Source organism: Paraburkholderia bonniea, assembly GCF_009455625.1.
In the GTDB taxonomy this organism is placed as follows: domain Bacteria; phylum Pseudomonadota; class Gammaproteobacteria; order Burkholderiales; family Burkholderiaceae; genus Paraburkholderia; species Paraburkholderia bonniea.
Genome location: NZ_QPEQ01000001.1, coordinates 344943 through 575628, shown reverse-complemented (window position 1 = coordinate 575628; position 230686 = coordinate 344943). Strand labels below are relative to the sequence as shown.

Annotated in this window: 195 protein-coding genes, 6 tRNA genes, 3 rRNA genes, 7 pseudogenes and 1 riboswitch (2 of these 212 only partly in view); of the genes and pseudogenes, 75 read left to right on the top strand and 136 right to left on the bottom strand. The window is 58.0% G+C overall.

Features of this window, described 5'->3' with window-relative positions; translation table 11 throughout:
* From msrP to GH656_RS02490, 4 genes are all read right to left on the bottom strand, one after another.
* Positions 1-231, bottom strand: partial view of a protein-methionine-sulfoxide reductase catalytic subunit MsrP gene (gene msrP, locus GH656_RS02505; protein WP_153074433.1) — the beginning only. 765 nt of this gene lie to the left of the window's left edge; the window shows 231 of its 996 coding nt (coding positions 1-231); it begins with the start codon at positions 229-231; its stop codon lies off the left edge, out of view.
* 187 nt (positions 232-418) lie between these two features.
* Entirely contained in the window at positions 419-1609 is a 1191-nt protein-coding gene (gene ccsB, locus GH656_RS02500) for a c-type cytochrome biogenesis protein CcsB (protein WP_153074432.1), read from the bottom strand.
* A gap of 6 nt (positions 1610-1615) precedes the next feature.
* Positions 1616-3844 (bottom strand): cytochrome c biogenesis protein ResB, encoded by a 2229-nt coding sequence (locus GH656_RS02495; protein ID WP_153074431.1) that lies wholly within the window; start codon positions 3842-3844, stop codon positions 1616-1618.
* Between the two features lie 119 nt (positions 3845-3963).
* On the bottom strand, positions 3964-4617 hold the full coding sequence (locus GH656_RS02490) for a c-type cytochrome (protein WP_153074430.1): 654 nt from the start codon (positions 4615-4617) through the stop codon (positions 3964-3966).
* Positions 4618-4825: 208 nt separating this feature from the next.
* Here GH656_RS02490 and yihA point away from each other — a divergent pair, with 208 nt between their 5' ends.
* Together yihA and hemB are read left to right on the top strand one after the other, a co-directional pair.
* Entirely contained in the window at positions 4826-5476 is a 651-nt protein-coding gene (yihA, locus tag GH656_RS02485; RefSeq protein ID WP_153074429.1) for a ribosome biogenesis GTP-binding protein YihA/YsxC, read from the top strand.
* A gap of 197 nt (positions 5477-5673) precedes the next feature.
* Entirely contained in the window at positions 5674-6672 is a 999-nt protein-coding gene (gene hemB, locus GH656_RS02480) for a porphobilinogen synthase (RefSeq protein WP_153074428.1), read from the top strand.
* Between the two features lie 128 nt (positions 6673-6800).
* Here the strand turns inward: hemB and dsbD are convergent, their stop codons facing one another.
* A complete protein-coding gene (dsbD, locus tag GH656_RS02475) occupies positions 6801-8654 on the bottom strand; it encodes a protein-disulfide reductase DsbD (protein WP_153074427.1) in 1854 nt (617 codons plus the stop codon).
* 480 nt (positions 8655-9134) lie between these two features.
* Between dsbD and GH656_RS18205 the strand changes: the two genes are divergently transcribed.
* Positions 9135-9548: an integrase core domain-containing protein gene (locus GH656_RS18205; protein WP_153076522.1), complete on the top strand. Its 414-nt coding sequence runs from the start codon at positions 9135-9137 to the stop codon at positions 9546-9548.
* On the opposite strand, the gene rplQ is transcribed toward GH656_RS18205, so the two are convergent.
* From rplQ to GH656_RS02205, 53 genes and pseudogenes are all read right to left on the bottom strand, one after another.
* On the bottom strand, positions 9514-9909 hold the full coding sequence (gene rplQ / locus GH656_RS02465) for a 50S ribosomal protein L17 (RefSeq protein ID WP_153074426.1): 396 nt from the start codon (positions 9907-9909) through the stop codon (positions 9514-9516). The genes GH656_RS18205 and rplQ overlap by 35 nt on opposite strands.
* A 132-nt stretch (positions 9910-10041) precedes the next feature.
* The gene (locus GH656_RS02460; RefSeq protein ID WP_153074425.1) at positions 10042-11019 is read right to left on the bottom strand and encodes a DNA-directed RNA polymerase subunit alpha; all 978 of its coding nucleotides are present in this window, start codon (positions 11017-11019) and stop codon (positions 10042-10044) included.
* Positions 11020-11142: 123 nt separating this feature from the next.
* Positions 11143-11766 carry a 30S ribosomal protein S4 gene (rpsD, locus tag GH656_RS02455; protein ID WP_153074424.1) on the bottom strand — a complete coding sequence of 208 codons (624 nt, stop codon included), beginning with the start codon at positions 11764-11766 and terminating at the stop codon, positions 11143-11145.
* A 146-nt stretch (positions 11767-11912) separates the two neighbouring features.
* On the bottom strand, positions 11913-12317 hold the full coding sequence (rpsK, locus tag GH656_RS02450; protein ID WP_153074423.1) for a 30S ribosomal protein S11: 405 nt from the start codon (positions 12315-12317) through the stop codon (positions 11913-11915).
* 28 nt (positions 12318-12345) lie between these two features.
* Positions 12346-12711: a 30S ribosomal protein S13 gene (gene rpsM, locus GH656_RS02445; protein WP_153074422.1), complete on the bottom strand. Its 366-nt coding sequence runs from the start codon at positions 12709-12711 to the stop codon at positions 12346-12348.
* Between the two features lie 41 nt (positions 12712-12752).
* The gene (gene rpmJ, locus GH656_RS02440; RefSeq protein WP_004199844.1) at positions 12753-12869 is read right to left on the bottom strand and encodes a 50S ribosomal protein L36; all 117 of its coding nucleotides are present in this window, start codon (positions 12867-12869) and stop codon (positions 12753-12755) included.
* 20 nt (positions 12870-12889) lie between these two features.
* A pseudogene (infA, locus tag GH656_RS02435) lies at positions 12890-13107 on the bottom strand (translation initiation factor IF-1).
* Between the two features lie 9 nt (positions 13108-13116).
* Positions 13117-14463 carry a preprotein translocase subunit SecY gene (gene secY, locus GH656_RS02430; RefSeq protein ID WP_153074421.1) on the bottom strand — a complete coding sequence of 449 codons (1347 nt, stop codon included), beginning with the start codon at positions 14461-14463 and terminating at the stop codon, positions 13117-13119.
* A 46-nt stretch (positions 14464-14509) separates the two neighbouring features.
* Complete coding sequence (rplO, locus tag GH656_RS02425; RefSeq protein ID WP_153074420.1) at positions 14510-14944, bottom strand: 50S ribosomal protein L15; 435 nt, start codon at positions 14942-14944, stop codon at positions 14510-14512.
* A gap of 28 nt (positions 14945-14972) precedes the next feature.
* Complete coding sequence (gene rpmD / locus GH656_RS02420; RefSeq protein WP_153074419.1) at positions 14973-15155, bottom strand: 50S ribosomal protein L30; 183 nt, start codon at positions 15153-15155, stop codon at positions 14973-14975.
* A 15-nt stretch (positions 15156-15170) separates the two neighbouring features.
* Complete coding sequence (gene rpsE / locus GH656_RS02415; RefSeq protein WP_153074418.1) at positions 15171-15689, bottom strand: 30S ribosomal protein S5; 519 nt, start codon at positions 15687-15689, stop codon at positions 15171-15173.
* Between the two features lie 14 nt (positions 15690-15703).
* Complete coding sequence (gene rplR, locus GH656_RS02410) at positions 15704-16069, bottom strand: 50S ribosomal protein L18 (RefSeq protein WP_153074417.1); 366 nt, start codon at positions 16067-16069, stop codon at positions 15704-15706.
* Between the two features lie 12 nt (positions 16070-16081).
* Positions 16082-16612, bottom strand: coding sequence for a 50S ribosomal protein L6 (gene rplF / locus GH656_RS02405; RefSeq protein WP_153074416.1), 531 nt, complete (start codon positions 16610-16612; stop codon positions 16082-16084).
* 20 nt (positions 16613-16632) lie between these two features.
* Entirely contained in the window at positions 16633-17028 is a 396-nt protein-coding gene (rpsH, locus tag GH656_RS02400) for a 30S ribosomal protein S8 (RefSeq protein ID WP_153074415.1), read from the bottom strand.
* 14 nt (positions 17029-17042) lie between these two features.
* Positions 17043-17348, bottom strand: coding sequence for a 30S ribosomal protein S14 (gene rpsN, locus GH656_RS02395; protein ID WP_153074414.1), 306 nt, complete (start codon positions 17346-17348; stop codon positions 17043-17045).
* 7 nt (positions 17349-17355) lie between these two features.
* The gene (gene rplE, locus GH656_RS02390) at positions 17356-17895 is read right to left on the bottom strand and encodes a 50S ribosomal protein L5 (RefSeq protein WP_153074413.1); all 540 of its coding nucleotides are present in this window, start codon (positions 17893-17895) and stop codon (positions 17356-17358) included.
* A 16-nt stretch (positions 17896-17911) separates the two neighbouring features.
* Positions 17912-18220, bottom strand: coding sequence for a 50S ribosomal protein L24 (gene rplX, locus GH656_RS02385; protein ID WP_153074412.1), 309 nt, complete (start codon positions 18218-18220; stop codon positions 17912-17914).
* A gap of 9 nt (positions 18221-18229) precedes the next feature.
* Positions 18230-18598, bottom strand: a complete 369-nt coding sequence (gene rplN, locus GH656_RS02380) for a 50S ribosomal protein L14 (RefSeq protein ID WP_153074411.1) — start codon at positions 18596-18598, stop codon at positions 18230-18232.
* 288 nt (positions 18599-18886) lie between these two features.
* A complete protein-coding gene (gene rpsQ, locus GH656_RS02375; RefSeq protein WP_153074410.1) occupies positions 18887-19159 on the bottom strand; it encodes a 30S ribosomal protein S17 in 273 nt (90 codons plus the stop codon).
* Positions 19156-19350 (bottom strand): 50S ribosomal protein L29, encoded by a 195-nt coding sequence (rpmC, locus tag GH656_RS02370; RefSeq protein WP_007180130.1) that lies wholly within the window; start codon positions 19348-19350, stop codon positions 19156-19158. Before rpmC ends, rpsQ begins: the two co-directional genes overlap by 4 nt.
* 10 nt (positions 19351-19360) lie before the next feature.
* Complete coding sequence (gene rplP / locus GH656_RS02365; RefSeq protein ID WP_153074409.1) at positions 19361-19777, bottom strand: 50S ribosomal protein L16; 417 nt, start codon at positions 19775-19777, stop codon at positions 19361-19363.
* 2 nt (positions 19778-19779) lie between these two features.
* Positions 19780-20586, bottom strand: a complete 807-nt coding sequence (rpsC, locus tag GH656_RS02360; RefSeq protein ID WP_153074408.1) for a 30S ribosomal protein S3 — start codon at positions 20584-20586, stop codon at positions 19780-19782.
* An 11-nt stretch (positions 20587-20597) separates the two neighbouring features.
* Positions 20598-20927: a 50S ribosomal protein L22 gene (rplV, locus tag GH656_RS02355; protein ID WP_153074407.1), complete on the bottom strand. Its 330-nt coding sequence runs from the start codon at positions 20925-20927 to the stop codon at positions 20598-20600.
* Between the two features lie 11 nt (positions 20928-20938).
* The gene (rpsS, locus tag GH656_RS02350; RefSeq protein WP_153074406.1) at positions 20939-21214 is read right to left on the bottom strand and encodes a 30S ribosomal protein S19; all 276 of its coding nucleotides are present in this window, start codon (positions 21212-21214) and stop codon (positions 20939-20941) included.
* A gap of 10 nt (positions 21215-21224) precedes the next feature.
* Entirely contained in the window at positions 21225-22052 is an 828-nt protein-coding gene (gene rplB, locus GH656_RS02345) for a 50S ribosomal protein L2 (protein WP_153074405.1), read from the bottom strand.
* Positions 22053-22054: 2 nt separating this feature from the next.
* Positions 22055-22369 carry a 50S ribosomal protein L23 gene (gene rplW, locus GH656_RS02340; protein WP_153074404.1) on the bottom strand — a complete coding sequence of 105 codons (315 nt, stop codon included), beginning with the start codon at positions 22367-22369 and terminating at the stop codon, positions 22055-22057.
* Complete coding sequence (gene rplD / locus GH656_RS02335; protein WP_153074403.1) at positions 22366-22986, bottom strand: 50S ribosomal protein L4; 621 nt, start codon at positions 22984-22986, stop codon at positions 22366-22368. The genes rplW and rplD overlap by 4 nt, the downstream gene beginning before the upstream one ends.
* Positions 22986-23645, bottom strand: coding sequence for a 50S ribosomal protein L3 (gene rplC / locus GH656_RS02330; RefSeq protein WP_153074402.1), 660 nt, complete (start codon positions 23643-23645; stop codon positions 22986-22988). The genes rplD and rplC overlap by 1 nt, the downstream gene beginning before the upstream one ends.
* A gap of 184 nt (positions 23646-23829) precedes the next feature.
* On the bottom strand, positions 23830-24153 hold the full coding sequence (gene rpsJ, locus GH656_RS02325) for a 30S ribosomal protein S10 (RefSeq protein WP_153074401.1): 324 nt from the start codon (positions 24151-24153) through the stop codon (positions 23830-23832).
* A gap of 115 nt (positions 24154-24268) precedes the next feature.
* Positions 24269-25459: an elongation factor Tu gene (gene tuf, locus GH656_RS02320; protein ID WP_153074390.1), complete on the bottom strand. Its 1191-nt coding sequence runs from the start codon at positions 25457-25459 to the stop codon at positions 24269-24271.
* A gap of 36 nt (positions 25460-25495) precedes the next feature.
* Entirely contained in the window at positions 25496-27598 is a 2103-nt protein-coding gene (gene fusA, locus GH656_RS02315; RefSeq protein ID WP_153074400.1) for an elongation factor G, read from the bottom strand.
* Between the two features lie 121 nt (positions 27599-27719).
* On the bottom strand, positions 27720-28190 hold the full coding sequence (gene rpsG, locus GH656_RS02310; protein WP_006053291.1) for a 30S ribosomal protein S7: 471 nt from the start codon (positions 28188-28190) through the stop codon (positions 27720-27722).
* A gap of 189 nt (positions 28191-28379) precedes the next feature.
* The gene (gene rpsL, locus GH656_RS02305; protein ID WP_153074399.1) at positions 28380-28760 is read right to left on the bottom strand and encodes a 30S ribosomal protein S12; all 381 of its coding nucleotides are present in this window, start codon (positions 28758-28760) and stop codon (positions 28380-28382) included.
* A gap of 226 nt (positions 28761-28986) precedes the next feature.
* Positions 28987-30834, bottom strand: coding sequence for a DNA helicase RecQ (recQ, locus tag GH656_RS02300; RefSeq protein ID WP_153074398.1), 1848 nt, complete (start codon positions 30832-30834; stop codon positions 28987-28989).
* Between the two features lie 220 nt (positions 30835-31054).
* Positions 31055-35293: a DNA-directed RNA polymerase subunit beta' gene (rpoC, locus tag GH656_RS02295; protein WP_153074397.1), complete on the bottom strand. Its 4239-nt coding sequence runs from the start codon at positions 35291-35293 to the stop codon at positions 31055-31057.
* Between the two features lie 21 nt (positions 35294-35314).
* Positions 35315-39421, bottom strand: a complete 4107-nt coding sequence (rpoB, locus tag GH656_RS02290; protein WP_153074396.1) for a DNA-directed RNA polymerase subunit beta — start codon at positions 39419-39421, stop codon at positions 35315-35317.
* Between the two features lie 365 nt (positions 39422-39786).
* Complete coding sequence (gene rplL, locus GH656_RS02285) at positions 39787-40158, bottom strand: 50S ribosomal protein L7/L12 (RefSeq protein WP_153074395.1); 372 nt, start codon at positions 40156-40158, stop codon at positions 39787-39789.
* 83 nt (positions 40159-40241) lie between these two features.
* On the bottom strand, positions 40242-40739 hold the full coding sequence (gene rplJ, locus GH656_RS02280; protein ID WP_153076521.1) for a 50S ribosomal protein L10: 498 nt from the start codon (positions 40737-40739) through the stop codon (positions 40242-40244).
* Between the two features lie 299 nt (positions 40740-41038).
* A complete protein-coding gene (gene rplA, locus GH656_RS02275; RefSeq protein ID WP_153074394.1) occupies positions 41039-41734 on the bottom strand; it encodes a 50S ribosomal protein L1 in 696 nt (231 codons plus the stop codon).
* Complete coding sequence (gene rplK, locus GH656_RS02270; protein WP_153074393.1) at positions 41735-42166, bottom strand: 50S ribosomal protein L11; 432 nt, start codon at positions 42164-42166, stop codon at positions 41735-41737. It abuts the gene before it with no gap.
* 154 nt (positions 42167-42320) lie between these two features.
* Positions 42321-42878 (bottom strand): transcription termination/antitermination protein NusG, encoded by a 558-nt coding sequence (gene nusG / locus GH656_RS02265; protein WP_153074392.1) that lies wholly within the window; start codon positions 42876-42878, stop codon positions 42321-42323.
* 1 nt (position 42879) lies between these two features.
* Positions 42880-43260, bottom strand: a complete 381-nt coding sequence (gene secE / locus GH656_RS02260; protein WP_153074391.1) for a preprotein translocase subunit SecE — start codon at positions 43258-43260, stop codon at positions 42880-42882.
* 34 nt (positions 43261-43294) lie between these two features.
* Positions 43295-43370, bottom strand: a tRNA-Trp gene (locus GH656_RS02255).
* A gap of 64 nt (positions 43371-43434) precedes the next feature.
* Positions 43435-44625, bottom strand: coding sequence for an elongation factor Tu (tuf, locus tag GH656_RS02250; protein WP_153074390.1), 1191 nt, complete (start codon positions 44623-44625; stop codon positions 43435-43437).
* A gap of 62 nt (positions 44626-44687) precedes the next feature.
* Positions 44688-44762, bottom strand: a tRNA-Thr gene (locus GH656_RS02245).
* Between the two features lie 16 nt (positions 44763-44778).
* Positions 44779-44852, bottom strand: a tRNA-Gly gene (locus GH656_RS02240).
* Positions 44853-44890: 38 nt separating this feature from the next.
* Positions 44891-44976: transfer RNA gene (locus tag GH656_RS02235), tRNA-Tyr, on the bottom strand.
* A gap of 161 nt (positions 44977-45137) precedes the next feature.
* A 5S ribosomal RNA gene (rrf, locus tag GH656_RS02230) occupies positions 45138-45250 on the bottom strand.
* Positions 45251-45390: 140 nt separating this feature from the next.
* Positions 45391-48269, bottom strand: a 23S ribosomal RNA gene (locus GH656_RS02225).
* A gap of 330 nt (positions 48270-48599) precedes the next feature.
* A tRNA-Ala gene (locus GH656_RS02220) sits at positions 48600-48675 on the bottom strand.
* A 48-nt stretch (positions 48676-48723) separates the two neighbouring features.
* Positions 48724-48800 (bottom strand) — tRNA-Ile (locus GH656_RS02215).
* 62 nt (positions 48801-48862) lie between these two features.
* Positions 48863-50395, bottom strand: a 16S ribosomal RNA gene (locus tag GH656_RS02210).
* Together the 16S, 23S and 5S rRNA genes with 5 tRNA genes alongside form the textbook arrangement of a ribosomal RNA operon.
* Before the next feature lie 434 nt (positions 50396-50829).
* Complete coding sequence (locus GH656_RS02205; RefSeq protein ID WP_153076520.1) at positions 50830-52113, bottom strand: SGNH/GDSL hydrolase family protein; 1284 nt, start codon at positions 52111-52113, stop codon at positions 50830-50832.
* 530 nt (positions 52114-52643) lie between these two features.
* Here GH656_RS02205 and GH656_RS02200 point away from each other — a divergent pair.
* Entirely contained in the window at positions 52644-53456 is an 813-nt protein-coding gene (locus GH656_RS02200; protein ID WP_153074389.1) for a DUF1835 domain-containing protein, read from the top strand.
* A gap of 581 nt (positions 53457-54037) precedes the next feature.
* Positions 54038-54679: a GNAT family N-acetyltransferase gene (locus tag GH656_RS02195; protein WP_153076519.1), complete on the top strand. Its 642-nt coding sequence runs from the start codon at positions 54038-54040 to the stop codon at positions 54677-54679.
* 63 nt (positions 54680-54742) lie between these two features.
* Here the strand turns inward: GH656_RS02195 and GH656_RS02190 are convergent, their stop codons facing one another.
* Positions 54743-55264: an Lrp/AsnC family transcriptional regulator gene (locus GH656_RS02190; protein ID WP_153074388.1), complete on the bottom strand. Its 522-nt coding sequence runs from the start codon at positions 55262-55264 to the stop codon at positions 54743-54745.
* Positions 55265-55416: 152 nt separating this feature from the next.
* On the opposite strand from GH656_RS02190, the gene hppD reads away from it, so the two are divergent.
* Positions 55417-56514, top strand: a complete 1098-nt coding sequence (gene hppD, locus GH656_RS02185; RefSeq protein ID WP_153074387.1) for a 4-hydroxyphenylpyruvate dioxygenase — start codon at positions 55417-55419, stop codon at positions 56512-56514.
* Positions 56515-56653: 139 nt separating this feature from the next.
* Here hppD and GH656_RS18000 read toward each other — a convergent pair whose 3' ends face one another.
* Positions 56654-56860 carry a hypothetical protein gene (locus GH656_RS18000; protein ID WP_246184186.1) on the bottom strand — a complete coding sequence of 69 codons (207 nt, stop codon included), beginning with the start codon at positions 56858-56860 and terminating at the stop codon, positions 56654-56656.
* A 362-nt stretch (positions 56861-57222) separates the two neighbouring features.
* Between GH656_RS18000 and GH656_RS02175 the strand changes: the two genes are divergently transcribed.
* The gene (locus GH656_RS02175) at positions 57223-60831 is read left to right on the top strand and encodes an indolepyruvate ferredoxin oxidoreductase family protein (RefSeq protein ID WP_153074385.1); all 3609 of its coding nucleotides are present in this window, start codon (positions 57223-57225) and stop codon (positions 60829-60831) included.
* A gap of 167 nt (positions 60832-60998) precedes the next feature.
* Here the strand turns inward: GH656_RS02175 and GH656_RS02170 are convergent, their stop codons facing one another.
* Complete coding sequence (locus GH656_RS02170) at positions 60999-63269, bottom strand: NADP-dependent malic enzyme (RefSeq protein WP_153074384.1); 2271 nt, start codon at positions 63267-63269, stop codon at positions 60999-61001.
* Between the two features lie 445 nt (positions 63270-63714).
* Here GH656_RS02170 and GH656_RS02165 point away from each other — a divergent pair, with 445 nt between their 5' ends.
* Positions 63715-64398: an orotate phosphoribosyltransferase gene (locus GH656_RS02165; protein ID WP_153074383.1), complete on the top strand. Its 684-nt coding sequence runs from the start codon at positions 63715-63717 to the stop codon at positions 64396-64398.
* Positions 64399-64549: 151 nt separating this feature from the next.
* Here GH656_RS02165 and GH656_RS02160 read toward each other — a convergent pair.
* Positions 64550-65225 (bottom strand): annotated as a pseudogene (locus GH656_RS02160) (response regulator).
* Between the two features lie 745 nt (positions 65226-65970).
* Here GH656_RS02160 and argC point away from each other — a divergent pair.
* A complete protein-coding gene (gene argC / locus GH656_RS02155) occupies positions 65971-66918 on the top strand; it encodes an N-acetyl-gamma-glutamyl-phosphate reductase (protein ID WP_153074382.1) in 948 nt (315 codons plus the stop codon).
* 218 nt (positions 66919-67136) lie between these two features.
* On the opposite strand, the gene GH656_RS02150 is transcribed toward argC, so the two are convergent.
* On the bottom strand, positions 67137-67790 hold the full coding sequence (locus tag GH656_RS02150; RefSeq protein ID WP_153074381.1) for a LysE family translocator: 654 nt from the start codon (positions 67788-67790) through the stop codon (positions 67137-67139).
* Between the two features lie 171 nt (positions 67791-67961).
* On the opposite strand from GH656_RS02150, the gene GH656_RS02145 reads away from it, so the two are divergent.
* Positions 67962-68246 carry a hypothetical protein gene (locus GH656_RS02145; protein ID WP_153074380.1) on the top strand — a complete coding sequence of 95 codons (285 nt, stop codon included), beginning with the start codon at positions 67962-67964 and terminating at the stop codon, positions 68244-68246.
* A 223-nt stretch (positions 68247-68469) separates the two neighbouring features.
* Here the strand turns inward: GH656_RS02145 and GH656_RS02140 are convergent, their stop codons facing one another.
* Together GH656_RS02140 and GH656_RS02135 are read right to left on the bottom strand one after the other, a co-directional pair.
* A complete protein-coding gene (locus GH656_RS02140) occupies positions 68470-68685 on the bottom strand; it encodes a hypothetical protein (protein ID WP_153074379.1) in 216 nt (71 codons plus the stop codon).
* Positions 68686-68988: 303 nt separating this feature from the next.
* Entirely contained in the window at positions 68989-69750 is a 762-nt protein-coding gene (locus GH656_RS02135) for a carbonic anhydrase (RefSeq protein WP_174769675.1), read from the bottom strand.
* Positions 69751-70664: 914 nt separating this feature from the next.
* Here GH656_RS02135 and GH656_RS02130 point away from each other — a divergent pair.
* The 4 genes from GH656_RS02130 to GH656_RS02115 all read left to right on the top strand — a co-directional run bounded on the left by GH656_RS02130 (position 70665) and on the right by GH656_RS02115 (position 74834).
* Complete coding sequence (locus GH656_RS02130) at positions 70665-71465, top strand: hypothetical protein (RefSeq protein ID WP_153074377.1); 801 nt, start codon at positions 70665-70667, stop codon at positions 71463-71465.
* Positions 71466-71599: 134 nt separating this feature from the next.
* Entirely contained in the window at positions 71600-73078 is a 1479-nt protein-coding gene (locus GH656_RS02125) for a DUF1254 domain-containing protein (protein ID WP_153074376.1), read from the top strand.
* A gap of 48 nt (positions 73079-73126) precedes the next feature.
* Complete coding sequence (locus GH656_RS02120) at positions 73127-74101, top strand: SphA family protein (RefSeq protein WP_153074375.1); 975 nt, start codon at positions 73127-73129, stop codon at positions 74099-74101.
* 118 nt (positions 74102-74219) lie between these two features.
* Entirely contained in the window at positions 74220-74834 is a 615-nt protein-coding gene (locus GH656_RS02115) for a hypothetical protein (protein ID WP_153074374.1), read from the top strand.
* Positions 74835-74922: 88 nt separating this feature from the next.
* Here the strand turns inward: GH656_RS02115 and GH656_RS02110 are convergent, their stop codons facing one another.
* Complete coding sequence (locus GH656_RS02110; RefSeq protein ID WP_153074373.1) at positions 74923-76146, bottom strand: PepSY-associated TM helix domain-containing protein; 1224 nt, start codon at positions 76144-76146, stop codon at positions 74923-74925.
* A gap of 428 nt (positions 76147-76574) precedes the next feature.
* Here GH656_RS02110 and GH656_RS02105 point away from each other — a divergent pair, with 428 nt between their 5' ends.
* The 6 genes from GH656_RS02105 (at position 76575) to GH656_RS02080 (ending at position 85825) form a co-directional block, all read left to right on the top strand.
* Entirely contained in the window at positions 76575-78692 is a 2118-nt protein-coding gene (locus GH656_RS02105; RefSeq protein WP_246184282.1) for a TonB-dependent siderophore receptor, read from the top strand.
* A gap of 236 nt (positions 78693-78928) precedes the next feature.
* Positions 78929-79291, top strand: coding sequence for a hypothetical protein (locus GH656_RS02100; protein WP_153074371.1), 363 nt, complete (start codon positions 78929-78931; stop codon positions 79289-79291).
* A gap of 93 nt (positions 79292-79384) precedes the next feature.
* A complete protein-coding gene (locus tag GH656_RS02095) occupies positions 79385-80698 on the top strand; it encodes a TolC family protein (protein ID WP_153074370.1) in 1314 nt (437 codons plus the stop codon).
* Positions 80699-80709: 11 nt separating this feature from the next.
* Positions 80710-82236 carry an efflux RND transporter periplasmic adaptor subunit gene (locus GH656_RS02090; protein ID WP_153074369.1) on the top strand — a complete coding sequence of 509 codons (1527 nt, stop codon included), beginning with the start codon at positions 80710-80712 and terminating at the stop codon, positions 82234-82236.
* Positions 82233-85421 (top strand): efflux RND transporter permease subunit, encoded by a 3189-nt coding sequence (locus GH656_RS02085; RefSeq protein WP_153074368.1) that lies wholly within the window; start codon positions 82233-82235, stop codon positions 85419-85421. The genes GH656_RS02090 and GH656_RS02085 overlap by 4 nt, the downstream gene beginning before the upstream one ends.
* A 14-nt stretch (positions 85422-85435) precedes the next feature.
* A complete protein-coding gene (locus tag GH656_RS02080; protein WP_153074367.1) occupies positions 85436-85825 on the top strand; it encodes a copper-binding protein in 390 nt (129 codons plus the stop codon).
* Positions 85826-85916: 91 nt separating this feature from the next.
* Here GH656_RS02080 and glmS read toward each other — a convergent pair whose 3' ends face one another.
* From glmS to GH656_RS02055, 5 genes are all read right to left on the bottom strand, one after another.
* Complete coding sequence (gene glmS / locus GH656_RS02075) at positions 85917-87734, bottom strand: glutamine--fructose-6-phosphate transaminase (isomerizing) (RefSeq protein ID WP_153074366.1); 1818 nt, start codon at positions 87732-87734, stop codon at positions 85917-85919.
* 77 nt (positions 87735-87811) lie between these two features.
* The gene (gene glmU, locus GH656_RS02070) at positions 87812-89179 is read right to left on the bottom strand and encodes a bifunctional UDP-N-acetylglucosamine diphosphorylase/glucosamine-1-phosphate N-acetyltransferase GlmU (protein WP_153074365.1); all 1368 of its coding nucleotides are present in this window, start codon (positions 89177-89179) and stop codon (positions 87812-87814) included.
* A gap of 128 nt (positions 89180-89307) precedes the next feature.
* Positions 89308-90294: a tRNA 2-thiocytidine(32) synthetase TtcA gene (gene ttcA, locus GH656_RS02065; protein ID WP_246184281.1), complete on the bottom strand. Its 987-nt coding sequence runs from the start codon at positions 90292-90294 to the stop codon at positions 89308-89310.
* 66 nt (positions 90295-90360) lie between these two features.
* Entirely contained in the window at positions 90361-90756 is a 396-nt protein-coding gene (locus tag GH656_RS02060) for a dihydroneopterin aldolase (protein WP_153074364.1), read from the bottom strand.
* Between the two features lie 75 nt (positions 90757-90831).
* Entirely contained in the window at positions 90832-91680 is an 849-nt protein-coding gene (locus tag GH656_RS02055; protein WP_153074363.1) for an SDR family oxidoreductase, read from the bottom strand.
* Between the two features lie 13 nt (positions 91681-91693).
* Between GH656_RS02055 and GH656_RS02050 the strand changes: the two genes are divergently transcribed.
* Complete coding sequence (locus tag GH656_RS02050) at positions 91694-92908, top strand: class I SAM-dependent methyltransferase (protein ID WP_153074362.1); 1215 nt, start codon at positions 91694-91696, stop codon at positions 92906-92908.
* Positions 92909-92930: 22 nt separating this feature from the next.
* A complete protein-coding gene (locus GH656_RS02045) occupies positions 92931-93125 on the top strand; it encodes a DUF2905 domain-containing protein (protein WP_153076517.1) in 195 nt (64 codons plus the stop codon).
* A 66-nt stretch (positions 93126-93191) separates the two neighbouring features.
* Here the strand turns inward: GH656_RS02045 and GH656_RS02040 are convergent, their stop codons facing one another.
* The 3 genes from GH656_RS02040 to GH656_RS02030 form a co-directional block, all read right to left on the bottom strand.
* The gene (locus GH656_RS02040) at positions 93192-94457 is read right to left on the bottom strand and encodes a multifunctional CCA addition/repair protein (RefSeq protein WP_153074361.1); all 1266 of its coding nucleotides are present in this window, start codon (positions 94455-94457) and stop codon (positions 93192-93194) included.
* Positions 94454-95101, bottom strand: coding sequence for a glutathione S-transferase family protein (locus GH656_RS02035; protein ID WP_153074360.1), 648 nt, complete (start codon positions 95099-95101; stop codon positions 94454-94456). Before GH656_RS02035 ends, GH656_RS02040 begins: the two co-directional genes overlap by 4 nt.
* Positions 95102-95290: 189 nt before the next feature.
* Positions 95291-97261: a transglycosylase SLT domain-containing protein gene (locus GH656_RS02030; RefSeq protein ID WP_153076516.1), complete on the bottom strand. Its 1971-nt coding sequence runs from the start codon at positions 97259-97261 to the stop codon at positions 95291-95293.
* Between the two features lie 20 nt (positions 97262-97281).
* On the opposite strand from GH656_RS02030, the gene GH656_RS02025 reads away from it, so the two are divergent.
* Positions 97282-97878 carry a 5-formyltetrahydrofolate cyclo-ligase gene (locus GH656_RS02025; protein WP_246184185.1) on the top strand — a complete coding sequence of 199 codons (597 nt, stop codon included), beginning with the start codon at positions 97282-97284 and terminating at the stop codon, positions 97876-97878.
* A gap of 6 nt (positions 97879-97884) precedes the next feature.
* Here GH656_RS02025 and GH656_RS02020 read toward each other — a convergent pair whose 3' ends face one another.
* On the bottom strand, positions 97885-98397 hold the full coding sequence (locus GH656_RS02020; protein ID WP_153074359.1) for a winged helix DNA-binding protein: 513 nt from the start codon (positions 98395-98397) through the stop codon (positions 97885-97887).
* A 197-nt stretch (positions 98398-98594) separates the two neighbouring features.
* Here GH656_RS02020 and pxpB point away from each other — a divergent pair, with 197 nt between their 5' ends.
* The 4 genes from pxpB to GH656_RS02000 all read left to right on the top strand — a co-directional run bounded on the left by pxpB (position 98595) and on the right by GH656_RS02000 (position 103647).
* A complete protein-coding gene (pxpB, locus tag GH656_RS02015; protein WP_153074358.1) occupies positions 98595-99254 on the top strand; it encodes a 5-oxoprolinase subunit PxpB in 660 nt (219 codons plus the stop codon).
* On the top strand, positions 99251-100309 hold the full coding sequence (locus tag GH656_RS02010) for a 5-oxoprolinase subunit C family protein (protein ID WP_153074357.1): 1059 nt from the start codon (positions 99251-99253) through the stop codon (positions 100307-100309). Before pxpB ends, GH656_RS02010 begins: the two co-directional genes overlap by 4 nt.
* A gap of 180 nt (positions 100310-100489) precedes the next feature.
* Positions 100490-101242, top strand: coding sequence for a 5-oxoprolinase subunit PxpA (gene pxpA / locus GH656_RS02005; RefSeq protein WP_153074356.1), 753 nt, complete (start codon positions 100490-100492; stop codon positions 101240-101242).
* 608 nt (positions 101243-101850) lie between these two features.
* Positions 101851-103647, top strand: coding sequence for a tetratricopeptide repeat protein (locus GH656_RS02000; protein ID WP_153074355.1), 1797 nt, complete (start codon positions 101851-101853; stop codon positions 103645-103647).
* Positions 103648-104151: 504 nt separating this feature from the next.
* Here the strand turns inward: GH656_RS02000 and GH656_RS01995 are convergent.
* From GH656_RS01995 to GH656_RS01945, 11 genes are all read right to left on the bottom strand, one after another.
* Complete coding sequence (locus GH656_RS01995; RefSeq protein ID WP_246184184.1) at positions 104152-105480, bottom strand: TraB/GumN family protein; 1329 nt, start codon at positions 105478-105480, stop codon at positions 104152-104154.
* Complete coding sequence (locus GH656_RS01990) at positions 105473-106492, bottom strand: peptide ABC transporter ATP-binding protein (protein WP_153074354.1); 1020 nt, start codon at positions 106490-106492, stop codon at positions 105473-105475. Before GH656_RS01990 ends, GH656_RS01995 begins: the two co-directional genes overlap by 8 nt.
* Positions 106489-107490 (bottom strand): ABC transporter ATP-binding protein, encoded by a 1002-nt coding sequence (locus tag GH656_RS01985; protein ID WP_153074353.1) that lies wholly within the window; start codon positions 107488-107490, stop codon positions 106489-106491. Before GH656_RS01985 ends, GH656_RS01990 begins: the two co-directional genes overlap by 4 nt.
* A gap of 1 nt (position 107491) precedes the next feature.
* The gene (locus GH656_RS01980; RefSeq protein WP_153074352.1) at positions 107492-108412 is read right to left on the bottom strand and encodes an ABC transporter permease subunit; all 921 of its coding nucleotides are present in this window, start codon (positions 108410-108412) and stop codon (positions 107492-107494) included.
* A 66-nt stretch (positions 108413-108478) separates the two neighbouring features.
* Complete coding sequence (locus GH656_RS01975) at positions 108479-109489, bottom strand: ABC transporter permease subunit (protein ID WP_153074351.1); 1011 nt, start codon at positions 109487-109489, stop codon at positions 108479-108481.
* 175 nt (positions 109490-109664) lie between these two features.
* On the bottom strand, positions 109665-111290 hold the full coding sequence (locus tag GH656_RS01970) for an ABC transporter substrate-binding protein (protein WP_153074350.1): 1626 nt from the start codon (positions 111288-111290) through the stop codon (positions 109665-109667).
* A 263-nt stretch (positions 111291-111553) separates the two neighbouring features.
* Positions 111554-112396 (bottom strand): methylenetetrahydrofolate reductase [NAD(P)H], encoded by an 843-nt coding sequence (gene metF / locus GH656_RS01965; protein WP_153074349.1) that lies wholly within the window; start codon positions 112394-112396, stop codon positions 111554-111556.
* 31 nt (positions 112397-112427) lie between these two features.
* Positions 112428-112781 (bottom strand): phage holin family protein, encoded by a 354-nt coding sequence (locus GH656_RS01960; RefSeq protein ID WP_153076513.1) that lies wholly within the window; start codon positions 112779-112781, stop codon positions 112428-112430.
* Positions 112782-112907: 126 nt separating this feature from the next.
* Positions 112908-114329 carry an adenosylhomocysteinase gene (ahcY, locus tag GH656_RS01955; protein WP_153074348.1) on the bottom strand — a complete coding sequence of 474 codons (1422 nt, stop codon included), beginning with the start codon at positions 114327-114329 and terminating at the stop codon, positions 112908-112910.
* 29 nt (positions 114330-114358) lie between these two features.
* Positions 114359-114474: riboswitch (S-adenosyl-L-homocysteine riboswitch) on the bottom strand.
* Between the two features lie 297 nt (positions 114475-114771).
* A complete protein-coding gene (locus tag GH656_RS01950) occupies positions 114772-116073 on the bottom strand; it encodes a hypothetical protein (RefSeq protein ID WP_153074347.1) in 1302 nt (433 codons plus the stop codon).
* Between the two features lie 285 nt (positions 116074-116358).
* Positions 116359-118080 carry an OmpA family protein gene (locus tag GH656_RS01945; protein WP_153074346.1) on the bottom strand — a complete coding sequence of 574 codons (1722 nt, stop codon included), beginning with the start codon at positions 118078-118080 and terminating at the stop codon, positions 116359-116361.
* Between the two features lie 394 nt (positions 118081-118474).
* Between GH656_RS01945 and GH656_RS01940 the strand changes: the two genes are divergently transcribed.
* The gene (locus GH656_RS01940; protein WP_153074345.1) at positions 118475-120151 is read left to right on the top strand and encodes an isovaleryl-CoA dehydrogenase; all 1677 of its coding nucleotides are present in this window, start codon (positions 118475-118477) and stop codon (positions 120149-120151) included.
* Between the two features lie 348 nt (positions 120152-120499).
* Entirely contained in the window at positions 120500-121930 is a 1431-nt protein-coding gene (locus GH656_RS01935) for a coniferyl aldehyde dehydrogenase (RefSeq protein WP_153074344.1), read from the top strand.
* Between the two features lie 495 nt (positions 121931-122425).
* On the opposite strand, the gene GH656_RS01930 is transcribed toward GH656_RS01935, so the two are convergent.
* The 8 genes from GH656_RS01930 to fliE all read right to left on the bottom strand — a co-directional run bounded on the left by GH656_RS01930 (position 122426) and on the right by fliE (position 128949).
* Positions 122426-122740, bottom strand: a complete 315-nt coding sequence (locus GH656_RS01930) for an EscU/YscU/HrcU family type III secretion system export apparatus switch protein (RefSeq protein WP_153074343.1) — start codon at positions 122738-122740, stop codon at positions 122426-122428.
* The gene (gene fliK / locus GH656_RS01925; RefSeq protein WP_246184183.1) at positions 122737-123789 is read right to left on the bottom strand and encodes a flagellar hook-length control protein FliK; all 1053 of its coding nucleotides are present in this window, start codon (positions 123787-123789) and stop codon (positions 122737-122739) included. The genes GH656_RS01930 and fliK overlap by 4 nt, the downstream gene beginning before the upstream one ends.
* Positions 123699-124250 (bottom strand): hypothetical protein, encoded by a 552-nt coding sequence (locus GH656_RS17995; protein WP_246184182.1) that lies wholly within the window; start codon positions 124248-124250, stop codon positions 123699-123701. The genes fliK and GH656_RS17995 overlap by 91 nt, the downstream gene beginning before the upstream one ends.
* 72 nt (positions 124251-124322) lie before the next feature.
* A complete protein-coding gene (locus tag GH656_RS01920) occupies positions 124323-124649 on the bottom strand; it encodes a flagellar protein FliT (RefSeq protein ID WP_153074342.1) in 327 nt (108 codons plus the stop codon).
* Positions 124646-125092, bottom strand: a complete 447-nt coding sequence (gene fliS / locus GH656_RS01915) for a flagellar export chaperone FliS (protein WP_153074341.1) — start codon at positions 125090-125092, stop codon at positions 124646-124648. The genes GH656_RS01920 and fliS overlap by 4 nt, the downstream gene beginning before the upstream one ends.
* Positions 125093-125321: 229 nt before the next feature.
* A complete protein-coding gene (locus tag GH656_RS01910) occupies positions 125322-126821 on the bottom strand; it encodes a hypothetical protein (RefSeq protein WP_153074340.1) in 1500 nt (499 codons plus the stop codon).
* Between the two features lie 7 nt (positions 126822-126828).
* On the bottom strand, positions 126829-128478 hold the full coding sequence (locus tag GH656_RS01905; protein WP_153074339.1) for a hypothetical protein: 1650 nt from the start codon (positions 128476-128478) through the stop codon (positions 126829-126831).
* Between the two features lie 132 nt (positions 128479-128610).
* Positions 128611-128949, bottom strand: a complete 339-nt coding sequence (gene fliE, locus GH656_RS01900) for a flagellar hook-basal body complex protein FliE (RefSeq protein WP_153074338.1) — start codon at positions 128947-128949, stop codon at positions 128611-128613.
* A 247-nt stretch (positions 128950-129196) separates the two neighbouring features.
* On the opposite strand from fliE, the gene fliF reads away from it, so the two are divergent.
* From fliF to GH656_RS01830, 14 genes are all read left to right on the top strand, one after another.
* On the top strand, positions 129197-130984 hold the full coding sequence (gene fliF / locus GH656_RS01895) for a flagellar basal-body MS-ring/collar protein FliF (protein WP_153074337.1): 1788 nt from the start codon (positions 129197-129199) through the stop codon (positions 130982-130984).
* Complete coding sequence (gene fliG, locus GH656_RS01890; protein ID WP_153074336.1) at positions 130974-131969, top strand: flagellar motor switch protein FliG; 996 nt, start codon at positions 130974-130976, stop codon at positions 131967-131969. The genes fliF and fliG overlap by 11 nt, the downstream gene beginning before the upstream one ends.
* Positions 131962-132627 (top strand): flagellar assembly protein FliH, encoded by a 666-nt coding sequence (fliH, locus tag GH656_RS01885; protein ID WP_153074335.1) that lies wholly within the window; start codon positions 131962-131964, stop codon positions 132625-132627. The genes fliG and fliH overlap by 8 nt, the downstream gene beginning before the upstream one ends.
* Positions 132621-134186, top strand: a complete 1566-nt coding sequence (fliI, locus tag GH656_RS01880) for a flagellar protein export ATPase FliI (protein ID WP_153074334.1) — start codon at positions 132621-132623, stop codon at positions 134184-134186. The genes fliH and fliI overlap by 7 nt, the downstream gene beginning before the upstream one ends.
* Before the next feature lie 2 nt (positions 134187-134188).
* Positions 134189-134638, top strand: coding sequence for a flagellar export protein FliJ (gene fliJ, locus GH656_RS01875; protein WP_153074333.1), 450 nt, complete (start codon positions 134189-134191; stop codon positions 134636-134638).
* 107 nt (positions 134639-134745) lie between these two features.
* Positions 134746-136251: a flagellar hook-length control protein FliK gene (locus GH656_RS01870; RefSeq protein ID WP_153074332.1), complete on the top strand. Its 1506-nt coding sequence runs from the start codon at positions 134746-134748 to the stop codon at positions 136249-136251.
* A gap of 358 nt (positions 136252-136609) precedes the next feature.
* Complete coding sequence (gene fliL, locus GH656_RS01865; protein WP_153074331.1) at positions 136610-137110, top strand: flagellar basal body-associated protein FliL; 501 nt, start codon at positions 136610-136612, stop codon at positions 137108-137110.
* Between the two features lie 56 nt (positions 137111-137166).
* Complete coding sequence (gene fliM / locus GH656_RS01860; protein ID WP_153074330.1) at positions 137167-138165, top strand: flagellar motor switch protein FliM; 999 nt, start codon at positions 137167-137169, stop codon at positions 138163-138165.
* Positions 138158-138628: a flagellar motor switch protein FliN gene (fliN, locus tag GH656_RS01855; RefSeq protein ID WP_153074329.1), complete on the top strand. Its 471-nt coding sequence runs from the start codon at positions 138158-138160 to the stop codon at positions 138626-138628. Before fliM ends, fliN begins: the two co-directional genes overlap by 8 nt.
* Positions 138625-139323, top strand: coding sequence for a flagellar biosynthetic protein FliO (fliO, locus tag GH656_RS01850; RefSeq protein ID WP_246184181.1), 699 nt, complete (start codon positions 138625-138627; stop codon positions 139321-139323). The genes fliN and fliO overlap by 4 nt, the downstream gene beginning before the upstream one ends.
* Complete coding sequence (fliP, locus tag GH656_RS01845) at positions 139324-140145, top strand: flagellar type III secretion system pore protein FliP (protein WP_281349631.1); 822 nt, start codon at positions 139324-139326, stop codon at positions 140143-140145. It abuts the gene before it with no gap.
* An 11-nt stretch (positions 140146-140156) separates the two neighbouring features.
* Positions 140157-140426 (top strand): flagellar biosynthesis protein FliQ, encoded by a 270-nt coding sequence (fliQ, locus tag GH656_RS01840; protein ID WP_153074328.1) that lies wholly within the window; start codon positions 140157-140159, stop codon positions 140424-140426.
* A 12-nt stretch (positions 140427-140438) separates the two neighbouring features.
* Positions 140439-141221 carry a flagellar biosynthetic protein FliR gene (gene fliR / locus GH656_RS01835; RefSeq protein ID WP_153074327.1) on the top strand — a complete coding sequence of 261 codons (783 nt, stop codon included), beginning with the start codon at positions 140439-140441 and terminating at the stop codon, positions 141219-141221.
* Positions 141222-141702: 481 nt separating this feature from the next.
* Entirely contained in the window at positions 141703-142995 is a 1293-nt protein-coding gene (locus GH656_RS01830; protein ID WP_153074326.1) for an MFS transporter, read from the top strand.
* A 216-nt stretch (positions 142996-143211) separates the two neighbouring features.
* Here the strand turns inward: GH656_RS01830 and GH656_RS01825 are convergent, their stop codons facing one another.
* Together GH656_RS01825 and GH656_RS01820 are read right to left on the bottom strand one after the other, a co-directional pair.
* Positions 143212-144699 carry an amidase gene (locus tag GH656_RS01825; protein WP_153074325.1) on the bottom strand — a complete coding sequence of 496 codons (1488 nt, stop codon included), beginning with the start codon at positions 144697-144699 and terminating at the stop codon, positions 143212-143214.
* Positions 144700-144943: 244 nt separating this feature from the next.
* Positions 144944-145642, bottom strand: a complete 699-nt coding sequence (locus GH656_RS01820; protein WP_153074324.1) for a dienelactone hydrolase family protein — start codon at positions 145640-145642, stop codon at positions 144944-144946.
* 736 nt (positions 145643-146378) lie between these two features.
* Here GH656_RS01820 and GH656_RS01815 point away from each other — a divergent pair.
* The 4 genes from GH656_RS01815 to GH656_RS01800 all read left to right on the top strand — a co-directional run bounded on the left by GH656_RS01815 (position 146379) and on the right by GH656_RS01800 (position 151557).
* Complete coding sequence (locus tag GH656_RS01815; protein WP_153074323.1) at positions 146379-147794, top strand: NAD(P)/FAD-dependent oxidoreductase; 1416 nt, start codon at positions 146379-146381, stop codon at positions 147792-147794.
* A 216-nt stretch (positions 147795-148010) separates the two neighbouring features.
* Entirely contained in the window at positions 148011-149444 is a 1434-nt protein-coding gene (locus GH656_RS01810) for an amino acid permease (protein WP_153074322.1), read from the top strand.
* A gap of 28 nt (positions 149445-149472) precedes the next feature.
* A complete protein-coding gene (gene pdxR, locus GH656_RS01805; protein WP_153074321.1) occupies positions 149473-150990 on the top strand; it encodes a MocR-like pyridoxine biosynthesis transcription factor PdxR in 1518 nt (505 codons plus the stop codon).
* Between the two features lie 162 nt (positions 150991-151152).
* Positions 151153-151557 (top strand): nuclear transport factor 2 family protein, encoded by a 405-nt coding sequence (locus tag GH656_RS01800; protein WP_153074320.1) that lies wholly within the window; start codon positions 151153-151155, stop codon positions 151555-151557.
* A 9-nt stretch (positions 151558-151566) separates the two neighbouring features.
* Here GH656_RS01800 and GH656_RS01795 read toward each other — a convergent pair whose 3' ends face one another.
* Positions 151567-152322 (bottom strand): IclR family transcriptional regulator, encoded by a 756-nt coding sequence (locus GH656_RS01795; protein ID WP_153074319.1) that lies wholly within the window; start codon positions 152320-152322, stop codon positions 151567-151569.
* A 369-nt stretch (positions 152323-152691) separates the two neighbouring features.
* Here GH656_RS01795 and GH656_RS01790 point away from each other — a divergent pair, with 369 nt between their 5' ends.
* On the top strand, positions 152692-154314 hold the full coding sequence (locus GH656_RS01790; RefSeq protein WP_153074318.1) for a GMC family oxidoreductase: 1623 nt from the start codon (positions 152692-152694) through the stop codon (positions 154312-154314).
* A gap of 305 nt (positions 154315-154619) precedes the next feature.
* Here the strand turns inward: GH656_RS01790 and xsc are convergent, their stop codons facing one another.
* Complete coding sequence (gene xsc, locus GH656_RS01785) at positions 154620-156443, bottom strand: sulfoacetaldehyde acetyltransferase (protein WP_174769674.1); 1824 nt, start codon at positions 156441-156443, stop codon at positions 154620-154622.
* Between the two features lie 217 nt (positions 156444-156660).
* Between xsc and GH656_RS01780 the strand changes: the two genes are divergently transcribed.
* From GH656_RS01780 to GH656_RS01770, 3 genes are all read left to right on the top strand, one after another.
* Positions 156661-157635, top strand: coding sequence for an AAA family ATPase (locus GH656_RS01780; RefSeq protein WP_174769765.1), 975 nt, complete (start codon positions 156661-156663; stop codon positions 157633-157635).
* On the top strand, positions 157635-159410 hold the full coding sequence (locus GH656_RS01775) for a cobaltochelatase CobT-related protein (RefSeq protein ID WP_153074316.1): 1776 nt from the start codon (positions 157635-157637) through the stop codon (positions 159408-159410). Before GH656_RS01780 ends, GH656_RS01775 begins: the two co-directional genes overlap by 1 nt.
* Positions 159411-159576: 166 nt before the next feature.
* Positions 159577-161313, top strand: a complete 1737-nt coding sequence (locus GH656_RS01770) for a ClcB-like voltage-gated chloride channel protein (RefSeq protein WP_153074315.1) — start codon at positions 159577-159579, stop codon at positions 161311-161313.
* A 26-nt stretch (positions 161314-161339) separates the two neighbouring features.
* Here the strand turns inward: GH656_RS01770 and GH656_RS01765 are convergent, their stop codons facing one another.
* Positions 161340-162500, bottom strand: coding sequence for a 2-aminoethylphosphonate--pyruvate transaminase (locus GH656_RS01765; RefSeq protein ID WP_153074314.1), 1161 nt, complete (start codon positions 162498-162500; stop codon positions 161340-161342).
* A gap of 476 nt (positions 162501-162976) precedes the next feature.
* Here GH656_RS01765 and pta point away from each other — a divergent pair, with 476 nt between their 5' ends.
* The 5 genes and pseudogenes from pta to GH656_RS01740 all read left to right on the top strand — a co-directional run bounded on the left by pta (position 162977) and on the right by GH656_RS01740 (position 169388).
* A complete protein-coding gene (gene pta / locus GH656_RS01760; RefSeq protein WP_153074313.1) occupies positions 162977-164017 on the top strand; it encodes a phosphate acetyltransferase in 1041 nt (346 codons plus the stop codon).
* A gap of 238 nt (positions 164018-164255) precedes the next feature.
* On the top strand, positions 164256-167177 hold the full coding sequence (locus GH656_RS01755; protein WP_153074312.1) for a molybdopterin oxidoreductase family protein: 2922 nt from the start codon (positions 164256-164258) through the stop codon (positions 167175-167177).
* A 13-nt stretch (positions 167178-167190) separates the two neighbouring features.
* Entirely contained in the window at positions 167191-167937 is a 747-nt protein-coding gene (locus GH656_RS01750) for a 4Fe-4S dicluster domain-containing protein (RefSeq protein ID WP_153074311.1), read from the top strand.
* A gap of 25 nt (positions 167938-167962) precedes the next feature.
* A complete protein-coding gene (locus GH656_RS01745) occupies positions 167963-168922 on the top strand; it encodes a dimethyl sulfoxide reductase anchor subunit family protein (protein WP_153074310.1) in 960 nt (319 codons plus the stop codon).
* Between the two features lie 90 nt (positions 168923-169012).
* Positions 169013-169388, top strand: a pseudogene (locus GH656_RS01740) (transposase).
* Between the two features lie 99 nt (positions 169389-169487).
* Here GH656_RS01740 and GH656_RS01735 read toward each other — a convergent pair.
* Positions 169488-170070: pseudogene (locus GH656_RS01735) on the bottom strand (IS3 family transposase); the annotation flags it as partial.
* Positions 170071-170102: 32 nt separating this feature from the next.
* Positions 170103-171169 (bottom strand): annotated as a pseudogene (locus tag GH656_RS01730) (IS3 family transposase).
* Between the two features lie 14 nt (positions 171170-171183).
* On the opposite strand from GH656_RS01730, the gene GH656_RS17990 reads away from it, so the two are divergent.
* A complete protein-coding gene (locus tag GH656_RS17990; RefSeq protein WP_246184180.1) occupies positions 171184-171480 on the top strand; it encodes a SymE family type I addiction module toxin in 297 nt (98 codons plus the stop codon).
* 195 nt (positions 171481-171675) lie between these two features.
* Here the strand turns inward: GH656_RS17990 and GH656_RS01720 are convergent, their stop codons facing one another.
* From GH656_RS01720 to flgA, 7 genes and pseudogenes are all read right to left on the bottom strand, one after another.
* Positions 171676-172410 carry a polymorphic toxin type 22 domain-containing protein gene (locus tag GH656_RS01720; protein WP_153074309.1) on the bottom strand — a complete coding sequence of 245 codons (735 nt, stop codon included), beginning with the start codon at positions 172408-172410 and terminating at the stop codon, positions 171676-171678.
* 47 nt (positions 172411-172457) lie between these two features.
* Positions 172458-173132, bottom strand: coding sequence for a filamentous hemagglutinin N-terminal domain-containing protein (locus GH656_RS01715; protein ID WP_153074308.1), 675 nt, complete (start codon positions 173130-173132; stop codon positions 172458-172460).
* A 302-nt stretch (positions 173133-173434) separates the two neighbouring features.
* Positions 173435-173709: pseudogene (locus tag GH656_RS17985) on the bottom strand (IS5/IS1182 family transposase); the annotation flags it as partial.
* 54 nt (positions 173710-173763) lie between these two features.
* Positions 173764-174903 (bottom strand): TolB family protein, encoded by a 1140-nt coding sequence (locus GH656_RS01710; RefSeq protein ID WP_153074307.1) that lies wholly within the window; start codon positions 174901-174903, stop codon positions 173764-173766.
* A gap of 184 nt (positions 174904-175087) precedes the next feature.
* Complete coding sequence (locus GH656_RS01705) at positions 175088-175525, bottom strand: flagella synthesis protein FlgN (protein WP_153074306.1); 438 nt, start codon at positions 175523-175525, stop codon at positions 175088-175090.
* A 103-nt stretch (positions 175526-175628) separates the two neighbouring features.
* On the bottom strand, positions 175629-175997 hold the full coding sequence (gene flgM, locus GH656_RS01700) for a flagellar biosynthesis anti-sigma factor FlgM (RefSeq protein WP_153074305.1): 369 nt from the start codon (positions 175995-175997) through the stop codon (positions 175629-175631).
* A 69-nt stretch (positions 175998-176066) separates the two neighbouring features.
* The gene (gene flgA / locus GH656_RS01695; RefSeq protein ID WP_246184179.1) at positions 176067-177446 is read right to left on the bottom strand and encodes a flagellar basal body P-ring formation chaperone FlgA; all 1380 of its coding nucleotides are present in this window, start codon (positions 177444-177446) and stop codon (positions 176067-176069) included.
* A 289-nt stretch (positions 177447-177735) separates the two neighbouring features.
* Between flgA and flgB the strand changes: the two genes are divergently transcribed.
* The 11 genes from flgB to flgL all read left to right on the top strand — a co-directional run bounded on the left by flgB (position 177736) and on the right by flgL (position 189121).
* On the top strand, positions 177736-178218 hold the full coding sequence (flgB, locus tag GH656_RS01690; protein ID WP_153074304.1) for a flagellar basal body rod protein FlgB: 483 nt from the start codon (positions 177736-177738) through the stop codon (positions 178216-178218).
* 120 nt (positions 178219-178338) lie between these two features.
* The gene (flgC, locus tag GH656_RS01685; RefSeq protein ID WP_153074303.1) at positions 178339-178767 is read left to right on the top strand and encodes a flagellar basal body rod protein FlgC; all 429 of its coding nucleotides are present in this window, start codon (positions 178339-178341) and stop codon (positions 178765-178767) included.
* A gap of 106 nt (positions 178768-178873) precedes the next feature.
* The gene (locus GH656_RS01680) at positions 178874-179584 is read left to right on the top strand and encodes a flagellar hook assembly protein FlgD (RefSeq protein WP_153074302.1); all 711 of its coding nucleotides are present in this window, start codon (positions 178874-178876) and stop codon (positions 179582-179584) included.
* Positions 179585-179782: 198 nt separating this feature from the next.
* The gene (gene flgE / locus GH656_RS01675) at positions 179783-181021 is read left to right on the top strand and encodes a flagellar hook protein FlgE (protein ID WP_153074301.1); all 1239 of its coding nucleotides are present in this window, start codon (positions 179783-179785) and stop codon (positions 181019-181021) included.
* 23 nt (positions 181022-181044) lie between these two features.
* Positions 181045-181809 (top strand): flagellar basal-body rod protein FlgF, encoded by a 765-nt coding sequence (gene flgF / locus GH656_RS01670; RefSeq protein ID WP_153074300.1) that lies wholly within the window; start codon positions 181045-181047, stop codon positions 181807-181809.
* 56 nt (positions 181810-181865) lie between these two features.
* Complete coding sequence (flgG, locus tag GH656_RS01665) at positions 181866-182654, top strand: flagellar basal-body rod protein FlgG (protein ID WP_153074299.1); 789 nt, start codon at positions 181866-181868, stop codon at positions 182652-182654.
* A gap of 276 nt (positions 182655-182930) precedes the next feature.
* On the top strand, positions 182931-183563 hold the full coding sequence (gene flgH / locus GH656_RS01660) for a flagellar basal body L-ring protein FlgH (RefSeq protein WP_246184279.1): 633 nt from the start codon (positions 182931-182933) through the stop codon (positions 183561-183563).
* On the top strand, positions 183557-184732 hold the full coding sequence (locus tag GH656_RS01655) for a flagellar basal body P-ring protein FlgI (protein WP_153074297.1): 1176 nt from the start codon (positions 183557-183559) through the stop codon (positions 184730-184732). The genes flgH and GH656_RS01655 overlap by 7 nt, the downstream gene beginning before the upstream one ends.
* A 12-nt stretch (positions 184733-184744) precedes the next feature.
* Entirely contained in the window at positions 184745-185731 is a 987-nt protein-coding gene (flgJ, locus tag GH656_RS01650; protein ID WP_153074296.1) for a flagellar assembly peptidoglycan hydrolase FlgJ, read from the top strand.
* Positions 185732-185888: 157 nt separating this feature from the next.
* On the top strand, positions 185889-187886 hold the full coding sequence (gene flgK, locus GH656_RS01645; RefSeq protein WP_153074295.1) for a flagellar hook-associated protein FlgK: 1998 nt from the start codon (positions 185889-185891) through the stop codon (positions 187884-187886).
* 11 nt (positions 187887-187897) lie between these two features.
* Complete coding sequence (flgL, locus tag GH656_RS01640) at positions 187898-189121, top strand: flagellar hook-associated protein FlgL (protein ID WP_153074294.1); 1224 nt, start codon at positions 187898-187900, stop codon at positions 189119-189121.
* A 119-nt stretch (positions 189122-189240) separates the two neighbouring features.
* Here the strand turns inward: flgL and GH656_RS01635 are convergent, their stop codons facing one another.
* The 5 genes from GH656_RS01635 to flhB form a co-directional block, all read right to left on the bottom strand.
* A complete protein-coding gene (locus GH656_RS01635; protein ID WP_153074293.1) occupies positions 189241-189981 on the bottom strand; it encodes an RNA polymerase sigma factor FliA in 741 nt (246 codons plus the stop codon).
* Between the two features lie 100 nt (positions 189982-190081).
* Positions 190082-190948, bottom strand: a complete 867-nt coding sequence (locus GH656_RS01630; RefSeq protein WP_153074292.1) for a MinD/ParA family ATP-binding protein — start codon at positions 190946-190948, stop codon at positions 190082-190084.
* Entirely contained in the window at positions 190941-192824 is a 1884-nt protein-coding gene (flhF, locus tag GH656_RS01625; protein ID WP_153074291.1) for a flagellar biosynthesis GTPase FlhF, read from the bottom strand. Before flhF ends, GH656_RS01630 begins: the two co-directional genes overlap by 8 nt.
* 372 nt (positions 192825-193196) lie before the next feature.
* A complete protein-coding gene (flhA, locus tag GH656_RS01620; RefSeq protein WP_153074290.1) occupies positions 193197-195323 on the bottom strand; it encodes a flagellar biosynthesis protein FlhA in 2127 nt (708 codons plus the stop codon).
* A complete protein-coding gene (gene flhB, locus GH656_RS01615; protein WP_153074289.1) occupies positions 195320-196594 on the bottom strand; it encodes a flagellar biosynthesis protein FlhB in 1275 nt (424 codons plus the stop codon). Before flhB ends, flhA begins: the two co-directional genes overlap by 4 nt.
* A 534-nt stretch (positions 196595-197128) precedes the next feature.
* On the opposite strand from flhB, the gene GH656_RS01610 reads away from it, so the two are divergent.
* Together GH656_RS01610 and GH656_RS01605 are read left to right on the top strand one after the other, a co-directional pair.
* Positions 197129-198463 (top strand): Rossmann-fold NAD(P)-binding domain-containing protein, encoded by a 1335-nt coding sequence (locus GH656_RS01610; protein WP_153074288.1) that lies wholly within the window; start codon positions 197129-197131, stop codon positions 198461-198463.
* A gap of 51 nt (positions 198464-198514) precedes the next feature.
* Entirely contained in the window at positions 198515-198862 is a 348-nt protein-coding gene (locus GH656_RS01605) for a hypothetical protein (protein WP_153074287.1), read from the top strand.
* Between the two features lie 85 nt (positions 198863-198947).
* On the opposite strand, the gene GH656_RS01600 is transcribed toward GH656_RS01605, so the two are convergent.
* The 14 genes and pseudogenes from GH656_RS01600 to GH656_RS01535 all read right to left on the bottom strand — a co-directional run bounded on the left by GH656_RS01600 (position 198948) and on the right by GH656_RS01535 (position 212562).
* The gene (locus GH656_RS01600) at positions 198948-200189 is read right to left on the bottom strand and encodes a DUF3443 domain-containing protein (protein WP_246184178.1); all 1242 of its coding nucleotides are present in this window, start codon (positions 200187-200189) and stop codon (positions 198948-198950) included.
* A gap of 17 nt (positions 200190-200206) precedes the next feature.
* Positions 200207-200740, bottom strand: a complete 534-nt coding sequence (locus GH656_RS01595; RefSeq protein WP_153074285.1) for a DUF2844 domain-containing protein — start codon at positions 200738-200740, stop codon at positions 200207-200209.
* A 244-nt stretch (positions 200741-200984) separates the two neighbouring features.
* The gene (cheZ, locus tag GH656_RS01590) at positions 200985-201731 is read right to left on the bottom strand and encodes a protein phosphatase CheZ (RefSeq protein WP_153074284.1); all 747 of its coding nucleotides are present in this window, start codon (positions 201729-201731) and stop codon (positions 200985-200987) included.
* A 1-nt stretch (position 201732) separates the two neighbouring features.
* On the bottom strand, positions 201733-202128 hold the full coding sequence (cheY, locus tag GH656_RS01585; protein WP_153074283.1) for a chemotaxis response regulator CheY: 396 nt from the start codon (positions 202126-202128) through the stop codon (positions 201733-201735).
* A 67-nt stretch (positions 202129-202195) separates the two neighbouring features.
* Positions 202196-203302, bottom strand: coding sequence for a protein-glutamate methylesterase/protein-glutamine glutaminase (locus tag GH656_RS01580; RefSeq protein WP_153074282.1), 1107 nt, complete (start codon positions 203300-203302; stop codon positions 202196-202198).
* 5 nt (positions 203303-203307) lie between these two features.
* Entirely contained in the window at positions 203308-204054 is a 747-nt protein-coding gene (gene cheD, locus GH656_RS01575; RefSeq protein WP_153074281.1) for a chemoreceptor glutamine deamidase CheD, read from the bottom strand.
* On the bottom strand, positions 204051-205004 hold the full coding sequence (locus GH656_RS01570; protein WP_246184177.1) for a CheR family methyltransferase: 954 nt from the start codon (positions 205002-205004) through the stop codon (positions 204051-204053). Before GH656_RS01570 ends, cheD begins: the two co-directional genes overlap by 4 nt.
* Positions 205005-205077: 73 nt before the next feature.
* Positions 205078-205602: a chemotaxis protein CheW gene (cheW, locus tag GH656_RS01565; RefSeq protein WP_153074279.1), complete on the bottom strand. Its 525-nt coding sequence runs from the start codon at positions 205600-205602 to the stop codon at positions 205078-205080.
* 57 nt (positions 205603-205659) lie between these two features.
* Positions 205660-207867, bottom strand: a complete 2208-nt coding sequence (gene cheA / locus GH656_RS01560) for a chemotaxis protein CheA (protein WP_153074278.1) — start codon at positions 207865-207867, stop codon at positions 205660-205662.
* Between the two features lie 79 nt (positions 207868-207946).
* The gene (locus GH656_RS01555) at positions 207947-208324 is read right to left on the bottom strand and encodes a response regulator (RefSeq protein WP_153074277.1); all 378 of its coding nucleotides are present in this window, start codon (positions 208322-208324) and stop codon (positions 207947-207949) included.
* Between the two features lie 49 nt (positions 208325-208373).
* Positions 208374-209381 (bottom strand): flagellar motor protein MotB, encoded by a 1008-nt coding sequence (gene motB, locus GH656_RS01550; RefSeq protein ID WP_153074276.1) that lies wholly within the window; start codon positions 209379-209381, stop codon positions 208374-208376.
* A 94-nt stretch (positions 209382-209475) separates the two neighbouring features.
* Positions 209476-210335, bottom strand: a pseudogene (gene motA / locus GH656_RS01545) (flagellar motor stator protein MotA).
* Between the two features lie 757 nt (positions 210336-211092).
* Complete coding sequence (flhD, locus tag GH656_RS01540; protein WP_153074275.1) at positions 211093-211392, bottom strand: flagellar transcriptional regulator FlhD; 300 nt, start codon at positions 211390-211392, stop codon at positions 211093-211095.
* An 867-nt stretch (positions 211393-212259) separates the two neighbouring features.
* Entirely contained in the window at positions 212260-212562 is a 303-nt protein-coding gene (locus tag GH656_RS01535; RefSeq protein WP_153074274.1) for an H-NS histone family protein, read from the bottom strand.
* Positions 212563-212861: 299 nt separating this feature from the next.
* Here GH656_RS01535 and aqpZ point away from each other — a divergent pair, with 299 nt between their 5' ends.
* The gene (gene aqpZ / locus GH656_RS01530) at positions 212862-213581 is read left to right on the top strand and encodes an aquaporin Z (protein ID WP_153074273.1); all 720 of its coding nucleotides are present in this window, start codon (positions 212862-212864) and stop codon (positions 213579-213581) included.
* Between the two features lie 202 nt (positions 213582-213783).
* Here aqpZ and GH656_RS01525 read toward each other — a convergent pair whose 3' ends face one another.
* Complete coding sequence (locus tag GH656_RS01525) at positions 213784-214602, bottom strand: Cof-type HAD-IIB family hydrolase (RefSeq protein ID WP_153076508.1); 819 nt, start codon at positions 214600-214602, stop codon at positions 213784-213786.
* 44 nt (positions 214603-214646) lie between these two features.
* Positions 214647-215537, bottom strand: coding sequence for a glucosamine kinase nucleotide-binding domain-containing protein (locus GH656_RS01520; protein ID WP_153074272.1), 891 nt, complete (start codon positions 215535-215537; stop codon positions 214647-214649).
* A gap of 150 nt (positions 215538-215687) precedes the next feature.
* On the opposite strand from GH656_RS01520, the gene GH656_RS01515 reads away from it, so the two are divergent.
* Complete coding sequence (locus GH656_RS01515; protein WP_153074271.1) at positions 215688-216260, top strand: DNA-3-methyladenine glycosylase I; 573 nt, start codon at positions 215688-215690, stop codon at positions 216258-216260.
* 257 nt (positions 216261-216517) lie between these two features.
* On the opposite strand, the gene rpsU is transcribed toward GH656_RS01515, so the two are convergent.
* A complete protein-coding gene (rpsU, locus tag GH656_RS01510; RefSeq protein ID WP_006050883.1) occupies positions 216518-216730 on the bottom strand; it encodes a 30S ribosomal protein S21 in 213 nt (70 codons plus the stop codon).
* Positions 216731-217424: 694 nt separating this feature from the next.
* Between rpsU and GH656_RS01505 the strand changes: the two genes are divergently transcribed.
* From GH656_RS01505 to fliT, 3 genes are all read left to right on the top strand, one after another.
* A complete protein-coding gene (locus GH656_RS01505; protein ID WP_153074270.1) occupies positions 217425-218243 on the top strand; it encodes a flagellin domain-containing protein in 819 nt (272 codons plus the stop codon).
* A 207-nt stretch (positions 218244-218450) separates the two neighbouring features.
* Entirely contained in the window at positions 218451-219908 is a 1458-nt protein-coding gene (gene fliD / locus GH656_RS01500; protein ID WP_153074269.1) for a flagellar filament capping protein FliD, read from the top strand.
* A gap of 84 nt (positions 219909-219992) precedes the next feature.
* Complete coding sequence (fliT, locus tag GH656_RS01495) at positions 219993-220289, top strand: flagellar protein FliT (RefSeq protein WP_174769673.1); 297 nt, start codon at positions 219993-219995, stop codon at positions 220287-220289.
* Between the two features lie 8 nt (positions 220290-220297).
* On the opposite strand, the gene GH656_RS01490 is transcribed toward fliT, so the two are convergent.
* From GH656_RS01490 to GH656_RS01465, 6 genes are all read right to left on the bottom strand, one after another.
* A complete protein-coding gene (locus GH656_RS01490) occupies positions 220298-222598 on the bottom strand; it encodes a tetratricopeptide repeat protein (protein ID WP_153074267.1) in 2301 nt (766 codons plus the stop codon).
* Positions 222598-225099, bottom strand: coding sequence for a tetratricopeptide repeat protein (locus tag GH656_RS01485; protein WP_153074266.1), 2502 nt, complete (start codon positions 225097-225099; stop codon positions 222598-222600). Before GH656_RS01485 ends, GH656_RS01490 begins: the two co-directional genes overlap by 1 nt.
* The gene (locus GH656_RS01480) at positions 225096-226925 is read right to left on the bottom strand and encodes an O-linked N-acetylglucosamine transferase, SPINDLY family protein (RefSeq protein WP_153074265.1); all 1830 of its coding nucleotides are present in this window, start codon (positions 226923-226925) and stop codon (positions 225096-225098) included. Before GH656_RS01480 ends, GH656_RS01485 begins: the two co-directional genes overlap by 4 nt.
* A gap of 1098 nt (positions 226926-228023) precedes the next feature.
* Positions 228024-228464 (bottom strand): hypothetical protein, encoded by a 441-nt coding sequence (locus tag GH656_RS01475; protein WP_153074264.1) that lies wholly within the window; start codon positions 228462-228464, stop codon positions 228024-228026.
* 54 nt (positions 228465-228518) lie between these two features.
* On the bottom strand, positions 228519-229598 hold the full coding sequence (locus tag GH656_RS01470) for a hypothetical protein (RefSeq protein WP_153074263.1): 1080 nt from the start codon (positions 229596-229598) through the stop codon (positions 228519-228521).
* Positions 229599-230398: 800 nt separating this feature from the next.
* Positions 230399-230686: the 3' end of a DNA topoisomerase gene (locus tag GH656_RS01465; RefSeq protein ID WP_153074262.1), read on the bottom strand. Its footprint extends 720 nt past the window's final position; only the last 288 of its 1008 coding nucleotides appear in the window; the start codon falls outside the window, past its right edge — the gene reads right to left on this strand; its stop codon occupies positions 230399-230401.

The window sequence follows — 230686 nt, the reverse complement described above, 5'->3', positions numbered from 1 at the left end:
GGGCACGACAAAGCGCGGCTGAGTTTTTGCCTGCAATTTTTGCGCCTTTGCATCCGGCGAAGTGTAGGCCGCCAGCGCCTCGCCATTGACACCAACGAGACCACCAAGCGCCGTCGCACCGCCCATCTGCAGCACGCGCCGCCTGTTGGCGAAGACCTGCGGCGGCGTGATTTCGCTCCGGGCAATCGCGTCACCATTAAGCGCCCCGCGTGCCATTCGTTTGATCCACATGATGCCGCCCTAGTCAGAAAAAAGAGAACGAGTGTGTCGTCATTCGAACCGGATTTCAATCATCCGGTTCGCATAAAACGCGACGCAACCATTACGCCAAATTTCCGCCACTGACAAAATTCCATAAAAAAACCGCCGGGTTTTGAAGCCCGGCGGTTTTATTCAGCAGCGTGCCGAACCACGAAACTTACAGCTTGCCGTAACTATGCAGGCCCGACAGAAACATGTTCACGCCGAGAAATGCAAACGTCGTCACCAGCAGGCCCGTGAGCGCCCACCATGCTGCCACGGCGCCACGCAAGCCTTTCATCAGACGCATATGCAGCCACGCGGCGTAATTCAGCCAGACGATCAGCGCCCAAGTCTCTTTAGGATCCCAGCTCCAGTAGCCGCCCCACGCCTCAGCCGCCCATAGCGCACCGAGAATCGTCGCAATCGTGAAAAAAGCAAAGCCGACGGCAATCGACTTGTACATGATGTCGTCGAGCACTTCGAGCGCGGGCAAACGGTCCGCCAGCACGCCGCGCTCTTTGACCAGATACGCCACCCCCACCATCGCGGACAGCGCAAAACTGCCATAGCCAATGAAGTTCGCCGGGACATGGATTTTCATCCACCAGCTTTGCAGCGCAGGCACGAGCGGCTGGATCTGCTGCGCGTCGCGCGCAATTGAATACCACATCAGAAAACCCACAGCGGCGCTAATCACCAACAGCACGAACGCGCCCAGCGAGCGCGTGTTGTAGTGCTGTTCGGTATAGAGATAAAGCAGCGCGGTAATCAAGCTAAAGAGCACGAATACTTCGTACAGGTTCGAAACCGGAATATGACCGACATCGGCACCGATCAGATATGACTCATACCAGCGCGCCATCAGCCCGACGAAACCCATCAGCACAGCGGCCCAGGTAAGCCTGGAGCCAATCGAGCCGCCCGTTGGCGAGCGCGTCAGCATGCCAATCCAGTAGAACACGGTGGCCAGCACGAACAGCGCGCTCATCCAGAGAATCGCCGACTGGCTGGACAGCAGGTACTTCAGGAAAAACGCGCTGTCCGCACGCGCCAGATCCCCCTGATACATCCAGATAGCCAGCAGCGAAAGCGCAGCAATGCCCACCATCAATTGACGCGAAGGCTTCCAGCGCCAGCCGAGCACCATGAACACCGGCACCGCGCAGATCAGCACCAGCGTGTCGTAATAGTTCATGAACGCGTGATAGCGCCACAACGCAAAGCCCGCGCCAGCAACCAGCACCAGCGCAAATAGCCAGTCAAATGTGCCAAGACGCCGCAGAAACGGGCGCTCATCGAGTAAGGCGGGATGTATTGCGTCAGCAGACGAGTCTGGACGCGAGGAAGAAGCTGGGGTCAAGTCCATGATTTTTTATCGGGGGGTTGAATCGTGTGAGCCAGCAGAGGGTGCGCCGGTCGGCACGCCAGTCGTGCTGACGGCCTGATCTGTACCAGACGGATGAGTGCCGAGCGTCGCGCCAACAGCGGCGCGCGTCTGGGCGAACTCCTTGTCGAAATCCATTGTCTTGCGCGCGGTAGACATCGCCATGACAGCACTGGTGCCTTCGCCGCTGTCTTTGAGCCAGAGCCAGAGCCGCCGTTCGCGCACGTAGAACATCGAGAAGATGCCCACGACCAGCAGCAGGCTGCCAAGATACACGACTTTTTTGCCCGGCGCGCGAGTCAGCTGGAACACCGACGCCTGCACCTGTTTAAACGAATCAAGCTGCAAATAGACCGCTGATCCGTACAAAAAGCTGTCAGATATTGCATTAATGGCGCTTTGCACAAAGCGGCTGGATTCAGGGGCCGCGCTCATTGCCGGCTCATTCGCCTTCTCGCGGGCCAGTTGCCACAGATCCCAGAATGAGCCTTCCAGCATGCGCAGCAGCAAACCCGCTGCCTTTTCCTGCTCCGGCTTGGGCACCGAGCGGTCAATAAACGCCGCGATGGCCTGGAAGCCGCCGATGTTTTGCCCGGTTGGCGTCTTGCCCATGCTGTCGTCAGCACCGGAAAACAGCGTCAGCACACGCTGCGCGCTTTCTTCGAGATTGCGTTGCAACTCCGGATTGGCCGCAGGCACCGAGCGCCGGGCAAAACGCTTTGCCGCCTCCTCACGCAACGCCGGGCTTTCGAGCGCGGCCCGCAGCTTCATCCACTCGCCGACCGAGCCCGCTTCATCAGCCGGAATACGCAAATAGCGGAATGCATCGTTCGGATTAGCCCGCATCCCGGCAAGAAACATCCGCTCGCCCCCACCAACATCCACCGGCAGCATGTAGTTGTTGTACTCACGCGCCTGGCCGTCCTTGTCGCGCACCTTGTACTGCACCGAGGGACCAACGTTATGCAGATCAACGGGCCGGCTGGTTTTGGCACCGGAGCCAAGGCGCTCATCGAACGCTTCCTTAAGCGTCCGGTGTGCGGCCACTCCGCGCACATCAGCCGCACCGTTGCCGTTCGAGATGTTTTCAACATTGATTGCACGGAAATCGGTGAATTCAACCGTTTCCCCCTTCGTCCCCCGCAGGTTCGACATGAGCGGCGCAGAACCGCCAATCGCGCCGCCGAACGGCGTTGCCGCGGCACTCTCACCACTCATCGGCCAGGCCGTCATTTCCATTTGCGAACCGCCATCCTGGAAACTCGATTGATAGATCGAGATGCCCTCGTAGGTGAACGGCTTGTTCACTTCGACCCGAGCCGGAATACGCTCCCCGGTCTTGCGGTCGATCACGACGATATCGCTGGCAAAGAGCTTCGGCATGCCCGTCGAGTAGTAATCGACGATGAATTTTTTCAATTCGATAGAAAAGGGCAAATCCTGGATCAGCGAGCCGGTTGGCTGGTTCAGGATCGCGGTCGACACATGCTGGCCTTCAGGCACCCAGGCATAGCCACGGAACGACGGATTGGATTGTGCGAGACGGTGTTCAGACGGAATGTCGTTGATCACCATGTTGCTGTTGACCGGTGTTTTGTCGAACAACCACATTTGCAGCTTGATCGGCAAATTGCTGTCGAGCAGACCACCGATACAGATCACCACGATGGCAACGTGCGCAAAGATGTAGCCAATTTTGGTCAACGCCCCGCGCTTGGCGGCAATCAGCGTGGCACCGTCACGCTCGCGCACGACAAACTTGTAACCCAGCTTGCCCAGCAGCCTGGAGAGAACCTCGGTGGTATGGGCCCGCGAACCCTGTGCGACGAACTCCGCCTTGTGGTGGAAGGCCCGCAGGCTGCCTTCACGCACTTTGTCCTTCCAGCTTTTCATGTCCACGATCATCTTCGGCGCGTTACGGATCACGCAAAGCGAGACCGACACCATCAAAAAGCCGAGGATCAGCATGAACCACCACGCGCTGTACACGTTGTAGAGCGTTAGTGAGCGAAAGATATCGGCCCAGAACGGGCCGAACTGATTGACATAGTTGGGATATGGATCGTCTTGCGTCAGCACCGTCCCGATCACGCTCGCAATCGACAGAATGACGAGCAACGCAACCGCAAAACGCATGGAACTCAATAATTCGACCGTGCGCTTAGACATACGCTGGCCTGGCTTCAACGAAACATCCGACGACTGGGTAACGCTCATTCAAACTCCTGCTGACAGCAAAAAAGGGTGTTGGGCGACCGTTATCACGCGTCGCCCCCACCCTTTTCTTATTTTTACCGGCCCCGAAGCGCCGCCTGCATTGGCCTGCGGACCAGCGATTAATGCAGGCCCGCGATGTAATCGGCTACCGCCTTGATTTCTTTATCGGACAAACGCTGTGCGGTGGCATGCATCGGTTCGTTGTTATTGCGCCCCCCAGGCCCTTGCTGGAACGCGACCAATTGCGCTGCAACATAGTCTGCCCACTGCCCGGACAAGCGCGGATACTGCGACGGGATACCCTGGCCGGTTGGCCCATGGCAGCTGGCGCAGGCTGGCACGCCCCTCTCAGCGATTCCGCCACGGTAAATTTTTTGACCGAGCGCCAGCGTTTCCTTGTTATGCGCATACCCGGGCTTAGCCACCTGTGACGCATAAAAAGCAGAAACGTTGATCATGTCCTGTTCGGAAAGGGCCGCAGCCATGCCCGCCATAATCGGGTTGTTGCGCGCAGCCTGTTTGGCACCTGGCTGAGTTTTGTAGTCCTTCAACTGCTTGACCAGATATTCAGGATGCTGCCCGGCCAGTTTAGGGAAAGCCCCGCCAGCGCTATTGCCATCTGCACCGTGACACGAAGCGCAAACCTGCGCTGCAATAGCCTGCCCCCGGTTGAGATCAGGCTTCACCGGATCTGCCGCGTGCGCCTGTGCGACTAAAACTGAAAGACCTGCCGCCGTGTGAAGTACCACCAGAAACTTGCCCAGTCGGTTCATTCGCGCACCCTGTCTCGTCTTGTGGGAATTAGAGCTTTGACAACATACGACGGTAACCGGGCCACTGCATGAGCTGATCTGCCTCGCCCCGCAAACCCTTTAGGTAAACCATCGTATTGTACAATAACCCGCTAATCACGAAGACGCCAGTCAGGCATGTCCCGCCCCCACTTCGGGCCATCGTGGCGTCTCATCTTCTGGCCTGCCCATGTCCTTCCTGCTCCACCAGTCCCGCTTCTTTACCACCGTCAATCACTTGCGTGATTTGCCGGCAACACCGCAACCAGAAGTCGCCTTTGCCGGCCGCTCAAACGCAGGAAAATCAACGGCCATCAACATTCTGTGCAACCAGAAGCGTCTTGCATTTGCCAGTAAAACGCCTGGACGCACGCAGCACATCAACTATTTCTCGGTCGGCCCAGCCGATGAGCCAACCGCCCATCTGGTCGACCTGCCCGGCTACGGTTACGCCGAAGTGCCACACGATGCCAAGGCTCACTGGGAAGCATTACTGTCGATGTATCTACAGTCGCGCGCGCAATTGCGCGGGATGATTCTAATGATGGATTCCCGCCGGCCACTCACCGATCTCGACCGGCGCATGATCGAATGGTTTGCGCCCACTGGCAAACCCATTCACACACTCCTCACGAAGAGCGACAAACTGACGCGGCAAGAAAGCGTCAATGCGTTACGCGCGACGCAAAAAGGCCTAGCCGAGTACCGCACGGCAGGCTATCAGGGCGAACTGACCGCGCAGCTTTTTTCGGCGCTTAAACGCGTCGGAATTGAGGAAGCACACGAGCACCTCGAGCGCTGGCTCGCTCCAAGCGCAAATGACGTTCCGGCAAGCGCTTAATCAGCGCATATAAAAAAACCCGCCGTTAATGACGGCGGGCCAAAGAGCCTAATCGAAAACGACAGGCACCCGCTCAGGAAGGAGAAGCGGGGAGGTCAGCGCAGCGCGCCTTGCTCGGGCGATATCATATACCATCGTCTCGAAAAATTTCCGGCACCCGGAAACAGCCTTTTTCCACCGCATTCACCCAATCTGACATGAGCATCTACCCTCACTACCGCCCGCGCCGCATGCGCCGCGACGACTTCTCACGTCGCTTGATGCGAGAAAACACCCTGAGCGTCAACGACCTGATCTATCCCGTATTCATTACGGAAGGGACCAACGTGCGGCAAGCCGTGCCTTCGATGCCAGGCGTCGAACGGGTTTCGGTCGATTTACTGCTGGGCGTTGCTGAGCAGTGCGTCAAACTGGGCGTACCCGTACTGTCGCTGTTCCCCGTTATCGAGCCATCACTAAAAACACCCGACGGCCGCGAAGCAACCCGCGCGGAAGGATTGATTCCCCGAGCAGTGCGCGAGCTTAAAAAACACTTCCCGGATCTTGGCGTGCTGACCGACGTCGCACTCGACCCCTACACAAGCCACGGCCAGGACGGCGTACTCGACGAATCCGGCTATGTAATTAACGACGAAACCGTTGAAATTCTCGTTGAACAGGCACAAGTCCAGGCTGCGGCGGGAGTCGATATCGTGGCACCGTCCGACATGATGGACGGGCGTATCGGTGCAATCCGCGAAATGCTGGAAAGCGAAGACTATGTCCATACGCGAATCATGGCTTACTCGGCCAAATTTGCTTCGGCATTCTATGGACCGTTCCGTGATGCCGTGGGCTCCGCGACAAACCTCGGCAAGAGCAACAAGATGACTTACCAGATGGACCCCGCCAACTCTGACGAAGCGCTCCGCGAAGTGCGCGCCGACATTGAAGAAGGTGCGGATATGGTGATGGTCAAGCCTGGCATGCCCTACCTGGATATCGTGCGTCGCGTGAAAGATGAGTTCCGCTTTCCGACGTATGTGTACCAGGTGAGTGGCGAATACGCGATGCTCAAGGCTGCCGCACAAAACGGCTGGCTAGATCATGACAAAGCAATGATGGAGTCTCTGCTGGCATTTAAACGCGCGGGAGCAGACGGCATCCTGACCTACTTCGCACTGGATGCAGCACGGATTCTTCAAGCGCCAAAGTAAGCAAGTAGCACGGCAATCCATGCCGTAAGCCACGGGTGGTATCTGCTGTATGCAAAAAAAGGAGGTGCCCAAATGAGTGAACGGGGGCACCTCCTTTTTGATTACGTCGACTGAGAAAAAAACTGGCGCTAATTAGTCACACGCTCCAGGCTACGCAGGAATTTATCCGCTGACTCGTAGCCAACCACACGCATGACTTCTTTCCCGTCCTGATCGAAGAAAATAATCCCCGGCGGGCCGAACAGTTTGAAACGTTTGAGTAGCGCCTGGTCATCGGGACTATTCGCAGTGACATCGGCCTGCACCAAATCAAACGACTTTAGTGCGGCAACCACACGTGGATCAGAAAACGTAAATTTCTCCATTTCTTTGCAGCTCACGCACCAGTCCGCGTAAAAATCGAGCATGACTCGTTTCGGCGATGCAGCGAGCACCTGGTCCAGCTCGGCGGATGAGCGCACCGGCGCAAACGCCAGTGCGCCGTGAGCCTTAACGCCCGGCGCAGGCGCAGTAGAAGCACCGGCAAGCGGCACAAACACCGCCAGAGGGCGCAGCGGGTCACCAGAGCCCCCGGCCAGCCCAGCCAGCATGAATCCAGCCCAGATTAGACAAAGCACACTGAACCCGCGTGCCAAACGTCGCCAGATTGAACTGCCAGCCGTGAATGGCAGCCCAAACCCGAGGCTAGCGGCCACGACCAGCAACCACAGCACACCAAGCAACATAAGCGCGGTTTCATCCAGCACCGGCCACACGATCCACAACGCCGCGGCGAGCAACATCACGCCGAAGAAAACCTTCACGCTATTCATCCAGGCACCCGCGCGCGGCAATAATGCCCCCGCGCCCAGCCCAATCAACAACAACGGCACACCCAGACCGACTCCCATCGCAAATAATGCAGCACCACCAAGCAGCGCATTGCCGGTATGAGCGATAAAGGCCAGCACAGCAAACAGCGGTGCCGTCATGCAGGCACCGACCACCAACGCAGAAAGCGCGCCCATCACCGCGACCGCAAAAAATTTTCCGCCGGAATGACGCGCCGAGGTCCGCGAAACACTGTCTTGCCAGCGTGCAGGCAGCGAGATATCTATCCCACCCATCAACAGCAATGCAAATGCGCTCAACAAAACGCCGAAAGCACCGAGCACCCATGGGTTTTGCAACCACGCACCAAGACTCTGGCCAACAAGCGCAGCGGCAACCCCCAAAGCGGTATAAACCAGCGCCATGCCAAGAACATAGGACAGCGACAGCGAAAACCCACGCGCTCGCGTAACCCGGGCACCCTCGCCAATGATGATCGCCGAAAGAATCGGGATCATCGGGTACGAACAAGGCAGAAGGCTCAGCACCAGACCAGCGAGAAAATACAAGCCGATGATGCCGAGAAAACCACCACCCTGTAGTAAGGATTGCGCGTAATCCAGACTAGTCGCCCGCTCGTACCAAGGCATGTCACCGGTTACGGCAGATATCGCGCCAGATTCGCCAGTCGTCGCTGACGCGCCTTGCAATGCGGCCCCACTCACCCGGTAACTATGTTCAGCAGGCGGGTAGCAAATGCCCGCATCGGCACACCCTTGCGACGTCACAACCAGATCGAATGGGCCCGCAGCCTGCTCGACCGGTACATGTATTGTCAAATCATGGCGATATGTTTCGACGTCTTTCTGAAACGTCTGGTCAAACTTGATCTTCCCATCGGGCAGTTGCGCTGCACCAAGCGTCGCGCTCCCATTACGGACTGCAAAAGCAAATTGTTCACGGTACATGTAGTAACCGTCAGCGATCTTGAAATGGACATCAATACCGCCAGTCCGTTGTTCCGCGCTAAATTTAAATGCATCGGCCGGATCGAGAAACTCGTCAGCGGCAAACGCCTGACTCAGCGAAAGCGATACAAGAACAAAACAGGACACAATCAGTGCCAAATTGACGCGCACAACGCGCGCATAGCGAGAGATTGAATTAAGCATGGGAAGAACGTTGAGTTTCCCCGAGAACCCATTAGCCACAGCGCCCAGATGCGAACGCTTGCGACTGAATGACTTCGGGATTGCTAGAGGAAGGCCGAAACGATCAAATATCCGGACCTTAAACGACGTATGGAGATACGCCGGCCGTTTCGATCTGTCGTTACCAGTACCCTGGGTAAACTGTTCCCGGCCAGATGACGCCTGTGACCTTGTTTAACGAAAATTTGAAAGAGGCCATCCTAACACTTTGTCCACAAAGCCATATTTCAGGCACATCGACAGGCCGGCTTGATGGAAGCCACTACGAACCTCCCCTCCAGCATCGGGATCGGGCTAGCACTCTTCGGAAAAACCGATTAAGCGACGCTCAAAACAAGCAACGCAATTAATTGGCTGATGCGCAGACTAAACGCGTAATCACCGCACCTCGCATTTGCCGGCAAGGCACTCGATGCATGGGCTCACGAGCATGACGTCAGGCTGCAATTCATCAGGCCCAGCAGCCCCGTGGAAAAAGCGCACATCGAGAGCTTAAATGGACGACTGCGCGAAAAGTGTTTAAACCAGCGCGCGTTCATCAGCCTTGATAACGCACGCGAACGTATTGAGGCCTGGCGAGTCGACTACAACACGGTTCGTCCGCATAGCACCCTCGGACAACTGGCACCGAACCAATTCCAGCATTGCATCAACCGAAAACCTGCCCGCTACCTAACTTGCGAATGGTGTACTCGGTGGGGTAAGGTCACTCGCACGGTCGGCGCCCAACTTACGCTAACAAAAACACTTTCCTCTCATTGCGCGGATAAAAAGCAAAAAGCCAGGTCGAAACCTGGCTTTTTGTTGGAGTCAGTCGAGCTTACTCGGCTTCACTCACGTTTTCTTCTTCAGTGATTTCCGGACGATCGAGCAACTCAACCAAAGCCATCGGCGCGTTGTCACCCACACGGAAACCAAACTTCAAAACGCGCAGGTAACCACCTGGGCGGGTTTCGTAACGTGGGCCGAGCACTTCGAAAAGCTTCGTTACTGAATCACGGTCGCGCAGACGATTGAACGCGAGACGACGATTGGCCAGTGAAGGCTTTTTACCGAGCGTAATCAAAGGCTCGAGGACTTTGCGCAGCTCTTTTGCCTTAGGCAACGTTGTCTTGATGACTTCGTGCTGAATGACCGAGTTACACATATTACGGAGCATTGCCAGACGGTGACTGCTCGTGCGGTTCAGTTTCCGCAAACCATGACGGTGACGCATTTTAGTTTCCTGGATTTAAAGTTTTGGTCCAGCTCTTCTATCGCACCTTTTGAGGTACACGGGCCGGTATAGAAACAGCAAGACGCGGATTTTAAAACAAAATCCGCGTCTGTGCCACTATCGCTACAGCGCTTACTTGTCGAGACCAGCCGGCGGCCAGTTTTCGAGCTTCATGCCGAGAGTCAGCCCTCGGGAAGCCAACACTTCCTTGATCTCATTCAACGACTTGCGACCAAGATTTGGTGTTTTCAGCAACTCATTTTCTGTACGCTGAATCAAATCGCCGATGTAGTAGATATTCTCTGCTTTCAGGCAATTTGCCGAACGAACAGTCAACTCAAGGTCATCCACCGGACGCAACAGAATCGGATCAATCTGCGGTGCACGTGACGGCGCTTCAGCCATCGCCTCAGTACCTTCAAGCGCAGCAAACACCGACAATTGATCGACCAGAATACGTGCCGCTTGGCGAATCGCTTCCTCTGGTGAAATCACACCATTGGTTTCGATATTCATCACCAGCTTATCGAGATCAGTACGCTGCTCTACGCGAGCGTTTTCAACCGAATAGCTGACACGCTGAACAGGCGAAAACGACGCATCCAGCACAATCCGGCCAATGATTTTGCCGGATTCGTCCCCATACTGGCGAACATTTCCTGGCACGTATCCACGGCCTTTCTCAATCTTAATCTGTACATCCAGGCTTCCGCCCTTGGATAAATGCGCAATCACATGATCAGGGTTAATCACCTCGCAATCGTGAGCCAGCTCGATATCACGTGCAGTAACAACACCTTCACCATCTTTACGCAAAGAAACCGTGACTTCATCGCGGTTATGCAGCTTGAATACAACCCCTTTCAGGTTCAGTAACAGATTGACTACGTCTTCCTGTACACCATCCAGCGTTGAATATTCATGAACTACACCAGCGATTGTGACTTCGGTCGGAGCATAACCGAGCATTGAAGACAGCAACACACGCCGAAGCGCATTTCCCAAGGTATGACCATAGCCACGTTCAAACGGCTCCATGACCACTTTTGCATGACTTTCGCCGAGGGACTCAACAGCGATAATCTTGGGTTTCAACAAACTGGTTTGCATAGGGTTTCCTTTCCAATACCCTCGGCTCGTTACACCGATAAGGCTGACCGGCAACAACCTGAAAATAAACAGCCGAAGTCACCCCTTGCACTTGGCAACCAGGTACTTCGGCTGTAAATACGATTAGCGCGAATACAATTCGACAATCAGGCTTTCATTGATATCGCCAGCAATATCGCTGCGTTCCGGCATTTGCTTGTATATGCCTTCAAACTTCTTCGCATCGACTGATACCCAGCTAGCCAGACCACCTTGCTCAGCCAGCGACAAGGACTCAGCAATCCGGACCTGCTTTTTAGCCTGCTCACGAATAGCAACCACATCGCCTGCCTTAACTTGCGCAGAAGGAATGTTGGTTACCACGCCATTCAGCAGGATCGCCTTGTGGCTAACGAGCTGACGAGCCTCAGCACGTGTTGAGCCAAAGCCCATACGGTAAACAACGTTATCGAGACGCGACTCCAGCAATTGCAGCAGGTTTTCACCCGTATTACCTTTACGACGGTCGGCATCTGCAAAATAACGGCGGAACTGACGCTCCAGCACACCGTAAATACGCTTCACTTTTTGCTTTTCACGCAACTGGGTACCGTAGTCTGACGTACGTGCACCAGAAGTACGACCATGCTGACCTGGCTTGCTATCAAGCTTGCATTTATCAGCCAGGGAGCGACGAGCGCTTTTCAGGAAAAGATCGGTGCCTTCACGACGGGAAAGCTTGGCCTTGGGGCCGATATAGCGTGCCACGTTGCATTCCTTCTAGATTAATCACGTGAATTTCACTTCACGCTAGTTCGTACCCGACGGGACGAACGGTGGGCTTAGTTAAATCCATAACGCACACAACCTGCTATCGCTAAAAGCGACAGCAGGTGCGAAACAAAAACAACGTCTTAAATACGACGACGTTTCGATGGACGGCAACCGTTATGTGGAACAGGCGTCACGTCAGAAATTGCCGTGATTTTGATTCCAAGGCCATGGAGAGCCCGAACGGCTGATTCGCGGCCAGGGCCAGGGCCCTTGATGCGAACTTCAAGGTTCTTTACACCGTATTCCATTGCAACACGTCCAGCCGATTCGGCTGCGACCTGAGCTGCAAACGGAGTCGATTTACGTGAACCCTTGAAACCCTGACCACCTGACGTAGCCCAAGCAAGTGCATTGCCTTGGCGATCGGTGATTGTAATGATGGTATTGTTAAACGAAGCATGAACGTGAACTACACCTTCCGCTACGTTTTTCTTAACCTTTTTGCGAACGCGTTGCGCCGCAGAGTTGTTCGAAGCCTTAGCCATTACATTTCCCTGTAACTGTCAGTTCCGCTTACTTCTTCAGCGATTGCGCTGCACGACGCGGACCCTTGCGGGTACGGGCATTAGTACGCGTACGCTGTCCACGCAGGGGCAAGCCCTTGCGATGCCGCACACCACGATAGCAACCGAGATCCATCAGACGCTTGATGCTCATTGTGGTTTCACGACGTAAGTCGCCTTCCACTATGAACTTGCCGACTTCTTCACGCAGCTTTTCGAGATCTGCGTCGTTCAGGTCTTTGACCTTTTTCGAAAATGCCACACCAGCGGCGACGCAGATACCGCGTGAGCGCGTGCGACCAATACCGTAAATTGCCATCAAGCCAATTTCAGTATGCTGGTGATTCGGGATATTAACCCCTGCGATACGAGCCATTGTTTTTCCTCAAACAAAAAGCGCTAGCAAAAGCGCGGCTTTCAGCCTTGACGCTGTTTGTGGCGCGGATCAGAACTGCAAATCACCCGCACAACGCCTTTGCGCTTGATGATCTTACAATTGCGACAAATGCGCTTAACCGATGCCATCACTTTCATGATATTACCCTTTTTCTAAATCACTTCGCCCGGAACACGATCCGCGCATGCAACAAATCGTAGGGCGCTAGTTCAACCGTGGCTTTATCGCCTGACAAAATTCGGAAGAAATTACACCGAATACTGTCAGATGTGTGCCCCAGTACAACATGGACATCCTCTAACCCAGTTCAAAATTCGCACCAGGTAGATTTTGGGTGACGTCATCGTGAAGCAAGATCACGCCACTTTTGACCATCCAATTTTTTTACCGCGTCGGAACATTTCCACCCTTGAAGTTTGCTTTCTTCAACAGCGATTCATATTGTTGCGACATGACATAAGACTGTACCTGCGCCATGAAATCCATCGTGACAACCACAATAATGAGTAGTGATGTGCCACCAAAATAAAACGGGACATTCCAGCGTAACACCAAGAGTTCTGGCAGCAAGCAAACGAAGACGATGTAAATAGCACCGGCAAGCGTCAAGCGAGTCAAGATGCGGTCAATATATCTAGCGGTCTGGTCACCAGGACGAATGCCAGGGACGAAAGCACCGCTTTTCTTCAGGTTATCCGCCGTTTCTCTGCTATTGAAAACCAATGCAGTATAGAAAAAGCAGAAAAACACGATAGCCAGCGCATACAACAACACATAAACAGGCTGGCCTGGCTTAAGCGCCTCAGCAACATTATGCAACGTGTCAGCCAGCCAGCCAGTGCGCGTTCCGGAATTAAACCAGCTAAGAAGCGTTGCCGGAAACAGAATGATCGACGATGCAAAGATCGGTGGGATCACGCCCGACATATTCAGCTTCAACGGCAAATGTGATGACTGACCGCCGTAAATCTTATTCCCTACCTGACGCTTAGCGTAATTCACCAGAATTTTACGTTGACCGCGCTCAATGAACACAACCAAGTACGTCACAGCGGCAATCAGAAATACCACAAGAATCGCTGAGACCGGCCCCATCGAACCGGTTCGCACCAATTCAAACAAACCAGCAATCGCGTTAGGAAATCCGGCTGCAATCCCACCAAAGATGATGATCGAAATGCCGTTACCTAAACCCCGCTCCGTAATCTGCTCACCCAACCACATCAAAAATATGGTTCCAGTCACCAGAGTAACTACAGTCGTCAACCTGAACACCAAACCTGCTTCCATTACGAGGCCAGGCTGATTTTCTAGTGCAACAGCAATTCCAAATGCCTGAAACGTTGCTAGCAAAACGGTGAAAATACGCGTGTATTGCGTTATCTTTCGCTGCCCTGCCTGCCCTTCTTTTTTTAACGCTTCCAGTTGCGGCGAGACAATCGCCAGCAACTGCATAATGATCGATGCCGAAATATACGGCATGATGCCTAGCGCAAAAATTGTGAAACGCGAAAGCGCTCCCCCTGAAAACATGTTGAACATGCCCAGGATTCCGCCAGACTGACTTTGGAACAACTTCGCCAGTTGATCCGGATCAATGCCCGGAACCGGAATATGCGCTCCGATACGATAGACGACCAAAGCCAGAAGCAGAAATATCGCGCGCCTACGTAAATCGGCGAACTTCCCTCCACTTCGGCCTGGTTTTACAAGACTCGGGCTGTTAGCCAAGTACTTTCTCCGATGCAAATGCTAGTAACGGCAAACGATTAGTCCGTTACTCAGAAAAAGAACCACCCGCTGCCTCAATCGCAGCGCGTGCACCCTTGGTCGCACCCAAGCCCTTTACTACGATCTTCCGCTTCAATTCACCTGTAGCGATGATTTTCGCGCTTTTCGTCAGCTCGCTAACCAGCCCAGCTTGCTTCAACGCAAGCAAATCAACTTCGTCAACAGGCAATTTTTCCAAATCGGAAAGGCGAACTTCACCTACAAATTCGCGCGTCAGCGAGGTAAAACCACGCTTTGGCAAACGACGTTGCAAAGGCATTTGACCGCCTTCGAATCCGACTTTATGAAAACCGCCTGAACGCGATTTTTGACCTTTATGGCCCCGGCCTGCTGTTTTACCAAGCCCAGAACCAATGCCGCGCCCAACCCGACGCTTTGCATGCTTTGCGCCAGCAGCAGGCTTAAGGTTATTCAGTTCCATTTCAACTCCTTGAGTCCTGATCAGACGCTTAGCTGATGACCTTAACAAGGTACGAAACCTTGTTGATCATTCCACGGACTGCGGGTGTGTCCTCCAACTCGCTAATTGAGTTAAGACGACGCAAACCCAAGCCACGAATCGTTGCACGATGTGTCTCACGCGTGCCAATCAGGCTTTTGACGAGCTGAACTTTGACAGTTTTTTCAGACATGGTAACCACCTGGGCTTAACCCAAAATATCTTCGACGGACTTACCACGCTTCGCGGCGATATCACCCGGTGTTGATTGCTTACGCAAACCATCGAGTGTTGCACGCACGAGGTTGTAAGGGTTAGTCGAACCGTGGCTCTTAGCCACAACGTTCTGCACGCCCATCACATCGAACACTGCGCGCATTGGACCGCCTGCGATCACGCCGGTACCGTCTTTCGCCGGAGCGAGAAGGACCATTGATGCGCCGTGCTTACCATGCACTTCGTGTTGAAGCGTACCGTTTTTAAGAGGCACCTTAAACATATTCCGACGAGCTTGTTCCATTGCTTTTTGCACAGCAACTGGGACTTCCTTCGCCTTGCCTTTACCCATTCCGACGCGACCATCACCATCGCCAACCACGGTCAGTGCGGCGAAACCGAGAATCCGGCCACCCTTAACTACCTTGGTTACGCGATTGACCGCAATCATCTTTTCACGAAGGCCGTCGTCGCGTTCGTCAGCCTGAACTTTCGCTTGCATCTTTGCCATGACGAATTCTTCCCTTAGAACTTAAGTCCGGCTTCGCGCGCCGCATCGGCCAGCGCTTTAATGCGGCCGTGGTAGCGAAAACCTGAACGGTCAAAGGCGACGGATTCGATGCCGGCAGCCTTAGCCTTTTCTGCAATACGTTTACCGATCAGAATCGCGGCAGAGACGTTACCGCCCTTCCCCGTTTTATCAGCAAGTTCCGCACGCACTTCGGCTTCAAGCGTTGATGCGCTAGCAAGCACCTTAGTGCCGCACGGCGAGAACACCTGCGCGTAAATGTGCGTATTGGTCCGATGCACAGCAAGACGCGCGACCTGTAACTCAGCGATCTTGATGCGTGTCTGACGAGCGCGGCGCAGGCGAGATTGGTTCTTATCCATGTTTGCGCACCTTTACTTCTTCTTCGTTTCTTTGAGGGCCACAACCTCGTTGGCATAGCGCACACCCTTGCCTTTATAAGGCTCTGGCGGACGATAGCCCCGCACTTCTGCAGAGACTTGGCCAACTTGTTGCTTGTTGATTCCCTTGATCACGATTTCGGTCTGCGATGGGGTTTCAGCCTTGATACCTTCCGGCATCTGATGCACCACTGGGTGTGAAAAACCCAGTGACAAATTCAGCTTATCGCCTTGCGCTTGAGCACGATAACCAACGCCTACCAGCGTTAGCTTGCGCTCAAAGCCCTTCGTCACACCAAGCACCATGTTTGCAACCAGTGCACGCATCGTACCCGTCATCGCATTGGCTTCGCGGCTGTCATCAGCGGGTGCGAAAACCAGAGTGCTGCCCTCAACCTTGATAATTACCAGAGGATTCGCATTTTGCGAAATCGTACCCAGCGGCCCTTTTACGATGATTTTCTCGTCGCTCAGAACCACTTCTGCGCCTTCTAGCGCTACCGGGCTTTTACCTACTCGAGACATGTTTCTCTCTCCTTTCGGCTTTAAGCGACGTAGCAGATGACTTCGCCGCCAACGCCTGTAGCGCGTGCCTTGCGATCTGTCATCACGCCTTTCGGTGTAGACACAATTGCTACCCCGAGGCCATTCATAACCACCGGGATGTCATTGTGACCGCGATAAACCCGGAGGCCTGGTTTCGAGACACGTTCAATACGCTCGATTACAGGGCGACCGGCATAATATTTCAAAACAATACGTAATTCAGATTTCGCACCTTCAGACTTCACTGCGAAATCGTCAATGTAGCCTTCGTCCTTCAGAACTTGCGCAATCGCAACCTTGACTTTTGACGAGGGCATCACTACCGAAACTTTCTCAACCATCTGCGCATTGCGGATGCGAGTCAGCATATCGGCGATAGGATCACTCATGCTCATTTACGTTTCTCCTATTACCAGCTCGCCTTGGTCAGGCCAGGGATTTCGCCACGAAACGCGATTTCACGAATCTTGTTTCGCGCCAGTCCGAATTTACGGAACGTGCCACGTGGGCGACCCGTGATCGCGCAACGGTTACGTTTGCGAGTCGGATTTGAATTGCGCGGAAGCTGTTGCAATTCCAGACGAGCTGCATAACGCTCTTCATCTGATTTGCCCGCATCATCAATGATCGCTTTCAGCTCAGCGCGCTTGGGAGCGTACTTAGCAGCAAGGCGCGCACGCTTCTTTTCACGTTCGATTAGTGCCAGTTTAGCCACGGTAACCTCAGTTTCTGAACGGGAACTTGAAGCTGGCGAGCAACGCCTTTGCTTCATCGTCAGTCTTCGCTGTCGTCGTAATGCTGATATTCAGCCCACGCAACGCGTCGATCTTGTCGTAATCGATTTCGGGGAAAATAATCTGCTCTTTCACGCCGATGTTGTAATTGCCACGACCATCAAATGCACGACCAGATACGCCACGGAAATCGCGCACACGAGGCAGCGCAACCGTCACAAAGCGATCCAGGAATTCGTACATCGCCTGGCCACGCAAGGTAACCATCGCCCCAATTGGGTAGCCTTGACGAATCTTGAAGCCCGCAATTGCCTTGCGCGCTTTTGTAATTACTGGCTTTTGCCCAGCAATTTTGGTCAGATCGCCAACCGCATTTTCAATGATTTTCTTGTCAGCCACAGCTTCACCAAGACCCATATTCAACGTGATCTTGGTAATGCGAGGCACTTCCATTACAGATTTGTATCCGAACTTCTCAACAAGACCGGGCACAACCTTTTCTTTGTAAAACTCTTGTAGACGAGCCATTTTTTACTCCGCAGCGTCAGACGCTCAGCTCGACACCAGTAGTCTTAAGGAACCGTACCTTCCTGTCCCCTTCGACCTTGATGCCAACACGTGAGGCCTTGCCATTCGCGTCAACCAGTGCGACGTTCGAAATATGCAACGGCATCGTTTTGGCTTCCACACCACCCGCTGTACCTTTCATCGGGTTTGGCTTCACATGTTTCTTGACGAGATTAATACCCTCGACCGTCACATGCTGATCACCAACGGATAGCACAATGCCGCGCTTGCCTTTATCTTTTCCGGTGATAATGATTACTTCATCACCTTTACGAATCTTGTTCATCTCGACTCCTCACAGCACTTCCGGTGCCAACGAGACGATTTTCATGAATCGCTCGCTACGCAACTCGCGCGTGACCGGCCCGAAAATCCGGGTGCCGATAGGCTCAAGCTTGGCATTCAACAATACAGCGGCATTGCTATCAAATTTGATCAGCGAGCCATCCTGACGGCGCACACCCTTAGCGGTTCGAACCACTACGGCGTTGTAAATCTCGCCCTTTTTAACGCGCCCGCGCGGCGTTGCCTCTTTGACGGTGACTTTAATGATGTCGCCGATGTTGGCATAACGACGCTTCGAGCCGCCGAGCACCTTGATGCACAATACTTCACGCGCACCCGTGTTATCGGCCACTTCAAGCCGAGTTTCGGTCTGGATCATGGTTTATCTTTCCCAACTTAATCCGGCTACACCACCATGGCGCACCCGGTCAGTCTTGGTCCCGTCAGCCTATCAGCTGCTTGGGTTAGAACAGCAGCGACGGCAAACGAAACCCGCCATCGCAATCCGGTGAATCTTTCGGAACAGGCTGGCGCCCGACCCGCTTCCCCCACCAACTTCGCCCGCGACGGGGCTCCCACAAAGAGGGAAGACCGAAATTATAACAAATAATCTCGGTCTTGCAAGCAAAATATACAGCACTTCAGCTTTTTCTACTATATCGCGACATTAGATGACGCGAGCAGCCTCAAGCAAACGCGACACAGTCCATGCTTTCGTCTTGGAAATCGGACGAGTTTCCTGGATCTCAACGAGGTCACCCTCGTTAAACGTGTTCGCATCGTCGTGAGCATGATACTTTTTCGATCGCACGACATACTTGCCGTAAATCGGGTGCTTCACACGATGCTCAACCAGCACGGTGACCGTCTTGTCCATCTTGTTGCTAACGACCTTGCCGACCAGCGTCCGCTTGAGCGAGGTTTTTACGCTATCGTTCATTTCTGGTTCGCCTTCTCAGTCAGGACGGTCCGCACGCGAGCTATATCACGACGAACCTTCTTCAACTGACTCGTGTTCGTGAGTTGCTGCGTCGCAAGCTGCATGCGCAGACCGAATTGCGCCTTCAACAGGTCCGACAGCTCCTTGTTGAGCGCGGCCTGATCTTTCTGGTGAAGTTCGGAAGCCTTCATCATTTACTCCTTAGGCACCGAGCTGACGCACGATAAACGTTGTCTTAAGCGGCAGCTTCGCTGCAGCCAGACGGAACGCTTCGCGTGCCAGCTCTTCAGTTACGCCGTCCATTTCGTACAGCATCTTACCCGGTTGAATCTCTGCGACGTAGTACTCAGGGTTACCTTTACCGTTACCCATACGCACTTCAGCCGGCTTTTGCGAGATTGGCTTGTCCGGGAATATACGAATCCAGATACGGCCGCCACGCTTGATGTGACGAGTCATCGCCCGACGCGCCGATTCAATCTGACGCGCGGTGAGACGACCACGACCGATGGCTTTCAGGCCAAACTCACCAAATGACACCGCATTACCACGGGTGGCAATACCGGTGTTGCGACCCTTTTGCTCTTTGCGATACTTTCTGCGTTTCGGTTGCAGCATCGTTATTCTCCAGTCTTCCCGTCAGTACCGGCTGCGCCAGCACGACGAGGAGCACCACGGCGCGCACCTGCAGGAGCTCCGCCCTCACCATCACGGCGCGGACGACGATCACCACCTGGACGAGCATTACGGCGCGGGCGTTTTTCTTCGGCTACTTCTTCTACAGCCGGCAGGTCGTTACGGCCAAGAGTGTCGCCCTTGTAAACCCATACCTTCACACCGATAATGCCGTAGGTTGTTTTCGCTTCCGACGTTGCGTAATCAATATCAGCACGCAGCGTATGAAGTGGTACGCGACCTTCGCGGTACCACTCTGTACGGGCAATCTCAATCCCATTCAGACGTCCAGCGCTCATAATTTTGATACCCTGAGCGCCAAGTCGCATGGCATTTTGCATTGCACGCTTCATTGCGCGACGGAACATGATACGACGCTCAAGCTGCTGAGTAATCGAATCGGCAATCAGTTGTGCATCGGTTTCTGGTTTACGGATTTCTTCGATATTGACGTGGACCGGCACGCCCATGCGGCGTTGCAGCTCCGACTTCAACAACTCAATATCCTCACCCTTCTTGCCGATCACCACACCTGGACGCGAACTATAAATCGTGATCCGCGCATTTTTCGCCGGACGCTCGATAACAACTCGACCAACCGACGCGTTTTTCAGCTTTTTCTTCAGATACTCACGAACACCGATGTCTTCCTGAAGCATCCCCGCAAAATTGGTATTGTTCGCGTACCAACGCGATGCCCAATTGCGGCTGACAGCCAAGCGGAAGCCAGTCGGATGAATTTTTTGTCCCATCGTATGACCCCTTAATTCCCGACTGTCACAGTGATGTGACAGGATTGCTTCTCGATGCGGTTACCACGGCCTTTAGCGCGCGCAGTAAAACGTTTGAGAGATGCCGCTTTATCAATGTAGATGCTCGTAATCTTGAGCTCATCAATATCAGCACCTTCGTTATGCTCCGCATTCGCGATTGCCGACAGCACGACTTTTTTCACGATTCCCGCAGCCTTCTTTGGCGAGAACGTAAGAACGTTCAACGCCTTGTCGACCGGCAAACCGCGGATCAGGTCAGCCACAAGGCGCGTTTTTTGCGCCGAGATGCGGGCACCGCGATGAATTGCTTTCACTTCCATCTGATAGCCCCTTATTTCTTGGCCTTCTTGTCGGCTGCGTGACCCTTGAACGTCCGGGTCAAAGCAAACTCGCCAAGCTTATGGCCGACCATATTTTCCGAGATATACACCGGAACGTGTTGACGGCCGTTATGCACAGCTATCGTCAAACCAATGAAGTCCGGCAGAATCGTTGAACGACGCGACCAGGTTTTAATCGGTTTTTTGTCGCGATTTGCTGCAGCTGCCTCAACCTTCTTCAGCAAATGGGCGTCGCAGAACGGACCTTTTTTTACAGAACGTGCCATTGCCTACTCCTTAACGCTTGTGACGGCGCTGAACGATCATCGTCGTAGTGCGCTTGTTGCTACGGGTGCGATAACCCTTCGCAGGCGTACCCCACGGGCTTACAGGATCACGCCCTGCTGCCGTCTTGCCTTCACCACCACCGTGCGGGTGATCCACCGGGTTCATAGCAACGCCGCGAACTGTCGGACGAATACCGCGCCAACGATTTGCACCAGCCTTGCCGATTTGGCGCAGGCTATGCTCTTCGTTACCCACTTCACCGATCGTTGCACGGCATTCGATATGAACCCGACGAATTTCGCCTGAACGCAACCGAACTTGAGCGTAGGTACCTTCACGAGCCAGCAACATCGCTGATGTTCCGGCCGAGCGCGCCATTTGCGCACCCTTACCCGGCAACATCTCGATGCAATGGATCGTTGTCCCAACCGGAATATTCCGGATAGGCAAAGCGTTACCCGAACGAATCGGCGCTTCAGAACCAGACATCAACGGCTGGCCAACAACTGCACCCTTGGGGGCGATGATGTAACGCCGCTCACCATCTGCGTACAGAAGTAGCGCAATGTTTGCGCTACGATTTGGATCGTACTCAAGACGCTCGATTTTTGCCGGAATACCATCTTTGGTCCGACGAAAATCAATCATACGGTAATGCTGCTTGTGACCACCACCCTTGTGACGCGTCGTGATGTGACCGTTATTGTTACGGCCGGCGGTCACGCTTTGCGGAGACAACAAAGGAGCAAATGGTTTGCCCTTATGCAGATCCTTGTTAACCACCTTGACCATCGCACGACGGCCGGGCGAAGTCGGTTTAACTTTAACGATTGCCATGATTACTTGGCCTCCGCTTCAAAGTTGATTTCCTGACCAGGCTTCAGGCACACGTAAGCTTTTTTGATATCCTTGCGCTTACCCATGAAGCGACCAAAACGCTTGGCCTTACCCTTGGCAACCAGCACGTTGACCGAATCCACTTCCACTTTGAATAAAAACTCAACTGCCGCTTTTACTTCGTGTTTCGTGGCATTCGGAGCAACTTCGAATACTACTTGCTCATTTTTGTCTGCTACGAGTGTCGCCTTTTCGGAGATCACTGGCGCGAGCAGAACCTGCATCAAACGATGATCGTTCTTGCGAATCTCACTCATGACAGCAACTCCTCGATCTGGGCAACCGCAGCCTTCGTGATCAAGATCTTCTTGAAATAGATCAATGAAAGCGGGTCAGCGTATCGCGGCTCAACAACCGCCACATGGGCGAGATTGCGTGACGCGAGATACAGGTTTTCGTCAACCGTATCGGTAATTACCAATACAGATTCGAGCCCCATCGCTTTGAATTTCTCGGCAAGCAGCTTTGTCTTGGGCGCTTCGAGCGTCATCTCGTCAACGACCGCTATACGACCTTCACGAGCCAACTGAGAAAAGATCGAGCAGAGACCTGCGCGATGCATTTTCTTGTTTACCTTGTGTGAAAAATTTTCTTCGGGCGAATTCGGGAAAATGCGACCACCGCCACGCCACAACGGGCTTGACGACATACCAGCACGAGCACGGCCCGTACCTTTTTGCCGCCATGGCTTTTTAGTCGTGTGCTTAACTTGCTCACGGTCTTTTTGCGCGCGATTGCCGCTACGTGCGTTAGCCTGGTATGCAACGACAACCTGGTGAATCAAGGCTTCGTTGTAGTCACGACCAAACACCACGTCCGACGCACTCATTGCCGCGCCTTCCTGACCATTTGCATTCAGGAGCTTAAGTTCCATTATTTCGCTCCTTTCACAGCATGCGCTTTCACTGCCGGCGTCACAAAAACCATGCCGCCCTTGGCACCAGGAATGGCACCTTTAATCAGCAGGAGTTTGCGGTCAGCATCAATGCGAGCGATTACCAAGTTTTGCACCGTCACCGTTTCGTCACCCATATGACCGGTCATGCGCTTACCCGGAAATACACGACCCGGATCCTGCGCCATACCGATCGAGCCCGGCACATTGTGCGAGCGCGAGTTACCGTGCGATGCCCGGCCAGATGCGAAGTTATAACGCTTGATCGTACCGGCATAGCCCTTACCGATCGACACGCCTTGCACGTCAACCTTTTGGCCTACTTCGAAAAGATCAACATCAATGATCGCGCCATTCGACAGCTCGGCGGCCTTCGCAGCGTCGATCTGGAATTCTTTGAGGATCTCACCGGCTTCAACGCCAGCTTTGGCAAGATGACCTGCCAGCGGCTTTTTCACGCGCGAACGGCGGCGCTTGCCGAATGCAACCTGAACGGCTATGTAGCCATCGGTTTCAACAGTCTTGATCTGCGTCACGCGGTTGTCGGACACGTCCAGCACAGTAACGGGAATTGAATCCCCATCCACCGTGAAGATACGGGTCATGCCAACCTTGCGACCTACAAGTCCAAGGCTCATCGTTTTCTCCATTCCCGACTGCGATTGGTCGGGGCTAAATTACAAAATGCAGACACTCACCCACTGGCTAGCGCTGACTTTTTTGTGCAAATGCACGAAAAGCCTCGCATTATAGCTAGGCTCTTCCTTTTTCGCAAGCAATCAATGACTTAGCGACACCGTCAAATTCGGCTCCACAAAATGCTTATTGCAGCTTGATTTCAACGTCGACGCCAGCAGGAAGATCGAGCTTCATTAATGCGTCAACCGTCTTGTCTGTCGGATCAACGATGTCGATCAAACGTTGGTGCGTGCGAATTTCGAGCTGATCACGCGAAGTCTTATTGACGTGCGGCGAGCGAAGAATATCGAAACGCTGAATACGGGTCGGCAGTGGTACTGGGCCACGGATAATTGCACCAGTCCGCTTCGCGGTCTCGACGATTTCAGCAGCCGACTGGTCAATCAGCTTGTAGTCGAACGCTTTAAGGCGAATACGGATTTTTTGCTGCTGTTGCTGTTGTTGCATGGCCATTCCTTAAAAAGAACGAGGCGGTATTGCGCCGCCATATATAAAAGAGCATGAGGATGAGCCTTTGTACAGATACAAACGCTCATCCCCTGGCACACATCTACAAACTGGTTTACTCGATGACTTTAGCGACGACACCGGCACCGACGGTACGACCACCTTCACGGATAGCAAAGCGCAGGCCTTCTTCCATCGCGATCGGCGCAATCAGCTTAACCGTGATCGACACGTTATCGCCAGGCATCACCATCTCTTTGTCCGCCGGCAACTCGATCGAACCCGTTACGTCCGTTGTACGGAAATAGAACTGCGGGCGATAGTTATTGAAGAATGGCGTATGACGACCACCTTCGTCCTTGCTCAGCACATACACTTCAGCCGTGAAATGCGTGTGCGGCGTGATCGAACCCGGCTTGGCCAAAACCTGACCACGCTCAACATCTTCACGCTTCGTGCCGCGCAACAAAATACCGACGTTGTCGCCCGCCTGACCCTGATCAAGCAGCTTGCGGAACATTTCTACGCCCGTGCATGTCGTCTTGACTGTTGGCTTGATACCGATGATTTCGATTTCTTCACCAACCTTCACAATGCCGCGCTCAATACGCCCCGTCACCACCGTGCCACGGCCCGAAATCGAGAACACGTCTTCCACAGGCATCAGGAATGCGCCATCCACCGCACGCTCCGGCGTCGGGATGTAGGTATCCAGCGCATCCGCCAGACTCAGGATCGCCACTTCACCCAGTTCGCCCTTGTCGCCTTCCAGCGCCAGCTTGGCCGAACCCTTGACGATCGGTGTATCGTCACCCGGGAAGTCGTACTTCGACAGAAGCTCACGCACTTCCATTTCGACGAGCTCAAGTAACTCAGCGTCATCCACCATGTCGCACTTGTTCAGGAACACGATGATGTACGGCACGCCAACCTGGCGCGCCAGCAGGATGTGTTCACGTGTCTGCGGCATCGGGCCGTCTGCAGCCGAGCACACCAGAATCGCGCCATCCATCTGCGCGGCACCCGTAATCATGTTCTTCACATAGTCAGCGTGACCCGGACAATCGACGTGTGCGTAGTGACGATTTGCCGTCTCATATTCCACGTGCGCTGTATTGATCGTGATACCACGCGCCTTTTCTTCCGGTGCCGCATCGATCTGGTCATACGCCTTTGCTTCACCGCCAAACTTCGCCGTCAGAACCGTCGTGATCGCTGCCGTCAGCGTTGTCTTGCCGTGGTCGACGTGCCCAATCGTGCCCACGTTGACGTGCGGCTTTGTCCGTTCAAATTTACCTTTAGCCATTTTTCTCTTCTTTCAAAAAAATTGTTCGGTGAATGATTACTTCGTCTTCGCGTTGATGACGGCGTCAGCAACGTTACGCGGTGCTTCCGAGTAGTGCTTGAACTCCATCGTGTACGTTGCTCGGCCCTGAGTCAGGGAACGCAACGACGTCGAGTAGCCAAACATTTCTGCAAGCGGCACTTCTGCGCGGACGATCTTGCCACCACCGACCATGTCATCCATGCCCTGGACAATACCGCGACGGCCAGACAAATCGCCCATCACGTTGCCCATAAAGTCTTCTGGCGTTTCTACTTCTACCGCCATCATCGGCTCAAGCAGCACCGGGTTGGCACGACGCATACCTTCCTTGAAGCCCATCGAGCCAGCCATCTTGAACGCATTTTCGTTCGAGTCAACATCGTGATACGAGCCGAAGAACAGCGTGACCTTAATGTCGACAACAGGGAAGCCAGCCAGCACGCCAGCCTTCAGCGTTTCGGTAATGCCCTTGTCAACTGCCGGGATGTATTCACGCGGAACCACACCACCCTTAATCGCATCAACAAACTCGTAGCCCTTGCCCGGTTCTTGCGGCTCAAGCTTAAGCACGACGTGACCATACTGCCCACGGCCACCCGACTGCTTGACGAACTTACCTTCAACTTCTTCGCAAACCGAACGAATTGTTTCACGATAAGCCACTTGCGGCTTACCAACAGTCGCATCAACACCAAACTCACGCTTCATCCGGTCAACCAGAATTTCGAGATGGAGTTCGCCCATCCCCGAAATAATAGTTTGACCCGATTCTTCATCAGTCTGAACACGGAACGAAGGATCTTCCTGAGCCAAACGATTCAGCGCCAGACCCATTTTTTCCTGGTCAACCTTGGTTTTCGGCTCAACCGCCTGCGAAATCACCGGCTCCGGAAAAATCATGCGCTCAAGCACGATCGGATGGGCTGGATCGCATAGCGTATCGCCTGTAGTCGCCTCTTTCAGGCCGACTGCAGCAGCGATATCACCCGCGTGCACTTCCTTGATTTCTTCGCGCTGGTTTGCGTGCATCAGCAGAATACGACCAAGACGCTCTTTCTTGTCCTTGGTCGCATTCAACAACGTATCGCCCGACTTGGTCGTACCCGAATAAACGCGGAAGAAAATTAACTGCCCCACAAACGGGTCAGTCATGATCTTGAACGCAAGCGCCGAGAACTTTTCGTCATCGGCCGCACGACGTTCAACTTTCTCGCCGTTTTCCAGCTCACCCGTAACCGGAGGAATATCAACCGGCGAAGGCAAGAAATCGAGCACAGCATCCAACATCCGCTGTACGCCCTTGTTTTTGAACGCGGTTCCACACAGCATCGGTTGAATTTCACAAGCGATCGTACGATCACGCAGACCCTTGATGATCTCCTCTTCGCTCAACTCACCCGAATCCAGATACTTGGTCATGAAGGCTTCATTTGCTTCAGCAGCAGCCTCGACCATGTTCTCGCGCCATTCAGCACAGGTATCCGCGAGTTCTGCCGGGATCTCTTCGTACGTAAATTTCGTACCTTGCGATGCCTCGTCCCAGATGATTGCCTTCATCTTAATCAGGTCAACCACGCCCTGAAACGATTCCTCAGCGCCAATAGGCACCACAACAGGAACCGGATTTGCCTTCAGGCGTAATTTCAACTGATCGTAAACTTTGAAAAAATTCGCGCCAGTACGATCCATTTTATTAATGAACGCAAGGCGAGGCACCTTGTACTTATTAGCCTGACGCCAAACTGTTTCCGATTGCGGCTGGACACCACCCACGGCGCAATACACCATGCACGCGCCATCAAGCACACGCATCGAGCGCTCGACTTCAATCGTGAAGTCGACGTGACCCGGTGTGTCGATGATATTAATGCGATGCTCAGGACGGTCACCCGCCATGCCTTTCCAGAACGCAGTTGTTGCAGCCGAGGTGATCGTGATGCCACGCTCCTGCTCCTGCTCCATCCAGTCCATTGTTGCAGCGCCGTCGTGCACTTCACCAATTTTATGGTTCACGCCGGTGTAAAACAAAATGCGCTCGGTCGTCGTTGTCTTGCCAGCGTCGATGTGAGCGCTAATACCGATATTGCGGTAGCGCTCGATAGGTGTCTTGCGAGCCACTTTAATCCTCTATGGGAATGGCGCAATGGAATAAGACCACTACGCAGTAACACAAACGGGCGAGGCACTTTGGAAGCGCACCCGCCCGGAATTTTGCTCCGCTAGCCCGGGGTCGGGGCGCTTAGAAACGGAAGTGCGAGAACGCCTTGTTGGCTTCCGCCATCCGGTGCACTTCATCGCGTTTCTTCATCGCACCACCACGGCCTTCAGCCGCTTCACTCAATTCACCAGCCAAACGCAAGGCCATTGATTTTTCGCTACGCTTCTTCGCAGCCTCGCGCAACCAGCGCATCGCCAATGCCATACGACGCGACGGACGCACTTCAACCGGAACCTGGTAATTCGCACCGCCAACGCGCCGGCTCTTCACTTCCACTACCGGCTTAACGTTATTGAGCGCTACCGTGAACACTTCCAGCGGGTCCTTGCCACCCTTAGTCTGGATTTGCTCGAAAGCGCCGTACACAATGCGCTCAGCAACCGACTTCTTGCCTGACAACATCAGCACATTCATGAACTTGGCTACATCTACGTTACCGAACTTCGGATCCGGCAATACTTCCCGCTTGGGGACTTCACGACGACGTGGCATGCTTCTTCCTTTATTTTCAGTTGGGACTGGCACCAGCCCCGTGGCCACCAACTAACCCGATTTAGCCTTAACGGCCAACCAGTCCGGTCGGGTGACTACTTACTCGACAGCACCGGCGAATCCGGCACCACCGCAATTTTCGCCCCTTGGTGCGGGCGACCTGAAATTACCTTGACTAGACAGACTAGCTTACTTGCCAACCTTGGCACGCTTCGCACCATACTTCGAGCGAGCTTGCTTACGATCCTTAACGCCCTGGGTATCCAGCGAGCCACGAACCATGTGATAACGCACACCTGGCAAGTCTTTCACCCGGCCGCCGCGAATCAGCACCACCGAGTGCTCCTGCAGGTTGTGGCCTTCACCACCGATATACGAAATCACTTCAAAACCATTCGTCAGGCGTACCTTGGCAACCTTACGAAGCGCCGAGTTCGGCTTTTTTGGCGTCGTAGTGTACACACGTGTGCACACACCGCGACGCTGGGGGCAGTCCTGCAAGGCCGGGCTCTTGCTCTTCGCAGTTTCGGAAGCGCGACCTTTGCGAACCAGTTGATTGATGGTTGGCATTGTTTATTCCTGAAATTTAATAAAACCAGCTACTTCGTTTTTCGGGCAAAGCGAAAACACCGAAGATGCCGTACATCTCGATCTGACACCCGATTTTTACGCGAGAGACTCCCACGCAAGAGGGCTCAAAATACGAGAACCTAGCATCATATTCTGAAAATACCAAACAAGTCAATAAGTTGCAGCCAAATACCGCATGACAGGTCCAATGCAGCCAGAACACACACTAACCTGCTGCAACTACCTCGAGCAAAGCGCCACCGAAGCGGTCCAACTTCCGCGCACCCATGCCCTGGATATCACGCAAGTCTTCAAGCGAAACGGGAGCATTTCGCGCAATTTCAGCGAGGGTTGCATCGTGAAAAATAACGTAAGCAGGTACTCCGTCGGCTTTCGCCGTCTCGGTTCGCCACGCTCGCAAGCGGTCCCAGCGAGCACGCTCGCGTGGCCCCATGCCAATCGTTGGGTCCGCTCGTTCGCTGGTGCGGGTCGATGTTTGACGGGTGCGAGTCGGTTTAACGTAGCGTCTCAATGTGACGACTTGCTGACCCTTGAGTACCGGTTTGCTAGTTTCAGTTAAAACCAGCGAGCCATAACCCGCGTGATCTACCGTAAGGTAGCCAAAGGCAACCAGTTGGCGAAACACAGCCCGCCACTCAGGTTCAGAAAGCGCTGCGCCAATTCCGAAGGTACTCAGCAACTCGTGTCCGCGCTGCAGAATTTTCTCCGTGCGATTGCCTCGCAAGATGTCGATTAGATGACCCGCGCCAAAGTGAAATCCACTTGCTCGCTGAGCGCGAAAGACACAGGAAAGCGCCATTTGCGCTTCTTTCGTGGCATCCCATGATGCTGGAGGCTCAAGGCAAGTATCGCAGTTGCCGCATGGTTGACTTGATTCACCGAAATAAGCCAGCAATCTCACGCGACGGCATGACGCCGATTCGCACAAACCCAACAATGCATCAAGTTTTCCGGTTTGCACCCGCTTGTGAGCATCATCAGCCTCGGATTCATCAATCATCTTTCGCTGCTGAACAACGTCGCCCAAGCCATACGCCATCCATGCATTTGCAGGTATGCCGTCTCGCCCCGCACGGCCGGTTTCCTGGTAATAACCTTCCACGCTTTTAGGCAAATCCAGGTGAGCCACAAAGCGCACATCTGGCTTGTCGATCCCCATACCAAATGCAATCGTCGCGCACATGACGATGCCCTCTTCGCGCTGAAACATTTCCTGGTGCTTCTGCCGCACGCCGAACTCCATGCCAGCGTGATAAGGCAATGCCCGGACGCCATGCCCTTTGAGCCATTCGGCCGTTTCCTCGACCTTACGCCGTGACAGGCAATAGACAACGCCCGCATCCGTCGTGCCATCGGGCTTTGAATGCTCCGCGCGAATGAAATCCAGTAACTGTGTGCGAGCGTTATCTTTCTCAACAATGCGATAGCGAATGTTCGGCCGGTCGAAACTCGAAACAAAAATGCGCGCTTCGTCCAGCGCAAGACGCTGCACGATTTCATCACGTGTAATGGCATCTGCAGTCGCTGTCAGTGCTATCCGCGGTACAGCTGGAAAACGCTCATGCAAGACCGACAACTGAATATACTCAGGCCGAAAATCATGGCCCCACTGAGACACACAGTGCGCTTCATCTATAGCAAACAGGCCTATATGAGCTCGCTCTAACAACTCAAGAAAGCGCGGCGTCATCAAGCGCTCAGGCGCTACGTAAAGCAGGTCCAACTGGCCGTCGCGCAGCGCACGCTCAGTCGCAGCGGCTTCCGCACCGCTCAGCGTCGAATTCAAATAAGCAGCACGCACACCATACTCGGTCAATGCGGCCACTTGATCCTGCATCAGTGCAATGAGTGGCGAGACAACGATTCCAGCGCCTAGCCCAGCCTCGCGGCGAACCAGCGACGGAATCTGATAGCACAATGACTTGCCACCGCCGGTCGGCATCAGCACGAGACAATCGCCGCCCGCGCTAACATGCTCGACGATTTCGCCTTGCTGTCCCCGAAACGCGGGATAGCCGAAAACCTCTTTAAGAATTTCAAGCGAACGGGACATAAAAATGGGGAAGTAAAAGTGGGACTAAGGAATGCTAATGCTGCGAATTTTACCAAGGCATGGATGATGTTCCACACCGATGTGGTTTCGTTAGCTACCCGGATTACCCCGGTGCCGGCATTCGCTGCATGACTACGTCGCCACGATCAAAAAAAAACCGCCCAGTCGAAAACTGAGCGGTTTGAGCTGCAGTAACCCCGGCGGCTCACGCCGCGCGGATTTACTCGCCTGAGTGTTGCTGCTCGGCTGCCGGAACTTCCGGAGTACCGAATTCAAAAGACTCTTCGGCTGCGATCTGGTCAAAACGTTCGCGCTCCGACAACTCCCGGCTCTTGCGAGCCTTGTGGAATGCGAGGCCCGTACCAGCCGGAATCAGACGACCAACGATCACGTTTTCTTTCAGCCCGCGCAGATCATCACGCTTGCCCATGATCGCCGCTTCGGTCAGCACGCGAGTCGTTTCCTGGAATGACGCCGCAGAGATGAACGAATCGGTCGACAGCGATGCCTTCGTGATACCCAACAGCACGTTGTCGTAGGTGGCCGGACGCTTGTCATCTGCGATCATCCGGTCGTTCTCATCAAGCATGTCCGAACGCTCGACTTGTTCACCCGGGATGAAACGCGTGTCACCGTTGTCGGTAATTTGAACACGACGCAGCATCTGACGCACGATTACTTCAATGTGCTTGTCGTTGATCTTCACGCCCTGCAAGCGGTACACGTCCTGCACCTCGTCCACGATGTAACGTGACAGCGCCTCGACACCCTGCAAACGCAGAATATCGTGCGGATCTGCTGGCCCGTCCACGATCATTTCGCCCTTGTTGACAACCTGAGCATCGTGAACCAAAACCTGCTTTTCCTTCGCTATCAGGAACTCGTGCTGATTACCTTCGAGATCCGTGATAACAAGACGCTGCTTGCCCTTCGTATCCTTACCAAACGACGTCGTGCCTGTGACTTCCGCGAGAATGCCGGCGTCCTTCGGTGAACGTGCTTCGAAGAGTTCCGCCACACGCGGCAGACCACCGGTAATGTCCCGCGTCTTTTGCGACTCGGTTGGAATACGTGCGAGCACTTCACCGACCTGCACCTGCTGACCGTCTTTCACGGTAATCAGTGCGCCAACCTGGAAGCCAATCTGCACCGAATGCTCGGTACCCGGGATCTTCACTTCTTCGCCGCTTGCATCCAGCAATTTGACCTGCGGACGCACGCTCTTCGCGGCCTGTGACCCGCGACGCTTGACGTCGATTACAACCAGAGTCGAAAGCCCCGTCACATCGTCGATTTGCTTGGCAACGGTCACGCCTTCTTCGACGTTTTCGAACTTCACCGTACCACCATACTCAGTGATGATCGGACGCGTCATCGGGTCCCACGTCGCCAACTGCGTGCCCGCCTTGATGACGACGCCATCAAGCTGCAGCAGCGTGGCACCGTAAGGCACTTTGTGACGTTCACGTTCGCGGCCGTGGTCGTCCGTAATCATCGCTTCGCCCGAACGCGAGATGACGATCTGCTCGCCCTTCGCATTCGTCACATAACGCATCGTTGCGGTGAAACGAACCGTACCGTTGGACTTGGCTTCAACCGACGAAGCCACCGCTGCACGCGACGCCGCACCGCCGATGTGGAAGGTACGCATCGTAAGCTGCGTGCCAGGCTCACCAATCGACTGCGCCGCAATCACACCCACTGCCTCGCCAACATTCACCGATGAGCCACGGCCAAGATCCCGGCCATAACACGCGGCGCACAGGCCGTAGCGCGTTTCGCAAGTCAGCGGTGTGCGCACGCGCACTTCGTCGATGCCCAGACGCTCAATCTCTTCGACCGCATCTTCATCGAGCAAAGTGCCCGATTCATACAGCGTTTCCTGTGATTCCGGATTCACCACATCAGCAACAGCTACACGACCGAGAATCCGGTCACGCAGTGCCTCAACGACTTCACCACCTTCAACCAGCGCTTTCATCGCCACGCCGTTTGAAGTGCCGCAATCATCTTCAACGACCACCAGATCCTGAGTCACGTCGACGAGACGACGTGTCAGGTAACCCGAGTTCGCCGTCTTCAATGCCGTATCAGCCAGACCCTTACGTGCACCGTGAGTCGAGATGAAGTACTGCAACACGTTCAGGCCTTCACGGAAGTTCGCGGTAATCGGCGTCTCGATGATCGAGCCGTCAGGCTTGGCCATCAGGCCACGCATACCTGCCAGCTGACGAATCTGCACTGCGGAGCCACGTGCGCCAGAGTCGGCCATCATGTAGATCGAGTTGAACGATTCCTGGCGTGTCTGCTTGCCATCACGATCAACCACCGGCTCAGTCGACAGCTGCTCCATCATCGCCTTGCCGACCGCTTCCGACGTAGCCGACCAGATATCGACCACGTTGTTATAGCGCTCTTGCGATGTGACCAGACCCGACATGTACTGACGGTCGTACTCTTTCACCTTCTTCGCCGCATCACCAACGATGGTTTCTTTCTGTGGCGGCACGAGCATGTCATCCACACAGATGGAAATACCAGCGCGCGTGGCCAGGCGGAAACCCGACTGCATCAGCTGATCCGCGAAAATCACGGTTGCGCGCAGACCGCACTTGCGGAATGCAGTGTTAATCAAGCGTGAAATTTCTTTCTTCTTCAACGGCTTGTTCAACACGGAGAACGGCAGCCCTGGCGGAAGAATTTCCGACAGAATCGCACGGCCAACCGTCGTCGCATACAGCGAGATCTTCGGCACAAATGCCGGTGCGCCCGGTGACTTGTCTTCGTTATGGACCATTTCTGTGATCCGCACGTTGACGCGCGAGGCCAGTTCGACTTCCTTGTTCTCGTAAGCACGCAGCGCTTCCGAAACACCGGTAAACGACAGGCCTTCGCCCTTTGCATTCACCGCTTCACGAGTCGCGTAGTACAGGCCGAGCACAATATCCTGCGACGGCACGATCGACGGATCGCCGTTCGCCGGGAACAGAATATTGTTGGATGCCAGCATCAGCGTGCGTGCTTCCATTTGCGCTTCAAGCGAAAGCGGAACGTGAACCGCCATCTGGTCACCATCGAAGTCGGCGTTGAACGCCGCGCAAACCAGCGGATGCAGCTGGATTGCCTTGCCTTCGATCAGCACCGGCTCAAAAGCCTGGATACCAAGGCGGTGCAGTGTCGGAGCACGGTTCAGCATCACCGGATGCTCGCGGATCACCTCTTCGAGGATGTCCCACACCACAGCGGTCTGATTTTCGACCTCTTTTTTCGCGGCCTTGATGGTCGTGGCAACGCCCATCACTTCAAGCTTGTGAAAAATGAATGGCTTGAAGAGCTCAAGCGCCATCAGCTTCGGCAGACCACACTGATGCAACTTCAGCGTAGGGCCCACCACAATCACTGACCGGCCGGAATAGTCAACACGCTTGCCCAGCAAGTTCTGCCGGAAACGGCCGCCCTTACCTTTAATCATGTCGGCCAGCGATTTCAGCGGACGCTTGTTCGCACCAGTCATCGCCTTACCGCGACGACCATTGTCGAGCAATGAATCGACGGCCTCTTGCAACATCCGTTTTTCATTACGGACGATGATTTCAGGTGCCTTCAGCTCGAGCAAACGCTTCAACCGGTTGTTCCGGTTAATCACGCGACGATACAAGTCATTCAGGTCGGATGTGGCAAAACGGCCGCCATCGAGCGGTACCAGCGGCCGCAATTCAGGCGGCAGGACTGGCAACACTTCGAGCACCATCCAGTCGGGCTTGATGCCCGAGCGCTGGAATGCCTCAAGCACCTTCAGGCGCTTCGCGTACTTCTTGATCTTTGCTTCCGAACCCGTGTTTTTGAGCTCGGTGCGCAGCATCTCGACTTGTTCATCGATATTGATCGCACGCAGCAATTCACGCACGCCTTCCGCGCCCATCTCGGCACGGAACTCGTCGCCGTACTCTTCAACCTTGTTGTAGTAATCCTCTTCGGTCATGATCTGCCGTGCTTTCAGCGGCGTCATCCCCGGTTCGATCACAACATATGCTTCGAAGTACAGAACACGTTCAATATCACGCAGCGTCATGTCGAGCACCATGCCCAGACGTGACGGCAGCGATTTCAGAAACCAGATGTGCGCAACCGGCGAGGCCAGTTCAATATGGCCCATCCGCTCACGCCGCACCTTGGCGAGCGTCACTTCGACGCCGCACTTCTCACAGATCACACCACGGTGTTTCAGACGCTTGTACTTACCGCACAGGCATTCGTAGTCTTTGATCGGCCCGAAAATCTTCGCGCAGAACAAACCATCACGTTCCGGCTTGAATGTCCGGTAATTGATGGTTTCAGGCTTTTTGACTTCACCGAAAGACCACGAACGGATCTTGTCTGGCGAAGCCAGACCGATCTTGATCGCATCAAAAACTTCGGGTTGTTGGACTTGCTTGAATAGATCGAGCAAAGCTTTCATCGCTTCTCTCCAGTAGTCCGATTAGTTCCGGTCCAGGTCGATATCAATACCGAGCGACCGAATTTCCTTCACCAGCACGTTAAACGACTCAGGCATGCCAGCATCAATCACGTGATCGCCCTTCACCAGATTCTCGTAAACCTTGGTCCGGCCTGTCACGTCATCCGACTTCACCGTCAGCATTTCCTGGAGCACGTAAGAGGCGCCATATGCTTCGAGCGCCCACACTTCCATCTCACCGAAACGCTGACCACCGAACTGCGCCTTACCGCCAAGCGGCTGTTGCGTCACAAGCGAGTACGGGCCGGTCGAACGGGCGTGCATCTTGTCATCAACCAAGTGATGAAGCTTCAGGTAATGCATGTAGCCAACCGTTACAGGGCGCTCAAACACTTCCCCCGTACGGCCGTCGTACAGACGCACCTGATTTTTGGACGGCGTCATACCAAGTTGTTCAGCGATGTCATCCGGGAAGGCGAGATCGAGTGCACGCGACATTTCTTCTTCGGTTGCACCATCAAACACCGGTGTCGCAAACGGAACGCCTTCACGCAGATTCTTCGACAACTCGATGATTTCATCATCCGAGAAGCTGTCCAGCTCTTCTGCACGGCCAGATTCGTTATAGATCTTGGTGAGGAACTCACGCAATTCCGCGACCTTGACCTGACGCTGCAACATCTCACCGATCCGCCAGCCGAGACCCTTCGCCGCCCAGCCCAGATGCACTTCGAGAACCTGCCCAACGTTCATCCGCGAAGGCACACCCAACGGGTTCAGCACAACGTCAGCCGGACGGCCATCGGCCATGTACGGCATGTCTTCGATCGGAACGATCTTCGACACCACGCCCTTGTTACCGTGACGGCCAGCCATCTTGTCGCCAGGCTGCAAACGGCGCTTCACCGCGAGATAAACCTTGACCATCTTCAGCACGCCCGGTGGCAACTCATCGCCCTGGGTGAGCTTCTTGCGCTTTTCTTCAAACGCGAGATCAAACTGGTGACGCTTTTGCTCAATCGAATCTTTGATAGCTTCGAGTTGAGCAGCCGACTCTTCATCAGCCAGACGAATATCAAACCAGTGATAGTGGTCCAAATCAGTCAGGTAAGACTGCTCGATTTTGGTACCCTTCGCCAGCTTCTTCGGACCACCATTTGCCACCTTGCCAACCAGCATCCGCGCGAGACGCTGGAAAGCATCGCCTTCCACAATCCGCAACTGGTCATTCAAATCCAGACGATAGCGCTTCAGTTCGTCATCAATAATCTGTTGCGCCCGCTTGTCACGCTGAATTCCTTCACGCGTGAACACCTGCACGTCGATCACCGTGCCGCTCATGCCGGAAGGCACGCGCAACGACGTGTCTTTCACGTCCGAGGCTTTTTCACCGAAAATCGCGCGCAGCAGCTTTTCTTCTGGCGTCAGTTGGGTTTCGCCCTTCGGCGTAACCTTGCCAACCATCACGTCACCGGCTTCGACTTCCGCACCGATATAAACGATGCCCGACTCATCCAGACGGCCAAGCTGTACTTCGGCCAGATTTGAAATGTCACGGGTGATTTCTTCAGGTCCGAGCTTGGTGTCACGTGCAACGACATTCAGCTCTTCGATATGGATCGACGTGTAGCGATCATCCGCCACCACCTTCTCCGAGATCAAAATTGAATCTTCGAAGTTGTAGCCGTTCCATGGCATAAACGCGACGAGCATGTTCTGGCCCAATGCCAGTTCACCCAGATCGGTCGATGCGCCATCCGCCAGTACGTCACCGCGCGACACGATATCGCCCACTTTGACGATAGGACGCTGGTTGATATTCGTGTTCTGGTTCGAACGCGTGTACTTGATCAGGTTATAGATATCGACGCCGACATCACCAGCCACCGCTTCGTCATCGTTCACACGAATAACCATACGGCCCGCGTCGACGTAATCCACAACACCACCACGGAACGCCTGAACTGTCGTACCCGAGTCGACGGCAACCGTCCGCTCAATACCCGTACCCACCACGGCCTTTTCAGGGCGCAGACAAGGAACAGCTTGACGTTGCATGTTCGAACCCATCAACGCACGGTTCGCATCGTCGTGCTCAAGAAACGGGATCAACGATGCCGCCACCGAAACGATCTGCGAAGGCGCGACGTCCATGTACTGGATGCGGTCCGGCGTAACCATCAGGGTTTCACCGGCTTCACGCGACGACACAAGCTCGTCGGTCAGCGTGCCTTCTTCTGCGACGGCAGCATTAGCCTGTGCGATGACGTAACGGCCTTCTTCAATCGCGGACAGATAGTCGATCTGATCGGTCACCTTGCCGTCAGTCACTTTCCGGTACGGCGTTTCAAGAAAACCATACTCATTAAGATGCGCGTACAGAGCCAGTGAGTTAATCAGCCCAATGTTCGGACCTTCTGGCGTTTCAATTGGACAGACACGACCATAGTGAGTTGGGTGCACGTCACGAACTTCAAAGCCAGCACGCTCACGCGTCAAACCACCCGGCCCAAGCGCGGAGACACGGCGCTTGTGGGTGATTTCCGATAACGGGTTGGTCTGGTCCATAAACTGCGACAGCTGCGACGAGCCGAAAAACTCCCGAATCGCCGATGAAATCGGCTTGGAGTTAATCAGGTCATGCGGCATCAGATTTTCGCTCTCGGCCTGACCGAGACGCTCTTTTACAGCACGCTCAACACGGACAAGACCCGCACGGAACTGGTTTTCCGCCAGTTCACCCACGCAACGCACACGACGATTACCCAAGTGATCAATGTCATCCACTTCGCCCTTGCCGTTACGTAACTCGACAAGAATCTTGATGGTTGCGAGGATGTCGTCGTCTTGCATCGTCATCGGGCCGACAATCTCATCGCGGCCAACACGGCGATTGAACTTCATGCGGCCGACCTTGGACAGGTCGTAAGCATCTTCGCTGTAGAACAGACGATTGAACAACGCCTCGACTGCCTCTTCCGTCGGCGGCTCACCCGGACGCATCATGCGATAAATTGCGATGCGGGCAGCCATCCGGTCAGTGGTTTCGTCAATGCGCAGCGTCGACGAAATATACGGCCCCTGATCCAGGTCGTTCGTATACAGCGTCTGAATGTCCTTGATACTGGCTTCGCGCAGCTTCTCAAGCACCGTTTCGGTAACTTCGTCATTCGCGCTAGCAATGACTTCACCGGTGTCAGCGTCGACAACATTCTTTGCCAGCACACGCCCCAGCAGATAATCTTCGGGAACCGAAATAAATTTTGTTTTTGCGCTCTCGAGATCCCGAATATGCTTGGCGTTAATGCGCTTGTCCTTCGGGACAATTACATTGCCATCACGATCGGAGATATCGAAACGAGCCACTTCACCACGCAAACGCTCCGCAACGAACTCCATTTGCGCGCCTTCCGGCATCAGCGCAAAGTTATCGAAAACGAAGAAATTAGCGAGAATTTGTTCTGGCGTCAGGCCAATAGCCTTCAACAGAATCGTGACAGGCATCTTGCGACGACGGTCGACACGGAAGTACAGCACGTCCTTCGGGTCGAACTCGAAATCAAGCCAGGAACCGCGGTAAGGAATAATTCGCGCTGAAAACAAGAGCTTGCCCGAGCTATGGGTTTTGCCTTTGTCGTGCTCGAAAAACACCCCAGGAGAACGGTGCAACTGGGAAACGATCACGCGCTCCGTGCCGTTAATGACGAATGAGCCCGTAGGTGTCATGAGCGGCATTTCGCCCATGTAGACTTCCTGCTCTTTCACTTCCTTGACGACAGGCTTGCTGGGTGACTCTTTATCGAGCAACACCAGACGCACTTTCGCCCGCAACGCAGAGCAGTACGTCAGACCACGTTGCTGACATTCCTTGATATTGAACGCAGGCGGCGACAGCATGTAGCTGACAAATTCCAGACGAGCAAAACCATTATGCGAAACAATCGGAAAAACAGAAGTAAACGCCGCTTGCAAACCTTCCGGTTTACGCTGCGTTCCAGACGTGTCTGCTTGCAGAAACGTGCTGAATGATTCAAGCTGAGTTGCCAGCAGGAAAGGTACTTGGTGAACGATGGGGCGCTTCGCAAAGCTCTTGCGAATACGCTTCTTCTCGGTGAAGGAATATTGCATACGATCTCCGAATCACGGCGGGCATTGTTGTCGAGGCAGGATACCTGGATGAGACAACCCGAGTGTTCACCGACTGAGACCCGATGGCCGTTCGATGGCCTGAACGAGCCTAAAAGCTTGGTGGTTGGCCGCTACCAACCGCTGGCTGACGGTAATGAGCATGCGCCCACTACCCGACCAAACTTGCCTTCTGCAGTCGCTTCAGAAGACAAAGAGAATCACCGGTCGATTTCTTCGAACGATCATTCTCTTTAACTTCTTGGCCGTCTCTTTTAGCAAACCAAGTTCGCAAAAGGAAGATAGCTCACAAAGCACAAAAAGGCTGGCGGTGAAAAACCGCCAGCCTTCGCCTAGCGCAAAAAAACTTACTTGATTTCAGCCTTCGCGCCGGCTTCTTCCAATTTCTTCTTCGCTTCTTCAGCAGCAACCTTAGGTACCGCTTCCTTCACTGGCTTCGGTGCACCGTCAACCAGATCCTTCGCTTCTTTCAGGCCGAGACCCGTCAGTTCACGAACAGCCTTAATCACTGAAACCTTGTTTGCGCCAGCCTCAAGCAGAACCACGTTGAATTCGGTTTGCTCTTCAGCTGCAGCAGCACCACCGCCTGCCGGGCCAGCGACTGCAACTGCTGCTGCAGACACGCCAAACTTTTCTTCGAATGCCTTAACCAGCTCATTCAGTTCCAGAACCGACATCGAGCTTACTGCTTCGAGGATGTCATCTTTTGCGATTGCCATTTGAAATACTCCTAAATTGAATTCGGATACAGCTAGCGATCAATTACGCCCGACTGATGTACGAAATGCACAGCACACTATTCTTAAGCAGCTTCGCTCTGCTTTTTCTCTGCAAGCGCGGCCAAAGCGCGCGCAAAACCAGAGACAGGTGCTTGCATGACATACAACAGCTTGGAAAGCAGTTCTTCGCGGCTTGGGATGCTAGCCAGCGCTTGCACGCCCGCTTTGTCCATCACATTACCTTCGAAGGAGCCAGCCTTAATGATCAACTTGTCGTTGCTTTTACCAAAGTCGTTAATAACCTTGGCTGCAGCAATAGCATCAGTAGAAATGCTATAGATCAGCGGGCCAGTCATCTGCTCTGCCAACGGAGCAAACGGCGTACCTTCAACTGCGCGACGGGCCAGTGTGTTTTTCAACACGCGCAGGTACACTTTTTGCTCGCGTGCTTTCGCACGCAGCTTGGTCAGATCGCCAACCGCAATCCCACGATACTCAGCCAGCACGACGGTCTGGGCTTTCGCAACTTGCGCGGAAACCTCAGCGACGACGGCCTGCTTGCTTTCTTTGTTCAGTGGCACGGTTAACCTCCAGATTCGATAGCACTCGGCATTTGCCTCATGTACCGGGTTCAACAACGGCGTCCGACCAGTCAGAAGTATTTCAATCACGGGTTTCCTGCATTACCGCGGGAAATCAGCGACATCACACCACACAACTTTTCCGGGTTCGCCATCTGCGTTGGCTTTGCATTAAGGAATGGTCAATGAAGACCATTCCGCCAACGGTCTTTGACAACCGGTCGCCCGACCAAACATCGGCCCGACGACCGCCCAAAGCCCTTAAGTTCGCCTCGAATTAAATCTAAGCGAATATTTCTTTATCCTGCGATCGAAGTATGGTCGACACGAACCCCGACACCCATCGTGCTCGACAACGCGACTTTACGCAGGTAAACACCTTTGCTTGTAGCAGGCTTCGCTTTTTGCAGCGCGTCAACCAGCGCATTCAAATTGCTACGCAACGCTGCTGCTTCAAAAGAAGCACGGCCGATCGTCGCGTGAATAATTCCGCCCTTATCAACACGGAACTGCACTTGACCAGCTTTGGCATTCTTCACTGCAGTCGCTACATCAGGTGTAACCGTTCCGACCTTCGGATTCGGCATCAAGCCACGTGGGCCAAGAATCTGGCCGAGTGTACCGACGATACGCATCGTGTCCGGCGAAGCAATCACGATGTCGAAATCCAAATTACCCGCTTTAACCTGTTCAGCCAGATCTTCCATACCGACAACTTCTGCGCCAGCAGCACGTGCTTGCTCGGCTTTTTCGCCTTGTGCAAAAACAGCGACTCGAACCGATTTACCTGTACCCGCTGGCAAAACAACCGACCCGCGGACAACTTGGTCCGACTTCTTTGCGTCGATACCAAGTTGGACGGAAACGTCGATTGACTCGTTAAATTTTGCATTTGCGCATTCTTTTACGAGCGACAGCGCTTCCTCAACTGCATACAATTTTTGGCGATCAATCTTGCCTGCCAGCGCTTGCAAACGCTTTGAAAGCTTAGCCATTTATACGCCCTCCACGGTGATGCCCATTGAGCGGGCGCTGCCAGCGATCGTGCGAACAGCAGCGTCAAGGTCAGCTGCGGTCAAATCAGGCATTTTTGCTTTTGCGATATCTTCAGCTTGAGCACGAGTAATCTTGCCTACCTTATCGGTATGCGGCTTACTAGAACCCTTATCAATCTTGGCTGCCTTCTTGATCAAAACCGTAGCAGGCGGCGTCTTCATGACAAATGTAAAGCTTTTGTCAGCAAACGCAGTAATCACTACAGGGATTGGCAGACCTGGTTCCATCGCTTGAGTCTGGGCGTTAAACGCCTTGCAGAACTCCATGATGTTCAAACCACGTTGACCAAGCGCCGGACCTACCGGCGGTGATGGGTTGGCTTTACCCGCAGGAATCTGCAGCTTGATAAAGCCAATGATTTTCTTTGCCATGTTGAAAACCTCTGAGGAACGCCAAAGCGTTCAGTGAGTGATAGCGCGTGCTCGCAGGGGGCTCCCCTAACTACTGACGCTCCTCAACGGCCATTGCGCGGACCGTAAACGCGAAAAACGAAACGCGCTTAACGCGCGCTTCGTAAAACCAAAGCTATACTTTTTCGACTTGCCCGAACTCCAGCTCAACCGGAGTTGCTCGACCGAAAATTGTGACCGATACCCGGACACGTGATTTTTCGTAATTCACTTCTTCGACACTGCCATTGAAATCAGTGAATGGGCCATCTTTGACGCGAATCATTTCACCGACTTCAAAGAGCGTCTTAGGACGCGGCTTTTCTACGCCCTCTTGCATCTGCGACATTATTTTTTCGACTTCCCATGGGGAAATCGGACTTGGACGATTACGAGCCCCGCCCACGAAACCCGTCACCTTCGCTGTGTTTTTCACGAGGTGCCAAGTTTCATCTGTCATTTCCATCTCTACCAACACGTAGCCTGGAAAAAATCGACGTTCCGTTACAGATTTATGCCCACCCTTGACCTCAACCACTTCCTCAGTCGGAACTAGTATCTGCCCAAACTGGTCTTGCATACCTGCACGATTTATCCGCTCTTGCAGCGCTCGCTGCACGCTTTTTTCCATACCAGAATAGGCATGCACAACGTACCAACGTTTTCCACCAGGAGATGCCGGCGTATCACTCATGTCACTTCCAACCCAGAATTACTGAGAAAATCGCCCACTCGATGGATTTATCACTAATCCAGAGAAACACCGCCATAACAAATACGAACCCGAAAACCGCAAGTGTTGTTTGAGTCGCTTCTTTGCGAGTTGGCCAAACAACCTTCCGAACTTCCTTGTACGAATCTTTGCCAAATGCGATGAAGCCTTTACCGGGCGAAGAGAGAAGACCGACAGCCACGCCTGCAAGCACACCTACCACCAGCGCAGCACCGCGAACATACCATTCTTGTCCACCGAGCCAAAAAAAGCCCACAAATCCAGCGAGCACCAGCAATACAGCGGCGCCAATCATTAATTTGTCGCCCGAAGTATTTACAGTTTCGACGGTAGGATTCGCCATAACACCTTAACGAGCGCAGAAATTGCGCGAGAATTGGCAGGGGCAGAGGGAATCGAACCCCCAACCTTCGGTTTTGGAGACCGACGCTCTGCCAGTTGAGCTATGCCCCTAAACTATTTTGGGGCCGACGATGCCGCCAGCCCCGAAACAAACAATCAACGAAAATAACCTAGCTTACTCGATGACTTTAGCGACGACACCGGCACCGACGGTACGACCACCTTCACGGATAGCAAAGCGCAGGCCTTCTTCCATCGCGATCGGCGCAATCAGCTTAACCGTGATCGACACGTTATCGCCAGGCATCACCATCTCTTTGTCCGCCGGCAACTCGATCGAACCCGTTACGTCCGTTGTACGGAAATAGAACTGCGGGCGATAGTTATTGAAGAATGGCGTATGACGACCACCTTCGTCCTTGCTCAGCACATACACTTCAGCCGTGAAATGCGTGTGCGGCGTGATCGAACCCGGCTTGGCCAAAACCTGACCACGCTCAACATCTTCACGCTTCGTGCCGCGTAACAAAATACCGACGTTGTCGCCCGCCTGACCCTGATCAAGCAGCTTGCGGAACATTTCTACGCCCGTGCATGTCGTCTTGACTGTTGGCTTGATACCGATGATTTCGATTTCTTCACCAACCTTCACAATGCCGCGCTCAATACGCCCCGTCACCACCGTGCCACGGCCCGAAATCGAGAACACGTCTTCCACAGGCATCAGGAATGCGCCATCCACCGCACGCTCCGGCGTCGGGATGTAGGTATCCAGCGCATCCGCCAGACTCAGGATCGCCACTTCACCCAGTTCGCCCTTGTCGCCTTCCAGCGCCAGCTTGGCCGAACCCTTGACGATCGGTGTATCGTCACCCGGGAAGTCGTACTTCGACAGAAGCTCACGCACTTCCATTTCGACGAGCTCAAGTAACTCAGCGTCATCCACCATGTCGCACTTGTTCAGGAACACGATGATGTACGGCACGCCAACCTGGCGCGCCAGCAGGATGTGTTCACGTGTCTGCGGCATCGGGCCGTCTGCAGCCGAGCACACCAGAATCGCGCCATCCATCTGCGCGGCACCCGTAATCATGTTCTTCACATAGTCAGCGTGACCCGGACAATCGACGTGTGCGTAGTGACGATTTGCCGTCTCATATTCCACGTGCGCTGTATTGATCGTGATACCACGCGCCTTTTCTTCCGGTGCCGCATCGATCTGGTCATACGCCTTTGCTTCACCGCCAAACTTCGCCGTCAGAACCGTCGTGATCGCTGCCGTCAGCGTTGTCTTGCCGTGGTCGACGTGCCCAATCGTGCCCACGTTGACGTGCGGCTTTGTCCGTTCAAATTTACCTTTAGCCATTCTAGACTCCTAAGAAGGATTTTTTCCGTACGTTGCGTCAGATGCAAACAATCACGAATACATGGTGCCCATGGGCAGGATCGAACTGCCGACCTCTCCCTTACCAAGGGAGTGCTCTACCACTGAGCCACATGGGCGCTACATCACCACTAATGGAGCGGGTGAAGGGAATCGAACCCTCGTCGTAAGCTTGGAAGGCTTCTGCTCTACCATTGAGCTACACCCGCGAGGATCCACTAATTCCCGCCAGTACACACTTGCATTTTGGTGGAGGAGGTTGGATTCGAACCAACGTAGGCGTAAGCCAGCAGATTTACAGTCTGCCCCCTTTAGCCACTCGGGCACCCCTCCGCAGAGAACTTCAAATTATGAAGAAACTTTCGTCAAACGTCAAGAAACGAACGATATCTTCACACCTCAACTTGCTTGTCTGCACAAAAAAGCTGAGTTTTCTTAAAATTACAGACAAACGCCCCGCAAGCGAGTGCGAGCGGGGCGAATGAGGAGATGGAGCCTGACGATTACCTACTTTCACACGGGAATCCGCACTATCATCGGCGTGGAGTCGTTTCACGGTCCTGTTCGGGATGGGAAGGGGTGGTACCGACACGCTATGGTCATCAGGCAAAGCTGTAACCCGGTCTGGCGATACCAGACAGGGGAATCGGGAAGAAGCAGCAAGGTAATGGGGTTGTGAGTGTGGCACGAACACAGACTCAAACCACGTGGCCCGTGAGTAAATACTCATGGAAACACACTGGTTATAGGATCAAGCCTTACGGGCAATTAGTATCAGTTAGCTTAACGCATTACTGCGCTTCCACACCTGACCTATCGACGTCCTGGTCTCGAACGACCCTTCAAGGGGCTTGAAGCCCCGGGGATATCTCATCTCAAGGCGAGTTTCCCGCTTAGATGCTTTCAGCGGTTATCTCTTCCGAACATAGCTACCCGGCGATGCCACTGGCGTGACAACCGGTACACCAGAGGTTCGTCCACTCCGGTCCTCTCGTACTAGGAGCAGGTCCCTTCAAATATCCAGCGCCCACGGCAGATAGGGACCAAACTGTCTCACGACGTTTTAAACCCAGCTCACGTACCTCTTTAAATGGCGAACAGCCATACCCTTGGGACCGGCTACAGCCCCAGGATGAGATGAGCCGACATCGAGGTGCCAAACACCGCCGTCGATATGAACTCTTGGGCGGTATCAGCCTGTTATCCCCAGAGTACCTTTTATCCGTTGAGCGATGGCCCTTCCATACAGAACCACCGGATCACTATGACCTGCTTTCGCACCTGCTCGACTTGTCGGTCTCGCAGTTAAGCACGCTTATGCCATTGCACTATCAGCACGATTTCCGACCGTACCTAGCGTACCTTCGTACTCCTCCGTTACACTTTGGGAGGAGACCGCCCCAGTCAAACTGCCTACCATGCACTGTTCCCGACCCGGATAACGGGCCAGGGTTAGAACCTCAAACAAGCCAGGGTGGTATTTCAAGGATGGCTCCACGCGAACTGGCGTCCACGCTTCAAAGCCTCCCACCTATCCTACACAGACCGGTTCAAAATCCAATGCAAAGCTACAGTAAAGGTTCATGGGGTCTTTCCGTCTAGCCGCGGGGAGATTGCATCATCACAAACATTTCAACTTCGCTGAGTCTCGGGAGGAGACAGTGTGGCCATCGTTACGCCATTCGTGCAGGTCGGAACTTACCCGACAAGGAATTTCGCTACCTTAGGACCGTTATAGTTACGGCCGCCGTTTACCGGGACTTCAATCAAGAGCTTGCACCCCATCATTTAATCTTCCGGCACCGGGCAGGCGTCACACTCTATACGTCCACTTTCGTGTTTGCAGAGTGCTGTGTTTTTATTAAACAGTCGCAGCCACCAGTTTATTGCAACCCCTTCACCCTTCTGGCGCAGGCCAGTCAAGCTACAGGGGCGTACCTTATCCCGAAGTTACGGTACCAATTTGCCGAGTTCCTTCTCCCGAGTTCTCTCAAGCGCCTTAGAATACTCATCTCGCCCACCTGTGTCGGTTTGCGGTACGGTCTTGTTAAACTGAAGCTTAGAGGCTTTTCTTGGAACCACTTCCAGTTGCTTCACGGCCTGAGCCGCTGGCTCCGCACCCTTGAATCCTGTACCCGGATTTGCCTGAGTACCTTCTCCAGTGCAGCGACCGGGACTTCCAACACCCGGACAACTTTCCGCGATCCGTCCCCCCATCGCATTTAACAATGGTGCAGGAATATTAACCTGCTTCCCATCAGCTACGCATTTCTGCCTCGCCTTAGGGGCCGACTCACCCTACGCCGATGAACGTTGCGTAGGAAACCTTGGGCTTACGGCGAGGGGGCTTTTCACCCCCTTTATCGCTACTCATGTCAGCATTCGCACTTCCGATACCTCCAGCGCACTTTTCAATGCACCTTCGCAGGCTTACGGAACGCTCTCCTACCATGCACATTACTGTGCATCCGCAGCTTCGGTATATTGCTTAGCCCCGTTACATCTTCCGCGCAGGACGACTCGATCAGTGAGCTATTACGCTTTCTTTAAAGGATGGCTGCTTCTAAGCCAACCTCCTGACTGTTTTAGCCTTCCCACTTCGTTTCCCACTTAGCAATATTTGGGGACCTTAGCTGGCGGTCTGGGTTGTTTCCCTCTTGACACCGGACGTTAGCACCCGATGTCTGTCTCCCGTGATTGCACTCTTCGGTATTCGGAGTTTGCTATGGCGAAGTAATCCGCAATGGACCCTTCAACCATGACAGTGCTCTACCCCCGAAGGTGATACACGAGGCACTACCTAAATAGTTTTCGGAGAGAACCAGCTATTTCCAGGTTTGTTTAGCCTTTCACCCCTATCCACAGCTCATCCCCTAACTTTTCAACGTTAGTGGGTTCGGACCTCCAGTACGTGTTACCGCACCTTCATCCTGGCCATGGATAGATCACCTGGTTTCGGGTCTACACCCAGCGACTGAACGCCCTGTTCGGACTCGCTTTCGCTACGCCTGCCCTAATCGGTTAAGCTTGCCACTGAATGTAAGTCGCTGACCCATTATACAAAAGGTACGCAGTCACCCCTTGCGAGGCTCCTACTGTTTGTATGCATGCGGTTTCAGGATCTATTTCACTCCCCTCCCGGGGTTCTTTTCGCCTTTCCCTCACGGTACTGGTTCACTATCGGTCGATCACGAGTATTTAGCCTTGGAGGATGGTCCCCCCATCTTCAGACAGGATTTCACGTGTCCCGCCCTACTTGTCGTACACCTAGTTCTTCCTCGCTGTTTTCGCCTACAGGGCTATCACCTGCTATGGCCGCACTTTCCAGAGCGTTTGGCTAACAACAAAGATAAAGAGTACAGGCTGATCCCATTTCGCTCGCCACTACTCTGGGAATCTCGGTTGATTTCTTTTCCTGCGGTTACTTAGATGTTTCAGTTCACCGCGTTCGCTTCACATGACCTATGTATTCAGTCATGGATACTCCATTCGGAGTGGGTTTCCCCATTCGGACATCTTCGGATCAAAGCTCGTTTGCCAGCTCCCCGAAGCTTTTCGCAGGCTACCGCGTCCTTCATCGCCTGTGATCGCCAAGGCATCCACCACATGCACTTGTTCGCTTGACCCTATAACGAGTGTGTCTCTTGCGGCCAGCATGACTGCTCTGGCCTGCTCCCCGGGGGGAGCCGCTTCACATCGTTACAGGTTGAGTATTGCGTTGTGCCGTATTCCAGGTCATCTTTCGATGAACTTTAAAATACATTGATACAATCACAACCCTGACCAGTCTACTTGCGCCCATCTCGAGGCACTTTCTTCTGGTCTCTTTACTACTTCTTCCTGATTTTTAAAGAACGACAGCCGGTACTTTCATACCAGTTGAGTGGCGCAACCGCCAATGCGCAACCCTCGCAGCCTTCACTTTCGTGAGACCGCAAGTCCTGTGCATTGAAGATTGGTGGAGGATGACGGGATCGAACCGACGACCCCCTGCTTGCAAAGCAGGTGCTCTCCCAGCTGAGCTAATCCCCCAACTCATACATCCCAGGCGTCTTCACCGGCAGCCACCGCAGACAAAGATGGTGGGTCTGGCTGGATTCGAACCAGCGACCCCCGCCTTATCAAGACGGTGCTCTAACCAACTGAGCTACAGACCCCTGAGTCTGTCCTGATTACAGCCGATAAGCGTGAGCACTTGATGTTGACACGTGAGCTCGAGAAAGGAGGTGATCCAGCCGCACCTTCCGATACGGCTACCTTGTTACGACTTCACCCCAGTCATGAATCCTACCGTGGTGACCGTCCTCCTTGCGGTTAGACTAGCCACTTCTGGTAAAACCCACTCCCATGGTGTGACGGGCGGTGTGTACAAGACCCGGGAACGTATTCACCGCGGCATGCTGATCCGCGATTACTAGCGATTCCAGCTTCACGCAGTCGAGTTGCAGACTGCGATCCGGACTACGATCGGTTTTCTGGGATTAGCTCCCCCTTGCGGGTTGGCAGCCCTCTGTTCCGACCATTGTATGACGTGTGAAGCCCTACCCATAAGGGCCATGAGGACTTGACGTCATCCCCACCTTCCTCCGGTTTGTCACCGGCAGTCTCCCTAGAGTGCTCTTGCGTAGCAACTAGGGACAAGGGTTGCGCTCGTTGCGGGACTTAACCCAACATCTCACGACACGAGCTGACGACAGCCATGCAGCACCTGTGTTACGGTTCTCTTTCGAGCACTTTCACCTCTCGGCAAAATTCCGTACATGTCAAGGGTAGGTAAGGTTTTTCGCGTTGCATCGAATTAATCCACATCATCCACCGCTTGTGCGGGTCCCCGTCAATTCCTTTGAGTTTTAATCTTGCGACCGTACTCCCCAGGCGGTCAACTTCACGCGTTAGCTACGTTACTAAGGAAATAAATCCCCAACAACTAGTTGACATCGTTTAGGGCGTGGACTACCAGGGTATCTAATCCTGTTTGCTCCCCACGCTTTCGTGCATGAGCGTCAGTATTGGCCCAGGGGGCTGCCTTCGCCATCGGTATTCCTCCACATCTCTACGCATTTCACTGCTACACGTGGAATTCTACCCCCCTCTGCCATACTCTAGCCCGCCAGTCACAAATGCAGTTCCCAGGTTAAGCCCGGGGATTTCACATCTGTCTTAGCGAACCGCCTGCGCACGCTTTACGCCCAGTAATTCCGATTAACGCTTGCACCCTACGTATTACCGCGGCTGCTGGCACGTAGTTAGCCGGTGCTTATTCTTCCGGTACCGTCATCCTCCTGCCGTATTAGGGCTGAAGTTTTCTTTCCGGACAAAAGTGCTTTACAACCCGAAGGCCTTCTTCACACACGCGGCATTGCTGGATCAGGCTTGCGCCCATTGTCCAAAATTCCCCACTGCTGCCTCCCGTAGGAGTCTGGGCCGTGTCTCAGTCCCAGTGTGGCTGGTCGTCCTCTCAGACCAGCTACAGATCGTCGCCTTGGTAGGCCTTTACCCCACCAACTAGCTAATCTGCCATCGGCCGCCCCTGCAGCGCGAGGCCCTTTCGGGTCCCCCGCTTTCCTCCTCAGAGATCATGCGGTATTAATCCGGCTTTCGCCGGGCTATCCCCCACTCCAGGACACGTTCCGATGTATTACTCACCCGTTCGCCACTCGCCACCAGGGTTGCCCCCGTGCTGCCGTTCGACTTGCATGTGTAAGGCATGCCGCCAGCGTTCAATCTGAGCCAGGATCAAACTCTTCAGTTCAAACCTGTTACTGTTTTCGGCCAGTTTCCTGACCGGTCGCTCACTCAACGTATTGACAGGTATCAATTGCTCAATACCTGACCTTACTGTGTGAGACTTGATACTTTCGCTTCTTCAGCAAACCCCTTGAGGCCCGCTGCGCGTCGCTACCAAGCGCCCACACTTATCGGCTGTTAATTTTTAAAGATCATTTACAGGCCGGACCAGCTCTTCAGCTTCCCCACCCTGCCGTGCCGCCCTGCAGCACAGAAACGAGATTATGTAGCGTCTTTTTCGCTTCGTCAACATGTTTTTTGCTTTCGCTTAAAACCTTGTATCAGCCGCGAACGCTGGTTTCGTCAGCGCCCCCGCTATAAAACGCGGGAACCGAATAGTAGGGGAACCCCATCCCAATAGCAAGACAATGTTCAAAGATAATTTCTACGCCAAAGCAGCTATTGGGCAACCCTTTCCTTTGACACCTTCGACAGCTCTTCCAGCTTGATTGCCCGGGCCATCTCGGCATAGCCTGCGTCGCTCGGATGAATATGGTCGCCACTATCGTAGATGCGGCGCAGCTTCGCTGGCTGCGCCGCATCGCGCAAAGCGGCGTCGAAATCAATCACGCTCGCAAACTCTCCGCTGCTCCTGATCCACTGATTGACCGCGAGCCGGATACTTTCCCGCGAAGGCGGCAACGACGCAGGGAGCAGCGTTGCACCGATGATCCGCACACCGTGCTGGCGGGACCTGGCAATGACTCGTTTGTATCCCGCGATCAAACTAGCTGCGCTCACCCGAGTATGAGGAAAGTCGCAGTCGAGGCCTTTCCGTGCTGGCATATCGGCGAAATTGATGTCGTTGATACCAATCAGAAGAATCGCTGTCTTAAGGGCCGGACGAGTCAGTACGTCCCGGGTAAACCGGCTTTCTAGCGCCTCACCATAGCAAGGTGAATCACTAAGCAACCGATTTCCGCTAATCCCAAGATTCACCACGCCAATCGGCTCACTGTTCTCTCGCTCAAGCCGCCGCGCCAGTGCGTCTGGCCAGCGCTGGTTCTGGTTAAGGCTTGAGCGCATCCCATCAGTGATGGAGTCGCCAATCGCGGCTACCGCGCTCGATGGCCGTGGCGTCGCCACCGATAACCCCGTCACCCAGACATATTGAGTAAAGCGCGTAGCGTATGGTTTGCCGTCTGCGTTCGCGGTGTAATTGCCCGGCGAGGAGATGTAATTCACCTGATTCGCTACCCGATGCCATGCGCTTAGTCGCTGCTCTTGTCCCATATATGAACTGACCGCGTAGGGTGCGTCCGCTACCAGATCAAGCGTCACGGGGTCGCTCTCCCTCTCTCCGCCGGGTGGCACCACCACAGTTGCCGCGCCATTAAATGTCACCCGAGAACTCTGCTCTGCCCGGCCTTTGGCTCCGCCGCCAGACGGCCCAATCCGTAGCTCATCAATCACTAGCGGCGTTTCGGCGTAAGCATTACTGAGATGGATTCGCACCGATTTCCCCGACAGCGTGGGATAAATAATTTGCCGAACCGTCCGCCCAGACACGTCCGGTGCCTGATAGAGCGGCGGCAGGCTGGCTTGCCGAGGAATCGGTTGCAGCGCGGTGCCCCATGCACTCACCCAGTAAGTCGGTTGATCTGCGGCAAACACGACGGGGTGAGTCGTCAATTGAAGCAGAAGTGTGCAGCAGCCAGTCACCAGCGAAGAACGAAACTTCATACGATTGCCCCGGACGGAAAAGTTGGCGGCATTGTGCACGAGGGTGAGTTCGGTTTCGATCATCAATGGCCTTTGTTTCGTAAAAGGCATCTGCGAACCTTTTCCAGCGACTCAGGGCTCTCATCAAATGCCGTGCAGCGCAGTGACATGCTGGCGCTCCGCCCCTTGATTCCAGTGCCGCCGGGCCAATGGCCGAATACGAAATCATTTTCGACTGCCACGCTCACACACTTATCTGACGCCGCGGCCTGACAAAAATGTTCGAAGACAAAACAACACGCTCGAAACCCATGCAACCCGCAACGGCTATGTGCCAGCGTGCCATTGCCATCCGGTCAGTGAACGACTGCTGCCCTATTGCGGCAAAACAATAAGCCCCGCAGCATTCACCGCTTTGTTCTGCCTGCACCACGTCAGGGCATTTTTTATCCGCATCCCGAAGCGCTTACACTAAGGATCGCTCACGTCCCAAATCATTCTGGCGGGAGCAGTTTTTTTGTTTTTGTTACTGATAGGTCCACGAGTTGTCGATGAGCACGATCCATATCACCAATGGCGATGTCGCCGCCCAAGCCCTGCGCGACGCGCTGCACTTGGCTAACCGTAATGAAATTGTCAAGGCTCTGCGCGACGATCTCGCAGTTGGCCCGTTAAACGGCATTGATGGCCCCACATCGCTCAGAGCCGAGTTCTGGCAACACGTGCTAGGCAATACCGCCCCCAACCTGAGCGACGCGTTCAACGAGCAGGCGCTCATGCTGGAAGAGCTCGCCAGCGGTACCGCATCGGTCGTGATCTGGCATGGGCAAAGCACTGGTGATCAGCTCACGCTCCGTCGCATCTGCTATCACCTGCGTAACAGCCCGCAGCGTCTGAACGAAGTACGGCTCTCCGCCAGCGATCTGCCCGCTCACACACGGCAGCGCCGCGCCGACCAGGCAACCTCTGTTGGCATGTTTGAGCGGGATGAGCTACGCGACCATCTAGGTGAAGCTGCGCCGATCTCTGTGCTGCGTATCAGCCGCCTTGCACTCGAATGGCAGGAAGCCAAACAGGCGAATGGCGAAACTCGGCGCTGGCGTCACAACACTTTCACGAGCGGTGGATTCGCTGAGCTAGACGCATTCATCCTTGGCCATGTGTCCTCCACCTGGCAGCGCGCCGCTCTGGTCGTCGAGCAGTTAATGGCCGCCGACGTGGGCTTTCTGGTCAGTGATAGCGTTGCCTTCTGGCGGCTTCAGGAACTGGCGGCTTACGGCCGGATTCAATTGCGTGGCGCGCCGCACCTGCGGCAAACGCTAGAGTTAAGCGCCGCTACATCCGCCGCCGCCCGATCAAACTAGCGCACCAATCGGCCCGCCGGAGCATCTGGACGGGACGAAAGCCCGGCATGGCCAGATTCTCAAGCTGGTCGCAGAGACCAACTCTCAATCCAGCTATCCCGAGTACCTCAATGAGTAGGCTCTAGCGGCAGCCAGCAGCCCCTCTTGAGCAGGCCTCAAGCGCTATTACCAAAGACGAAAGTAACGAGGCAATGCAGTTAACCTGCTGAATCGCTGCATCCAGGCGGCTGATCGCAGCCATTGCCGTAGTCGAAGGCACCCGACAGCAGCATTGTCCCCGCTGCCATAAAACCCCAACCGAACCAATCTAGGCTAATCGGCCATCCGGCTTTGCAAAGCAGCATGAAATAGAAGCTTCGTTGCCGCAAAGCGACATGCAACACGCATCGCCAATCATAAATTTAATCCAGCAAAATCAAATAGTTAAAAACATCCCAAAAAATAACTAGAAACTGAACTCCAATTTAAATACGGGTTTTCCCTAATCACAAATAGCATATCGACTAAAATCGATCTTGCGGCGCACCATTTCGCCCGTTTCAAGGAGAGCCAGCATGAACCAGCCGATAACCCAAGCCCAGATGCCAGCCGCTGTGGCTGCGCGCCCGCTATACGCCGCCAGCGGCTCGCCTGCGCTCGTGCGGGAACTGACCTCCAACGACCGCGACCGTCTTTTGCAGCACTTTCTCGCGCTAGCTGAAGACGACCGCCTGCTCCGTTTTGGCCAAATCGTGCCCGATCATGTGATCGACAACTACGTGCGCATGATTGATTTCGTCCGCGATACCGTTTTTGGCGTATTCAACAACCAGTTGCAGATAGTCGGTGTTGGCCATTTGGCGTATCTCCCCGCAGAAGATAAAGAACGTACCGCTGAATTTGGCGTCTCCGTGCTGGAAAACGCGCGCGGTAAAGGCATTGGCTCAAAGCTGTTCGAACGGGCAGCCATCCGCAGCCGCAACACTCACGTCAGCACGCTGTATATGCACTGCCTGTCGCGCAACGCGACGATGATGCATATCGCCCGGAAAGCAGGGATGAAAATCGAATACACCCATGGCGAGGCCGATGCTTATCTAACGCTGCCACCAGCCGATCAATCGAGCATCCTGAGCGAAATGCTGCAGGAACAAGCAGCGGTATTCGACTACGCACTAAAGCGTCAAGCACGCCAGGCATCGAAAATCATCGAGTCGTTCCTGCCCCCAGGCATCGCGGCATAAGCGCCGCTGATGCCGTTGGTGCCCCACGCGCCCACCCGCTGACAAATACAAAATCCGGCACCCTTAAAGAATCGGCACCGCCGTTGTTTCCTTAATGGTTTCGAGTGAAAAACTGGTCTTGACGTCGATCACCGACGGATGGTGTAGGAGCTGCTCCTGCATAAAGCGCGAAAAATGCGCCATGTCTTCAACCCGAACGCGCAGTAAATAATCCATCTCCCCCGTCATGGCGTGACATGCCACGACTTCCGGCCAGGTTTGCACCGACGCGCGAAAACACTCGGCATGGGTGATGCGTGCCCACGGCGGGTTACCTCCAGCCTGATTCGCCCCTGCCAGTGGCACCCCGCGCTTTTCCAGCCGCACATTGACATAAGCCAGCAAGCCAAGGCCCAGCTTTTGCGCGTCGAGCAATGCGACATAGCCGCAAATCACGCCGCCTTCTTCCAGCCGTCTGATGCGGCGCAAACACGGGCTTGGTGAAAGGCTGATGCGCTCGGCAATCTCCTGATTCGACAAGCGGCCATTCTCCTGAAGAATGGCGAGAATACGCCGGTCTATTGCATCCATCTCGATATCAGCCATTTTCTATCGTCCCATAGGCATAAAGCGCTTGAAAATAGCGCAAATCTATCGGCCAACGATTAATTTCGCAAATTTTTGCCGCACGGAGGCATTTACACTTGCGCCATTCGGTCAAATAACACAACCACCCAATAGCCCTACAGGAGACAGACATGAAGGTATCCACCTGGGACAATCCCGTCGGCACCGACGGTTTCGAATTCATTGAATACACCGCTCCGGACCCGAAAGCGCTAGGCCAGTTGTTCGAGCAACTAGGCTTTACGGCCGTGGCACGGCATCGTCACAAGGACGTAACGCTATACCGCCAGGGCGAAATCAATTTCCTTATCAACGCTGAACCAGATTCGTTTGCACAGCGCTTCGCACGCTTGCACGGCCCCTCCATCTGCGCCATTGCATTCCGTGTGCAAGATGCGGCCAAGGCCTATCGGCATGCGCTCGAACTCGGTGCCTGGGGTTTCGATAACAAAACGGGGCCAATGGAGCTAAATATCCCGGCGATCAAGGGAGTAGGCGATTCGCTGATTTATTTCGTCGATCGCTGGCGTGGCAAAAATAATGCGACTCCCAACAGCATCGGCGATATCGGCATCTACGACGTGGATTTCGAACCCATCGCTGGAGCAAATCCCAATCCAGTCGGTCACGGCCTGACCTACATCGACCATCTGACGCACAACGTGCACCGGGGCCGTATGCAGGAATGGGCGGAGTTTTACGAACGGCTCTTCAATTTTCGGGAAGTCCGTTATTTCGATATCGAAGGCAAAGTCACTGGCGTGAAGTCCAAGGCAATGACCTCGCCCTGCGGCAAGATTCGCATTCCAATCAATGAAGAAGGCTCCGACACCGCCGGACAGATTCAGGAATATCTCGACGCTTATCGTGGTGAAGGCATTCAGCACATCGCGCTGGGGAGTAACGATATCTATCAAACCGTGGACGGCTTGCGGGAATCTAATATCGCCTTGCTCGATACGATTGATACCTACTATGAGCTGGTGGAGCGGCGTGTGCCCAATCACGGAGAATCGCTCGATGCGCTGCGTCAACGCAAAATCCTGATCGACGGGGCTCAGGAAGATTTATTGCTGCAAATCTTTACCGAGAACCAGATCGGACCGATTTTCTTTGAAATTATTCAGCGCAAGGGCAATCAAGGATTTGGCGAAGGTAACTTCAAGGCGCTGTTCGAGTCGATTGAGCTAGACCAAATTCGGCGAGGCGTGGTGCAGGACAAGGTTTAGCGTTTCCGGCCCGGCACCAACATCATGAAAAAGGCGGGGATCTTGCGATCCTCGCCTTTTTTGCGCTGCACGCTTGTTTTATGCCTATGGGCAAAAACAGTCAGCGCGTGAACCACTCAACCCGTCGCAATGCGACGCGTCATGAAAGCGAATTCTGTCTGGTCTCAAGAGAAGCAGAAGCGGCAACGGAAGTAGAAGTAGAAGCCGACGGTTGGGCGGATGCCGCCCGTGTCGAGCAGGTTACGGCATTAGCCAGCGCCCCAGCGCTGTGGGCTCGAACTGGCACATTCATTGCGAAGAATGCGGCGGAAACCATGAGGAAGGTCTGAATATTACGGGTATGCATAAGTTAACTCCTTGTATAGCTACCTGTTGCTGCGAAGTATCGCCAGGTGATAAGGCATTCGCGTGACATTGCACAGGAGGGGGATTAGACAGCGCTCTCATGCCGGGTTCCGTTTTCCAGTTTTGATCTTGTTACAAGAAGTACAGCCCGAGTACTGCCCGGATACTCCCCCGCACCGGGCCAGGATCTGAATCATGGCTTCGTTTTTCACAGTGCATTGCCACGCGGCAGCGGCACGACGGGTTTATCCCAGTGCTACCATCGTTGGAAAGACGTCACTATGACGCGCGCGGTTAAGGCGTCCACAAGATGCTGCAGCCTAAAGTTTTGGTGATCCCAAACTGGATGGAGGAGAACAAATAATGAATGCCCCGCTAGACGCTGGTCAGCGAGCCTCACTCGAGGCCGCGTTATCTTCAGTCACGCTCGATGACAAATACACCCTGGAACATGGCCGCGCTTACATGAGTGGCATCCAGGCGCTCGTGCGCCTGCCGATGCTGCAACAAGAACGCGACCGGGCTGCCGGACTCAACACTGCGGGGTTTATCTCTGGCTATCGGGGCTCCCCACTAGGGGCTCTCGATCAATCGTTGTGGAAAGCCAAAACGCATCTTGCCGCACACAACGTCGTATTCCAGCCAGGCATTAACGAAGATCTCGCCGCCACTGCCGTCTGGGGCTCACAGCAAGTCAACCTGTATCCAGGCGCTCGCTTCGACGGCGTTTTTTCAATGTGGTACGGCAAGGGCCCAGGCGTTGACCGCTCCGGTGACGTGTTCAAGCACGGCAATTCAGCGGGATCAGCGCAACACGGCGGTGTGCTGGCGCTGGTCGGCGACGATCACGCCGCCAAATCCTCTACGCTCGCTCATCAGTCGGAGCACGTTTTAAAGGCTTACGGCTTGCCGGTGCTGTTTCCATCGAACGTGCAGGAATATCTCGACTTCGGTCTGCACGGCTGGGCCATGAGCCGCTATTCAGGCCTTTGGGCTGCGATGAAGTGCGTGACGGATGTGGTCGAGTCCTCTGCTTCAGTCGACATTGATCCCCATCGCCTGCAAATCGTTTTACCCAACGACTTCGCCATGCCAGACGGCGGATTGAATATTCGCTGGCCCGATCCGCCCTTGGTGCAGGAAGCCCGTCTGCTTGACTACAAATGGTATGCGGCACTCGCCTATGTGCGGGCCAACAAGCTCGACCGGGTGGAGATTGACTCACCTCAGGCGCGCTTCGGCATCATGACAGCCGGCAAGGCATATCTCGATGTGCGTCAGGCGCTCGCCGACCTCGGTCTTGATGACGCAACCTGTGTTCGCCTTGGCATTCGTCTCTACAAAGTGGGGTGTGTCTGGCCACTCGAAGCCCAAGGCGCGCAGGCCTTCGCCCGTGGGCTGGAGGAAATTCTGGTAATCGAAGAAAAACGCCAGATTCTCGAATACGCGATCAAGGAAGAGCTGTACAACTGGCCTGATACGCAACGGCCACGGGTCTACGGCAAATTCGATGAAAAAGACGGGGCCGGTGGCGAATGGTCCGTCCCGATGGGCAACTGGCTGCTACCTGCGCACTACGAGCTGTCTCCCGCCATCATCGCCAAAGCGATTGCCACGCGGCTAAGCAAATTCGATCTGCCCGCCGATGTGCGCAGCCGCATTGCCACACGCATCGCAGTGATCGAGGCCAAAGAGCGCGCGCTGGCGCTGCCGCGCGTCGAAGCGGAACGCAAGCCATGGTTTTGCTCCGGTTGCCCGCATAACACCTCGACCAATGTCCCCGACGGTTCCCGCGCGATGGCTGGCATCGGCTGTCACTACATGACGCTCTGGATGGATCGCAGCACAAGCACGTTTAGCCAGATGGGCGGTGAAGGCGTTGCGTGGATCGGGCAGGCACCGTTCACTGACGACAAGCACGTGTTCGTCAACCTGGGCGATGGCACGTATTTTCATTCGGGCTTGCTGGCGATTCGCGCCGCCATCGCGTCCAAAACCAGCATCACCTACAAGATTCTCTATAACGACGCCGTGGCGATGACCGGCGGCCAGCCTGTTGACGGCGTGTTAACCGTGCCGCAGATCTCGCATCAGCTGGCCGCTGAGGGTGCTACAAAAATCGTGATCGTCACCGACGAGCCGGAGAAATACCACAGCACCACCCAGCTCGCGCCGGGTGTGACGATTCATCACCGTGACCAGCTAGATGACGTGCAGCGTGAACTCCGCGAGATCGCTGGCACCACGATCTTGATCTACGACCAGACCTGCGCCACCGAAAAACGCCGCCGCCGCAAACGCGGTGCGTATCCAGATCCGGCTAAGCGCGTCGTGATTAACCCGGCAGTCTGCGAAGGTTGCGGGGATTGCTCGGTGCAATCGAACTGCCTATCGGTAGAGCCGCTCGAAACCGAATTCGGCACCAAGCGGCAAATTAACCAGTCCAGTTGCAACAAGGACTTTTCCTGCCTGAAAGGGTTTTGCCCGAGCTTTGTTTCGGTCGAAGGCGGCCAGTTACGTAAACCCCGCGCGGCGTCCGGAATCGGCTACGACGCGCTGCCGCCCCTGCCTGAGCCCAGCCTGCCAGTGATTGAACGACCTTACGGTGTGCTCGTGACAGGCGTCGGCGGTACGGGTGTCGTGACCATCGGCGCGCTGCTTGGGATGGCGGCCCATCTGGAAAACAAGGGTGTCACGGTGCTCGATGTCACCGGGCTCGCACAAAAAGGCGGGGCCGTGATGAGCCATGTGCAGATCGCCAACCAGCCTGAGGAGATCCACGCGACGCGCATTGCCATGGGTGATGCAAGGCTCGTGATTGGCTGCGATGCAATTGTGAGTGCCAGTAATGAATGCCTGTCGCGGATGCAGCTCGGCCAGACCCGTGTCGTGCTAAATAGCGCACCGACACCAACAGCCGAATTCATCAAAAATCCGCACTGGCGCTTTCCTGGCTCAAACGCGCAAGCCGACGTGAAACTGGCGGCGGGCGACGCCAACGTCGATAGCGTTGACGCCCATCACTTCGCCGTCACGCTGCTGGGTGACGCGATTTATACGAATCCATTTGTACTGGGCTATGCATGGCAAAAAGGCTGGGTGCCGCTCGCCTGCCAGTCACTGGTACGCGCCATCGAACTCAACGCAGTGCAAGTCGAGAAGAATCTCGCCGCATTCGAATGGGGCCGGCGCACGGCACATGATCCAGCGGCCGTGCAACGCATGGCTGCCGCGGCCAGCGGCGCTTCCAGAGCAGAGAACAGTGCGACCGTCATCACGTTGCATACCCGGAAAGCGCTGGATACGCTGATCGCCACGCGCGTCACGGCGCTCACTGCGTATCAGAACAGCGCCTATGCGCAACGCTACAGTGCGCTGATCGAGCGGGTTCGTACCGTCGAGCGCGCCCTGAACCCACCCGATGCTAGCGGCACCCCGCACGAACCGCTGAGCGAAGCCGTCGCACGCAATCTGTACAAGCTAATGGCCTACAAGGATGAGTATGAGGTCGCGCGTCTTCATGCTGATCCAGCCTTCATCGAAAAACTTGCAGCGCAGTTCGAAGGCAACTGGAAGCTGAAGTTCTATCTCGCGCCGCCGTTATTGGCGAAAAAAGATGCGCATGGGCATCTAGTGAAAAAGCAATACGGGCCGTGGCTTTTAAACGTGTTCCGGGTGCTGGCCAAGCTGAAATTCCTGCGCGGCAGCCCGCTAGACCCTTTCGGCCATACGGCGGAGCGGCGCACTGAACGCGCGCTGATCGGCGAATACGAGGCTCTCGTGGCAGAGCTGCTGGGCAGCCTGAATGCTGAACGGGTGCCACTGGCGATCGAACTGGCCAGTCTGCCCGATGAAATCCGCGGCTATGGTCACGTGAAAGATCACAACCTAAGCGTGGTGCGCGTTAAATGGCACGCGTTGCTACTCCGCTGGAGAGCACCTGGCGGAGGCCATGCGCGGCACGCGGCATGACGCTTTGCGGCAAGTGCTCGCACAAGCAACACAATAAAAAGTAAAAAGCGCCATGGAAATAGTCTTCCATGGCGCTTTCTTCCAACCTGGACCACCGTTCAAAGCACCTGCGTTCCCGTTGCTGCTTCCAGCCATACGCACCAGGCCGCAGCAGGCGCAGCAGCTAATTAGCTTGCGCGAACGTTAGCGGCTGCGACAGCCGTCATGTTGATGATGCGTCGCACCGTAGCGGCGGGCGTCAGGATATGCACCGGCTTTTCTACGCCGAGCAGGAATGGGCCAACCGTTACGCCATCACCGCCGATCATCTTCAGCAGGTTGTAGGTGATGTTTGCCGCTTCGACGTTCGGCATGATGAGCAGATTGGCTTCGCCAGTCAGCGCCGAACCTGGGAATGCCGCCTTGCGCACCGCTTCAGACAACGCCGCATCACCATGCATTTCGCCGTCAATTTCGAGGCCTGGCGCACGTTGCACGATCAGCTTGCGTGCCGCTGCCATCCGCTGCGAAGACGCTGATGGCGCACTGCCGAAATTCGAATTGGACAGCAATGCGACCTTCGGCGTGATGCCAAATTTTTCGATTTCCCGCGCAGCCAGCACGGTCATGTCAGCAAGTTGCTCAGCACTCGGCAGTTCATTCACGTAGGTATCGCAGATAAACAGATTGCGTCCTGGCAACATCAGCAGGTTCATCGCCGCGAGGCTCTGCGCGTTGTCCGCCTTGCCCAGCACCTGCTCAATCAGCTTCAAATGGCTGTGGTACGTGTCGATCATGCCGCAGATCATGCCGTCCGCATCGCCCAGGCGCACCAGGATCGCACCAATCAGCGTGTTGAACTTGCGCATCGCTGCTTTCGCCACTTCGGGCGTGACCCCCTCGCGCGCGCCAATCTCGTGATATTCCTGCCAGCATTTCTGGTAACGCGGGTCGTCCTCAGGATTGACGATTTCGAAGTCTTCGCCGCAGCGCAGCTTCGAGCCCATCTTCTTCAGACGCATCTCCACCACCGCAGGGCGGCCGATGATGATTGGCCGGGCAATTTTTTCCAGTAGCACAAACTGCGCAGCGCGCAGCACGCGCTCGTCCTCGCCTTCGGCGAACACGATGCGCGCAACCTGCTCCCGCGCCGCGGCGAATACCGGCCGCATCACCATGCCAGTGCGGTACACCGTCGTGCCCAGTTCTTCGCGGTAGGCATCCATGTCCTTGATCGGACGCGTGGCCACGCCCGAATCCATCGCCGCCTGCGCCACGGCAGGCGCAATCTTGATGATGAGACGTGGATCAAACGGCTTCGGGATCAGATATTCCGGACCGAATTCGAGCGAATGACCTTCATATGCTTTGGCTACTTCATCGCCCTGATCGGTTTCTTCCGCCAGCTCAGCGATTGCGCGCACGCATGCCAGTTTCATCTCTTCGGTAATCGTCGTCGCACCAACGTCCAGTGCGCCGCGGAAGATGAAAGGAAAACACAGCACGTTGTTGACCTGATTCGGGTAATCCGAACGGCCCGTGGCGATGATGCAGTCAGGACGGACCTTCTTCGCATCTTCAGGACGGATTTCAGGCTCGGGATTGGCCAGCGCGAGGATCAATGGTTGCGTGCCCATCTCCATGACCATCTCGGGCTTCAGCACGCCAGCGCTGGAACAGCCAAGAAACACATCGGCGCCGCGAATTGCGTCGGCCAGCGTGCGCGCCTCGGTTGTAGCGGCATAACGTTCTTTGGAAGGATCGAGATTGCCCCGCCCTTCGTAAATCACGCCTTTTGAATCAGCAACCAACACGTTCTTTTTCGACAGCCCCAGATGCACCAGCAAATCAAGGCAGGCGATCGCCGCAGCACCCGCGCCGGAACACACCAGCTTCACTTCATCGAGCTTTTTGCCAACGACTTTCAAACCATTGAGGATCGCGGCTGACGCAATAATCGCCGTCCCATGCTGGTCATCGTGGAACACCGGGATCTTCATCCGCTCACGGAGCTTTTTCTCGATGTAGAAGCACTCAGGTGCCTTGATGTCTTCGAGATTGATCCCGCCTAGCGTGGGCTCCAGCATGGCGATCGCATCGACCAGCTTGTCCGGATCAGATTCGTCCAGTTCGATATCGAACACGTCGATACCCGCGAATTTTTTGAACAGGCAACCCTTGCCTTCCATTACTGGCTTGGCTGCCAGCGGCCCGATATTACCGAGCCCGAGCACCGCCGTGCCGTTTGTAATCACGCCCACCAGGTTGCCGCGCGAGGTGTACTTTTGCGCGTCGAGGGGATTGGCAAATATCGCCTCGCATGCCGCCGCAACCCCCGGCGAATACGCCAGCGACAAATCGAGCTGGTTCGACAGTGGCTTGGTTGGCGTGACCGAGATCTTGCCTGGTTTCGGGTTCTGGTGATACGCGAGAGCGCTTTGCTTCAGTTGTTCGTCCATGTTTTAGCCTGCGAGACGTAAGTAGATAAAGCCCTGCTCGTGGCTGAATACATTGCTTGCAAGGATCGAAGGGGTAATCGACTGCGACCGGGTCACGCTCGCGCCGGTTGGGCGCGACGGCGACACTGAGCGGCAAACAAGACAGCGCAGAGCTTTTGCGGGGCGGCCAGTGTACACCGCGCACAGGCCCTCCCAGGGCGCTGAAATACCAAGTAGCACAGTCCCGATATAGCGTTGGACGGCTGTGGAACGCCTCGTCGGCCCCGGCTGAATCGGGTAAACTGCTGGGCTACGCGCCTGGCATAGGCTTGGCAGGCGGGTTGGCCCCGCCCTGTCCTGACTACACCCGGCAGCACCTCACAGCACATCGTCACCTGGCTTGCCCATCGGGCCACGTGCCGGGCTGCGTGCCTCCTTCCGCTTTCAAAATCCAAGGATTGCCCTCATGACAGGCTTCGATCGTCAGACGATCTCCGACACCACCGCGAAAATGCTCCTGGAGGTTCAGGCTGTACATTTCAATGCGGACAAACCTTACATTTTCACCTCTGGCTGGGCCAGCCCGGTCTATATCGACTGCCGCAAGCTGATTTCATATCCCCGCGTTCGACGTGGCCTGATGGAAATGGCAGAGGCCACGATCCTGCGTGATGTTGGTTATGAGCAAATTGATGCTGTCGCAGGTGGCGAGACTGCAGGCATTCCATTTGCGGCATGGCTCTCAGACCGTTTGATGGTGCCGATGCAGTACGTGCGGAAGAAGCCCAAAGGTTTTGGCCGTAATGCACAAATCGAAGGGTTGCTAACCGAAGGCCAGCGCGTGCTGCTGGTTGAAGACCTGACCACCGATAGCCGCAGCAAGATCAACTTCATCAACGCATTGCGTACAGCAGGCGCGACGGTGAACCACTGCTTCGTGCTGTTTCACTACAACATCTTCAAAGAAAGCGTATCGGTGCTGAAAGACATCGACGTCGATCTGCACGCGCTGGCCACCTGGTGGGATGTGTTGCGGGTAGCGAAGGCCTCGGGTTATTTCGACACCAAAGTGCTCGATGAAGTGGAGAAGTTCCTGCACGCACCCGCTGAATGGTCAGCGGCCCATGGCGGCACCACCTCGCCCAAGTAAGCGCACTGCGGCTCGATCCGTTTCAGCGTAGCCGCAAGAAACGCGCGCAGAGCGCCACCAACAAACAACAAGGCCACCTGTCATCATGCATGACAGGTGGCCTTGTGCTGTGCCGTTGCCTGATTGCTAGCCGGGCTATCGCGTGGTGGCGTTAGTCACCATCGCTAGATGACGACAAATTGGCCAGGCCGTTGCTTTGCGCGTACTGAAACAATTCGGAATCGCGGTCCAGACCCAACTTGCGCATCGCTGTATTTTTTTGCGTGCTGATGGTTTTGATGCTCCGGTTGAGCTGCTCAGAGATCTCCTTGATCGTCATCCCTGAAACAAACAGTCGCACCACTTCCAGTTCACGCCGGGACAAAATGACTTCGTCATTTTTGCCACCGGCATTCATGCGCAATGCATCAAGCGAAGTTTTAACCGACGGGCTCATGTACTCAATATTGCGACAGACATGCTGCACGGCCAGGCCGATATGACTTAAGTCATCAGATTTATTGACAACCGAAATCACGCCTAAATCATTTAAACGCTTGAGCAAAGCTGCATTTTCCAGCATGGTCAGCACCACGATAGGCAATACAGGAAAATTCCGGCGTAAATAGCCAATCAATGGCAAACCATCGCCAAATTGCCCACCAGGCATAGCGAGATCCGTGACTAAAACATCGCACGGCACTGTTTGCAGTATTTTTGACCAACTCGGTGGACTGGCGCGCACGCGCAACTACCTCGATTCCTGGAAACTTAAGCAGCGCATGCTCTGCACCAAATAAAATCACCGGATGATCATCGGCTACTACGACCCTGACTGGATCTGGCATTGCACTCCCTTCAACCGATAACCGACGCCCCAATACTTCAGTCATGCAGCTATTCTAAGTTTCAAATTTGTTAATTTGCTTGCGACTCCATCGTGCATGCGGCTCGTCCGACTATAGCCGATTTCACTCTGTGTCATCCGAGGTCTACTTATTTCACGAAGACCGTTGCCGCGCTAACGCTTAAGGCGCGCGATCATGGAGCTAACCGGAGCCAACAGCCATGCTGATTGCATCAGGCCATGTGTGCTCAGCCGGGCAACTGCCACAAACTGCAGCCATTCACAGGAGCTGCATCGGTGCCATTCATCCCCCCGATGATCTGCCGTTCCGCTATGGCCTTACTGACCCAAATGTATATGCCGCAAGATCACGGCATTTCGTCCAAGGTCACCTCAACTGCTACTGCCCGACCCAAGCCCGCTTTTACAACAGCGCGCTCAGTTCATTACACAAACCCACATTCATACCAGGGTTATCTATCTATAACGGCCGTTGCCGGGCGTTATTTTACTGGCGATATCAATTTTCTGTGAATTCGCCGGCGAAAACCTGGATCTAGACTGGCACCACATCCATCCGTGCTGTCACACGCTGCCATGCTAAAACCCTTGCCAGGCTAATGGCGTGACAAGGGTAGACACTTGCCCCGGTCATGTTCTTTTACCCATATTGCACAACGAGGTTTTAGAATGGCGCTCCAGCATCCCCGTTACCCTTGCACGCCAGCTAAACCAGCGAGACCGAAATGAGCACTAAAGTTTTTGTCGACGGACAGGAAGGCACCACCGGCCTGAAAATATTCGAATACCTGTCGCCGCGCACTGACGTCGAAATCTTGCGGATCGACGATGCCAAACGCAAAGATCTCGGTGAGCGTCGCCGCCTCATCAATTCCTCAGACGTAACATTTTTATGCCTGCCGGATACAGCTTCGCGCGAATCCGCTGCGCTCGTCGATAACCCGCACACCGTGTTGATCGACGCCAGCACCGCGTTTCGTACCAGTGCCGACTGGGCTTATGGCCTGCCCGAACTGGCACCCGCCCAGCGCGAACGAATCCGTCATGCCAAACGCATCGCCGTGCCTGGCTGTCATGCCTCCGCCTTCGTGCTGGCCATGCGCCCGCTGGTTGAAGCAGGCCTGATCGTCCCTGCATTCGCGGCGCACAGCTACTCCATCACGGGCTACAGCGGTGGCGGCAAAAAAATGATCGCCGATTACGAAGCGAAGAACGATGCACGGCTCGACAGCCCTCGCCCGTATGCGCTTGGCCTGACGCACAAACATTTGCCGGAAATGGCCGCCCATACGGGGCTGCTACAACCGCCCGTATTCACCCCGATCGTCGGCAACTTTTATCAGGGGTTAGCAGTTACAACCTATTTTTCATCCAGCCAGATGGCTCAGCCGGTAACGCCACAAGCCGTTCAAGCGCTATTTGCGCAGTACTACGCCAACGAAGCATTTGTCAGGGTCGCGCCATTCAATGCCGAGGCAAACCTGGACGAGGGCTTTTTCGATGTGCAAGCCAATAACGGGACCAACCGGGTCGATTTGTTCGTCTTCGGCAACGAAGAACGATTCGTTACCGTTGCCCGGCTCGATAACCTGGGCAAAGGCGCATCAGGTGCGGCCATACAGTGCATGAATCTCTGTATCGGAGCAGATGAAGACCGTGGCTTAAAACACTAGGCCAGAGCCAATGCGGCAACGCCTGAAGACAGCCTTACAGGTGTTGCGGCAACTAAACGCATCCAGGCCAGAAAAGATCAGATAAAAAAAGCCCGCCATAGTTGGCGGGCTGAATCCATATCAGAGAAGACATGGAGGAGACGAAAAGGAATATAGCAAAAGATATTGTGCAATGCAACATATCAATATTATCCTTGTCTCCCCCGCTACGATTCGCCTCAATGCCGCACCAGTGCCATCACCGCGCCGAACCCCACGAACACACCCCCTGTCAGCCGGTTGAATGCTTTCGCCACCCGCTGACTCTTGAGCGCAACGCCAATGCGCGCACCGAAACCGGCATAAACCAGATACCAGCTCACTTCCACCACCGCGAGCGTGATAACCAGAACACCGAACTGCGCCAGCACCGGCCGTCCGGTATCAATGAACTGGGGCAGTAACGCGGCGGCAAACAAAATCGCTTTCGGATTGCTGCTCGCCACCAGAAAGCCATGACGAAAAAGTGCAACACGTGAATGGGCTGACCTTGCTGCCGCCATACCCGTTGTCATTGCCGTTGCTGTATTAACCGGCGTCACAACGTCAGTCCTGGCGCGCCAGGTCTTGATGCCCAGATAGACCAGATAGGCCGCCCCCGCCAGACGCAGCGCGTTGAACGTGGCAGGCCATTCCTGCAAAAACACACCCAGCCCAGCTGCCGAAACCGACACCATGAGAATCAACGCGGACAGGCAACCCGCCATCGTCGCGCTGGAGCGGCGCAAACCATGACGCGCGCCATGTGTCATCACGAGCAACATGTTCGGACCAGGAATCGCGCAAACCACAAATACCGTTACAGCAAATAGCCACCACGTATGCAAGCTCATGAGACCCAACGCCAAATATGAGATAAGAGCGGGATTATGCGCTGGCTTTAGCATTTCGTTGCGAGCACCCTGGCGGCGCGCCCACGCCAAGTTCTATACGGTTTTCGCAGGATGCAATGCGGTGCGTACAATGCGGGCTGACTTTCAACTGAGATAACAGAGATATTTCTTATGGCAATGAAAAAAACCGACCTTGAAAAAAACAAGGCACTCAAACTCAATCAGACCATGAAGCAGGACAGCGCCGACCGTTATGGCAAAGGCGCAGCAGCGCCCAAAATTGATCGCCGCGAACAGCGCCGGGCAGATCAAGCGCAAGGGCTCGTGCCCTTCGCCTGCAAGCTCAATGTGAATCTGGTCGAACAGCTCAAAACACTCGCTGCATCACATCCGGAAGGAATGACCGGTTTGCTGAGTGAAGTGCTGCAACGTGGACTGGGAGACAAAGCCGCGTAAGAGGCCATAGATATAAGGCGTCAAGCGGCGGTGGCTGCGGCTGCGTGCTCCAGATGCCAGCCATCCTCCCAGCGTTGCTCGCCGTCTCCCGCAGCAAGTCGCACGTTTCCCCTTGCGCGGCTTCAACTTCAAGCCTCGCCCAGAATGCAAAACGCCCAATGAATTTCATTGGGCGTTCATCACGCGGGAATACTCCCGCGGTCATCCATGTCCTGCCAGCGCGTTATTGCGGTGCGCCTTTGTCGTTCGTCCCAGCAGCCGACGCAGCTTCCGAAACGCTCGCACGCTTGCCGTGCGTTTTCAGATGTTTGTGAGAATGCTTCGGCTTAGCCGCGCTAGCAGCAGCCGCAGGTGCTGCTGCATCCGATGCCTGGGCAAAGGCCTGAATCGACCCCAGCGCGACGATCGTAGTAATAAGCGAGGCGATGATTTTCTGCATGAGTAACTCCCCAACTGGACAACATTCGTTAATGTGAATAAAGCCGCTGAAACGGTGAACATGCCATTGCGATTTATATCTTGCGGCTCACCGCTGCGGCAGTATCACGCAGCATTCAGGCTTTGTCATCCGTGGCTAGTCACACTGTATTTTTACGGGAACAGATTTCTTTCGGTCTGCTTTCCCGGTGCGATTTATTCGCTGAATTCTGCATTAAAACTGTCTGCAATCTTTGTCATCGCGCGATCATCGATGCGTGCCAGCCCCAAGACCGGCACGCGTCAGGATCAGAAACCCATGGGATTAAAGCGCATTGTCTTCTTCGACTGTCTTGCGGCCATTGAACGGCTGCACCGGACGGTGGTTATCAGGAAACTCCTTGCGGAATGCCTGAATCTGCTCTGCCGACATTTCGATCGGCTCTTCCAGCACCAGCCAGTGAACGTTCTCTGTGCATGGAGGGGTGGTCAGCGAGCCGGTGTAAAACAGGCCTTTGTGATCGGCTGGTAACAGATCTGCCGGATTAATCCGCACGGCAACACCATCCGCACCCTTACCAGGCAGCTTTGAGAAAAGCGAGGCCAGTGCCTTGTTTTCCTTGCCCTCACGGATAAACACGCCGATCACGGCGATATTGCCGTCATGGTCTTTGTTCACCATATGGAGTTCCATCGGGAAGTGCTTGCCGTCCAATTCGTGTTCGCTTGGCGTATGGAAATGAAACTGTGCAAGCTCGTAGCTATCGCCCTTAATCTTGATATCGTTCCCATCACCCGGCAAATCGACTTCAATCGTGTGGCCATTATTGACCATCTTCGCAGCGCTATCGCGGTATTCAAGTTTGATATCGGTGGCTTTGACCTTCTTCGCTTTTTTGCTCTTAAGTGAAACCGGCGACTGTTGCAGACCGCTCTGACACAGCTTGTTTTTTTCGCTGAGTTGCGACCATTCATGTGGCCCAGTATTACCGCCATACGACCATGAACCATGTTCCAAAGCAAAAGCTGCCGTACCAAAACTGGCGCTAATGGCCGCCACAAGCGCCAGGCGCGTGAATTTCGTCATCACAAACATTCCTATTTGAAATTACTACCATTGATTTTCGGAACCGAAGCGTAGCTGCACTCTCTCCGCGGGTATTCCAAAAACCATGAGGAGCCCCCTTGCAGAAAGCCGATCGCCACCTAATGACAGCGCAATCGGAACGATTGCGTATCAGCACGCAAGAAGAGAAATATTTCGCTTACCTGAGGAAAAGATTAATTTTTGCGCCATCTGGAACAACGAATCCACCTCGCTGAATCAGCCCGTCCAGAGCCGCTATAAATTCCTCGCGCTTCACGCTGTTAATTCGTGAATAAATTTGCGATGCTAAATATTCCACATCTACCTCAGCCAGATTCCAAATTCAATGCCACCTAAATCAAAAGCAGAATTTATTTTTATATGGCAAAACATGTCCATGCACACATCCACAACCAGTAAACTTCACCCCATATAAATATGCCCGATAGATTGATGTCCAAAATATAAATCCCACTGCCAAATTCATCCGAAATAACAGCGCCTTTGCGAATAAATTTTTGTGTCGACACACAAGCGCCACACAATCAGTGGGAATTTTATTTTTTACGACTACCTCTTGGTTTATATACAGTCCTCTGCTAGCATTCGACACAAACTCGCAACAATTTTCGCCATTAATTTCGCCAGCATCCGGCGCTCTGCCGGAAAGAATAGAAGGACCTAATGGGGCGTTTCTTGCCAATTCCGGTCAGTTGCGCGTTTGCTTGCACTGGCCATTACCTCGACTGGCATTAAATGCAATGCTCCACTCGATTTTCTATTCCTCATTTTTGGCGGCGCTATGTAACGGGTAGAGTCGCATCTGTCTGTGTCACCTCCCTTCGCTTAATTACGTTTCTATCTGTCAAAAACAAAAATTTGTTCGCTTTGATTGACAACCCTCTGAGTGACATATGAATAAATTTGCACTGTTATTGCGCTTCTTTTTCTGGCTAATTCCTGCTGTTTTTCTCAGCGGCAATGCACAGGCCCAGACCACAGCCGATGCGGCAAACCAAAGCAATAATCCGTTGAACCTCGCTGCCTCATTTAATATTCAGAATTTCTTTGTGCCCAGCCTGTTTGGCGTTGGCGCACACACCAATGACCTGCTGCTACGTCCAACCATCCCCGTCGGGCCAATGGGCCCGATTGGCGTGCCGCAGATTTTCCGTGCCACGATTCCAGTGAGCACGCGGCCTGATCCAAACGGTGGTTACAACACCGGCTTGGGCGATATCAACCTGTTCGATATTTTTCTGCTGAGCGAGGGCGAGGTGCAACTAGGCGTCGGCCCGCTCGTGACCATGCCCACCGCGACCGATCCATCATTAGGCACCGGCAAATGGCAGGCGGGACTGGCCGCAATCGTCGTTAGCGCAAGCAAGGCCCGGCTGTTGGGCACGCTCGTGCAATGGCAGCATTCGTTCGCGGGGCAAAGCAGCCGCCCCACCGTTCAGTCGCTCACAGCGCAACCATTTGGCATCTTCAATCTGCCAGGCGGCTGGTATATCCGCTCAACCGGAACCTGGACTTTCGATCTTCAGCACGGCAGCTATTACATCCCTGTCGGGCTCGGTGCAGGCAAGGCATGGAAAGGCGGCTCGACCATCTATAACGCGTTCATCGAACCGCAATACTCCGTCGCCCATTCCGGTGCAGGCGTGCCTAGATGGCAGGTGTTCGCCGGATTGAAAATGACCTTCGGCAAATAGTTTCCTCATCAGCGTGGCGTGATTGCCCATCTGTATAGCCCAGGCCCAGCCGCGCTGAACTGCTGCTGGACTGCCTCGCTACCGCAAAAACACTGACCCTGCCGCATACGCGTAGATACTTCCGAGCCAAGCACATGAATAAAACCACTGCAGCCTGGGCCACCACCGCCCTTCTCGCCTCGCTAGCAAGCCCGATGCTGGCCCAAGCCGATAGCCGCGCGCCAGCTACCGTGACAAGCACCCCCGCAGCGGCCGTACCCGGCCCAGTCGCGGGCGACATCATCACGGAAGATTACGCACGGCTCGTCGCGCGTTCGACCTACTTCTGGGCCTGGCCCATCGTCAATCTTTACAACCGGTTGTTAGCGATGCAGAAGGTTCCTGTGCCGGGACTCAATGGCGGCACAGTGCCTGTTGGCCCGCCAAACCGGCTTTCGATGCTGCACGACTATATCGACGCGCAAGAGCGTTTCGTCGCTTGCCCGAACCAGGATGTGGTGTACGGCTCAGCCATTCTTGATCTCGACCAGTCGCCTGTGGTCGTGCAAGTGCCGGATTTTGGCTCGCGCTTCTGGGTCTATCAGGCCGTCGATGGCCGCACCGATGGCTTTATTCAGCTTGGCAAGATGTATGGCACCAAGCCGGGGTTCTATCTGCTGGTCGGCCCCACCTGGAAAGGCCAGACGCCGCCCGGAATCAAAGCCGTGTTCCGCTCAAGCACACGAGTCGGCACGCTTCTTCCTCGCGTCTTCATGGATGACACGGCCGAAGACCGCAAAGCAATTCAAAGCGTCATCAATCAAGTCAACGCTTATCCGCTGGCGGAATTCGATGGCCGGATGAAAACTACCGACTGGAGCAAGTTACCGAGCTTCCCAACGAGTGATGCTGGGGCCGCTGAGATCAAATGGGTTGATCCTCAAACTTTCTTCGATGAGCTGCCCGCCGTGCTTGACGCCACGCCGCCGCAAGCGGGCGAACAGGCGTTGTATACCCAGGCACGCGCGCTGCTGGCAGCGGCCAAACGCGACCCGGCGCTCAAGGCTGCGATTACCGATGAAGCGCAAAAGACTGAAGCCGGCCTCATCAATCCACTCTTCAACTTCAGCACCTATGGCCAGTCGCTGCCCGCGAACTGGACCACCATTACCAATGGCGCGCGCTTCGGCACGGACTACTTCACCCGCACCGCGGTTGCGCGTTCGAACATCTTTGTCAATCAGCCGCAGGAAACCAAATACTTCTATCTGGACGCTGATGCAGCCAGGCAAAAACTGAATGGCAGCCATGCCTACACAGTGACCTTTGCCAAAGGCCAGTTGCCCCCGGTCAAAGGTTTCTGGTCGCTGACGCTGTATAACCAGCATCACTTTTTCGCGCCGAATGAACTCAAGCGTTACTCGCTCGGTACCAAGAATAAGGATCTAAAGTACAACGCCGACGGCTCGCTCACGCTCTATGTGCAAAGCACCGCCCCCGCAGCAGACAAGCGTTCGAACTGGCTGCCAGCACCCGCTGGCGAAGCATTTTCGCTGTACATCCGCGCTTACTGGCCGCAAGCTGCAACACTCGATGGCAGTTGGACGCCACCGCCAGTCAATCAGGTGCAATAAATGGCACGCGGCGTTACTCCCTGGCAAAAGCTACAAGATGAGGCTGTCATGAACCCAAGCTGGACTGCGCATTCGCGTCGTCGCCATTGGCCAGCACGGCTGACTTCGCTGCTGTCTACCGGCCTGGCGCTAGCCTGCGCGACACCGGTGTTTGCCACCGAAGGCGGCGTCGGCCGGCCCATCACCGGCATGCAAATCACGCCTTACGCCGGTGTCGTTCCCGCCACGTCAGACTGGATTGTTTCCTTTACGTCGATCTATTACGAAGGCTCGCTCGGTGCGGAAAAAAGTCTGCCGATAGCGGGCACCGTATCGGCTGGACTGAATGAGCATGTGGTGTACACCATCGCCAATATGGTGAAAACCTGGGGCATCACCGCCGCAGGCTGGAACTTCGCCTCGTCGTTTGGCGTGCCGGTTCAGTACACCTCGGTCTCGTCGTTCCATGGCAAGCTGCCAGACGATCACGGCACGCAGTTCGCTGACATCTTCTTTACCCCCGTGGTCGCGGGCTATCACCTGACGCAAACCGATCACATTGCATTCAGCGTGCAGATGTATGCGCCCACCGGGGCATACACCACCAGCCGTCTGGCAAATGCCGGGCAGAACACGTGGACGTTCATCCCGACCATTGCGTACACCAAACTATTGCCGAAGCACGATATCGAACTGTCGGTGAATTACGGCGTCGAGTTCTACACCGCAAATAGCGACACTCACTATCACAACGCCCCTTTAAGCGTGCTCGATCTGCTGGCACTCAAGCGCTTCAAGAACGGCTGGGGCGTGGGGGTCGCGGGCGGCTGGATTCAGCAGATTGGTGACGATTCTGGCGGGCTCGCTGATCTCACCGGGGGCGCTCGTGGACATTCTGTCGGTGTAGGCCCAGTGCTAACGTGGGCGGGGAAAATTAGCCAGACGCCGGTCTCCGCCACCCTGAAATGGATTAATGAATTCGCGGTGAGCAACCGCCCTAAAGGCAATGCGGTCGAATTGTCGGTAAGTGCCACGTTCAAGTAACACAGCGTTGTTGGTGAGGTAACTGATTCAACCCAACTGGGCGATGAAGCATCTGATGCGGCTCTCGCGGCAGATCCTTGATTCGCTATTGAAGTGCAATCTCATGAAGGAGCAAAACATGGCAAATCGCAACAACGGTATCCAGAAATGCGCTACCGCAGTGGCTGCAGCACTGGCGCTCACGATGTTCGGCGCAGCACCGGTATTCGCTCAAAGCGCGGCATCCAGCACCGCCGCAGCGCCAGAACCCATCGGCGTTGAAGCAGCCGCACGGGTGACCGCAACCGTGGTGGGCATCGACGCCATTTCGAACAGTGCTACCGTGCGCGGTCCACGCGGCAACCTGATGATGGTTCAGATCAATCCGGAAGTCGGCAGCGTCAGCAAGCTGCAGATTGGCGACACGGTCAACATCGCGTATCGCAACGCGCTGCTGATCCGTGCGGACAAGGTTAAATCGAACGGCATCCGCGAGCGGATCGACACGACGGTGACAACACCGGCATCGGATGGCATGACTGCATCGGCGCATAGCGTGCAGATTCTGGCAACGATCCAGAAGCTGGACGTTAAACAGCGCACGATGACGGTGCGTGGTGCCACACGCACCGAAACCTTCAAGGTGCCAGACAATATTTCGCTGAAAGGGTTAAAGGTTGGCGATAGCGTTCAGGCGGAATTCGTTTCGGCAACCGCCATTCAGGTGGAACGTGATGGCGCACCGCTGAAGTAAGTTAAACGCTGCGAACAAAAGCCGTATCCACTGTTGCTGGTGGATACGGCTTTTGTGTTTTTAGCGCTGAGGGATGCGCCCCCCGACGTCACATGCTGCCCGATACCGCCGCGCTTTGCTCCAGCCGTGAACGAGCGGCCACTGCACGGCGCGCTCTCAGTTTCTTGAACCAGATCATCAGGCCAGTGACGCTGAGCATTGCTACCGCTAGCCCGATGACACTCATCAGGATTCGCCCCGGAATACCGATGATTCGCCCAGAGTGAAGTGGAAACTGTGCCTGCATGAACACATCCCCCGCCGAACCTTCACCCGGAATCGTTTGCCCGGTAAGCGTTCCGGTATGACCGTTGTAGTACAGCCAGGCATTACCCAAACCGACATCGCCATGATCGTTGCCTGGTGCGAAAAATCCGATGCCATAAGCGCCACTCCATGGCATGTAATACAGCGCGCCCGGTGGTGCCTTCAAGTGATGGGCCTCGCCCGCCTGCGTCGCTCGCTGCACTATTTCAGCGCGTGTCAGCGGCATGCTGCCGGGCTCGCCAGCACGTGACAGTTCAGGCTGCTTGAGCGGCAGCGGCGCAAGTGGCGAGAACGCCGCGACCACCGGCCGCACCACGGGCTCGGCCAGATTCATCGACACCGATGTCAACGCCACCAGCACCAGCAACCCCCAGATCCACACACCGCCAGAGCGGTGCAGATCGAAGGTCAGTGCGTAGCCGCCGCGCTTCAGCCGGAAGGCAAACGACTTGCGCCACACCTTCACCGATGGAAATGACAGCAGCAACGCGATCACGCTATCCACGAGCCAGGCAATGCCAACTATCCCGAGCAGCCACATCCCCACTTCAAAGCCTCCTACTGCGGGCAGATGCAGCGAGTAATGCAGCTTGTAGATAAACGGCAGCAGATTAAGCCGCGCTAGCGAGAGCGCCCCCCATTCGCGGCGTCCCTGAATCGCACCGGTAACGGGATCGACGGCGAGCTGGTTAAAGCCAAGCTCATACGGCTGGCCGGTCAGCGGACTGATGCGTGGCATCACCATCATTTGCAACGTTCGCCCTGGTTCGACACCCAGCGGTAAATACGTGACATCCAGACGTGGATCCGCCGCCTCGACGCGCTGCGCCAGCTCCAGCGCGGACAACGCTGGCCCACTGGTTTGCGCGTAAAAAAACGACGGATTCAGAAGTGCATCGAGTTCGTGATCCCACGCGATCACCGCTCCCGTCAGCCCAGTGACGAACAGAAATAACGCCGTCGCCACGCCCAGCCAGCGATGCAACCGAACGAACAGCGCCCTCACTGGATAACCCGCTGCACGGGCACGTCAAACATCAAAAAGCGGCTCTTCGGAGCGCTCAGAGGAAGTCGAATCATGAGAAGAAATTTCACAATCTTTAATGATGAATTGTTCGCATCTTATGCGTGAGGCGTGGGCCTCACAAGACTTCGGTGCGCGGCTGAAATCTTTCAGCTTTGCGCTGAAATTTGCCAAAGCCTTATCCAGAAAGGCTTTTATTATGCGACAAAATGCCGCATCAATTCATTTTACATATTTGCAACCTTTTGGCATCATTCGCACCCAGCCAAAATGGGAATCATTCTCATTTACAAATTAATGACGGGGAACGGATCAACACGATGAAAAATTCAATCCGGCGAGCAAAAAACAAGAACAACCCAGTTGGAAAAGCAGCACTACGGATACGGCCACTGCGCTTTGCTGCCTTGATGGCTTTCGTTGCAAGCCAGGCCGCTTTCGCCCAGCAAGATTCCGATGCGGCAGCCAGTGCCGAAACCACCCAGACCACACGAAAGTCAGCAAGCGAAAAAGTGCTGCCCGCCGTGACCATCAACAGCAGGAAAAACTCGAACGCACCGCTTGAACAAGACGTCAGCAGCGGCGCGCTGGGCACTCGCTCACAACTCGATACGCCGTTTTCCACGACCATCGTCACCGGCGAGCAACTCGCGGATCGCCAGGCCAGCAAACTCGGCGATGTGTTTTTCCGCGATGCGTCCGCCTCGGATAACAGCAACCCGTACAACGCGTGGGCCAGCTACGTCACCGTGCGCGGCATGCAGCTCGACTGGCAAAACGGCTTCAAGATCGACGGTCAGCCGTACAACGGCTACGGCATCACGATGCCCTACGAACAGCTTGAACGAGTTGAACTGCTGAAAGGCCTTTCAGGCTTTATGTATGGCTTCGGCGCGCCGGGTGGCGTGGTGAATTACGTGACACTCAAGCCGCCGGTTTCCAGCACACCTGTGCGCAGCATCGATGTTGGCTACCACTCAACCGGCATCTGGTCCGAGCATCTCGACCTCGGTGGCCGTGTCGGGCCCAACGACATGCTGGGCTATCGCTTCAATGCAACTCATGAGGAAGGCAAAACATATAACGACGGCAATGTCAGACGTAATTCGTTCTCCCTCGCCGCCGACCTGAAAATTACCCGCGACCTGAGCGCCACCTTCGGCGCGCTCTACCAGGAGCGCCATACAAGCGGAATTACAACCGCGCTTTCCGCTGCGCAGTACACCGGCACAGCGTTACCGGGACGCATTAGCGGTGGCAGCAGCACCATCGTCACGCCTGACCAGCACCTCAATACCAATCTGCAGGTTTACACCACCGGGCTGCGCTACAACCTGAACGACGACTGGAGCGTGAGCGGCACCTACAGCTTCAGCAAGAGCACACGCGACCGCAATGAAAGCACCTATTACCTGCTCGATAGCGCGGGCAACTACAACGACACGCGCTACGGGGGCAAGGAAGGCCATCAGTTCGGCACATGGCAGGTCATGGCAGAAGGCAACGTCAAGACCGGGCCCCTAAGTCATCAGATCGTGGTTGGTGGCGCTTACCAGACGCAGCACAACGATAACGGTGCGAACACGTTTTATAGCCAGATTGGCGTGGGCAACATTTACCAGGCGAATACCAACCGCTACGAGGGCAGTGGGTTTTATACCTACCGCAACAGTGATGTGACGCAAAAGGCCATCTTCGCCAGCGATACGATCCAGCTCACGCAGCGCTGGTCGGTGCTGGGGGGGCTGCGCTATACCAACTACGACCAGAAAGGCTATGCGCTAGACGGCACGACAACTTCGTCTTACTCGCAAAACGGCGTGCTGACGCCAACCGTCGCGCTGATGTTCAAGCTTGAGCCAACCACCACGCTATATGCCAGCTATGTCGAATCGCTGGAAGCAGGCACGGTGGTGGGCACCAGTTACGCCAATTCCGGTGAGCTGCTCAAACCGCTGCGCAGCAAACAGTACGAAATCGGTGTGAAAAGCGAACGTGAGCGCTGGAGTGCGAGTGCGGCGCTATTCAGGATCGAGCGTGGCTCGCAGTACGCGAATAGCGCCAACGTCTATGTGCAGGATGGGGAGTCGGTGTTCCAGGGGATCGAAGCCGGGACGGATTTTCGTCTGGGACGCGACTGGAGCATGGGCGGTGACTTGATGTGGATTGCCACGCAATACAAGCGCGGCTCAAGCAATAACGGCAACCGCGTCGCAGGAGCGCCCGGCTTTGTCGCGGCTGCGCATGTGAATTACGCCGTCGCCGCAGTGCCGGGACTGAAGCTCGGTGTAGATGCGAAATTCACTGGCAATACCTCGCTGAATCCTTCGGCCAGCCTGAATATTCCGGGGTATTTGTTGATGAATCTCGGTGCGACTTACTCAACCCGGATCGCGGGTCATGGCGTGACATTGCGCGCAGCGCTCGATAACGTGCTGAACCGGCGGTACTGGGAATTCCAGTACGCGGACTACATCGCGCCAGGCGAGCCGCGAACACTCTCTCTGAATGCCAAGGTGGAGTTTTAAGCGCTGAGGCGTCGCTCTATTTCGGCTTGCTTAGCTTTTTTTTGCACGGTTATATGGCATTCGCTTACTCGCCAATAGCACTAGAAAACTGCTGTAAAAAAGGCTTATTCCCTCCTACGGCAGGAAGGTCAAGAAGCAATCGTGAATTGTGTTCGAGTGTTGGTTGTGTGCTGCAACCAATGCAGACAAGCACTACGAAACATGGATAGAATGGCGCCTCAATCATCGTCTCAGCCATGAAATTTCTCCGGACCTTACTCCTCTTGTTGCTTTGCGCAGTGCTGCCCGTCAGTGGGCTGGCAGCTAGCGGGCTGACTGGAGAATGTCTGATGCCGATGAGCATGAATGCCGGTGATGACAACGCCATGTCGTCAGACATGCACAACTGCGAAACAACGCAATCCTCGCAGTCAGACAAAGCCAAAGGCTTCCTCTGCAAGCTCACCACGCAATGCCAGATCGGCAGCCTGTATCACCCCGTCGCCCCTACTAGCGTTTCCCGTCCCGCCGGGCTGTCCAGCCCAGTCGTGTTCCATTACGCGCAGTCGCTCTCCATCCGTACACCGGCCGGACTCTGGCGGCCGCCGCGCGCCCTCTAATTCCTCTGTGACAAGTTCACCGCGTTGGCGGTGAGAGTCGTCCTGCGTTCAGGACGTGGATTCCCTGTGGGAGTCCGCCGTTGGAGTTAGATCATGTCTTCATCTCTTGGCGCGTCGTCGACCCGGCGTGCACCACTGCACACACATGCGTTGTTTGCCGCACTCGCACTGTTTCTCGCCAGCATCGCGGCACACGCGCAATCAACTCCCATCACGCTTGAGGCTGCGCTCCAGTCCGCCACCGAGCACTCATCGGCGATAGGTGCCGCACAGGCATCGGTGCGCGCCAGTTCAGAAGCAGCCGTGCGGGCTGGCCAGTTGCCCGATCCCATGCTGAAGGCTGGCGTGGACAACCTGCCCGTGAACGGAGCGAAACGGTTCACCATCGGCCAGGACTTTATGACGATGCGCCATATCGGCATCGGCCAGGAATGGGTTTCTGGCACCAAACGCCGGCTCCGGTCCGCGCTGGCGAATGAGGTCGTGGACCGCGAGCGGGCCAGCTACCTGGTTCAACTGACAAGGACACGCCAGCAAACAGCCACGACGTGGCTAAACGCGATCTATGCGAAGCGGGCGCTCTCGTTGCAGCGCGAACTCATCGACCACATGACGCACGAGCTGGAAGCAACCAAGGCCTCTTACCGAGGTGCACGAGCAACAGCAGACGATGTTGTGCAAGCCCAGGCGATGCTGGCACAGACTCAGGACCAGTTACTGAAAGCCCAGCAGACCTATCAGAACACCCTAATCAACCTGGCGCGCTGGACGGCAACGCCCGTTTCCGATGTCGCCGGTGAGCCGCCAGCACCGCAATCTGACGTTGCATCGCTGCCGCCTGAAGCCCTGCGCGAGGTCCAGCCCGTGCTGATCGCGGCCTCACGAGAGATTGCGCTAGCCGACGCCAGCACGGCCGTGGCCAATAGCGAGCGCAGCCCCAACTGGACGTGGGAGCTTGGCTACCAGCAGCGCGGCGGCCATTACTCGAACATGGTTTCGTTTGGCGTCAGCATTCCATTGCCAATCAATCGCAAGAACCGCCAGAACCGCGATGCCGCCGAAAAAGCAGAACTCGGCACCCGGGCGCGCCTGATGTACGAGGACGCACAACGTCAGGTGGATGCGGATCTCCGCACCCAGGCGGCAACGCTCGCCAATGGCCGGGAGCGCATCGAGAATCTGCGGCAATCCCTTCTCCCCGCCGCGAACCGGCGCACCCAGCTCACGAACGCCGCATACAAGGCAGGCACCGGCTCGCTGGCAGACAGCTTCGCCGCCAGACGCGCGCAACTCGATGCTCAGCTTCAGGTACTGGAACTACAGCGCGACGTTTCCCAGACTTGGGCTCAGATCGAGTACCAGGTGGTGCCCGCTGCGATGCCAGCTGCCACGCTCGTTAGCCAGTAAAGGAGAACCTCATGCAAAAGAAACCACTGGCACGTGCGGTCTTGATGACATTTGCCGCCGCTGCGTTAATCGGAATCGGCTACTTCAGCGGCACGCATCGTTCTGCGGAAAGTAGCCCGCCGACGGCTTTAGCCTCTAGCGACAGCAGCAACAACGACAACGGCAAAACCGATCCGAAGACAGGGCGAAAAGTGCTGTATTGGCACGACCCAATGGTGCCGCAGCAGCATTTCGACAAGCCGGGCAAATCGCCCTTCATGAACATGCCATTAGAGCCGGTCTACGCTGACGAGGGCAGCGCGAACGGCATCAAGATCGACCCAGGATTGCAGCAGAACCTGGGCATCCGCTACGCCAAAGTCCGTCGCACAGAAATCGCAGAAGGCTTCGACGCGGTCGGTACGACGCAGTTCGATGAATCGAAAGCAGACGTCGTTCAGTCACGCGTCACCGGTTACATCGAGCGCCTTTACACCCGTGCGCCAATGCAGAACGTCAAACGAGGCGAGCCGATTGCATCGCTATTTGTGCCTGACTGGCTCGCACCGCAGGAAGAATATCTGGCGCTAAAACGGAGCGGCATGGATAGCGCCATGCTTGCAGCGTCACGCGCACGCATGCGGGCACTGTCGATTCCGAGCGGGGTGATTGCCAGTCTCGATCGCACCGGCAAAGCGCAAACGCACATCACGCTCTCTGCGCCAGAAACCGGCGTGCTGACTGAACTGAACGTGCGTGATGGTGCGATGGTTTCGCCCGGGCAAACACTAGCGAAAATTTCCGGGCTCAGCAGGCTGTGGCTCGTCGTTGAAATCCCGGAAGCCATGGTGCTTCAGGTTCGTCCAGGCATGAGTGTCGATGCGGTGTTCTCCGCTGATCCGGAACAGCATTTCAGCGGGCATATCCGCGAAATTTTGCCGGGCATCAGCACCAGTAGCCGCACGCTGCAGGCAAGGCTTGAGATCGACAATGCCGACCTCAAGCTAACGCCTGGAATGCTGATGCGTGCGCGCATCGGTGCCGCGAAAAAGATCCAGCGCTTGATGGTTCCGTCTGAAGCCGTCATCACGACAGGCAAGCGCTCATTGGTGATCGTCAGGAATCCGGATGGACGCTTGCAGCCTGTCGCCGTCACTATCGGCAATGAGACTGGCGACGACACCGAAATCAGAAGCGGCCTGACCGAAGGCCAGCAAGTTGTTGCCTCCGGGCAGTTCCTGATCGACTCGGAAGCGAGCCTGAAATCCGTTCTGCCAAAGCTCGAAGGTCATCCCTCCGCAGGTGCCAGCACACCAACTGCTGCCCCCCAGACCTACGACACCACCGGGAAGGTCGAACAGGTCACCGCCACTGACATCACGTTTTCACATCAACCCGTTGCCGCGCTGGGCTGGGGTGCGATGACGATGACCTTCGGCAAGCCATCGCCAACGGCATTTCCAGACGTGAAGCCGGGTCAAACCGTGCATTTTTTCTTCGTGCAATCCGATGACGGTTACCAGTTGAGCAAGATCGAACCCACCGGAGGCGCCCAATGATCGCGCGTCTTATCAGGTGGTCTATCCACAACCGCTTTCTGGTGCTGCTCGCAACCTTGCTGGTGACGGCGTGGGGTATCTATTCGCTCGCGCGCACACCGCTTGATGCGCTGCCCGATCTGTCCGACACGCAAGTCATCATCAAAGCGTCGTACCCAGGCAAAGCACCGCAAGTCGTCGAAGACCAGGTGACCTATCCCCTCACGACGACACTGCTGGGGGTGCCGGGGGCGAAAACCATCCGCGCCTATTCATCGTTTGGTGATGCGTTCGTTTACGTGCTGTTCGACGACAAAACTGACCAGTACTGGGCGCGCTCACGCGTGCTCGAATATCTGAACCAGGTGCAAAGCCGCTTGCCCTCAGGTGCAACCGTTGCGCTAGGCCCAGATGCAACGGGAGTCGGTTGGGTCTACGAATATGCGCTGATCGACAAAACCGGGCAGAACGATCCTGGGCAACTTCGGGCATTAAACGACTGGTTTCTGAAGTTCGAACTGAAGGCCGTGCCGGACGTATCCGAAGTCGCCTCCATCGGCGGCATGGTGCGCCAGTATCAGGTGGTGCTCGACCCAGACAAGCTGCGCGCGTATGGCATCACGCAAGCCGTAGTGGCCGCTGCGCTCAGCAAGGCGAACCAGGAATCCGGCGGTGCGGTGGTCGAAATAGCCGAAGCGGAATACATGGTCCGTTCGTCTGGTTACCTGCGCACGCTCGATGATTTTCGCCAGGTCGTGCTGCGCACCAACGATGCCGGTACACCCGTGCTGCTAGGAGATGTCGCGCGGATTCAGATTGGACCCGAAATGCGGCGCGGCATCGCCGAGCTGAATGGGCAAGGTGAAGTCACAGGCGGGGTCATCGTCATGCGCTCCGGCAAAAACGCGCTGACCACCATCAAAGCGGTGAAGGCAAAACTGGCCGACCTGAAGCGCTCATTGCCAACCGGTGTCGAGGTCGTAACGACCTACGACCGCTCCCAGCTCATTGAGCGCGCAGTGGACAACCTCACGCACAAGCTGCTTGAGGAATTCATCATCGTCGGGCTGGTCTGCGCGGTGTTCCTGTTCCATTTGCGCAGCGCGCTGGTGGCGATTCTGTCACTGCCGCTCGGCGTGCTGAGCGCCTTTATCGTCATGCGCTACCAAGGGGTGAACGCAAACCTGATGTCTCTGGGAGGGATTGCGATTGCGATTGGCGCGATGATCGACGCGGCCATCGTGATGATCGAGAACGCTCACAAACATCTCGAAGCGCACGAACACGCGCATCCTGGCCAACCCATCACGACGGCCAAGCGGTGGGAGCTCATTGCCACCGCTTCCGCAGAAGTCGGTCCAGCGCTGTTTTTCTCGCTGCTCATCATCACGCTATCGTTCATCCCGGTGTTCTCGCTTGAAGGACAGGAGGGCAAACTATTTTCGCCACTGGCCTTCACCAAGACTTACACCATCGCTGCCGCAGCCGGATTGTCGATAACCCTGGTGCCGGTATTGATGGGATATCTGATTCGTGGCCGCATTCCGCCTGAGCACGCCAACCCGATCAATCGCGTGCTGATCCGGCTGTACCGACCATTGCTGGAAGCAACCCTGCGACGACCATGGGTTGCCATTGGTGTGGCCGTGGTAGCGCTAGCCGCCTCAGCGATTCCGCTATCGCAGCTCGGCGGCGAATTCATGCCACCGCTCGATGAAGGCGATCTGCTGTATATGCCGACAGCACTCCCGGGAATTTCCGCCGAAAAAGCCGGTGAACTTCTGCAGCAAACCGACCGGCTCATCAAGACCGTTCCCGAAGTCGCCACCGTTTTCGGCAAGTCTGGACGCGCGGACACGGCAACCGATCCCGCACCGCTCGAAATGTTTGAGACCACGATTCAGTTCAAGCCACGCAGCCAGTGGCGGCCTGGCATGACGCCAGAAAAACTGATCGAAGAACTAGACCGGAGCGTCAAAGTGCCAGGGCTATCGAACGTGTGGGTACCGCCGATCCGCAATCGGCTGGACATGCTCTCCACCGGCATCAAGACACCCGTCGGCGTCAAGATTTCGGGCAGCAGCCTCGCGCAGATCGACCAGATTGCGGCGCAAGTCGAGGCCGCAGTCAAACAGGTGCCAGGTGTCACCTCCGCGCTAGCCGAACGCTTGAACGGTGGCCGCTACATCGACATCGACCTCGACCGGCAAGCAGCAGCGCGCTACGGACTCTCCATCAATGACATCCAGTCCGTCATCGCTTCGGCCGTCGGTGGAGAAAATGTTGGCGAAGTGATTGCTGGCCGCGAGCGCTTCCCCATCAACCTGCGCTATCCACGCGAAAGCAGGGATTCGCTAGAAAAGCTACGCCAGTTGCCGATCGTCACGGAACGTGGCGCACAGATCCAGCTCGGTGACGTCACCCAGATCACGATCGCTGACGGCCCACCGATGATCCGCAGTGAGAACGCCCGGCTCTCCGGCTACGTCTATGTCGATATCCGCGATACCGATCTGCAATCCGCAGTCAAAGCCATGCAGCACGCAGTGGCGCAAAAGGTGGCGCTGCCACCGGGCTATTCCATCGCCTGGTCCGGCCAGTTCGAGTACCTCGAACGTGCCGCGGCAACGTTGCGCACCGTCATCCCCGTGACGCTTATCGTCATCTTCGTGCTGCTCTTTCTGACCTTCAACTCCGCAGCCGATGCGCTGTTGCTGATGTCAACCGTGCCCTTTGCACTGGTTGGCGGATTCTGGCTGATCTGGGTTCTGGGACATGCCGTGTCGGTCGCCACCTCAGTTGGGTTTATCGCGCTCGCAGGTGTTGCTGCTGAGTTCGGGGTGGTGATGCTGCTCTACCTGAAAGAAGCGCTCCAACGCCGGCTGAAGGAAGGCGAAGCGCTAACCGAGGCGATGCTGTTCGACGCGATTCGTGAGGGCGCGGTGCTGCGCGTGCGGCCGAAAGCCATGACCGTTGCCGTCGTGCTGGCGGGACTCATCCCCATCATGATCGGCCACGGTGCAGGCTCGGAAGTCATGCAGCGCATTGCTGCCCCGATGGTAGGCGGCATGGTCACCGCTCCACTGCTTTCCATGCTCGTCATCCCCGCCGCGTGGCTTCTGTTGCAACGCCGCCGCATACGCAAGATGAATCAAATGCAGCCCCCCCAAGCAGTACCGTCCGGCACGAACGTGCCATCTACTTAAACTGGAGAAAACTGATGAAAAAATTCATCGTGATGTCTGTCGTTTTGGGTTCGATTGTTGCTACGCCCGCATTTGCTAGCGGTGATATGAACAACATGGGCGGTATGCATGACATGGAAGGCATGAGCATGCCTATGTCATCGGCTTCGGCGGCGAAGAAACCATCGCATGCGGCTCACATGCCGCTCGCTGATGCGGAGATCAAGAAGGTGGATGTGGCAAACGGCATGCTCACGCTAAAGCACGGTGCGCTGGAAAACGTCGGAATGCCGCCTATGACGATGGCGTTCAAGGTAAAAAGCGCCGCGATGCTCAAACAGGTTCATGAGGGCGACAAGGTCAAGGTCCGTGTTGATAACGTCAACGGCACCTTGACGATTGTGAAGCTGGAGAGAGTGGTTTGATGCGGCTTTGAGGTGGTGCTTGCAGGCTCGCGGGGGGGCGGGCCTGTTTTTTTTGGGGTGTGGGTTTTGGTTGGGTATCAATCCGGCCCCCTTACTCCACCGTCACCGATTTCGCCAGATTCCTCGGCTTATCCACATCCGTTCCTCTAGCGCAAGCCGTGTGATACGCCAGCAACTGCAATGGCACCACATGCAGGATGGGTGACAACGGCCCGTAATGCTCAGGCATCCGTATCACATGCAGCCCTTCATCATTCACGATCCGGGTATCTGAATCTGCAAACACATAGAGCTGCCCGCCACGCGCACGCACTTCCTGGATATTCGATTTCAATTTTTCCAGCAGCGCGTCATTTGGCGCAATCGTCACCACCGGCATCGCTTCTGTCACCAGTGCCAGCGGTCCATGCTTGAGCTCCCCAGCGGGATACGCCTCGGCATGGATGTAGGAAATCTCCTTTAGCTTTAACGCTCCTTCCAATGCAATCGGATAGTGCAGCCCGCGCCCCAGAAACAACGCGTGCTCTTTGCGCGAGAACTCTTCCGCCCACGCAATGATCTGCGGTTCCAGCGCCAGCACACTGTTCAATGCGGCAGGCAAATGCCGTAACTGGCGGATATGCTCGGCTTCCTGTTCCGCACTTACGTGCCCGCGCAATTTGCCTAGCGTCATCGCCAGCACAAACAGTGCCACCAGTTGAGTCGTGAAGGCCTTCGTCGATGCCACGCCAATCTCTAGTCCGGCATGCGTCAAAAACGCTAATTCGGTCTGCCGCACCATCGCGCTGCTGCCAACGTTGCACACCGCAAGCGTGTGACGGTGCCCAAGCGTTTGCGCATGTTTAAGCGCGGCGAGTGTGTCGGCGGTTTCGCCTGACTGCGAGATCACCACCACCAGCGCGTTTGGATTGGGCACGGATTCTCGATAACGGTATTCGCTCGCTATCTCGACCTGGGTCGGGATCTTCGCTATCGACTCAAGCCAGTATTTCGCTGTCAGTCCGGCGTAGTAACTGGTCCCGCAAGCCAGTATCAGCAGGCTGTCGATGCCAGCAAATACCTCGGCTGCGCCTGCGCCAAATAGCGAGGCGTCGTAGGCATCGGCTGGGGGAATCGTGTCGGTAATCGCACGTGGCTGCTCAAAGATTTCTTTCTGCATGAAGTGCCGGTACGGCCCGAGCTCAACCGCGCCGCCATAGGCCGCCACCTGCCGGACTTCGCGCGGGACTTCGTTGCCGTTCCGGTCAGCAATGCGGACCTGCTCTAGCGTTAGTTCGCAGACGTCGCCTTCTTCGAGAAAAATAAAGCGCTCGGTGCTGCCTGCCAGCGCCAGCGCATCGGAGGCCAGAAAGTTCTCGTTCTCGCCCAGGCCCACCACCAGCGGTGAGCCTTGACGCGCGCCGACTACCGTATGAGGCTGGTCTTTGTGCAACACGGCGATCGCATATGCGCCGTGCAGTTGCTGCACGGCTTCACGCACGGTAGCGAAGAGGTCGCCGCGATACAGGCTGTGTATCAGGTGGGCGATCACTTCGGTGTCGGTCTGCGAAACGAACGTATAGCCCTTGCCGCGCAGCATCTCGCGCAGTGTTTCGTAGTTTTCGATGATGCCGTTGTGTACCAGCGCCAGCGCATCGCGCGAAAAAATCGGATGCGCGTTGTCGGTCACGGGTGCGCCATGCGTGGCCCAGCGGGTGTGGGCAATGCCGCTGACGCCGCTCAGGTGCGTCTCTTGCACCTGTTGCTCCAGATCAGCCACACGCGCCACGCTGCGGGCGCGCTGCGGTTTGCCATCGACCAGCACGGCGACGCCGCACGAATCGTAGCCCCGGTATTCGAGGCGTTTAAGGCCCTCAACCAGGACGGGAACGATATTCCGCTGCGCAACCGCGCCGACAATGCCGCACATAAATTCGTGATCCTTCGCAAAAGCTGGAGAACAGGGAGAGGTAGAGCAACGCAGGCGGCGTGCCTGCGTTGAGTTTTTCAGCGTTTGGGTTTGTTTTTCACCGGGCGCACGTAGCCGGTCTTGCTAATCTGGGTTTTGCCATTCAACACCAGTGCGTGGTCGTCGACGTCTTTCCAGACGGTGGTGCCTGCTGCAATCGTCACGTTACGGCCGATATGCACCGGTGCCACAAGCTGGGTGTCCGAGCCGACGAAAACATCATCGCCGATCACCGTGCGGTGTTTGTTCGCGCCGTCGTAATTGCAGGTGATGGTGCCCGCGCCAAGATTCACACGCGCGCCAATATCGGCGTCGCCGATATACGTCAGGTGATTGGCTTTCGTACCGTGGCCCAGCACGGCATTTTTCACTTCGACAAAATTGCCGATGTGGGTTTCGTCCTGGAGCGTGGTGCCTGGCCGGAGTCGTGCGTAAGGTCCGAGCACGGCGTTGATGCCAACCTGAGCGCCGTCAATATGAGTGAACGCGTCGACACGTGTGCCCGCGCCTATCGTCGCGTCGCGGATCACGCAGTTGGGCCCGATGGTTACGTCGTCACCAAGGCTCACCTCGCCTTCGAACACGCAATTCACGTCAATCGAAACATCGGTGCCGCAATGCAGCGTGCCGCGCACATCGAAACGCGCTGGGTCGGCCAGCGTGACGCCGGCGGCGAGCAACGCGCCGGCTGCGCGCCGCTGGTAGATCCGTTCGAGTTGCACCAGTTGCTGCTTGCTGTTGACGCCGAGGGTTTCCCATTCGTCGTCGGGCTGGGCGGATACGACCTCGAAACCCGCAGCGCTGGCGGACTCAACCACATCGGTCAGGTAGAACTCGCCCTGGGCGTTGTCGTTTTTGAGCGAGGCAAGCCACATCGCCAGTTGTGCGGTTGGTGCCACAGCGATGCCGGTGTTGATTTCCGCGATATGGCGCTGTTCAGCGGTGGCGTCTTTTTCTTCAACGATAGACACCACGCTGCCGGTTGGATCGCGCACGATCCGGCCATAGCCGGAAGGGTCGTCTAGCGTCACGGTGAGCACGCCGTAGCAGCCTTCGGCGGCACTATCGGTCAGACGTTTGAGGGTGCTGGCGCGCGTAAGCGGAACGTCGCCATACAGCACGAGTGTGGGTAACGCGGCGTCGAGAAGGGGCAAAGCCTGTTGCACGGCGTGCCCAGTGCCGCGCTGTTCGCTTTGCAGCGCGAACTGCACGTCGGGTGCGGATACCGCATCGCGTACCGCTTGCGCGCCGTGGCCGACAACCACGACGAGGCGCGCTGGATTCAGCGCGCGGGCGGTATCAAGAACGTGTGCGAGGAGTGGCCGGCCAGCCAGGGGATGGAGCACCTTGGGCAACGCGGAGCGCATGCGCTTGCCGGTGCCTGCCGCCAAAATCACGATGTTCATGGCAGTGGCGTAAAGCCGAGTTTGGAGCCGCCGATTCTAGCATGCAAGCGGCATGGGACGGGCCTCGCAGCGAGGCTGGATAGGGCCGGAAAGCCCCGAAAACAGGGGGTTTTCCGGCTCGCGAAAAGTTACAGATCGTCGAATGAAACGATTGAAATCGGCCGAGTGCCGCTTGCCATGCCAGGAATGTCGGCGGTACTGGAGCAAGGATCTTCGTCAAAGCCGATATCGCCATCCGGATCAGCCTGACCGGTGGCCTCCAGCGCGGCAAAGGGAAACAATGCCGCATCCATCAAATGCGACGGCACGACCTTCGAGAGCGCATTGAACATGTTCTCGACGCGGCCCGGAAAACGCTTTTCCCAGTCACGGATCAACGCTTTCATTTCGGCCCGTTTCAGATTGGGCTGGCTGCCGCACAGATTGCACGGAATGATCGGAAATTCACGCAGCTCAGCGTATTTTTCCAGGTCGGTTTCTTTCACGTAGGCCAGTGGGCGAATCACGATGTTCTTGCCGTCATCGGATTGCAGCTTGGGTGGCATGCCTTTGAGCTTGCCGCCGTAAAACAGGTTCAGCAGCAGCGTCTGCAGGATGTCATCACGGTGGTGGCCCAGCGCGATCCGGGTCGCGCCGAGTTCGCCCGCGACGCGGTACAGGATGCCGCGACGCAAGCGCGAGCAAAGCGAGCACGTGGTTTTGCCTTCCGGCACCAGGCGCTTGACGATGCTGTAGGTGTCCTGGTTCTCGATATGAAATGGAATCTCAAGCTGCTGCAGATACTCGGGCAGGATGTGCTCCGGAAAACCGGGCTGCTTCTGGTCGAGGTTGACGGCGACGATATCGAAGTTGATCGGGGCGCGCTCGCGCAGACGCAGCAAGATATCGAGCATCGCGTAACTGTCTTTGCCGCCAGACAGGCACACCATCACCTTGTCGCCTTCGCCAATCATGTTGTAGTCGCCAATGGCCTGGCCCACCTGGCGTGTCAGGCGCTTGAACAGCTTGTTGTTCTCGTAGGCGGTTTTTTGTTCGCGGCGCGTCAGCGCGACCTTGCGGCCAGGCGCGTCATCCAGCCCGGCAGGTGCAGCAGGCGCAACAGATGCGACAGGCATCGCAGGCATAGCGGACGGGTTGCTGTCGGCCGATTGAGCGATAGATGATTCCAGGGTCGTCATGGCTCAGTCCTCCTTGAGACGAAACACTTCGACGCCAACCCCATCGCAATCGGGGTACACGTCCGGTTTTTCAGTTGAAACACGCGCCGCGCGAACTTGCGGATGCGCCAGCATGGTTTTCACGAGGTCATCGCACAAGGTTTCCTGCAGATGAATATGGCCTTGCGCAACCCGGCGCGCGATGGTCGAGCGCATGAAGTCATAATCGACCACTTCACTCAGTTGATCTTCGACAGGTGTCGAAAGCGCCAGCGGCACGAACAGCTCAACGTTGATCACTACCCGCTGCTCGCCGCGCTTCTCGAATTCATGCACGCCAATATTGATGCGCACCTCGTAGTTACGCAGAAACAGCCTGCGGCAAGCGGCAAGCTGGGGGTACGGCAAAGCAGCAAACATGATGGTTCCAGTCGAAAAAATGCGGGCCTGCAAGAAAGACGCGATAGCAACAACGTCAGGAAGTGACGCGTGCGCTCAGGCACCCGTCAGAAACATCACATCACGCTCCAGTGGCACCAGATGCTGGCCACCGTCTACCACCAGGGTGGTGCCAGTCACGCCGCTGGCATCGGCCAGATATAGCGCGGCGGCTACCAGATCAGCCGGGCGCGACGCGCGTCCGAGCGGTGCCGTGCGGTGCGCGGCAGCAAAGCCCGCCGCAGTTTGCTCGCCCGAAGGCAAGGTCAGCCCGGGGGCCAGGCCCACCACACGCACTTTCGGTGCCAACGCCTGCGCCAGTGCGACGGTGGCGCTCTGAAGCGCCGCCTTCGACAGCGTGTACGACAGATAGTCGGGATTCATGTTGAAAAGCTTCTGGTCCAGCAGATTCAGCACGACACCGCGCTGGGTTTCATCCGTGATGGCAGCATCGGGCGTGGCGTCGAACAGCGCGCGCGCCAGTACCAGCGGTGCGGCCAGATTGATCGCCATGAGCCTGAGCAGTTGCTCGTAACCCACGTCCAACGCCGTGTCTTCGGCAAAACGGGACGCATTATTGACCACGCACGACGGCCGGCCAAGCGCGGCGATGCAATCGGGCACCAGCCGTGCGACTTCGTCTTCACGGGCCAGATCGGCTTGCAGCGCCACCGCGCGGCGGCCAGAGGCGATGATCTGCGCCACCAGCGCCTCAGCCTCGGCGCGCGACGTGCCGAAATGCACCGCCACGTCCCAGCCTGCTGCGGCAAAGCCCAGCGCCAACGCCTGGCCAATACGCCGCGCCGCGCCGGTGATCAGTACGATGCGGGCGGCGGCGGGCTTGGCGGCGGGCTGTTCAGGGCGGGCGGAAACCGTTTCTGGAGGGCGGGCGGGAGAAAGGCTCATTTACAATGCGCGGATGAATCCGAAAGAACACCAACCGGGTAGTTTACCCGCTCCCGGGCCTGAAGCACTGGCGCAGTCGGACGCGCTGCTGCAACAGATCCGCCAGCTCATCACTAGCGCCGGTGGCTGGCTGCCGTTTGAACGCTATATGGAACAGGTGCTGTACGCGCCAGGACTGGGTTATTACAGCGGCGGCTCCATCAAGTTCGGCCGGCGTGGCGACGATGGCAGCGACTTCGTCACCGCGCCCGAACTCTCGCCGCTCTTTGCCACGACGCTAGCGCGCCCGGTCGCTCAAGCGCTGGCGCAAAGCGGCACGCGCGATCTCATGGAATTTGGCGCAGGCACAGGCCAGTTAGCCGCAGGTTTGATAAATGCGCTGGCCCATAACGCGGCAGCGGCGGATTCCTCCCCTCTCCCCTTCGATACCTATTCGATCATCGATCTCTCGGGTGAACTGCGCGAGCGTCAACGCGCCACGCTTGAAGCGCAGGCACCCGCGCTCGCGGCCCGAGTGCGCTGGCTCGATACGTTGCCAGAGCAGTTCGAAGGCGTCGTGCTAGGCAATGAAGTGCTCGACGCGATGCCGGTCCGGCTCTTTGCCCAAGCCAATGGCATCTGGCACGAACGCGGAGTGGCGCTGGCTGAAGATGGCGCACTGCACTTTTCGGACCGCCCGCTCACTGCGCCAGACCCTGCTGCGGCGCTGCTCGCCAGCATCGAAACCGATGGCACTTATCTGACCGAAACCCATGAAGCCGCGCTGGCCTTTACTCGCACCGTTTGCACGATGCTCAAGCGGGGTGCGGCGTTCTTTATTGACTATGGTTTTCCACAGCACGAGTACTACCACCCGCAACGCGAGCAAGGCACGCTGATGTGCCATTACCGCCATCGGGCGCATGGCGATCCGTTTCTCTATCCCGGCTTGCAGGATCTGACGGCGCATGTCGAATTCACCGGCATCGCACTGGCGGGCACCGAGGCCGGTGCCGATCTGCTGGGCTACACCTCGCAAGCGCGCTTTCTGCTCAACGCGGGCATCACCGACGCGCTTGCTGCGCTTGATCCTACCGACACCGCCCGGTTTTTACCCGCAGCCAACGCCGTGCAAAAGCTGCTGTCGGAAGCGGAGATGGGTGAGCTATTCAAGGTCATCGCGTTTTCACGCGGCATCGACGGCACGCTAGATGCGTTCGCGCAGGGCGATCGCTCGCATACGCTATGACGTCAAACGCAAGGCTGGGCCGATGTTTCGCTGGTTATTAACCACGTTTATCGCCGTCGCGGTGCTCTCGGCCTGCTGGCCCTGGCTGCGCAAGATCGGCATTGGCCGGATGCCCGGCGATGTAACGCTGCGGTTATTTGGACGCGAATATCCGTTTCCGTTTATGTCCACGCTGCTGCTGTCGATGCTGTTGTCGTTCATCGCCCGGCTGCTTTAGTTTTTTATTTGTTGCCAGTGTTAGTTTCAGTTTCCGCTTCCGCTTTCGGCTAAAGCCACGCGGAATTTACGTCGCAGGCGGCTCGTCTGGCCTGGCTTCTTCGCCCAGCGCATCCGCAACCGCCTTGACCCGCGCCCGATGCACCGCCTCACGGATCAATTCCGGCCGCGCCGCAAAGGCTTGCGCCACGGCCCCCGCGTCCACACCGCGCGCGGCCACCAGCGCCACCCGCAAGCGCTCGGCCTGAGGATACTCACCCGTTTCAAATCCGAGCCGCCCGCGCGCATCCGCTTCGCAGGCCTGCAGCGCTTCAGCAAAGCGGGCGGGCTTGCGCAGCGCGTCACAACGCTCGAATAAACGCACCAGCCCTGCCGCACCCGTGCCCGCGACGCGATGAATATTGCCGTGCTCACGCGCTACCAGCAGCGCCAGATCACGGCACTCGTTCGGCACGCGCAAGCGCTCGCACATCGGTTTGAGCAGATCGACGCTGCGCGCTTCGTGGCCAATGTGGCGCGGCAGGATATCCGCTGGAGTCGTGGCCTTACCCAGATCGTGCGTCAGCGCGGCAAAGCGCACCGGCAACGCATAGCCGCGCGCCGCCGCGTGATCGATCACCATCATCACGTGCACACCGGTATCGACTTCCGGGTGATAGTCAGCGCGCTGCGGCACGCCAAACAGCGCATCGACTTCGGGCAGCACCCGCGCTAGCGCGCCGCACTCGCGCAGCACCGCGAACATCCGCGAAGGCTTTTTTTCCATCAGCCCACGCGAGACCTCTTGCCACACGCGCTCGGCCACGAGCGCATCCACCTCGCCTGCGGCCGTCATGCGCTGCATCAGCGCCATGGTTTCAGGGGCCACGCTGAAATCGTCAAAGCGCGCAGCAAACCGCGCCACACGCAAAATCCGCACCGGATCTTCGAGAAAGGCCTCGCCAACATGGCGAAACACCCGCGCCGCCAGATCGGCCTGACCGTGGAATGGATCAATCACCGGGCCAGTCAGCACACCATCCGGCCGAACCTCCCGGGCCATCGCATTCACCGTCAGATCGCGCCGCGCGAGATCTTCTTCGAGCGTCACGTCCGGTGCGTAAAAAAACTGGAAGCCGTGGTAGCCCGCTGCGGTCTTGCGTTCAGTGCGCGCCAACGCATATTCGGCGTGCGTCTGCGGATGCAAAAACACCGGAAAATCCTTGCCCACCGGCCGGTAGCCCTGCGCGACCATTTGCTCCGGCGTGGCGCCGACCACGACGTAATCCAGATCTTTCACCGGTACGCCCAGCAGCTCATCGCGGATCGCGCCACCTACGGCATAGATATTCATACGCCGATATCGTCGTGAGAAAGATGGTGCGACTCGCGTTGCGCATCGCTGATCCATGCGGCGACAGCGGGCAAGGCGGTAATCCGCCTGGCGTAAGCCGCAGCCGTGGCGGATAGCGCGGGCTGCCAGGTATTGAAGCGCATCACTACGGGTGCATACATCGCATCTGCAATTCCGAACTCACCGAATAGAAACGGGCCGCCATGTTCGTCAAGGCAGGCGCACCAGATCGCGTCGATACGGCTGATATCCGCCAGCGCGCCAGGCGTCGCGCCCTGCCCCGGAAACGCACCGCGAATATCCATCCACATATTGGCGCGCAGATCGGTGAAGCCTGAATGCATTTCAGCGCTAATGCTGCGCGCGTGGCCACGTTGCCGTGCATCGCGTGGCCACAGCGCATGCTGCGGGAAGCGTTCAGCAAGCGTTTCGGCAATCGCCAGCGAATCCCACACGTGCAGGCCGTCATCACCCAGCAGACACGGCACCCGGCCGGATGGCGAATACGCGAGGATGGCGTCTTTCGAATGCGCTTCATGCAGTTCGATGGGGATCTCTTCGAATGGCAGATCGAAGTGCTTGAACAGCAGCCATGCGCGCATCGACCAAGACGAATAGTTCTTGTCACCGATAACGAGTTTCATGATTGGCCTGTCAGGAGTCGGGGGAAAGTCAGGAGGGGGGCCGGAGATGCCGGGTCATCGCGTAGCGGGCTGGCACTTATGGCAAAACGTGCTGCGGGAAGAAACTTGAGACTGAAACGGTTTGAAGCATTTCATTTCGGCCCTGTAGCCACGCGCGGCGAGCGCGCGTGGCTACAGGTAGTGCTTACGTTACGGCGTGATGTAACCCAAACGTTCTTTCAGCGATTGCGGGCGGCCTTCGAACAGAACCGCGTAATACACCGTGTTGGACAGCACATTTTTCACGTAATCGCGGGTTTCCTGGAACGGAATGGATTCAGCGAAAATCGCGCCTTCAACCGGCCCGGGCAACATTTTGCGCCAGGCGCGAGGCCGCCCTGGGCCTGCGTTGTAACCGGCAGTGGCCAGCACCGGAGAGCCATCGAACTGGTTATAGACCATCGCCAGATAGTTGGTGCCCAGCAAGATATTAGTGTTGAGGTCGTTCATCTGCGCCCGCGACACCGGCCCCATGCCGATTTTTTTGGCGACCAGCTGAGCCGTGCCCGGCATGAGTTGCATCAGGCCGCTGGCACCCACTTCCGAACGTGCGTTCAGGATGAAACGCGACTCCTGGCGAATCAGCCCATATGCCCATTCGACATCGAGACCATTGGATTGCGAATCGCGCTCGACAATCTCGCGGAACGGCGACAGATAACGCAGCGAGAAATCGTGTTCGACTTTGGTTTTATCCGCTGTATTGACCGCACGGTCCAAGAGCTGGATGCGGCGGGCGTATTCGGCAGTGGCAAGCAATTCGCGGTCGCTCATGCTGCGCAGCGGCCAGTTCCATTCGCGGTTGCCTTCCAGCCGTAAATTCAGTTGATAAAACCGTTGCGCCAGCGCGAGGCCCGGCGTCATGCCAGCTTGCTGGACCTCTGCGTCGGTCACGGTTGTTTTGGCTGGAACGGTGATTTTCTGGCCAAGCTCTTCTGCGGCCAACTGGCCATAGAAGTTAAAGCCCTGGGCGATCTGGGCGAACTCCTGGTTAGCCTGCGCGCTGTCGCCACCTTGCTTCAGCGCGCGAGCATGCCAGTAGATCCAGGCAGGCTGGTTGCGCAGCGTGGCGGGCATCTGCTCGATCGACCAGCGCACCATCGCCCAGTCGCCCGCAACCAGTGCCATCCGGGTGCGCCATTCGTAAGCCGCACTGGACAGCGCGCCGTTAGCCGACAGGCGATACCAGTCGACCGCACCCGGCATTTGTTTAACGGCTGCCTGATAGCCAATCGTGCCCCAGCCTGTGGCGCGCTCTGCCGCGCTCAGCGATGGGGCAACCGTGGCAAATGTGGTGGCGGCGAGCGCTGGATCGTTACGCGCCATGCGGGCGACTGCCAGCAAGGCCAGTTGATGCGACGGAGTATCTGGGCCAACGCCCCGCGTCAGCACCAGCGGCGGCGTGCTAACCGCCTGATTCAGCAACGCCGGGTCCGGGCTCTGCGCGCCAAGCGCGTCAACCAGCTTGCGGCCGGTGGTGGTTTGGTTCTGTTCGTAGGCGAGGCGAATCTGCTGCCAGACATCGTCGCTGGAAAACTGCTGGCTGGCAGCCAGCGACGACACCAGATCAATGCAGCCATCACCAAACTTGCGCGGCTCGACCAGCAGCGCCCGGGCTGCGTCCGCTACGTTCTCGCCGCGCGCGGCACGCGCTTCAAGTGCATAGCATTTCACCTGGGTGTCGTCATCAAGCACGAAGCGGGCATACTGCGGCTCAAAATTGCGCCAGTCGCGGCGAGCACCCAGCACCAGCAGATAGTCGTTGCGCATGCGGTCAGCAATGGCCTGCCCGTCGTACTTTTTCAGAAAGGCAAGAATCTGCTCGTCCGGCGCATCGGCCCGCGCCTTGCCCTGTGCATCGAAAAGCTGTGGCTTGAGCTGGAAATACTCCAGATAGGAAGGAGCCGGATAACCAGGGATCAGGGCCGCCAGTTGAGCCGCCCGCGCCGCATCGTTCTTACGTGAGGCTTCACGTAGCTGGATGAAGGTTTGATCGTCATTGGAGGGGGTAAAAACAGGCACCGGCTGCGCGCCGGCCAGCGACACATTGCACCCGGCGAGTAACGCCACGGCAAGTGTCCGGCCAGCCGCGCGATATACTCGGACAAGGCGATTTGACATCATTGTTTCTGGAGTACGAAGTGGACCCAAGCATAGCATGCAACCCCCTGCCGGAATCGAAAACAGTCCTGCGTCAAGCCCTGCTGAAAGCACGCCAGCAAAGCGCTACCGACCCTCTCTGCAACGCCGCGCTAAACCGTCATGTACTTGATGCGTTAAAGCGTTTTACTCCGTCATGCGTAGGAGCTTACTGGCCGCTTTCTGGCGAATTTAATTTACGCGGGGCACTCGCCATCTGGCTTGCGCTCGATCCTGAGCGGCGGATCGGCTTGCCAGTGATCGAAGCCCACCGGGCACCGCTGAAATTTCATCGGTGGACGCCCGATATGGTCATGCGGCCAGGCTATCACGACATTCCCGAGCCAACCTCGGGCCAGCCTGTCATACCTGACCTGTTATTTGTGCCGTGCGTGGGCTTCGATACCGCCGGTTACCGGCTTGGCTATGGCGGCGGTTTTTATGACCGCACGCTGGCGGCCTGGCCGGGTGACACCCGGCCGCTCACGATTGGCCTCGCCTACGAAAGTGGACGCCTCACCCAGCTCCCCCGGCAGCCGCACGACATCCCGCTCGACTCCGTGCTCACCGAAACCGGCTGGCACACGGCGCAGCGCTAACCCCTGCTAAAGCGAAGCAGCGGCCCGCGCCGCTGTGTCGTACAAACCCGAGGCGTGGCGCAGCATTTGCGCCGCCACGCCAATCTGCTCGTTGGTCAGGCCGCTTTCGCGCAGCACCCCAATCAGGCAGTTCTCCCTCACCTCCCGGTACTTCAGGCATAAGGTGCGCCCCGCTGCGGTCGTCGAAAAAAGCACTTCTTTGCCGATTTTTTCGCTTTTTACATAGCCTCTTGTTACTAACTTTTTGAGCGCATAAGAAGCGATATGCGTGTCTTCGATATTCAGCACGAAACAGATATCGGCCAAGCCCTTATGGCGCTCCCGGTGACCGACGTGATGGAGCAGCGAAACCTCGATAGCCGTCATGTCCTTGCAACCAGCGGCAAGCATGCAGCGCATCATCCAGCGATTAAAGGCATTGCCCGCCATGATGAGCCCGTATTCAAGCTCGGACAGTTCTGCACTCACATCGGAAACAAGGTGATTCGAAGAAACAAACCGGGTTGACGAACTCCTCATGCCAAAGCTCTCCAGAAAGACGGGCAATGCCAGGCAGTGTACGTCGCACCCGGCTCACGGTATTCCGGGAAAAATCACCAGCCCGGAAAAAGAATGATTTGTCGAGAATCTCTGATGCATCGTACATACTGGCGCACCGGGCCTTCCCGGTGTCCTGACCCGTAACCTGCTGTTCCGCTCTGCTCGCACCACTCATCATGATTCAGCCACGTATCTTCCCTTTCGGTGACACCGCCCTGGTTTGCGAGCTGCCGCCGCCCGCGACGCTCCTGCGCCAACGGCGGATCTGGGCCGTGGCCCAGGCGGCGCACAACTGGCCGCATGTACAGGAGGTGGTGCCGGGCATGAATAACCTGACGCTCGTCTTCGATCCGCTGCAAGCCGACAGCGCCGCGCTAAGCGAGCAACTACGGGCTGCATGGCACGCCGCCGGCAGCACCGCCGAACCCGCTGCGGGACGCACGGTCGACATCCCGGTGCATTACGGCGGCGCGGATGGGCCTGATCTGGCGGCCATCGCTAGCCATACCGGGTTCAGTGCCGCAGAGGTCATCGAGCGCCATAGCCAGGCCGAATACATGGTGTTCTTCGTGGGCTTTCAGCCAGGCTTTGCCTATCTCGGCGGACTCGATGCCGCGTTGCATACGCCGCGCCGGGCCGTGCCCCGGCTGCAAGTCGCCCCCGGCTCGGTTGGCATCGGCGGGGCTCAGACCGGCATCTATCCCACCGCCTCGCCAGGCGGCTGGCAATTGCTCGGCCGCACCGCACTCGCACTGTTTGAACCTTCCCGCACCCCAGCCGCGCTGCTACAGCCAGGCGACCGGGTGCGCTTCAGTGTCGCAGGGGTCGTCACATGATCGACGTCATACGTTCAGGTTTGCTGAGCTCCGTCCAGGACAGCGGCCGTCACGGTTACCGGCATGAGGGCGTCGCGCAAAGCGGTGCGCTCGATGCGCTAGCACTCGAAGTCGGCAATCGCCTGGTCGGCAACCGGCCTGGCACGGCGGGCCTGGAAATGACGGTCGGGCCGATCGTGCTGCGCTTTCTGCGCGCCACGCGGATCGCGCTCACGGGTGCGGAATTCGGCGCGACGCTTGATGGCAAACCGGTCTACGCGTGGTGGAGCCAGCCCGTGCAAGCCGGGCAAGAACTCGTGTTGCCTGCTGCACGCTATGGCATGCGCAGCTATTTGTGCGTGGCGGGCGGCATTGACGTGCTGCCGGTGCTGGGGTCGCGCAGCACCGATCTGGCAGCGGGCTTTGGCGGCCTCGGCGGCCGCGCGCTGCGCGATGGCGACCGGCTGCCTGTGGGCTCCCCCGGAGCGCAGGCCTGTATTAACGGCTTCAGCCCCGAAGCCCCGGCCTTTGGCATCAAAGCCCCCGGCTGGTGCAATTTCACGCGCCAGCAAGAACCTTTACGGCATATCTGGTCAGCGGCAGCAGGCAGCGCGTCGGCCGTCGAATTTCGCGTGCTGATTTGCCCGGAATACAGTCATTTCACGCGGGAAGCCAAACACACGTTCTGGTCTGACGAATGGCTCGTCACCGCGAACAGCAACCGCATGGGCTACCGGCTCGAAGGACAGGCACTGCAGTCCAGCAGCCAGCACGAGCTGCTTTCTCATGCCGTGCTGCCTGGCACGATCCAGGTGCCGCCCAATGGCCAGCCCATCATCTTGATGAGCGATGCGCAAACCACCGGTGGCTATCCCAAGATCGGCGCGGTCATTCAGGCGGATCTATGGAAGCTGGCTCAGGTGCGGCTCAACCGGCACATCCGGTTTATTCCCGCCACACCCGATGAAGCGCTGGAGGCTTTGCGCGAAACCCAACGTTATTTAAAGCAGATCGACGCCGCAATCGCACATCACCGGCAGCGGGATCTCGCACGCGCGGCATCTGTCACCGCCTGACGGATCTGGAGGCGGATCGCAGGTGGCAGGTGGCAGGTGGCAGGTGGCAAGTGGCAAGTCACAAGTCACAAGTCACAAGTCACAAGTCACAGGTCGCAGGTGGCAAGTCACAGGTCGCAGGTCGCGGCAAGCAATAAGCAGCAAACAACAAACGCAAATAGCAGCAGGCAGGAGAAAGAGATGGAAATAGATTTGAACGCCGACCTCGGCGAAGGCTGCGGCTCTGACGAAGCGCTGCTGGAACTCGTCAGCTCGGCCAGCATCGCGTGTGGCTGGCATGCGGGCGGGGCCAATGCGATGCATAACTGCGTGCGCTGGGCGGTGGCCAAAGGCGTTGCCATCGGGGCCCATCCCAGTTTTAACGACCCGGAGAACTTCGGCCGCAAGGAAATGCAATTGCCGCCCAATGAGATCTATGCGGGCGTGCTGTACCAGCTTGGCGCACTCTCGGCCATCGCTCAGGCCGAAGGCGGGCGCATCGCGCACGTCAAACCACACGGCGCGCTCTACAACCAGGCCGCGCGTGACCCTCAGGTAGCCCGCGCGATTGTCGCGGCGGTCCACGACTTTGATCCATCGGTGGCAGTGTTTGCGCTCGCGCGCAGTGGCCTCGTGCGAGCCGCACGCGAGGTTGGCCTGCATGCGGTCGAAGAAGTCTTTGCCGATCGCGCCTACCGTGCCGATGGCTCGCTGGTGCCGCGGAATGAACCGGGCGCGCTGCTCGACGATGAAGAGATGGTGCTCAAACGCACGCTCTCGATGGCGCGCGATCAGCGAGTGCAAACGATTGAAGGCCAGTGGCTAACCCTGAATGCTCAGACGATTTGCCTGCATGGCGACGGCCCGCACGCACTGGCGTTCGCACGGCGAATTCGCCGTGCGCTGGAGCAGGAAGGGATTGAAATTCATGCGGCGGGGCTGGTTCATAGCTGAGCTTGTAGCGCACGGCGAGGACGGGGGGCGAGAGCGAGGCCTCCGGATCAGGTGATGGGCCTGCGCGCTTTGCCGTTTCTGATAAGCCTGTGCTCCGTTTTTCAGCCATTTCCGCTAGCGTCTTTTTGCTGCCTTCTTGCTTTCTTCTTTCCGTCTTCTTGCCGTCTTCTTGCCGTCTTCTTGCCGTCTTCTTGCCGTCTTCTTGCAGTCTTCTTGCTTTCTTTCTACTACCTTCCCGCCCTCTTCTCACCCTCTTCTCACCCTCTTCTCACCCTCTTCTCACCCTTTTCTTGCCCTTTTCTTGCCGTCCTCCCGCCGTCTCCCCCCGCTACATTCCCGCCGCCTCCCCCGCTACCCCACCCATCCCTCTCCTGCGTGCTAGCGCGGAAAGCCCACGGCAAAACCATCGGCAACGGACGAAGCGCCGCATGAGCCTCCAAACAGATTCACGATGCAGCAGCCCTCCCTTGTCAGCACACTCTGGCGTCAACTTCAGAACTATCTGATCGAATTTCCGCTCATCTACCGCTAATCTTCCCGATTCCCCTTTCTGAACTGGTTCGCGCCGCGCCCGTGCATACCCGGCGTGACACGGTCCGGCACGCAACATGCAAACCATCCAGCCCACGCCAGAAGCCTCTACCGAAGCATTGTTCAGCGCCGCCTTCAAAGCTCATCAGGATGGCGCACACGCTCTAGCCGCGACGCTTTACCAGCAAACACTCGCTCAGGCACCCAGCCACACTGACGCACTGCATTACTACGGCGTGCTCGAACACCAGCGCGGCGCGCATCAGGCTGCGGCCACACTGCTCGATCAAGCGCTTCGGCTCAACCCCCTCGGGGCGGAATGTTTCAGTAACCGTGGCCTGGTTGCCTGCGCCCTCAACGACCCCGACACAGCACTGCACTGCTATCACGCCGCACTGGCGCTGCGCCCCGATTACGCCGATGCCCATAACAACCTCGGCATCCTGCTGCAAAACCGCCAGCAAACCGACGCAGCGCTTGACCATTACCGTCAGGCCCTCTCGTTCGAGCCGTCGCACACCAGCGCCTGGCACAACCTGGGCCAGGCGCTGACCCGCCTCAAGCGGTATGACGAGGCACAGCACTGTTACAAGGCCCTGCTCGCCCTCGCCCCCAAAGCCGCTGAGAGCCACTTCGGCTACGGCAACATGCTCAAAGCCAAAGGCGATACCGAAGCGGCCATCGCCAGTTTCCAGCGCGCCATCGAACTCCAGCCGGGCTTCACCCAGGCGCTCGTCAATCTGGGTACCGTGCTGGGCCATCAAGGGGCTTACCACGAAGCCGAGCAGCATTACCGCCAGGCGATCGCGCTTGATCCCAGCCCAGCTCATCTGGTCTGCCTCGGTGCGGTGCGCGGCATGCTAGGCGCTCACGACGACGAAGAAGCGCTTTATCACCAGGCGCTGGCCATCGAGCCCGAACAGCCCGACGCGCGACAAAATCTGGCCTGGCTCTACCTGAAGCGCGGTGACTATCGCCAGGGATGGCGCGAATACGCGAAGCGCTGGCGTCCTTGCGATTACTCCGACATCTCTGCCGAAGGCATCCCCAAATGGGAAGGTGAGCCGCTTGCGGGACGCCGCCTGCTCATCGCCGGAGAGCAGGGCTTTGGCGACCATTTTCAGTTTCTGCGTTACGCGCGTCTGCTTGAACAGCGTGGTGCACAGGTCGACGCCTGTGTACGCGAGCCGCTGCTCGAAATCGCCCGGAGCGTGCCAGGCCTGACACGCGTGTGGAGCGACATACCGCAAGACGGTAACCACTACGATTTCTGGGTACGGCTAATGGACATCCCGTCTTACGTCGGCACCGAGCTCTCCACCATCCCGGCCGAGGTGCCATACCTCTTCACTGATCCAGTGAAAATCGCCGCCTGGAAGCCCCGGGTAGAAGCCGCGGCACAGCACAAGCGCTGCAAGGTTGGGCTGGTGTGGCGCGGTAGCGATAAAGGCGTGCCGAGCCGGATGATGACGCTCAGCGCATTTGAGCCGTTGCTGGCCAACACTCAGGTGGCCTGGTTTTCACTGCAAAAGGGCCCCGCCCAGGCGCAGATCGACACCCTCCCCGCCTCGCTGCGCCCAATAGATTTCAGCGCCGATCTACATAATTTCTCTGATACGGCTGCGCTCATCATGAACCTCGACCTGGTGCTAGCGATAGACACCGGCGTCGCCCACCTAGCCGGTGCTCTGGGCAAGCCCGTGTGGGTCCTGCTACCGGTCGGCGCTGACTGGCGCTGGCTCGAACATCGCAGCGATTCGCCGTGGTATCCCACCGCACGGCTCTTCCGCCAGACCACGCACGCCGACTGGCAAACGGTGACCACCGAAGTCGGCACTGCGTTGCAAACGATGCTCGACGAGCAAGCCACCTGATCCTTGTGAGGCCTCGATGCGTCGAGGCCTCATGGCCTTTCACCCTGCCTCCACCACCACCCGCTGGCGCAGCAATTGCAGCACGCCTTTGCGCCTTCCCAGATGCAGCGCGCCTATCGCCACGAACACAGGCTTGAAACGATGCTCGACGGGCAAGCCACCGGATCCGCCCGAGGCCTCATGACCTCACCGCCTTTCACCCTGCCTCCACCACCACCCGCTGGCGCAGCAATTGCAGCACGCCTTTGCGCCTTCCCAGATGCAGTGCGCCTATCGCCACGAACACAGGCTTGAAACGATGCTCGACGGGCAAGCCACCGGATCCGCCCGAGGCCTCATGACCTCACCGCCTTTCACCCTGCCTCCACCACCACCCGCTGGCGCAGCAGAATTGCAGCACGCCTTTACGCCTTCCCAGATGCAGTGCGCCTATCGCCACGAACACAGGCTTGAAACGATGCTCGACGGGCAAGCCACCGGATCCGCCCGAGGCGTCGAGGCTTTTCACCCAGCCTCCACCACAAACCCCCGCTGGCGCAGCAGTTGCAGCACGCCTTTGCGCCCGCCCAGATGCAGCGCGCCTATCGCCACGAACACAGGCTTGTCCGGCCCGGCGAGCAGCAGCATGCGCGTCACGAAACGGCGGTTGCGTTCAAACACGATCTTGCGGTTAATGGCGGCTGCCAGCGCCGGGGTGCGCGCCAGTTGCTCCGACTTCGCGGCTTCCCATGCGGCAATGGCGTCGGCGTCGCCCACTCGCCATAGCCGATGCAAGGTCTTTACATCAGCCACGTTGGCCGCAGGCGTCTGCACCAGATCCTGTGCCAGCATTTCGCGCTGCTGCGCCAAGGTCAAACCGGTGAAAGCGCGCATCTGCTCCGCCAGCGTTTCCAGCCCGACAATCTTGCCGCGCGTAGCCAGATAGACGTTCTGCAACTGGGCTTCCGTGCCGTATTCGGTTTGCAAGCCTGCACTCAGCGAATCATAGGTTTCAACCACCAGCGCGGCGAGCCACGGCCGCATCCGGCGAATCGCATCGAGCGCCGCCGGATTGCCCCGCAAACGGGCCGACAACCTGCGCCAGAGTGGCTCAGGCAAAAGCCCCGGCAGGCAGTCACGAGGACAAACGCCGTACTTCGACACATCGTCCTGGGAGACCAGCAAATCATCCGGTGATAACTCCAGCGCCAGCGTGCGTGACGCAGAGAGCGCCCCGAGAATCGGGCGGCGAAAAATCTGGTTGGGCAGGTAATCAGTCGGGGCAGCCGCGTGCAGCGTGCCCAGCAAGTAGAGCGTGGTCGTGCCGCGGGTAGCGACATAAAACGGCATGCGGGCAGGTTGCACCCGGACGGTGCCGCTCGCGGTCGTAGCAGGATTAGCGGGCGGGGAATGAAAACCTGGCAGCGTCGCACGCGGCACTGGTGTGACGGGAAGCGAGGCGGGCACAACAACACGGGAGTTGGAGGCAGTAGCCACGGCCTGCCTGACAACCGCTGCGCCTGCGGCTCTGCCCGGCGTCGCGCGGGCATTGAGCGCGGCGGCGGTGGAATCGGCGTAAGCAGGCAGTTGAGCGGGCAGTTGCAGCATCAGCACGCCCAGCGCCACGGGCCACCACGGCCGGTATCTGCGCCGCAGCGCCGAGCGCATCGGCCTGCACCTTTGGGCAGCCAGGCCATGCATGCCATTGGCACTGGCATTGGCACTGGCATTGGCACTGGCATTGGCACTGGCACTGGCACTGGCACTGGCACTGCCATTGGCACTAGCCCCCGCCTCTGTGCCATCCCAACGCGGGCGGCACGCACGAAATCGCGCCGCCCATATTTCAGGCATCCCGCTCCCCCACCTCCTCTGCACGATGGCACGCTACCTGGCGGCCATCCACCGCACGCAAATGCGGCTCTTCACTACGGCAACGCTCAACCGCATACGGGCAGCGTTGATGAAAAGTGCAGCCCGAAGGCGGATTCAGCGGCGACGGCAACTCGCCCTGCAAACGAATCTGAATGCGCCGGTCCGCTTCGAAAATCGACGGTGTGGCCGACATCAGCGCCCGGGTGTACGGATGACGTGGCCGGGCGAAGATCGTCTGGCGCTCGCCCAGCTCCACCACGCTGCCGAAGTACATCACCATCACGTCATCGGCGATGTGCTCCACCACCGACAAATTGTGCGAAATGAACACATAGCTGGTTTTGAACTGCTCTTGCAGATCCATGAACAAATTCAGAATCTGCGCCTGGATCGACACATCGAGCGCCGATACCGGTTCGTCCGCGACAACAATCTGTGGCTCAAGAATCATCGCCCGGGCAATCGCCACGCGCTGCCGCTGGCCGCCCGAAAACATATGCGGATAACGTTTGGCGTGCTCGGGCCGCAGCCCTACCGTGCGCATCATCAGCGCGATCCGTTCGCTGCGCTCGCTAGCACTCGCGTCAGTGTTGATGGCCAGCGGTTCCGCCAGTGTCTGCTCGACGGTCTTGCGTGGGTTCAGCGAAGCAAACGGGTTTTGAAACACCATTTGCACCCGGCGGCGTAGCGCTGCAATTTGCGCTTTGCTGGCTCCCGCCACGTCGTCGCCGTCGATCAGCAAGCGGCCCGCCGTGGGCGTTTCGATCATCGTCAGTTGGCGCGCCAGCGTGGATTTGCCGCAACCGGATTCGCCCACCACGGCGAGCGTCTTGCCGGATGCCAGCGAAAACGACACGCCATTCAACGCCTTCACCGCGCCGTGTGCAAAGAGGCCACGCCGCACCGGGTAATGTTTGACCAACTGCTCAGCGATCAGCACAGGAGCAGCACCCGGGGGCGTGTCGCGCCGAGGTTCGAAGACTGCGCTCATCGTGGGCCTCCGCCATAAAGATTTGCGTCGCCGTGCAGGTTCAGCGGTTTAATGCAACGCGCGAGCGCCGCTTCATCGTGGAACGGCACAGCCTCTAGCGCGGGCCGCGCCTTCAGGCAGTCATCCACCCGATACTTGCAGCGCGGCGCAAACAGGCAGCCAGCGGGGCGGTCATCGCGCCCGGGCACCATCCCCGGCAACGCCGACAGCCGTTTCGCCCCGGCGTTGTGCTCTGGAATCGCGGCTAGCAGGGCTTCGGTATACGGATGATGTGGCGCAGCGAAAATCGCTGGCACCCGGTTGATTTCGATCACTTCGCCGGCATACATCACCGCCACGCGCTGCGCGACTTCCGACACCACCGCCAGATCATGCGAGATCAGCACCAGCGCCATGCCGTGCTCTTTTTGCAGCGTCACCAGCAACTCCATGATCTGCGCCTGGATCGTCACATCGAGTGCCGTGGTCGGCTCGTCTGCGATCAGCAGCCGGGGATTGCAGGCCACCGCCATCGCAATCATCACGCGCTGGTTCATGCCGCCCGACATCTGATGCGGAAATGAGGCGATCCGGTTTTTCGCATCGGGAATGCCAACCTGATCGAGCAGCTCCAGCGTGCGCCGTTGCAGCGCGTCGCCGCGCAAGCCCTCATGCAGCTTTAGCACTTCCTTGATCTGATAGCCCACCGTGTAGCTTGGGTTCAGGCTGCTCAACGCGTCCTGGAACACCATCGCAATGTCTTTGCCAATGACCTTGCGACGCGCCTTGGCAGAGGCCTTTAGCAAGTTCTGGCCGTTAAACGTGATCTCATCCGCGCTGACCTTGCCTGGCGCGTCGATCAGGCCCATCAGCGCCATCATCGTCACGCTCTTGCCCGAGCCCGATTCGCCCACCACGCCGACCACTTCGCCAGGGGCGACCTCCAGGTTGAGACGGTCAACCGCAGGCAGGCCATCGAAGTTCACCGCCAGATTACGGATGGTCAATAAATTGCTCATGTCAGGCCATCCGTTTTAGTTTGGGGTCCAATGCATCACGCAACCCATCACCGAGCAGGTTGATCGCCAGCACCGAGATCAGGATCGAAAGGCCCGGCATGGTGACGATCCACCAGGCGCTGTCGATGTAATCACGCGCCGATGCGAGCATCGCTCCCCACTCAGCCGAAGGCGGCTGCACACCAAGGCCGAGAAAACCTAGCGCCGCAGCATCGAGAATCGCCGACGAAAACCCAAGAGTCGCCTGCACGATCAGCGGCGCGGTGCAGTTGGGCAGCACCTGCGAAAACATCAGCCGCAGCGTGCCCGCGCCCGCCACGCGCGAAGCCATCACGTACTCTTTTTGCAGCTCGCCCAGCGCGGAAGCGCGGGTGAGCCTGACATAACCCGGCAGCGCGACGATCGCAATGGCGAACATCGTGTTCATCAAACCAGGGCCGATAATCGCCACCACCGCCACCGCCAGCAACAGCGAAGGCAACGCCAGCAGCACATCCATCACGCGCATGATCGGTGTGTCCGCCCAGCGCTCGAAAAATGCAGCAATCAGGCCCAGCACGATGCCGGGCAACAGCGCCAGCACCACCGAGACAAAGCCAATCCAGAACGACAGCCGTGCGCCGTACATCAGACGAGAAAGAATGTCGCGGCCCGCTTCGTCGGTGCCAAGAATGAACTGCCAATTACCGCCATCAAGCCAGGCGGGCGGAATCTTGACGAAATCGCGGTACTGCTCAATCGGGCTATGTGGGGCGATCAGCGGTGCGCTCAACGCAACCAGGATCAGCAACAGCACGACCAGCCCCGCGCCGACAGCCCCTCGGTTACGCGAAAAATTCGTCCAGAATTCGCGCAGCGCCAGCCCACCAGCACTGCTCGCAACCGGCACCTGAGGCACTGGACTTTGGATCTCGGAGCTCATGCGCGGCCCTCCCTCAAGCGGCCAGCCAGAATCAACGGAATCAACGGAAAGAAGAGAGTCATCGGCTTACCTCGTATGCCGGATGCGTGGGTTCAGCACGCCATACAGCAAATCAACGACCAGATTCACGACGATGACCAGCGTGGCGATCATCAGAATGCCGCCCTGCACCACCGGATAATCGCGCCGGCCAATCGCGTCGATCAGCCATTTGCCGATGCCCGGCCAGGAGAACAAGGTTTCGGTCAGCACCGCGCCCGCGAGCAGCGTGCCGACTTGCAGGCCAATCACGGTCACGACGGGAATCAGCGCATTGCGCAACCCATGCACGACGATCACGCGCGCCGGAGACAAACCTTTGGCGCGCGCCGTGCGGATGTAGTCCTCGCGCAGCACTTCGAGCATGGCTGAGCGCGTCATGCGCGCCACCACCGCTAATGGAATCGTCCCCAGCACAATCGCGGGCAAGATCAGATGGCTCAGCGCCGAACGAAACGCACCTTCTTCACCAGACAGCAACGCATCAATCAGCATGAAGCCCGTGGTGTGCTCAAGATCGTATTCAACCGCGATGCGCCCGGACACCGGAGTCCAGCCCAGCTTCGCGGAAAACACCATGATGAGAATCAGCCCCCACCAGAAAATCGGCATCGAATAACCCGTGAGCGCGGTGCCCATCACGCCATGATCGACCGCCGTGCCACGCCGCAACGCGGCGAACACCCCGGCTGGCACGCCGAGCAGCAGCGCGAACAGCATCGCGCAGAGCGACAGCTCAACCGTGGCGGGAAAACGTGCGAGAAACTCTTCCATCACCGTGGTGTTGGTGATGATCGACACGCCCAGATTGCCGCGCAACGCGTGACCAACGTAATGCAGGTATTGCATCGGCAAAGGCTCGTCGAGCCCGAGGCGGCGCATCGCTTCGGCATGCATCGCCGGATCGACACCACGCTCGCCCATCATCACTTCGATAGGGTCGCCAGGAATCAGGTGAATCAGTGCAAAGGCCAGGATCGTGATGCCAATGAAGGTTGGAATCACCATGCCAATGCGGCGCAAAACGAAGCGGAACATCGCTCGCCCCTATGGTCTCAAGAGGAAAAATGCAACCGGCGACGGGAGCTTGTGACCCCGGTCGCCGGACTATTTCGCCGTGCTTTTCAGCACCGCGAAAAGAAGCGGCAAGCGCAGCATGCAGACACGGCTGCAAACCGGCTATGCGCTTTGCGTGCTGTTGCAGCTATTGCCGCTATTGCAGGCCAACACCATCAAAACGGGCATAGCCAAGCGGCTCGATGCGCATGTCAGTGACTTTTTTGCTGACCGGCTGATACACCGTGGAATGCGCGATGGGTGAGAACGGCAGTTGCTGGGCGAAGATTTGCTGCGCTTCGATATAAAACTTCGTGCGCTGCGCCTGATCGGAGGTTTCCCGGCCCTTTTGCACCAGCGTATCGAACGGCTTGTGGCACCACTTCGAGAAGTTGTTGCCATTCATCGCGTCGCAGCCCAGCAGCGTGCCCAGCCAGTTGTCCGGATCGCCGTTATCGCCGGTCCAGCCGATCAGCATGGCGTCGTCCTCGCCAGCGTGAGCCCGTTTGATGTACTCACCCCATTCATAGGTGACGATCTTCGCCCGCACACCGATCTTGGCCCAGTCGGCCTGGATCATTTCCGCCATCAGGCGGGCATTGGGGTTGTACGCGCGCTGCACCGGCATCGCCCACAGCGAGATATCAAAGCCATTCGGAAAACCGGCCTTGGCCAGCAGCGCTTTAGCTTTGGCCGGGTCGTAGCTGGCACTCTTCAGATTTTTGTCATAAGACCACTGGGTCGGCGGCATCGGATTCGTCGCGGCCTGGCCTGCGCCCTGGTAGACCGAATCAATAATGGCCTTCTTGTTGATCGCCATATCGAGCGCCTGACGCACTTCAAGCTTGTCCACCGGCTTGTGTGTCACGTTGTATGACAGATAGCCCAGGTTAAAGCCTGGCTGCGACGGCATCGCAATTTTGGCGTCCGCCTTCAACGGTGCGATATCGGCCGGACGCGGATAGCTCATCACCTGGCATTCGTCGCGTTTGAGTTTTTGCACGCGCACGCCAGGATCAGGCGTGATCGAGAAGATCAGCTTCGACAGCTTGACCGCACCTGGCTTCCAGTACTCGGGATTGCCATCGAAACGAATCGTCGCGTCCTTCGTATAGCTGCGGAAGATAAACGGCCCGGTGCCTACCGGTTTCTGGTTGATATCGGCGGCCTTGCCCGCTTTCAGTAATTGATCGGCATATTCAGCCGAAAGAATCGACGCGTATTCCATGGCCAGATTCTGGATAAACGGTGCGTTGACTTCTTTGAGCGTGAATACGACGGTATACGGATCAGTTTTTTCGACTTTGGTAATCAGCTTGTCGAGGCCCATATCGGTGAAATACGGGAACTGCACCGGATAGGCCTTGCGAAACGGCTGGTTGCTGTCCAGCATGCGCTGGAACGTGAAGATCACGTCGTCAGCGGTGAATTCGCGCGCAGGCTTGAAAAATGAGGTGGTTTGAAACTTGACGCCGTGGCGTAGATGGAAGGTGTAGGTCTTACCGTCGGCCGAAATATCCCATTTCTCTGCCAGACCGGGTTCGACCTTGGTGCCGCCGCGCTCGAACTCAACCAGGCGGTTATAGACGGTGAAAGTATTCGCGGTGAAATCAGTACTGGTTGTGTATTGCGCCGGATCAAAACCAGCAGGACTGCCTTCGGAACAATAAACCAGTGTCTTGTTGGGAATCTGCGCCTGAGCCAGGCTGACACTAAGCAACGATGCTGCAAGTGCACCCAATGCGGTGCTTCTGATGGTGCGCAACCTATTATTTTGTTTCATGTTTCCCCCTTTATTCAGACTGGCTGACGCCAGCGTAGCGCGATATTACTTGAGCTTGCTCCAGCGCAACAAGCAGACGAAATTCCGTATTGCAGACTGTCCCGGCCATCAGCGCGGCGACGCGCCAGCGTCGTGTTCTGTTTTTTCTGCCTTTGCCTGATTCAGCTTCAGATGCAGCGGTGGGCAGCCCGCCACACCGGGTGATGAGAGCGCCGATGAGTACGCCAGAGGCACGCTCACCTGGCGCTAACGCATATCGTCCATCAAGCCGCAAGCGTCACACCAAGACGCTCGCAAATCGTCCGGGTCGCCGCCGCGCCATTCAGCGTGTAGAAATGCAGACCCGGCACCCGCGCGTCGATGAGCCGCTGGCACAGGCCTGTCACCACATCAAGGCCAAACGCGCGAATCGCTTCGCGGTCGTCACCAAACCCCTCCAGCCGGCGCGCAACCCAGCGCGGCACTTCCGCGCCGCACATCTCCGAGAAACGCATCAGTTGCGAGAAATTGGTGATCGGCATGATGCCAGGCACGATCGGCACCTCGACGCCCAGCTTGCGAGCGTCATCGACAAAACGGAAGTACGCATCCGCGTTGAAAAAATACTGCGTGATAACCGAATTCGCCCCCGCCTTCACCTTGCGCACGAAGTTCTGCATGTCATCGCGGGGGGAGCGTGCCTGAGGGTGATATTCCGGATAACCAGCGACCTCGATCCAGAACCAGTCGCCAAATTCGGCACGTATAAAACTCACCAGCTCGGACGCGTAACGCAGCTCGCCCACCTCGCCCATGCCGGAGGGCAAATCACCACGCAGCGCGACGATATGCCGGATGCCATGCGTGCGGTACTCGTTGAGAATGGCGCGCAGGCTCTCTTTGGAAGAACCGATGCATGACAGGTGAGGGGCCGCCTGCAGGCCCTCTTGCGTCATTTCGACCACTGCATCGAGTGTGCCCTGTTGGGTCGAGCCACCAGCACCAAAGGTGACCGAAACAAATTTCGGCTTCAGGCGGGCAAGTTGTGCGCGCGTGGCACGCAGCTTTTCCACGCCTTCCTGGGTTTTCGGTGGGAAAAATTCGAATGAAAGTTCGATCGGATTCATGAGTCAGTGAGCCAAAAAGAAGCCGCCGGTATCAGTTCAACGTGCGGTCGCCAAGAATCAGCGCACTCAGCACCCACGAAACAAAGCTAAATAGCAGCGAGCCGAAGAACGCAGACCAGAACCCTGAGACTTCGAAACCCTTCAGCAGCGAAGCACACAGCCAGAAGCACAGCGCATTTACGACCAGAACGAAGAGCCCGAGCGTCAGCAAGGTGACCGGAAATTCCAAGGCAAACAATACCGGCCGGATCGCGGTATTAATCAGCCCCAGCACGATAGCGACAAGCACCGCGGTGCCAAAGTTGCGAATGTGGATTGACGGCACGATATGCGTGATCGCCAGCAATGCCACGGCGTTAAGCAGCCAGCCCAGCACGATAACCATTATGTAAATCCCCATGGAATGAAGGTTCGGCTTGAACCCAGAACGCCACCGTGGGCTGCGCGGACGTATCTGAAAACAGATCCCCCGCGCAGCCCACGGCTCATGTCATCGCGTAGCGCGCAACGCTTAATAACGATAGTGCTCTGGCTTGAACGGACCATTGCGGTCCACGCCGATGTAGCCAGCCTGTTCGTCGGACAGCACCGTCAGGTTCGCGCCGATGCGTGCCAGATGCAGGCGCGCCACCTTCTCGTCCAGTTGCTTAGGCAGCACATACACCTTGTTTTCGTACTGGTTGCCACGCGTGAACAACTCGATTTGCGCGAGCGTCTGGTTGGTGAACGAATTCGACATCACGAACGACGGATGGCCCGTCGCGCAACCCAGGTTCACCAGGCGGCCTTCGGCCAGCAGAATCACGCGCTTGCCATCCGGGAAGATGATGTGATCGACTTGCGGCTTGATGTTTTCCCACTCGTACTGGCGGGTCGAAGCGATGTCGATTTCGGAATCGAAGTGGCCGATGTTGCACACGATCGCGTTGTGACGCATCGCTTTCATGTGATCGTGGCCGATCACGTGGAAGTTGCCGGTGGCAGTGACGAAGATATCGGCCTTGTCCGCCGCGTATTCCATCGTCACCACGCGATAGCCTTCCATCGCTGCCTGCAGCGCGCAAATCGGGTCGATCTCCGTGACCCACACCGTCGCGCCGAGGCCCCGCAGTGATTGCGCGCAGCCCTTGCCCACATCGCCATAGCCTGCGACCACCGCGATCTTGCCCGCGATCATCACGTCAGTGGCACGTTTGATGCCATCTACCAGCGACTCGCGACAGCCATACAGATTGTCGAACTTTGATTTGGTAACCGAATCATTCACGTTGAATGCCGGGAACGGCAGACGGCCGTCTTTTTCCATCTGGTACAGACGGTGCACGCCTGTAGTGGTTTCTTCGGTGACGCCCTTGATGTGCTTCAGGCGGGTCGAATACCACACTGGGTCAGCGTCCAGATGGCGCGCGATGGATTGATACAGCGCGACTTCTTCTTCGTTGGTGGGTTTGGCCAGCACCGAGCGGTCTTTTTCAGCCTTGGCACCGAGGATCAGCAATAACGTGGCATCGCCGCCGTCATCGAGAATCATGTTGGCGAACTCGCCGTTCGGCCATTCGAAAATGCGGTGGGAGAACTCCCAGTATTCGTCCAGCGACTCGCCCTTGAAGGCAAAGACCGGTGTGCCGCTGTGCGCGATGGCGGCGGCGGCGTGATCCTGAGTCGAGAAGATGTTGCATGAGGCCCAACGCACGTCAGCGCCCAATGCCTTGAGTGTTTCGATCAGCACGCCGGTCTGGATCGTCATGTGCAACGAGCCGGCAATGCGTGCGCCTTTCAGCGGCTGTTGTGCTTTGTATTCGTCACGCACCTGCACGAGGCCCGGCATTTCGGTTTCGGCGATGTTGAGTTCTTTACGACCCCACGCAGCCAGCGCCATATCGGCAACGACGAAATCTTTTGCATCTTGAGTAGATTGAGCTACGGCGTTCATCACGCCCTCCTTTTAAATTAACCAGGAATCTGACGTGAGCGCCGTTCGAAGCGATAAGCCGGGATGCAGTGCCACACATGCCAGACCTTCCGATTGAATGCCTCCGAGCCTGGCGGGATGCCCCGTCGCAGCGCTCCTCGGAGAAAAGAGCCGCGATTGTAGCAAATCAAGGGGGGCAGTGACGGCGAGGGGGTTTGCTTAACCAGAATGTCTGGTGCTTCTGGTTAAGCGGGATTTAAAAGCTCAGATTTTTCTGGCAGCGAATCTTGGCAACCCATTGTCAACCTCTTGGCAACCATTAATCGCCGCGCCGCTTGATTGAGCTATTTATTCGCAACATATTCGAAAAATCGCTAATCAACCCATGGCGTCATGCTTTTTGCCCTTCGACTGCCGGTCACAATCAATGATTTGTGAGCGGCAGCAAAAGGCAACGTGGCGATTATGACAAACCCACGCAGACGCAGGCTGAACCCTCTAATTCTTTTTTAATTTTGCCGATTTCCTCCGGGCTAAATTTCTCCCAATTCATTTTTAACTTCTGCAATGTTTTTTTATACTCTTTAAGATCGCTTATCAAAGCTGAAAATCTCAGATACTTATGATCAAACCCAGATAAATCCAGGCTGCGCAATTGGCTCTTTTTATCAAAACAAAAAGTACCCATTCGACCATCTTGCAACTCAAGATTAACAACTTTTGGCGTATATTCAGAAATATCATTATCCATATAATTTATGTACCGCAACTTCAGCGTCGTTAATTCTTTAAAAAACTGCAAATTTTCGTGGCCCAAAAAATTGGTCATTGAACTTTCATTTTCTGGCAACAGCCCTATACCAAGCGTTTGAAGTTTTGGCCAGAATGTCGGCAAAATATTTAATACATCCCTGTTACCAAACGCACAATTTATCAAATCCAGCTCTAGAATATTTAAACACCCCAAGGCTTTCAGTTTATCCAGATCCAGTTTTTCACCCCTGGCAACATCAATTGAGCAGAGATTTAATTTCTCTAGCCTGGCGAATTTTTTTAATTTCTCGATATTCGCCCCTCTCGAATTGAGCCAGACAAGTTCATTTAATTTGGCACATTTATCAAGAACAGTAAAATTCAAAGAGAAATATCGAGCATCCGCTTCAAATGCAGACAGCGTTTCCGGCAACGACAACGTCTGCCATTCCGATTTTTCATCGCCTGGAACAAATCGTGGCAATACGATTTTCTCCAGGCCCGGGCAGCGCTTTAGCGCTGCAATTACGAGCTCCAGTTTTTGCTTGTCCTCATCACCGGATGACACCAGCTCTCGCATGTTCAGCGACTCAAGATCTCTCGGCAATAAATACATGTCGTCAACGGAAAATCCCTCCCCCGACAGCGTGATATGGCGTCTGGCACTCCAGTGAGAATTCGTATGCAGCGTTTGTAATTCTTGTGCCGAATTGATAAAAGTATCGCCATAATCTATCGCCCGGCGTTTCATCAGCTCATTAGTGCTCTTACTTACAAAGTGAAGCTGATATCGCAACTCAGGAGCCAGCGCTGCATAGTGATAAAAGAGACGTTCCTTGAGAACCGAACCTAGTTCGGGATTCAGGATAAGCTTCGTGTCACTAACCGGCTGCACATTCTGCGCGCGCGCAGCGGGCGGCTCGGCCTGCTGAATGATGGAGGATTCCTGTTCGCCCACCGGGCGATCCATTTGGGGCGATTTGTATAACGCGTCTTTTTTATCGATTTTCATTATGAAGAGCCCTAGGTGCCCCGCTTCGTTAGTTCGGGAAGTAGTTAAAATCTGGCTAAAAACACTGTAGTAACAACACGGCACAGATAGTTCCAGAATTTATAAAATCTCCTCAAACTCATTCGTCATTCATCATTTGATCTCTTAATCAAATACACTCGCCATGCCAGGCGCAACTCCAGCGCACATAAAAAAAGCCGCCCGATTAAACCTCGGGCGGCACCAAAGACCCCTACGTATAAAACTCTGTTCCGCTCGCCACACCGGCGAGCCAATTTAAATCATTTATTCAATTTCGATAAATTCAATCCGGCGATTGGCAAAGCGCCCGCTTTCCGTATCATTGCTCGCCACTGGATGTAACTGGCCATAGCCTTTGGTCCGCAATGATTCAGCTGGCACGCCCGCTTGCACCAGAAACTCCCGCACTGAAGCCGCACGTTTTTTCGATAACTGCAAATTAGCCGCCGGAACGCCAACGTTATCGGAATATCCCGACACTTCCAGCTGCACGGTTTTGCCGTCAGCCTGGCAACGTTTCAGCGCTTTGGCCGTTTCGTTCAAATCATTAATCGCTGAGACGGGAATGCGTGCAGTACCCGTCGAAAAATTAATCACCTGGAGATTCAGAGTTTTAGCAAAATCGGCTGAAGCGCATGAGCCATCCGCATTCAGTAAGGCTTTGATTTGCTGCTGAAATTGTGTGGTGGCCTGTGCCACGGCCTGATCTTCATTAAATCCGCCCACCCGGTAATCGTTACCAAACTGGGACTGCAATTGCGTCACCCAGTTACTGCCAGGCTGTAGTGCCGTGCCGCTCAGTTCAATCTCGTGTCCTTCCAGTTTGAGTTCCGCGCCGGACTGCGTCATTAAGGGCAGCAGCGCATCGAAATGGGTCAGCCAGGTGGCGGGCTTGATCGCTGGATCGACGCTTAAATCAGCGGAAAAACGTCTGCCCAGTTTCTTTTCCAGCATCTCGATCAGTGCGCTGCGCTCGCCTTCGCTGCTCAGCCGCGCAGTCAGCGTGGGTTCGCCCAATGGGCTCACCCTGAAGCTCAGATAGGTATCGCTTTGCGGGCTAAGTGTGGCGGAGGCAGGCACAGCCGATGCGGCAATCGCCGCTACGCCCGAAGCCTCGGGCGGGACGGAGGCCACTGCCTCGCTGGTGCCGTCGCTGCTGCCGTCGCCCTTGCCGTTATGGCAGCCGCGAATACACAGGAACGCCACGACCAGCGCCGCAGCCAGAAACCACCACAACCCCGTGCGCGAGCGCTTTTGCTCGCGGATCAGCGCATCCAGGGGAGCCTGGGTCCGGGCAGGCTGCACCGCTCTCACACCGCCAACCCCAACCCCTGCGGCAGTCTCGAAGGTCGCCAGCCCAGGTGGCGTGGCGCGTTCCACAGTGGGTTCGAGCTCGCTCGCCACTGTTTTCAATTGCCCGGAAATGCCCTCGGCAAACTCCATCACCGTGCCCATCCCCAATGCCGCGCTCACGGGGTCGTTAATCTGTCCGATCACGTGGGGCAACTGCTCGCTCAGCAATGCTGGCAATGCGCTCACGTCGCTGCGGGTATCGAGAAAATGACGCTTCAGCACGCCCAGCAACGTCGCGCCCAAAACTCCTGCCAGCCCGTGCGCGGGTTGCGTTGCAGCGCCGGTTTGGAGCGCCACCACGTCGCTCAGATGATCTACGCGCCGGTCCAGCACGCGCTCCAGCAAATGACGCCCGGTTTGTTCAAGCTGGTTCAGTCCTGCGGTCGTGGCAATCAGTTGCGGCAGTTGCTCGCTGATCTGCGCGTTCACCTGTGGCCCGAGCAGCGTCGTAAACAATGAGCGCGCGCCGTCGAGCGTCGCGCTTTTATTCATCAAGGCAGTCACCAAGGCGGGCAAGGTCACCGTGAAAACAGCCTGAGTTGCTTGCTGTGTCTGCCCAAGACTTTCTGATAATTGACGGACCACGCTGTCCGTCATCGTAGATCGAACCAGTTGAATCACGTTAGCGCTCATTGACTATCTTCCTTGAATGTTGCGAGCACGCCATCTGGCTTGCTCATTTTCGCGGCGCGATTATAGAGGCGTGAAAATCTCAAAAAAGATAATCGAATGAGAATGTCGGCAAATGTCGGATAAATACCAGATTATTCTCAATTACAAATAGATTAACTAAGACAAAATTGACAAATAAAATACGCAATTGCTTTTTAAATATGCAGTTGCCCAGAGGTGTTTTGATCTGCTTGCCAGAGCGCCTCCTCTATATGAAATGCGTGTCGCAACCCCTGCTGCGCCCCTATGATGCAAAGGCCGTTCAGGCTAAAAAAACGCGTGGCTTGAGCCGCGCCACGCATGAGGCATGGCGCATCGGCCCTGTCCGGCAAAACCAGAGATACGGAGACAGCCAATGGAACCCTTCGGCCCGAGTCACACTCACGACGTCACCAATCAGGTGCCGCCGCTCACGAATTACAACTTGCTGGCTAGCGACCCGGTGCTGGACGCCGCGCTGACCCGCAACGGTGCCGCCTGGCACCGGGCCGCGCTGCTGCGCGATGGCGCGGCGCTCACCACGCCAGAGGTGCTGGCGCTGGCTGATCTGGCTAACCGCCATAGCCCGGAGTTATTCACCTTTAGCCCGCGTGGCGAGCGCATTGATGCGCTGGAGTTTCATCCTGCCTGGCACACGCTGCTGGCGCTGCTTCGCCAGGAAAACCTGCATGCGCTGCCGTTTTCGCTGCCGCAGCCAGGTGCGATGAGCGCGCGTTGCGCGGGGTACTTCCTGCATGCGCAACTTGAATCTGGCTCGCTGTGTCCGTTGACCATGACCTTCGCCAGCATTCCGCTGCTGCAACGCGAACCGGCATTGTTTGAAACCTTGCGCGACAAGCTCTATAGCAGCGAGCACGATCCGCGCGACCTGCCGTTGCCACTCAAACGCTCCGCGATGATCGGCATGGGCATGACCGAGAAGCAAGGCGGCTCGGATGTGCGCAGCAACCAGACGCGCGCGTTCGCCACCCAAGGCAGTGGCCGTGGCGCGAGTTACCGGCTGGTGGGGCACAAATGGTTTTTCTCCGCGCCGCAATGTGATGCTCATCTGGTGCTGGCGCGGACCGGTGAACAAGCGGGCTTGTCGTGTTTTTATGTGCCGCGTTTCGCGCCGGACGGCAGCAAGAACACGGTGCAGGTGCAACGCCTGAAAAACAAGCTCGGGAACCGCTCGAACGCCAGCAGCGAGGTGGAATTCAATGATGCGTTCGGCATCCTGATCGGCGACGAAGGGCGTGGTGTGCCAACCATCATCGAAATGGCGAACTACACCCGGCTCGACTGTGTGATTGGCAGTGCGGCGCTGATGCGCGCGGCGCTGGTGCAGGCGATTCATCACGCGCGGCACCGCAGCGCCTTCGGCCGGACCTTGCTGACGCAGCCGCTGATGCGCAATGTGCTGGCCGATCTGGCGCTGGAAAGCGAAGCGGCGACGGTGCTGTTTATGCGCCTCGCGCGTGCTTTCGAAGACACCGCCAGCGCACCGCAGGAGCGGGCATGGCAGCGCATCGTGACGCCTGCGGCGAAGTATTGGGTCTGCAAGCGCACGCTGGAATTCACCGGCGAGGCGATGGAAGTTTGGGGGGGGAATGGCTATGTCGAAGAGGGGCCGATGGCGCGCTTTTATCGTGAAGCGCCGGTCAATTCGATCTGGGAGGGCTCGGGCAATGTGATGTGCCTGGACGTGCTGCGCGCGATTGAACGCGAGCCGGAAGCCGCCCAGGCGCTGCTGGCGTCGTGGCACACGCTCGCGCAAGGCGAGCCCGGATTGCAGGCGGCGCTGGCGCGGCTCACGACGGCGCTGGCAGCCGATGCGGTGACACGTGAAGCGTCGGCACGCCGGATTGCGCAGCAAATCGCGCTGTTGGCACAAGCGACATTGCTGCTGCAGCACGCTCCTGCTGATGTCGCGGATGCGTTCATTGCAACGCGGCTGGCCGACGGTTGTGGCGAGAGTGGCCGGGTGTACGGCACGCTGCCCGCTCACGTCGATCACGCGGCGCTGGTCGAGCGGGCTTTTTTGATGGGCTGAATGAGGAGCTAACGGCGCGGGTTGGGATGGTGTGAGCTTGTGTTGCTTGCTGGTTTGCTGCATCGCTGCTTCGTCACACCGTCCTGTTTCGCCGTTTCGCCGTTTCGCCGTTTCGCCGTTTCGCCGTTTCGCCGTTTTGCCGTTTTGCCGTTTTGCCGTTTCGCCGTTTCGCCGTTTTGCCGTTTTGCCGTTTTGCCGTTTTGCCGTTTTGCCGTTTTGCCGTTTTGCCGTTTTGCCGTTTTGCCGTTTTGCCGTTTCGCCACACCGCCACACCGCCACACCGCTACATCGCTACACGGCCACACCACCAACCACCGCCCCCCCCGGCCAACTGCACAGGAAGCGTCCATGACTCCCGCAGCACCCAACCGACCGGTCACGCTCGAAACGCTCGATGCGTTGCTCCAGCACCAGCGCAGCGCAGCGCTCGCTACGCCGTTTCCGTCATGGCAAGAGCGCGCGGGACATCTCAGCGCGCTGCGCGCGATGCTGCTGAAGCACCGCGATGCGCTGGCGGCGACGCTGCATGCCGACTTCGGCAATCGCGCGCCAGAAGAAATCCTGCTAGCTGAATTCCTGCTGCTAAAGGAAGAGATTGATCGCGTGCTGCGGCTAGGCAAGCGCTGGATGAAGCCACAGCGGCGGCGCACCAGCAAGTGGCTGCGGCCCGCCAGGGCGCAGGTCGTGCCGCAGCCGCTGGGCGTCATCGGCATCATCGTGCCGTGGAATTACCCCGTGCTGCTGGCCGCGAGCCCGCTCATCAGCGCGCTCGCGGCCGGTAATCGGGCGCTCATCAAAATGCCAGAACTGACGCCGCGCACGTCGGCGTTATTTGCCAGCCTGATCGCGCAAACTTTCGCCGCTGATCACGTGGCCGTGGTCAACGGTGATGCTGCCGTGGCGGCGGCGTTTAGCGCGCTGCCATTCGATCATCTGCTGTTCACGGGATCGACCCGGGTGGGCCGTGAAGTGATGCGCGCCGCGGCGCAGCATCTGACGCCGCTGACGCTTGAGCTGGGTGGCAAGTCGCCCGTCATCATCGGACCCGGGGCGCGCTTCAACTACGCCGTGGACAGCTTGCTGGCGGGCAAGACGCTGAACGCTGGGCAAACTTGTGTCGCGCCCGATTACGTGCTGCTGCCTCGTGGGACTGAGGCGGCGTTCATCGCCCGCGCGCGCCAGCGTTTCGCGCAGATGTACCCCGGCTTCGCGCAGAACCCGGATTACACCTCGCTAATCGCGCCTCGGCATTTCGCTCGCCTGCAGCAACTGGCTGATGAAGCAGTCGCTGCGGGTGCGCAATTGCATCCGCTGGACCCAGCGGCGGCTGATCCGCTGACGCGCCGCTTTACACCTTGTGTGGTGACGGGTGCGCCTGAAAGCACGGCGTTGATGCAGGAGGAAATTTTTGGGCCGTTGCTGCCGCTGGTGCCGTATGACACGCTCGATGACGCGCTCGCCTGGATCAATGCGCGCCCTCGGCCGCTGGCGTTGTACCTGTATGACGATGATGCCGCGACGATCGCCCGGGTCACGCATGAAACCGTCGCGGGCGGGATGGCAATCAACGAAACCCTGATGCACCTGGCGTGCGAGAGCTTGCCGTTTGGCGGTGCCGGTGCCAGCGGCATGGGGGCTTATCACGGCTATGAAGGTTTCGTGCGCTTCTCGCAGATGAAGCCCGTGTTGACGCAGGCGCGCTGGAATGGCCGCTGGTTGATCGCCCCGCCTTATGGCAAAAGGGTTCGGGCGTTGTTGCGGTTTATGTTGCGGTTTTAGTGAGGGATGCTGGGGGATGAATTTGCAGTGAATGGGGTGCGGTGGGGCGCAGATCAGTGACTCAGCGCTGCGGATAGCGGGAGTCAAGCGCGCCATTGCCGCCCACTGTGATGGATGTGGCGCGCCGGTCAGCGGCCTCAGTTGTTCCAGCTTTAGCCATCGTGCCGATACGCCAAACGCATCAGATACGCCACACGAAACGACCAGACAACTCAATGTGTTCACTCAGCCAGTCAACGCTATGAATAACGTGAGCCAAGCGCGCCATTCCCAGCCGCCGCTGTAGACCCAGACCCAGCGCGCCAGCCAACAGCCTCAGTCGTCCCAGCTTTAGCCATCTCGTGCCGATACGCCAAACGCATCAGATACGCCACACGAAACGACCAGACAACTCAATGCGTTCGTTCAGCCAGTCAACGCTATGAATAACGTGAGCCAAGCGCGCCATTCCCAGCCGCCGCTGTAGACCCAGATCCAGTGCGCCGGCCAACAGCCTCAGCCCCGGCCGCTCGTACCCGCCACCCCACGTGCATCAGCCAGATCCGGTTCATGCTCCAGCCGGTGCAGCCACGCCAGCAGCTCCGCCACCGCCTGATACAGCTGCGGTGGAATCTGCTCATCCAGATCAACTTGCATCAAGAGCGACACCATCTCCGGCGCTTCATGCACGTAAAGACCAGCCTCTTTCGCGCGCTGCACGATCATCTCCGCGACCATGCCGTAGCCCTTCGCCACCACACGCGGCGCGGCGTCCGGGGTGCGGCTGTCGTACTTCAGCGCGCTCGCGCTTTTGCGGCGTGCGCGGCTCATGGGAAATCCCAATCAGCCGCGTCAGCACCATGCCGGAAGCCACCGCCACCGCTAGCGCTAGATGCCGCTGACGTAGCTGCCGCACTTTGCGCATAAGCACTCGTTGCCGCCTGGGCCTGAGCCGCATGAGCGCCGTTAGCCCACAGCCCGGCCTCATCCGCCACCGCGCGAATCAACAAGCCGTTCAGCTCGATACCCGCAGCCGCGAGGCGCTGACCGAACTGCTCGCCCTGCTGCACCAGACGCGCTGCGCCCGTGGTGCTGGCCTGGAGCCGTACCGCCAGTCGCACGCCGGTCAATGTCAACTCGGCATCCACCGTGCCCAGCACCGGTAGCGACAGCGTGACCCGGGTGCGCCAGACACGCTCGCTCGTAGCGGCCGGGGCCTCGGTGGCCGTGCCTCGGCGGCGGCGCTCGGCGTCATCGTGTTCGATGGTCCAGTCGAGTTTCGCGCCAGGCCACGCTTCGCCATTCCAGCGAAATTGCCCAGTAGCGAGTAAATCGAGTTGCTGCCGCACCAGCGGCGCTGTCGCCGGATGAATCACGGGCAGCACGCCCGCCTCGGTATCGCCTGCTTCGGCTGAAAGCGCGCCAAGGGTGTCGGCGGGGGCGTGATAGAGGCGGCGGGTGGCAACTTCTGGTGTGGTAGCGGTGGCAAAACCAGCGAGGCGCTCCGCCATCGCCTGGCTCGCTGCGGCCAGCCGTGATGACAAGGCCTGCGCTAACGGCGCGGCGGTTTCACTGGATGACGTTGCCGCCAGATGGGCTGCGCCTGACGCATTCGCGCCAGCTTCCTTGCCGCTTGCAGCCCAGCGCGGGCTGAATCCTGACGGCTCAGCGGGGCCATCAGCAAACGCATCGGTGCCGGACGGCCGCGCTGACGGCATAGGTAACGGTAGGGGTAATGGCCATGGCGATACCGACACCAGACGGTTCTGCGGTTCGGCTAGCAACGCGCTCAGCGGCCGCTGCCCCGCGAGCCATTGCGCAAGATGCGCTTCGTAAAACAAACCGCTTTGCGCCACGGTCTGGCGCAAAGCCTGAACCATTTGCGTGACGGCAGGAGCGCTGCCAGCTGAGCGGGCCGCTGCTGCGGCTGCTTGAGCGGTAGTTGCTTGAGTGGCTGCTGCTTGAGTAGTAGCTGCGGGAGTGGCCGTGGCATTACCGCCTGAGAAGCCAGCCACGCCAGGCTGCGCCGGCAGCTCGCCTGGCATGCCAGATATGCCAGGCCACAGCGGTGTCTGGCCCAGCACCGCCGGAGTAGCCGCGCCCCCGAACGCACGATCGCGTTCAGCGTCAAGGCCATCGCTGACAGCGCGGTTTTCGCCGATGCAGGCGGCGTGCCTGGTGGTGTGGAAGCCGCGCCCGGGCGGAAGGCTTCGGCCTGGGTTTCGGCCTGATGGGTGGCCACGCCCCTTTGCGACGCAGCGGTACTCCCCGGCCCGACCGACAGCAGGCTATCGACCCGGTTCACCAGCAACGCAGCCAGATCCGAGTCGATACGGCTCATAGGTTGCCCCTAGCCATCATGCGCAATCCGCGAAATACCCTGCCCCGGGCGCAGCCAGGGCATACGCGAGTCTTAATGCGCGCCATAAAACGATTTCAGCGCATGCGTCGAACGTCCTGAGAACAACGCTGAGAGCCGCGCCATTCCAGGGTTGAGCAGGTCACGGATCGCCGCGTCATCCGCCAGAATCTGGCGAATCAGGCCGTACTTGCGCGCCCGGCCAGCGTCGTCGAGGGTCACTCCCGCCTCCACGCCATCGAGCCGTTCAATCAGTACGCGGAACTCGTCCTGCAACTGTTCGAGATCGCTCCAGTGCGCGCGCCGCGCCGCACTCAGCATCCGGCCAGACATCGCGGCAATCGCTTCGTAGCGTGCGAAATAGTCTGGGTTCGGTGTCATTTCGCTGTTTCCACCGTTTGCTGTGCCGCCTGTTGTGCCGCCATGCGCGCGACTTCCGGAGCGATCCCCACCCAGGCTTCTTCGAGCGTGGCCAGCAGGCCATCGACTTCAAGCATCATCGCCTCGCTTTGTTGAATACTGGCTTCCAGCAAACGTCGCGTCATGTAGCTATACAACCCGTCGAGCCGTGCCGCGATGTCGCCGCCCGCTTCGAGGTTAAGCGCTTGTTGCAAGCCATTTTCGATAATCATGATGGCCTTGCTGATGGCCGCGCCGCGTTCAGCGACACGGCCGTTCTGCAGATGCATCCGGCCAAGCGCAATGGCCTGGCGCGCGCCCTGATACAGCATCACGATCAGACGATGCGGGCTCGCGCCCATCACCCCAGTCTGGAGGCCAACCTTGGCGTAGGCATTAGCGGCGGCGTTGCCTGGCGAAAACATCGGTACTCCTCCTGTGTGATGCGGCTGTCCTGGCTGGACTATCGAATTTGTGGCGCGAACTGGGCAGATTAAGCGCCATGCGCCAGCGCTATTCTGGTTATCGGAAGCAGCAAGCAAAGCTTTAGGGTTGCCGTCCTCATAACGGTAGGTATTACCGCTTGATTCACGCTAATTCACGCTGATGCTCAATGCCGGGCTTGGCCCGTGTGCGTTTCCTTTTCGTTTGCATTTAAGCGCCGCCCCATGCCGTCGATATCAGCAGCTCGGAGCCGTCCCGGCCGGTCACGAGCAGGTTCAGCGGTGACAGCAGCGCGGCATAGGGCGTCATTTCTGGCCGTAACACCAGCAGCTCAGCAGCAGGCACCGGATAACTGGATTGCACGGCGGGCAGTTCTGCCAGCACCTGGTTCAGGCCTTCATCAAGCAAGCGGCGGTCATCGACAACGCTTAATGCGTCACGCTCTCCGCCTATTGCCAGTGAATCTTTTTTGGCCTTCCAGCCATGTTTCATCATGGCTGAGAGCTTATCTTTCTCACTGAAAATATTATCCAGCCGCAATATCTTAATTGCCTCGTGCTTTAGCCCAAGATTAATAAAGGGAGCATAATCTTCGCGCCGCGCCAGCACTTCCAGCGCTTTCACCTTGCAAAACACCTCATCATCCAGTTTTTCCGAAAAAGACTGATAAACGTCCATTTTCAAAATTTCTATCGCTGAATTTTTAATCTGGCTGACCAGCGCCTCAACTATGCCGGAATGGTGATACCAGTTAGGCGCAACCCTGATCTGGAGCTGCTTGAGATTTTTAAACGCGGGCCTGAAATCATAGTTCCAGAGTCGATTTTCAATATTTTCAGGGAACAGTTGCAGCGTTAAATTCTCTACCGATGTCATTTTAGCCAGCGCATGGCTGAGCCCTTGAATACAGTCAATCCGGCCTAAATAACTTTGCAGCACCAGATTAATGCTCCGAATCGACTTGTTATTCGGCAGTGCCGCAATCATTTCCGCATCGCCGTGCCGGTTATCGCCATCCAGTTCAATGCTGCTAATGCGTTCAGAGGTCAAAAATTTATAACTTCTCGCGCAATGTTTATTGTTGAGATGAAAGCTATATTTAAGCTCAATTGAAATGTATTCCGTGTTGCTGCCTGCATAGAGATTTAATTCAGCGCCCATGCTGCCGATATCGCCCTCAAGTACTAATTTACCTTTAACGGCTGCGCCATCCTGCGGCTGTGAGAAATAAAGCTGATTCAGGTCAGCCGTGCTTAAACCGGCATCCAGCCAGTCTGCCAGCTTGAGATGAACATTATGCTCAGACCGGTTTAAAATTTTCAGCATATCCAGCAGATTTTCTGCGGTTAACGTCTGGCCGCTGCACAAAATCCCCCTTGCCAGTTGCGCCAGATGCTTTTTATCAATATACGCAGAAAATTGTTTATTGCACCCCGCCTTGGCAAGCCATGTATCCGTTTGCAGAAATTTGTCGGCTTTTGCTTTGAGTACTTCATCCGGTATTTGAATCGCCCTGCCGGAAAATAGCCCCGACAGGTTCAATCTCCGCCCAGGCAAACTCAATCTCCGCGCAGGCGGCGCACTCGATACGACTTTTTTCTCATCTCTCACAATGAAAATGCCACGATTTCCCGGCACTTCAGGCAAGGAACCCGACGACTTTAAACCCACCTGCACAGTCTTATTTTTCATCGGGGCGGCATTATCCATGTGTGAGTTAAATCGTCGCTTGAATCGGCCTTGTCAGATGCCGGCTTTTCCATGCCGTAGTGATAATCAAAACAGGCCCATTTTCACGCGTCAGAACGATATTTCTATTAGAAAGCACGGCTTCCAGCGATTTCGGAACAGGCCATTTTTTCATCACTTCATCAGCACTCATGCTCGTCCTGTCACTGGCCGGTGCCAGACTGGCAAGCGCATCATTAAACCTGCCCTCGCGCCAGATTTTCCTGCGCCCTCTCGGGGCTTTATCAAACAGGCCAGCGTTCACCTCCGCAGATAACGCTTCTTCGCCCACTCCCGCAAAATTCGGCGCAGCCGTATTTTCTTCGCCTTCAATATAAATATTGTCTATCCGTAAAACTCTGATGCTCTGGCACTTTAGCGCCGGCTTCATAAAATAAAGATAATCGGTATGGCGTGATGTCACTTCCAGATATTCCACCTTGGACAATGCCGCCCCATCGAATTTTTCCGGCAAAGATTGATGCGTATTAATTTTGAGCATCATGATGGCTGAGTTCTGAATCTGCTCAAGCATCGTTCCAAGCATACTGGAGCTGTCACTGCCTCCGTCGCCAAGCTTGATGTACAGCTCTTTTAAAGCCACGAAAGCAGGCCGGAAATTATAGCGCCATTCCAGATCTTCAAATTTCCCCACCCGGAAATTTAAAATTAATTTTTCCAATGCTTTCATTTTGGACAACGCGCTACTAACCTTCTCGATATCTCCAGCACCTGCGGCAAAAGAAAAATTTAAATCGACCTCTGTAATTGCTGTCGCATTTTTACCAAGCGCCTCGAAAAACTCGAAATTGCGGTGCGATTTATCGACTTCATGCTCCACTTTTTTCAGATTCCGCAATTTTAACAATTCATAATTGCGCACCACTTCATTTTTATCATCAATTTTATTTTTAATAAAAATCGAATCAAATTTATTTTCCTTAAACATGCAATGATTAGACTCATTCACAAAAAGTCCAATATCACCCTCAATAATCAAAATTCCAGAAGCAACCCCACTTCCCGGATGGGTCAAAAAAATCTGGACGAAATCTTTCGCGGTCAAACCCGATTTAAACCATTTCGTCAAATTCACCTTGATTTTGGGGTAATCCGCAATAATTTTATCCAGATTCTGATACCAGACCAGCCTGAATGACTCATTTTTATTAAGCAGCATCTCTGGATACCCAGCCCGGTCGAGCGAGGCTTTATCCAGCTCCGGAATATTATTTTTGCTCCGCATTTTATTCTTTCGCGCAGCAGCCACATTTATCCTTTTTTCTTCAGATAAATCGCTCACTATCTCAATGCGCTCGCCGGAGAAAAGTCCCGATGGCTCTAGCTCAGAACGAGCTGGAATTCTGAGCGAGTTAACGTTCGGCGCGAATGCGACTTTTTTTCCGCTTTTCGGCATTACTGCCGCAGCATCATTACTCAACGCTGACGGCTCTTCCGATAAACCATTTTTTAGCAATGCGATTTGCGGATCAACTAGCAAAATATCCGGCAAGCTATAGCTTTCGATCAGCTTCGAAGCAGTCGGCGTCAATCCAGCATTCGGATTTAAACCACCGCTTGAATCAACATTCAAACCAGGTGAAATCCTCCCGGAATTCAGTGAAACTTTATTACCCATCAAAATAAATATCCAGTGTGATTAGAGATGTAAATACGAACCTCTTAAGTAACCACACTGGCCCCAAACGTTCCATCGCCGAAGGCAAACCCGCTGGCCTAAAACCCGGCAGATGCCGGGACAGGCACTGATTCAAACGCTCATTTGCATCATTTCGTTGTAAGCGGAAACCAGCTTGTTTCTGACCTGCAAGCCAAACTGGAAGCCAATCCCGGCTTTTTGCATATCCACCATCACGTCATTCAGCGACACATTCGGCGCACCCAGTTCAAAGGCTTTAGCCTGGCTGGTCGCCGCTTGCTGGTCGCCGCTGATTTTCTCCAGCGAGGCCTTCAGCATCGAGGCGAAGCCGCTTGACTCTGCCGCACCGGATGCGCCATCCCGCGCCGCGCCCGCACCACCGGCCGCCTCTGCCGCCATTGAGCGGATTTGCGCCAGGCCAGATGAAAGGGCGTCAATGGGTACGGTCATGGTCTCTCCTGGGATCTCGGTCAAAAACGGCTGGGCATAGCCGCCAGCCGCAGAAAGCATAACAACGCGGCACACCTCAAAGCCCCGAAAGTAGAGGGAAAACCGGCTTCTGTTCGACTGATCGGCGCGGCCGTGGCTGCGGATAATCGCCAGCGTGGCAGCCTGCGCCGATGTGTGCCGCCTCTCGCACCATCCGCTCAGTGCTTAGCCGCCGCCGTACCCAAGGTATTCCAGAGAGACCCGCCGCATGGATTCATCCGCTAACCCGCTTGTCACCCCCGAGGCCCGCATGGGCCTCACCAATCCGTCTGGCGGCAACGCAGCGGACATGGGGGCCGCCTCCGGCGCTGGTTTCGCGGGTGGTTTCTCGCAGCGCCTGTCGTCGCTCACGCCGATGCGCGGCAATCCGCGCACGCCGCTGATCCTGGCGGCGGCGTTCTGCGTCGCGGTGCTCGTGGCGCTCGTGCTGTGGTCGCGCGCACCCGATTACCGCGTGCTGTACAGCAACGTGTCGGATGCCGATGGCGGAGCCATCGTTGCCGCGCTACAGCAGGCCAATTTGCCGTACAAATTCAGCGATGCGGGTGGCGCGATCCTGGTGCCTGCCGATCAAGTGCATGAAATGCGTCTGCGTCTCGCCGCTCAAGGCTTGCCCAAAAACGGCTCGGTCGGCTTCGAGTTGATGGATAACCAGAAATTCGGCATCAGCCAGTTTGCCGAGCAGATTAATTACCAGCGCTCACTCGAAGGCGAACTGAGCCGCACGATCGAATCCATTTCCACGGTGCGTTCCGCGCGGGTTCATCTGGCGCTGCCCAAGCCATCGGTGTTCGTGCGTGAGCGTGAAGCGCCATCGGCTTCGGTGATGGTCAACCTGTATCCGGGCCGCACGCTTGATGAGGGCCAGGTGGTGGCGATCACGCACATGGTGTCGGCGGCCGTGGCGAATATGCCGGTGCGCAACGTGACCATCGTCGATCAGGATGGCAACCTGCTGACCCAGGCGGCCAGCCCGAATGGGCTCGATGCCAGCCAGCTGAAATACGTGCAGCAAATCGAGCGCAATACCCAGCAGCGCATCGACGCGATCCTCGCGCCGTTGTTCGGCGCGGGCAATGCGCGCTCGCAAGTCAGCGCCGACATCGACTTTTCCCGCCTCGAACAAACCGCCGAAACCTACGCGCCCAACGGCAACCAGCAACAGGCGGCAGTGCGCAGCCTGCAATCGAGCAATGCCACGGAGCAAGGCCGGAGCTCCGCTTCGGGCGTGCCGGGCGCGCTGTCGAACCAGCCACCGCAACCCGCTTCAGCGCCCATCGACGCGGCCAGCGGCGCGAGCCCCAACACGCCGCCACTGGTGCCGATCAGCGAGCGCAAAGACTCCACCACCAATTACGAACTCGATAAAACCGTGCGCCATATCGAGCAACCGATGGGTGGCATCAAACGGCTGTCGGCGGCCGTGGTGGTGAATTTTCAGCGCCATGTGGATGCCAAGGGCCACGCGACGCTCCAGCCGCTTAGCGCCGACAAGCTGGCGCAAATCCAGCAGCTGGTGAAAGACGCGATGGGCTACGACGCCAAGCGCGGCGATTCGGTGAACGTGGTGAACAGCGCCTTCAGCGCTGAAGTGGATAACAGCGTCGAGCTGCCATGGTGGCGTCAGCCTGACGTGCTCGGGCTGGCACGCCAGATAGCGACTTACGCCGGGATCGGAGCAGTCGCACTGTTCCTCTACCTGGCCGTGCTCAAACCTGCGTTGCGCCGGGCCTTCCCGGCCCCGGTGCCAAGCGCCGCGTTGCCGTCACCGGACGACGCGCTACAACTGGACGGCCTGCCGCCCAAACCCCCGGCGCTCGCCGGAGCGGGCGGCACCGGTGCAGGCGACGACGATGGCATCAACACCTCGTTGCTGTCGTTCGAGAGCGAGAAGCTCAAGTTCGAGCGGAACCTGGAATACGCCCGCACTATCGCCCGTCAAGATCCGAAGATCGTAGCCACTGTCGTCAAGAACTGGGTGTCCGATGAACGCTGAAGGCGTAATGAAGAGTGCACTCCTGCTGATGTCGATCGGCGAGGAAGAGGCTGCCCAGGTGTTTCGTTTTCTTGGGCCGCGTGAAGTGCAGAAAATCGGCGTGGCCATGGCGGCGCTGAAGAATGTCACGCGCGAGCAGGTGGACAGCGTGCTGCACGAGTTCGTCAAGGAAGCGGAGCAGCACACGGCGTTGTCGCTCGATTCCAGCGATTACATCCGCACCGTGCTGACCAAGGCGCTAGGCGAAGACAAAGCCGGGGCCGTGATTGACCGCATCTTGCAAGGCAGCGACACCAGCGGCATCGAAGGGCTGAAGTGGATGGATTCGGCGGCGGTGTCGGAGCTCATCAAGAACGAGCATCCGCAGATCATCGCCACCATCCTCGTGCACCTGGACCGCGATCAAGCCTCTGAGATCGCCGCCTGCCTCACCGAGCGCCTGCGCAACGACGTGCTGCTACGCATCGCCACGCTCGACGGGATTCAGCCCGCCGCCCTGCGCGAACTCGACGACGTGCTGACCGGCTTGCTATCCGGCAGCGACAACCTCAAGCGCAGCCCGATGGGCGGCATCCGCACTGCCGCCGAAATTCTCAACTTCATGCCTGGCAATCACGAAGAAAGCGTGCTGGAAAACGTGCGGCAGTACGACGCCGACCTGGCGCAAAAAATCATCGACCAGATGTTCGTGTTCGAAAACCTGCTGGACATCGAAGATCGCGGCATTCAGTTGCTGCTGAAGGAAGTCGATTCGGAAGCGTTGATCGTCGCGCTGAAGGGCGCGCCCGCTGCGCTGCGGCAAAAGTTTCTGTCGAACATGTCGCAACGCGCCGCCGAACTGCTCGCGGAAGATCTCGATACGCGCGGCCCGGTGCGGGTGGCAGACGTCGAAGCGCAACAGCGGGTCATCGTGCAAATCGCCCGCGACTTGGCGGAAAGCGGCCAGATCGTGATCGGCGGCAAGGCCGAGGACGCTTATGTCTGAACGTGCCCCCACCAGCGGTGCTGGCCTGACGGCGTATCAGCGCTGGGAGATGGCGTCATTCGATCCCGCGCCGCCGGTGGTGGAAGATCCGCTGGTGTTCGAACGGGAATTGCAGCGGCTGCGCGATCAGGCCCATACACAAGGCGTCGCAGCAGGGCATGTGGCGGGCCAGGCGCAGGGCTATCAGGCCGGCTTCGAGCAAGGCCAGGCCCAGGGCTATGAACAAGGCATGGCTGCAGCGCGCGCAGAAGCCGCGCAACTGACGGCGCTAGCGCAGACGTTTAACGACGCCCTCGGTCACTTGCAGAACGAGGTGGCACAGACACTCTGCGCACTGGCGCTCGATATCGCCCAGCAAGTGGTGCGCCAGCACGTGCAGCACGATCCCACCGCGCTGCTGGCGGCGGCACGCGAAGTGCTCGCGGCTGAGCCTGCATTGAGCGGCGCACCGCATCTGGTGGTCAATCCCGCAGAGCTGCCGGTGATCGAATCGTATTTGCTCGGCGAGCTGCAAACGCGCGGCTGGAGCGTGCGCACCGACCCCACGGTAGAGCGCGGCGGCTGCCGCGCCAGCGCCACCAGCGGCGAAGTGGATGCGGGCATTGGCACGCGCTGGGAGCGCGTCGCGGCCGCTCTGGGAAAACTCAGCACATGGTGACGCTCGAAGAAATCTACGCCAGCGATCTCACGCCACTCGAACGGGAACTGGCGCTGGCGTCATTCGGCATGACTAACTTGGCTGGTTCGGCTAACGCAGCCGAGGTGCCTGATGCATTCGATGCATCAGGCACCTTCACCCCGCCCAGCGCATTCGCCACCACACCCGCCGCCACCGCGCCCAATCGCCATACCGAAGCCTGGTGCGCGCAGCTTGACGCGTTGCGCCAGCGCAGCGCCATCGCCCGTCCGTTGCGCGCCTGCGGCCGCCTGACGCGTGCGGCGGGGCTGGTGCTCGAAGCGGTCGGCTTGCGCCTGGCAGTTGGCGTGGAAGTCGTAATCGAGTTGCCCCCAGGCGGCACCCGCGCCACAGCCGAAGCTGAAGTCGTGGGCTTTGCTGGGGATCGTCTGTTTTTAATGCCGACGACCGAAGTCGCCGGTCTGCTGCCAGGAGCCCGCGTCTGGCCGCGTGAAAACGCGCCCGTCGCAGATCCCAACGCCGGGGCCAAGCGCCTGCCGGTTGGCTGGGGCTTGCTCGGGCGCGTGCTGGATGCGTCCGGGCGGCCGCTCGACGGCCTCGGCGCGCTGGCCACTGATCTCGACGCGCCACTCAGCGCGCCCTCCATCAATCCACTGCACCGTGAGCCGATCCATCAAGTGCTGGACGTCGGCGTGCGCGCAATCAACGCCTTACTGACCGTTGGCCGGGGCCAGCGCATGGGTTTGTTCGCAGGTTCGGGGGTCGGCAAATCGGTGTTGCTTGGCACCATGGCGCGCTACACCAGCGCCGAAGTCATCGTGATTGGCCTGATTGGCGAGCGGGGCCGCGAGGTCAAGGAATTCATCGAACAGATTCTCGGTGCCGAAGGGCTCGCGCGCTCCGTGGTGGTGGCTGCGCCAGCCGACGTGTCGCCGTTGCTGCGGATGCAGGGCGCGGCCTACGCGACCTCGTTAGCGGAGTATTTCCGCGACCAGGGCAAACATGTGCTGCTGCTGATGGATTCGCTCACGCGCTATGCGATGGCACAGCGCGAAATCGCCCTCGCGGTAGGTGAGCCGCCCGCGACCAAAGGCTATCCGCCATCGGTCTTCGCCCGTCTGCCCGCGCTGGTGGAACGCACGGGCAATGGCTGCGCTGGGGGCGGCTCAATCACCGCGTTTTATACGGTGCTGACCGAAGGCGATGACCAGCAAGATCCGATTGCCGATGCGGCCCGCGCGATCCTCGACGGGCATATCGTGCTGTCGCGCGCATTGGCCGAAGCGGGCCACTACCCGGCCATCGACATCGAAGCGTCGATCAGCCGGGCCATGACTGCACTGATCGACGACGCGCATCTTGAGCGGACCCGGATGTTCAAGCAGATGCTGTCGCGCTACCAGCGCAACCGCGACCTGATCAACGTCGGTGCTTACGCCAGCGGACGCGATGCGTTGCTGGACCGCGCCATCGCGCTCTACCCCCGGATCGAGGCGTTTTTGCAGCAAGGTTTCCGTGAAAGTGCCGGGTTCGACGCCAGCCTCGCCGCACTCGATGCGCTGTTCACACCAGGAGGCTGACGATGACGCAGCACGCTCCGCTCAAAACGCTAATCGGGCTGGCCCAGGACGAGGTGGAAGCCGCCGCCCAGAAACTAGGCCGAGCCCAGCGCGAACGTGGTGAAGCGCAAACCCAGCTCGATGCGCTGGTGCAGTACCGCGACGAATATCACGCGCGTTTTACGCAGAGCGCGCAAACCGGCATGGCCGCAGGCCAGATGCGCAATTTTCAGGCGTTCATCGACACCCTCGACCACGCCATCAGCCTGCAACGCGGACAACTCAGCGCCGCCAGCGGACGGGTGGCGCAGGCCCAGCCGGAATGGCAGCAGCGCAAACAAAAGCTGGGCTCGTATGAAGTGCTGGAGGCACGCGGCGAAGCAGCGCTCGCGGTGCGGGAAAACCGCCGCGAACAACGCGACGCCGACGAACACGCGGCGCGCATTTTCCGCAGCCACCCCAACGAATCCTGACTTCAGGTCTGGATCTGACGCCAGCTAATGCAACACGTCTCACGTATCACGTAGCAACCGCTGAAACACGCTGACTTTTTCTCACTGCTTTGCTGACAGGACTTGCGATGTCACCTCTTTCGTTCATGCAGGCGCTGACTGATTCGCCGAAAACCACCAGCGCATCGGCCAAAGCCACCGATGCTGGCGCGCTGTCGTTTGCGCAAACGCTGCAAGCCAATCTCGACGCGCAGAGCGGCGGGGTGCATGCGATTACGAATAACGACCGCAGCGCAGCGGATGCGGCCCGCGCCGACGGCAGCAAAGCGAGCAGCAAAAACAACGGCAAAGCCAAAGACAGCAGCGCTGCCGCCAAAGCAGAAACGGAGTCTGCGAGCGGACAAAGCGACGCCAAACCCGCCACACCCGCCACACCCGGTGCTGAAACCGCTGCAACCACCGCAGCGGCAGCGGCACAAGCGCAAGCCGAAGCACAAGCTGCCGCGAAAGCCAAAGCCGCCGCCGAAGCCGACGCTGACGCGAGCGCCCAAGTGCTGAGCGCGGACGATCTTGCCCGGGCCCTGGCTGAAGCCGCCGCAGCGGCCGCCGCCGATGGCAGCACACTGGCCGGCACCACCACCGCGACTACTGCGGCCACTGCGTCTACCTCAGCCACGAACCCAAGCGCCACGACTTCCGCCGAGGCCATGCAAGCCGCCCTCGCCGCGCTAGCGGCGAGCCAGAACGCGCTTATCGCGCCGAGCCCCGCGCCTGACGCGGCCAGTACCGGCGCGACCGATGCGCTGATACAAGGCAACGGCCTTGCTAGCAGCGCCGATCTCGCCGCAGACAACGGCGCGGCGAACCCAGCGCTGACCTCCGGCAACGATGTTTTGGATGGCCCGTCAAACGGCACGCTAAACAACACATCGGCCAGCCCACGCTCCGCCGTCGACGCACTGCATAACAACCACGGCAGCGCCACAGCGAACGCAGCAGCCGCCGCTGCTGCCGCAGTCACGGTGAGCGCCACGCCAGCACCGGCCACGCTCGCCGCGACGCAGCACAGCGCCGCCAGCCTGCTGCAGGAAACCAGCCCGGCCGAAGCCCACGCAGACAATGTTCTGCTCGCACCGCCACTTGGCGCGGGCAGCGCCACAGCGGCTTACCAAAACGCCAACACCGCTTCGAGCCCGGCCCTCGCACCGCCGGTCGGCACGCCGGACTGGGACGAAGCCCTCAGCCAGAAAGTCGTGTTTTTATCGAATGCACACCAGCAAAGCGCTGAACTGACGCTGAATCCACGCGAGCTAGGCCAGCTTCAGGTGACGCTCCAGGTCAGCGGCAATCACGCACATGCGCTGTTCGTCTCACAGCATCCGCAAGTGCGCGAAGCGATTGAAGCCGCGCTGCCTCGCTTGCGTGAAGCGATGGAAGCGGGTGGCCTTGGGCTGGGCAGCGCCAGCGTCAGCGATGGCTTTGCCCGCGATAGCGGCCAGCAAGCACGTGAAGGCTGGAGCAGCGGCCAGCAAGCACACGGCGGCCATGGCGGCGGCTTCGACGATGGCGTCACGGGTGGTATCACGACCGTGGCCACGCCACGCAAGCGGGGCCTGGTTGATACGTTTGTTTGAGTCTGCAATAGCGCAGCGGGGTGGCGTGGAATGGAATGAGGCATCAAGCGTGAGCTGAACGGGGCTCATGTTGTGTGGCGCGCGCGGTGCCCGTCATGCTGAAGGACAGGCTGAGCCCGCAAAGCCGTTGGCGGTGCCATCAACTCGCACGCGCGTTTCACAGAAAAAGCCGGCTCACCCCACGCATCGCACCACCGGCACCGACGGACCGCTCATCCAGCCCCCGCCAGCCAGATCCCCACCCCATCCAACCCGTCAAGCGGCGAGATAGCCGCAAATCTGCCTTCTTTTCCACCCATCGCGCGTGCCGGGTTGCGCCAACAATGCACCCTATCCGTATTCCGACAAGCAAGCCCCTATGGCCACCACCACCGCAGACCAGCCCGCCATCGCCAAGCCGCTGCCCCGGCGTCGCGCCCGGCTTCTTCTCGTGCTGCTTCTGATCGTCTTGCTGCTGGCGGGGACAGCCGCCGGCGTCTGGTACTTCATGGATCAGCGTCAGGCCACTTCAGCGCAGCCCGCGGTCAAACTCCCGCCGCCGCTACCGGTGTTTTTCCCGCTAGATCCGATGACCGTGAATCTGCAAACCGACGATGGCCAGCCGCACTATCTGCGTATCGGCCTGACGCTCAAACTGCGCGATGTCGAAACCCAGACGCAACTGACTGAGCGTATGCCTGAAATTCGCAGCCGCATCCTGCTGGCGCTATCGAATCAGCACCCAGATGCGCTCTCGCCACTAGAAGGCAAACGCGCGCTCGCCAAAGAACTCGCCACCCTGATTGCCCAGCCAACAGAGGCCGGTACCAAGCCCGCCCGTGTTGACGAAGTGCTGTTCACCGAATTCGTGGTGCAGTAAGCCACTGCTCGCCAACGCGAGCCATCAACCCCGCAAGGGACGCACGAGGAGCCGGAGTGGCCCACGAAGAATTCATGTCTCAGGAAGAGGTCGATGCCCTGCTCAAAGGAGTCATCGGCGACAGCGAGACGCACAGCGAATCCGCTGAAAAACCCGGCGTGCGCCCGTACAACCTGGCGACGCAAGAGCGCATCGTGCGCGGCCGGATGCCTGGCCTCGAAATCATCAACGACCGCTTCGCGCGCTTGTTTCGTCTGGGCATCTTCAACTTCATGCGGCGCACGGCGGAGATTTCCGTCGGCGTGGTAAAGGTCCAGAAGTACAGCGAATTCACCCGCAACCTGCCGATCCCGACCAATCTGAATCTGGTCCATGTGAAGCCATTACGCGGCACCTCGCTGTTCGTGTTCGATCCAGATCTGGTGTTTTTCGTGGTCGACAACCTGTTTGGCGGCGATGGGCGTTTTCATACGCGGGTCGAAGGGCGCGACTTCACGCTGACCGAGCAACGCATCATCAGCAAGCTGCTGAACCTGGTGTTCGAGCACTACACCGCAGCATGGAAAAGCGTGCGGCCGTTGCAGTTCGAATTCATGCGCTCAGAGATGCACACGCAGTTCGCCAATGTCGCCACGCCCAACGAGATCGTGATCGTCACGCAGTTCTCGATTGAATTCGGCTCGACCGGCGGCACGCTGCATATCTGCATGCCGTACTCAATGATTGAACCGATCCGCGATGTGCTGTCCTCACCGCTTCAGGGCGAAGCGGTGGATGTGGACCGGCGCTGGGTGCGCGTGCTGTCGCAGCAAGTGCAGGCCGCCGAAGTGGAACTCACCGCTGATCTGGCGCATATCCCCGCGACCTTCGACCAGATTTTGAACATGCAGGTGGGCGATGTGCTGCCCGTCGATATCGCCGAACACATCGTGGCGAAAGTGGATGGCGTGCCGGTCATGGAATGCGGCTACGGCATTTTTAACGGGCAATACGCGCTACGGGTGCAGAAGATGATTAGCGCAGCAGACACCATCAAGGAAGGTGGATATGAGTGAACTGAATACCGGGCCGGACATCGCCTTCCCTGCCCCAGAACTGCAGGACGACCCTGCTACAGCAACGACCGCGGAGCCAGTAAGCCCGGCCAGCGACGACTGGGCCAGCGCGCTGGCGGAACAAAACAACGGCGCTGAAGTGAATCCTTCAGCGGCAGGAGTGTTCCAGCCGTTATCCAAAGTCGCCGCGTCCGGTGCCCGCAACGACATCGACATGATCCTGGACATCCCAGTGCAGATGACGGTCGAACTGGGGCGCACCAAGATCGCCATTCGCAACTTGCTGCAACTCGCGCAAGGCTCAGTGGTGGAGCTTGACGGCCTCGCGGGCGAGCCGATGGATGTGCTGGTGAATGGCTGCCTGATTGCGCAAGGCGAGGTCGTCGTGGTGAACGACAAGTTCGGCATCCGGCTGACCGATATCATCACGCCTTCCGAACGCATCCGAAAACTAAACCGATGACACGTCTCCTGACCCGCCTCAATTGCCGTAGTCGTTCCATGCGTGATGCGCTGCGCCACCACCGCCTGGCTGTTTCGGGCTGGTTCGTGGCGCGTGCCTGGCTGCCTCTGGTGAACACCACGCTAAGCGTCACGCTAGCCACAACCACCGTCACCGCCTCAATCACCACTGCACTCACCCCTTCGCTCGCGCACGCGGCTGACATGAACGCGCTCAATCACTCCGCATCGGCGGCCTCCGCCGCCACCTTCGCCTCTAATACAAGCGCAGGGATGGGCATGGGCACCGCCGTGCCAGCGGTGGGGATGGGCACGATCTTTCAAACCATCACCGCGCTGGCGATCATGATCGGCGTGCTGTTTGGCGCGGCCTGGCTGGCCCGGCGGCTCGGCTACAAGCCAACGCCACGCGGCCGCATTCTGAAAACCATCGCCAATACTTCGCTCGGTGGCAAAGAGCGCGTCGCCGTCATCGAGATCGGCGAAACCTGGCTGGTGCTGGGCGTCGCACCCGGCAACGTGCGGCTGCTGCATACGCTGCCAGCGGATTTCCCCGATACGCCGCTGCCTGCCAGCGATGACACCGGCTCCCCTGCCCCTGACCCGCTAACCAGCGCATATGGCCAGCGCTTCCGCGATGCGCTCAAAAGCGAAATCGGCAAACGCTTCACTTCACGTTCGGGCGGAGACAAGTAAATGCACAGCACTTGGGCGCGCGTTTCGCCGCGCTGCGGCAGCTCAATCTCACGCGGCGCACGCAAAACAGCGCTGACGCGGGGTTTGACGCTAGGTCTGGCATGCGTATCAGCACTGCTCCTGCCTGCGCTGGCCATGGCGCAAGTCGCTGGCATGCCCGCCTTCAACGCGAGCCCAGGGCCTAACGGCGGCACAACTTACTCGCTGAGCGTGCAGACGATGCTGCTGCTCACGATGCTGTCGTTTCTGCCCGCGATGATGCTGATGATGACCAGCTTCACGCGCATCATCATCGTGCTGTCGTTGCTGCGCCAGGCGCTCGGCACCGCCACCACGCCACCTAACCAGGTGATGGTCGGGCTGACGATGTTTCTGACGTTCTTCGTGATGTCACCGGTGTTGAACAAGGCCTATACCGACGGCTACAAGCCGTTCTCTGAAGGCACGCTGACGATGGAGCAGGCCTTCGACAAAGGCGTCGCGCCATTCAAGAGTTTCATGCTGCGGCAAACCCGCGAGTCCGATCTAGCGCTGTTCGCGGGCATCGCACACGCCGCGCCGATGCAGGGGCCGGAAGATGTGCCGCTATCGCTGCTAGTGCCCGCCTTTATCACTAGCGAGTTGAAAACCGGCTTCCAGATCGGCTTCACGATCTTCATTCCGTTTCTGATCATCGACATGGTGGTGGCGAGCGTGTTGATGTCGATGGGGATGATGATGGTTTCGCCCTCCACCATCGCCCTGCCATTCAAGCTGATGCTGTTTGTGCTGGTAGATGGCTGGCAGTTGCTGATTGGCTCGCTAGCGCAGAGCTTTGTGTAGCGACGGCCCAGATGACCCCTGAAAGCGTGATGACCCTGGCGCACGAGGCGATGTATATCGCCTTGCTGCTGGCCGCACCGTTATTGCTGGTAGCGCTGGTGGTCGGGCTGGTGGTGAGCCTGTTTCAGGCAGCAACGCAGATCAACGAAACCACGCTCTCATTTATTCCCAAGCTGCTGGCACTGGCCGTGACTATGGTGATCGCTGGACCGTGGATGCTCACGACCATGCTCGATTACATGCGTCATATGTTCACGAGCGTGCCCGCGCTCGCGCACTAAACCGCGCACACGATGTTCTCCGTCACTTACGCCCAGCTCAATGCATGGATCAGCGCTTTTCTCTGGCCCTTCGTGCGGCTGCTGGCGCTGATCGGCACGGCCCCACTGCTGGGCCATCGTTCCGTACCGACGCGCATCAAAATCGGCCTCGCGGCCTTTACCACGCTGATCGTCGCGCCCACACTCGGGCCCTTGCCCGCCGTGACCGTGTTTTCCGCTGATGGCGTGTGGATTCTGCTGAACCAGTTTCTGCTGGGCGCGGCGATGGGCTTTGCGATGCACCTGGTGTTCGCCGCGATTGAAGCAGCCGGTGAAATCATCGGGCTCGGCATGGGGCTCGGCTTCGCCACTTTTTTCGACCCTCAGGCGAACGGCTCAAGCGCGGTGCTCTCGCGCTATCTACACACCATCGGGTTGCTAGCGTTCCTCGCCATGGATGGCCATTTGCAGTTGATTAGCGCGTTGCTGGCGTCGTTTCAGTCAGTGCCGGTATCGGCTGACCTGCTCGGAGCCGCAGGCTGGCGTACGCTGGCAGCCGCAGGCGGATCGATTTTCTCGGTGGGATTATTGCTGGCGCTACCGGTGGTCACAGCGTTGCTGATCGCCAATCTGGCGCTGGGCATCCTGAATCGCGCCGCGCCGCAAATCGGCATCTTCCAGATCGGCTTTCCGCTGACGATGCTGGTCGGGATGCTGCTGATCCAGTTGATGACGCCCAACATGATTCCGTTTTTCGCGCGGATGTTCGAAAACGGCATCGACTTGATGGGGCGTGTCGTTGGGGGATTTAGATAGTGTGAGCGTCTGAGTGGCCTGTGGTTCTGGTGCGGCGGAAGTCAATGATCTGAGATGCAATGAAGTGTTTGCGATGTCCCGTGACCTCCCCCCAATTTGAGTAGCGAGGCGATTTAGAGTCCTACCCATAACTTTCGTCTTGCCATACCGCCAAGATACGGCGGGCATCGCTCAAATGTCCGGGTTGTGTTAGCGAGCTTAAAACGGACTCAATTTAAATCCTCAACGCCCTACCCTAATTAGAGATAAGCTGCGCGCAGGGCGTCAGACAACTCCAGACGTGGCCTGTGCTTCCAGCCACCTCAATAAGGCGCTTGCCGCGAACAACGGCAAGCGCTTTTTTTATTTGTCAGCGCTTGAAAGCCATGGCGAGGCTCTCTACACTCGCCATGCGTTTTGCATTGGCCGGTTTCCTCCCGAAAGCATTCAAAAGGAACATGGCCGATACAAAAAATACTCAATCCACAGGCTGGAGACATTGATGGCACCGGCGTCAAAAAATCTCAACACCCGAGCTGTAGCGGCCGCCGTCGTCGGCAATGCGCTCGAATGGTATGACTTCACCGTTTTCGGTTTCATGACTGTCGTCATTGCCGATTTGTTCTTTCCAACCAGCAGCGACTATTCCTCGCTGCTTCTCGCTACGGCTAGTTTCGGCGTGGCGTTTTTTATGCGCCCAATTGGCGGCATCGTGCTCGGGCTTTATGCCGATCGCGCCGGACGTAAGGCGGCACTCACGCTGGTGATGGGCTTGATGACGCTCGGTATTTTGCTGCTCGCCATTGCCCCGCCCTATTCGGCGATTGGTATCGGCGCGCCAATCATCATCGTGGTGGGCCGGTTGTTGCAAGGGTTCTCCGCAGGGGGCGAATTCGGCAGCTCAACCGCGCTGCTCATTGAAGCCGCTCCGTTTTCCAGACGCGGCTTTTACGGCAGCTGGCAAATGGCCAGCCAAGCGGCAGCACTGCTGATCGGCGCGCTCGTGGGAGCGGCCATTTCGCGTGGCCTGTCGCCAGAAGCGCTGAAATCATGGGGCTGGCGTGTCCCGTTCATTCTTGGTCTGCTGATCGGCCCAATCGGTATTTATATCCGCCGTCATCTGCGGGATTCCGAAGCGTTTCTGCACGCCAAACAAACTGCGCGCCGCGTCACGCTGCGTGAAGTGTTCAAAGACCACACGCGGGAAATTTTTTGCGGTCTTGGTGCTGTCATCGCCCTCACCGCAACGGTGTATGTGTTCATCAGCTACCTGCCGACCTTCGCCGTGAAGCAGCTCAAACTGCCTTATGCCGAGTCGTTTTACGCCTTGATTGTGGGCAACACGCTACTGACGGTGCTGTCACCACTGGCTGGCGCATGGTCGGACAAGATCGGGCGCAAAGGCTTGTCGCTGTGGTCGCTCGGGCTCTCGCTGGTGCTGATCTATCCGCTGTTTTCATGGCTCGCGGCTGAGCCCAGCATCACGCGGCTCATCATCGTGCAAGCCACTTTGTCAGTCACGTTATCGGGTTACTACGGGCCGTTTGGTGCGATGCTCGCGGAGCTGTTTCCCGCCAATGTGCGCTCCACCGGGCTTTCGCTGGCGTACAACATGGCCGTGATGCTGTTTGGCGGTTTTGGGCCGTTTATCGTCACGTGGCTCATCAAAACCACCGGCTCGCCGCTTGCGCCGACGTATTACGTGATGGCGGGGCTGGCCTTGTCGCTAGTGGCCATCGCCTGCATTCCGGCACAGCGGCATGTGGATCTGGATGCCCAGCGTCAGCCAACCTGAACGATGTTCCCAGGGCGTGACAGCGCCCTGAAAAAAGCACACGGGCGAGAAAGCAAGGCAAGGCACGCTGCGGTGCTGCACGCGGTGTACGAGGTGATGGCCTCGTACACCGCGTGTGTCTTTAACGGGCTGCTGTTACATGCGAGCCAGGTCCGGCACTGCGCCGCGCATTGGCCCGCAGTCAAAAGAACCAATCAGAAAAACCCAGCTGAAAAATCAAGCACGAGCTGGTGCCAGCGGCGGACGGCGCTCAAACCACGGGCGCGCCGCTTCAAGCTGAGCCGCCAGCCTGAATAACGTAGCTTCGTCGCCATGACGCCCGGCGAACTGCACCCCCACCGGTAAATTGCGAGCGTTCCAGTAAAGCGGAACCGACATCGCCGGTTGCCCGCTCAGATTGAATACCTCCGTGCAACCAGCCCACGCAAAAGCCTTGTTAGAAGCTTCTTCCAAGAGCTTTTTCAGTAGCGGCTCAAGCGGCACCGCGCTAGCCGCCCGCATCTGCATCCGCTCTGCCTGGCTCGGCAGCATCTCGCCGATCTTGATCGGCGGCGCGGCCAGCGTGGCACACAGGATCACGTCGTAACGGGTCAGCCAATCAGTCAGCCTGGCCGATACGCGCTGCTGCTCCGCCAGCGCTTCAGGCAACGCGCGTGCGCCCAGCTTGCGGCCAATCTGCGCCATCACCCAGGTTTCAATCTCAAACTCCGAGCGCTCAGGCTTGTTGCCTGTCATCTGCTCGGCGTTCAACACCAGGCTTTCGGCTGCAACCGACCAAAGCGTCAAAAACGCGTGCCGAACCTGCGCGAAATCTATCCCCAGCGAAACCGGCTCGACATGATGTCCAAGCGAAGCGGCAAGCTGCGCAGCATCTTCCAGCGCCGCCAGCGTATCGTCAGATAGCTCGAGCGCCAGCATGGGATCAGTGACGTAAGCGATATGCAGCGGTTTGCAGGGCTCGCTGACTGCGGCGAGAAATGTCCCTGGTGCGCCAGGCGGCAAACCGGCATGACCCGAAGTCAGATCGAGCAGCAACGCGCTATCGCGCACGCTGCGCGAAATGGCGTGATCGACACCCAGTTCACCGGGAAACGATATCGCCGCAGCAGGTTGCCGCCCACGCGATGGCTTCAGGCCAAACAAGCCACAGCACGAAGCCGGAATACGGATCGAGCCGCCGCCATCAGACGCATGCGCCAGCGGCACGACCCCTGCGGCAACGGCTGCCGCAGCACCACCGCTGGAACCACCCGGCGTGTGATCGAGGCTCCATGGGTTACGGCAGGGGCCAAATAATTCCGGTTCTGTATAGGGCATCTGGCCCAGCTCAGAAGTGCTGGTTTTGCCAAAAATATTGAGCCCAGCGGCCTTTGACAGCGCAATCACCGGCGCATCTTCAGCCGGGACAAAGTGGCGATAGTGACGGCTGCCCATCGACATCCGCAGCCCCGCAACCGCCGCGCCAAGATCCTTGACCAGATACGGCACTCCGCTCAGAGGCCCGCTGTCAGCGCCATGTTGATCTACCAGCGAGGCCCGTTGACGCGCCGCGTCGTAGTCTTTAAGCACTAGCGCATTGATCGCCGGGTTCGCTGCTTCCGCGCGCGCGATGGCGGTATCGAGCAGTTCCCGGGCACTCAGTTCGCGCTTGCGCACAAGCTCAGCAAGACGCATGGCATCGCAGGCGAGGTAATCGGATTGCATGGCAAATGCGCCTTTCGTTTGACTGGGTGAATTAAATGAAACCGTGAGGGGCCTGGTGCTACACCGGACAAGCACAGCCTGCACGGCGTCCGGCCCATTGCCAGCACGGGTTGCCGCCGCTAGCTGCAACTGATCGAACTAATCGAACTAACCAACCTAATCGAACCAATCGCCCCGGCTCTTCGAACCTGGCCGGGAAAATGCCCTCGTTGCCGCAACCGGCACGCAGAGGGCATGGGTCAAACTACATCCGCTCGCCGAGGAACGTCAGCGTGCGGCCATGCGCAAGTGCTGCGGCGGCCTGGTTATACGAGGCGCGATCGGGGCAGTTAAAGCCATGATCGGCATTGGGATACAGATGAAATTCAGCGCCGCTGTGGCCGGTAAAACGCTCTTTGACCTGGCCCACGGCCGACAACGGAATGCCTGCATCGAGTTCGGCATAGTGAAACTGAATCGGCACGTTGATCCGGGCTGCGGCATCAAGCTGGTTTTGAATGCCGCCACCGTAATAAGCCACCGCACCATCCAGCCAGCCTTGCGCGGCAGCCAGATAGGCCAGCCGCCCGCCAAAACAATAGCCAATTGCGGCGATCTTGCCGCTCACTTCCGGCATCGCACGCAACGCCGCCACAGTGGCACCTATATCGGCCACGGCCAGATCCACATTGGTTTTTTGCAGAATTTCGATGCCTTTGTCGCGGTCGAGACCGGCATACGTCAGCTCAACGCGAGGCTGGATGCGCCAGAAGATATCCGGTGCCAGCGCGACGTAACCGTCTTGCGCGTACTGCTCCGCCACCTCACGAATGTGGCTATTCACGCCAAAAATTTCCTGGATGATGACGACGGCGGGCCCCTTGCCACTTTTCGGCAGCGCCAGATAGCCACCAAAACTGCTATCGCCTGCGGGGATGTCGATCCATCGGGACGTTACGCTCACCTTGCTCTCCTTGAATAAAACAGCGCGCTCGGGCTTCAGGCGCAATCATGGCCGCCAGTTAGCCTGAATGAAGCCGGGGATTTAACCGCAAATGGCCGGCCAGTGTGCCACCAAACATCCGGGCCATGCATCCGGCCAGACAGCCGCCTGGCACCCTAACGGCATGCGCCGATGCGAACGCTTCGCTCATTGCGCGACCGCCTATCCGCATGCATGCAGTGTGGCCGCTCCGCGCATGGTGACGCGACTCCGTACCAATCCGGCCAAGCCAAGCCACGGCATCGCGCGTGCCATCACAACGAAAGCAAAGCACCACCAAAGCCATCTGGTTACAGCTTCAAAGCCATGCGATGACAGTGCGATTACAACCGCGCTTCTGCACTCTCTCCCCTCCTCTCTTTGCACCAAGCGAAAGCAAGCAACTGGACCTACCGCTGGCCATATTGTCTTCCTACAATCTCCGCAAGATATCGTCGATAAGGGCCACGAAATAATTTGCCTAAAAATATCGGCCAGTTGCGTGCCGGGTTAATTCGTCAAGCGCGCAACCAATAACGCGCCAAAGCAATGCGCCCAATAGTTCAATGACTGAAGAATAAAAACGTCCGGCAATACCCTGTAGCAGATACGTCAAATACAGCAAATACATCGGAATACAAAGCAACACTCTGCAAGCATGCCGCCCCTCAACGCAGCACACCCGAGGCAAGTTCTTAATCTTGACGAGGAGTTTCGTATGGCGCACAGCGCAATTGACCGGATCACCGAAGGCATGCCTGTTGAGCGCAAGGATGCTACCCGCTACGACCCGCAATACGATCCGTTGACCTCGCCAGGCCCTGGCCACGGCAAGCAATATGCGCCGACGTACTGGGTGGCCACCGCAGGCGTTGCGCCACCCGACGATGGGCCGCTGACCAAAGATCTCGACATTGATGTGGCGATCATCGGGGGCGGCTACACCGGGCTCGCGGCAGCACTCTGCCTCGCCCGTGAGCACGGCATCAAGGCCGTGGTACTCGAAGCCAACAAGACCAGTTGGGGCTGCAGCAGCCGCAATGGCGGGCAAGGGCAGAACGCTTCAGGGCGCTTGTCGCGCTCGCAGTGGATTGAACGGTGGGGCAAAGATGTCGCGTTGAAAATGCATGACGAGATTCAGGAAGGCTTCGACCATTTCAAGTCGCTGGTAGCGGAGATAGATTGCGATGCGCAGCCAGGCGGCCACTTTCTGATCGCGCACCGGCCGCGCATGATGGAGAAGCTCGCCGCCGAAGCGAAAGTCTGGAAGGAGGTGTTCGGTTACCCATCCGAGCTGATCGATCAGGAAACCTTACATCGTGAATACGTCAACGATGCAGAAGCCGCCGGGGCACTTCACGAACCCGAAGGGATTGGCATTCATGCGCTAAAGCTCGCACATGGTTATTTACGGCTTGCCCGTGCAGCGGGTGCGCGCGTGCATCCAGGCAGCCCTGTGACTGGCTGGGAAACCATCAACGGGGTTCATCACCTTCATACCCCCGGGGGGATCGTGCGGGCACGTGCCGTTGGCATTGCAACGGGAGCCTATACCGCACCAGGTCTGCATGCCTCATTGACCAGCCGCGTGATGCCGATCCTGTCGAATTCAATGGTGACTCGCCCGCTCACGCAACAGGAAATCACCGCATGCAATTTCCGCACGACACAGGTGCTCACCGATACGCGAACCCTGCGTTTCTATTACCGCTTGCTGCCAGATAACCGGCTGCAGATCGGCAGCCGCAGTGCAATCACGGGTGCCGATGCGCCGAACCCCCGTCATTACGATTTGCTGCTCGAAGGCATGTGCCGCAAGTTTCCCGCATTGCGCGGCATTCGGATTGACTACTCGTGGTGGGGCTGGGTGGATGTCTCGCACGACATGATGCCGCGCATTTTTCAGCCAGACCCGAAGCAGACGGTCTATTACGCGCTTGGCTATGGCGGCAACGGTGTGTCGTACTCGCAGCAGGCGGGCCGTCGTTTGGCCGAGCAGATTGCTGGCCAGTCTGCCAGGCAGACCCTGCCCATTTTCACCTCGCCATTACCGGGCCATCTGTTCGCTCCCTTCCGCCGGATCGGCCAACGCATGCTCTATCAGCTGTATTTCAGGCGCGATGAAAAGCCCTGAATGAAGCCCTGAGTGCCGTCCGGTCAGTCCGGTCAGCGACTGATGCGGCCTCACATGCCGCACATGAGCAAAGCGGCACCTTAAAAAAATACTGCGTAGTGGGATGCACCAGCGTCCTTACTTACTCAATCAATCACGAGACAGCGTCCGGCTTTCAGGTTAGGCACTGCATGACCCAAGTGCGTAGTCGACGTTTGCTTTAAATACGGAGGCGTCATGCGGCCAGCGATAGAAAAAAACAGCCTGAAAGCGGGGCTCAAGCAACGTCATATGACGATGATTGCGTTGGGAGGAGTGATCGGCGCAGGGCTTTTCGTTGGCAGTGGTGTGGTGATTCAGCAAGCTGGCCCCGCTGCGGTCCTGTCATTTCTGCTAACCGGTGGCCTGGTCGTATTAGTGATGCGCATGCTGGGCGAAATGGCGTGCGCGATGCCTGCGGTTGGCTCGTTTTATGAGTACGCGCGCCTGGCATTCGCCACCAAACGAGGGCCCGGCGAGTTGGCCGGTTTCGTCACTGGCTGGATGTACTGGTATTTCTGGGTCATCGTGGTTGCAGTAGAAGCCGTGGCGGGCGCCAAACTCGTGCAGTTCTGGTTGCCCGATGTCCCCGCCTGGGCCATCAGCCTGGCGTTGCTGGTCCTGCTGACAGCAACCAATCTGTTTTCGGTCGGAAGCTACGGAGAATTTGAATTCTGGTTCGCCTCGATCAAGGTGGCCGCGATCATCGTTTTTCTGTTCCTCGGTGGCCTGTATATCCTGGGCTTGTGGCCTGCGTCGATGCATACCACGCAGGTGCTGCCGACACTGCTGGCGCATGGCGGCCTGATGCCGAACGGAATCGGGCCGGTGTTAAGCGGAGCCGTCGCGGCGACAGGGTTTTACTTCGGCGCAGAGATCGTCACGATTGCGGCGGCTGAAGCGAAGGAGCCGGTCAAGGCCGTGGCGAAGGCAACCAATTCAGTCATCACGCGCGTGCTGGTGTTCTATGTCGGCTCGATTCTCGTGGTGGTGGCGCTGGTGCCCTGGAATTCTTCGCAGATGACGACGCCTTATGTCAGCGCGCTAGATGCGATGGGTATCCCCGCTGCTGCGAACGTGATGAATGTGGTCGTACTGACCGCCGTGCTATCGGCCCTCAACTCGGGGCTCTACGCGGCATCGCGGATGTTGTTCGCGTTGACCCGGCATGGCGATGCGCCCGCCGGCCTGGCGAAGCTCAACCGTCACGGTGTGCCGGTGCGCGCGATCCTGATGGGCACGCTGTTTGGTTACGTCTCCGTCGTGATGTCTTACTTGTCGCCCGATACCGTGTTTGCCTTCCTCGTCAATTCGTATGGCACGGTGGCCATCTTCGTCTATGTGTTGATCGCGCTGTCGCAACTGAGATTGCGCGCGCGCCTTGAAGCCAATACAAGCCACACGTTGCGCGTCAAGATGTGGTGCTACCCCTACCTGACGTGGCTTGCGATTCTCGGCATGATCAGCATTCTCGTCGCCATGGCATTCATCCCTGAACAGTGCAAGCCGCTCTGTCTCGGAGTGGTGAGCCTCGGTGTGCTGCTGCTGGCTTTTGCATGGCGCAGCTGGCGCAAAAACCGATCAAGCGCCGAACCGGCAGGGCTGCAGAAATACCATCCGCCGAACTACTGACGGACATTAAAAAACTCAGGGAGGAAGTATGGCCAGCCGGATGTCGTCGGCAATGTGGACCCAGCAGTTCCAGCGTCCGGCTGAATCTGGTGCCAGCTTGCAAGGGCAAATCAGGCAAATGCTGGTCGCCGCGATTCTTGACGGGCAGGCTGCCGCCGACACCGCATTGCCATCGAGCCGGGAACTAGCCGATCAATTGAGCGTGGCCCGCAATACGGTCGTGCTCGCTTATCAGCAACTGGTCGAAGAAGGCTATTTAGTCTCCCGCGCCCGTAGCGGCTATTTCGTCAATCCAGCCGTGCTCGAAGGGCGGCATACCTTTGTCGCGCGGCAGGCCGTTGCGGCCAGCGACATGACCGGGCAGCCAGACTGGTCTCAGCGCATGACGCGCTTGCCCTCGACGCAGCGCAACATCGTTAAGCCCGCCAACTGGCAAAACTACGAATTCCCCTTTGTGTATGGCCAGTTCGACCAGACGCTGTTTCCGACCAGCGACTGGCGCGAATGCTGTATGAAGGCGCTATCTGTGCTGGAGATTCGCAACTGGGCACCAGACCTGATCGAGCGTGACGATGACACGCTGGTGCAGCAGATTCGCACCCGCGTGCTGCCACGGCGTGGCGTGTTCTCAATGCAGGATGAAATTGTCGTCACCATGGGGGCGCAGCAAGCGCTCTATCTGATCGGAGATTTGCTGGCCAGCAGCCGCACAACCATCGGTTTCGAAGAGCCGGGCTACCCCGACGCACGCAATATTTTTCTCGACCGCCACGCCCCACTAGTGCCGCTTCCAGTCGATGAATACGGCATCCGGCCGGAACTCGATGCCGATCTTCTAGCGCGCTGCGACTACGTCTATGTGACCCCGAGCCATCAATGCCCGACCACCGCGACCATGCCGCTTGAGCGCCGGCATGCGCTGCTGGAGCTAGCGCAGAAGCACGATTTCGTCGTGATCGAAGACGACTACGAAAGCGAGAACAATTTTTCCGGCACTCCGCACCCCGCGTTGAAGAGCCTCGATACTGCTGATCGTGTGCTTTATGTAGGAAGCCTGTCCAAAAGTTTCGCCCCTGGGCTACGGCTCGGTTATGTCGTAGGTCCACGCGCACTCATTCAGGAATTGCGGGCATTGCGGCGGCTCATGGTGCGTCACCCCGTGGCTTATATCCAGCGCGCCTTCGCCGCCTTTCTCGCGCTGGGTCATCACGATGCGTTACTACGGCGTCTCATGCTTGCCTACAAGGAACGTGCACAAGCGCTCAATGCCGCGCTCGACACCTATCTGCCAGAGTTCCGCCACGCGCAGATCTCCGGGGGCGCTTCAAGCTGGATCGAAGGGCCACGCTGGCTTGACGCAACACGCCTCGCGGCTGAAGCCGAGGCGCACGGCATTCTGATCGAACAGGGCAGCGTGTTTTTCATGGCCGGGCTTGAGCAGCGCCATTGCTTTCGCATGGGGTTTTCGTCAATCACACTGGAAAAAATCGCACCTGGCGTGCGCGCGCTGGCCGACCTGGTGCGTCAGCAGCAACGCCAGGCGTGAAGCCATGGCCCAGCCAGGCACACCACGACGACCACGCTGGCCTAAGCGAATCGGCGCATCTGGCACTACCGCAGCGCGGGGGAGTTATTTAACGTAGCCATGAAGCCGCACCGCATGACCCATCGGTTTGCGGCAATACCCGTTGGATGACAGGAGACACCCATGACCGACACGCTTACCGCACCGCCCAGGATGACGGCCGACACCCTGGCGGCTTTTTCCCATGCCTTCAACCGCCACGACGCCAATGCGCTGATGGGCTTTATGACCGAAGACTGTGTGTTCGATACAGCGGGTGGCAACGAAATCCACGGCACCCGCTTTACTGGACGCCAGGCCGTCCGCGCCGCCTTTGAAGCGGTATTTAAAACCTTTCCCGATGCTCACTGGGGACAGGGGCGGCACTACGTCGCGGGCGAACGCGGTGTGTCGGAATGGGTTTTTACCGGCACGCATGCGGAAGGCTGGCGCATCGAGGCCGAAGGCTGTGATCTCTTCGAGTTCCGCGACGGTCTGATCGCGGTCAAACGCGCCTTTCGCAAGGAGCGCCCGAAACAACCGGCCTAAGCCCCCGGATTAAAACGTACTGGACAGTTCCCGCGCGGCTTCTTGCAGGCGCGGCACAAACTCCAGCGAACGCGAAAGCGGTGCCCGCGAAACCGGCGCATGAACCGCAATCGCGGCGACGCAGATGCCATCCTGGTTCATGACCGGCACAGCGACGCACGCAATGCCCACGAGAAACTCCTCGTTGTCGATGCCGATGCGCTTGTGTGCAGTGCGATCGAGTTCGGCTTCGAGCATCTCGGGATCGGTGATGGTATTCGGCGTGAAGCGTTCAATGCGCAGCGCGCGCACGATGGCCGAGCGCTGCTCGCGCGAGAGCATGGTCGCTAGCAGCAACTTGCCGCTGGCGGTGCAATACACCGGCACCTTCGAGCCAGGCTTGAGATCAAGCCGGAGCGGCCACGGCGCTTCCATACGGTCTAGATAGATGACTTCGGTTTCATGCAGCATCGTGAGGTTGCAGGTTTCCCCGAGATCCGCCACGAGCCGCGAGAGGATCGCGTGACGCAAACGCCGTGCGCCTGAATGCATGACCACGCCGAGGCCTAACTGTGCGAGGCGCGGACCAATCACATAGGCATTTTTCTGACCGGGCTCGCGGATCACGAGGCCACCCGCTTCGAGTGACGCGAGCATGCGATGCAGGGAGGCTTTCGGCCACGCGGTGTCCTGAGCGATGTCCGCGAGCGAAACCGGACCGTCCGCATTGACGAGATGTTCTAGCAGCGCGAACGCGCGCAGCGTCGGAGTATCAGCAAGGCTCATTGAAACCGTTCCGGAAAATAGAAGGCAGTTGTAGTACTGAAGCGGCCCGCAGCGGACAGCCTCCGGGTGTAGCGGCGTATTTTAACCAGTTAGCTTGATATTTTCGGAATGAAATGTTCCGAAGTTAATGCTGTCTCCAATGACGCAATTGGCCTTGGGCGAATGGCCGCGCAGCGTTGCACCGGCACCGCATCCGGCAGACGTCATCCCGTTGAGGGGCAGCCTGGATACGCGCTTGAATGCTGCTTTGGCCGTAGCCCGGTTTTTCTGCAGGCGAGACGACTCATTCGTCGAATGAATATCGAATGAGCACCGAATGAGCCAGGCACGCCGGCGCTCAAAGAACCCAGTGCAATGGAGACCTTCCTGATGGCACGAAGCTTCGACTACATCATCGTCGGCGCGGGATCGGCTGGCTGCGTTCTCGCCAACCGCCTCTCGGCAAATGGCCGCTATTCGGTTTGTCTTCTCGAAGCCGGTCCCACTGACCGGTATCTGTGGCTGCACATTCCCATTGGCTATAGCAAGACGATGTTTCATCCGGTCTACAACTGGAGGTTCAAGACCGAGCCTGAGCCCAACATGCATGGCCGCGCGTTGTACTGGCCACGCGGCCGGACCCTCGGTGGCAGCAGTTCAATCAATGGGCTGATCTACGTGCGTGGCCAGCGACATGACTACGATCACTGGAGCGCGCTCGGAAACCACGGCTGGAGCTGGCCGGAGTGCCTCCACTACTTCCGGCGGCTCGAACACAATGAACTAGGTGCCTCGGCTACGCGTGGCATGGAAGGTCCGCTTTGGGCCTCGACGATCAAGCAGCGTCATGAACTCGTGGATGCGTTCATCAGCGCTGCAAACAAGATCGGCATGCGTACCGTTGACGATTTCAATAGCGGCGACCAGGAAGGCGTGGGCTATTACCAACTGACGACACGCAAGGGCTGGCGCTGTTCGAGCGCCGTGGCCTATCTCAAGCCCGCGCGCCGCCGCCCGAACCTGCATGTGGAAACCAGCGCACTCGCAGCGAAAATCCTCTTCGAAGGAACCCGGGCCACCGGGATTCGCTATCTGAAGCACGGCCAGACCGCCGAGATCCACGCCAACAAAGAGGTGCTGCTGGCCGCCGGTGCGCTGCAGTCCCCCCAATTGCTGCAAGTCTCGGGCGTGGGCCCGGCGCAGTTGCTCAGAGACTTCGGCATTCCTGTCGTGGCAGACCGGCCCGGTGTCGGTGAGAACCTCCAGGATCACCTGCAAGTGCGCCTGATCTATGAGGTGGCACGGCCGATCTCGACCAACAACTTGCTGCACTCCTGGCGTGGCCGGGCACAGATGGGGCTGCAATGGGCTTTGTTTCGGGAGGGACCGCTCGCGGTTGGTATCAATCAAGGCGGCATGTTCTGCCGCGCGCTGCCCGATGAGGCCAAAACGCCGGACGTCCAGTTCCATTTCTCGACGCTATCGGCCGATGCCGCTGGCGGCGAGGTTCATGCGTTTCCGGGCTGCACCTATTCGATTTGCCAGTTGCGGCCGGAATCGCGCGGAGTGTTGCGCCTCCGCACGACCGACATGCGTGATGCGCCATCACTACAGCCGAACTATCTTTCTACCGATCTCGACCGGCGTACAACCATCGCAGGCGTGCGTTTCGCGCGCCGGGTCGCTGCAGCCGAACCGATGGCGGCCTTGATGAAACGTGAAATCAGGCCAGGCGCGGACGCTCAAACCGACGACGAGTTGCTGCAGTTTTGCCGCGAGTATGGTCAGACGATCTTTCATCCGTCGGGAACGGCAAAGATGGGCGTGGCAAACGATCCGCTCGCAGTCGTCGATGAACGTCTGCGCGTGTATGGCACCCGTGGCTTGCGGGTGATCGATTGCTCGATCATGCCAACCCTCGTCTCGGGCAACACCAACGTGCCGGTCGTGATGATTGCCGAGAAGGCCTCGGACATGATTCTTGCCGATGCAGACACCGAGCCGGCGGCATGATTCCGTGCAGCTGGCACGCAGCATCAGACTCAGGCATCACGGCGGCTTTCGTCACTACTTTCATCAGGCCATCAGCCGCACTTTCGAGGCGCAGCTCGCTGCGCTGCTGAGCGTACTAAAACGCACGCGCCTTCATCGCCGAGCCCATCCAGATAAGCCGATTGCTTCGAGCCTTGATTGAATACCCGCATGCGCAGCTCACGCTCATCAGCGCTTACGCGCTTGCAGAGCGCAATAGAGGCCCATGCCTTACCCGCCATTGCGGGCAAGGCATGGGCCTCGTTCAAAAGGCTTAACTCAAACCCTCACACAAAGTCTTTGTATTTATCGAGCAGACGGATGGGCTTGGCGAGCGCATCGCGGCGGAAAGGATCACCGAGTTCGCGGGTGCACATGATTTCGATGATGGTGGTTTTACGGTGATTCATCTGCAAGTCGATGGCGCGCTTAAGTGCGGGCCCAACGTCCTCAAGACGGTCAACCACAATCCCCTCGGCCCCCATGGCCTGCGCAATCGCGGCAAAACTCTGGTTATCGAGCTCACCGGCGACGAAGCGGCGGTTATAGAAATCAACCTGGTTTTTCTTCTCCGCGCCCCATTGGCGGTTATGGAACACGACGGCGGTCACCGGGATGTCGTGGCGCACGCAGGTCATGGTTTCCATCAAGCTCATGCCCCAGGCTCCATCACCGGCATACGACACCGCAGGGCGCTCGGGTGCGGCGACCTTCGCGCCAATGATGGTCGGAAACGCGTAGCCACAGTTGCCCCAGCTCATCGCAGCAAAGAAGCTGCGAGGCCGGTTAAAGCGCAAGTAGCTGTTAGCGACCGAGTTGATATTGCCGATGTCGGTGGAGACCATCACATCGTCAGGCATGGCCTTTTCGAGCTCACGCAGCACCTGGCGTGGATGAAGATACTGTCCACCACCTGGGAGGCGCTCGTGTTTTTGCTCCTCGATCATGTCCAGGCTATAGGCGTCGCGCTCGTGGGTCCACGCGTCGAGCTCCTTCTCCCAAGCCGCCTTCTCTGCCGCAATCAGGCGCGCGCGTTCGTCGCGGCTGGCATCGCAGGCCACTGTGCGGCCAGCGAGACGCTGGCTGAGCGCGATGGCAGCCGCCTTGGCATCGCCGCAGATTCCCACCGAAATGGTTTTCACCAGTCCGAGCATCTTGTGATCGGCATCAATCTGGATGATCTTCGCGTCTTTGGGCCAGTAATCCATGCCGTGCTGTGGCAGGGTGCCGAAAGGCCCGAGACGCGAGCCGAGCGCGATCACAACATCGGCCTGCGCCAGCAGTTTCATCGCCGCCTTGGAACCTTGATAGCCAAGCGGGCCGCACCACAACGGGTGGCTCGCCGGAAACGAATCGTTGTGCAGATAGCTGTTAACCACCGGTGCGCCCAGGCGTTCGGCAAGGGCCTGACACTGCTCGATGGCATCGGCCATCACCACACCGCCGCCAGAAATGATGACGGGGAAGCGAGCCTGCGCGATCAGATCGGCGGCGGCGTTCAGGCTTTTCTCTCCCCCGGGGCCGCGATCGAGTTTTTGTGGCTGGGGAATCGTGGCCTTGATCTGGCCGTAGAAATAATCGCGCGGGATATTGAGCTGAGTGGGGCCCATCTCGGCCATCGCGCGGTCAAAGCAGCGGCCGGTGAATTCGGCCATGCGCGCGGGATGCGTGACGTGGCCCTGGTATTTGGTGAACTCCTGGAACATCGGCAACTGATGCGCTTCCTGGAAGCCGCCGAGGCCGATGCCCATGGTGCCAGCCTCGGGGGTGACGATCACCACCGGGCTGTGGGCCCAGTAAGCGGCGGCAATAGCGGTAACGCAATTGCTGATGCCCGGCCCGTTCTGCCCGATAACCACGCCATGGCGGCCAGAGACACGTGCATAGCCGTCGGCCATGTGGCCCGCACCCTGCTCGTGGACCACCGGAATCAGGCGAATGCCAGCGGGCGCGAAGATGTCCATCGCATCCATGAAGGCTGAGCCCATGATGCCGAACATATCGGTGACGCCGTTGGCGACGAGGGTTTCGACGAAGGCTTCCGACGGGGTCATGGCCTGTGCGCCGGTTGGGACAGTGGTACGGCTGGGTGCGGGATCTTGCTCGCTCATGGGGCTCTCCGTGCGTTTAAAAACGGAACAAATAGTTCCGAAAAACGAATCACAGAGAAACTTAGGTTAAGATCCCGGCACAGTCAATACTTAATTCCATTAAACGGAATGATTTGTTTCCAAAAAATAAACTTATTACCATGACTGATCGTGCCGAACCGCGTGCCGCATCTCGTGCACGAACCGTCAGGAAGGAGAAAAAGTGAGCGAGAACGTCATGACCAAGCCGGACAAACTGGTTTCCGTGCGCGCGTTGTTCGGCATTGATTCCGCGCTGATGGTCCCGGCCTTCAGCGAACCTGACGACCATGTTCCGGAAATCGACGAGGCTTACCGCTTCAATCAGGAAGTGACCATCGCTATCCTCGCGGGCTTTGCCCACAATCGCCGCGTCATGCTGCAAGGGCTGCATGGCACGGGCAAATCGACCCACCTCGAACAAGTCGCGGCCCGGCTCAACTGGCCATGCGTGCGCATCAATCTCGATGGACATATCAGCCGTCTCGACCTGGTTGGAAAAGATGCTGTCGTGGTGCGCGACGGCATGCAGGTGACCGAGTTCCAGGAGGGCATCGTGCCGTGGGCTTTACAGCGGCCGGTCGCGCTGATCTTTGATGAATACGACGCGGGGCGTCCAGACGTGATGTTCGTGCTTCAACGCCTTTTGGAGCGCGACGGCAGATTTACCCTGCTCGACCAAAACCGCGTGCTGCGCCCACATCCGTATTTCCGTATGTTCTCGACGACCAATACCGTCGGGCTCGGCAACCTGAACGGCCTGTATCACGGCACCCAGTTGTTGAATCACGCGCAGATGGATCGCTGGAACGTCGTCGCTACGCTCAATTACCTGCCACGAACGGAAGAAATGGCGATCGTGCTCGCACGCGTGCCGGAACTCGCCGATCACGCAGGCCGCGCGTTGCTCGAAGCGATGGTGAGCGTGGCCGAACTCACGCGCAAAGGCTTTATGACTGGCGACCTATCGACGCTCATGTCGCCTCGCACGGTGATCGACTGGGCAGAGAACTGCCGGATTTTTCATGATCCCGCGCGCGCGTTCCGTCTGAGCTTCCTCAACAAGTGCGATGAAGCTGAGCGGCCGGTTATCGCGGAGTATTTCCAGCGCTGCTTCGGCACTGAGCTGGACGAAATTGCCGGAGAAAAAAACCTGGAAACGGAGTCTCGCTAATGGCCCCGGCAACGGACCGGCAAGCGGTGCGCCGCCGCGAACGACGCGAGAACCTGTGTGCTGCGACGGTCCGCGCGCTCACGGGTGATGCCGCGCTTGAGTACCGTGATGGCCGCCTGTGCCGCGACCTGCGCCCGCTGCCGTTCCATGCGCCACATCTGCGCCACGACACCCAGAGCAGCCGTCTTGAGACACTGCGCGGCGTGACCGACGGCGCAGCGCTACGCCTCATGCATTCCGCTGCGAACCTCCACGCCCGGTTATGCCCGGCTGATCCAGTCGAACGCCTGGTGTTCGAACTGCTGGAGCAATTGCGTTGCGAAAGTCTGACGCCGCAAGGCATGCCAGGGCTGGCTGACAATCTGCGGCATCAGTTCGAAGCGTGGTCGCGCAGGTTTTATCGCTCGGGTCAGGCTGAAAGCCATCTCGGCAATCTGCTCTATACCGTCGCGCAAATTTCGTGGTCGCATCTTTCTGGCTGGCCGGTGCTTGAAGAAAACGACGGGCTAATCGAGGCCACACGCGCAGCGATCACGCCAACGCTGGGCGCGTCGCTGGTGGGATTGCGGCGGCATCGAGCGGAGCAAAGCGCCTTCGCGCTCCATGCGCTGGAGATGGCACGCCTCGTGAGCGCCATGATCCACGCAGCGCGCGCTCAGGAAAAACCCGGCCACCACACCACGGGCAACGCCGATGAGGCCACCCTCACCGCGTTATCGCTATGGTTCGACGGCGAAGACTTCGAGAACGCCGATATCAACACACCGCTGATCGCCGCTAGCGATGGCGATGGTGATGACGTAAAGCACGCCGGGAAGACATCCTCCGCTACGGGCTATCGGGTTTTCACCACGCGCTACGACCGCGAGCTTCATCCGCACTTGCTCATCCGCCCGGTGATGCTTGCCGAGTATCGGCAGCGGCTTGATGAACACCTCGCCACGCAACACCTCAACCTCCCTCGCCTATCCCACGCGTTACGGCTTGCGTTGGCGCTGCCGCAACGCGATGGCTGGTCGTTTGGCGAAGAGCACGGCCAGCTCGATGGCAGACGCCTCGCCCAGCTCATCAGTTCTCCGGCGGAAAAGCGTCTGTTTCTGCTCAGCCGAAACACGCTGCAAGCCGATTGCACCATCAGTTTCCTGCTCGACTGCTCGGGCTCGATGCGCACGCATATTGAAGCGGTGGCCGTAATGGTCGATGTCCTCGTGCGGGCGCTGGAGCACGCGGGCGTGACAACCGAAGTGCTGGGCTTCACCACCGGTGCCTGGAACGGCGGGCGCGCCCGGCTGGACTGGCTGGCACGCGGAAGTCCCGCTCGCCCCGGACGGCTCAGTGAACGCTCGCACATGGTGTTCAAGGAAGCCTCTACGCGGTGGCGGCGAGCGCGTAACGGAATTGCCACGCTCTTCAAGGCTGATCTGTTCCGCGAAGGGGTAGACGGCGAAGCCATCGACTGGGCCTGCCTGCGCTTGCTGGCGCGCCCCGAACGCAGACGCATCATGATCGTGATTTCGGACGGTAGCCCGATGGATCGCGCCACCGACCTCGCCAACGCTCCCGGCTATCTCGAGCAGCATTTGCGCGCCGTGATTGCACGCCACGAAACCGCGCGAAAAGTCGACGTGCTAGGTCTCGGCATCGGACTGGACCTTAGCCGTTTCTATCGCCACTGCCTCGCCATAGACCTATCCGCGATGCCCACTATGGCGCTCTTTAGCGAACTGGTGCGCTGGATCAGCAACGGCGGCAGGCCTGTAACAGGCGCGCGATAGCCAGGTTTTCCTTGAGCCCCAGGCGTCAGCGCTGACTTCAACGCTGACGTACCAAACGCCGCTGGCTTTATTCCGCATAGCTGAACATTTTTCCTGTCCCGGTTTGGACGCAGTGCATGACCATGTTCAATCGACACGCCTCTCGCACGACAACGGCTTCTATCTAGTGCTTTCATTTCTCCTCACGCTACGCACCCGCATTCAACTCCGCCTACGCCTCTTCGACTCGCACAGCATGCTCGTCTGGGCAGTGGTGGCCGGCGTGGCTGGGGCGCTGGCGACGGCAGCGTTTCGCCTCAGTATTGATGAGCTACAACGGCTGTCTGGCGGCGCACACGGGGACTTCGTCGAGATGGCTCGCCATCTGCCCTGGCCCATGCGCGTTGCCCTGCCTGCGGTGGGTGGCCTTATCGCAGGCCTGTGTTTGCTGCTCGCCCGGCGCCGTGCGGCTGATCCTGGCTGCGTCGAATATATGGAGGTCGTGACGCTCGGCAATGGCGTGGTGCCGGTCTGGCAAAGTTTCTGGCGCAGCGTGTCATCGCTGCTCTCGATTGCCAGCGGCGGCTCTATCGGACGCGAGGGCTCGATGGTGCAACTCGCAGCGCTCTGCGCATCGCTGATCGGACGCTGGATTCACTTCGATCCACCACGTCTGCGCTTGCTCGTCGCGTGCGGTGCAGCGGCCGGCATCACCTCGGCTTATAACGCGCCAATTGCAGGGGCCTTTTTCGTAACCGAGCTTGTGCTCGGCTCCATCGCAATGGAAAGCTTCGGCCCAATCGTGGTCTCGTCCGTCGTGGCAAACATCACGATGCGCCAGTTTCCAGGGTATCGGCCCACTTATGAAATGCCAGTGTTCCCAGCGGTGACGGGCGTGGAAGTGCTGTTGTTCGTGCTGCTGGGATTGATCTGCGGCGTACTTGCACCACAGTTTTTGCGCCTGCTCGCAACAGCAAAAACGCGCTTTGCCGCACTGCCTTTGCCGCTTCCGTTCCGTCTTGCGCTAGGCGGATTGATTGTCGGCGTGATTTCTATCGGGTATCCCGAGGTGTGGGGCAACGGCTACGAAGTCGTCAATTCAATCCTGCATCAGGCGTGGACCTGGGAAGTGCTCATCGCCGTGTTGTTCTTCAAGATAATCGCCACCGCCGCTACGGTGGGTTCGGGTGCGGTCGGCGGCACCTTCACGCCAGCGCTATTCGTGGGCGCGGTAACCGGTTGCCTGTTTGGACTCGCGGCGCACGCTATCTGGCCAGCGGCAACGTCCGCACCGTTCGCTTACGCGATGGTCGGCATGGGCGCGTTCCTCGCTGCCGCCACGCATGCGCCGCTGATGGCGATTTTGTTGATCTTCGAAATGACGCTGAGCTATCAGGTCATGCTGCCGTTGATGCTGGCTTGTGTGGTGGCGTTTTTTATCGCACGAGCATCGGCACAGACCTCGATGTACGAAGTCACGCTGCGCCGTCAGCGCAACGAGAAAGAGCGCCTGCATCTAGCCGCGACGCTGATGGGCGCACTCGTGCAACCAGCCAGCACGGTGGTGCCGCTTGATGCCGAGGTGAAAAGCATGACCCGGTTGTTTCTCGAATATCCGGTGAAATACCTTTATGTCGTCGATGCCGCAGGCCAGTTTCGCGGTGTCGTCGCGCTGAAGGACATCGCGTCTGATTTGCTCGATGCACGCGACACCGCGACGAAATCAGCAGCGGATTATCTGCAACCGCATGTCGATGTGCTGACACCGGACATGTCGTTAGGCGAAGCACTGCAGCATTTCCTTGCGTTTCAAGGTGAGCGCTTGCCGGTTATCCGCTGCGTAACGCAGCCCGTGTTGCTGGGCGTGGTGTACAAAAGCTCACTGCTGGAAGCGTATTTCCGCCTGAATCAGCCGAATTGCTGAATTGCCAAGCCACGCCCGCCCGGCCGTCAGGACCGCACCGCATCAGCCACGCCCGTTATTTCCATTTCCTTCAGCACGTCGTGTACAGCGGCGATCAGGCCACGCATCTCTGTCTCGTGAATCCGTCCAATGCAGCCGATACGAAACGATTCCGCGACGGTCAGCTTGCCCGGATAAATCACGAAACCACGGGTTTTCAACCCGTCATAGAAATGCTGAAAATCAAAGCGAGGATGTTTCGGCATCCGGAATGTAACGATGATCGGCGCTTGCAGCCCGTCCTTGAGCAGCGGCTCGAAACCGAGCGCCGTCATACCTTCGATCAAGATGCGGCAGTTGTTCCGGTATCGCCCGCCACGCCCCTCCACGCCACCTTCCGCCGCGAATTCATCGAGCGCCTGATGCAGTGCAGCGATCACGTGCGTAGGCGGCGTGAAGCGGTATTGCCCGGTGCTTTCGAAATTCCGCCATTGGTCCAGCAGATCAAGGACCAGCGTGGTGGCATTGCCCTGGGTCGCGGCCAGCGCCTCGCGTCGGCAGACGACGAAGCTAAGTCCAGGCACCCCCTCCAGACACTTGTTTGACGACGCGGTTACCGCGTCCGCCTGTAGCGCGGGTGCATTGAGCGGCACCGCGCCGAAAGCGCTCATTGCATCAAGCAGAAAGCTTTTTTTGTACTTCGCCGCCAGCGCGCCGATCTCGGCAACGGGATTGAGAATGCCCGAGGTGGTCTCGCAATGAACCGCAAAAACATGCGTGATCGAAGGCGTTTGGCGCAATAGCGCCTCGACTTGAGCGAGATCTGGCGGAGTGTCTTCGGCTGACGCATAAACGACGGTCTCGCGCCCGGCGATATCCAGCATGCGTTTCGCGCGCAAGCCATAGGCCCCGTTGATGAGCAGCAACACCTTTCCAGCGCGCGGCACAAAACTCGTCAACATGGCTTCCACGGCAAACGAGCCTGAACCTTGCACCGGCACCGTGACATAAGCGCCCTCGCCGTGAACGATCTCAGCGAGTTGCGCGAGCACCGCGTGGTTGATCGAGATGAAGCGCGCATCGCGCGAACCCCAGTCATGCATCATCGCCGCCTTGACGGTGCGCGAGGTCGTCAACGGCCCCGGCGTCAGCAGCAATGGATCACCTGTTTCGGATACAGCGGGGGTCAAGGCTGAGGGTTGAGTCATAGGGAAAGTGTCCTGTAGCGATGAGTGAAGCTGAAGGAGCATGCCGTATCGCGTCGTTCGCGTGGCCTGGCGTTGCACAAGGCCATGATTCTGGCGGCTCTCTCTTCTCTGTGAAAGCGCAGCAACAATAGAAACAAATTATTCCGCTTAACAAAATCACGCATTGACTGGCTGGCGATCTTATCCTAAGTTTCTCTGGTTCTTCATTTTTCGGAACTATTTGTTCCGCTTTTAAAAAACCAGAGACACCCCATGAGCGAACACGAATACTCCAGCGCGCCACCGTCCTCGCCAGCAAGCACACCGTGCCCCCCATCTGACTGAGCGTTTTAGTGACTTTCGGGACCTCCTGAAACGGAAGGCTCCCGCGCAATCCGATGGACAGGAAATAGGCCTCTATTAACGGCCCCTGATCGCTTCCTGCCCAGTGCCTTCTGTCCTGGCAATTACGCCTGGCAACTACGACCGAGCCCACCATGAAGCCGATTAACCACGTCATCGAGCGCGCCCGAACCCATCCCATGCGCATCGTCTTAAGCGAAGCGGAGGATCTGCGGGTTCTTCAGTCGGCGCAACGCGTGAGCGACGAACGCATTGCTCACGTCATCCTGGTGGGCAACACCGCACGTAGCCGTCAAATCGCCGCAGCCGCTGGCCTCGACCTCTCGGGCGTTGAACTCGTAGACCCCCTCACCTCGCCGCTCGGGCCCGCCCTGTGCCAAAGCCTCTACGAACTGCGCGCGGCAAAAGGCATGACCCTCGACGAGGCACGCCGGGAAGCGCTCAAGCCACTCTGCTTTGCCAATCTGATGGTGCGCCTCGGACACGCCGACGGCACCGTCTCCGGTGCAGTTCACGCCACGGCCGACGTGGTCCGCAGCGCGATCCAGATCATTGGCGTAGATCCCTCATTCAAGCTGGTTTCCAGCTTCTTCCTGATGCTGCTGTGCGAGCCGTTTCATACGCTCAAAGGCAGCCTGATCTTCTCTGATTGCGCACTGGTAGTAGACCCCGACGCCGCGCAACTGGCCGGGATCGCCATCGCGGCAGCGGACAGCGCACAGCACCTGCTGCTGGATCAGCCACGCGTGGCCATGCTGTCGTTTTCGACCAGCGGCAGCGCCCGGCATGCTGCCGTCGATAAAGTGGTCGAAGCGACACGCCTGATCCGGCAGCAGCGCCCGAACCTCGACGTCGATGGCGATGTGCAACTCGACGCGGCACTCGTCGCCGAGATCGCCGAACGCAAGATCGAACACTCACAGGTTCACGGCCGGGCCAACGTGCTGGTGTTCCCGAGTCTCGAAGCCGGCAACATCGGCTACAAGCTCGCCGAACGCATAGGACGAGCGAAGGCCATCGGCCCGTTATTGCAAGGCCTGCGACAACCCGCCAACGATCTCTCACGAGGCTGTAGCGCAGACGATATCTATTACGTCATCGCTGTGACGGTGGTTCAGGCGCAGGCGGCACAGGCGGCGCAGACTGCAGCGCTTGAGCTTGAAGGACGCAGTTAGAAGCACCCCGGCCGTGACCACAGGCAGCGAATTTTGTGCCGCTGTCTCTGCGCTGCCTCACCACAGCACGGCAGCACGGCAACCTGACGAAAGGTCGCTGAAAAATATCGGCCCATCTAATACTTGCAATCCAGAATCACGATTTAAGGTAAGTGAGCACTGCGGGTAGGATCGTGCCCCAGCCTCTGGCTGACCATCCGCCGAGCTCATCCGTACCAAGCGTTAAAAGGATCGCCTCATGGAACACCGTTCCCGCACGCAAAACGAGCAGCTCGAATTCAAGACCACGACGTGTTACATGTGCGCATGCCGGTGCGGCATCCGAGTCCATATGCGCGAAGGCGAGGTGCGCTACATCGACGGCAACCCGGACCATCCGCTCAATCAAGGCGTGATCTGCGCCAAGGGCGCGGCGGGAATCATGAAGCAGTATTCCCCCGCACGCCTCACGCAACCGCTGCTGCGCAAGGCAAATGCCGAACGCGGCAGCGCGCAGTTCGAAGCGGTTTCGTGGGAAGCCGCTTTCGCCATGCTCGAAAAGCGTTTGTCTCATCTACGTGCCACCGACCCGAAAAAATTCGCGCTGTTCACCGGACGCGACCAGATGCAGGCACTAACCGGACTCTTCGCCAAACAGTTCGGTACACCGAACTACGCAGCACATGGCGGTTTTTGCTCGGCCAATATGGCGGCGGGCATGATCTACACCATCGGTGGCTCGTTCTGGGAATTCGGCGGCCCTGATCTCGACAGCGCCCGGCTCTTCCTGATGATCGGTACGGCGGAGGACCATCATTCAAACCCGCTCAAGATTGCCATCTCGAAGTTCAAGCGCGCGGGCGGGCGTTTTATCGCTATCAACCCAGTACGCACGGGTTATGCCGCCATCGCTGACGAGTGGATTCCGATTCGCCCTGGCACTGACGGTGCGCTGTTCATGGCGCTAATTCATGAGCTGATTGAAGCCGATGCTTACGATCATGAATTCGTCGCCCGCTTCACCAACGCAGGCGAGCTGCTCGATATAAACGAGGCGAGCGATACCTACGGCCTGTTTGTACGCAATCACACTGCCCCGGAACGCAATCCGCTGTTTCCGCAGAATCACCTCTGGTGGGATCGAGCAACGCAACGTGCTGTGCCCCATCACACGAAGGGGGCTCAGCCCGCACTCTCGGGCCGGTACACGCTCGATGACGGCACGCCGGTCACGCCTTCGTTTGCGTTGCTGCGTGAACAGGCCTCAAGTTGCACCCCCGAATGGGCCGCCGGCATTACCGGCATCCCTGCCGCGACTATCCGCCGCCTCGCCGCTGAAATGGCCACCACTGCGCGCGAGCACAAGATCACGTTGCCAATCCGCTGGACCGATGCCTGGGGAGAGACTCACGAAACCGTGACCGGCAACCCCATTGCTTTCCACGCGATGCGCGGGCTAGCGGCACATTCAAACGGCTTCCAGTCGGTTCGCGCTCTCGCGGTACTGATGTCACTGCTCGGCACGATTGACCGGCCAGGCGGGTTCCGCCACAAATCGCCATTCCCGCGCGCCGTGCCGCCATCAGCGAAACCGCCGAACAGCCCGCATGACGTGCAGCCCAACACACCACTAGCCAACGGTCCGCTTGGCTGGCCCGCAGCACCAGAAGACCTGTTTATTGATGACGCTGGCGAGCCGGTACGAATCGACAAGGCGTTCTCGTGGGAATACCCGCTCGCCGTGCATGGCGTGATGCACAGCGTGATTACGAATGCATGGCGGGGAGACCCGTATCACATTGATACGCTGATGATCTTCATGGCCAACATGGCGTGGAATTCGTCGATGAACACGACCGAAGTGCGCAAGATGCTGGTCGACAAGCAGGATAACGGCGAGTACAAGATTCCCTTTCTCGTGGTTTGCGACGCGTTCCAGTCAGAGATGACCGCATTCGCAGACCTGATCCTCCCCGACACGACTTACCTTGAACGGCACGATTGCATGTCGATGCTTGACCGGCCGATCTCCGAGTTCGACGGTCCAGTCGATTCCGTGCGTGTGCCGGTCGTGCCGCCCACTGGCGAGTGCAAACCGTTTCAGGAAGTGCTGATCGAACTGGCAAGCCGCTTGAAGCTCCCGGCCTTCACCACGGCCGAAGGTCAACGCAAGTTCCGTGACTATCCGGATTTCATCGTCAATCACCAGACCGCACCTGACTCCGGTGTTGGCTTTCTGATCGGCTGGCGGGGCAGCGACGGCAGCAAGGCACTCAAGGGCGAGCCCAATCCACGTCAGTGGGAAGCCTATGCCAGGAACAATTGCGTCTTCCACTACACGCTGCCCGAATCGCTGCAATACATGCGCAACTGCAATGGACCGTATCTGGAGTGGGCCGTGGAGCAAGGTTTGCGCAAATTCGGCGAACCGATCCTGATCCAGCTGTACTCGGATGTCATGCAGAAATTCCGCCTCGCAGCACAAGGCAAGACCCAGGGACGCCAACCGCCCGCGCACCTGCGCGCACGCGTAGAGCACTACTTTGATCCATTGCCATTCTGGTACCCGCCGCTGGAAAGCGATGTCACCGACAACGCAAAGTTTCCGCTCGCGGCAATCACCCAGCGCCCGATGGCGATGTACCACTCATGGGATTCGCAAAATGCGTGGCTGCGCCAAATCCACGGTGAGAACTATCTGTTCATGAACCCGCTGATGGCGGCGCAAAACGGTATTACAGACGGCAGCTGGATTTACGTCGAATCGCAATGGGGCAAAGTGCGTTGCATGGCACGCTTTAGCGAAACGGTCGAGCCTGGAACGGTATGGACCTGGAACGCGATCGGCAAGGCTGCAGGCGCGTGGAATCTCGGCACCGGTGCCAGCGAATCGCAACGCGGCTTTTTGCTGAACCACTTGATTACGGACGAGCTGCCCGCTGCCGGAAAGCAGGATGGACGCTTATCCAATTCAGATCCCATTACCGGCCAGGCAGCGTGGTACGACGTCCGCGTGCGGGTCTATCCAGCCGAACCCGAGGCAGATCACACACTGCCCCAGTTCGCCCCGATGGCCGCACTGCCGGGCGAAACCGGCATGGTGTCGCGCATCGTGCAAACCTATTTCGCGGGGCACGGCGAATTCGCCGCGCGGCTACGCCGATCCATCAAACGCAAATAGTCAGGAACCCTTTATGACCCAGATGGCGCTAGTGATTGATCTAAACGTCTGCGTGGGATGCCACGCCTGCGTGACGAGCTGCAAGGAATGGAACACCTCGGGTGAAGCAGGCAGCCTGGCGGACCTAAATCCCTATGACGGCGATCCGTCCGGAACCTTTTTCAACCGTGTGCAGACTTTTGAAGCGGGTGAATATCCGAACGCCGATACGATTCATTTCCCCAAGTCATGCCTGCACTGCGAAGATCCGCCGTGCGTACCGGTCTGCCCAACGGGAGCGAGCTACAAAAGAAAGGAAGACGGCCTTGTGCTAGTCGATTACGACAAGTGCATTGGCTGTAAATACTGTGCCTGGGCATGCCCCTACGGTGCGCGCGAGCTGGATGAATCGCGCAAGGAAATGACCAAATGCACGCTCTGCGCCGACCGGATTCATGACGAGAACCTGGCCGAACGTGATCGCAAACCGGCCTGCGTGCTGGCCTGTCCAACCTCGGCAAGATTGTTCGGCGATATCCACGATCCGGAGTCAGTGGTGTCCAAAGCGATTCAGGAGCGCGGGGGATATCAACTGATGCCTGAATGGGGCACCAAGCCCTCGAACCATTACCTCCCGCGCCAGAAGGTGAGCCCCTGCAGCAGCAGTGCCTGCGCCTGCGAGCCAGCATCTGGACAACAACCGACGATAGCGCCGCAAAGCCTGTCCGAGCAGCTTGAGCGCGGGCAACTCCAACTTGCATCAGCCGCCATCCAGACTTGAAGCCGCGAAGATAAAGGACCCCAAAATGAATCCCGCTTTCTCAGTCGTGTTTCTCACGACGCTCAGTGGCGCAGCGCAAGGCCTGTTGATCGCCCTCGTCGGCGTAGATTGCGCCACCCGGTTGGGTCTCATTGCCGCCAGTGCCGCGCCACAACCAATGTTCTTTGTCATCGGCGCGGCCTTGTCCGTCGTGCTCGCATCGCTTGGCCTCCTCGCTTCGTTCTTTCATCTCGGTCATCCAGAGCGGGCATGGCGCGCGATTGCGATGTGGCGAACCTCGTGGCTATCGCGGGAATGCCTGTGTCTGCCCGCCTTTCTCGCCTGCGCCTTCGCCTATGGCGTCGCCCACTGGTTCGCTTTGCCCTGGGCGCTGGCAGCAGGTTTGCTCGGCGTGCTGGCGAGCGCCGGCCTGTTCGTGTGTACCGCGATGATCTATGCGTGCCTACGCTTTTTGCAGGAATGGGCGACACCGCTCACGCTGGTTAACTTCGTCTTGCTCGGATGTGCGTCGGGATTCACGCTGGCAACCGCGAGCACCGTCTGGTTTGCGCCAGGCTTGACGGTTCCGCTAGCAGTCTGCGCCTGCCTGTTGACTGCGGCGGGATGCGTGAGCCGAAGCGTGTCGCTGGTGCGTAACGCGAGGTTGCGGCCGAAATCGACCGTGCAAAGTGCCACGGGCATCCAAGGTGTCAAGGTGGTGCAAACCTCACGAGGCTTCACCGCTGGCGCATTCAATTTGCGCGAGTTCTTCCATGGCAAAGCGCCGGGCACGCTGCGAAAACTGAAGTGGGCGTTTCTTGCTGGTGCATTCGCGGTGCCTTTTACGCTGGTTGCGCTGGCGGCGAGCGTGCACTCCGTTGGCCTATCGGCGCTTTTGCTCTGCACCGCATGCGCGGTGCAGTACGCAGGTTTAGTCACCGAGCGCTGGTTCTTCTTTGCCGAGGCACGTCATCCCCAGAACCTCTATTACGCGCAAGTTTCCTGATTAAGAAGCCGTTGCGAAATTGGGTTTTGGGTCAGTTAACTTTTCTAGACTGGTGTTGACTTTCTGTTTTGTTTTGCCTGACAGGAAGCGATGCCGAAAGAACTGATAGACGATGAATTGTGGTCACTCATCGAACCGTTTCTGCCCGCGCGAGCACCACGCAATCGCCAGTACGCAGGCCGCAAACCGACGCTAAACCGAGCAGTGCTGACTGGCATCGTGTTCGTACTGCGCCCGGACATTGCTTGCACGAACGTGGCTCACGCCGGTGCTCGCAAAAATTGGCTCGCCCCATGGCAGCGGACTCGGCAAAACGCATTGGCCAGTCGAGCGCTCGATTGCCTGGCTTCGCTCGTTTCGATGTCTGAAGATTCGCTATGAACGCTACGCTCATATCCACGAGGCTTTCCTCTCGTTAGCCTGCGCCTTGATTTGCTGGACCCGCCTCAAACCTTGGGTTAACTAATTTCGCAACAGCTTCCAAGTCTCTACCAACAGGTGGATAGCCTGCCCGATACCGAGCAACAGACGTTGATCCTGACGGACATTCTCGTACCAAAGGCGTCTAGAGAATCACGGCCCCAATGGTTGAACTACGTTCGCTAACCCGGCGGAATTCGGCCGGGGTCAGGTACTGCAAACTCGAATGCGGGCGCACCTCGTTGTAGTGAGTACGCCAGTCCTTGATCACGATCTTCGCTTCAATCCGATGGCGAAACCACTCCATCGCCAAACATTCATCACGGAATTTTCCGTTGAAGCTCTCATTGGTGCCGTTCTGCCAAGGCTTGCCGGGATCAATCAATGCTGTCTCGATGTTCTCCTGCACAGCCCATTTCAACAGCGCCATGCTGACAAATCCCGGCCCATTGTCCGACCGAAGATAACGCGGTGCGCCGTGCACGCTGATCAACCGACTTAGCACTTCAATGACTCGACGAGAGCGAATCGATCCCGCCACATCGATCGCCAGGCACTCCCGCGTATATTCATCGACCACCGTCAGGCATTTGACTTGCTGCCCGTTCGCGCAGGCGTCGAATACGAAGTCATAGCACCAAACCGAGTTGCGAGCTGCCGGTGCGTGGGGTCTTGGACGACTGCCTGCGACGCTTCTTTGGCACTTGTAGACCAGCCTGCGCCCAGAGCGAAGTGACCTGCCTGATTTCTTCGGGCCATTTCAATCTTGGAGAACGGCCTTGGTTGCTTCAGTTGAACAATGCCGCTGCTTGAACTCGTCGGGCGTCAGGTACGCCAGACTTGAATGCGGCCGGATCGCATTGGAGTGGCACCGCCACTGTTCGATCACGACCTTTGCCTCCGCGCGGCTGCGGAACCACTGGCTGGATGTAGTTCGTTCTTTGAATCGTCGCGCACCGCACCCCGGCGTGCGCGCGGATACGCTTTACCTTGCGCTGTACATTCCGCTTGCATTTAGAACGTTGTCTGAACGTAGATAGCGTGGCGCACCGTGAACACTGATCAGTTTCGAGAGCACTTCGATGACGCGCTTCGAGCGGATTGATCCTGCAACGTCAAGCGCCAGGCTCTCACGCGTGTACTCGTCGATCACCGTCAGACACTTCAATTGCTGGCCGTTCGCGCAGGCATCGAATACGAAGTCATACGCCCAGACATGCCGGGCAGCCGTCGCCGGCCGTGGACGGGAGCGACGAACCGAAACGCGCCTGCGCGAACGCTTGCGCCGCACCTGCAGGCCAGCAAGACGCCACAGTCGCCACGCCCGGTCCGCACTCATCTCGTGACCCTGGCGCCGCAGAAAGATCTGGATGCGGCGCTAACCATAGCGCGGATATTGCGCCGACAGGATGCCCATGGCCGCGAGCACAGGCGCGTCCCGCTCAACAAGCTTCGATTCGTAGCGCAACGCTGATCGCGCGACGGACATCCGCGCGCACGCACGTCGTTCCGACAGGCCCCGTGACTTTGCATAGGCAACCTGCTGGCGACGCGCCGGCGCGCTCACCACTTTTTTGCGTTGATCTCTTTCATCACGTCCAGTTCGAGATCCCGCTCCGCCACCATCTTCTTCAGCCGCGCGTTCTCCTGCTCGAGTTGCTTGAGCCGCTTCACATCGGCCGTCTCCAGAGCGCCGAAATGCTACCGCCAGTTGTAGATCGTCTGCTCGCTGATTCCGTGCTTCTTTGCGACCTCGGCGACTGGCGACTTGTCTGCCTCACGCAGAATCGTGACCCTCTGCTCGTCGCTAAACCGGCTCTTTTTCATGACTCCCTTCTCCGTTGGAAGCCATCTCTCAAGTTTCAGCTGGTCCGAAAATTCCAGGGCAGGTCAATGTGTCCGACTGCACGGTATCCACCGTGATTAAAGCATTGCACGCTTATTCCGAGCACTACGCTACCGTCCCGGAGATCATGCGCTGGCGATCCAGCCCGAAACAAGGCCGACCGTGGCGAACACCCACGTTTGTTCCGTGGCTGTGCATCGCCGGCAAGTGGCTTGAACAGGCTGGCATCGATCTTGGCCAGCGCGTGAGGATTGAGATCCAGCATGGCAGGCTCGTCACCACGCCAGATTGACCCACAAACGACAAACCCAGCGCGAAGGCTGGGTTTGTTTCTTTAACTAAAGAAGAAGGCTTTGATCAGTAATCCGCCAATAAACGTACAAGCAGCAGTCAAGCAAACCCAATAGTAGATCTTCTGTGTCTTTGACATCTTCGCCCATTGCTCCGGGCTAGGCCCACCGCCTACCGCCTACCGCCATACATCCTCCTATTGTGTTTTTCCGGTCACTTGCTTGATATGTCCCCACGGGCTTATCCCGAAGGAAACGGAACCGGGTTGGCCTACACCGAACTCGATCGCCGTGGCTCCGTCGTACGCGTGAGTAACCGCTCCAATCGCGTTAAAGCCAAAGGGCGTCGGAATGGAAACGAATCCTCGCATTCCATCACCAGCCAAGAAATCCCGCGTTCCTTGAGCACTGTTTTTACCAATGATGTATCCAACGGTTCCGCTTATACCTGGCATGAATGCGATCGATGATGGATTGGCCATCACGACGCTACCTCCAACATAGAGCGAATTGTCGTAAAGATTAACGGCACCCGTCACGTTTCCAGACAATGAACCGACGTTTACGGTCGCATAATCGCCAGCCAAACCTCGGCCAACCGTACCAAATCCAGCCGAATAATCCCCTGTGTTAAACGTTGGAGAGAACGGCCCATAGGGATCGATCTTCGGCATTACTGCCTGAGCGGTTGACGTTCCCCAACTGTACGGAGAGCTTGCACCGCCTGTGTTTTTCGTAATCAGGTTTTTCAGCGTCTTTGACGGCGTTACCAACATCGACGGATCTTGCACCAGATAATTGCCGGTGCTATCTGACGCCAGTTTCATGCCTGTCGCATCGTAGATCGCGCTTGTTGGCGTATTTGCGTTCAACGGCACAACGACGCCCGCCGCAGCACTTTCCCCATACTGGCTGTTGCTCGCTGCACGCATGACATTTTCGATCTGTACCGCTGTGATCGGTGAACCATCAGGGTTCGTTACCCCTTGATTCTTTGCCGTCGCTGCAATCTGTTGTGCCTTCGTCTTTTCAGGCTGATGCTATTGATAAAACCACCACCATTCACGCTAATACCCGAGCCATTCGCAATCACGACTTCGGCACTCGGGCCAGCGACTTCGAGATACCCGTTGATCTGGCTCGCCGCACGGCTGTTAACCTGATTGACGATGACCCGCGCAGACTGGCCCGGCCCGAAGTTAGGATTCCCGTTGATCACACCCGCCTGCTGCGTCTGCACGATCACCGGCGAGTTGTTCAGAATCGCACCGCGCCGGGGCACGTCGAACTGACCATAGGTATTCAGCGACACCCCGGCACCCGAAGGCCGGTTGAGGTTCACCTGGGGCAAACCGTTTTGCGTTTGTACGACCGACGGCGAATACACCCCACCCGGAACAATCTGCGCGCGCGACCAGACAGGCAGGGTGCCGAGCAGCACGAGCGTAGCCAGTGCGGCAGGACGAAGTGCAAACGTGACTGGCCAATGTCCTGCACCTGAAGTGCCCGCCACGTTTGCCGTAGCACCGTAACAGCCAGTCCTGACTTGCTGCGTTTGCTGCCTTTGCTGAACGGTGGCCTGGGTGCCTGCTTTAACCACAGCGCGCCCCACTCTCAGACGACTGAACAAAAGTCGTTTATTGCCTTGTTCCATCTGGTCTCATTCGCTTTACTAATTTTTAATGAGCGGCAATTTAGCGCCAGATGAACTGGAGGATTTGGGTTAACACGCTTTTTTGAGCCAGATACAACGCTTTTAGACAAATAGGGTTGCGCTTATCGAGCATTTTATGAATCTGCGCTAGAGCAGGAAAAGAGCGAGGTACGAAGAAGGGGAATAACCTGAACCAGACACAAGCAGGAAAACGAGCGCAGCTTTGGCTGCTGCGCTCAACCACCCAGCGATGCCAGCCCCGCCGGGCAATGCGCGCCGTGAGATCCCACGCTGTTTCAGGTACTGCCAACGCTGGCCGCATCCACACTGACCCGTTCCCAGTCAATCTGGTCATGCTCGCGGCCAGCCAATCCCGCAAGCATCGCCAGCAAGTCATCCCGCTACCGAAACCGCAGTTCCTGCAAACAGCGCTTCCCAAGCAATGTTTGCAGGACACACCGAATGCCGTTCGATACAGCCAGCTCATCAACCGTGCGCCCGCAACCGCCTTTGCGGCGATGGGCGTAACCGCCGGAGTCAACGCTTCCAGGCCTACCCATAACTTTCGTCTTGCCATGCCGCCAAGCTACGACGGGCATGGCTCTCAATGTCCGGGTTGTGTTAGCGGCTCTTAAAGCAGCGTCGAAATATCCACCCACGCAATACCCGTCGTAGCCGGATGATTTGGGTGCCCCATGCAGAAGATCAGGCGTTTGCCATCCGGGAAGAACTTCGCATGCTGGGCCTCGCCCAGGCTCGGGTCCGTCACCTGAGTGACCGTGCCTTTGTCGAGGCTGTAGAGAAAGATCGCGTAACCCTTGCCGGTCCGGGACGATTCGAAAGCCACGGTCCGGCCATCCGGTGAAAACGCTGGTGCGCGTCCTTCATGGCTGGAGGCGAAGGCGCTGACCGATGCGGCAGTTTCCAGCGGCGAGCTGGTATAGGTGCCGTTTTGAAACTGGTTGATGAAGATGTAGTTGGCGTCCTGGTCGTAATCGTTGGATGAGCTGCTGGGGTTGGACCAGCCATTCACCACCGGTTGCCCGGCAAAGACGATTTGCGGTAAATCCTGTGGCCCAACGCTCGGCATGCCGCCATACAAGGTCTGGCCATTGCTGGCACTCACCCCTGACACATCGAGCACAACGGTCGTGCCATCGGGTTTGAAGACGGTATTGCAGGGTTTACGGGGTGCGGCCGGGCCGCTGTTTTCCGCCACCAGCAAGCTGCCGTCATGGTTCCATTGCGGGTAGTCGTAGCCTTCCGTGCCGTTGATGCGGCGCGTAGTGATGCCGTTGGCATCTACGATCCAGGCATGAATCGGGTCGCCGTTGTTCATGCCGCTGAAAGCGACTTCGTTGGTGTTCCAGCTCCATGCCGGACGGGTTTGCTGGAGCGCTGGCGCTAGTGGGTCGGTTAAAAACCGGACCGGCGCAGCTTTTCTCTCGAGTCCGTCGATCCAGTACAGGTAGGTGGGCCCGCCACCCGCCGGTGAACGCTCGAAAATAATCACATCGCCCGTGGCGTTGATCGCGGGCCGGTAGTCCACCTGTTGGGTATCAGTGGTAAGAAAGTGGACGCTCGGAAGGGTCGGGAGGGACGGGGTCTCTCCGCCATTGCCGTTGTTGCCGTTATCGCCACCGTTGCCGTTATCGCCACCGTTGCCGTTATCGCCACCGTTGCCGTTACTGGCAGCAGGGAGGTTGACCTCGCCGCCGCAGGCCGCCAGCGTCGATAAACCGGCCAATGCCAAAAAATCTCGCCTTTTCATTTCTTTCCGCCTGATTCACTGATTCGCTGATTGGTCGGCCCAATGGGCTCGATGTGGTCCGGACCGATTCAACGAGGTGTTGAGGTGTCCAGTACCTCTGCTGTAACAAACCAGTGAAAAAGGTTCCGTCAGGCAGCGCTTAGCGCGATAAAAAATACGCGCATGGCGAGTTCATGGCGGAGGTTTACTTCGCAGGCAGCTTGCCATCTGGGCCATAGAACGCTGCAGGTTTGGGGATCACGACCTGTAGCGAGGCCAGCGCTCGTGCGTTGTAATCCATCCGGGTGGCGATCAGCGCGCCATTTACCAGGTTCAGCCCGCGTGCATGATCGACGGCTTCTTTCACGCGCGGCCAGAGCGCGCCGAGCCGTTCATCCGCATGAGCGGCTTGCTCAAGCCCAGGCCGTCCTGCTGGAAAACCCAGTGCGGCCAGTTGAGCATCCCGGGTTTGCTCCAGCACGGCGAGCTGGTAAATCAGCGCGGTTTTCTGCTCGACCAGGGGCGGCAGCAGCTCAAGAGGCGAGAGGGCGGTGAGCGCGTGCTCTTCTTGTGCGAGCAGTGCGGCAAAGCTCAGCACAACAGCGTGTTCTTCGGCGACGGTGGCTAGCAGGGCATCTTTCATCGCAATGGGCTCGCAAAAAAGCACGGGCCCGCGTGCAATACGCGGGCCCGTAGATCGGGAGATACAGCTTGATGGTGGCGAACCGCGCTGTGCGCGGTGATGTTTAACGGCTCGTGGATGGCGTGTCTTGCAGCAGCGCGCGGGCGGTTTCCAAGACCCCATCGGCGATTTTGCTGGGGTTGATTTGCAACGTGCCGTCCTGGATGGCCTGCTTGATGGCTGCGACGTGCGCTGTGTCGATATCCGCTGCGCCTGAAGCCGCAAGGCTGCGCAACTGCGCCGAGAGCTCGGACAAATGCACGCTGGCGTCCGGGCCGCCGTTGCTGCGCGGGCTGGCCGCGGTTGAGCTGGCGTGGCTGGACGTGGCTGAAGCCTGGCTGCCAGTGGGGTTGGCGATGGCAGGCGCGCGCGCCGGTGCCGGGCTGTCTTTCAGGCTTGGTGCGGTGGTTTCGAGGGTGGGGTCGATATTCACGATGGGCTTCCCGAACGATGTAAGCGCAATAACGGCAGTTGCCGCGCGAAACTTTAGCCCAAAGCGTCATCACAAGCGAATCTCCACCGTCGAGCCGTCCTTGACGATGCCCGTAATGATTTGTCCCGCCGCTGTTCGCACCCGCACGGGCTGGCCGGGCGTGGCGTTGTTCATGGCGTTGCCTTCAGCCGAAATGGCAAAGCCAATGCCTTGCGCCACGACGCGCACGGATTGGCCGACCGACACTGCCAGTGTGCTTTTCAGCATGTCGCGCCGCAGCGGCAGTCCAGCCGCGATGCGCATCAATGCGACCGAGCCAACCGCTTGGGACGGTTCGGTAATCACCGCTTGCGGCAACAACGTCAGATCGCCTTCGCGTGCGATGAGATCGTCCTGGCCCAGCAGTTCGCCCGGCGCGATAGCGCGGGCGGCGAGGTAATAGGTTGCGTGAATCGAGATGCGGGCTTGCAGATATAGCGTCCAGGGACGTTCGCCGATGCAGCGCACGCCGACCGTCGTACGGCCCCACAGACGCGCACCGGTCGGCAAGAACGGTTCGAGCGTGGTGCAAGCCGCGAGGCCGCGCGGGAAGGTCGGGGCGATGCTCAGCTCAACTTTGCCGGGAAGCCCGGTGACTTGCTGCTGGAGATACGCCAGCGCAGCGCGGCGGATCGACTCGCCATCTTGCTGGCCGGGGAGTGGGGGGCTGGCTGTTGGTGCGCGTGCGGTGCCTGGTTGGGGCGATGTGCTGGCTGTGGATATGCGTGTGGTGTCTGGCCCGGGTGAGGTGCTAGAGGTCGATGCGCGTGCGGCTGCGGGCTGAAGCGCGGTGCTGGCCGTTGGCGTGCGTGTGGCTAGAGGCTGAGGTGGAATGCTGGCCGTTGGTGCGCGCGCGGTGCCATTCACACTCCCCACGGCCTGCTGACGCATCGCGTAGTTCGCACCACCCACGCGCGTAGCTGCTGCCTGGGGCCGCGCGGCGGCATTGCCTGCTCCCGCCGGGGGCAAGGTCATCACACGTGGTGGGCTGGCTTCTGCGCCAGAAGCGGGAATCACGATGGCCCCGCTCGCCTGTGCGGCTTGAGCGAAGCGATCTGAATCTGAATCCGAATCAGCCAATGGGCTGGAGGGTACCCGGGAGGCCATTGCCGCCGGCAACGCAGTGGAGGACGCAGCCGCAGTGGCCACTGGTGCCGTCACCGTAAGCCGCTCAGCGAGCTGCGCCAACGCGGCCGGATTGTGTTCCGCAGGCCCGGGAATCACGATCGGCGCATGGCTGGCACTAGCGTTCTCATCCGCCTCCGGCCCGCTACTGGCTTGCGCATGAGCGCTTAACGGCAGCCCCACTAGCAGCCCCACTAGCCACGCGCGCGCGATGCCGCTGAAGACATGCGTCAGCGCCTCGTGGCACAGACGGCGCGGGGCAGCAAAAGCGGACAGGGCGGCCATCGTAGATCTCCATCGAACAGCTAGAACACAGCCAGGCGAACGCAATTGAAATCGAGTGAACTCGATTGAACGCAGCAGGACGCATCGAATTCTAGAGTGCCGTGGGGGGCGGCAATCGTTGAATAGAGGCGCGCTTTCCCGGTTATTCATCCGATTGCGGCGCTAGTCCGGCTCATAAGATGCTGTACATGCAAAAAGGCTTTTCCCATGACGCGCGCTGCAGCCACACGCACCGGACTCCTGGGCTGGCTAGCTGAATGAGTAGCTGACTGAACTTGCGGAGGTTTTCATGCTGGACCGACTCGATGCCGAATTTGCCTTTGGCCGTGAAGCGCTGGATGTCAGAGCGCATCGCCAGGCGCTGCTGTCGTCGAACATTGCGAACGCCGATACGCCGGGTTACCAGGCGCGTGATGTCGATTTCGCTGCCTCGCTGGCAGGCGCATTGCGCCGCACGATGGGCGCGAGCGGCAGTGCCGCAGGCAGCGCAGCAGCTAAGCCGGTGACGGTGGGCGTGAGCGTCTCGCTGGCAACAACGGCACCGGGGCATTTGCCTGGCACCACGCGCCTGAGCACGACCGGTGGCACCAGCACGGACTACGGCAAGCTGCTTTACCGCACACCGGCTCAACCTGCGCTGGATGGCAATACGGTCGATCTCGATATGGAGCGGGTGCAGTTTGCCGATAACACCCTGCATTACCAGTCGAGCATGACGCTGGTGTCGCAGCAGATTAAGTCGATGCTCTCCGCGATTACTTCAGGTACTTGAACTGAATAGCTGAGTAACTGAACCCGACACCTGAGCCAGAGCCCGGCACCAGCAGCGCGGAACAGGCAGCGCGGCAAAACAAACCGCACGACAGAACACAAGACACAAGCGCGAGGAATCATGTCAACGCTAATGAGTATTTTCGAAGTCGCAGGCTCGGCGCTCAGCGCGCAATCGCAGCGGCTCAACGTCACTGCATCGAACCTGGCAAACGCCGACAGCACCACCGGCCCGGATGGCAAACCATACAAGGCCAAACAGGTGGTGTTCGAGGTGAAACCCGCAGGCGGCGGCTATACCGAATCCGGCCAGCAGATTGGTGGCGTGCGGGTGAGCCGGGTGATTGACGATCCCTCGCCGATGAAAACCTCCTACGAGCCAGGCAATCCCGCTGCCAATGCAGAGGGTTACGTGACCCAGCCCAACGTTGATCCGGTACAGGAGATGGTGAACATGATTTCGGCATCGCGTTCGTACCAGGCCAACGTGGAGACGCTGAATACCGTCAAACAACTGCTCATCAAGACACTCACGATCGGTTCCTCCTGATCGCGCATCGCAACATCGCACACCGCAACATCGCACCGCTTACGCCTAAACCTGCCCCTGCCGCGCTTGCTGCATGGGTGGCCCCTATGCTCCCGAGGAGACTGATTTGACGACCCAAACCACTGTCGGCGATGCCGTTTCGTCCAGCTTGCTGGACACAATGAACGGCACCAAAGGCAAAAGCGCGGCTACGGGCAGCAATACGCTGGCGGGCAATTCTGCGGCTGATCTGCAAGACACGTTCATGCAGTTGCTGGTGGCGCAGATGAAAAACCAGGACCCGACGAATCCGATGGACAGCTCGCAGATGACGACGCAGATCGCGCAGATCAGCACGGTCTCTGGCATCGGTCAGTTGAATATCTCGCTGGCATCGCTTTCATCGCAATTGACGGCGGGCGAACAAACCCAAGCCGCAGCCCTGAAAAACAGCGTGGTGCTCACACCGGGCAACGCGATGGCGGTGGCGGATGGCAAGGCCACGCCTGTGGGCGTGCAACTGGCGAGCGATGCCACCAACGTGAAGATCGAAGTCAAGAACGCAGCGGGCCAGATCGTGCAAACGCTTGATCTCGGCAACCTGAAGGCAGGCACCGTGCCGGTGGCCTGGACGCCGGTCGATACCGCAGGCAATCCGCTGCCGGATGGCACTTACACCATCACCACCAGCGCGACGATTGACGGCAAGGCCGCCGTGCCCACCGCGCTGACGGCGTCACAAGTGCTGGGGGTGGTGCAGCAGGCCGACGGCAGGGCTGGGCTCGTGCTGTCGAACGGCAGCACGGTTGGCCTGAACAGCGTGGCCGCAATTCTGTAAACGGTTTAAGCAGCTTTAAACGTGGTTCCAGCGCACAGGCGGATAGGCAGATAAGCAGATACCGCACTGGCGCACGGCGGTTTTAAGCACCGGCGGTTTTAAGTCACCAGCGCATCAAAAGTGCTGGGGTCGCAGCGAGTGACACATTCATGCAGTAATGCCGGTGACGGCGATCCTGATACTGATACGGAGATCATCATGGGTTATGAGCAAGGCTTGAGCGGGTTGGCGGGGGCATCGAACGATCTCGATGTGATTGGCAACAACATCGCCAACGCGAACACCACTGGCTTTAAGCAAGGTGACGCGAAGTTCGCCGATGTCTACGCCAATTCGGTGGCGACGGCGGTCGATACCCAGATTGGTCTCGGTTCAAGGTTGGCCTCGGTGGTACAGCAGTTCACCCAGGGCACGATCAGCACCACCAACCAGGCGCTCGACGTCGCTATCAACGGCAATGGTTTTTTCCAGATGTCGGGCAGCAACGGCGTGACCTACAGCCGCGATGGCTCGTTTCAGCTGGACAAGAACGGCTACATCGTGAATAGCTCCAACTTGCAGCTGATGGGCTATGCAGCAAATGCAGCGGGCGTAATCAGCACCGCGCAAACCGTGCCGCTGCAAGTGCCGACCGCAAACATTCCGCCGATCGCCACCACCACGATTACGGGTGGCTACAACCTCAACGCGCAAGATCCGGTTCCGAGCAAAACGCCCTTTAGCGCCAGCGATCCAACCAGCTACAACTACCCCTCGACGGTCCAGGTCTACGACACGTTGGGTGGCACGCAGCAGGTCAACATGTATTTCGTGAAGACCGCGACCGGCGCATGGGATGTGTACGCGGGCCCCGCTACTGGCACCGTGGCGAAGATTGGCAGCGCGACCTTCGATACCTCGGGCAACCTCTCCAGCACGACCAATGCCGCTGGCGCGCCAACCGCGAACGCGCTGACCTTCGATTTCAGCGTGCCGAACACCGATGGCTCGGTCACGCCGCAAAACCTGCAACTGAAGATCGCGGGCACGACGCAGTTCGGTGGCAAGAATGGCACCAACAACCAAGGGCAAGACGGTTCCGCCTCTGGCCAGCTCACGGGTTTTTCGGTGGGCAAGGATGGCGTGCTGACGGGCAATTATTCGAATGGCCGGACCACGGCGCTGGGCCAGGTCGTGCTGGCGAACTTCAACAATCAGAACGGCCTGGTGAATCTCGGCGGCAATCAGTACGCAGAAACCGCCGCCTCCGGCGTGCCGCAACTATCTGCGCCTGGCACCACCAACCACGGTGTGCTGCAAGGTGGCGCGCTGGAGAATTCCAACGTCGTGCTGACCAACCAGCTGGTGGATTTGATTACCGCGCAACGCAATTACCAGGCGAATGCGCAGACGATCAAAACTCAGCAGGCCGTTGATAACACCCTCATCAACATGTAAGCGCTAGCGCTTCCGGGACCACCATGGATCGCTTCATCTACACCGCCTTGACTGGCGCTTCCCAGGCGCTGGAACAACAGGCTGTGGTTGCGAACAACCTGGCGAATGTTTCGACCACGGGGTTTCGCGCGCATCTGGCGACGTTTCGTGCGGTGCCGATGGGCTTTGGCGATGGCAGCTCGCCCGACGCCACCGCAGATACCACTCGCACCTTCGTGCTGGCTTCGACCCCTGGCGCGGATTTCACGCCAGGCCCGATCCAGCAGACCGGCAACCCGCTGGATGTGGCGGTGCAAGGGCCTGGCTGGTTCGCCGTGCTCGGCGCGGACGGCAATGAGGCCTACACCCGCGCGGGGAATTTTCAGGTGGACCAGAACGGTCAACTGGTGAACGCATCGGGTTTGCAGGTGCTGGGCAGTGGCGGTCCGCTCTCGGTGCCGCAGGGCGCTCAGGTGACGCTGGGCAGCGATGGCACGTTGTCGGCGCTGGTGCCTGGCGACCCGCCCACGGCCGTGGCCATCATCGATCAACTGAAGCTGGTGAACCCTGATCCCCAGACGCTCAAGCGCGGCGATGACGGCTTGTTTCGCGTCGCAGACGGCAACCCCGCAGAAGCCGACCCAACCGTGGTGATCGTGCCGCAGTCGCTGGAAGGCAGCAACGTGAATCCGGTGGCCGCGATGGTTTCGATGATTGCCAATGCGCGCCAGTTCCAGATGCAGACCAAGCTGCTGGAATCGGCCGACCAGAACGAACAGGCCGCTAACCGGCTGCTCAGTTTTACCTAACCGGCGGGCGTTTCGGGCATGCCTGAACGACGTCTGACTGAAGGAGAAGGATCACCATGAACCGTTCGCTTTATATCGCTGCGACTGGGATGAATGCGCAGCAAGCCCAGATGGATGTGATTTCGAACAATCTGGCCAATGTCAGCACCAATGGCTTCAAAAGCTCGCGGGCGGTGTTCGAAGACTTGCTGTACCAGACCACGCGCCAGCCCGGTGCGAACTCGACCCAGCAAACCGAGCTGCCTTCCGGCATTCAGCTCGGCACAGGCGTGCAGCAAGTGGCCACCGAGCGCCTGTACACCCAGGGCAATTTGCAGCAGACCGGCAATGCGCAGGACGTTGCCATCAATGGCCAGGGATTTTTTCAGGTGCTGATGCCAGACGGCACCAACGCTTACACCCGCGACGGCTCGTTTCAGACCAATGCGCAAGGCCAGTTGGTCACGGCGAGTGGTTACCAGATCCTGCCCGCGATCACGCTGCCACAAAACGCGACATCACTAACGATTGGCAGCGATGGCGTGGTGTCGGTAACCCAGGGCGGTAGCAGCGCCAGCGTGCAGATCGGCTCGCTGCAAGTGGCAACGTTTATCAATCCGGCCGGGCTCGAAGCCAAAGGGCAAAACCTGTTCGCTGAAACCACCGCATCAGGGCCACCTAACGTCACGCAGCCGGGGCTCAATGGGGCAGGCATGCTCAACCAGCATTACGTCGAAGCCTCGAATGTGAACGTGGTGCAGGAACTGGTGAATATGATCCAGACCCAGCGCGCGTATGAGATCAATAGCAAGGCGGTGACGACTTCCGACCAGATGTTGCAAACGCTGAGCCAGATGCAGATTTAAACCGATAGGCCTGGCGTGGCAGCCATAGGGTGACTGCGGTTGCCTGCCACGCCGGCAGCGGCCGCTGCATCGCCGGTAAGTCCGGCCGTCAGCCAGCTTGCGCATCGGTTGCATCAGCCACAGCAGTCACACCCGCTCGCCCCAACAAAGGCCATGAGCGCCCGAGCCAGAGTCCGCGCACAAGCACACAGGTAGCGTTTCATGTCGCATTTCAAGTTCCCGGTTATTCCAGGCCAGCCGCGCGCCACGACGGCATGCACCACGGCGTTGCTGCTAATGGCCTTGCTGGGCGGCTGCGCCCTCGTGCCGAAGCAGCCGATCATCCAGCAGCCGATGACCGCCGCGCCACCAGTGCCACCGCAAGCCCAGTCGCCGGGCTCGATCTACAACCCTGGCTACGCTGGCCGGCCATTGTTCGAAGACCAGCGGCCACGCAACGTCGGCGACATCCTGACCATCGTGATTGCTGAAAACGTCAACGCGACTAAATCATCCGGCGCGAATGCCAACCGCCAGGGCAGTACTGATCTGGCCGTGCCAACGGCGGGCTTTTTGCCCGGCTTCTTCAGCCGCGCCAGCCTGGACGCGACCGGGGCCAACAAGTTTCAGGCCAATGGCGGCGCGAATGCCTCGAACACCTTCAACGGCACGATCACCGTCACCGTCACTAGCGTGCTGCCGAACGGCAACCTCGTCGTGAGCGGCGAAAAGCAGATGCTGATTAACCAGGGGAATGAATTCGTGCGTTTTTCCGGGGTGGTGAATCCGAACACGATCTCGGGCGTGAACTCGGTGTATTCAACCCAGGTTGCTGACGCCAGGATCGAGTACTCCGCCAAGGGCTACATCGACGAAAGCCAGAACATGGGCTGGCTGCAACGCTTCTTCCTGAACGTGTCGCCATGGTGAGCCCACTCACGTTAATGCGCCTGCTGCGCCTGCTGCGCCGCTGTGGTGCGCTGCTGCTGGGTGCGGCGCTCGCCCTCACACCGTTTTCGCTGGCTCAGGCCGAACGGCTGAAAGATCTCGTGTCGATTCAAGGCGTGCGTGACAACCCGTTGATCGGCTATGGCCTCGTGGTGGGGCTCGATGGCACTGGCGACCAGACCATGCAAACGCCCTTCACCACGCAGACGCTATCCAACATGCTGGCGAACCTCGGCATCTCGATCAATAACGCGGGCCCTGGGGGCAGCGGCGGAGGTGGGGCGTCGAACATGCAGTTGAAGAACGTCGCCGCAGTGATGGTGACCGCCAAACTCCCCGCCTTTTCCCGCCCAGGCGAAGCCATCGACGTCACAGTGTCATCCCTCGGCAACGCCAAGAGCCTGCGCGGCGGCACCTTGCTGCTGACACCGCTCAAAGGCGCAGACGGTCAAGTGTATGCGCTCTCGCAAGGCAATCTCGCGGTGGGCGGCGCGGGGGCCAGCGCCAATGGCAGCAAAGTGCAGGTGAACCAGCTCGCCGCCGGGCGGATCGCAGGCGGCGCGATTGTCGAGCGAGCCGTGCCCACGATGGTGTCCCAGGGCGGCACGATCCAGCTCGAACTCAACGAGATGGATTACGACACCACACAGCGCATCGTCGGCGCGGTGAACCGCACCTTCGGCGACGGCACGGCAAACGCACTCGACGGCCGCACGATCCAGCTACGCGCACCGGCCGATACCGCACAGCAAGTGGCCTTCATGGCGCAACTGCAAAACCTCGATGTGAAGCCCGCTCAAGCCGCTGCCAAAGTGATCCTGAACGCCCGCACCGGCTCCATCGTGATGAACCAGATGGTGACGCTGCAAAACTGCGCGGTCGCGCACGGCAACTTGTCGGTGGTGATCAACACCCAGCCGGTGGTGAGCCAGCCAGGCGCGTTTTCGAATGGGCAAACCGTGGTGGCACAGCAGTCGCAGATTCAGATGAAGCAGGACAACGGCGCGCTGAAATACATCACCGCAGGCGCGAATCTGGCCGAAGTGGTGAAAGCACTGAACGCGTTAGGCGCGACGCCTGCCGATCTGATGTCGATCTTGCAGGCGATGAAAGCCGCAGGCGCGCTACGGGCCGAACTGGAAATCATCTAAGGAAGACACGCGATGAGCACCGACTCCAATCCGCTTGGCAGTGACCTGACACAACGTTTCGCACTCGATGTGCAAGGCTTGGCGGCATTGCGCGCGAAGGCTGCCGCTGCGCCGAAGGCCGGCTTGAAAGAGGCCGCGAAGCAGTTTGATGCGATGTTCGTGCAGATGATGCTCAAGAGCATGCGCGCCGCGACACCTTCGGATGGCCCACTCGATTCGCGCGACAGCGCGACCTTCACCTCGATGCTGGACCAGCAACTGGCGCAGCAAATGTCGTCCAAAGGCGTGGGCGTGGCCGACGCCTTGCTCAAGCAATTGATGCGCAACGCAGGCGTTGCTGGAGCCGATGGTGGCATGGGTGGCATCGGCGGTGCATCGGGTAGCGACGCGAACGCGGGCAATACCGCTGCACTGAACGCGCTGGCGAAAGCCTATGGCAACGCCGCCGCGAATGGCGCGCTGGGCGCGGCGCAAGGCAAGCAGGGTTATTCCGCCAACAGCGCGCTAACCCCCCCTGTTGGCGCGAATCTCGCTGAGGATGCCGCACCGCATGTCACGGCGTTCGTCGACAAACTGGCGGGCGCAGCGCAAAGCGCGAGTGCGGCGACGGGCATTCCGGCGCGCTTCATCGTTGGTCAGGCTGCGCTGGAATCAGGCTGGGGCAAACGTGAAATTCTGCGCGCCGATGGCAGCACCAGCCATAACGTGTTCGGCATCAAGGCGGGCAAGAACTGGAATGGGCCGACCGTGGCCACGGCCACCACCGAGTACGTCAACGGCCAGCCCCGGCGCGTGGTGGAGAAATTCCGCGCCTACGATTCATACGCCGATGCGATGACCGATTACGCCAGCCTGCTGAAGAACAACCCGCGTTACGCCCAGGTGCTGGACGCCGGGCAGGACGTGCGGGGCTTCGCCAACGGCATGCAGCGCGCGGGTTACGCGACAGACCCCCACTACGCGAAAAAACTGATCTCGATCATGCAGAAGCTGGGTTAAGCCCAGGCCTGAGCGTCAGATGATGCCGCCGCGCGCACGAACAGACAGCACGAGTTTTGTTGCCACAGGCCCTTCATTTTTGCGCCAGCCTGCCGATAACACGTCAGTTCCCGCAACATGACGGCCAGCTTCGCTGGCGCGTCTTTCTGGATGAAACATGTCAGGCGACCTGTTCAATATCGCGCTTAGCGGCCTTAACGCAGCCCAGTGGGGCTTGACCACCACCGGCCAGAATCTGGCCAATGCCGCCACGCCGGGTTATTCCGTCGAGCGCCCCATCTTCCAGGAAACCGCTGGTCTTTACAGCGGCTCAGGTTATCTGCCGCAAGGCGTATCGGTGACAACGGTTCAGCGTCAGTACAGCCAGTACCTGACCAACCAGTTGAATACCGCGCAAACCCAAAGCGGCGCATCGTCTTCCTATTACGGCCTGATCGCCCAGTTGAACAACCTCGTCGGCAGCCCAACAGCCGGCATTTCGAGCGCGATCACGAGCTACTTCACCGGCTTGCAGGGCGTGGCCAACGATGCAGGCAGCCAGGCCGCACGCCAGACCGCGATCAGCAACGCGCAATCGCTGGCGAACCAGATCAATGCCGCAGGCCAGCAATATGGGCAGTTGCGCCAAACCGTCAACACCCAGCTCACCGACGCCGTCTCACAGATCAACAGCTACACCGCGCAAATCGCAGAGCTGAACTCGCAGATCACCGCCGCCAGCACCTCAGGCCAGCCGCCGAACCAGTTGCTCGATCAACGCGACCTCGCAGTGTCGAAGCTGAGCCAGCTCACCGGAATCCAGGTGGTGGCAAGTGGTTCGAGCTACAGCATCTTTATGAGCAACGGTCAGACCCTGGTGGCGAACGATAAAAGTTTCAACCTGGGTGCCGTGACGTCAGCGGCTGATCCGACCGAAGTGTCGATTGCCTACCTCGGACTAGCGGGAGCGAACCCCGCACCAGCGGCACAACTGCTGCCAGATACGTCGATTAGCGGCGGCGCGCTAGGCGGGTTGCTAGCGTTTCGCACCCAGACCCTCGACCCCGCCCAGGCTCAACTAGGGGCGATTGCCGTCAGCTTCGCCGCGCAAGTTAACGCACAAAACGCGTTAGGCATCGACCTCTCCGGCAACAAAGGCGGCGCGTTGTTCAACGTGGGCAACCCGCTGGTATATGCCAACCAGAACAACACCAGCAGCGCGACGCTCAGCGCCGGAATCAGCAATCCCGCGCAACCGCCCACCAGCGATTACACACTGTCCTACGACGGCACCCAGTACGCACTCACCGATAAAGCCACCGGCACAGTAGTGGGCACCGCCAGCGATCTGAGCGGCCCCATCGGCGGTTTGCAGTTCAACCTCAGCGGCACCATGGCAGCGGGCGATTCGTTTTCAGTCTCACCGACGCGCGGCGCGCTCAATGGCTTTGGCCTCGCCACCAGCAACGGCGCAGCGATAGCCGCAGCGTCTCCAGTGCTGGCCAGCGCGAGCGCGACCAATAGCGGCACCGGCACGATTTCACAAGGCAGCGTGACCACCGGTTATGCCTTGCCCTCAACCCCGACCAAGCTGACCTACGACTCCGCCACCGGCCAGATGAGCGGTTTCCCACCGAACTCGGTCGTGACCATTGCCGGCACCCCGCCCACCACCATCACGATTGACGCGACCGGCACCACCCCCGTGCCGTACAACCCTGCCACCGGCGCGACACTGACGATCAACAGCGCCACCACACCCGCCCCAGCAGGATCGATGAATGGCGTGACCGTGACCTTGAGCGGCAGCCCAGCGAACGGCGACACCTTCACGATTGGCGCGAACACCGGCGGCGGCAATGACGGCCGCAACGCCCAGAGCATGTCGAACCTGGTGAGCGCCACCGTGCTGAACGGCGGCACCTCGACGCTGACCGGGGCCTACGCGAACTACGTCAACCTGATCGGCAACCAGACCAACCAGATCCAGGGCATGAACAAAGCCCAAGCCTCGCTAGTGACACAAATCACCGCAGCGCAGCAAGCGGTATCCGGGGTGAACGTGAATGAAGAAGCGGCGAATTTGCTGAAGTACCAGCAGCTCTACCAAGCCAACAGCAAAGTGATTCAGGCCAGCTCGACCCTGTTTCAGACATTGCTGTCGGTTTTTTCGTGAGGAACTGAATCATGCGCATGTCCACCAGTGATTATTTTTCGCTCAACGTCAGCACGATGATGGACCAGCAAAGTTTGCTGGGGCAGATGTACCAACGGATAGCCAGCGGCATCAGCCTGAGCACACCCTCGGACGATCCACTCGGCGCAGCGCAAGCGGTGCAATTGAGCATGCAAGGCGCAGCGCTAGCGCAGTATTCGAACAACCAGAACACCGTGCTGTCCTCACTGCAAACCGAAGACACCACGCTGAGCAGCGTTAGCAACGTGCTGCAGAACATCAACACCTTGCTGGTGCGCGCCGGAGATGGCTCGCTGAACGACGGCAACCGCAGCGCGATTGCGACCGAGCTACAAGGGCTACGCAACCAGTTGATGACCCTGGCCAACGCCACCGACCCCCAAGGCAATTTTTTGTTTGCGGGCTTCAAGACCACGGCACAACCGTTTGCCATCGACGCCAGCGGCGCCGTGGCCTACAGCGGCGACACCGGCTCACGCGATGTGCAGGTTTCGGATACCCGCCAGATCGCTTCCAGCGATAACGGCGTACGCGTGTTCAACGGCGTTGCGGCGGTGGGCACGACCTCGATTCCAGCCGGCAATCCAGCGAATACCGGCAGCGGCACGATTGGCGGCGTTAGCACCAACAACGCAGCTGACCCAAGCAACGCACACGGATATCTGATTACGTTTTCCGGCACAGCACCGGCGATCACATACAGCGTGACCGACCAGACCACAGGCGTGACAGGCACACCACAGCCCTATACCGCTAGCGCGGGCATCACGCTGGGCGGCCAGAGCGTGACCATCACAGGCGACCCCGCTGCAGGCGACAGCTTTACCGTGACACCCGCGACCCAGGCCGGCACCGATGTGTTTGCCAATATTGATGACGTGGTGAAAGCACTTCAGTCCCCAACCGGCAGCCCAGCAGCGGTAGCGAACCTGACTAACGCGTTGAGCACAGGCATGGGCAAGCTGAAGAACACGATGAATAACGTCGTGACCGTGCAGGCATCGGTGGGCGGACGGGAACAGGAAATCATGGCGTTGCAGGCAGTGACGCAAACCAGCACGCTGCAAAACAAAAGCACGCTGGCGGATCTGACCACGACTAATTTGACCGCTGCGATTAGCCAGTATTCGTTGGCGCAGTTTTCACTTCAGGCGGCGCAGCAGGGCTTTATGAAAATCCAGGGTATGTCGCTGTTTGATTACATGGGGAATTAGGAGGGGGCTTGAGACAGCACGGTTGCATCAATATCGCTTGATCGGCGTAACCGTGTTTGTTCAACTTTTTTTGGGGGCCACCAGGCGACGTCTCCCCCCACTCAACAACGCGTTACCCGCTACCCCGCCGCCGCATCCGCGCTAACCCACGCGGCATCGCGCAAGCGGCCACGCAGACGCGCCACGGCCTGGCTGTGCAACTGGCACACACGCGATTCACTGACTTCCATCACCGCGCCAATCTCGCGCAGATTCATCCCGTGCTCGTAATACAGCGACATCAGCAGCTTTTCCCGCTCGGGCAAGCGTTCAATCGCTTCGACCAGCGCACCGCGCAAGCTCTCGTCGAGCAGCGCCGAAAGCGGGTCAGCCGGGTCCGAGCAATGGCGGTCCAAAAACGGTTCGTCGTCAGCAGAGCGGTCGAAGTCTTCGTAATAAATCAGCTGGCTGCCGTGCAGCTCCTGCAATAGCGCCTGATATTCGTTGAGCGGCATCTTCAGATGCCCGGCGATTTCGCTCTCGCTGGCCGCGCGTCCTTCGTGCTGTTCAACCTGTTGCACCGCCCGCTCCACCTCGCGCGAATTGCGTCGCAAGCTGCGCGGCAGCCAGTCGCTGCTGCGCAGCTCGTCGAGCATCGCGCCACGAATGCGCTGGCTCGCATAGGTTTCGAATTGCGCGCCCTGATCGTCCTTGTAGCGGCTCGCGGCATCTAGCAGCCCTATCATTCCCGCCTGGATCAAGTCATCCAGATCGACGCTCGCGGGCATTCTGGCCACCAGTTGCAAACCCAGCCGACGCACCAGCGGTGCGTACTGAGTCAGAACGTCGGCCTGGGAAATCTTCCCCTGAGCGTTGTACATCGTGCTCCCCTTCCTCTGGTTCTAGCGCTGGCCGTGCTGGGCTGATCCAGCGCGTGTCAGGCGTTCTATCAGGCGTGCTTGCTATCAAGCGTCAGACATCTCAGGCGTGCCGCGCAAAAGACTGCGCGAGAGGCGGCGGCGCGTTCACGCTCACCGCGCTGGCCGATGCCTCCACTGCAGGTGCCGCTAATGCATGGCGCTGCGGCCAGTGCGGTAACGCAGCGGCAAGCTGGCACAACGCACGCGCCGCCGCAGTCGAAGGAAATGCATCGACAAGGCAACGCGACAGCGTGAGTGCACGCCCCATTTGCGCATCAGCCGGAATATGACCGGCATCTTCAAGCGTGATGCCAAGGTAGCGTCCGGCCACCCCAGCGAGATTGTCGAAAGCGGTTTGCGCGTCGCGCTCACGCGGCACCTGGTTGGCCAGCAAGCGGAACTGCGCCAGCGCGTGCACGTAATGCAAACGTTTCAGGCAAGCGTAGGTTTCGGTGATCGCCACCGCGCCGACACGCGTCACCAGCATCACGTCATGCGCTTGCAACGCCAGATCCGACAACGTGCCGTGCGCCCCCAGTTGAGCGTCGATCAGCACGATATCGGCGTTGCCGCTCAGCAGCGCGATATCTATCGACGCCGCGAGCGAATGACGTGGTGCCGCGAGTAGCGCAAAGCCCAGCGCGTGACGCGCCACGGCCTGCTCCAGTGGAATCTCGCCGCGCACCACTGCAGCCGCCTGCGCCACACCACGCAGCCCGCCCAGCATCGCGCTGACCGAAATCCCAGCAACACTCTCATCGAGCACCAGCACTTCCTTGCCCTGCTGCGCAAGCGCCGCTGCCAGATTCACCACGGTGCTGGTGCTGCCAGCGCCGGGGGCCGCGCCGGTCACCGCGAGCACGCGCGTTTGCTGGCGCGCCAGCAAACGGCGCAAGCCCTCGGCCTGATCGGCGACGAATTTATCCAAAGCGAACCTCGTGCAAGCCAGACCCAGCGCGCGCAGCAGGATCAGATAGCAGCATCGGCAGATCGTCATCATCTGGCGCAAACGGCGAATGCTCACGCGGAATGCAAAACGCACTCTTGATCAGGAAAGGACTGGTAGCGACATACAGGTTCTCTGGAACCTTCTGTCCAGTCGAAACGTAATGCACTGGCAAGCGATAACGCATCACCGTATCGAGCGCGCTGCCAAGATGCGTGGCTTCATCGAGCTTGGTCAAAATGCAGCCCGCGAGCGGCTCGCTGTCTCCGGTGCTCTGACTCTGATAGGCCTGCACGACTTCGTTGAGGGTGTCGCCATGGCTCGTCGCGTTCAGCAGCAATAGCCGCTGCACGCGCTGCCCAGCGTTGCACAGCATCGCAATCTGCTCCGACACCAGCCGGTCACGCTGGCTCATGCCAATCGTGTCGATCAGCACGATGTGCTTGTTGCGCAGCTCGGCAAGCGCCAGTTGCAAATCAGCCGTGTCTTTCACTGCATGCACCGAAACACCCAGAATCCGGCCGTAAATACGTAACTGCTCATGGCCGCCGATGCGGTAACTATCGGTCGTCAGCAGCGCCACCTTGCTAGCGCCAAAGCGCATCACGCAGCGCGCCGCGAGCTTGGCCGTGGTGGTGGTCTTGCCTGCACCTGTCGGGCCCATCAGCGCGAACACCCCGCCGCGCTCCAGCAGCGCTTCTTCATCGGCCATCACCGGCAGATTGGTTTCGAGCACGGAGCGCACCCAGGCCAGCGCGGCATCCTGATGATCGACAGCAGGCAGCTTGTCCACCAGTTTGCGCACGAGCTGCGCAGAAAATCCGGCGGCAAAGAGCTGGCGCGCCAGCGCGGCATGCACCGGGCTGCGGCGTTGGCGTTCCGCCCATTGCAGACCAGCGAAATGCGTTTCCATCATTTCGCGCATTGACGCGAGTTCGTGCATCACCGTGTCGTTGACCACCTGCTCCATGCGCGTCTTGATCGCTTCGCTAACCGCAGCAGCGGCGTTCGGATGCAGGCCTTGGGGTGGGGTGGATGCGGTGGATGCGGTGGTGGTGGTGGTGGTGGATGCGGTAGCAGTAACGGCAGGTGGCGGCTCGCGGCGTAGCTCTTCGGCGGCCAGATGTTGCGCGGCGCGGCGCGCAGCGCTTTGCGCCGCCTCACGCGCCCAGGCCGGAGTTGCATGCGCGGCGGTGGTGGCAGCAGTAACCGTGGTGGTGGCGGTGGCACTCACACGCGGGCCTGGTGTGCCAAGGCCTTTGCGCGTCGCATCAGCCGGGCTCATCGAAGCGGCGCTTTTGCCGAAAGTGGGGGGTAGTGGCTCTGACGTTTGCGCCGTAACAACCGCTTGAGCCCCTTCGCGGGCAGAACTTGCTGCGCTGTATTCGCCGCGCCAGAAATTCGTTTCAGCTTGTGTGCGGGAGGGTTGGGCGGAATGCGATGCGCTGCCTTGTTCCGGCGCACGCTGGGCAACCGGTGCCGGTGCCTGGGACGGCACGGTGCTGCCAGACGAAGCGACTTCATCGCTCACCTCGACGCTCGCGCCAAACATCGACGAGAACACGTCAGGCATTTCACTGGCGTAGGGGTTCGGGCGCGCAGCGGCAACGGTGGCGGGAGTAGTGGAAGTGGTGGTGGTGGCGGTGGCGGTGCCAGCAGCAACAGCGGCAGAAGTTGTCACCCGCGCTGCGGCGGGGGGCGTCAGCGCGGCCAGATCGCTGTCGGCCAGCGCGACGATCTCGACCGAGCCATCGTCACGAGTCCGGTTCGACAGCACCACGGCATCGGCACCCAGGGCCTCGCGCACGAGGCGCAAAGCGTCGCGGCTCGTCGCCCCGACAAATTTACGAATGTTCAACCTGGCCTCCCGATGCGGTTGAGCGGGCCGGCAAAATACCGCTTCCCATGCACGGATTATTTCGCAGCGGCCTGCTCGACGATTGCCCGATCAGGGTGGAGAAAGGCAGGTAATTCGAGCAATTCAGCGCGTGGCCTGATGCATGCTGGGTGAGTGCTGGGTGAGCGCTGGGTGAGCGCTGGGTGAGCGCTGGATGAGCGCTGGATGAGTGCTGGATGAGTGCTGGGTGAGCGCTGGGTGAGCGCTGGGTGAGCGCTGGGTGAGCGCTGGGTGAGCGCTGGATGAGTGCCAAGTGAACGCCGAGCGAGCGGATGAATACCAAGCAAGCGCCGGGCAAATGCCAAACAGCACCCCGACACACACCCCGCGGCGTTACACCGTGCCCCCGCCACCACCCCCACCCCCGCCACCAATCAGCGTAGCGATCTTGATGGTGCGGCTATCCGGCACTTCGGCATACGACAGCACCTTCAGTTGCGGCAGGCTGCGCCGCAAAAAGCGCGCCAGCATCGGGCGTAACGCGTGCTGCACCAGCAGCACAGGCGGCAGCCCCATGTTCTGCTGATACATCAGCGCTTTTTGCGTTTCGTTCAGCAAGGTATGCGCCAGCCCCGGCTCAAGCCCAGGGTTCGGCCCGGTCGACAACGCTTGCGACAGCACCCGCTCCAGGCCGCTGTCCAGCCCCATCACCTGCATCTCGCCCTGGCCCGGAAACCACTGCTGCGTAATCGAGCGCCCCAGCGCCAGCCGCACCACCGCAGTCAAATCAAAGGGATCGCTCAGCTTCGGCGCGTGCTCAGCCAGGGCTTCGAGAATCGAACGCATATCGCGTATCGGCACGCCTTCTTCGAGCAGGTTTTGCAGCACCTTTTGCAGCGTCGTCAGCGACAGCGCCTTCGGCACCAGCTCTTCCACCAGCGAGGGCGAATCCTTGCTCACCCGGTCAAGCAGCGCTTGCACCTCCTGGCGGCCCAGCAACTCAGAGGCATGCAGCACCACCAGATGATTCAGATGCGTCGCCGCCACCGTGCTGGCGTCCACCACGGTATAGCCGTACACCTGTGCTTCTTCGCGCAGCGACGTATCAATCCAGACCGCAGGCAAGCCAAACGCTGGGTCCGTGGTCTGCGGCCCCGGCAGCGCCGCGCTGGCCTGACCAGGATTAATCGCTAGCCATTGCCCCGGAAATACTTCGCCGGTCCCGATCTCCACGCCCTTGAGCGCGATCCGGTAACCGTTGGGATGCAATTCCAGGTTGTCGCGGATATGAATCACCGGCGGCAGAAAACCGATCTCCTGAGCGAACTTCTTGCGAATGCCCTTGATCCGTTTGAGCAGCTCGCCATCCGCCTGGGCATCAACCAGCGGAATCAGGCGATAGCCCACTTCCAGCCCAAGCTGGTCGATCATCGCCACGTCATCCCAACTCGCTTCGCTGCCCTCGGTCGCGCTCAACGCCGCAGGCGGCAAATCTTCCAGCGCAGGCGCGGCAGCGCGTTGCGCGGCCTTGCGCTTCATCACCCGGCCCATCTGAATCAAGCCCGCGCCCAGCAACAAGAAAGCGAAATGCGGCATCCCCGGAATCAGCCCCATCAGCACCAGAATGCAGCCGGTAATCATCAACACCCGAGGGTTAGTAAAAAGCTGCCCCGTGAGCTGCGTGCCAATGTCTTCATTCGTAGCGACGCGCGACACGATCACGCCTGCCGCCGTCGAAATCACCAGCGATGGAATCTGCGCTACCAGGCCATCGCCAATCGTCAGCAGCGTGTAGTTCCGGCCTGCGGCGGCGAAGTCCATGTCGTGCTGCACCATCCCGACAATCAGCCCGCCGACGATGTTGATCAGCATGATGATCAAGCCCGCAATCGCATCGCCGCGCACAAACTTGCTCGCGCCATCCATCGAGCCGTAGAACTCCGCCTCTTGCGCCACTTCAAGCCGCCGCTTGCGCGCCTGGTCTTCGTTAATCAGACCCGCGTTGAGATCGGCATCGATCGCCATCTGCTTGCCCGGCATCGCATCGAGCGTAAAGCGCGCCGATACCTCAGCGATCCGCCCCGCACCCTTCGTGATGACCATGAAGTTGATCAGCATCAAGATCACGAACACCACAATCCCAACCGCGAAATTCCCGCCGACGAGAAAGTGTCCAAACGCCTCGATCACTTGGCCCGCCGCATCCGGGCCGGTATGACCTTCGAGCAGCACGACACGGGTCGAAGCAACGTTCAGCGACAGGCGCAACAACGTCGAGAACAACAGCACGCTAGGGAATGCAGCGAAATCGAGCGGCTTCATGGTGTACATGCTGACCAGCAGCACCATCACCGAGAGCGCGATATTGAAAGTGAATAGCAGATCAAGCAGGAACGGCGGCAACGGCAAGATCATCATGCCGAGGATCATGCAGATCAGAATCGGGCCAGCCAGCGCCCGCAAGTTCGCCCCGCCCAGCGCCTCTGGACGGCGAGAGAAAAATCCAGCGCGCACGTTCATGCGGTACCGCTCCGGTTATCAGACTGGCCAGCCGCGCCAGCCCCTGTGCTTTTACGTGTGCCTGCGCTGGTGCCGGTGCCGGTGCTAGTGTCGGGGGCCAATGCTTCAGCGGCTTCAACCTCGGCGTCCTCATCGGAGACCGCACCCTTGTCGAGTTCGGCTGGCACATCAAAGTGCGTCGGCGCGACCGGGGCGGTGCCGCCCTCCGCATCGAAACGGCGCAACTGATAAACCCATGCCAGCACCTCTGCCACCGCGGCATACAACGGGCCAGGAATCTCCCGGCCAATGTCGACGTTGTGATAAAGCGCGCGCGCCAGCGGCGGCGCTTCGAGCAGCGGCACCCGATGTTCAACGGCAAGCTCACGGATGCGCGCAGCGACCAGGTTCACCCCCTTGGCCACCACCTTGGGCGCACCCATCTCACCATCGGCGTATTGCAGCGCGACCGCGAAATGTGTCGGATTGGTAATAACCACATCCGCCTGCGGCACATGCGTCATCATCCTGCGCCGCGCCATCGCCCGCTGCTGCGCACGAATGCGGCCCTTCACATGCGGATCGCCCTCGTTTTCGCGGTGCTCCCGCTTAACTTCATCCTTGGTCATACGCAGCTTCTTGTTGTGCTGCCAAAGCTGATACGGCACATCCAGCGCCGCGACGAAGAACATGCCTGCGACCGTCAGCGCGCAGCACACCGCGATCAGATGACCCGCATTCGCCAACGCCAGATCAACCGGCTGGGTCACGAGGCCCAGCAAATCATCCTTGCGCCGCCAGATCGCCCAGCCACCAATGCCGCCCACCACCAGCGTCTTCACCAGCGACATGCCAAGTTGCACCGGGCCATTAATCGAAAACATCCGGCCCAGCCCCGCCAACGGATTCAAACGCTTGAACTTGGGCTCAAGCGCCTGCGCCGAAATCAGCCAGCCACCCAGCGCAATCGGCGCGAACAAAGCCGCGCCACCCGTCAGCGCCAGCACCGGCCACAGCGCGAACAAGCCCTCACGGCTAATCAGCGCCGCATCCGCCAGCATCCGGTGCGTATCGAACACCGTGGCGTGATTAAAACTAAACGCCTTGTGCAGCATCGTCTGGAAATGCTCACCGATTGGCACGGCAAACGCCCACATGCCAAGAAAGCCCGCCGCCAGCAACGCGAATGAAGTCAGCTCGCGCGAACGCACGACCTGCCCCTCCTCCCGCGCTTTCTCAAGCCTTCGAGGGGTGGCTGATTCGGTTTTTTCGAGGTCGCTATCCTCTGCCACCAGATTCTCCAGGCGTCTTCAAGGGTTGGCAGGAGGCACAGTGTGATGCCCGTTTTAGTAGCAGCGATTATTGCCGCGCACGGCAAGCGGCCATTGACGGATCAGGCGAGGAAAAGGGGGGTATTTCGCTGGATGAGGAGCCTTTGCCAGCGTGAACCGTGCAACCGTATTGCGCTGTCGCGGCTGCGTAATTTCTGTGCTGGCAGAACGTGCGGACTGTCTCGACATCCGCTCAATTGGCTAGGCCTGGAGCAACACGTAATCGCCGTCCGTATCGCCCGCTGCACGGTACACGGTGAGCACGGTGGAATCGGCAACCTGCGCATTCATTGCGAGCGCTGTCTCGGCAATGACACGGTGTTGCTCACTGTGATGAATGCCGTTATCTGTTCGCGTTTTGTGAATGGCGGGTAATAGCAATGCCAAAAATATTTCCAATTATTGCCTGAGACAGATGCCTGGAACGGAACCGCGTAGTGCGTTACTTATATCCGATTTTCAGTAATTTTTTACTTTCAAATAGAGGATTAAAGCATGTTGTCGTCAAGATTAAATAATTCACCCATCAACACACACAAAACCAACCATCCACACGCGACGCCCTCCTCCAGTAACCAGGAAATTTCAGCTGGCCAGCATATTCAGGACATTAATCCAGTCACACTCGAAGGCAGAAATATTGCAAGCGCCGCACCAATAGATAAAATAACTGACTCTGCCATACTCGACTTTATAAAAATTTTAAATATATTTTCCCCAAAAGACTTGAGCAGACAAAATTTGCTCGGCGTATCAATTCCGCAACGATATAAAATAATATCAAATGAGCTCGACAAAATAAAAACATCTCCACAATTCTCCCTTTACATGAAGAAAGTCGCCACAGCCCACTCACCAAACACAACCCTGGCCGAGACCACAAGTTATTACAACTCTTTACTTTTCTCGTTAATCAGGCTTGAACAAAAACGAGTTGAATTTGGTGAATTTATTAAAAATCACCCCAATCCGTTGATTAATACCATAGTCGACCCGGAGATTTCTGGCTACAAACTCGTAATGGAGCCAGGCCACTCATACGTCAAAGCATTCGGGCATCTTGGTTTCGAGGAGGAGCGGGGATATTTGCCCGCCATGCTGGATGCCGCAATGGAAATGCTAAATTCGATTGACAAGATATTCGATGAAAATATTTTTGAGAAATTTCACAAACTGGCATGCCGCAACGTCACCCAAGCAAATGACCCAGTGCTATTCATGAAATCTGGATTTCGAGACAAAAAACAAGGTTCCATTCAAGTTAGTCTACATCCGGGACCGTTTGTTAACGATACTACTTTTGATGATGGACGTATTAATTTTTACAATTTCACTCAGGATGGCATCAAAGAATATAAAAAAAAATTCGTGCCAAAGTGGCATTGTCTAGCTAGTGACGGAGTGAAAGACTATATCGTGCTCCTCCCCCGCTCGGCCAGCGAACTTCGTGCAAAAGCGAAAGAGCTAATTGAGCAATATCACTTTGAAATAAAATGCATTCAATCTAATTCATACAAGCCTGGGCAGCGCAATACGGCCATCATGAAAGCCATCGCCACGCTCTGCCAGGATCTGGATCAGCATCATCTATTTTCAGATGGAAATATCCGCGTTATCGTTTTTCTGGTCATGAACTTATTACTCTTGCAAAACAAAATGTCACCACTTATTTTTGAAAACCCACATATTATCGACGGATATGCCATCGATGAAATAGTCAAGTTAATGCGCTCTGGCCAGGATCGCTACAACCAACTACGCGCAACAGAGAAAAGCCTGCCTAAAAATAAAATCAACCTCGCAAAGCCCCTGAACCATCCTGCCGCGTAGGCTAATTATAAATTTAACTTTTAATCAACCAAAATATCTGGTTATTTCACTATGCCACCCATTATAAAAACCACAGGAAACACCAGCCGCAATTCAGGCACAACACCGGCCAATCAGCAAGCGGGGCTAATTGGCACAGTCAGCTTTTCCACCGCCGATAGAGAAATTTTTACACGGGTAGTCATTGGCACCGGCCTGGCAGTTGGCGCGTTTTATGCCTCAAAAGCCCATTTATTACCCAATATCTGCACGGCGGGAGATACCGTCTGCATGGAAAATATGGTGGTTATCGCCAAAAATGCTGACAAAATATTAGTCGCACTGCTCGTCATTATTTACATAGCCACCCTCTCTGCCCGGCAACTCCGCACGGACAGAAATAATCAAACCGAACCCTGAAGCACAAATAAAAAGTCCGCGCCTGAATTAATCTGGCGCGGACCCGGCACATCTATTTAATTTACTGAATCAACCAAACCATCAATTAAAACGCCACATACGGCGCAGAACCGCCCCAAAGCCGTTGATCCATGCCGTAATAAACATAACGCCCATAGAAAAACGGTAAACCCATATCAACCGTCCCCGAAAAGCCTGTCTGACCAGCCAGATTATTAAAGGCGAAGCGTGAAGTAACGCCAAACAGTGTCGCGGCGCTAACAACGTTAAAACTCACATTCGCCTGCACCCCAGTTGCACCGACCACCGTCAAATTACGGGTCTGGGCGAATGGCGGGCAATAAAACCCAGCGTAATTCTGGCCGCATAAAGGCAATGACGGATCAGCAAAAAAGTTGGCATTCGAACCGCTATCGAAAAACGCCACCACTGGCTGGCCATTGAAGCTGCTATTGCCCAGGTTGCCAAATGAATCGGTCAAAAATAACTGGGCAGCACTCTGCATGATGTTGTTCGGCTGCGTGCCAATCCCGAACACCAGCGTGCCGTTGACCGACGCCGCACCGTTAGTCGGCACGGCTGGCAACTGAACAATCACGCCGTTGTTGTTCACCGCAAAGCGTGGCACCGGATTCGCCACCTGCTGCTGCAGCGGCACGCCAACCTGACGGCACACTGCACCACCGCTTGGGCAGGTGTAGTACAGGCTGTTCACCGCGCTCAGACAATTCCCGCCGCAATCGTAGGGCGCAACGCCCACGCCCAGAATGCCGTTCGCGCCCAGGTTGCTCACGCTGTTCTGCGCTGGGCCATTGACGCAACCGTTAGCGGGCACGCTTGAATCCGGCAAGTCGCCAATGACCTGGATCGGCAGGTTCAATGCGGTTTCGCCGCCAATTTTCACGTCAGCGGTGCGCACCGAGCCCCACGCATAACCAATAGCGAACTTCGCGCATTGCGCCAGCGGCCCTAGCGCCGAGCCCGTGCGTGGCAGTCCGGCCTTGAGCGGTGCCCCTAACGCGGACGACAAAATGCGCAAGCCGTAAGAGCCGGTATCGAGCTGAACCTGGTTGATGGTCTGGCAATTGGTGCTGGACCCTGGCGCGCAGACCGTCACGCTCACGGTGGGAATATTCGCGCCGCTCGCCAGACCTTGATCGACGGTGATCGGCACGGTGTTCGAGGCGTTGGCGACAATCGGCTGCATGTCCGGCCCAGGAGGTAAAGAACCGGAGCCATCACCACCGCCACAGGACGCCAGCGCAAGCAAAGCAACGCAGCCCAGCGTGGACGCGACAGAGTTAAACGAAGGCAAAATCAAACGCACGGTTAGTCTCCTGGACATCACTGGATAGCAGAATCGCTAACGCCCGCAGGCAACGCCTGTGGCAACCACGCTTGTCCGGAGAAGGCACCCATATGACCGCCAGAGCGCACCACCAGGCCGTTCAAATTAATACTCGCGGGGCCGTGCCCGCCACCGCGCTGGGCCCGAATGGCTTGCGCGCCCTCGACAAACTGCGGGAAATAACTGCCTAGCAAACTAGCCAGATCGGGCTGTAATGGCCCGCGCCAGCTCAAGCCAAACACCTCTCCTGACGCGCTGATGTATTCCCGCACCACGGTGCCGGAACTCAGCGTGGTCACTCGCACGGTGTAGGGCAGAACAGTAGCGGGGGTGGAAGCGGCCCCTGCCGCCTGCACAGCGGCTGATGCGGTGCGCATCACGGGCGAGGGAAGACTGACACTCGTGGCGCCATCGGGCAGCGCCATCGGGCTGCCGCCCAGCACCGCATACGCGGCGGGGGCGGCCAGTAGAAAGATGCAACTCGTACCAAGCGCAGCTAACAACACAGCGCGGCCTGAATGACTCGGCATGGCCAGACTCCTTCCATTCGAATGTGGCTCGGGATATGTAGCGTGGCCTGAAATAGGCCCGCTACAAGCCAGATGGATCAAGCCAGTCCAGTGCGGCATCGCGCCAGGCCCAGGTGTTTCCCTTAGATAAAAACACCCGCGCCCCCGGTCACTCTCATCCGCGCACTGATTCTGGCCGCCGTAGTATGCCTGCGGATTGCACCATGCCGATCGCGCTCACAAATCGCGCTCACAAAAGCTGTCGTTAAAACCCCAGGCTCGCCAGCAAGTCGTCCACTTGCTCCTGGTCCTGCACTACGTCAGCTCGTCCTTCCGGGTTGATCTGTGGGCCATTGAGCAGCGTCGAACCCGTCTCTCCCGTGCTGCCATCAAGGCTCGCTACACCAGCCCCTGCCGCCAGCGCAGCGGCATTCGCCGCAAACTGTTCGCGCCGTTCAGGCGCGATGTTTTCCACCAGCACGCCTAAGAGTTGCTGCTCGATCAACGACACCACTTCGACGATCTTCTTAATCACTTGCCCGGTCAGATCCTGGAAGTCCTGGGCCAGCATGATCTCCATGAGTTGCGTGTTGGTCGCCGCCGTCGCTTGCGGCAGACTGCGCAAAAATTCACGTGAGTCATTGAGCAAAGCCCCCGCTTGCCCATGATCGAGCGGTGCGCTGTACCACTGCGCCCAGCGCGCATCGAGCGCGCTGGCTTGCTGCTGCAACTGGTTCTGGATCGGCTGCGCAATCTCGATCGCGTTTAGCACGCGCTCCGCGGCCTGCTCGGTCATCGACGCGACATAGCGCAGACGCTCACGGGCATCGGGCACCGCTTCGGCGGCTAGCTCAACGTGCTTGTCGAGCCCCAGTTCACGCATCGAGTCGCGCAGCGTGCGCGTGAGTTGCCCAATGCGCGCCAGCACACGGTCGGTGGCATGGCCGCTATCGCTCAGGCGAGGTTCAATGCTGGCGCTCTCAAAGGCAGGTGATTCGCTCGGCTGGTCCATATCAGCTCCCGGCTTTGGCCATTTTTTCGACAATCTTGCTGAGCTTTTCATCGAGCGTCGCAGCGGTGAAGGGCTTGACCACATAACCGCTTGCCCCGGCCTGCGCGGCCGCGATGATGTTCTCTTTTTTGGCTTCAGCCGTCACCATCAGCACCGGCAGATGCGCGAGGTTAGCGTCGGCGCGGATCGCCTGCAGCATCGCCAGGCCATCGAGGTTCGGCATGTTCCAGTCAGAAATCACAAAGTCGAAGCCGCCCGCGCGCAAACGCGACAACGCAACCTGGCCATCCTCCGCTTCGTCGATGTTGCTGTAGCCCAGCTCTTTGAGCAGATTGCGCACGATCCGGCGCATCGTCGGAAAGTCGTCCACCACCAGAATCTTCATGCTCTTGTCCATCGCTCTCATCCTTTCCCAATCAGTTCTGTTCTGCTTTGTTGTGCTTTGCTTTGTTGCGCGCGGCGGCTTACACCCGGTGCGCTCGCTCACCTAGCGCCGCAAGGCTCGCCAGCACACGGTGGCTCATCTCGGACAAGGCGGCGATCTCAGCAGCGGCACCCAGCGCGATCGCTTCGCGCGGCATGCCAAATACGACACAACTGGCTTCGTCCTGGGCCAGCGTATAGGCCCCGGCCTGGCGCATTTCCAGCAAGCCCGCTGCGCCATCGCGCCCCATCCCGGTGAGAATCACGCCCACTGCGTTCTTGCCCGCGTGTTGCGCGGCTGAACGAAACAGCACATCGACCGATGGCCGATGACGATTCACCGGCGGGGCATCAGACAAGTGCGCGAGGTAGTTCGCACCGCTGCGCGCCAGCAGCAAATGAGCGTGGCCCGGCGCAATGTAGGCATGACCTGGCAGCACCCGTTCGCCATGCTCCGCTTCTTTCACCGTGATCCGGCACAGGCCATTGAGACGCGTCGCAAATGATTTGGTAAAGCCTGGCGGCATGTGCTGCGCGATCAGCACAGCAGGTGCATCAGCAGGTAACGGCATGAGCACTTCACGAATCGCCTCGGTGCCGCCAGTCGATGCGCCCACGATCACCAGCTTCTCGGTGCTCACCAGCGGGTTGTTCAGCAATGGCACCGCTGCGGCGTGAGCCCCGCTGCTCGCCACAGCGTGCGTCCGGGCAGCGCCACCCGGCGCAGCGGATACCGTCTGCCGCAAACGCGCGCGCGCGGCAGCACGGATTTTGTCGGCCAGCAAATCGGCATAGTCGAGCATCCCGTCACGGATGCCGGCACGCGGCTTGGTCACGAAATCAACCGCGCCAAGCTCCAGCGCCCGCAACGTAATTTCCGAGCCACGCTCGGTCAGCGATGACACCATCACGACCGGCATCGGCCGCAGACGCATCAGCTTTTCCAGAAAATCGAGCCCATCCATGCGCGGCATTTCGACATCGAGCGTCAGCACATCAGGGGCATGCTGCTTGATGAGCTCACGCGCCACCAGCGGATCAGGAGCGACTGCCACCACCACCATGTCCGGCTGCGCATTAATGATCTCCGTCATCAGGCTACGGATCAGCGCTGAATCATCGACACACAACACTTTGATTTTTTGCACGGCGCTTAAGCCTCCTCGGTATTTTTCTGCTGCCCGGCACGCACCAGCGTCGCAGATGCAGTGGCTGCAGCAGGCGTACTGGATGCGGTGCTAAACAACGTCACGCGCGGGCGCAACGCAGAGGCCGCGGCCGTAAATAATTCGACCCGCTCATGCGCCTGGCCACGCCGTTGCGCCCGCAGTTGTGCATCCTGACGAGCCAGCGCCTGTTCGCGCTCAGCCACGCTCGCCTCCTGATTCAGCCGCAGCTTTTTCACCATGACCTGGCCTGTGCGCGGAATAAACACCACCTTGCGCGGATGTGTGCCTTGCAGGTCCTCAGCCAGAATCGGAATGTTTTCCAGCGCCAGATAACGCCGCACGAAACTTGAGTTGCGGTCGCCAATATTCAGCGTGGTCATGTTCGCCAGCACAGCAGCACCGCCGAACACCTTCGCCTCGAAACGCTCACGCCGCCCGCCGGCCTTGATGAGCTCGTTAATCAGCAGCTCCATCGCATACGCGCCGTAACGCATCGCTTCTGACGCAGGCTGTCCGGCATCGGCACCATCGTCGGGCAGCATGAAATGATTCATGCCGCCAATGCCCGCCGTGCGATCCTGGATGCAGGCCGCCACGCACGACCCCAGCACGGTGGACAACACCATGTCCTCGCTGGTCGTATAGAACTCGTTTGGCAGCAGCTTCACGCCAGGCCGCTGGAACTCGTTGTCGTAGTAAAGCGTGCGGGCGACAGGCAACGCGTGGCTCATACCTGGCCTCTAGCCGGGTTGCTGGCCAGGTCTCTAGCCTGACCACCCGCCGCCGCCACACGCGGCACGGCCAGACGAGCCGCTCCGGGTGCGCAAGCCGCGAGATCACGGCTGCGCTCGTACACCGTCTGACCACGCAAGCGAAACGCCTGGGTCACATAGGTAAAGTTTTCTGAATGTCCCGCGAACAGCAACCCCCCTGGCTTTAACAGCGGCTCGAAGCGCGTCAGCACCTGGGCTTGCGTCGGCTTGTCGAAATAGATCATCACGTTGCGGCAAAAAATCGCGTCGAACGTGGTGCGCAATGCGTAATCCGTGTCGGTCAGGTTCAGTTGCTCGAAGCGCACCATCGCGCGCACTTCCGGCCGCAGCTTCACCATCCCGGCCTGAGCACCGGTGCCTTTAAGAAAGAAGCGTTTGAGCCGCTCCTGCGACACATGCTTCACCTGATCGAAGGCATACACGGCAGTCTCGGCTTTCGCCAGCACCTGGGTATCCACATCGGTGGCCAGCACCCGCGCGTCATTCGCGGCTTGTTCGCCCAGGGTTTCGATCAGCGTCATCGCAATCGAGTAAGGCTCCTCACCCGTCGAAGCCGCCGAGCACCAAACTGAGACCGGCTGCGCCCGGGTACTGACAAAACTGGCGAGCAGCGGAAAGTGATGCGCCTCGCGGAAGAAGGCGGTGAGATTGGTCGTGAGTGCGTTGGTGAAGGCTTCCCATTCCGCCGCGTCTGATTCCGCTTCAAGCAGATCCAGATACTGGCGAAAGCTGTCCATGCCACGCGCTCGCAGACGACGCGCGAGACGGCTATAGGCCAAGTCACGCTTATGTTCGGATAGCGAAATACCTGCGCTGCGATGAATCAAGCTGCGGATTCGAGCGAAATCCGCCGGGGTGAATTCGAAGTCGCGCTCCAGCTCGCCGGAGCGGCCAGGGGGGAGCTGCATGCGCGTGGCCATTCTTCGTTCCCTTTATTGCTGTGATGCACCGGCTGCGGTGCAAAGCGCTCAGCGCCCTGTTTCAAGCCGCCGCGATTGTTTCGATCAAGGCCATCTCGCGGCTGGTCATCAGTTTTTCGATGTCCATCAAGATCAGCATCCGGCCTTCAACCGTGCCAAGGCCAGTGAGATATTCAATCGACAGCGTCGCGCCAAATTCAGGCGCGGGCATGATCTGCTCCGCACTCAGCGTCAACACATCCGACACGCCATCCACCACCATCCCCACCACCCGGTGCGCCACGTTCAGGATGATGACGACCGTTTGCGAGCCGTACTCAACGCTGCCCAGATGAAACTTAATGCGCATGTCCACGATCGGCACGATGATGCCGCGCAGATTGATAACGCCCTTGATGAAATCCGGCGCATTGGCAATCCGCGTGACGTTGTCGTAACCGCGAATTTCCTGCACCTTCAAGATCTCAATGCCGTATTCCTCGGCCCCCAGCGTGAACACCAGAAACTCCTGGCCCGCGGCTTCTGCCTGATGCGCGGCATGCTGGCCTGTCTTGCTGCTCGGATGAATGGATTGCACTGCTGCCACGTTAGCCCCCAACCGGTTGGGTGAAGTGAGAAAAAAATATGAGGTTCATCTAAGGCATCACGCGAAATTCAGCGCTGCACCATGCAGTGCACGCGTTTCGCGGTTCAACCCGGCGACGTCGACAATCAGCGCCACACTGCCATCGCCCAGAATGGTCGCCGCCGAGATGCCATGCACCTTGCGATAGTTGGTTTCAAGATTTTTCACCACCACCTGCTGCTGGCCCACGAGCTCATCGACCAGCATCGCAAAGCGCCGCCCTTCGGCCTGCAGGATCGTGACGATGCCTTGAGTCGGATCGGCGCGCGCACCTTCCACCGCAAACACTTCGTGCAAAGGCACCAGCGGCAGATACTCGCCACGCACCCGCACCACGCGATCGTTATTCGCCACGGTGTAAATGTCCTGCGCGAGCGGTTGCAACGACTCCATCACGAAGTTCAGCGGCAGGATAAAAATCTCTGCGCCGACTTTGACTGACATGCCATCGAGAATCGCCAGCGTGAGCGGCAGCACGATCCGGGTGGTGGTGCCATGACCAGCGCGCGAGGTGATCTCAACATGACCGCCCATCGCCTGGATGTTGCGTTTGACCACATCCATCCCAACCCCACGGCCGGAAATATCGGTGACCTGATCGGCGGTTGAAAAGCCCGGCATGAAAATCAGGCTCCACACTTCGTCGTCGCTCATGGTCTCGCTGAGTGCCATGCCTTGCTTGCGCGCCTTCGCCAGAATCCGTTCCCGATGCAGCCCCGCGCCGTCATCGCTGACCTCGATCACGATGTTGCCGCCGTGATGAGCCGCCGATAACACCAGTTGCCCGGTGGCATCCTTGCCAGCCGCGAGCCGCGCCGCGACGGTCTCGATGCCGTGATCCAGGCTGTTGCGCACGAGGTGCGTGAGCGGGTCGATGATGCGTTCGATCAAGCTCTTGTCGAGCTCCGTCGCCTGACCAAACGTCACCAGTTCAACGTCCTTGCCGAGCTTCGCAGCAAGATCGCGCACCAGACGCGGAAAGCGGCTGAACACGTAATCCATCGGCATCATGCGGATCGACATCACCGCTTCCTGCAAGTCGCGCGCGTTGCGCTCAAGCTGCGCCATGCCGTTAAACAACCGGTCGTTGAGCGCCGGATCGAGCGTGCTAGCGGTTTGCGCCAGCATCGCCTGAGTAATCACCAACTCGCCCACCAGGTTAATCAACTGATCGACTTTCTCCACGCCAACGCGAATCGAGCTGCCTTCGGTTGCCGCACCCGTGCCGGATGCCGTGCGAGGTTTACGCGGGTTATTGGGGGTTGCTGCCGCTACCGGTGCGGCCTCGGCTGCTGTCTGTGCTTGCGTCTGCTCTTGTGCCTCAGTTTGTAGTTCGGCTTGCAATTCGGCTGATGCATTCAGCGCTGCCGCAATTTCAGGCTCAAACTGAATTTCAGCAGATGTCTGCTCAATTTCCGGCGTAGTGTGCGGCTCAGGCTGCACACCGCGATCAATCACGATCTGCTCTTCGTCAATCACGAAGCAGCACACCGCCACGATATCGTCTGGCGCAACGTCGGTTTCCAGCCAGAGCGTGAGGTCCGCGCCCGTGCTCACCTGGCCCGCGACACGGCCCAGGTTACCCAGCTCATCAACCAGCAATTCCTGGTCTTTAGCCGCCACGCCGCGCAACGTGATCTTTAGATGAGCGCCGTTAATAGCCGGCGCTACCGGCGTGTTAAGCGCTTGCGCATCAGCATCAGCGGCCTGGCCCTGCACCACATTCAGCGCTTGCGTCAGCACATGCGCGGGCGGCCAGGCGGCGGCGGTTTCTGCTGTATGTCCTGCTGTATGTCCTGCGGCAGGAATCACAGCCGCGACTTCAGCAACACTGGGTTCCTGCGCATTCAGATGTTCGAGCATCGCGCAAATCGCTTGCGCGGCAGCGGCATCCGGCTCGCTACCTGCGCGGTAATCAGACAATTGCGCCGACAACACATCCTTGGTTTCAAGAAAGATGTCGATCATCTCGCGCCGTAACACGAGGTCGTGATTGCGAGCGCGATCCAGCAGCGATTCAAGAATGTGCGTGGTGTCAGTCAGCGCAGCAAAGCCAAACGTCGCCGCGCCGCCCTTAATCGAATGCACCGCACGAAAAATAGCGCCGAGGTCTTCGGGGTCCGGGTCGTCGAGATTCAGATCGAGCAGGCACTGTTCCATCTGCGCCAGCAACTCGTCGGCCTCATCGAAAAACGTCTGATAGAACTGGGTGATATCGAGTGTCATGCCTGAAACGCCGCGAAAACTACAGTTGGGCCTTGAAGACAGCGCGCGCATGCTGCACCACACCGCATCCCGGCCGGATTCATGCCCCACCCGCAGGAACCAGAGCTGCCACCAGCTCCGCCAACATCTCCGGGTCAAGCGGCTTTTCGATCCAGCCAGTAGCCCCAGCCGCCCGGGCCGCAGCCTTGAACGGCGCGCCTGATTCGGTGGTGAGCAGAAGAATCGGCGTGGCCTGATAGGCCTCCGTGCGGCGTAAGGCCGCGATCAAATCGAGCCCGCATTTGCCCGGCATGTGCTGGTCTGTCAGCACCAGATCAAATGGCGTCGCCAGCGCGTTATCCAGCCCGCTTTGCCCATCGTTAGCGAGCGTGACGCGATAGCCCGCGCTGGTCAGCGTCGCTGACAAGATTTCCCGCATCGCGGCCGAATCATCAATGGCCAGAATGTGCCTAATCATGAAACCCCTCATTGCACTTGCCAGCGGCCCAGTGGGTCGCCGCATAACGTCATTGCAGCGCGACCGGATGCATCTTTGCGGCACCGTCGAGCGGTTGCACCACCTTGTGCAACAACGGCTTGGCGGACCCGGCCGCGTCATCGGACAAGATGGTCGTCGTGGTGTCGTCGCGCAGCATCGCGTCTTCCGATTTGCGGTTCAGCACGATGATGCTGATGCGGCGATTTTCCGGATCTAACGGATCGGCTTTATTCAGGTTTTGCGTCGAAGCCAGCCCGAGCACACGCAACACCTTGGCGTCATCCATGCCACCGCTGATGAGGTCGCGCCGCGACGCATTGGCCCGATCGGCAGACAACTCCCAGTTGCTGTAACCGCGTTCACCACCGGCGTACTGCACGGCATCGGTATGCCCTTGCACCACGATCCGGTTCGGCACTTCATTCAGCGTCGCACCGATCTCATGCAGGATGTCGCGCATATAGGGCTGCACCACCGCTTGCGCCGTAGCGAACATCGGGCGTTTTTGCGAATCAACGATCTCTATGCGCAGCCCCTGCAACGTCGAATCAATCCGGATCTGCTGCTTGAACTGGCGTAGTACTGGGTTGGCTTCGATCGCAGCCATCAACTTGATTTGCAGATCGTGCAGGCGAGCCTGCTCACGCCGGTCCTGCAAGTTCTGCATTTGTTTGGCCGAAAACATATCGTCTGGCTGCACAGTGCGTTCAGCCAGACGCGTCGTGCCATCGGTGTTACGCGTGACGCCTTGACGATCCGTCGAGATATCACGCCCACCACCCCGCACCACACTGGATTCTTCCGCGCTGCGCTCACCACCCCACAGCGACACCTTGAGCGGCTGGTTGAAGTATTCAGCGATGCCTTTGAGCTGGACTGTCGTGGCCGAACTCAGCAGCCACATCAACAGAAAGAACGCCATCATCGCGGTCATGAAGTCGGCATAAGCGAGCTTCCACGCGCCACCGTGATGGCCTTTTTTTGCGGGAGCGGAACGCTTGACGATAATCGTGCTGGCTTTATCGCGGGTGCTCATCGTTGCAAGCTCCTCGTGGCATAGCGGGCGCGGCGTGTTTGATGGCTCGGTTGGTGGCCTATTTCACGGCTTATTTCGCAGGTCATTTCGCGGGTCATTTCGCTTTCACCCGGCGCACGTGTTCTTCAAGTTCGAGAAACGAAGGACGTTCGCTCGAAAACAGCACCTTGCGGCCAAACTCAACTGCAATGGCAGGCGCATAGCCATTCAGGCTCGCCAGAATCGTCACCTTGATGCACTGAAACATCTTGGTCGACTCCGTGACACGCTGCTCCGCGACACTCGCCAGCGGGCCGATCAGCCCATACGACAACAAGATGCCAAGGAACGTACCCACTAGCGCCTGGGCAATCATCTCGCCTAGCACGGCAGGCGGCTTATCGGCGGAGGCCATCGTATGCACCACACCCATCACCGCCGCGACGATGCCGAACGCGGGCATCGCATCCCCGACCTTGGCCAGCGCATGCGCTGGCGCTTCACCTTCGGCATGATGGGTTTCGATCTCCTCGTCCATCAGGCTTTCGATTTCGAACGCATTCATGTTGCCGCCAACCATCAAGCGCAGATAGTCGGTGAGGAACTCGATGATGTGTTTGTCTGCGAGGATTTTGGGGTACTGGGTGAAGATCGGGCTATTTGCCGGATCGTCGATATCAGCTTCGAGCGTCAACGTGCCTTCCTTGCGCGCCTTCGTCAGCAAGACATACAGGAGCGCCATGAGCTCCATGTAGACCTCTTTGTCGTATTTCCCCGCCTTGAATAGCGTTGGGATTACGCGCAGCGTTGCCTTGATCGTGCGCATGCCATTACCGAGGATGAATGCCCCACCCCTGCGCCGACGATCATCAGCACCTCCACCGGCTGGATCAGTGCGCCTAGATGGCCGCCCGCCAGCGCATAACCGCCGAAGACGGACAACAGCGTGACGAGTGTTCCCACGAAGATCAGCACGGTACAGCCCTCACAATGAAGCGACGTTGACCGTCGTTAATTGGGTTTACGGCACCGGGTCTGAAAACTTTGATGCAAACCAGGAAATAAATGCGGTGGGGGTTGGTTAGCTGGCTGGTTGGTTGGCTGGCTGGTTGGTTAGCTGGCTGGTTGGTTAGCTGGTTGGTTGGCTGCTTAACCAGTTAGCTGGCTGGCTGACTGGTTGGCTGGTTGGCTGGTTGGCTGGTTGGCTGGTTGGCTGGTTGGCTGGTTGGCTGGTTCGCTGGTTCGCTGGTTCGCTGGTTCGCTGGTTGGCGGTTGGCGGTTGGCTGGTTCGTTGGTTGGTGGTTGGCCGGTTGGCCGGTTGGCCGGTTGGCCGGTTGGCCGGTTGGCGGTTGGCGGTTGGCGGTTGGCGGTTGGCGGTTGGCGGTTGGCGGTTGGCCGGTTGGCGGTTGGCCGGTTGGCGGTTGGCTGGTTAGCTGGTTAGCTGGTTAGCTAGTTGGCTGGTTGGCCGGTTGGCTGGTTGGCCGGTTGACTGCTTAACGGCTTAACCAGTTAGCTGGTTAGCTGGCTCGCCTATTAGCTGGTTGGTTGGCTGATTGGCTAGTTAGCCGATTAGCCCGGTGGTTGGTTCGCTGGTTCGCTGGTGACTTAGCCGGTTAGCCCATTAGCCAGTTAGCTGCTGAACTAGTTAGCTGGTTAGCCGGACTGGCCAGTTAACTGATTGACTGGTTGGCCGATTGACCCATTAGCCGGTTCACCGGTTGGCCTAGCCAGTTCAGCCTGCTCGCTGCACGGTCTGGTTTGCGCCGAGCTGCGTCTCAATCGGCCCCTTCGCGGCGAGAGAAGAAAGAATCGCGTGGCCATCAAAACGGAAGCGGCACAGCATCTGGTTCGATGCCGCGAGCTTGCTCACCTGCGCAAGCGAAAGGTTCACCAGCACATCGGCCAGCGGTGCGGCGATCCCCATGCGGGCCATCGCAACCTCTCGGTCTTCGCGCAGCAAATGCTGGGCAAGCAGCAGATAAGACAGGTTCATTTCCCTGATCTCATCGAGCATTTCACTGGTGGCGCTCACTCATTTCCTCTGGTCAGTCTGGCAAATCGGACACGGCCGTGATACGGCGCGGCAACCCATGCGGTTTTATGCGGATCGCAGTAACAGGTCTGGATGCATGGTTCCATTGTCCCGAAAGAGAAAGTCACGGAGAAGCGGACAGAGACCCCGTAGTAGCGCCAGAAACGAATACTTTTTTTGTAGGTGTTTTTCCTACATGCGTAACGAGCTGGGAGATATGGCGGGCAGCGATGCCTGGCTACGGTGAGCTCGCCCGGGCTGCGTGGTTTGGTCAGGCTGGAGCACTTCACATGCGCTGCTGAGCGTATTCGACGGTGTTTGCCGTGGGGGTAGTGGCCGCAGCAGGAGCAGCGGCAACGCGATGATTCATGAGGCGAAGTGCCAGCGCTGACACCAACCACAAACGCGATGCCTGCATTTGCTACCGCGCGGCACTACCCGCCACAGCAGCAACACGGAACAGGCCATCGCAACCGGCCATCATCCAGGCGAACGGTTTGCTCAACGTTTGCCCAACAAATCAGAAGAAGGGAATTTGAATCTTGCTTTAATGCCCGAACTGCAGCGCGATTTTTTCCTGTGAAAATTTATGTGGCATTAACTGAATCCGCATGCCCCGCGCTAATGCGCCGGATCATCCGGCCTGATGTGAAGAAAAACAGGATGCTCACTGCATGCAATAAAACCGGCATGCGGAAGCGCGCTCCTCATTCGAACCGGGAATACTCACGGTAAAAATAAAAAAAGCCACCTGAAAGGTGGCTTTTTACGGGCAACGATGGCATGGAAGCATTACCCTTTCACTTCGACATCAGGCCAATAATTCGAATAAATTCGAGTTGTCTGAAGTTAAACCTGTGTCAGACGTCATGCCTTGCCGATCAAAAAGCGCTCACGATTTTTACCGCTAATCCACTTCGGCGGCTTACCGCGACCACTCCAGGTATTGCCAGTTTTTGGATCGTGATACTTCGGCGGCAGCGGCTCTTTTCTGGGAGGCCGCCCGCGCCGCGCCGCGGCAACGAACCCCAGGTCTTGCGCGGTAAGGCCGTACTCTTCGATTTGGGCTTTGATTTCTTCAATCACCTTGTTAATTTCAGCCTGCCTGACTTGATCTGCCTGCACCTGCAGTTTGGCGATCTGGGCTTTTAGATCCGCATATTGCGCCATTACTCCTCCTTCTATTGACATGTGCAGGAAGACTAGCGCTAACGAATAAAATTCGCAATGAAAACAATATGAGATTTACATTGATCGCGGTAGATAAAGCATATTAAACACGCTCGTTTTTTAAAAGCCTGACATACCGGGCAAAGTCAATTGTCAAAAAATTGCAGCAGTTAACTTGTTATTGACAATAATTGACATGTTGCGTCATTGTTTCGCCTAAAATTTCGCCCGCGAAACTGGTCATTGGCATTCACACCAATCCCATTTCGTTTATTTCACTTTTCAGGAAGATATCCATAATGCAATTATCTAAACGTCTCGCAGCCGAAATGTTCGGCACCTTCTGGCTGGTACTAGGCGGCTGCGGCAGCGCCGTGCTCGCAGCCAATTTCGCCGGCCCGGTGCATGGCCTCGGCATTGGTTTTGTCGGGGTTTCGCTCGCGTTCGGTCTGACCGTGCTCACCATGGCATTCGCCATCGGCCATATCTCTGGCTGCCACCTGAACCCTGCGGTCAGCGTGGGCTTGACTGTCGCTGGACGCTTTCCCGTACGCGACCTCGTGCCATACATCGTGGCTCAGCTGGTTGGCGCGATCATCGGGGCGTTTGTGCTTGCGCTAATCGCTTCAGGCAAGCCAGGCTTTGACCTCGTTGCGAGCGGCTTTGCCAGCAACGGCTACGGCGAGCGCTCACCAGGCCACTACACACTGGCCGCGGCGTTTATCTGTGAAGTGGTCATGACCGCGTTTTTCCTGTTTGTCATTCTTGGCGCGACTGACAAACGCGCCCCCGCAGGCTTTGCGCCAATCGCAATCGGCCTGTGCCTGACACTGATTCACTTGATCTCGATTCCCGTCACCAATACTTCGGTCAACCCGGCACGTTCAACCGGCCCGGCGCTGTTCGTGGGCGGCGAAGCCATTGGCCAGTTGTGGCTGTTCTGGGTCGCACCGATCATCGGCGCAGCCATCGCCGGGATCATCTATCCGCTGGTAGCAGGCAACCGCCGCGAAAGCTAACAGGATTCAGGCAGGCAGATTGATATGAGAACGGGCACTTTTTCAAGTGCCCGTTTTTTTTGGTTACGCCGGGGAATGGTTGATGCTGTGGCCAGTTCTCATGCGACGAGGCATTCCCACAAGCACCGCAGCAGCGGGAGGCCCCGGGGTAAGTAGTGCCGGGTAGCAGCGGAAAATGCCAGGAAGCGCCAGGAAGCAGCGCTTACGCCAGTTCGTCGTTCAGCGAGAACAGCTTGCGCAGATGATGCGCGACCCCGGCTTCGAAGTTATTGCCGATGCGCGGCACGTCAGGCAGGCGCGTCATCAGGTCGGGATTAGCGTTGTTCATCATGAATGGATGCCCTGCAGTTTCAAGCAGATCAATGTCATTCATGTTGTCGCCAAATGCCACACAGCGCAGAGTGCTAACGCCAAGACGCCCAAGCACGAATTGCAGCGCGCGGCCTTTCGACACATTCGAGGTCATCACTTCAAGGCAGTCGGGCAGCGAATAAGTGACATACAGCGCAGTACCAAAAACACGCTCCAGATTGGCCGCGACCTGCGCCAGATCGGCTGGCTCACCGATATACAAAACCTTCGCAATGCCGCTGCCGTGATGTTGCTGCAAGTCGGACACTTCGTAGCCAAAGCCGGAATCCTGATGCAGCCGTAATAGTTCTGGCGCATGCCGGTCAATCAACCAAGCGTCATCGGCAAAGAGATTGACGATCACCCGGCCATGCGCGCCAGTCAACGCAGGCTGTACGAGTTGCCGCACAACATCGGGCGGCAGGTTATCAGCGAACACCATGGTGTCATCTGGCGCGTGTACCCGAGCACCGTTCGAGGTCACCAGATATGGACGGATGCCCAGTACGTCACGAATTCCGGCGACATCGCGGTAGTGCCGCCCAGTGGCGATGATGAAATGCAGCCCTTGCGCTTCCAGTTGCCGCACCGTAGCGATGGTGAACGGATCGACCTGGTGGTCGCCGTTGAGCAAGGTTCCGTCCAGATCAGTAGCAATCACTTCGTACATAGTGGGGCCGCCAGGCAGCGTCAAAGCGCGCATTTTAGCGTTGATTACCGCGTAGCTTCGCGGCTCAACCGGTCCGCTTCCTGCCGCGCCAGTTGCAGAGCCCCCTGCGCCGAATCACCCAGTGGCACGCATAAGCGCTGCCGCAACGGCTGCGGCACAAACGCGTGCAACGGCGCGGCAAGCCCGCCACATAACGCCACCGGGAGTTCCGACGAAGCATCCAGCGCTGTCACCATTTTGGCGATCTCCGCCCCGGCATCGCTGAGCAGCTGCGCGGCAAACGGATGCGCCTGATGCGCAAAAACGATCGGAGCCAGCGCGGCGTATGCCGTTTGATTTGCGTTGCAAAGCCAGGCGATCAGGCTGTCGCGGTCTTGCGCACCAACCTGTGTCAACAACGCACGCGCCAGCGAGTCGTCTGCCACCCGGCCATCCAGCGCCTGCTGCGCATGCACAATCGCGCGCAAACCGAGCCATGCCCCGCTTGCTTCATCGCCCGAAGGAAAGCCATATCCGCTCGCCATCCGCCAGGCCCCCATCTGACCCGCTGCCGCCACGCTCCCAGTGCCCAGCGCGACGATCACGCCCGGCCCACCGCCATGTGCGCCGAGCAACGTGGTGTAGGCGTCGCTCTCAACCACCAGCCCGGCAAAATCAGGTGCCTGCTGACGAAACTGGGCAAGCCAGACGGGATTATTCGCGCCCGCAAGGCCGCACCCCAGGACACAGCGCGACCACTCGGGTGCCACACCAGCCATGGCAAAAGCTTCACGGCAACTCGCGGTGATCGCCTGCCATGCGGGGCCAATGCCCAGGCCAAGCCCGGACGGGCCGCCCACTGCATGAGCGAGAACCAGCCCGCCAGAATCAGCCATCACAACCCGCGAGCCCGTGCCGCCACCGTCCAGGCCCAGAAGAAAGAAATTGGTATTCATCAAAACAGAAGAACGCTGAGAAAACGAAAGATGGCGCAAGCATGACAGCTCCAGCACATCGCGGTAACTGGCCAATTGGCCAGGTTGCAGCGCGAGGCTATTCCGCTATGCTGCGACGACCTCATTGACATCACCAGGCAGGAGCCACACGTGACACACCGCTGTAGCTGGGCAACGAGCGAAGCGCTCGCACACTATCACGACACCGAATGGGGCAAAGCCTCGCACGACGACCAGCATTTGTTCGAAATGCTGACGCTCGAAGGCGCGCAAGCCGGGCTTTCGTGGTCAACCATTCTGAACAAGCGCGAGGGATATCGCCGGGCGTTTGCCAACTTCGACATCGCGGTAGTCGCGCGCTTCACGCCGCAGCAGGTAGATGCACTCACGCTGGACGCCAGCATTGTCCGGCATCGCGGCAAGATTGCCTCGGTTATCACCAATGCTCAGGCGGTACAGCGGATTCAGGCAGAGCATGGCTCACTGGCCCATTTCATCTGGTCTTTCGTCGGGCACGAAGCGCTTGTGAACAACTGGGCCACCTACCAGAACGCCCCCACCTCAACCGAGATTTCCGATGCACTGAGCCGTGCGCTCAAAGGGTATGGCTGCAAATTCGTGGGCACGACGATCTGTTACGCGTTTATGCAGGCAATCGGCATGGTGAACGACCATCAAAGCGACTGCGCCTTTCGCCATTCATCAATCGAGTCAGGCAGATGAGCTGCATGGCTAGCTCGGAAGGTTATCTTCGCCGCATGCACAGCAAGGCTTGAAAAGTACTCGGGAGGAATTGATGCACCACGGCCAAACCGTTACCAACAGGCTTTCGATGGTCCAGGGGGAAATGAGGGAGAGATAAAAAAAACGAACTGCACCGAACAGTGCAGCTGATTCAACTTAAAAAGTTGATAGAAACGCAAACAGCGGTGGGCTTCTTTCGAAGCTCACACCGCTGTCGGACTTGCCTGAAAACGTGCTTAGTGCAGTTTTTTCGGCAGCATCTGGCTGCGCAGACGCTTGTGCAAGCGCTTTACAGCAGCAGCTTTTTTGCGCTTACGAGCCGTTGTCGGCTTTTCGTAAGACTGGCGCTCACGCAATTCAGCGATCAGGCCATTTTTTTCGATTGCGCGACGAAAGCGGCGGATCGCCACTTCGAACGGCTCGTTTTCCTTCAGAAGAATCGTTGTCATGTAATTCCTACAAATCGCTTGGTTCGGTTAATTGCGTGGCGGCAAGTCCACTCACGCGCCGGCCCTCCGGTTATTTCAGCCTGTAAGACCCCAGATGAAACAAGCGGTAAAACGGCCACGGAGTCCGGAAAAGAGAGGTGGAGGTTCACCGCGAAACACAAGCGGCGCTTAAGCGCCGCTTTTCGTCCGGTTGCCGCTCAACACCAAAAACGATGATGAAACAGGCAAAGATCTCAATTCACTCTCGATGATACCAGAAACACAATTCGTCAACCAAACATTTTAACAGCTCAAATAGCCTTCCGCATCACCTAAACCCGCCTTTCTCCAACCAGCCAAGGCCCTGCACGGCTGTGCCATACAAGAAAAAACGAAAAACAAAGGGCAGAGCCGATAAATACATGGCCTCTCGCACAGGCGCCCCGCCATTTACCCCATCACCACGACCACAACACGGTCACAACAAAGCCACAACGCGCTGCCCAATCTACCGGCATCCACAAGCCCTCCGGCACCACATCTCGACGCTGCCACGCGCACCTGCCCGCCCTTCCCGCTCATTTTTTCTACTGCCCCTAAAGTTTTCTTTGAATGCCGCCGACAACCAGGAAAGGCAGGTAGCGCCGATCTTCAAAAAGCGTGACGCCGAATTCGAACCCGCCGATACCCAAGGCGCTTTCCAAGCGAGGAAAAAATGCTGAATATCAACACCAACATCATGTCCGAAACGACACAGAACAATCTGTCGGGTTCGAAAAATGCACTGTCACTTGCGATTAACCGTCTGTCGTCAGGCAAACGCGTGACATCCGCTGCCGATGACGCAGCGGGTCTGGCGATCGCAACATCGCAAACGGCGTCGATCAACGCACTCAATCAAGGTGTGGCGAACGCGAACAACGGCATTTCGATGGTGCAAACCACCAACGGCGCGCTGCAATCGGTGGTCGACAACTTGCAACGTATTCGTCAACTCGCCGTTGAAGCAGGCGACGGTTCGCTGGATTCGAATGCACGTGCCAACCTGCAAAGCGAAGTGACCACACGTTTGACAGAAATCTCACGTGTCGCTGCTCAAACCACTTTCAATGGCCAAAAGGTTCTGAACGGTATCGGCACCATCGGCTTCCAGATCGGCGCGTTTGCCAATCAGCAAATCACGGCAGACTTCGGCACGCTGCAATGGGATTCGACCAGCCTGGCCATCAACACGCTTTCCGTGAGCGATGCCGCATCCGCGCAAACCGCGATGACCTCGATTGATGGGGTGCTGGTTAAAGTGAACACCTTGCAAGCGCAACTGGGCGCAACGCAAAATACGTTCACGGCCGCGATCTCAACCACTCAGGCACAATCGACCAACATGTCGGCTGCACGCTCACAAATCATGGACGCGGACTTCGCTACAGAAACCGCGAACCTGAGCAAGGCGCAAGTGCTGCAACAAGCTGGTATTTCGGTGCTCGCCCAGGCTAACTCAACACCGCAACAAGTGTTGAAGCTCCTGCAATAAGACTGACTGAGCACTAGTCTGATTCACGGCGGCCACCTGGCCGCCGTGTTGCCAAAGCCGTCATCAAGATCAAGCTGTGATGCAGTCGCCACCAAGGACCAGCAGCGGCCTTAAGTGACCTTAAGCAGGCAGCTGCATCAGGCCAAACCAGACGGCTTTGGCAACACCGATTCCGCGCTATCTCTCGCGTTCGAAGGAGCTTTCAGCATGGCCATTACCTCAATGTCATCCACGCCATCCGCCAGCGATATCGCGGACATGCTGGCGCAAGCCGCCCAGTCGATCATCAGTGGTTCTACGAATTCGACGATGGACGTCGACTCTCTGGTGAAAGCGCTAGTCACCGCGAGAACAGCGGCGCAAGGCTCGGCCATCGCGCTCAAGCAATCCGCCGATACCGCCACGTTGTCGGCGCTCGGTACGCTGAAGTCAGCCATCACCACATTTAAAACGGCACTGGCAGGACTGGCCGACGGCTCCGCGCTATCCAAGCTCAGCACCACAGCAAGCGGCAGCGGAATCACTGCCAGCATTTCTAACGGTGCAGTAGCAGGCAGTTACGCGCTGAATGTCACTTCGGTGGCCAGTGCGCACAAAATTTCGTCGCAGGGCTTTAGCAGCGGCACAGCACTCGGTACTGGTACGCTCAACGTGTCACTGGGTAGCCCTGGCGGCAAATCAATGCAGGTGGAAGTCACAGCGACAAGCACGCTGGCCAGCATTGCCGCCTCCATTAATGCCGGCTCAGGCAACCCGGGGGTCACTGCCTCCGTCATCACCGCAGCCGATGGCCAGCATCTGGTCGTGAGCTCGAACGCCACCGGCGAAGCCAATACAGTCGCGCTCACCACCAGCGGTTCTCTGAATCCGAACCTCGCGTCATCCACGTTTAGCCAGGTCGTGCCTGCCCGGGACGCCGTGCTGACCATCGACGGCAATCTGGTCAAAAGTGCCAGCAATTCGATTTCAGGCGCGCTCAGCGGCGTCACGATCAACCTTGATGCAACAGCCGGCACGCCGCCCAACAACCAGCAAACACTCACGTTTGCGACCGATTCCAGCGCAACCGTTGCAGCCGTCACTAATTTCGCCACGGCGTACAGCGCCTACATCACAGCAGCAAAAGGTTTGTCATCCTACGCGTTGAAAGATGGCACGACAGACCAGCACGTTGCTGGCCCGTTGCTCGGTGATGCAATGCTGCAGGGGCTAAATAGCGCGATCACCAGTGCGGTCAGTGGCGGGATCAAGGTTGATGGCAAAACTTTCAGCCTTTCTTCCATTGGTCTGAATCTGCAAGCAGATGGCACGATCAAGGTAAACAACGACGTGCTCACCAAAGCAGTGGCTACCAATAGCGATGCCATCGCTGGTCTGTTTAATAAAACCAATGGCATCGCCAAAACACTGACGAATGTCATCGAGCCATATGTGCAGCAAGATGGCATTTTTGACACGCGCACCGCGGTACTCACAGCCGACCAGAAATCGCTCAGCAAACAGTCAGCCAATCTGGCCGCATTGCAGGCGGAGCTGACCGACCAGTACAACAAGCAGTTCACCGCGCTCAATACGCTGATGGCCGGGCTACAGGACAACATCAAGTACCTGACGCAGCTGTTCGGTGGCCAAAGCTCCGCTGGCGCGCTCGCTACCAACAAGTAATAGATAAAGAGTAATGGCTAACGGGTAACGGCAACACGTTCCGTCACCCGTCATTCACAGGCTCAACCCGCTGGAATAAATCTCATGGTTCCTGAATCACTGACGCAAGCGTTCACGCTGACTCAAGCTATCGAAGCTGCAGCAACGCGAAGCGACTGGGTGAAAGCGGCGGCGCTGGTTGAAACTCGCGCGCCATTGCTGAAATCACTCCAGCCGCCCCAGCCCCCTGAGGCGCTCGACATCATCCGGGCGATTCAGCGCATCGACAGCGCAGTGGCGATCCATGCCCAGGCTGAAAAAGATGCGATGGCGGTGCGGCAAAGCCATGCCATGCAGCAAATCGAATCAGTCAGCCTGTATCAGACCACCGGTATGCTTTAACCCCGTTCTCACGCGGATTGCCGCATTAGCGATTCGCGCCACATGCCATCAAATGCGGCCTCCAGATTGCGTGCGAAGCGCGGCGCATCGCACAGCGGCGAATGCATCACCTGCTCGCGCAACTGCTCGCGCAATGCCACCAACTGCTCACGGCCACCCTCAGCTGTGAGCGCAAGCGCCCGAGCGACGTAATCCTCTTCATCTGCCGCAATCCACTCGGGCAATCCAGCCGAGTGCAAGATGCTTTCGCAAATGTGCGTCAGAAACCGGTCCCCTTTCAGCGCCAGCACTGGCACACCCATCCATAAGCCTTCGGCTGTCGTCGTTCCACCCGGATACGGAAACGGGCTCAACGTGACATCAATCTGGTTATAGGTCGCCAGATACTCCGGCCGCGGTGAGCCACCCTCCAGCGTCACACGTGCCGCATCGACCCCATGCGCAGCAAAGCGCGCCAGTGTTCGACGGCGCGCTTCCGGCGCTTCCAGTTGCTGCGCCTTTAAAAACAGACGCGAGGACGGCGCAGCGCACAACACCCGCGACCAGACCCGAATCACCTCTTCCGTGACTTTTGCCAGCTTGCCGAAAAAACCGAACGTGACATAGCCGTTCTTTAGCATCGGCGGAGGCCTTACAGGCACGTGCTCAAGCGGTGGCGTAAAGCACAAATAACTATCTGGCAAACACCATGTTTTCTCACTGAAATGCCAAGCCTCGGCAGCAGGCAGAACATGCCGGTCACCCAGGATGTAATCCATCGTTTCGATGCCCGTGGTGCCAAAGAATCCCAGCCAGCTCACCTGAACCGGTGCAGGCCGCCAGGCAAAAAGCGGTAGGCGGTTATGCACGATATGACCCGACAGATCCACCAGGATATCAATGCGGTCATCAAAGATGCGATGAGCCGCCACTTCATCCGGCACATCGACCAGGCTGTTCCATGCAGCAAAGCAGGGTTTCAGACGCGCAGTCACCTCGTCTTCAGCGGCGATGGTGGTGTAGGCAATCAGCGTGATGCGAGCGGTATCAAGATGCTTGAGTACGCTCTCAAAGAAAATCCCGGTGGGATGCTGGCGCAAATCTCCAGAGACAAAACCCACGCGTAGTGGCCGTAATTCCTTAGGCACCCCAAGCACTGTAGTGGACTCACGGCGATGCTGAAACGGCTTGGCACGTGCGGCCATCAGCGCGCCAAAGCGCCGCGCATCTGCGAGCCGGGTTTCGGCTGATGCCTCTGCGCGGCTAGCCATTTCGAAAATCAGACGGTTATGCGCCAGTTCCAGTTCATCGTTAAGCGACAAAGCGTAGCGATAGCTCGCTAAAGCGCCATCGACATCGTCAAGCGTGTTAAGGATATCGCCGTGACTGATGTGTAGTTGCGCCGAAGCATGCTCGAGTGCGAGCGCTTTATTGCTACTGACCAGCGCCTCTTCGGCACGGCGCTGCCGCAACCTGACGAGCGACAGCTTGTGATGCGCCTGAACATCGGCCGGGTCTAGTTCACTAGCGCTCTGATAGCACAGCGCCGCTGCTTCCAGCTTGCCGCCCCACGCCTGATAAGCGTCACCAAGCCGGCTATACCCAGCAGCAGAGGCCGGTTCCAGTTCCACCACGCGGGAAAACGCGGCAACCGCTGCCTCAAACTGGCCTGCGCGCTGTAGCGCGTCGCCAAGGTTGTTGTGCATAAACGCACAAGTAGGGCTCAGCGTAGTAGCACAGCGATAGCTTTCGCTTGCGGCTTCATGCTGCCCTTGGGCGAGCAGCACGTTACCCAGGTTGTGATGTGCCTCTGCGTAGTCTGGCCAGAACGCGAGCGCCTGACGATAAGCCCGCACCGCAGCGTCTTGCTCGCCCAGGTCTTGCAAGGCATTACCCTGGTTGTTATGGGCCTGGGCGTAACCCGGGCGCAGTCTCAGTGCCTGAGTACAGCTCTCCAACGCTTCACACGGCTGGCCTGCTTCGCGCAACGCATTGCCCAGATTGTTATGTGCTTCGGGATAGTCCGGCTGTAACGCAACCGCCTGACGGTAGCTGTCAATCGCTTTTAAGAGCTCGCCGTGCTCACGCAGCGCGTTACCTAGATTGTTGTAGTAAATCGCATTGGGGTAAGCCGCAATCGAGCGGCGCATCAGCGCAATGCCGGAATTCGCATCGCCTTTCTGGCAACTCAGGAGACCCAGAAAATGCAGCGCGTCTGGGTTAGCCGGATTGGCTTGCAGCAGTTGCTGGTACAACGCCTGCGCTACATCTAGTTGCCCTGCTTGATGCTGCGCTAACGCTTGCTCTAAAACACCCGGTGCCCGATTCATCACGCATTCACCCTGGATTGGTTCATGTACTGCGCCCACATATCGTGAAAGGCCTGCTCCAGATGGCGAGCAAAACGCGGCGCATCGCACAGCGGCGAACTCAGCACCTGGTGACGCAAAGCCGCACGCAATGACACCAGCGCCTCACGTCCAGCCACGCTCGCCACCGCCGCAGCCTTTGCCACATAGGCCTCCCGGTCCTGTGCGATCCACGCCGCCTGCCCCGCTCCATGCAACACGCTCTCGCAGATATGCGTGACAAAGCGCTCGCCTTTCAGCGCCAGGACCGGCACGCCCATCCACAAACCTTCGGCCGTCGTCGTGCCACCCGGGTACGGAAACGGGCTCAACATCACATCTACCCGGTGATAAGCCGCCAGATATTCGCTGCGCGGCGCGCCTTGTTCCAGCAGCAATCGATCTGCCTCAATCCCATGCGCGGCAAACCGCACCTGCATCTTGCGTTGCGCGGAAGCGGACGACAGTTCATGCGCCTTCAGCAACAAGCGTGAATCCGGCACGGCATGCAGCACCCTGGACCACACGGCAATCACGTCATCCGTCACCTTCGACAGCTTGCCAAAGCAGCCATACGTGACGTAACCGTTGTGCAAAAGAGGCGCTGCGCTGACCTCAAGCAAATCATCCGGCGGGGTAAAGCACAGATAACTACACGGCAAACGCCATGGCTTTTCGACGAAATGGCTCGCCTCGTTCTCCGGCAAAACATGGATGTCGCCAAGCATGTAGTCCATCGCCGCGACCCCTGTCGAAGCGAAAAACCCTAGCCAGCTAAGCTGAACTGGCGCGGGCCGCCAGGCAAAAACGCCCAGCCGGTTGCTTGAGGTATGCCCGGACAAATCCACCAGAACGTCTATACGGTCTTCATAAATCTTGCGGCTCGCGGCTTCGTCGCTCATACCAGACAACGTATGCCACGCAGCGAAGTGGCATTTCAGCCGCTGCGTGAGCGAGTCTTCATTGCTAACGGTGGCATAGGCAATGAGCGTCACCTGTGCTGGATTCATCGCCGCGAGAACACTCTCCAGAAAAATCCCCACGGGATGACGGCGCAAGTCGCCCGACACAAAACCAATCCGCAAAGGCCGCAGCTCAGGTTCATGGTCAGGTAGCGTGTGCGGCCAGGGCCGAGCGCGCTGCGCTACCAGCTCACCAAAGCGGCGCGCATCGGCCAGATAGGCTTGCGGCGTAGCAGTGGCTCGCGTCGCCTGGCAAAACAGCAGCGAGGTATGAGTGGAATCAACGTCAGGATCACGTTCAAGCGCGTGGCGATAACTGCTGATCGCACCATCAAGATCGCCTAGACAACGCAGAATGTCGCCCAGATTCACATGCCCCTGGGCCATCCCATCCTTGCGCGTCAGCGCGATATGCGCACTCTCGAGCGCTTCTTCTGCGCGTTCGCTTTTAAGCAGCACAATCGCCAGGTTGTGGTGCACATCGGCATGCTCTGGATCAAGCGCCAGCGCCTGGTGATAAATCTCAAGCGCGGCCGAAAACTCCTCTAGCCCGACATACGCATTGCCTAGCGTGTTATACGCATCCACCAGAGAGGGGTTTAGTTCAAGCGCTTTGCGCCCAGCGGCAATCGCTGCCGCGAATTTTTCCTGACGCCGCAGCACACTCGCCAGGTTGCTATAAGCCTCAGCAAAATCTGGGCTCAATGCAATTGCCTGTTCAAAGGCCGCCACTGCCGCCTCGATCTGACCCACATCGCGTAATGCACTGCCAAGGTTGTTGTGCGTATGGGCATCGTCAGGATCAAGCTGCAGTGCCCGGGTAAGCGTTTCGATGGCTGCCGCAAGCTGACCGCGAGCGACCAGCGTCGTGCCCAAACTGTTGTGCATCTGCGCGCTTGCCGGGTTCAACACGGTGGCGCAGCGATAGCTTTCGATCGCGGCATCAGGCAGGTCCAAAGCAAGCAACACGTTGCCCAGGTTGTGATGCGCATCGGCGTAATCCGGCCAGCTTGCCAGCGCCTGGCGATAAGCCTGCGCCGCGGCATCCAGATCGCCCAGATCCTTCAACGCATTCCCCAGGTTGTTATAGGCCTGCGCGTAACCAGGGCGCAGCGTCAACGCATGGGTACAACTCTTCAGTGCGTCATGAGGCTGATGTGCCTCACGCAATGCGTTGCCGAGGTTGTTATGAGCTTCGGGATAATCCGGCTGCAATGTGACCGCCTGACGGTAGCTGTCAATCGCCTTCAGTAGCTCGCCATGGTCACGCAGTGCATTGCCCAGATTGTTGTAGTACACGGCGTTTGGACAAGCCACGATTGAGCGGCGCATCAACGCGATGCCCAAGCCAGCTTCGCCGGTTTGGCAAGTCAGCAAGCCCAGAAAATGCAGTGCGTCAGGGTCAGCCGGATTGGCCTGCAATAGCTGCTGATAGAGCTGCTGTGCCACCTCCAGCTGGCCCGCCTGATGCTGCGCCAGCGCTTGCTGCAGCAACGATGGCAGCTCCTGCGCCGTCGTCATGATGGTGTCGCTGCAACGCGGCTCACGTATTCCAGCCACATCGCGTGCAATGCCTGCTCCAGATCGCGCGCAAAACGCGGCGCATCGCATAGCGGCGAATTCAGCAACTGGCGGCGCAGATCCACCCGCAATGACACCAGCGCATCTCGCCCTGCACTGCTCGCGGCAGCGACTGCTTTTGCTACATAGTCATCCTGATCTTCTGCGACCCATGCGGCCTGACCCGCGCCATGCAAGATGCTTTCAGCGATATGCGTCAGGAAGCGCTGGCCCTTGAGCGCCACCACGGGCACTCCCATCCACAGACCTTCCGCAGTCGTCGTGCCGCCCGGATACGGAAACGGACTCAACATGATGTCCACCTGGTGGTAAGCCGCCAGATACTCGCTACGCGGAGCACCTTGCTCCAGCAGCAAACGATCTGCCGCGATCCCATGCGCGGCGAAGCGCTCCCGGGTCTTGCGCTGGACGTACTCCGTCGACAGTTCAAATGCTTTCAGCAACAAACGCGATTCCGGCACCGTATGCAGCACCCTGGACCACACGGCAATGACCTCATCGGTCAGCTTCAGCAGCTTGCCAAAACAACCGAACGTGACATAACCATTCGCTAGCGCCGGCAGCGCGTTGACCTCAATCTCGTCCGTAGGCGGGGTAAAGCACAGATAGCTATTCGGCAAACGCCATGGCTTTTCGACGAAATGACTCGCTTCGCCTTCCGGCAAAACATGGGCGTCACCAAGGATGTAATCAATGCTGTCCAACCCCGTGCTGGCGAAATATCCCGGCCAGCTCACCTGAACCGGTGCAGGCCGCCAGGCGAAGAGCGGCAAACGGTTATAGGTGGTGTGCCCCGAGGCATCGAGCAGCAGATCAATACCATCCGCCTGAATCTGGCTGGCAGCCGCTTCATCACTCATGCCAGCCAGACAATGCCAGGCGCTAAAACGCGCGCGGATGCGCTGCGTCAGCGCGTCTTCGACATGTCGCGTGGGATAGGCAATGAGTTCGACCCGTGCCGGATCGACATGCGCCAGCACGCTCTCCATAAAGTAGCCAACCGGGTGCTGCTTTAAATCACCCGACACCACGCCGACCCGCAACGGCCGATCCGTCCGTGGCGTGGCGTCAACCTGCCATGCGCTAGCGGGCGTCGCACGCTGCAGCGCGAGCGTGGCGAAGCGCTGTGCTTCATCAAGGTAATCACCAGGCCAGGCACGGCCTTGATAGTTCAGCGCGAACAACAAGTTGCTACGCGGCTCAGCGAAATCTGGCCGTAAAGCAATCGCGTTGCGATAGGCCTCTAGCGCCGCATCGAGTTCATCCAGCTCCAGCAACGCATTCGCCAGATTGTTGTTGGCCTGCGCATGATCGGGCTTGAGCCGCAATGCCGTGCAAAAAGACTCAACTGCTGCTTCGTGCTGCTTGAGCGCACGGTGCGCATTGCCCAGGTTGTTGTGCGCATCCGCGTAATCCGGCTGCATCGCAATGGCCTGGATAAAGCATTCTGCTGCGGCAGCAGGACGGTTATGCGCCTGCATCACATTGCCGAGATTGAAGTAATAAAACGCCTGCGGCTGACGTTCGATGGCCGCCATGATGAACTCTGAAGCGCTCTCGTACTGCCCGAACTGATGCGCGATCAAACCCAGCAGATGCAGCACATCGGCATGCTGCGGCTCGATTTCCAGCACCTGGCGGTACAACGTTTCAGCCTCTTCAAGGTGGTCAGCCTGGTGCAGCGCGAGCGCACGCTGAAGCAGCGTATCGACGGAGGTTTCCGGCGCTGCTGGCAGTAGCGCAGTGTTCTGGGCGAGATCGGTCATGGATAGTTGAACTGGCGTGATGAGTGACTGACGTCGAGCAGGGTTAACAGCCGTTTGGATGCGGTGGACGCGAGCTTGAGCCGGCGGTTTGCTTCAGTTCTGGCTCGGGTGAAGCCCGTCGCTCAAGGGCATCCGACCTTATTTTGCTGCCGGGCGCGCACGGGTGATCGGGAGATCAGGAAAGGAAAAGCCGGGTAATTCGAAGGATGGCGGGATGGGGACGAAAAGGGATGAACTGCGTGCTGGCGATGACCTGGCCGCAGATGATTGAACCGGGGATGCGTCACCAGGGCTCAGGAGGCCAGATCAGGAGGCGTTGCCAGGTTGGAGGTTGAGTCGTGCGGGAGGTGTGGTGAAAGCTACGCGCAATGGTCGAAAACCCCGTGCGCCAAGGCATCTATCAACGCCATTCGTGGCAAAAGCCGTTCAAAGACGCGTCTGTGAGATGGCTGCGAGATGGCTGTGAAGCGGCTCAATTTCCGCTCTGGTGAATCTTGAGCAAGTGTCAGTCCAGGGTCGGTCTCCGCTGGAAGGACTCCGGCCAGCCAGAGGAGCGTGGATCAGGGTCAGAATACAAGCCACCCCGCCCGGGTATAGCCCGGCTTTGCAGATGATCCGTCATGCTCTGCTCACGCACCATCTTTGATTAAACAGAGCCACCAGAATCTCGCGTATGCCATCGGCCTTCGACTGCCGACCGGCAAAAAACGGTGCATGTTGCGTTAAGCGGGCAGCGGCCGTATCTGCTGCCGTCGTCCGCTTAACGGCGAATTTCATTCACTTAAGCCCGAAACTTTCAGGGCAGCGAGATGCAAAAAACAATCGTAGTCCTCCTTTTAAAAAAATACGTCTGACAGAAATTTCAAAGACAGCAGTCTTGTTAAAACTCGCACGACTAAGCAAACCGGCTGAGCAAATTTCACTTTGACAGACCTCTTTTATTTCTTGCCAAAGGAGTTGCCATAACACTAAGAACTACCTCGCAATGCCGCCAGAAAATAATCCAGAACAAGGGATATAAGGGTGCCATCTTTACGCATCCCAACCTATCCTCGATTTTTTCTTATCGGCTATTTAAAGGCAGACGTGCTTGCGGTGTTATGTACCGCCATCAGGAAAACTGCATGAAGTCCGAATCATTGGGACTAACTCGCCTTTGAAGTAGTCCTTGGAAGGATATGGACTATGTGCCGTCATTCCGCCCGCAGTCCGGCAGATATCCTGAGACTCCCGCAATTTCTCTTCAGCAATTTTGAAAGCCTCATACGACGTGTCTCTTGAAATGTAGACGAGCCTGCTCCAACTCGGTCTACCAGACTCGCCGCAGCGGTCTATCGTGGAGTCTTTTAGAGCACCCGCGACCAGCGGCAACCCCTTGACGTGGGTTAGCGACGTTTGGCATGCAGACGGTCCCTTCTCGTTTGCTTGCGCCCATTCTGGATACCCCTGCATCAGCACCAGCATCAAAACGAGCACTGAAACGCCCGGCAGGCATAGCGCACGCCTGAACGTATGGAACAGGTTGATATACGTCTTCATGTTGCAGCTCCTTAATGTTTGCTCACGGAGTACGGGCTATCTCGCTCGTCAGAATCAGCGCAGGGTGATTGCTGTGGGTTGGCTGCACGGCCCCTTGGCCGTCACAGAGCAATCGCTATAACTCATCCGCTGTCCATTCGGCTTGACCAGGAAAACCTGTGCCTGAAACGGAGCGTCCGTACCAGTGCCCGCTGTCACAAGGACATTCCCACTGCCATCAGCAGTTGGTGTCATTCCGCTCGGGCCAAACCCCTGAGGGCCCTGCACACTATTGCCAAAATCACTGATCATCGTGCGCGTACCACTGCTGGCAATGCGCCATAGCGCACCTTGTTCGTCCGTACCACCAAGATCGTCTGCCACCAGAATCGAAGCGCCCAGCAAGGTTGGCGTCACGGCGATCACCTGCGCACCATGAATCGGCTGGCCTTGCGCGCTGCTACCAAAGTCACTGAGCAAAGTGCGCTGCCCCTGGAGATTCACGACAAAGACCGCGCCTGCTTCAGTGGTACCCGCATCGTCATCCAGCACGACCAGACCCGCATTGACGCCCAGCACACTCAATACCCCCGCAGGCATCACCGCAATGGCAATCGGATTCACGCCTGTCGCGCCTTGTGCACTGTTACCAAAATCGCTGAATAAAGTTCGCTTCCCGGTGGCCGGATCAACCGCAAAGATCGCGCCATGGTGGCCAGTGCCCGCGTTGTTATCAACGACATAGAGCTTGCTACCCAATCCCAACAGCCCACTGGCATAGGCGACCCCAACTGGGGTCTTTCCCACAGGGCCCTGCGAGACATTGCCGAAATCGCTGAGAAGCGTCCGCTGTCCGCTACTGGGGTTCACCGCAAACAGAGCGCCCTGTCCATTGGTACCGGCAAATGCATCGGTGACCGCCAGACTGCTGCCACCCAGACCTAGCAGCCCAGACGACACCCAAGTCGCACTCCCGAGATAACCGCTGCTTACCGGACCCTGCGCGGCATTGCCGAAATCACTGATCCCGGTGCGTGTTCCACTGGAATTAATCATGACGACCTGACCGCCAGGAATGGGCAACACCGTATCGTCCGGTTGACCCGGATTGGTGTGAATGCTGCCGATTGAGGTGCCTAGTCCCTGGTCAATCATTGCAGTCGTTTGGGCCTGCACAGTGCTAGCGCCCAACAGTGCACTTGCGATGAGAGCCAGCTTTAAAAGTGTGCGTTGCGGTTGCATACGATGTCTCCTGCATCAAGTAAGGAGCGGTTAAACAAAGTTTTCTTCTTTCTTCATCATGGCAGGATATGTATTGGCTTCTTTAAGGCAGAGATGACCGGGATTTAACCGGCTACTGCTGATGCCGCGCATCTGTTCGACCGGTCGCTTTTTAAGCTAATGCCTGGCAAGCGAATCAGCTAAAGCTTAGACACACGATGATCTTTATCAGCTTGAACCTGGCATTCATGCCTCAGTCAACTTCTAGTTCTAAATCGACCAAGCGCGACACAACTCTCGTAAGTGCAATGCAATGTATTCAAATTTCTTAATATTTTTGAGATATCCTGGACTGCTGCTCAGTCTAGGAGACACGCGGCGTTTTTCAAGGAGAAATAGATGGATTTAAGTCTTGGCAAATCACACGTTTACAAACCTTAAAGGCGATTTGATGCTTTATGAATTAGTGCAGAAATTTTCCGGGATCGCTCTTAAATTCCACGCTGCCTTAAAGCTCCCTCCGGACAGTTCGCGAGGCAAGAAATATTCATCTAGCCAAGCATTTTTATCATTCTTATCAATTAGCTTAATTAGACACATTTAAAACTTAAGTTAAGCAAAAGCTTAAAGCCCGGCTAGCTAGCATGATCGAGAAGCGCTATAAAAACGATGCGCCTGTTTAGCATCGAGAGGCCTGAAAACAACCAAAATCCTTCGACCTTCCCGGCATTGTTTTAAACCTCGTCTATCACCCATCCCACCAGCCAGCGCTGAAGCAAATCGAACTGGTACTTTTTTTGCCATTCACCGGCTGCGATGCCCTCACGCTCAGCGCAGAGATCAATGCGTTTGTCTCGACGCTCTGCAACTGACATCTGCAACCAGTCCATCGAGCAATCCGCTGCATCTTCATTCAGTTCACGACGTATCTGGCGCTCGGGTGAGTCTTGAGCAAGCATTTGTTCCGGATCAAGCTCCGCCGGAAGTGCCCCGGCAGGCCAGAAGATCGTGGACCGATCTGC

Bases quoted from the DNA above. Each gene is read 5' to 3' on its own strand.
- GH656_RS01520 (WP_153074272.1), bottom strand. From the start codon at position 215,537: ATGAATACCAATTTCTTTCTTCTGGGCCTGGACGGTGGCGGCACGGGC.
- GH656_RS01830 (WP_153074326.1), top strand. From the start codon at position 141,703: ATGGCACCGGCGTCAAAAAATCTCAACACCCGAGCTGTAGCGGCCGCC.
- GH656_RS02190 (WP_153074388.1), bottom strand. From the start codon at position 55,264: ATGGCTGATATCGAGATGGATGCAATAGACCGGCGTATTCTCGCCATT.
- rplC (WP_153074402.1), bottom strand. From the start codon at position 23,645: ATGAGCCTTGGACTTGTAGGTCGCAAGGTTGGCATGACCCGTATCTTC.
- GH656_RS01795 (WP_153074319.1), bottom strand. From the start codon at position 152,322: ATGAGCCTTGCTGATACTCCGACGCTGCGCGCGTTCGCGCTGCTAGAA.
- GH656_RS01970 (WP_153074350.1), bottom strand. From the start codon at position 111,290: ATGAAACAAAATAATAGGTTGCGCACCATCAGAAGCACCGCATTGGGT.
- GH656_RS01635 (WP_153074293.1), bottom strand. From the start codon at position 189,981: ATGTACAACGCTCAGGGGAAGATTTCCCAGGCCGACGTTCTGACTCAG.
- GH656_RS01525 (WP_153076508.1), bottom strand. From the start codon at position 214,602: ATGTACGAAGTGATTGCTACTGATCTGGACGGAACCTTGCTCAACGGC.
- fliI (WP_153074334.1), top strand. From the start codon at position 132,621: ATGGTGACGCTCGAAGAAATCTACGCCAGCGATCTCACGCCACTCGAA.
- GH656_RS01945 (WP_153074346.1), bottom strand. From the start codon at position 118,080: ATGAGCGCTAACGTGATTCAACTGGTTCGATCTACGATGACGGACAGC.
- GH656_RS01655 (WP_153074297.1), top strand. From the start codon at position 183,557: ATGGTGAGCCCACTCACGTTAATGCGCCTGCTGCGCCTGCTGCGCCGC.
- fliJ (WP_153074333.1), top strand. From the start codon at position 134,189: ATGACGCAGCACGCTCCGCTCAAAACGCTAATCGGGCTGGCCCAGGAC.
- fliD (WP_153074269.1), top strand. From the start codon at position 218,451: ATGGCCATTACCTCAATGTCATCCACGCCATCCGCCAGCGATATCGCG.
- ttcA (WP_246184281.1), bottom strand. From the start codon at position 90,294: ATGCCTGTCGCATCTGTTGCGCCTGCTGCACCTGCCGGGCTGGATGAC.
- rplE (WP_153074413.1), bottom strand. From the start codon at position 17,895: ATGGCTCGTCTACAAGAGTTTTACAAAGAAAAGGTTGTGCCCGGTCTT.
- GH656_RS02170 (WP_153074384.1), bottom strand. From the start codon at position 63,269: ATGGACGAACAACTGAAGCAAAGCGCTCTCGCGTATCACCAGAACCCG.
- metF (WP_153074349.1), bottom strand. From the start codon at position 112,396: ATGAATCCGATCGAACTTTCATTCGAATTTTTCCCACCGAAAACCCAG.
- rplW (WP_153074404.1), bottom strand. From the start codon at position 22,369: ATGAGTGAGATTCGCAAGAACGATCATCGTTTGATGCAGGTTCTGCTC.
- rpsG (WP_006053291.1), bottom strand. From the start codon at position 28,190: ATGCCACGTCGTCGTGAAGTCCCCAAGCGGGAAGTATTGCCGGATCCG.
- GH656_RS01570 (WP_246184177.1), bottom strand. From the start codon at position 205,004: ATGCAGCTCCCCCCTGGCCGCTCCGGCGAGCTGGAGCGCGACTTCGAA.
- GH656_RS01910 (WP_153074340.1), bottom strand. From the start codon at position 126,821: ATGGATAATGCCGCCCCGATGAAAAATAAGACTGTGCAGGTGGGTTTA.
- fliP (WP_281349631.1), top strand. From the start codon at position 139,324: ATGCACAGCACTTGGGCGCGCGTTTCGCCGCGCTGCGGCAGCTCAATC.
- fliG (WP_153074336.1), top strand. From the start codon at position 130,974: ATGAACGCTGAAGGCGTAATGAAGAGTGCACTCCTGCTGATGTCGATC.
- GH656_RS01775 (WP_153074316.1), top strand. From the start codon at position 157,635: ATGGCCCCGGCAACGGACCGGCAAGCGGTGCGCCGCCGCGAACGACGC.
- GH656_RS01765 (WP_153074314.1), bottom strand. From the start codon at position 162,500: ATGACTCAACCCTCAGCCTTGACCCCCGCTGTATCCGAAACAGGTGAT.
- fliH (WP_153074335.1), top strand. From the start codon at position 131,962: ATGTCTGAACGTGCCCCCACCAGCGGTGCTGGCCTGACGGCGTATCAG.
- GH656_RS02130 (WP_153074377.1), top strand. From the start codon at position 70,665: ATGAATAAATTTGCACTGTTATTGCGCTTCTTTTTCTGGCTAATTCCT.
- GH656_RS01470 (WP_153074263.1), bottom strand. From the start codon at position 229,598: ATGATTGACCAGGGACTAGGCACCTCAATCGGCAGCATTCACACCAAT.
- GH656_RS02200 (WP_153074389.1), top strand. From the start codon at position 52,644: ATGAGCACGATCCATATCACCAATGGCGATGTCGCCGCCCAAGCCCTG.
- rpoC (WP_153074397.1), bottom strand. From the start codon at position 35,293: ATGAAAGCTTTGCTCGATCTATTCAAGCAAGTCCAACAACCCGAAGTT.
- fliE (WP_153074338.1), bottom strand. From the start codon at position 128,949: ATGACCGTACCCATTGACGCCCTTTCATCTGGCCTGGCGCAAATCCGC.
- GH656_RS02135 (WP_174769675.1), bottom strand. From the start codon at position 69,750: ATGACGAAATTCACGCGCCTGGCGCTTGTGGCGGCCATTAGCGCCAGT.
- GH656_RS01610 (WP_153074288.1), top strand. From the start codon at position 197,129: ATGTTGTCGTCAAGATTAAATAATTCACCCATCAACACACACAAAACC.
- GH656_RS01485 (WP_153074266.1), bottom strand. From the start codon at position 225,099: ATGACGACGGCGCAGGAGCTGCCATCGTTGCTGCAGCAAGCGCTGGCG.
- argC (WP_153074382.1), top strand. From the start codon at position 65,971: ATGAGCACTAAAGTTTTTGTCGACGGACAGGAAGGCACCACCGGCCTG.
- GH656_RS02095 (WP_153074370.1), top strand. From the start codon at position 79,385: ATGTCTTCATCTCTTGGCGCGTCGTCGACCCGGCGTGCACCACTGCAC.
- GH656_RS02050 (WP_153074362.1), top strand. From the start codon at position 91,694: ATGAATCCGAAAGAACACCAACCGGGTAGTTTACCCGCTCCCGGGCCT.
- dsbD (WP_153074427.1), bottom strand. From the start codon at position 8,654: ATGCTTAATTCAATCTCTCGCTATGCGCGCGTTGTGCGCGTCAATTTG.
- hemB (WP_153074428.1), top strand. From the start codon at position 5,674: ATGAGCATCTACCCTCACTACCGCCCGCGCCGCATGCGCCGCGACGAC.
- rplO (WP_153074420.1), bottom strand. From the start codon at position 14,944: ATGGAACTGAATAACCTTAAGCCTGCTGCTGGCGCAAAGCATGCAAAG.
- flgA (WP_246184179.1), bottom strand. From the start codon at position 177,446: ATGGCCGCCCTGTCCGCTTTTGCTGCCCCGCGCCGTCTGTGCCACGAG.
- GH656_RS01780 (WP_174769765.1), top strand. From the start codon at position 156,661: ATGACCAAGCCGGACAAACTGGTTTCCGTGCGCGCGTTGTTCGGCATT.
- motB (WP_153074276.1), bottom strand. From the start codon at position 209,381: ATGAGCACCCGCGATAAAGCCAGCACGATTATCGTCAAGCGTTCCGCT.
- rpsE (WP_153074418.1), bottom strand. From the start codon at position 15,689: ATGGCAAAGATGCAAGCGAAAGTTCAGGCTGACGAACGCGACGACGGC.
- nusG (WP_153074392.1), bottom strand. From the start codon at position 42,878: ATGAGTGATACGCCGGCATCTCCTGGTGGAAAACGTTGGTACGTTGTG.
- cheY (WP_153074283.1), bottom strand. From the start codon at position 202,128: ATGGACAAGAGCATGAAGATTCTGGTGGTGGACGACTTTCCGACGATG.
- GH656_RS02060 (WP_153074364.1), bottom strand. From the start codon at position 90,756: ATGTTTGCTGCTTTGCCGTACCCCCAGCTTGCCGCTTGCCGCAGGCTG.
- GH656_RS02030 (WP_153076516.1), bottom strand. From the start codon at position 97,261: ATGTCAAATCGCCTTGTCCGAGTATATCGCGCGGCTGGCCGGACACTT.
- flgL (WP_153074294.1), top strand. From the start codon at position 187,898: ATGCGCATGTCCACCAGTGATTATTTTTCGCTCAACGTCAGCACGATG.
- rpsL (WP_153074399.1), bottom strand. From the start codon at position 28,760: ATGCCAACCATCAATCAACTGGTTCGCAAAGGTCGCGCTTCCGAAACT.
- rplB (WP_153074405.1), bottom strand. From the start codon at position 22,052: ATGGCAATCGTTAAAGTTAAACCGACTTCGCCCGGCCGTCGTGCGATG.
- GH656_RS01555 (WP_153074277.1), bottom strand. From the start codon at position 208,324: ATGATTAGGCACATTCTGGCCATTGATGATTCGGCCGCGATGCGGGAA.
- rpsU (WP_006050883.1), bottom strand. From the start codon at position 216,730: ATGACAACGATTCTTCTGAAGGAAAACGAGCCGTTCGAAGTGGCGATC.
- GH656_RS02125 (WP_153074376.1), top strand. From the start codon at position 71,600: ATGAATAAAACCACTGCAGCCTGGGCCACCACCGCCCTTCTCGCCTCG.
- flgK (WP_153074295.1), top strand. From the start codon at position 185,889: ATGTCAGGCGACCTGTTCAATATCGCGCTTAGCGGCCTTAACGCAGCC.
- GH656_RS01975 (WP_153074351.1), bottom strand. From the start codon at position 109,489: ATGTTCCGCTTCGTTTTGCGCCGCATTGGCATGGTGATTCCAACCTTC.
- hppD (WP_153074387.1), top strand. From the start codon at position 55,417: ATGAAGGTATCCACCTGGGACAATCCCGTCGGCACCGACGGTTTCGAA.
- GH656_RS02175 (WP_153074385.1), top strand. From the start codon at position 57,223: ATGAATGCCCCGCTAGACGCTGGTCAGCGAGCCTCACTCGAGGCCGCG.
- rpsQ (WP_153074410.1), bottom strand. From the start codon at position 19,159: ATGAACGATAGCGTAAAAACCTCGCTCAAGCGGACGCTGGTCGGCAAG.
- GH656_RS02040 (WP_153074361.1), bottom strand. From the start codon at position 94,457: ATGAATATCTATGCCGTAGGTGGCGCGATCCGCGATGAGCTGCTGGGC.
- GH656_RS02010 (WP_153074357.1), top strand. From the start codon at position 99,251: ATGATCGACGTCATACGTTCAGGTTTGCTGAGCTCCGTCCAGGACAGC.
- GH656_RS01705 (WP_153074306.1), bottom strand. From the start codon at position 175,525: ATGAAAGATGCCCTGCTAGCCACCGTCGCCGAAGAACACGCTGTTGTG.
- rplD (WP_153074403.1), bottom strand. From the start codon at position 22,986: ATGGAACTTAAGCTCCTGAATGCAAATGGTCAGGAAGGCGCGGCAATG.
- GH656_RS01745 (WP_153074310.1), top strand. From the start codon at position 167,963: ATGAATCCCGCTTTCTCAGTCGTGTTTCTCACGACGCTCAGTGGCGCA.
- GH656_RS02090 (WP_153074369.1), top strand. From the start codon at position 80,710: ATGCAAAAGAAACCACTGGCACGTGCGGTCTTGATGACATTTGCCGCC.
- GH656_RS01595 (WP_153074285.1), bottom strand. From the start codon at position 200,740: ATGCCGAGTCATTCAGGCCGCGCTGTGTTGTTAGCTGCGCTTGGTACG.
- pta (WP_153074313.1), top strand. From the start codon at position 162,977: ATGAAGCCGATTAACCACGTCATCGAGCGCGCCCGAACCCATCCCATG.
- GH656_RS02460 (WP_153074425.1), bottom strand. From the start codon at position 11,019: ATGCAAACCAGTTTGTTGAAACCCAAGATTATCGCTGTTGAGTCCCTC.
- fliK (WP_246184183.1), bottom strand. From the start codon at position 123,789: ATGGTTCAGGCTTTGCGCCAGACCGTGGCGCAAAGCGGTTTGTTTTAC.
- cheA (WP_153074278.1), bottom strand. From the start codon at position 207,867: ATGACACTCGATATCACCCAGTTCTATCAGACGTTTTTCGATGAGGCC.
- GH656_RS01715 (WP_153074308.1), bottom strand. From the start codon at position 173,132: ATGGAACAAGGCAATAAACGACTTTTGTTCAGTCGTCTGAGAGTGGGG.
- fliT (WP_174769673.1), top strand. From the start codon at position 219,993: ATGGTTCCTGAATCACTGACGCAAGCGTTCACGCTGACTCAAGCTATC.
- GH656_RS01960 (WP_153076513.1), bottom strand. From the start codon at position 112,781: ATGGTTATCGTGCTGGGCTGGCTGCTTAACGCCGTGGCATTGCTGGCG.
- rplA (WP_153074394.1), bottom strand. From the start codon at position 41,734: ATGGCTAAGCTTTCAAAGCGTTTGCAAGCGCTGGCAGGCAAGATTGAT.
- rplP (WP_153074409.1), bottom strand. From the start codon at position 19,777: ATGCTGCAACCGAAACGCAGAAAGTATCGCAAAGAGCAAAAGGGTCGC.
- GH656_RS02020 (WP_153074359.1), bottom strand. From the start codon at position 98,397: ATGAGGAGTTCGTCAACCCGGTTTGTTTCTTCGAATCACCTTGTTTCC.
- GH656_RS02490 (WP_153074430.1), bottom strand. From the start codon at position 4,617: ATGAACCGACTGGGCAAGTTTCTGGTGGTACTTCACACGGCGGCAGGT.
- rpsJ (WP_153074401.1), bottom strand. From the start codon at position 24,153: ATGCAACAACAGCAACAGCAGCAAAAAATCCGTATTCGCCTTAAAGCG.
- GH656_RS01505 (WP_153074270.1), top strand. From the start codon at position 217,425: ATGCTGAATATCAACACCAACATCATGTCCGAAACGACACAGAACAAT.
- GH656_RS02105 (WP_246184282.1), top strand. From the start codon at position 76,575: ATGGCTTTCGTTGCAAGCCAGGCCGCTTTCGCCCAGCAAGATTCCGAT.
- rpmJ (WP_004199844.1), bottom strand. From the start codon at position 12,869: ATGAAAGTGATGGCATCGGTTAAGCGCATTTGTCGCAATTGTAAGATC.
- GH656_RS02055 (WP_153074363.1), bottom strand. From the start codon at position 91,680: ATGAGCCTTTCTCCCGCCCGCCCTCCAGAAACGGTTTCCGCCCGCCCT.
- GH656_RS01535 (WP_153074274.1), bottom strand. From the start codon at position 212,562: ATGGCGCAATATGCGGATCTAAAAGCCCAGATCGCCAAACTGCAGGTG.
- recQ (WP_153074398.1), bottom strand. From the start codon at position 30,834: ATGTCCCGTTCGCTTGAAATTCTTAAAGAGGTTTTCGGCTATCCCGCG.
- GH656_RS02165 (WP_153074383.1), top strand. From the start codon at position 63,715: ATGACAGGCTTCGATCGTCAGACGATCTCCGACACCACCGCGAAAATG.
- GH656_RS01605 (WP_153074287.1), top strand. From the start codon at position 198,515: ATGCCACCCATTATAAAAACCACAGGAAACACCAGCCGCAATTCAGGC.
- GH656_RS01990 (WP_153074354.1), bottom strand. From the start codon at position 106,492: ATGAGCGCAGTCTTCGAACCTCGGCGCGACACGCCCCCGGGTGCTGCT.
- GH656_RS01755 (WP_153074312.1), top strand. From the start codon at position 164,256: ATGGAACACCGTTCCCGCACGCAAAACGAGCAGCTCGAATTCAAGACC.
- GH656_RS02145 (WP_153074380.1), top strand. From the start codon at position 67,962: ATGGCAATGAAAAAAACCGACCTTGAAAAAAACAAGGCACTCAAACTC.
- GH656_RS01800 (WP_153074320.1), top strand. From the start codon at position 151,153: ATGACCGACACGCTTACCGCACCGCCCAGGATGACGGCCGACACCCTG.
- GH656_RS02035 (WP_153074360.1), bottom strand. From the start codon at position 95,101: ATGAAACTCGTTATCGGTGACAAGAACTATTCGTCTTGGTCGATGCGC.
- GH656_RS02085 (WP_153074368.1), top strand. From the start codon at position 82,233: ATGATCGCGCGTCTTATCAGGTGGTCTATCCACAACCGCTTTCTGGTG.
- rplR (WP_153074417.1), bottom strand. From the start codon at position 16,069: ATGGATAAGAACCAATCTCGCCTGCGCCGCGCTCGTCAGACACGCATC.
- GH656_RS02205 (WP_153076520.1), bottom strand. From the start codon at position 52,113: ATGAAGTTTCGTTCTTCGCTGGTGACTGGCTGCTGCACACTTCTGCTT.
- ccsB (WP_153074432.1), bottom strand. From the start codon at position 1,609: ATGGACTTGACCCCAGCTTCTTCCTCGCGTCCAGACTCGTCTGCTGAC.
- rpoB (WP_153074396.1), bottom strand. From the start codon at position 39,421: ATGCAATATTCCTTCACCGAGAAGAAGCGTATTCGCAAGAGCTTTGCG.
- fliN (WP_153074329.1), top strand. From the start codon at position 138,158: ATGAGTGAACTGAATACCGGGCCGGACATCGCCTTCCCTGCCCCAGAA.
- flgE (WP_153074301.1), top strand. From the start codon at position 179,783: ATGGGTTATGAGCAAGGCTTGAGCGGGTTGGCGGGGGCATCGAACGAT.
- GH656_RS01870 (WP_153074332.1), top strand. From the start codon at position 134,746: ATGTCACCTCTTTCGTTCATGCAGGCGCTGACTGATTCGCCGAAAACC.
- flgH (WP_246184279.1), top strand. From the start codon at position 182,931: ATGGCCTTGCTGGGCGGCTGCGCCCTCGTGCCGAAGCAGCCGATCATC.
- rplV (WP_153074407.1), bottom strand. From the start codon at position 20,927: ATGGAAGTGAAAGCAATTCATCGCGGTGCCCGCATCTCGGCGCAAAAA.
- rplQ (WP_153074426.1), bottom strand. From the start codon at position 9,909: ATGCGTCACCGTCATGGTTTGCGGAAACTGAACCGCACGAGCAGTCAC.
- rplN (WP_153074411.1), bottom strand. From the start codon at position 18,598: ATGATCCAGACCGAAACTCGGCTTGAAGTGGCCGATAACACGGGTGCG.
- fliS (WP_153074341.1), bottom strand. From the start codon at position 125,092: ATGTTTTCGCCAGGCAACGCCGCCGCTAATGCCTACGCCAAGGTTGGC.
- flgJ (WP_153074296.1), top strand. From the start codon at position 184,745: ATGAGCACCGACTCCAATCCGCTTGGCAGTGACCTGACACAACGTTTC.
- pxpB (WP_153074358.1), top strand. From the start codon at position 98,595: ATGATTCAGCCACGTATCTTCCCTTTCGGTGACACCGCCCTGGTTTGC.
- glmU (WP_153074365.1), bottom strand. From the start codon at position 89,179: ATGAACATCGTGATTTTGGCGGCAGGCACCGGCAAGCGCATGCGCTCC.
- rpsK (WP_153074423.1), bottom strand. From the start codon at position 12,317: ATGGCTAAGGCTTCGAACAACTCTGCGGCGCAACGCGTTCGCAAAAAG.
- GH656_RS02080 (WP_153074367.1), top strand. From the start codon at position 85,436: ATGAAAAAATTCATCGTGATGTCTGTCGTTTTGGGTTCGATTGTTGCT.
- GH656_RS01940 (WP_153074345.1), top strand. From the start codon at position 118,475: ATGGAACCCTTCGGCCCGAGTCACACTCACGACGTCACCAATCAGGTG.
- GH656_RS02495 (WP_153074431.1), bottom strand. From the start codon at position 3,844: ATGAGCGTTACCCAGTCGTCGGATGTTTCGTTGAAGCCAGGCCAGCGT.
- rplL (WP_153074395.1), bottom strand. From the start codon at position 40,158: ATGGCAATCGCAAAAGATGACATCCTCGAAGCAGTAAGCTCGATGTCG.
- cheZ (WP_153074284.1), bottom strand. From the start codon at position 201,731: ATGGACCAGCCGAGCGAATCACCTGCCTTTGAGAGCGCCAGCATTGAA.
- tuf (WP_153074390.1), bottom strand. From the start codon at position 25,459: ATGGCTAAAGGTAAATTTGAACGGACAAAGCCGCACGTCAACGTGGGC.
- fliO (WP_246184181.1), top strand. From the start codon at position 138,625: ATGACACGTCTCCTGACCCGCCTCAATTGCCGTAGTCGTTCCATGCGT.
- fliF (WP_153074337.1), top strand. From the start codon at position 129,197: ATGGATTCATCCGCTAACCCGCTTGTCACCCCCGAGGCCCGCATGGGC.
- GH656_RS01950 (WP_153074347.1), bottom strand. From the start codon at position 116,073: ATGAAAATCGATAAAAAAGACGCGTTATACAAATCGCCCCAAATGGAT.
- xsc (WP_174769674.1), bottom strand. From the start codon at position 156,443: ATGAGCGAGCAAGATCCCGCACCCAGCCGTACCACTGTCCCAACCGGC.
- rpmD (WP_153074419.1), bottom strand. From the start codon at position 15,155: ATGTCTGAAAAAACTGTCAAAGTTCAGCTCGTCAAAAGCCTGATTGGC.
- GH656_RS01810 (WP_153074322.1), top strand. From the start codon at position 148,011: ATGCGGCCAGCGATAGAAAAAAACAGCCTGAAAGCGGGGCTCAAGCAA.
- aqpZ (WP_153074273.1), top strand. From the start codon at position 212,862: ATGCAATTATCTAAACGTCTCGCAGCCGAAATGTTCGGCACCTTCTGG.
- GH656_RS18000 (WP_246184186.1), bottom strand. From the start codon at position 56,860: ATGCATACCCGTAATATTCAGACCTTCCTCATGGTTTCCGCCGCATTC.
- GH656_RS02115 (WP_153074374.1), top strand. From the start codon at position 74,220: ATGGCAAATCGCAACAACGGTATCCAGAAATGCGCTACCGCAGTGGCT.
- GH656_RS02045 (WP_153076517.1), top strand. From the start codon at position 92,931: ATGTTTCGCTGGTTATTAACCACGTTTATCGCCGTCGCGGTGCTCTCG.
- pxpA (WP_153074356.1), top strand. From the start codon at position 100,490: ATGGAAATAGATTTGAACGCCGACCTCGGCGAAGGCTGCGGCTCTGAC.
- GH656_RS02120 (WP_153074375.1), top strand. From the start codon at position 73,127: ATGAACCCAAGCTGGACTGCGCATTCGCGTCGTCGCCATTGGCCAGCA.
- GH656_RS01750 (WP_153074311.1), top strand. From the start codon at position 167,191: ATGACCCAGATGGCGCTAGTGATTGATCTAAACGTCTGCGTGGGATGC.
- GH656_RS01825 (WP_153074325.1), bottom strand. From the start codon at position 144,699: ATGCAATCCGATTACCTCGCCTGCGATGCCATGCGTCTTGCTGAGCTT.
- GH656_RS02100 (WP_153074371.1), top strand. From the start codon at position 78,929: ATGAAATTTCTCCGGACCTTACTCCTCTTGTTGCTTTGCGCAGTGCTG.
- flgF (WP_153074300.1), top strand. From the start codon at position 181,045: ATGGATCGCTTCATCTACACCGCCTTGACTGGCGCTTCCCAGGCGCTG.
- GH656_RS02140 (WP_153074379.1), bottom strand. From the start codon at position 68,685: ATGCAGAAAATCATCGCCTCGCTTATTACTACGATCGTCGCGCTGGGG.
- rpsM (WP_153074422.1), bottom strand. From the start codon at position 12,711: ATGGCTCGTATCGCAGGGGTTAATATCCCGAATCACCAGCATACTGAA.
- rpsH (WP_153074415.1), bottom strand. From the start codon at position 17,028: ATGAGCATGAGTGATCCTATCGCCGATATGCTGACTCGCATCCGCAAT.
- pdxR (WP_153074321.1), top strand. From the start codon at position 149,473: ATGGCCAGCCGGATGTCGTCGGCAATGTGGACCCAGCAGTTCCAGCGT.
- GH656_RS01930 (WP_153074343.1), bottom strand. From the start codon at position 122,740: ATGAGCCGCGCACGCCGCAAAAGCGCGAGCGCGCTGAAGTACGACAGC.
- rplX (WP_153074412.1), bottom strand. From the start codon at position 18,220: ATGAACAAGATTCGTAAAGGTGATGAAGTAATCATTATCACCGGAAAA.
- GH656_RS01480 (WP_153074265.1), bottom strand. From the start codon at position 226,925: ATGACCGATCTCGCCCAGAACACTGCGCTACTGCCAGCAGCGCCGGAA.
- flgB (WP_153074304.1), top strand. From the start codon at position 177,736: ATGCTGGACCGACTCGATGCCGAATTTGCCTTTGGCCGTGAAGCGCTG.
- GH656_RS17995 (WP_246184182.1), bottom strand. From the start codon at position 124,250: ATGAGCCGTATCGACTCGGATCTGGCTGCGTTGCTGGTGAACCGGGTC.
- glmS (WP_153074366.1), bottom strand. From the start codon at position 87,734: ATGTGCGGCATTGTCGGCGCGGTTGCGCAGCGGAATATCGTTCCCGTC.
- GH656_RS01985 (WP_153074353.1), bottom strand. From the start codon at position 107,490: ATGAGCAATTTATTGACCATCCGTAATCTGGCGGTGAACTTCGATGGC.
- flgC (WP_153074303.1), top strand. From the start codon at position 178,339: ATGTCAACGCTAATGAGTATTTTCGAAGTCGCAGGCTCGGCGCTCAGC.
- fliQ (WP_153074328.1), top strand. From the start codon at position 140,157: ATGACCCCTGAAAGCGTGATGACCCTGGCGCACGAGGCGATGTATATC.
- ahcY (WP_153074348.1), bottom strand. From the start codon at position 114,329: ATGAACGCCGTAGCTCAATCTACTCAAGATGCAAAAGATTTCGTCGTT.
- GH656_RS01710 (WP_153074307.1), bottom strand. From the start codon at position 174,903: ATGAAAAGGCGAGATTTTTTGGCATTGGCCGGTTTATCGACGCTGGCG.
- flhA (WP_153074290.1), bottom strand. From the start codon at position 195,323: ATGAACGTGCGCGCTGGATTTTTCTCTCGCCGTCCAGAGGCGCTGGGC.
- rplF (WP_153074416.1), bottom strand. From the start codon at position 16,612: ATGTCTCGAGTAGGTAAAAGCCCGGTAGCGCTAGAAGGCGCAGAAGTG.
- flgG (WP_153074299.1), top strand. From the start codon at position 181,866: ATGAACCGTTCGCTTTATATCGCTGCGACTGGGATGAATGCGCAGCAA.
- GH656_RS01980 (WP_153074352.1), bottom strand. From the start codon at position 108,412: ATGAGCTCCGAGATCCAAAGTCCAGTGCCTCAGGTGCCGGTTGCGAGC.
- fliL (WP_153074331.1), top strand. From the start codon at position 136,610: ATGGCCACCACCACCGCAGACCAGCCCGCCATCGCCAAGCCGCTGCCC.
- GH656_RS01490 (WP_153074267.1), bottom strand. From the start codon at position 222,598: ATGAATCGGGCACCGGGTGTTTTAGAGCAAGCGTTAGCGCAGCATCAA.
- GH656_RS01995 (WP_246184184.1), bottom strand. From the start codon at position 105,480: ATGCCTGAAATATGGGCGGCGCGATTTCGTGCGTGCCGCCCGCGTTGG.
- rpsC (WP_153074408.1), bottom strand. From the start codon at position 20,586: ATGGGACAAAAAATTCATCCGACTGGCTTCCGCTTGGCTGTCAGCCGC.
- GH656_RS01905 (WP_153074339.1), bottom strand. From the start codon at position 128,478: ATGGGTAATAAAGTTTCACTGAATTCCGGGAGGATTTCACCTGGTTTG.
- secE (WP_153074391.1), bottom strand. From the start codon at position 43,260: ATGGCGAATCCTACCGTCGAAACTGTAAATACTTCGGGCGACAAATTA.
- tuf (WP_153074390.1), bottom strand. From the start codon at position 44,625: ATGGCTAAAGGTAAATTTGAACGGACAAAGCCGCACGTCAACGTGGGC.
- GH656_RS01790 (WP_153074318.1), top strand. From the start codon at position 152,692: ATGGCACGAAGCTTCGACTACATCATCGTCGGCGCGGGATCGGCTGGC.
- rplK (WP_153074393.1), bottom strand. From the start codon at position 42,166: ATGGCAAAGAAAATCATTGGCTTTATCAAGCTGCAGATTCCTGCGGGT.
- GH656_RS01920 (WP_153074342.1), bottom strand. From the start codon at position 124,649: ATGACACCGAACCCAGACTATTTCGCACGCTACGAAGCGATTGCCGCG.
- GH656_RS01720 (WP_153074309.1), bottom strand. From the start codon at position 172,410: ATGCGTGCAGCGAGCAACAGCCAGTATGGGGAAAGTGCTGCGGCGGGC.
- GH656_RS01475 (WP_153074264.1), bottom strand. From the start codon at position 228,464: ATGAAGACGTATATCAACCTGTTCCATACGTTCAGGCGTGCGCTATGC.
- GH656_RS01815 (WP_153074323.1), top strand. From the start codon at position 146,379: ATGGCGCACAGCGCAATTGACCGGATCACCGAAGGCATGCCTGTTGAG.
- yihA (WP_153074429.1), top strand. From the start codon at position 4,826: ATGTCCTTCCTGCTCCACCAGTCCCGCTTCTTTACCACCGTCAATCAC.
- GH656_RS02150 (WP_153074381.1), bottom strand. From the start codon at position 67,790: ATGAGCTTGCATACGTGGTGGCTATTTGCTGTAACGGTATTTGTGGTT.
- rpmC (WP_007180130.1), bottom strand. From the start codon at position 19,350: ATGAAGGCTTCCGAACTTCACCAGAAAGATCAGGCCGCGCTCAACAAG.
- GH656_RS01935 (WP_153074344.1), top strand. From the start codon at position 120,500: ATGACTCCCGCAGCACCCAACCGACCGGTCACGCTCGAAACGCTCGAT.
- GH656_RS02195 (WP_153076519.1), top strand. From the start codon at position 54,038: ATGCCAGCCGCTGTGGCTGCGCGCCCGCTATACGCCGCCAGCGGCTCG.
- GH656_RS02000 (WP_153074355.1), top strand. From the start codon at position 101,851: ATGCAAACCATCCAGCCCACGCCAGAAGCCTCTACCGAAGCATTGTTC.
- fliR (WP_153074327.1), top strand. From the start codon at position 140,439: ATGTTCTCCGTCACTTACGCCCAGCTCAATGCATGGATCAGCGCTTTT.
- cheD (WP_153074281.1), bottom strand. From the start codon at position 204,054: ATGAGCCACGCGTTGCCTGTCGCCCGCACGCTTTACTACGACAACGAG.
- rpsS (WP_153074406.1), bottom strand. From the start codon at position 21,214: ATGGCACGTTCTGTAAAAAAAGGTCCGTTCTGCGACGCCCATTTGCTG.